This is a genomic window from Streptomyces sp. NPDC051664, from assembly GCF_044453545.1.
Classification (GTDB): domain Bacteria; phylum Actinomycetota; class Actinomycetes; order Streptomycetales; family Streptomycetaceae; genus Streptomyces.
This window is the reverse complement of sequence record NZ_JBITCU010000009.1, coordinates 1-228117: the sequence shown is the minus strand read 5'-3', so window position 1 is coordinate 228117 and position 228117 is coordinate 1. Positions and strand designations below refer to the sequence as shown.

At 69.8% G+C, this 228117-nt stretch carries 202 protein-coding genes, 3 tRNA genes and 7 pseudogenes (1 of these 212 only partly in view); 95 read left to right on the top strand and 117 right to left on the bottom strand.

Annotated features, from left to right (window positions below; translation table 11 throughout):
* Together ACIA8E_RS19470 and ACIA8E_RS19465 are read right to left on the bottom strand one after the other, a co-directional pair.
* On the bottom strand, positions 1-1070 hold the start of the coding sequence (locus tag ACIA8E_RS19470; RefSeq protein WP_399299551.1) for an ABC transporter permease. Its footprint begins 1516 nt before the window's first position; only the first 1070 of its 2586 coding nucleotides appear in the window; its start codon is at positions 1068-1070; its stop codon lies off the left edge, out of view.
* Positions 1067-1855, bottom strand: a complete 789-nt coding sequence (locus tag ACIA8E_RS19465) for an ABC transporter ATP-binding protein (protein WP_313937674.1) — start codon at positions 1853-1855, stop codon at positions 1067-1069. Before ACIA8E_RS19465 ends, ACIA8E_RS19470 begins: the two co-directional genes overlap by 4 nt.
* Positions 1856-2307: 452 nt before the next feature.
* On the opposite strand from ACIA8E_RS19465, the gene ACIA8E_RS19460 reads away from it, so the two are divergent.
* The 3 genes from ACIA8E_RS19460 to ACIA8E_RS19450 all read left to right on the top strand — a co-directional run bounded on the left by ACIA8E_RS19460 (position 2308) and on the right by ACIA8E_RS19450 (position 6184).
* Positions 2308-3921, top strand: coding sequence for an MFS transporter (locus ACIA8E_RS19460; RefSeq protein ID WP_399299727.1), 1614 nt, complete (start codon positions 2308-2310; stop codon positions 3919-3921).
* A gap of 140 nt (positions 3922-4061) precedes the next feature.
* Positions 4062-4559, top strand: a complete 498-nt coding sequence (locus ACIA8E_RS19455; protein ID WP_399299547.1) for a DUF485 domain-containing protein — start codon at positions 4062-4064, stop codon at positions 4557-4559.
* Positions 4556-6184 (top strand): cation acetate symporter, encoded by a 1629-nt coding sequence (locus ACIA8E_RS19450; protein WP_399299543.1) that lies wholly within the window; start codon positions 4556-4558, stop codon positions 6182-6184. Before ACIA8E_RS19455 ends, ACIA8E_RS19450 begins: the two co-directional genes overlap by 4 nt.
* A gap of 90 nt (positions 6185-6274) precedes the next feature.
* On the opposite strand, the gene ACIA8E_RS19445 is transcribed toward ACIA8E_RS19450, so the two are convergent.
* The 3 genes from ACIA8E_RS19445 to ACIA8E_RS19435 form a co-directional block, all read right to left on the bottom strand.
* Positions 6275-7168 (bottom strand): cellulose-binding protein, encoded by an 894-nt coding sequence (locus tag ACIA8E_RS19445; protein ID WP_399299540.1) that lies wholly within the window; start codon positions 7166-7168, stop codon positions 6275-6277.
* 201 nt (positions 7169-7369) lie between these two features.
* On the bottom strand, positions 7370-9823 hold the full coding sequence (locus ACIA8E_RS19440) for an SUKH-4 family immunity protein (protein ID WP_399299724.1): 2454 nt from the start codon (positions 9821-9823) through the stop codon (positions 7370-7372).
* A 5-nt stretch (positions 9824-9828) separates the two neighbouring features.
* Positions 9829-10806, bottom strand: a complete 978-nt coding sequence (locus tag ACIA8E_RS19435; protein ID WP_399299537.1) for an SMI1/KNR4 family protein — start codon at positions 10804-10806, stop codon at positions 9829-9831.
* A 277-nt stretch (positions 10807-11083) separates the two neighbouring features.
* Between ACIA8E_RS19435 and ACIA8E_RS19430 the strand changes: the two genes are divergently transcribed.
* Positions 11084-11608 carry a YwqJ-related putative deaminase gene (locus ACIA8E_RS19430; RefSeq protein ID WP_399299534.1) on the top strand — a complete coding sequence of 175 codons (525 nt, stop codon included), beginning with the start codon at positions 11084-11086 and terminating at the stop codon, positions 11606-11608.
* A gap of 10 nt (positions 11609-11618) precedes the next feature.
* Positions 11619-12173, top strand: coding sequence for an SUKH-3 domain-containing protein (locus tag ACIA8E_RS19425; RefSeq protein ID WP_399299531.1), 555 nt, complete (start codon positions 11619-11621; stop codon positions 12171-12173).
* A gap of 70 nt (positions 12174-12243) precedes the next feature.
* Here the strand turns inward: ACIA8E_RS19425 and ACIA8E_RS19420 are convergent, their stop codons facing one another.
* Both ACIA8E_RS19420 and ACIA8E_RS19415 read right to left on the bottom strand, forming a co-directional pair.
* Entirely contained in the window at positions 12244-13560 is a 1317-nt protein-coding gene (locus tag ACIA8E_RS19420; RefSeq protein ID WP_399299528.1) for a sensor histidine kinase, read from the bottom strand.
* A gap of 77 nt (positions 13561-13637) precedes the next feature.
* The gene (locus ACIA8E_RS19415) at positions 13638-13829 is read right to left on the bottom strand and encodes a hypothetical protein (protein WP_399299526.1); all 192 of its coding nucleotides are present in this window, start codon (positions 13827-13829) and stop codon (positions 13638-13640) included.
* Between the two features lie 24 nt (positions 13830-13853).
* Between ACIA8E_RS19415 and ACIA8E_RS19410 the strand changes: the two are divergent.
* From ACIA8E_RS19410 to ACIA8E_RS19380, 7 genes and pseudogenes are all read left to right on the top strand, one after another.
* Positions 13854-14571: pseudogene (locus ACIA8E_RS19410) on the top strand (hypothetical protein); the annotation flags it as partial.
* A 34-nt stretch (positions 14572-14605) separates the two neighbouring features.
* Positions 14606-14677, top strand: a tRNA-Gln gene (locus ACIA8E_RS19405).
* A gap of 108 nt (positions 14678-14785) precedes the next feature.
* Positions 14786-16234: a bifunctional UDP-N-acetylglucosamine diphosphorylase/glucosamine-1-phosphate N-acetyltransferase GlmU gene (gene glmU / locus ACIA8E_RS19400; RefSeq protein WP_399299523.1), complete on the top strand. Its 1449-nt coding sequence runs from the start codon at positions 14786-14788 to the stop codon at positions 16232-16234.
* Between the two features lie 120 nt (positions 16235-16354).
* A complete protein-coding gene (locus ACIA8E_RS19395) occupies positions 16355-17329 on the top strand; it encodes a ribose-phosphate diphosphokinase (protein ID WP_399299521.1) in 975 nt (324 codons plus the stop codon).
* 182 nt (positions 17330-17511) lie between these two features.
* Positions 17512-18099 (top strand): 50S ribosomal protein L25/general stress protein Ctc, encoded by a 588-nt coding sequence (locus tag ACIA8E_RS19390; protein WP_399299518.1) that lies wholly within the window; start codon positions 17512-17514, stop codon positions 18097-18099.
* Positions 18100-18224: 125 nt separating this feature from the next.
* Positions 18225-18818: an aminoacyl-tRNA hydrolase gene (gene pth, locus ACIA8E_RS19385; RefSeq protein ID WP_030926788.1), complete on the top strand. Its 594-nt coding sequence runs from the start codon at positions 18225-18227 to the stop codon at positions 18816-18818.
* A gap of 86 nt (positions 18819-18904) precedes the next feature.
* Positions 18905-19375, top strand: a complete 471-nt coding sequence (locus ACIA8E_RS19380) for a hypothetical protein (RefSeq protein ID WP_399299516.1) — start codon at positions 18905-18907, stop codon at positions 19373-19375.
* Positions 19376-19405: 30 nt separating this feature from the next.
* On the opposite strand, the gene ppc is transcribed toward ACIA8E_RS19380, so the two are convergent.
* Positions 19406-22135 (bottom strand): phosphoenolpyruvate carboxylase, encoded by a 2730-nt coding sequence (ppc, locus tag ACIA8E_RS19375; RefSeq protein WP_399299513.1) that lies wholly within the window; start codon positions 22133-22135, stop codon positions 19406-19408.
* A gap of 275 nt (positions 22136-22410) precedes the next feature.
* On the opposite strand from ppc, the gene ACIA8E_RS19370 reads away from it, so the two are divergent.
* Both ACIA8E_RS19370 and ACIA8E_RS19365 read left to right on the top strand, forming a co-directional pair.
* Entirely contained in the window at positions 22411-23412 is a 1002-nt protein-coding gene (locus ACIA8E_RS19370; protein WP_399299510.1) for an acyl-CoA desaturase, read from the top strand.
* A complete protein-coding gene (locus ACIA8E_RS19365; RefSeq protein ID WP_030976855.1) occupies positions 23409-24095 on the top strand; it encodes a TetR/AcrR family transcriptional regulator in 687 nt (228 codons plus the stop codon). Before ACIA8E_RS19370 ends, ACIA8E_RS19365 begins: the two co-directional genes overlap by 4 nt.
* A 114-nt stretch (positions 24096-24209) precedes the next feature.
* Here ACIA8E_RS19365 and ACIA8E_RS19360 read toward each other — a convergent pair whose 3' ends face one another.
* Positions 24210-24575: a VOC family protein gene (locus tag ACIA8E_RS19360; protein ID WP_399299508.1), complete on the bottom strand. Its 366-nt coding sequence runs from the start codon at positions 24573-24575 to the stop codon at positions 24210-24212.
* The gene (locus ACIA8E_RS19355) at positions 24575-25372 is read right to left on the bottom strand and encodes a trans-aconitate 2-methyltransferase (protein WP_399299505.1); all 798 of its coding nucleotides are present in this window, start codon (positions 25370-25372) and stop codon (positions 24575-24577) included. The genes ACIA8E_RS19360 and ACIA8E_RS19355 overlap by 1 nt, the downstream gene beginning before the upstream one ends.
* Before the next feature lie 89 nt (positions 25373-25461).
* Between ACIA8E_RS19355 and ACIA8E_RS19350 the strand changes: the two genes are divergently transcribed.
* Positions 25462-25959, top strand: a complete 498-nt coding sequence (locus tag ACIA8E_RS19350; RefSeq protein ID WP_399299502.1) for a MarR family winged helix-turn-helix transcriptional regulator — start codon at positions 25462-25464, stop codon at positions 25957-25959.
* Here ACIA8E_RS19350 and ACIA8E_RS19345 read toward each other — a convergent pair.
* Positions 25918-26703: a LuxR C-terminal-related transcriptional regulator gene (locus ACIA8E_RS19345; RefSeq protein WP_399299721.1), complete on the bottom strand. Its 786-nt coding sequence runs from the start codon at positions 26701-26703 to the stop codon at positions 25918-25920. The genes ACIA8E_RS19350 and ACIA8E_RS19345 overlap by 42 nt on opposite strands.
* 277 nt (positions 26704-26980) lie before the next feature.
* Here ACIA8E_RS19345 and ACIA8E_RS19340 point away from each other — a divergent pair, with 277 nt between their 5' ends.
* Positions 26981-27424 (top strand): GNAT family N-acetyltransferase, encoded by a 444-nt coding sequence (locus ACIA8E_RS19340; RefSeq protein ID WP_399299499.1) that lies wholly within the window; start codon positions 26981-26983, stop codon positions 27422-27424.
* Between the two features lie 9 nt (positions 27425-27433).
* Here ACIA8E_RS19340 and galK read toward each other — a convergent pair whose 3' ends face one another.
* Genes galK through galT form a run of 3 tightly spaced genes read right to left on the bottom strand, consistent with a single transcriptional unit; the run spans position 27434 to position 30641 of the window.
* Complete coding sequence (gene galK, locus ACIA8E_RS19335; protein WP_399299497.1) at positions 27434-28600, bottom strand: galactokinase; 1167 nt, start codon at positions 28598-28600, stop codon at positions 27434-27436.
* Positions 28597-29574 carry a UDP-glucose 4-epimerase GalE gene (galE, locus tag ACIA8E_RS19330; protein ID WP_399299718.1) on the bottom strand — a complete coding sequence of 326 codons (978 nt, stop codon included), beginning with the start codon at positions 29572-29574 and terminating at the stop codon, positions 28597-28599. The genes galK and galE overlap by 4 nt, the downstream gene beginning before the upstream one ends.
* Positions 29575-29597: 23 nt before the next feature.
* The gene (gene galT, locus ACIA8E_RS19325; protein ID WP_399299494.1) at positions 29598-30641 is read right to left on the bottom strand and encodes a galactose-1-phosphate uridylyltransferase; all 1044 of its coding nucleotides are present in this window, start codon (positions 30639-30641) and stop codon (positions 29598-29600) included.
* Positions 30642-30875: 234 nt separating this feature from the next.
* On the opposite strand from galT, the gene ACIA8E_RS19320 reads away from it, so the two are divergent.
* Together ACIA8E_RS19320 and ACIA8E_RS19315 are read left to right on the top strand one after the other, a co-directional pair.
* A complete protein-coding gene (locus tag ACIA8E_RS19320) occupies positions 30876-32546 on the top strand; it encodes a sodium:solute symporter family protein (protein WP_399299491.1) in 1671 nt (556 codons plus the stop codon).
* 15 nt (positions 32547-32561) lie between these two features.
* A complete protein-coding gene (locus tag ACIA8E_RS19315) occupies positions 32562-32870 on the top strand; it encodes a hypothetical protein (protein WP_399299489.1) in 309 nt (102 codons plus the stop codon).
* A 33-nt stretch (positions 32871-32903) separates the two neighbouring features.
* Here the strand turns inward: ACIA8E_RS19315 and ACIA8E_RS19310 are convergent, their stop codons facing one another.
* The 5 genes from ACIA8E_RS19310 to ACIA8E_RS19290 form a co-directional block, all read right to left on the bottom strand.
* Positions 32904-33599 carry a LuxR C-terminal-related transcriptional regulator gene (locus tag ACIA8E_RS19310; protein WP_399299486.1) on the bottom strand — a complete coding sequence of 232 codons (696 nt, stop codon included), beginning with the start codon at positions 33597-33599 and terminating at the stop codon, positions 32904-32906.
* 300 nt (positions 33600-33899) lie between these two features.
* On the bottom strand, positions 33900-35741 hold the full coding sequence (locus ACIA8E_RS19305; RefSeq protein WP_399299484.1) for a PQQ-binding-like beta-propeller repeat protein: 1842 nt from the start codon (positions 35739-35741) through the stop codon (positions 33900-33902).
* 85 nt (positions 35742-35826) lie between these two features.
* Positions 35827-37686, bottom strand: a complete 1860-nt coding sequence (locus ACIA8E_RS19300) for a PQQ-binding-like beta-propeller repeat protein (RefSeq protein ID WP_399299481.1) — start codon at positions 37684-37686, stop codon at positions 35827-35829.
* A 226-nt stretch (positions 37687-37912) separates the two neighbouring features.
* Positions 37913-38440: a hypothetical protein gene (locus ACIA8E_RS19295; protein WP_399299478.1), complete on the bottom strand. Its 528-nt coding sequence runs from the start codon at positions 38438-38440 to the stop codon at positions 37913-37915.
* Between the two features lie 141 nt (positions 38441-38581).
* Positions 38582-40396: an ABC-F family ATP-binding cassette domain-containing protein gene (locus tag ACIA8E_RS19290; protein WP_399299475.1), complete on the bottom strand. Its 1815-nt coding sequence runs from the start codon at positions 40394-40396 to the stop codon at positions 38582-38584.
* 99 nt (positions 40397-40495) lie between these two features.
* Between ACIA8E_RS19290 and ACIA8E_RS19285 the strand changes: the two genes are divergently transcribed.
* Entirely contained in the window at positions 40496-41137 is a 642-nt protein-coding gene (locus tag ACIA8E_RS19285) for a lipoprotein (protein WP_399299472.1), read from the top strand.
* A 31-nt stretch (positions 41138-41168) separates the two neighbouring features.
* Here the strand turns inward: ACIA8E_RS19285 and ACIA8E_RS19280 are convergent, their stop codons facing one another.
* The 7 genes from ACIA8E_RS19280 to rsmI all read right to left on the bottom strand — a co-directional run bounded on the left by ACIA8E_RS19280 (position 41169) and on the right by rsmI (position 48214).
* A complete protein-coding gene (locus tag ACIA8E_RS19280; protein ID WP_399299469.1) occupies positions 41169-42485 on the bottom strand; it encodes an acyltransferase in 1317 nt (438 codons plus the stop codon).
* Positions 42486-42557: 72 nt separating this feature from the next.
* A complete protein-coding gene (locus ACIA8E_RS19275) occupies positions 42558-43451 on the bottom strand; it encodes a 4-(cytidine 5'-diphospho)-2-C-methyl-D-erythritol kinase (RefSeq protein WP_399299466.1) in 894 nt (297 codons plus the stop codon).
* Complete coding sequence (gene rsmA, locus ACIA8E_RS19270) at positions 43448-44413, bottom strand: 16S rRNA (adenine(1518)-N(6)/adenine(1519)-N(6))-dimethyltransferase RsmA (protein WP_399299464.1); 966 nt, start codon at positions 44411-44413, stop codon at positions 43448-43450. The genes ACIA8E_RS19275 and rsmA overlap by 4 nt, the downstream gene beginning before the upstream one ends.
* Positions 44410-45693 (bottom strand): ubiquitin-like domain-containing protein, encoded by a 1284-nt coding sequence (locus ACIA8E_RS19265; protein WP_399299461.1) that lies wholly within the window; start codon positions 45691-45693, stop codon positions 44410-44412. Before ACIA8E_RS19265 ends, rsmA begins: the two co-directional genes overlap by 4 nt.
* 175 nt (positions 45694-45868) lie before the next feature.
* Positions 45869-46735 carry a TatD family hydrolase gene (locus ACIA8E_RS19260; RefSeq protein WP_399299458.1) on the bottom strand — a complete coding sequence of 289 codons (867 nt, stop codon included), beginning with the start codon at positions 46733-46735 and terminating at the stop codon, positions 45869-45871.
* A gap of 32 nt (positions 46736-46767) precedes the next feature.
* Positions 46768-47160: a hypothetical protein gene (locus tag ACIA8E_RS19255; protein ID WP_399299455.1), complete on the bottom strand. Its 393-nt coding sequence runs from the start codon at positions 47158-47160 to the stop codon at positions 46768-46770.
* A gap of 160 nt (positions 47161-47320) precedes the next feature.
* Complete coding sequence (gene rsmI / locus ACIA8E_RS19250) at positions 47321-48214, bottom strand: 16S rRNA (cytidine(1402)-2'-O)-methyltransferase (RefSeq protein WP_399299452.1); 894 nt, start codon at positions 48212-48214, stop codon at positions 47321-47323.
* A 53-nt stretch (positions 48215-48267) separates the two neighbouring features.
* Here rsmI and ACIA8E_RS19245 point away from each other — a divergent pair, with 53 nt between their 5' ends.
* The gene (locus ACIA8E_RS19245) at positions 48268-50046 is read left to right on the top strand and encodes a dolichyl-phosphate-mannose--protein mannosyltransferase (protein ID WP_399299448.1); all 1779 of its coding nucleotides are present in this window, start codon (positions 48268-48270) and stop codon (positions 50044-50046) included.
* Positions 50047-50752: 706 nt separating this feature from the next.
* Here ACIA8E_RS19245 and ACIA8E_RS19240 read toward each other — a convergent pair.
* From ACIA8E_RS19240 to ACIA8E_RS19215, 6 genes and pseudogenes are all read right to left on the bottom strand, one after another.
* Positions 50753-51415 (bottom strand): hypothetical protein, encoded by a 663-nt coding sequence (locus tag ACIA8E_RS19240; RefSeq protein ID WP_399299445.1) that lies wholly within the window; start codon positions 51413-51415, stop codon positions 50753-50755.
* An 89-nt stretch (positions 51416-51504) separates the two neighbouring features.
* Positions 51505-52436 (bottom strand): annotated as a pseudogene (locus ACIA8E_RS19235) (IS5 family transposase).
* A 1421-nt stretch (positions 52437-53857) separates the two neighbouring features.
* Positions 53858-54624: pseudogene (locus ACIA8E_RS19230) on the bottom strand (transposase).
* Positions 54625-54652: 28 nt separating this feature from the next.
* Positions 54653-55246, bottom strand: coding sequence for a hypothetical protein (locus ACIA8E_RS19225; RefSeq protein ID WP_399299442.1), 594 nt, complete (start codon positions 55244-55246; stop codon positions 54653-54655).
* Positions 55247-55401: 155 nt separating this feature from the next.
* Positions 55402-55965, bottom strand: a complete 564-nt coding sequence (locus ACIA8E_RS19220) for an AAA family ATPase (protein ID WP_399299439.1) — start codon at positions 55963-55965, stop codon at positions 55402-55404.
* Positions 55962-56720, bottom strand: a complete 759-nt coding sequence (locus ACIA8E_RS19215) for a GntR family transcriptional regulator (RefSeq protein ID WP_399299436.1) — start codon at positions 56718-56720, stop codon at positions 55962-55964. The genes ACIA8E_RS19220 and ACIA8E_RS19215 overlap by 4 nt, the downstream gene beginning before the upstream one ends.
* Before the next feature lie 235 nt (positions 56721-56955).
* On the opposite strand from ACIA8E_RS19215, the gene ACIA8E_RS19210 reads away from it, so the two are divergent.
* From ACIA8E_RS19210 to ACIA8E_RS19175, 8 genes are all read left to right on the top strand, one after another.
* Positions 56956-57552 carry a hypothetical protein gene (locus ACIA8E_RS19210; protein ID WP_399299434.1) on the top strand — a complete coding sequence of 199 codons (597 nt, stop codon included), beginning with the start codon at positions 56956-56958 and terminating at the stop codon, positions 57550-57552.
* A complete protein-coding gene (locus ACIA8E_RS19205; RefSeq protein ID WP_399299431.1) occupies positions 57549-58229 on the top strand; it encodes an HNH endonuclease in 681 nt (226 codons plus the stop codon). The genes ACIA8E_RS19210 and ACIA8E_RS19205 overlap by 4 nt, the downstream gene beginning before the upstream one ends.
* Positions 58226-59851 carry an ATP-binding protein gene (locus ACIA8E_RS19200; RefSeq protein WP_399299429.1) on the top strand — a complete coding sequence of 542 codons (1626 nt, stop codon included), beginning with the start codon at positions 58226-58228 and terminating at the stop codon, positions 59849-59851. Before ACIA8E_RS19205 ends, ACIA8E_RS19200 begins: the two co-directional genes overlap by 4 nt.
* A gap of 250 nt (positions 59852-60101) precedes the next feature.
* Positions 60102-60323 carry a helix-turn-helix transcriptional regulator gene (locus ACIA8E_RS19195; RefSeq protein WP_399299426.1) on the top strand — a complete coding sequence of 74 codons (222 nt, stop codon included), beginning with the start codon at positions 60102-60104 and terminating at the stop codon, positions 60321-60323.
* A gap of 245 nt (positions 60324-60568) precedes the next feature.
* Positions 60569-61825: a tyrosine-type recombinase/integrase gene (locus ACIA8E_RS19190; RefSeq protein ID WP_399299423.1), complete on the top strand. Its 1257-nt coding sequence runs from the start codon at positions 60569-60571 to the stop codon at positions 61823-61825.
* 287 nt (positions 61826-62112) lie between these two features.
* Positions 62113-63753: a penicillin-binding transpeptidase domain-containing protein gene (locus ACIA8E_RS19185; protein WP_399299420.1), complete on the top strand. Its 1641-nt coding sequence runs from the start codon at positions 62113-62115 to the stop codon at positions 63751-63753.
* 74 nt (positions 63754-63827) lie between these two features.
* Complete coding sequence (locus ACIA8E_RS19180; protein ID WP_399299417.1) at positions 63828-64355, top strand: YbaK/EbsC family protein; 528 nt, start codon at positions 63828-63830, stop codon at positions 64353-64355.
* Positions 64352-65203: an EamA family transporter gene (locus tag ACIA8E_RS19175; RefSeq protein ID WP_399299415.1), complete on the top strand. Its 852-nt coding sequence runs from the start codon at positions 64352-64354 to the stop codon at positions 65201-65203. The genes ACIA8E_RS19180 and ACIA8E_RS19175 overlap by 4 nt, the downstream gene beginning before the upstream one ends.
* A gap of 129 nt (positions 65204-65332) precedes the next feature.
* Here ACIA8E_RS19175 and ACIA8E_RS19170 read toward each other — a convergent pair whose 3' ends face one another.
* The 5 genes from ACIA8E_RS19170 to ACIA8E_RS19150 all read right to left on the bottom strand — a co-directional run bounded on the left by ACIA8E_RS19170 (position 65333) and on the right by ACIA8E_RS19150 (position 70138).
* Entirely contained in the window at positions 65333-66127 is a 795-nt protein-coding gene (locus ACIA8E_RS19170) for an SDR family NAD(P)-dependent oxidoreductase (protein ID WP_355996093.1), read from the bottom strand.
* A complete protein-coding gene (locus ACIA8E_RS19165) occupies positions 66124-67287 on the bottom strand; it encodes a serine hydrolase domain-containing protein (RefSeq protein WP_399299715.1) in 1164 nt (387 codons plus the stop codon). Before ACIA8E_RS19165 ends, ACIA8E_RS19170 begins: the two co-directional genes overlap by 4 nt.
* Positions 67288-67563: 276 nt before the next feature.
* Complete coding sequence (locus ACIA8E_RS19160) at positions 67564-68331, bottom strand: energy-coupling factor ABC transporter ATP-binding protein (protein WP_030976796.1); 768 nt, start codon at positions 68329-68331, stop codon at positions 67564-67566.
* Entirely contained in the window at positions 68328-69089 is a 762-nt protein-coding gene (gene cbiQ, locus ACIA8E_RS19155; RefSeq protein WP_399299412.1) for a cobalt ECF transporter T component CbiQ, read from the bottom strand. The genes ACIA8E_RS19160 and cbiQ overlap by 4 nt, the downstream gene beginning before the upstream one ends.
* Entirely contained in the window at positions 69089-70138 is a 1050-nt protein-coding gene (locus ACIA8E_RS19150) for an energy-coupling factor ABC transporter permease (protein ID WP_399299410.1), read from the bottom strand. Before ACIA8E_RS19150 ends, cbiQ begins: the two co-directional genes overlap by 1 nt.
* 186 nt (positions 70139-70324) lie before the next feature.
* Between ACIA8E_RS19150 and ACIA8E_RS19145 the strand changes: the two genes are divergently transcribed.
* Complete coding sequence (locus ACIA8E_RS19145) at positions 70325-70690, top strand: SsgA family sporulation/cell division regulator (protein ID WP_399299408.1); 366 nt, start codon at positions 70325-70327, stop codon at positions 70688-70690.
* Positions 70691-70833: 143 nt separating this feature from the next.
* Here the strand turns inward: ACIA8E_RS19145 and ACIA8E_RS19140 are convergent, their stop codons facing one another.
* On the bottom strand, positions 70834-73065 hold the full coding sequence (locus tag ACIA8E_RS19140; RefSeq protein WP_399299406.1) for an MMPL family transporter: 2232 nt from the start codon (positions 73063-73065) through the stop codon (positions 70834-70836).
* Between the two features lie 115 nt (positions 73066-73180).
* Entirely contained in the window at positions 73181-73753 is a 573-nt protein-coding gene (locus ACIA8E_RS19135) for a TetR/AcrR family transcriptional regulator (protein WP_030926709.1), read from the bottom strand.
* A gap of 191 nt (positions 73754-73944) precedes the next feature.
* Here ACIA8E_RS19135 and ACIA8E_RS19130 point away from each other — a divergent pair, with 191 nt between their 5' ends.
* Both ACIA8E_RS19130 and ACIA8E_RS19125 read left to right on the top strand, forming a co-directional pair.
* The gene (locus ACIA8E_RS19130; RefSeq protein WP_399299404.1) at positions 73945-77223 is read left to right on the top strand and encodes a S41 family peptidase; all 3279 of its coding nucleotides are present in this window, start codon (positions 73945-73947) and stop codon (positions 77221-77223) included.
* 222 nt (positions 77224-77445) lie between these two features.
* Positions 77446-77583, top strand: coding sequence for a hypothetical protein (locus ACIA8E_RS19125; RefSeq protein WP_399299402.1), 138 nt, complete (start codon positions 77446-77448; stop codon positions 77581-77583).
* 280 nt (positions 77584-77863) lie between these two features.
* On the opposite strand, the gene ACIA8E_RS19120 is transcribed toward ACIA8E_RS19125, so the two are convergent.
* The 4 genes from ACIA8E_RS19120 to ACIA8E_RS19105 all read right to left on the bottom strand — a co-directional run bounded on the left by ACIA8E_RS19120 (position 77864) and on the right by ACIA8E_RS19105 (position 81538).
* Entirely contained in the window at positions 77864-78058 is a 195-nt protein-coding gene (locus ACIA8E_RS19120) for a hypothetical protein (protein ID WP_326604159.1), read from the bottom strand.
* Positions 78059-78144: 86 nt separating this feature from the next.
* The gene (locus ACIA8E_RS19115) at positions 78145-79065 is read right to left on the bottom strand and encodes an SDR family oxidoreductase (RefSeq protein ID WP_399299400.1); all 921 of its coding nucleotides are present in this window, start codon (positions 79063-79065) and stop codon (positions 78145-78147) included.
* The gene (locus ACIA8E_RS19110; protein WP_399299398.1) at positions 79062-80006 is read right to left on the bottom strand and encodes an alpha/beta fold hydrolase; all 945 of its coding nucleotides are present in this window, start codon (positions 80004-80006) and stop codon (positions 79062-79064) included. The genes ACIA8E_RS19115 and ACIA8E_RS19110 overlap by 4 nt, the downstream gene beginning before the upstream one ends.
* Entirely contained in the window at positions 80003-81538 is a 1536-nt protein-coding gene (locus ACIA8E_RS19105; protein WP_399299396.1) for a flavin-containing monooxygenase, read from the bottom strand. The genes ACIA8E_RS19110 and ACIA8E_RS19105 overlap by 4 nt, the downstream gene beginning before the upstream one ends.
* 168 nt (positions 81539-81706) lie before the next feature.
* Between ACIA8E_RS19105 and ACIA8E_RS19100 the strand changes: the two genes are divergently transcribed.
* Positions 81707-82369 (top strand): MerR family transcriptional regulator, encoded by a 663-nt coding sequence (locus ACIA8E_RS19100; RefSeq protein WP_399299712.1) that lies wholly within the window; start codon positions 81707-81709, stop codon positions 82367-82369.
* A 63-nt stretch (positions 82370-82432) separates the two neighbouring features.
* Positions 82433-82714 (top strand): DUF2087 domain-containing protein, encoded by a 282-nt coding sequence (locus tag ACIA8E_RS19095; protein ID WP_399299394.1) that lies wholly within the window; start codon positions 82433-82435, stop codon positions 82712-82714.
* On the opposite strand, the gene ACIA8E_RS19090 is transcribed toward ACIA8E_RS19095, so the two are convergent.
* Positions 82704-83519 carry an exodeoxyribonuclease III gene (locus tag ACIA8E_RS19090; RefSeq protein ID WP_399299392.1) on the bottom strand — a complete coding sequence of 272 codons (816 nt, stop codon included), beginning with the start codon at positions 83517-83519 and terminating at the stop codon, positions 82704-82706. The two genes, ACIA8E_RS19095 and ACIA8E_RS19090, sit on opposite strands and share 11 nt — an antisense overlap.
* Before the next feature lie 50 nt (positions 83520-83569).
* Between ACIA8E_RS19090 and ACIA8E_RS19085 the strand changes: the two genes are divergently transcribed.
* Positions 83570-84055 carry a GNAT family N-acetyltransferase gene (locus ACIA8E_RS19085; RefSeq protein ID WP_399299390.1) on the top strand — a complete coding sequence of 162 codons (486 nt, stop codon included), beginning with the start codon at positions 83570-83572 and terminating at the stop codon, positions 84053-84055.
* Between the two features lie 314 nt (positions 84056-84369).
* Here the strand turns inward: ACIA8E_RS19085 and ACIA8E_RS19080 are convergent, their stop codons facing one another.
* Entirely contained in the window at positions 84370-85155 is a 786-nt protein-coding gene (locus tag ACIA8E_RS19080) for an SAM-dependent methyltransferase (protein ID WP_399299388.1), read from the bottom strand.
* 330 nt (positions 85156-85485) lie between these two features.
* On the opposite strand from ACIA8E_RS19080, the gene ACIA8E_RS19075 reads away from it, so the two are divergent.
* Genes ACIA8E_RS19075 through ACIA8E_RS19065 form a run of 3 tightly spaced genes read left to right on the top strand, consistent with a single transcriptional unit; the run spans position 85486 to position 90552 of the window.
* A complete protein-coding gene (locus ACIA8E_RS19075) occupies positions 85486-86427 on the top strand; it encodes an ABC transporter ATP-binding protein (RefSeq protein WP_399299386.1) in 942 nt (313 codons plus the stop codon).
* On the top strand, positions 86424-87782 hold the full coding sequence (locus tag ACIA8E_RS19070) for an ABC transporter permease (protein ID WP_399299384.1): 1359 nt from the start codon (positions 86424-86426) through the stop codon (positions 87780-87782). The genes ACIA8E_RS19075 and ACIA8E_RS19070 overlap by 4 nt, the downstream gene beginning before the upstream one ends.
* Positions 87783-87786: 4 nt before the next feature.
* Positions 87787-90552, top strand: coding sequence for an alkaline phosphatase family protein (locus ACIA8E_RS19065; RefSeq protein WP_399299382.1), 2766 nt, complete (start codon positions 87787-87789; stop codon positions 90550-90552).
* A gap of 263 nt (positions 90553-90815) precedes the next feature.
* Here ACIA8E_RS19065 and ACIA8E_RS19060 read toward each other — a convergent pair.
* The 7 genes from ACIA8E_RS19060 to galU form a co-directional block, all read right to left on the bottom strand.
* Positions 90816-90889, bottom strand: a tRNA-Ala gene (locus ACIA8E_RS19060).
* Positions 90890-90977: 88 nt separating this feature from the next.
* The gene (gene glpR / locus ACIA8E_RS19055) at positions 90978-92150 is read right to left on the bottom strand and encodes a gephyrin-like molybdotransferase receptor GlpR (RefSeq protein ID WP_399299380.1); all 1173 of its coding nucleotides are present in this window, start codon (positions 92148-92150) and stop codon (positions 90978-90980) included.
* A 167-nt stretch (positions 92151-92317) separates the two neighbouring features.
* On the bottom strand, positions 92318-92920 hold the full coding sequence (locus ACIA8E_RS19050) for a GNAT family N-acetyltransferase (protein ID WP_399299378.1): 603 nt from the start codon (positions 92918-92920) through the stop codon (positions 92318-92320).
* A gap of 17 nt (positions 92921-92937) precedes the next feature.
* Positions 92938-93525 carry a molybdenum cofactor biosynthesis protein B gene (locus tag ACIA8E_RS19045; RefSeq protein WP_399299376.1) on the bottom strand — a complete coding sequence of 196 codons (588 nt, stop codon included), beginning with the start codon at positions 93523-93525 and terminating at the stop codon, positions 92938-92940.
* A complete protein-coding gene (gene moaC / locus ACIA8E_RS19040; protein ID WP_399299374.1) occupies positions 93522-94022 on the bottom strand; it encodes a cyclic pyranopterin monophosphate synthase MoaC in 501 nt (166 codons plus the stop codon). The genes ACIA8E_RS19045 and moaC overlap by 4 nt, the downstream gene beginning before the upstream one ends.
* Positions 94023-94146: 124 nt before the next feature.
* On the bottom strand, positions 94147-95457 hold the full coding sequence (gene glp / locus ACIA8E_RS19035) for a gephyrin-like molybdotransferase Glp (RefSeq protein ID WP_399299372.1): 1311 nt from the start codon (positions 95455-95457) through the stop codon (positions 94147-94149).
* Between the two features lie 3 nt (positions 95458-95460).
* Positions 95461-96363, bottom strand: coding sequence for a UTP--glucose-1-phosphate uridylyltransferase GalU (galU, locus tag ACIA8E_RS19030; RefSeq protein ID WP_399299370.1), 903 nt, complete (start codon positions 96361-96363; stop codon positions 95461-95463).
* A gap of 106 nt (positions 96364-96469) precedes the next feature.
* Here galU and ACIA8E_RS19025 point away from each other — a divergent pair, with 106 nt between their 5' ends.
* Positions 96470-97051, top strand: a complete 582-nt coding sequence (locus ACIA8E_RS19025) for a 5-formyltetrahydrofolate cyclo-ligase (protein WP_399299368.1) — start codon at positions 96470-96472, stop codon at positions 97049-97051.
* A 50-nt stretch (positions 97052-97101) separates the two neighbouring features.
* Here the strand turns inward: ACIA8E_RS19025 and ACIA8E_RS19020 are convergent, their stop codons facing one another.
* Positions 97102-99855, bottom strand: a complete 2754-nt coding sequence (locus tag ACIA8E_RS19020; RefSeq protein WP_399299366.1) for a penicillin acylase family protein — start codon at positions 99853-99855, stop codon at positions 97102-97104.
* Between the two features lie 243 nt (positions 99856-100098).
* Here ACIA8E_RS19020 and ACIA8E_RS19015 point away from each other — a divergent pair, with 243 nt between their 5' ends.
* The 6 genes from ACIA8E_RS19015 (at position 100099) to ACIA8E_RS18990 (ending at position 106167) form a co-directional block, all read left to right on the top strand.
* Positions 100099-101601: a potassium/proton antiporter gene (locus ACIA8E_RS19015; protein ID WP_399299709.1), complete on the top strand. Its 1503-nt coding sequence runs from the start codon at positions 100099-100101 to the stop codon at positions 101599-101601.
* A gap of 311 nt (positions 101602-101912) precedes the next feature.
* Positions 101913-103199, top strand: a complete 1287-nt coding sequence (locus tag ACIA8E_RS19010; protein WP_399299364.1) for an MFS transporter — start codon at positions 101913-101915, stop codon at positions 103197-103199.
* Positions 103200-103413: 214 nt separating this feature from the next.
* Complete coding sequence (locus ACIA8E_RS19005) at positions 103414-103761, top strand: FmdB family zinc ribbon protein (RefSeq protein WP_399299362.1); 348 nt, start codon at positions 103414-103416, stop codon at positions 103759-103761.
* Positions 103762-103852: 91 nt separating this feature from the next.
* On the top strand, positions 103853-104686 hold the full coding sequence (locus ACIA8E_RS19000; protein WP_030926660.1) for an S-methyl-5'-thioadenosine phosphorylase: 834 nt from the start codon (positions 103853-103855) through the stop codon (positions 104684-104686).
* 422 nt (positions 104687-105108) lie between these two features.
* Positions 105109-105516: an RcpC/CpaB family pilus assembly protein gene (locus ACIA8E_RS18995; protein ID WP_399299360.1), complete on the top strand. Its 408-nt coding sequence runs from the start codon at positions 105109-105111 to the stop codon at positions 105514-105516.
* A gap of 141 nt (positions 105517-105657) precedes the next feature.
* Positions 105658-106167: an MscL family protein gene (locus ACIA8E_RS18990; RefSeq protein WP_399299358.1), complete on the top strand. Its 510-nt coding sequence runs from the start codon at positions 105658-105660 to the stop codon at positions 106165-106167.
* A gap of 1 nt (position 106168) precedes the next feature.
* Here the strand turns inward: ACIA8E_RS18990 and ACIA8E_RS18985 are convergent, their stop codons facing one another.
* Positions 106169-106396 carry a hypothetical protein gene (locus ACIA8E_RS18985; protein WP_399299356.1) on the bottom strand — a complete coding sequence of 76 codons (228 nt, stop codon included), beginning with the start codon at positions 106394-106396 and terminating at the stop codon, positions 106169-106171.
* A gap of 238 nt (positions 106397-106634) precedes the next feature.
* Between ACIA8E_RS18985 and ACIA8E_RS18980 the strand changes: the two genes are divergently transcribed.
* The 3 genes from ACIA8E_RS18980 to ACIA8E_RS18970 all read left to right on the top strand — a co-directional run bounded on the left by ACIA8E_RS18980 (position 106635) and on the right by ACIA8E_RS18970 (position 109869).
* Complete coding sequence (locus ACIA8E_RS18980; RefSeq protein ID WP_399299354.1) at positions 106635-107825, top strand: low temperature requirement protein A; 1191 nt, start codon at positions 106635-106637, stop codon at positions 107823-107825.
* A 10-nt stretch (positions 107826-107835) separates the two neighbouring features.
* The gene (locus ACIA8E_RS18975) at positions 107836-108942 is read left to right on the top strand and encodes a P1 family peptidase (protein WP_399299352.1); all 1107 of its coding nucleotides are present in this window, start codon (positions 107836-107838) and stop codon (positions 108940-108942) included.
* Positions 108943-109098: 156 nt separating this feature from the next.
* Positions 109099-109869 carry a DUF6227 family protein gene (locus ACIA8E_RS18970; RefSeq protein ID WP_399299350.1) on the top strand — a complete coding sequence of 257 codons (771 nt, stop codon included), beginning with the start codon at positions 109099-109101 and terminating at the stop codon, positions 109867-109869.
* A gap of 121 nt (positions 109870-109990) precedes the next feature.
* On the opposite strand, the gene ACIA8E_RS18965 is transcribed toward ACIA8E_RS18970, so the two are convergent.
* Positions 109991-111547 carry an MFS transporter gene (locus tag ACIA8E_RS18965; RefSeq protein WP_399299348.1) on the bottom strand — a complete coding sequence of 519 codons (1557 nt, stop codon included), beginning with the start codon at positions 111545-111547 and terminating at the stop codon, positions 109991-109993.
* A gap of 61 nt (positions 111548-111608) precedes the next feature.
* Between ACIA8E_RS18965 and ACIA8E_RS18960 the strand changes: the two genes are divergently transcribed.
* Complete coding sequence (locus ACIA8E_RS18960) at positions 111609-112580, top strand: helix-turn-helix transcriptional regulator (RefSeq protein WP_399299346.1); 972 nt, start codon at positions 111609-111611, stop codon at positions 112578-112580.
* Between the two features lie 101 nt (positions 112581-112681).
* On the opposite strand, the gene ACIA8E_RS18955 is transcribed toward ACIA8E_RS18960, so the two are convergent.
* The gene (locus tag ACIA8E_RS18955) at positions 112682-113680 is read right to left on the bottom strand and encodes an RNA polymerase sigma factor RpoD/SigA (protein ID WP_399299344.1); all 999 of its coding nucleotides are present in this window, start codon (positions 113678-113680) and stop codon (positions 112682-112684) included.
* A gap of 148 nt (positions 113681-113828) precedes the next feature.
* Between ACIA8E_RS18955 and ACIA8E_RS18950 the strand changes: the two genes are divergently transcribed.
* On the top strand, positions 113829-114377 hold the full coding sequence (locus tag ACIA8E_RS18950) for a GNAT family N-acetyltransferase (RefSeq protein WP_399299342.1): 549 nt from the start codon (positions 113829-113831) through the stop codon (positions 114375-114377).
* A gap of 72 nt (positions 114378-114449) precedes the next feature.
* Positions 114450-115529 (top strand): questin oxidase family protein, encoded by a 1080-nt coding sequence (locus tag ACIA8E_RS18945; RefSeq protein ID WP_399299340.1) that lies wholly within the window; start codon positions 114450-114452, stop codon positions 115527-115529.
* Between the two features lie 4 nt (positions 115530-115533).
* Here the strand turns inward: ACIA8E_RS18945 and ACIA8E_RS18940 are convergent, their stop codons facing one another.
* The gene (locus ACIA8E_RS18940) at positions 115534-116316 is read right to left on the bottom strand and encodes a dioxygenase (protein WP_399299338.1); all 783 of its coding nucleotides are present in this window, start codon (positions 116314-116316) and stop codon (positions 115534-115536) included.
* Positions 116317-116469: 153 nt separating this feature from the next.
* On the opposite strand from ACIA8E_RS18940, the gene ACIA8E_RS18935 reads away from it, so the two are divergent.
* The gene (locus ACIA8E_RS18935) at positions 116470-116982 is read left to right on the top strand and encodes a MarR family winged helix-turn-helix transcriptional regulator (protein WP_399299336.1); all 513 of its coding nucleotides are present in this window, start codon (positions 116470-116472) and stop codon (positions 116980-116982) included.
* 152 nt (positions 116983-117134) lie between these two features.
* Here ACIA8E_RS18935 and ACIA8E_RS18930 read toward each other — a convergent pair whose 3' ends face one another.
* Both ACIA8E_RS18930 and ACIA8E_RS18925 read right to left on the bottom strand, forming a co-directional pair.
* Complete coding sequence (locus ACIA8E_RS18930) at positions 117135-118667, bottom strand: MFS transporter (RefSeq protein ID WP_399299334.1); 1533 nt, start codon at positions 118665-118667, stop codon at positions 117135-117137.
* A gap of 206 nt (positions 118668-118873) precedes the next feature.
* Positions 118874-119548 (bottom strand): TetR/AcrR family transcriptional regulator, encoded by a 675-nt coding sequence (locus ACIA8E_RS18925; protein ID WP_399299333.1) that lies wholly within the window; start codon positions 119546-119548, stop codon positions 118874-118876.
* A gap of 285 nt (positions 119549-119833) precedes the next feature.
* On the opposite strand from ACIA8E_RS18925, the gene ACIA8E_RS18920 reads away from it, so the two are divergent.
* A complete protein-coding gene (locus tag ACIA8E_RS18920) occupies positions 119834-121111 on the top strand; it encodes a M6 family metalloprotease domain-containing protein (protein WP_399299332.1) in 1278 nt (425 codons plus the stop codon).
* 25 nt (positions 121112-121136) lie between these two features.
* Here the strand turns inward: ACIA8E_RS18920 and ACIA8E_RS18915 are convergent, their stop codons facing one another.
* Positions 121137-122891 carry a class I adenylate-forming enzyme family protein gene (locus tag ACIA8E_RS18915; protein WP_399299330.1) on the bottom strand — a complete coding sequence of 585 codons (1755 nt, stop codon included), beginning with the start codon at positions 122889-122891 and terminating at the stop codon, positions 121137-121139.
* 191 nt (positions 122892-123082) lie between these two features.
* Between ACIA8E_RS18915 and ACIA8E_RS18910 the strand changes: the two genes are divergently transcribed.
* Positions 123083-123155, top strand: a tRNA-Arg gene (locus ACIA8E_RS18910).
* An 81-nt stretch (positions 123156-123236) separates the two neighbouring features.
* On the opposite strand, the gene ACIA8E_RS18905 is transcribed toward ACIA8E_RS18910, so the two are convergent.
* The 5 genes from ACIA8E_RS18905 to ACIA8E_RS18885 all read right to left on the bottom strand — a co-directional run bounded on the left by ACIA8E_RS18905 (position 123237) and on the right by ACIA8E_RS18885 (position 126652).
* Positions 123237-124364 carry a tyrosine-type recombinase/integrase gene (locus ACIA8E_RS18905; protein ID WP_399299328.1) on the bottom strand — a complete coding sequence of 376 codons (1128 nt, stop codon included), beginning with the start codon at positions 124362-124364 and terminating at the stop codon, positions 123237-123239.
* Positions 124364-124573, bottom strand: a complete 210-nt coding sequence (locus ACIA8E_RS18900; protein WP_267004670.1) for an excisionase family DNA-binding protein — start codon at positions 124571-124573, stop codon at positions 124364-124366. The genes ACIA8E_RS18905 and ACIA8E_RS18900 overlap by 1 nt, the downstream gene beginning before the upstream one ends.
* Before the next feature lie 2 nt (positions 124574-124575).
* Positions 124576-125988: a replication initiator protein RepSA gene (repSA, locus tag ACIA8E_RS18895; RefSeq protein WP_399299706.1), complete on the bottom strand. Its 1413-nt coding sequence runs from the start codon at positions 125986-125988 to the stop codon at positions 124576-124578.
* 26 nt (positions 125989-126014) lie between these two features.
* A complete protein-coding gene (locus tag ACIA8E_RS18890) occupies positions 126015-126269 on the bottom strand; it encodes a hypothetical protein (RefSeq protein WP_399299326.1) in 255 nt (84 codons plus the stop codon).
* Between the two features lie 131 nt (positions 126270-126400).
* Positions 126401-126652: a hypothetical protein gene (locus tag ACIA8E_RS18885; RefSeq protein ID WP_399299324.1), complete on the bottom strand. Its 252-nt coding sequence runs from the start codon at positions 126650-126652 to the stop codon at positions 126401-126403.
* A 174-nt stretch (positions 126653-126826) separates the two neighbouring features.
* On the opposite strand from ACIA8E_RS18885, the gene ACIA8E_RS18880 reads away from it, so the two are divergent.
* The 3 genes from ACIA8E_RS18880 (at position 126827) to ACIA8E_RS18870 (ending at position 129027) form a co-directional block, all read left to right on the top strand.
* Positions 126827-127198 (top strand): GntR family transcriptional regulator, encoded by a 372-nt coding sequence (locus tag ACIA8E_RS18880; protein WP_399299322.1) that lies wholly within the window; start codon positions 126827-126829, stop codon positions 127196-127198.
* Between the two features lie 156 nt (positions 127199-127354).
* On the top strand, positions 127355-128587 hold the full coding sequence (locus tag ACIA8E_RS18875) for an XRE family transcriptional regulator (RefSeq protein ID WP_399299321.1): 1233 nt from the start codon (positions 127355-127357) through the stop codon (positions 128585-128587).
* A gap of 47 nt (positions 128588-128634) precedes the next feature.
* A complete protein-coding gene (locus ACIA8E_RS18870; protein WP_399299319.1) occupies positions 128635-129027 on the top strand; it encodes a hypothetical protein in 393 nt (130 codons plus the stop codon).
* Between the two features lie 7 nt (positions 129028-129034).
* Here ACIA8E_RS18870 and ACIA8E_RS18865 read toward each other — a convergent pair.
* Positions 129035-130240 (bottom strand): annotated as a pseudogene (locus ACIA8E_RS18865) (IS3 family transposase).
* A 742-nt stretch (positions 130241-130982) separates the two neighbouring features.
* Between ACIA8E_RS18865 and ACIA8E_RS18860 the strand changes: the two are divergent.
* The 4 genes from ACIA8E_RS18860 (at position 130983) to ACIA8E_RS18845 (ending at position 135625) form a co-directional block, all read left to right on the top strand.
* Positions 130983-131528 carry a hypothetical protein gene (locus ACIA8E_RS18860; RefSeq protein ID WP_399299317.1) on the top strand — a complete coding sequence of 182 codons (546 nt, stop codon included), beginning with the start codon at positions 130983-130985 and terminating at the stop codon, positions 131526-131528.
* Between the two features lie 206 nt (positions 131529-131734).
* Positions 131735-131905, top strand: coding sequence for a hypothetical protein (locus tag ACIA8E_RS18855; protein ID WP_399299315.1), 171 nt, complete (start codon positions 131735-131737; stop codon positions 131903-131905).
* A 305-nt stretch (positions 131906-132210) separates the two neighbouring features.
* Positions 132211-132444 (top strand): hypothetical protein, encoded by a 234-nt coding sequence (locus ACIA8E_RS18850; protein WP_399299314.1) that lies wholly within the window; start codon positions 132211-132213, stop codon positions 132442-132444.
* Between the two features lie 1297 nt (positions 132445-133741).
* On the top strand, positions 133742-135625 hold the full coding sequence (locus ACIA8E_RS18845) for an Ig-like domain-containing protein (RefSeq protein WP_399299312.1): 1884 nt from the start codon (positions 133742-133744) through the stop codon (positions 135623-135625).
* 499 nt (positions 135626-136124) lie between these two features.
* Here the strand turns inward: ACIA8E_RS18845 and ACIA8E_RS18840 are convergent.
* The 3 genes and pseudogenes from ACIA8E_RS18840 to ACIA8E_RS18830 form a co-directional block, all read right to left on the bottom strand.
* Positions 136125-136769, bottom strand: a pseudogene (locus tag ACIA8E_RS18840) (replication initiator); the annotation flags it as partial.
* A 128-nt stretch (positions 136770-136897) separates the two neighbouring features.
* Positions 136898-137242 (bottom strand): carotenoid oxygenase family protein, encoded by a 345-nt coding sequence (locus tag ACIA8E_RS18835; protein ID WP_399299311.1) that lies wholly within the window; start codon positions 137240-137242, stop codon positions 136898-136900.
* Entirely contained in the window at positions 137232-137786 is a 555-nt protein-coding gene (locus tag ACIA8E_RS18830; protein WP_399299309.1) for a hypothetical protein, read from the bottom strand. Before ACIA8E_RS18830 ends, ACIA8E_RS18835 begins: the two co-directional genes overlap by 11 nt.
* Before the next feature lie 90 nt (positions 137787-137876).
* Between ACIA8E_RS18830 and ACIA8E_RS18825 the strand changes: the two genes are divergently transcribed.
* Together ACIA8E_RS18825 and ACIA8E_RS18820 are read left to right on the top strand one after the other, a co-directional pair.
* Positions 137877-138389: a PadR family transcriptional regulator gene (locus ACIA8E_RS18825; RefSeq protein ID WP_399299307.1), complete on the top strand. Its 513-nt coding sequence runs from the start codon at positions 137877-137879 to the stop codon at positions 138387-138389.
* Positions 138390-140002: 1613 nt separating this feature from the next.
* On the top strand, positions 140003-140515 hold the full coding sequence (locus tag ACIA8E_RS18820) for a hypothetical protein (RefSeq protein ID WP_399299305.1): 513 nt from the start codon (positions 140003-140005) through the stop codon (positions 140513-140515).
* 21 nt (positions 140516-140536) lie between these two features.
* On the opposite strand, the pseudogene ACIA8E_RS18815 reads toward ACIA8E_RS18820, so the two are convergent.
* From ACIA8E_RS18815 to ACIA8E_RS18800, 4 genes and pseudogenes are all read right to left on the bottom strand, one after another.
* Positions 140537-140810: pseudogene (locus tag ACIA8E_RS18815) on the bottom strand (transposase family protein); the annotation flags it as partial.
* A 173-nt stretch (positions 140811-140983) separates the two neighbouring features.
* On the bottom strand, positions 140984-141850 hold the full coding sequence (locus tag ACIA8E_RS18810) for an NAD-dependent epimerase/dehydratase family protein (RefSeq protein WP_399299303.1): 867 nt from the start codon (positions 141848-141850) through the stop codon (positions 140984-140986).
* A 114-nt stretch (positions 141851-141964) separates the two neighbouring features.
* Entirely contained in the window at positions 141965-142840 is an 876-nt protein-coding gene (locus ACIA8E_RS18805) for a LysR family transcriptional regulator (RefSeq protein ID WP_399299301.1), read from the bottom strand.
* Positions 142841-143257: 417 nt separating this feature from the next.
* On the bottom strand, positions 143258-143848 hold the full coding sequence (locus ACIA8E_RS18800) for a hypothetical protein (RefSeq protein ID WP_399299299.1): 591 nt from the start codon (positions 143846-143848) through the stop codon (positions 143258-143260).
* A 242-nt stretch (positions 143849-144090) separates the two neighbouring features.
* On the opposite strand from ACIA8E_RS18800, the gene ACIA8E_RS18795 reads away from it, so the two are divergent.
* Both ACIA8E_RS18795 and ACIA8E_RS18790 read left to right on the top strand, forming a co-directional pair.
* Positions 144091-146979, top strand: a complete 2889-nt coding sequence (locus ACIA8E_RS18795) for a BTAD domain-containing putative transcriptional regulator (RefSeq protein WP_399299297.1) — start codon at positions 144091-144093, stop codon at positions 146977-146979.
* 107 nt (positions 146980-147086) lie between these two features.
* Positions 147087-147227 (top strand): annotated as a pseudogene (locus ACIA8E_RS18790) (FG-GAP repeat protein); the annotation flags it as partial.
* A 363-nt stretch (positions 147228-147590) separates the two neighbouring features.
* On the opposite strand, the gene ACIA8E_RS18785 reads toward ACIA8E_RS18790, so the two are convergent.
* From ACIA8E_RS18785 to ACIA8E_RS18760, 6 genes are all read right to left on the bottom strand, one after another.
* Positions 147591-148418: an isocitrate lyase/phosphoenolpyruvate mutase family protein gene (locus tag ACIA8E_RS18785; RefSeq protein WP_399299295.1), complete on the bottom strand. Its 828-nt coding sequence runs from the start codon at positions 148416-148418 to the stop codon at positions 147591-147593.
* The gene (locus tag ACIA8E_RS18780) at positions 148415-148948 is read right to left on the bottom strand and encodes a hypothetical protein (RefSeq protein ID WP_399299293.1); all 534 of its coding nucleotides are present in this window, start codon (positions 148946-148948) and stop codon (positions 148415-148417) included. The genes ACIA8E_RS18785 and ACIA8E_RS18780 overlap by 4 nt, the downstream gene beginning before the upstream one ends.
* A 227-nt stretch (positions 148949-149175) precedes the next feature.
* Positions 149176-149457, bottom strand: coding sequence for a hypothetical protein (locus ACIA8E_RS18775; RefSeq protein ID WP_399299291.1), 282 nt, complete (start codon positions 149455-149457; stop codon positions 149176-149178).
* Positions 149458-149523: 66 nt separating this feature from the next.
* The gene (locus ACIA8E_RS18770; RefSeq protein WP_399299703.1) at positions 149524-150288 is read right to left on the bottom strand and encodes an adhesin; all 765 of its coding nucleotides are present in this window, start codon (positions 150286-150288) and stop codon (positions 149524-149526) included.
* Between the two features lie 279 nt (positions 150289-150567).
* Complete coding sequence (locus ACIA8E_RS18765) at positions 150568-152451, bottom strand: MFS transporter (protein ID WP_399299290.1); 1884 nt, start codon at positions 152449-152451, stop codon at positions 150568-150570.
* Between the two features lie 183 nt (positions 152452-152634).
* Positions 152635-155166: a D-alanyl-D-alanine carboxypeptidase gene (locus ACIA8E_RS18760; RefSeq protein ID WP_399299288.1), complete on the bottom strand. Its 2532-nt coding sequence runs from the start codon at positions 155164-155166 to the stop codon at positions 152635-152637.
* Between the two features lie 194 nt (positions 155167-155360).
* Between ACIA8E_RS18760 and ACIA8E_RS18755 the strand changes: the two genes are divergently transcribed.
* The 3 genes from ACIA8E_RS18755 (at position 155361) to ACIA8E_RS18745 (ending at position 157664) form a co-directional block, all read left to right on the top strand.
* Positions 155361-156083 (top strand): GPP34 family phosphoprotein, encoded by a 723-nt coding sequence (locus ACIA8E_RS18755; protein ID WP_399299286.1) that lies wholly within the window; start codon positions 155361-155363, stop codon positions 156081-156083.
* 214 nt (positions 156084-156297) lie between these two features.
* A complete protein-coding gene (locus ACIA8E_RS18750; protein WP_030974398.1) occupies positions 156298-157167 on the top strand; it encodes a helix-turn-helix transcriptional regulator in 870 nt (289 codons plus the stop codon).
* Between the two features lie 290 nt (positions 157168-157457).
* A complete protein-coding gene (locus ACIA8E_RS18745; protein WP_313937809.1) occupies positions 157458-157664 on the top strand; it encodes a DUF397 domain-containing protein in 207 nt (68 codons plus the stop codon).
* A 106-nt stretch (positions 157665-157770) separates the two neighbouring features.
* Here ACIA8E_RS18745 and ACIA8E_RS18740 read toward each other — a convergent pair whose 3' ends face one another.
* Positions 157771-158610 (bottom strand): hypothetical protein, encoded by an 840-nt coding sequence (locus tag ACIA8E_RS18740; RefSeq protein ID WP_399299284.1) that lies wholly within the window; start codon positions 158608-158610, stop codon positions 157771-157773.
* A 79-nt stretch (positions 158611-158689) separates the two neighbouring features.
* Here ACIA8E_RS18740 and ACIA8E_RS18735 point away from each other — a divergent pair, with 79 nt between their 5' ends.
* Positions 158690-159472: an SDR family oxidoreductase gene (locus ACIA8E_RS18735; protein ID WP_313937811.1), complete on the top strand. Its 783-nt coding sequence runs from the start codon at positions 158690-158692 to the stop codon at positions 159470-159472.
* A 351-nt stretch (positions 159473-159823) separates the two neighbouring features.
* Entirely contained in the window at positions 159824-161398 is a 1575-nt protein-coding gene (locus tag ACIA8E_RS18730) for a sodium:solute symporter family protein (protein WP_399299282.1), read from the top strand.
* A gap of 95 nt (positions 161399-161493) precedes the next feature.
* Here ACIA8E_RS18730 and ACIA8E_RS18725 read toward each other — a convergent pair whose 3' ends face one another.
* From ACIA8E_RS18725 to ACIA8E_RS18710, 4 genes are all read right to left on the bottom strand, one after another.
* A complete protein-coding gene (locus tag ACIA8E_RS18725; RefSeq protein WP_399299280.1) occupies positions 161494-162609 on the bottom strand; it encodes an ADP-ribosylglycohydrolase family protein in 1116 nt (371 codons plus the stop codon).
* Positions 162610-163155: 546 nt separating this feature from the next.
* The gene (locus tag ACIA8E_RS18720) at positions 163156-163593 is read right to left on the bottom strand and encodes a type II toxin-antitoxin system VapC family toxin (RefSeq protein WP_399299278.1); all 438 of its coding nucleotides are present in this window, start codon (positions 163591-163593) and stop codon (positions 163156-163158) included.
* Positions 163590-163859, bottom strand: a complete 270-nt coding sequence (locus ACIA8E_RS18715; protein ID WP_030974387.1) for a CopG family transcriptional regulator — start codon at positions 163857-163859, stop codon at positions 163590-163592. The genes ACIA8E_RS18720 and ACIA8E_RS18715 overlap by 4 nt, the downstream gene beginning before the upstream one ends.
* A gap of 307 nt (positions 163860-164166) precedes the next feature.
* Positions 164167-166749, bottom strand: a complete 2583-nt coding sequence (locus tag ACIA8E_RS18710; protein WP_399299277.1) for a bifunctional FO biosynthesis protein CofGH — start codon at positions 166747-166749, stop codon at positions 164167-164169.
* An 18-nt stretch (positions 166750-166767) separates the two neighbouring features.
* Between ACIA8E_RS18710 and ACIA8E_RS18705 the strand changes: the two genes are divergently transcribed.
* A complete protein-coding gene (locus ACIA8E_RS18705; protein ID WP_399299275.1) occupies positions 166768-167265 on the top strand; it encodes a phosphodiester glycosidase family protein in 498 nt (165 codons plus the stop codon).
* 21 nt (positions 167266-167286) lie between these two features.
* On the opposite strand, the gene ACIA8E_RS18700 is transcribed toward ACIA8E_RS18705, so the two are convergent.
* Positions 167287-168132 carry an LLM class F420-dependent oxidoreductase gene (locus ACIA8E_RS18700; RefSeq protein ID WP_399299273.1) on the bottom strand — a complete coding sequence of 282 codons (846 nt, stop codon included), beginning with the start codon at positions 168130-168132 and terminating at the stop codon, positions 167287-167289.
* Between the two features lie 180 nt (positions 168133-168312).
* Between ACIA8E_RS18700 and ACIA8E_RS18695 the strand changes: the two genes are divergently transcribed.
* Entirely contained in the window at positions 168313-169857 is a 1545-nt protein-coding gene (locus tag ACIA8E_RS18695; protein ID WP_399299271.1) for a CehA/McbA family metallohydrolase, read from the top strand.
* 32 nt (positions 169858-169889) lie between these two features.
* On the opposite strand, the gene ACIA8E_RS18690 is transcribed toward ACIA8E_RS18695, so the two are convergent.
* Positions 169890-171233 carry an MFS transporter gene (locus tag ACIA8E_RS18690; protein WP_399299269.1) on the bottom strand — a complete coding sequence of 448 codons (1344 nt, stop codon included), beginning with the start codon at positions 171231-171233 and terminating at the stop codon, positions 169890-169892.
* A gap of 202 nt (positions 171234-171435) precedes the next feature.
* Here ACIA8E_RS18690 and ACIA8E_RS18685 point away from each other — a divergent pair, with 202 nt between their 5' ends.
* Both ACIA8E_RS18685 and ACIA8E_RS18680 read left to right on the top strand, forming a co-directional pair.
* Positions 171436-172071, top strand: coding sequence for a DNA polymerase ligase N-terminal domain-containing protein (locus ACIA8E_RS18685; protein WP_399299267.1), 636 nt, complete (start codon positions 171436-171438; stop codon positions 172069-172071).
* Positions 172071-172721, top strand: a complete 651-nt coding sequence (locus ACIA8E_RS18680; RefSeq protein ID WP_399299265.1) for an endonuclease — start codon at positions 172071-172073, stop codon at positions 172719-172721. The genes ACIA8E_RS18685 and ACIA8E_RS18680 overlap by 1 nt, the downstream gene beginning before the upstream one ends.
* Before the next feature lie 124 nt (positions 172722-172845).
* Here the strand turns inward: ACIA8E_RS18680 and ACIA8E_RS18675 are convergent, their stop codons facing one another.
* Entirely contained in the window at positions 172846-175551 is a 2706-nt protein-coding gene (locus ACIA8E_RS18675; RefSeq protein WP_399299263.1) for a GNAT family N-acetyltransferase, read from the bottom strand.
* Between the two features lie 59 nt (positions 175552-175610).
* Here ACIA8E_RS18675 and ACIA8E_RS18670 point away from each other — a divergent pair, with 59 nt between their 5' ends.
* A complete protein-coding gene (locus tag ACIA8E_RS18670) occupies positions 175611-176342 on the top strand; it encodes a siderophore-interacting protein (protein WP_399299261.1) in 732 nt (243 codons plus the stop codon).
* Positions 176343-176384: 42 nt separating this feature from the next.
* Here ACIA8E_RS18670 and ACIA8E_RS18665 read toward each other — a convergent pair whose 3' ends face one another.
* From ACIA8E_RS18665 to ACIA8E_RS18640, 6 genes are all read right to left on the bottom strand, one after another.
* A complete protein-coding gene (locus tag ACIA8E_RS18665) occupies positions 176385-177950 on the bottom strand; it encodes an APC family permease (RefSeq protein WP_399299260.1) in 1566 nt (521 codons plus the stop codon).
* Between the two features lie 247 nt (positions 177951-178197).
* Positions 178198-179661 carry an aldehyde dehydrogenase family protein gene (locus ACIA8E_RS18660; protein WP_399299258.1) on the bottom strand — a complete coding sequence of 488 codons (1464 nt, stop codon included), beginning with the start codon at positions 179659-179661 and terminating at the stop codon, positions 178198-178200.
* Positions 179658-181397: an amidohydrolase family protein gene (locus ACIA8E_RS18655; protein WP_399299256.1), complete on the bottom strand. Its 1740-nt coding sequence runs from the start codon at positions 181395-181397 to the stop codon at positions 179658-179660. Before ACIA8E_RS18655 ends, ACIA8E_RS18660 begins: the two co-directional genes overlap by 4 nt.
* Positions 181398-181544: 147 nt before the next feature.
* Positions 181545-182666, bottom strand: a complete 1122-nt coding sequence (locus ACIA8E_RS18650; protein ID WP_399299255.1) for an LLM class flavin-dependent oxidoreductase — start codon at positions 182664-182666, stop codon at positions 181545-181547.
* Between the two features lie 114 nt (positions 182667-182780).
* Positions 182781-183566 carry a glucose 1-dehydrogenase gene (locus ACIA8E_RS18645; protein ID WP_327125491.1) on the bottom strand — a complete coding sequence of 262 codons (786 nt, stop codon included), beginning with the start codon at positions 183564-183566 and terminating at the stop codon, positions 182781-182783.
* A gap of 11 nt (positions 183567-183577) precedes the next feature.
* Positions 183578-184525, bottom strand: coding sequence for an LLM class F420-dependent oxidoreductase (locus tag ACIA8E_RS18640; protein ID WP_399299253.1), 948 nt, complete (start codon positions 184523-184525; stop codon positions 183578-183580).
* Between the two features lie 285 nt (positions 184526-184810).
* Here ACIA8E_RS18640 and ACIA8E_RS18635 point away from each other — a divergent pair, with 285 nt between their 5' ends.
* Positions 184811-185248, top strand: coding sequence for a VOC family protein (locus ACIA8E_RS18635; RefSeq protein WP_399299251.1), 438 nt, complete (start codon positions 184811-184813; stop codon positions 185246-185248).
* 11 nt (positions 185249-185259) lie between these two features.
* Here ACIA8E_RS18635 and ACIA8E_RS18630 read toward each other — a convergent pair whose 3' ends face one another.
* The 3 genes from ACIA8E_RS18630 to ACIA8E_RS18620 form a co-directional block, all read right to left on the bottom strand.
* Positions 185260-186021: a class I SAM-dependent methyltransferase gene (locus tag ACIA8E_RS18630; RefSeq protein WP_399299249.1), complete on the bottom strand. Its 762-nt coding sequence runs from the start codon at positions 186019-186021 to the stop codon at positions 185260-185262.
* Positions 186022-186360: 339 nt separating this feature from the next.
* Complete coding sequence (locus ACIA8E_RS18625; protein WP_399299248.1) at positions 186361-188283, bottom strand: AMP-dependent synthetase/ligase; 1923 nt, start codon at positions 188281-188283, stop codon at positions 186361-186363.
* A 115-nt stretch (positions 188284-188398) separates the two neighbouring features.
* Positions 188399-189667: an acetyl-CoA C-acetyltransferase gene (locus ACIA8E_RS18620; protein ID WP_399299246.1), complete on the bottom strand. Its 1269-nt coding sequence runs from the start codon at positions 189665-189667 to the stop codon at positions 188399-188401.
* Between the two features lie 86 nt (positions 189668-189753).
* Here ACIA8E_RS18620 and ACIA8E_RS18615 point away from each other — a divergent pair, with 86 nt between their 5' ends.
* Complete coding sequence (locus ACIA8E_RS18615; RefSeq protein ID WP_399299244.1) at positions 189754-191082, top strand: 3-oxoacyl-ACP reductase; 1329 nt, start codon at positions 189754-189756, stop codon at positions 191080-191082.
* 5 nt (positions 191083-191087) lie between these two features.
* On the top strand, positions 191088-191960 hold the full coding sequence (locus tag ACIA8E_RS18610; RefSeq protein WP_399299242.1) for a MaoC family dehydratase: 873 nt from the start codon (positions 191088-191090) through the stop codon (positions 191958-191960).
* Between the two features lie 238 nt (positions 191961-192198).
* Here ACIA8E_RS18610 and ACIA8E_RS18605 read toward each other — a convergent pair whose 3' ends face one another.
* The 6 genes from ACIA8E_RS18605 to ACIA8E_RS18580 all read right to left on the bottom strand — a co-directional run bounded on the left by ACIA8E_RS18605 (position 192199) and on the right by ACIA8E_RS18580 (position 197634).
* Positions 192199-192834 carry a TetR/AcrR family transcriptional regulator gene (locus ACIA8E_RS18605; protein ID WP_328629798.1) on the bottom strand — a complete coding sequence of 212 codons (636 nt, stop codon included), beginning with the start codon at positions 192832-192834 and terminating at the stop codon, positions 192199-192201.
* A gap of 244 nt (positions 192835-193078) precedes the next feature.
* On the bottom strand, positions 193079-194428 hold the full coding sequence (locus tag ACIA8E_RS18600; protein ID WP_399299240.1) for a dicarboxylate/amino acid:cation symporter: 1350 nt from the start codon (positions 194426-194428) through the stop codon (positions 193079-193081).
* Between the two features lie 435 nt (positions 194429-194863).
* Complete coding sequence (locus tag ACIA8E_RS18595) at positions 194864-195160, bottom strand: DUF4229 domain-containing protein (protein WP_399299238.1); 297 nt, start codon at positions 195158-195160, stop codon at positions 194864-194866.
* A gap of 88 nt (positions 195161-195248) precedes the next feature.
* Positions 195249-195773 carry a GNAT family N-acetyltransferase gene (locus tag ACIA8E_RS18590; protein WP_399299236.1) on the bottom strand — a complete coding sequence of 175 codons (525 nt, stop codon included), beginning with the start codon at positions 195771-195773 and terminating at the stop codon, positions 195249-195251.
* 138 nt (positions 195774-195911) lie between these two features.
* On the bottom strand, positions 195912-197075 hold the full coding sequence (gene mqnE, locus ACIA8E_RS18585; protein ID WP_399299234.1) for an aminofutalosine synthase MqnE: 1164 nt from the start codon (positions 197073-197075) through the stop codon (positions 195912-195914).
* Between the two features lie 103 nt (positions 197076-197178).
* Positions 197179-197634, bottom strand: coding sequence for an Lrp/AsnC family transcriptional regulator (locus ACIA8E_RS18580; protein ID WP_030928011.1), 456 nt, complete (start codon positions 197632-197634; stop codon positions 197179-197181).
* 132 nt (positions 197635-197766) lie between these two features.
* Here ACIA8E_RS18580 and ACIA8E_RS18575 point away from each other — a divergent pair, with 132 nt between their 5' ends.
* Positions 197767-197901, top strand: a complete 135-nt coding sequence (locus ACIA8E_RS18575) for a hypothetical protein (RefSeq protein WP_399299232.1) — start codon at positions 197767-197769, stop codon at positions 197899-197901.
* A gap of 23 nt (positions 197902-197924) precedes the next feature.
* On the opposite strand, the gene ACIA8E_RS18570 is transcribed toward ACIA8E_RS18575, so the two are convergent.
* Positions 197925-198587 (bottom strand): UbiX family flavin prenyltransferase, encoded by a 663-nt coding sequence (locus ACIA8E_RS18570; protein ID WP_399299700.1) that lies wholly within the window; start codon positions 198585-198587, stop codon positions 197925-197927.
* A 147-nt stretch (positions 198588-198734) separates the two neighbouring features.
* On the opposite strand from ACIA8E_RS18570, the gene ACIA8E_RS18565 reads away from it, so the two are divergent.
* Positions 198735-199343: a rhomboid family intramembrane serine protease gene (locus tag ACIA8E_RS18565; protein WP_399299230.1), complete on the top strand. Its 609-nt coding sequence runs from the start codon at positions 198735-198737 to the stop codon at positions 199341-199343.
* Here the strand turns inward: ACIA8E_RS18565 and mqnP are convergent.
* Together mqnP and ACIA8E_RS18555 are read right to left on the bottom strand one after the other, a co-directional pair.
* A complete protein-coding gene (gene mqnP / locus ACIA8E_RS18560) occupies positions 199333-200250 on the bottom strand; it encodes a menaquinone biosynthesis prenyltransferase MqnP (RefSeq protein ID WP_399299228.1) in 918 nt (305 codons plus the stop codon). The genes ACIA8E_RS18565 and mqnP overlap by 11 nt on opposite strands.
* Entirely contained in the window at positions 200247-201704 is a 1458-nt protein-coding gene (locus ACIA8E_RS18555; protein WP_399299227.1) for a menaquinone biosynthesis decarboxylase, read from the bottom strand. The genes mqnP and ACIA8E_RS18555 overlap by 4 nt, the downstream gene beginning before the upstream one ends.
* Positions 201705-201793: 89 nt before the next feature.
* Between ACIA8E_RS18555 and ACIA8E_RS18550 the strand changes: the two genes are divergently transcribed.
* The 5 genes from ACIA8E_RS18550 to ACIA8E_RS18530 all read left to right on the top strand — a co-directional run bounded on the left by ACIA8E_RS18550 (position 201794) and on the right by ACIA8E_RS18530 (position 207611).
* The gene (locus ACIA8E_RS18550) at positions 201794-202198 is read left to right on the top strand and encodes a PLD nuclease N-terminal domain-containing protein (RefSeq protein ID WP_389494350.1); all 405 of its coding nucleotides are present in this window, start codon (positions 201794-201796) and stop codon (positions 202196-202198) included.
* 149 nt (positions 202199-202347) lie between these two features.
* The gene (locus ACIA8E_RS18545) at positions 202348-202827 is read left to right on the top strand and encodes a nucleoside deaminase (protein ID WP_399299226.1); all 480 of its coding nucleotides are present in this window, start codon (positions 202348-202350) and stop codon (positions 202825-202827) included.
* Positions 202820-203785 (top strand): isopenicillin N synthase family dioxygenase, encoded by a 966-nt coding sequence (locus ACIA8E_RS18540; protein WP_399299224.1) that lies wholly within the window; start codon positions 202820-202822, stop codon positions 203783-203785. The genes ACIA8E_RS18545 and ACIA8E_RS18540 overlap by 8 nt, the downstream gene beginning before the upstream one ends.
* A 129-nt stretch (positions 203786-203914) precedes the next feature.
* On the top strand, positions 203915-206053 hold the full coding sequence (locus ACIA8E_RS18535; protein ID WP_399299222.1) for a hypothetical protein: 2139 nt from the start codon (positions 203915-203917) through the stop codon (positions 206051-206053).
* On the top strand, positions 206046-207611 hold the full coding sequence (locus ACIA8E_RS18530; protein ID WP_399299220.1) for an ABC transporter substrate-binding protein: 1566 nt from the start codon (positions 206046-206048) through the stop codon (positions 207609-207611). Before ACIA8E_RS18535 ends, ACIA8E_RS18530 begins: the two co-directional genes overlap by 8 nt.
* Before the next feature lie 21 nt (positions 207612-207632).
* Here the strand turns inward: ACIA8E_RS18530 and ACIA8E_RS18525 are convergent, their stop codons facing one another.
* From ACIA8E_RS18525 to hemL, 8 genes are all read right to left on the bottom strand, one after another.
* The gene (locus tag ACIA8E_RS18525; RefSeq protein ID WP_399299218.1) at positions 207633-208172 is read right to left on the bottom strand and encodes an SRPBCC domain-containing protein; all 540 of its coding nucleotides are present in this window, start codon (positions 208170-208172) and stop codon (positions 207633-207635) included.
* An 83-nt stretch (positions 208173-208255) separates the two neighbouring features.
* Positions 208256-209347: a c-type cytochrome biogenesis protein CcsB gene (gene ccsB, locus ACIA8E_RS18520; protein WP_399299216.1), complete on the bottom strand. Its 1092-nt coding sequence runs from the start codon at positions 209345-209347 to the stop codon at positions 208256-208258.
* Positions 209344-211089, bottom strand: coding sequence for a cytochrome c biogenesis protein ResB (locus ACIA8E_RS18515; protein ID WP_399299214.1), 1746 nt, complete (start codon positions 211087-211089; stop codon positions 209344-209346). Before ACIA8E_RS18515 ends, ccsB begins: the two co-directional genes overlap by 4 nt.
* Before the next feature lie 5 nt (positions 211090-211094).
* Positions 211095-211832 (bottom strand): cytochrome c biogenesis CcdA family protein, encoded by a 738-nt coding sequence (locus ACIA8E_RS18510; RefSeq protein ID WP_078852814.1) that lies wholly within the window; start codon positions 211830-211832, stop codon positions 211095-211097.
* 31 nt (positions 211833-211863) lie between these two features.
* Complete coding sequence (locus ACIA8E_RS18505) at positions 211864-212475, bottom strand: TlpA disulfide reductase family protein (protein ID WP_093776288.1); 612 nt, start codon at positions 212473-212475, stop codon at positions 211864-211866.
* 67 nt (positions 212476-212542) lie between these two features.
* Positions 212543-213793 (bottom strand): hypothetical protein, encoded by a 1251-nt coding sequence (locus ACIA8E_RS18500; protein WP_399299212.1) that lies wholly within the window; start codon positions 213791-213793, stop codon positions 212543-212545.
* Positions 213794-213984: 191 nt separating this feature from the next.
* Positions 213985-214671, bottom strand: a complete 687-nt coding sequence (locus ACIA8E_RS18495) for a histidine phosphatase family protein (RefSeq protein WP_399299210.1) — start codon at positions 214669-214671, stop codon at positions 213985-213987.
* The gene (hemL, locus tag ACIA8E_RS18490; RefSeq protein ID WP_399299208.1) at positions 214668-215984 is read right to left on the bottom strand and encodes a glutamate-1-semialdehyde 2,1-aminomutase; all 1317 of its coding nucleotides are present in this window, start codon (positions 215982-215984) and stop codon (positions 214668-214670) included. Before hemL ends, ACIA8E_RS18495 begins: the two co-directional genes overlap by 4 nt.
* A 129-nt stretch (positions 215985-216113) precedes the next feature.
* Here hemL and ACIA8E_RS18485 point away from each other — a divergent pair, with 129 nt between their 5' ends.
* Both ACIA8E_RS18485 and ACIA8E_RS18480 read left to right on the top strand, forming a co-directional pair.
* Entirely contained in the window at positions 216114-216698 is a 585-nt protein-coding gene (locus ACIA8E_RS18485) for a hypothetical protein (RefSeq protein ID WP_078852811.1), read from the top strand.
* Positions 216699-216921: 223 nt separating this feature from the next.
* On the top strand, positions 216922-218031 hold the full coding sequence (locus ACIA8E_RS18480) for a hypothetical protein (RefSeq protein ID WP_399299206.1): 1110 nt from the start codon (positions 216922-216924) through the stop codon (positions 218029-218031).
* A gap of 438 nt (positions 218032-218469) precedes the next feature.
* Here ACIA8E_RS18480 and ACIA8E_RS18475 read toward each other — a convergent pair whose 3' ends face one another.
* A complete protein-coding gene (locus ACIA8E_RS18475; RefSeq protein ID WP_399299204.1) occupies positions 218470-219042 on the bottom strand; it encodes a TIGR03086 family metal-binding protein in 573 nt (190 codons plus the stop codon).
* A gap of 88 nt (positions 219043-219130) precedes the next feature.
* Between ACIA8E_RS18475 and ACIA8E_RS18470 the strand changes: the two genes are divergently transcribed.
* On the top strand, positions 219131-219937 hold the full coding sequence (locus tag ACIA8E_RS18470) for a DUF6597 domain-containing transcriptional factor (protein ID WP_399299202.1): 807 nt from the start codon (positions 219131-219133) through the stop codon (positions 219935-219937).
* Between the two features lie 46 nt (positions 219938-219983).
* Positions 219984-220535, top strand: coding sequence for a GNAT family N-acetyltransferase (locus ACIA8E_RS18465; RefSeq protein WP_399299200.1), 552 nt, complete (start codon positions 219984-219986; stop codon positions 220533-220535).
* Between the two features lie 22 nt (positions 220536-220557).
* Here the strand turns inward: ACIA8E_RS18465 and ACIA8E_RS18460 are convergent, their stop codons facing one another.
* The gene (locus ACIA8E_RS18460; RefSeq protein ID WP_399299198.1) at positions 220558-220998 is read right to left on the bottom strand and encodes a GNAT family N-acetyltransferase; all 441 of its coding nucleotides are present in this window, start codon (positions 220996-220998) and stop codon (positions 220558-220560) included.
* A gap of 214 nt (positions 220999-221212) precedes the next feature.
* Between ACIA8E_RS18460 and ACIA8E_RS18455 the strand changes: the two genes are divergently transcribed.
* Complete coding sequence (locus tag ACIA8E_RS18455) at positions 221213-221965, top strand: Mut7-C RNAse domain-containing protein (protein ID WP_399299196.1); 753 nt, start codon at positions 221213-221215, stop codon at positions 221963-221965.
* A 70-nt stretch (positions 221966-222035) separates the two neighbouring features.
* A complete protein-coding gene (locus ACIA8E_RS18450; protein ID WP_399299194.1) occupies positions 222036-222365 on the top strand; it encodes a hypothetical protein in 330 nt (109 codons plus the stop codon).
* 204 nt (positions 222366-222569) lie between these two features.
* Here the strand turns inward: ACIA8E_RS18450 and ACIA8E_RS18445 are convergent, their stop codons facing one another.
* Positions 222570-223124 carry a hypothetical protein gene (locus ACIA8E_RS18445; protein ID WP_399299192.1) on the bottom strand — a complete coding sequence of 185 codons (555 nt, stop codon included), beginning with the start codon at positions 223122-223124 and terminating at the stop codon, positions 222570-222572.
* Between the two features lie 146 nt (positions 223125-223270).
* On the opposite strand from ACIA8E_RS18445, the gene ACIA8E_RS18440 reads away from it, so the two are divergent.
* Both ACIA8E_RS18440 and ACIA8E_RS18435 read left to right on the top strand, forming a co-directional pair.
* Positions 223271-223606, top strand: coding sequence for a YnfA family protein (locus ACIA8E_RS18440; protein ID WP_030928094.1), 336 nt, complete (start codon positions 223271-223273; stop codon positions 223604-223606).
* Between the two features lie 150 nt (positions 223607-223756).
* Positions 223757-224515: an SDR family NAD(P)-dependent oxidoreductase gene (locus tag ACIA8E_RS18435; protein ID WP_399299190.1), complete on the top strand. Its 759-nt coding sequence runs from the start codon at positions 223757-223759 to the stop codon at positions 224513-224515.
* 98 nt (positions 224516-224613) lie between these two features.
* On the opposite strand, the gene ACIA8E_RS18430 is transcribed toward ACIA8E_RS18435, so the two are convergent.
* Positions 224614-225807 (bottom strand): RtcB family protein, encoded by a 1194-nt coding sequence (locus ACIA8E_RS18430; RefSeq protein WP_399299188.1) that lies wholly within the window; start codon positions 225805-225807, stop codon positions 224614-224616.
* A 170-nt stretch (positions 225808-225977) separates the two neighbouring features.
* Between ACIA8E_RS18430 and ACIA8E_RS18425 the strand changes: the two genes are divergently transcribed.
* The 3 genes from ACIA8E_RS18425 to ACIA8E_RS18415 form a co-directional block, all read left to right on the top strand.
* Positions 225978-226781 carry a DUF3558 domain-containing protein gene (locus tag ACIA8E_RS18425; RefSeq protein WP_399299186.1) on the top strand — a complete coding sequence of 268 codons (804 nt, stop codon included), beginning with the start codon at positions 225978-225980 and terminating at the stop codon, positions 226779-226781.
* Positions 226782-226942: 161 nt separating this feature from the next.
* Entirely contained in the window at positions 226943-227716 is a 774-nt protein-coding gene (locus tag ACIA8E_RS18420; RefSeq protein ID WP_399299184.1) for a DUF3558 family protein, read from the top strand.
* Between the two features lie 201 nt (positions 227717-227917).
* Positions 227918-228117 (top strand): DUF2637 domain-containing protein (locus tag ACIA8E_RS18415; protein WP_399299182.1); only part of this gene is annotated, 200 nt, incomplete at its 3' end.

Here is a 228117-nt window from a genome sequence, read left to right as displayed (position 1 = left end):
GACAGGTTCATGCCCATGGAGGTCATGAGCTTCATCAGGCCGACGGCGACACCGATTCCGGCACCTACGCCGAGGACGGAGCCGACGAAGCCGAGGAACAGCGCCTCGACCAGCACGGACCGGTTGACCTGCCTGCGGCTGGAGCCGATGGCCCGCATCAGGCCGATCTCGCGGGTCCGCTGGGCCACGAGCATCGAGAAGGTGTTGACGATGAGGAAGATGCCGACGAGGAAGGCGATCCCGGCGAAGCCGAGCATCGCGTACTTCATCACGTCGAGGAAGGAGCCCATCGAGTCCTTGTTGGCGTCCGCGGCCTCCTGCTGGGTCCGGAGCTTGTACGCGGCACTGTCACCGAGGGCGGTGGCGACGTTCTTCTTCAACTGCGTGTCACTGACACCGGGTTCGGCGGTGACGGAGATGTGGGTGAAGACACCGGGCTTGCCGAGCAGCTTGGCCTGCGCGGTGGCGGTGTCGAGGTAGACGACGGCCGCACCGGGGTTGGTGACCTTGAAGGAGGCGATACCGCTGATCGTCGCCCTGATGTCGCCGGTGACGGCGATGGTGCGCAGCTCGTCACCGATCTTCAGGTGGTGCTTGTCCGCGGTGTCGGCGTCGACCATGACCTCGGTCGGTCCGCGCGGTGCGTGTCCGGAGGTGATCTCCATCGAACGCAGGTCGTTCTGCGTCCAGTTGCCCGCGATCGTCGGGGCGCCGGTCGAAGAGCCCATGTTCTTGTTGTGACTGTCGACGACGGTGACGGACATGCTGGTGACCGCGCCCTCGGCGGCCTTCACCCCGTCCGCCTTCCTGGTCTGCTCGACGGCTGCGGCGGGCAGCGAGACAGGCCTGCCGTTCTGCGGCATCTCGTCGGCGCCCTGCGCGTTCCTGGGGCTGACGGTGACGTCGGCCGAGGTCGCCGCGAACAGCTTGTCGAACGTGGTGTTCATCGTGTCGGTGAAGACGAGCGTGCCGCACACGAACGCCACCGACAGCAGGACCGCCACGGCGGAGAGCGCCATCCGTCCCTTGTGCGCAAAGAAGTTGCGCACCGAGGTCTTCCAGATGGTCATGACGTCCGCCCGCGCGCGTCGAAGTCCTTCATGCGGTCGAGGACCTGGTCGGCCGTCGGGTTGTGCATCTCGTCGACGATGCGACCGTCCGCGAGGTACAGCACCCGGTCCGCGTAGGAGGCGGCCACCGGGTCGTGGGTGACCATGACGATGGTCTGGTTCAGCTCGTCGACCGACTTGCGCAGGAAGGTCAGCACCTCGGCGCCGGCCCGCGAGTCCAGGTTCCCGGTGGGCTCGTCACCGAAGATGATCTCCGGGCGGGCGGCGAGCGCCCGGGCCACCGCGACGCGCTGCTGCTGACCGCCGGAGAGTTCGGTGGGGCGGTGCTTCAGCCGCTCGGCGAGACCGACCGTATCCACGACCTGCCGCAGCCAGTCGGCGTCGGGCTTGCGGCCCGCGATGTCCATCGGCAGCGTGATGTTCTCCAGCGCGTTGAGCGTCGGGAGCAGGTTGAACGCCTGGAAGATGAAACCGATCCGGTCCCGGCGGAGCTGGGTGAGCTTCTTGTCCTTGAGCTTCGTGATCTCGGTTTCGTCCAGGTGGATCTCGCCCGAGGTCACCGTGTCCAGACCGGCCAGGCAGTGCATCAGCGTCGACTTGCCGGAGCCGGACGGGCCCATGATCGCTGTGAACTGCCCGCGGGCGATGTCCACATCGACATGGTCGAGCGCGACGACCCGGGTCTCCCCCGCTCCGTACGCCTTGACGACCTGGCGCGCTCGCGCAGCGACGGCCGTACGCCCTCCAGTGCCCCCATGCCTGGGAATGGTTACAGCCGTTGTCACGGTAATTCTCCTATGTCGGTTGATACCTGGACGTCGTGGTGTACGTACTGAGTGCGTCGTCGCGTACTGAGTGCGTCGTTGTGTACGTACTGAGTCTGGGGCCTGACGGCGGTCGGCGCGCTGGTGCCCGGCGCAGTCTTCAGGTGGGGTTTTCCCCACCCCGCCCCCTGCGGTCAGCCGCAATTGCGGTGTAGGAACACGCTAAGGAACGGGAACCCTCCGCCACGTCCTCCGCCGGGAGGAACCACCCCTGGCCAGATGTAAGGAGCTACCCCTAGGGGTCTCGGCCCGTGGGTGGAGCCGGATCTCAGGGGGCTCCACCCACGGGCGGCCGTGGGCAGCCGTGACCGTTCCGGTGTCCTGGCACGGCAGTGGGTGAGACAGTGTCCCCGGGAAAGTACGTGCATAGGGAAGGGATCTTTGTGAGCAGCGCGGGCGGCGACACCGAAGCGATGTCCGGGTCCGGACCGGCCCCCGCACCCTCCCCTGCCGCACACCACGGCCGTGGCCGTGGCCGTGTCGTGGCCGCGCTGATGCTCGGCATGGCCCTGACCGCGATCGACGGCACCATCGTCTCCACCGCGGTCCCCCAGATCGTCGGCGATCTCGGCGGGTTCGCCGTATTCTCCTGGCTCTTCTCCGGCTATCTGCTGGCCGTGACGGTCACCCTCCCGGTCTACGGCAAGCTCTCCGACACCTTCGGCCGCAAGCCGGTCCTGATCGCCGGCATCATCCTCTTCCTCGCCGGATCGGTCCTCTGCGCCGCCGCCTGGAACATGGCCGCCCTGATCGCCTTCCGTGTCGTCCAGGGGCTCGGCGGCGGCGCGCTGCAGGGAACGGTGCAGACCATCGCCGCCGACCTCTACCCGCTCAAGGAACGCCCGAGGATCCAGGCCAGGCTGTCCACCGTCTGGGCCACGTCCGCCGTCGCGGGGCCGGTGGTCGGCGGCCTGCTGGCGACCTACGCCGACTGGCGCTGGATCTTCCTGATCAATCTGCCGATCGGGGCAGTCGCGCTCTGGCTGGTCGTACGCCACCTCCACGAACCGTCCCGAGCCCGCCGCGCCGCGGTCGCATCCCGGCTCCGCGTCGACTGGGCGGGCGCCCTCGCCGTCTTCGCTACCGGCGCCCTGCTGCTGACCGCACTCGTGCAGGGCGGTGTCGCCTGGCCCTGGCTGTCGGCGCCGTCGCTCGGCCTGCTGGGAGCGAGCGCCGTTCTGGCCGCGCTGACCGTCGTCATCGAGCGACGCGCCGCCGACCCGATCATCCCCGGCTGGGCGTGGCGGCGGCGGACCATCGCATCGGTCAATCTGGCCCTGGGCGCGATGGGGCTGCTGATGGTCGCCCCGACCGTCTTCCTGCCGACGTACGCCCAGTCGGTCCTCGGTCTCGGGCCGATCGCCGCCGGTTTCGTGCTCTCCGTGATGACGCTGAGCTGGCCGGTGTCGGCGGCCCTGTCCAACCGGGTCTACAACCGCATCGGGTTCCGCCGCACCGCGATCATCGGCATGAGCGGCGCCCTGTTGATCCTGCTGTCGTTCCCGCTGCTGCCGTATCCCGGCGAGCCGTGGCAGCCGGCCCTGATCATGCTGCTGCTGGGTGCGGCGCTGGGACTGTTCCAACTCCCGTTGATCGTGGGGGTCCAGTCGACGGTCGGCTGGTCCGAACGCGGCACGACGACCGCCTCCGTGCTCTTCTGCCGCCAGGTCGGCCAGAGTCTGGGCGCCGCACTCTTCGGGGCCGTCGCCAACGGCGTCCTCGCATCCCGGCTCGCCGACGCGCCCGTCCCCGGGCTGCCCGGCGACCTGGATGCGATCTCGCACGCACTGGACGACCCGGGTGCGCTCTCCGCCGCCGGGGCGGACTACCTGCGGCGGGCCGTCGACGCGGCCGTCGACCAGGTCTACCTCGGGGCCGCAGCGGCTGCGGCGGTGGCTCTGCTGGTACTGGTCTTCGTCGCGCCACGCCGTTTCCCGATCCTCGCGGAGGGTGCCGAGGAGGCCGGCGGCGATACCGGAAACCGAGTCCCGAAGGCCCCGGGAATTGCCACAGGACTGGACAACTGAAAGGTTACCGTAGGTAGTTCGGACCAACCCCTCCCCAGTCGCTTTACTCACGAGTAACGTACGCGCATCCGGCAGCGCACCCGCGCTTCTCCCTTGCAGCCCGTCCCCGGGCCCGAAGCCGTGCAAGGAGCAGCATCCAGATGTCGTACGAACCTGCACAACCCTCCCCTGAGCAACAGCCTCCCCGACCGCCGCACCGCCCCCCGTACCAACCCCGCCACCAACGGCCGCAGCCAACCCACCGGCCCCGGTACGAGCCTCCGCACGACCCCGCGTTCCTCCTCCCCTGGCAGAGCTCCGCACCCGCGCCCCCGCTCCGTTGGCCGAGCCCGCCCACCACGCCCGTCCCCGCACCCGGCCACCACAGCGATCTGCGCCGGCTGCGCGGCGCCTACCGCATCCTGCGGCGCGGCGCGACGCTCACCGCAATCGGCTTCTTCACGCTCTTCCTCCTGCTGTCCGGCTTCGCCCCGGGGCTGATGACCCGCCCCCTCGGCGGCGGCCTCACCACCGGCCTCGCACTCGGTCTGTGCCAACTCCCGGTGACCCTGCTCGCGATCGCCCTCTACGAGCTGACCGCCCGGCGCACGGTCGACCCGCTCGCCGCCGAACTCCGCAGAACAGGAGGGACCCGATGAACGGATTCGACGAGTCCGCCCAGACGATGTCCCTCGTGGCGTTCATCGCCGTGGCCACCGTCACCCTGCTGCTCTGTGTGATGACCGGCCCGGACCGCGACGACCTCGACGAGTTCTACACCGGCTACCGCTCGCTCTCCCCGGTGCGCAACGGCCTCGCCATCGCCGGCGACTACCTCTCCGCCGCAACCCTTCTCGGCACCACCGGAGTCATCGCCCTCACCGGCTACGACGGGCTCGTCCTCGCCCTGAGCACCGCACTCTCCCTGGTCCTGCTGATGTTCCTGCTGGCCGAACCGTTGCGCAACGCAGGCCGGTTCACCATGGGCGACATGCTCGCCCGCCGCGCCCCCGGCCGTACGGTCCGCATCGCCGCCTGTGGGGTCACCCTGACCGCGCTCGTTCCGATGATGGTCGTGCAGCTGGCAGGCAGTGGCGATCTGCTCGCGTTCATCCTCGGCTTCGACAGCTCCGGATTCCGTACCGGCTCGATCATCGTCCTCGGCATCGTGATGATCAGCTATGCGGCGATCGGCGGGATGAAGGGCACCGCCCTGATCCAGATCGTCAAGACGGTCGTCCTCGTGGCCGCCTGCCTGACCATCTCCGCACTGGTCATGAACCGCTTCGACTGGTCCACCGGCGCCCTGCTCGCAGCCGCCCGGCAGGGCAGCGGCGCCGGGGCGGCGTATCTCCGTTCCGGCCTGCAGTTCGGCGGCAGCGGGCTCGACATGGTCAGCTCCGAACTGACCGTGGTGCTCGGCGGCGCCTGTCTGCCGCACATCACCATGCGCATGTCGAGTGCCCGCAGCGCACAGGCCGTCCGCCGCTCGCTCTCCTGGGCGGTCTCGGTGGTCGTGGGCCTCTGCCTGCTGCTCACCGTGATCGGCTTCGGCGCGGCGGCACTGGTCGGCCATAACCTCATCGCGGCCGCCGGAGCGCAGGGAAACGGCTCCATCCTGCAGGTCAGTGGCGCGGTCGCGGGCAGCGGCGAGCTCGGTGCGCTGATTGTCACCACGATGACGACAGCCATCTTCCTGACGCTGCTCGCCTCGGTCGCCGGAATGATCCTGGCATGCGCGAACACTCTCGCCCACGACCTGTTCGCCCACGGGCTGCACGGCATCCGCGACCGGGACAAGGGGCCGGTCGAGGACCGCATCGAGATGGGCACGGCACAGGCAGCCGCGGTCGGTGTCGGTCTGGTCACCATCACGCTCGCCGTGCTGGCCCGGCACTGGAACGTCCAGGCGCTGGTGACGCTCTCCGTCTGCATCGGGGCGTCGGCGCTGGCCCCGGCGCTCGTCTACAGCATGTTCTGGCGGCGCTTCACCCGCACGGGGCTGCTGTGCACCCTCATCGGCGGCACCGTTGCCGTGCTGGTGCTGATCACCGGCACCAATCTGGTCTCGGGCTCGCCCGGGTCGGTCTTCCCCGGACGCGACTTCAACTGGTTCCCGTTCACCACGACCGGGCTCGTGTCGGTCCCGGTCGGCTTCCTGGCGGGCTGGCTGGGCACGGTGCTCGGCGGGCGCACGGCGGCCGAGGAACGCAGGCTGTACGAGGCCGAGGAGCCGTGGATCCTGGCGGGCGCACCCCCGGCAACGGCGCGCCGGGCGGGGTAGGTCCGGGCCGCACCCACTCAAGGGCACGGACCACGCACGCGCCCGGTCCTGCCGCGGCGCCCGGTCCTACGACGCCCGGTCCCGCGACGCTCAGCCCTCCGCCGTAGCCCCACGCCCGGTGAGCGCCGCGAGCGAGTTCCGTACATGCGCCATGTGTGCCTGGACCTCCTCGCGGCCCTCTTCGTGCTCCCGCAGGATCCGCTCCGTCTCCCGGACCACCCGCTCCTCGCGCACCCGCGCCGCCGCGATCAGTTCCGCGGCCCGCGCCTCCGCGTCCTCCTGGCCGTGCCGCGCGGCCTCCTCCTCCTCGGCCAGCGCCCGCCGCGCCTCGGCCAGGCGATTCTCCGCCTGCTCGGTCAGCGCATCGTGGTGCGCGGCCTGCGCCGCTTCGGCCTCGGCCAGCTCCTGCTCGGCCGCCTTCCACCGCTCGGTGTGCTCCTGCTCCTGGTTCGCCAGCACGGCCGCCGTGCGACGGCGCGTCTCGGCCACCGCGGCCTGTGCCTCGTCGCGCACCTCTCCGGCGTCCTCGAGAGCCGCGGCAAGCGTGTCGTCGGCGCTCCGCTGCGCCGTGGACACCGTCCCGTCGGCATGCGCCCCGGCGGCCGCCCGCATGGCGTCGGAGTCCGCCCGGGCCGTGCTGCGGAACGCGCGGGCCGCCGCGTCAGCCGCGTCCCGCAGCGCCTGGGCCTCCTCCAGCGCGGCACCGCGCACGTCCTCCGCCTCCGCCTCGGCGAGCGCCAGCATCTCCTGCGCCCGCTCGCCGAGCGAGACGTACGTCTGCGGGGCGAGCGTGGCAACGACCTCGGCAAGCCGGGCGGACTCGGCCTCCAGCTCCTCGGCCAGCGCGGTCAGCCGGGCCAGCAGCTCCCAGGCCTCGTCCCGTTCCGCCGACAGGGCGGTCACCGACCCGTCCACCTGCTCCGGGCGGTAGCCACGCCCGCGCATCACGACGAAGCCGTGCGCGGACACCGGTGCAGCACTCATCCTGAAGCCTTTCTCCGACTCTCCGACTCTCCGACCACCAAGCAATACGTCAAGGATGCGGCAATTGACAGAGAAGTCGGAATCGTTTCGGTACTTTTCGGACGGAAGCGACGGGTGTCACAGGACGGTCGATCACAGACGCAGAGGCGCCCGGACCCCTGTCGGAGTCCGGGCGCCTCGTACGCGGCAGGTCGGATCAGGTCAGATCAGCCCGTCCCACATCTGCTCGAGCAGCACCGACCACCAGCTCTCCGGCGACGCCAGCGCCGCCGAGTCCAGCGCCACCAGCTGCGCCTGGAAATCGACTGTCCAGCGGCCCGCCTGCTCCGGGTTGAGGCCGAAGCGGAGCCGCCACATCCGGCCCAGGAGTGCCATCGAACGGGTGAACTCCGGCAGCCCGGTGTTCACGAACTGCGGCGGCACCGGCTGCCCGCCCGGACCGGCCTCGACCGGCACGGCCACAATGTTCGCCGTGCCGTACTGGACACAGATCGCCCGCCCGAAGTCGGACCCCATGACGAGGTACGCCCCCGCGTCGGCAGCCGGCTGCACCTGCCGCTGCGCGGCCAGCTCAGCCAGCGTCGGCACCACCGGCTGACCCGGCTGCGCCCAGAAGAACGGCCCGAAATCGGCGGGCAGCCCCGCCCACACCAGCGTCCGCGCCACGACCTCGGGCACCCCCTGCCGGGACACCGCACGCTGGTCGAAACGGAGCACGCCCTGCGGCCCGAAGGACTGCAGCAGCTCCTCCGCGATGGCCTCCGGCGGGATCGGCATCGCGGGCGGCATCTGCGGCAGCGGAGCCCGTACCGGAGCCGGACGCGCCGGACCGTCCGCGACCTGGTGCAACTCGCCCTGATGCGTGAGCAGATGCTGCATGCCCTGCTGGCGGCTGGCGTGATCGGTGCCGTACGGGGCGACGCTGGTGATCCGCACCTGCGGCCAGGTCTCCCGGATCATGCGCGCACAGTATCCACCGGGCAGCTCGCACGACTCCAGCTCGGTGTGCAGCTCGATGACCTGCTGCGGCGGCACGTTCATGGCCCGCAGCTCGTGCAACATCTGCCACTCGGGGTGCGGCGTGCCGGGCGCCGAGCGGCGGATCAGCTGCTGCTCGCTGCCATCGGGCGCGCGGAAGCGCAGGACCGCCTGGTAGCCAGGGCCGACGGTCGGCTGACCGGCCGGCGCCTGCGGATAGCCGTACGCCGGGGGCGGCGGGGTGTGCGGATTCGGCGGTACGGGACCGGGGGCACCACCCGGCGGCATACCGGGGGCTCCGGGCGGACCGGGCGGCTGCGGCGCGGACGGGCCGGCCTGGCCGGGGCCCGCGAGCATCGTGGCGGCATGGTGCGCACCGCCACCGGGCGGCGGCGTCGAACCAGGAGGACCGGGAGGCGCGGGCGGACCGGGAGGCTGCGGCACACCGGGCGCACCGGGCGGGCCCGGCGGCCTGGGCGCGCTCGGGCCACCCATGCCGCTCGGGTCGGCCAGCATGGTCGCGGCATGGTCGAAGCCACCACCGGGCGGCGGCGTCGAACCAGGAGGACCGGGAGGCGCGGGCGGACCAGGCGGACCGGGCGGCTGCGGCGCACGGGGCGGGCCGGCCTGCGGGACCAGCTGCGTCGGCAGGTAACCGCCCGCCGGAACGCCGGGCGTACCCGGGCCCGAGGGCGGCGGCACCGGCGCACCCGGCCTGACACCCGGCGTACCGGGTGCGCCGGGCGGCGGCGGAGTCGTCGAACCGCCCCCGCGCGCACCGCGCGGAGGCATCACGGCCTTACTGGTGGCCGCGTCCGCGATGTCACCGCTCCCCGGAACACCAGGAACCGGAGATCCAGGGCCGGGCGCGCCCGGCCCCTGCGGGCTCAGCCCCGGAGCGACCGCCGTCCGCGGCAGCCCGCTGCCACCGGACATCAGCGCGGTCGGCGCCTCCGCCGACCCCGCCGCCGGCGGCGGGGTGCCGTCGTCATCGGCACCCGAGAGCGGCGGCGCGAACACGGTGGCCGGCAGCGCGACCGCCCCGTCGTCGGAGTCCGCGTTGGTGTCGGTCCCGGCCCACGGAGCGGCCCCCGTCGGCACATTCGGCGCAGCGGCCGGAACGCCGTCCTGAGCAGTGGGCTCGTACCCGGCCCGCGCACCGGCGCCGGCGCCGGACCACGGTGTCCCGCCGGACGGCAGCCCGGGGCCGCCCACGGCCTCGGGAGCAGAAGAAGAAGGAGAGTGGGAAGGAGCGGAAGGAGAGGCAGGACGCGATTCCCCGGACCGCCCCGCCCGCTGGTCCGGAATCCCGAGCTTGTCCGCCGCCTCCTGAAGCCACTCCGGGGGGCTCAGCAGGAACGACGTCTGGTTCAGATCGATGCGCTGCGGCGGCTCCGGAGCGGCCGGGACCGCGTCGAGTGCGCCGTACTCCTCCTCGTACCGCCGGATCACCTCACCCACCGGCAGCGCCGGCCACAGCGTGGCCTCACCGCTGTCCCGGGCGATCACCAGCCGCTGACGGCCGCCGTCCGAGACCGGACCCTCCGCACGGTCCTCGGCCCACACCACGAAGCCCAGCTCGAACTCGCGGACCCGCACCTCGCGATGCTGATACGCGGGCACCTCACCGTTGACCCACTCTTCCGCGCGCTCCTGCGCCTGCGCGAAGGTCACCATCGCGCTCACCCCTCCACCGGGACGGCGTACGCGAAGCCGCCGTCCACCATCAGGTTTGCCACGGTCTCCAGCTCCGGTGGATTACCCGCCAGCCGCTGCAGGAAGGCGTCGAAGTCCGCACCGCAGGGCAGCAGCAGCCGGTCCACGCGCTCCTGCACACTCCAGCCGTCCCGGTCCCTGGCATCGTCGTACGCGCAGAACCAGACCGAGCCGACACCGTCACCCCGGACCTTCACCGCGAGGATGCCGCCCTGGACGAAGCCGACGCCCAGATAGTCCTTGGTGAGATGGTCCCGCAGGCACTTGTTGACGTACACCAGGTCGTTCACGGCGGCCTCTTCGCGCACCGTGAAGAACGGCTGATCGACCAGGAGACCCAGCTCCGCGTCGAGCGCCGCATCCACCGGGGCCGAACCGCCCGCCGCCTTCAGGAACGAGCGGTACGCGCCCGGCAGCCGGTAACCGAGGTCCTCCTCGACGCCGAGGACCTGCTGCTCGCTGACCGCCACCGCCCCCTTCGGGAGCCGGAAATGCGCAGGCCGGGTCTCCTGCAGCGGACGTGTGCCCCGCTTGTTCTGGTCGACCGGAGTGGTGGCGAGACCGCCGTGGTGCCTCAGCAGCGCCTTGACCTCGACCGGTACGAGCTCCATCCGACGGCCGCCCGGCACGTGGTGCCAGGTCCAGCCGTGCGGAGTGGCAACCGCCGGAATCGTGTCCCACAGCTCATGGCCGGTTGCCGCCAACGCCGCGTTCGCCGAGACATAGTCGGTGAGCCGCAGCTCATCGACGCCGAAGCCCTGCGGAGGCTCCGCGATCTCGGCGGCGGCCCGTGCGTACGGCGTGAATACCGGGCAGCCGTTCTCGTCCACGCGCACACCCCTGGGGTGGCGGGACGCCCGGACCGGATCCGGGAAGTGCACGACCTGCCCGGCGTAGGCCGCGTTCGGTGGCGCGGCTTGCTGCCCGAGCCGACCTGTCGTCATGGCGGTTGCCCCCTGCTGCGTCTGTCTGGTGAGGACCGACCTGCCCATGGTGGCGGTCCAGGCACAGCCTATGCGGTGACGCAACAGGCGGTCTCGCCACTCCACTTCACCTCTGCTTCGATCACGAACCGTCACAACTGGGTGACGGACGAGCGACGGTAAGGCCACCTTCCGCGACACGCAGACACGTTTCACCGACCCAGCTTCCCCACCACCTGGCACATTTGGCAGGCTGTCACCGCAACTCGGGGGATTGCACGGGAGGGACATCCGCACCATGCACACAGCACAAACAGTCACATCCGGGGATCCGCGCCTCAGCTGGAGCAGCACCGAGACCAGCCGCACACCTCGTCTGCTCCACCGCCGCGACGGCATCCTGCCGGCCGTGGCCGCAGCGCTGTCCGTCCGCGGCGAGACACTGACCTGCACAGCCGGCAAAGGCGACCAGCCACCCGTACTGCACCCGCTCGTACAGGACTTCCTCGACACCCTCACCAGCGGCCAGCGCGAACGGTTCACCGGCCGCTGCCCCGAAGCAATACTGCTCTCCCGTCAACTCACCGCCACCGAGGCCGACCGATCCAAACGAGCCCAGCGCAAGCCACTGACCAGCAGCGAGGCCCGGCGCGCACTGAAACACTCACGGCTCACCGCACGGCGGATCCGCGAGGACGGCGACCCCATGCACGGCAGTTACGCACCGCCCTGCCGCTCCTGTACCGCGATGCTCGCCCATTTCGGCGTACGTCCCGTCGACCTCACCACCACCAGCGCGGCGACCACCGCCGAGAAGGGCTGATCGCGCGCCGATGCACGACCGAACCGACGACCACCCCGTTCCCGGCCTTCCCGGACAGGCCGACCGTACGGCCCGGGCGGACCGCGCCACCGCCCCCCGCTTCGCCGTCGCCGTCGATGCCGCCCTGCGCTCCGCGGGCTGGCAGCCGGGCCGCTGGGACATCCGGCAGGCGGAGGAATGGGCCGACGCACTGCGCGCCCACACCTCACCCGCCGGGCACCAGCACGCAATCTTCCCGGCGGCCGTGGAGGCGTGGGCGGAATTCGGCGGACTGCACATCACCGCATCCGCGCCCGGCCGGCAGATCGCACCGGCCTCGGTGCGCATCGACCCACTGAGCGGACTCCACCTGGCCCGCACACTCGGCGACCTGGGTCGGGCACTGGAGACCGAGGTCAGCCCGCTCGGCGAGGAAGACGACGGGCAGGCCGTCCTCGCGATCGACACCGAAGGACGGGTGTACAGCATCGATCACACCGGGGACTGGTACCTGGGCGCGAGCATCGACCAGGCACTGGCCATGCTCGTCGGGGGGATCCAGCCGGAGCGGCTGACGTCGGGCTGAGGGGCTCCCGCACCATCAGCCCCGCCCTGCGATCGAGAACAAGCGAGGCCGAAGAGCCGAGCCGGCCGAGTCACACAGCGCGCTGGTCCGGCAGCACCGCCGAAACCCGGAAGCCCCCCGCATCCGTCGGGCCCGACACGAACACGCCCCCCAGACCGAGCACCCGCTCCCGCATCCCCACCAGACCGTTCCCACCGCTCGGCAACCCCGCGTCCGCCGTCACACCGTCCGTCGGACCGTTCTCCACCTGCATCGCGACCTCCGAACCGCGATGCGCCAGCCGCACCCACGTCTTCGCACCCGCCGCATGCTTGTGGACATTCGTCAAGGCTTCCTGCACCACCCGGTACGCCGTCTGCTCCACCTCGGGGGCATACGGACGCGCCTCACCGTCCACCGACAGCTCCACCGTCATCCCGGCCGCCCGGGACTGCCCGACCAGCGCCTCCACCTCATACAGCCGAGGCCCGTCCTCCGCGGCCGCCGCAGCAGCCGCGGCCGCCGCCTGGCCCACCGCGGCCAGCGGCACCTTCGCGACCCGGGCCGTCATCGGATCACCCGTGCGCAGCACACCCAGCATCTCCCGCAGCTCGGTCAGCGCCTGCCGGCCCATGTCACCGACCAGCGCCGCGTTCCGTACCGCCTTCGCCGGGTCCTTCGGGGCGACGGCCTGCAGGGCCGCGGCATGCACCACCATCAGGCTGACCCGGTGCGCGACCACGTCATGCATCTCCCGCGCGATCCGGGTCCGCTCCTCCGTACGCGCCCACTCGGCCCGCTCCTCCGCCCGGTCGGCAAGCAGCGACAGCTCCCGCTCCAGCGAGTCCGCCCGCTCCCGCAAGCTCTCCATCAGCCGGCGCCGCGCCCCTATGTAGAGGCCGAACAGCACGGGCGGGGCCGTCATCCCCAGCGACATCAAGAGGGACAGCACCGGCACGTACCAGTCCCCCGGACCGAAGTCCCCGGCGTGCACCGAGACGCTCTGCCGCAGCCGTACGTACGTGACGATGAACGTGCCGACCAGGGACATCCCCATCAGCACCGCGGTGATTCTGCGCGGAATGTCGGACGCGGCCAGCGTGTAGAGGCCGACCAGCCCCATCAGGAAGCCCATCTCGGCGGGCGTCGTCGCGATCGAGACCAGCACCACGGCGATCGGCCAGCGCCGCCGCACCACCAGCACGGAGCCCGCCAGCAGCCCGAAGACGACCCCCAGCGGCACCGGCAGCCCGGCGTCCCCCGCGAACTTCACCCCTTCCAACGCGCATTCCAGCGCGGACAGGAGCGCCAGCACCACGTCCAGCGCAACGCTGCGCCGTCGTTCCCACCACCAATAGCCGCGAGTGGTCGATCCCGCGCCTTCCCGGTGTTCCCCCGTTGCGGTCATGGCATCCAGCCTACGGGCGGGCGCATCTCATTTTCGGGCTACCGGAACAGCACGCGGCGCGGTCCAACAGATACGGATCATGCGCTGATCACCCGAACTGACGAACCGGACCAGCTCTCCCAGCGGACGTCCGCATTCCGGACAACAATCACCGCATGACGGAAATCACTAGCAAGCACGCCGACTTCGAGGGCCTCCGCGAACAGGCCATCGCCCTGCGCCGGGAGGGCCTGAGCCTGCGGCAGATCCGGGACCGCCTCCAGGTCCACAACAACGACATACTGAACCGACTCGTGAAAGGCGAGCCCGCACCGGAGTGGACGAAACGGCCGCGCGCCAAGGACGACCTCCGGGAGAAGGCGCGAGAGCTACGACTGCAGGGCATGACGTACGACCAGATCCAGGAGGAGCTGGGGTGCTCAAAGAGCTCGATCTCACTGTGGGTACGGGATCTGCCGAAACCGGAGTCGCGCCACACGGACGACGAACGCCGCGCTCTCATGACCGCCGGCCTGTCGCGCCTGCGCGCTGGCCAAGACGAGGAACGGCAGGAGACAAAGGCTCGCGCACGCGACGCTGTCGGCCAACTGTCGGACCGAGACCCGTTCATCGCCGGAGTCACGCTCTACTGGGCCGAAGGAGCCAAGGACAAGACGTACAGCCGCCGAGAAAGCCTCCAGTTCATCAACAGTGACCCCAACGTCATCACGCTGTATCTGCACTGGCTCGAACTGCTCGGGGTCTCACGCGAGCGCATGCACTTCCGGGTCAGCATCCACGAGTCGGGCGATGTCGCCGAAGCCGAGCGATTCCGGGCCGAGCTTGCGGGCGTCCCCGCCTCCGCATTCCAGAAAGCAACTCTGAAGAAGCACAACCCCAAGACCACCCGGAAGAACACCACCGAGGCATACCGCGGCTGTCTGGCTCATCTACGTCACCAAGAGCGCCGACCTATATCGTCGCGTGGAAGGCACTTGGTACGGCATAGTGTTCGGTGCCAGTCGTTCCGACAGCCAGACCGAATGTCCGGTTCAGTCGGATTTGATCCCCCATGGTGTAATTGGCAGCACAGTAGCTTTTGGTGCTATTTGTCCGGGTTCAAATCCTGGTGGGGGAGCCTCCACTCACGGGCCCTGACCTCACGGTCAGGGCCCGCACTCATGTCCGCCCCGTATGCCCCCGGTATCCTGCGGATGTCCACCATCCGAAGCCGAAGGGCATATCTGTGAGCGTCAACAGCCCGGCAGCCGTCGTCGTCCTCGCAGCGGGTGAGGGCACCCGCATGAAGTCGAAGACTCCCAAGGTTCTGCACGAGATCTCCGGGCGCTCGCTCGTCGGACATGTCGTCACCGCCGCCCGCGAGCTGGCCCCCGAGCACCTCGTCGTGGTCGTGGGCCATGCGAGCGAGCAGGTCACCGCGCATCTCGCCACCGTCGACAGCCAGGTGCGGACCGCCTACCAGGCCGTCCAGGGCGGCACCGGCCACGCCGTGCGCGTCGGTCTCGAAGAGCTCGGCGGCACCGTCGAGGGCACCGTGATCGTCGTCTGCGGCGACACCCCGCTGCTCTCCGGCGAGACGCTCACCGCACTCGCCGCCACCCACACGGCCGATGGCAACGCCGTCACCGTGCTGACCGCCGAGGTCCCGGACGCCACGGGCTACGGCCGGATCGTCCGGGATGCCGCCAGCGGGGCGGTCACCGAGATCGTCGAGCACAAGGACGCCACCGACTCCCAGCGCGCGATCCGTGAGATCAACTCCGGCGTCTTCGCGTTCGACGGGCGGCTGCTCGCCGACGCCCTCGGCAAGGTCCGTACCGACAACAGCCAGGGCGAGGAGTACCTCACCGATGTGCTGTCCATCCTGCGCGAGGCCGGGCACCGCGTCGGCGCCTCGGTCGCGGCCGACCACCGCGAGATCCTCGGGATCAACAACCGGGTGCAGCTCGCCCAGGCCCGCGCCCTGCTGAACCAGCAGCTGCTGGAGCGGGCGATGCTGGGCGGCGTGACCGTCGTGGACCCGGCGACGACGGTGATCGACGCCACGGTGACGTACGAGCCGGACGCGATCGTGCACCCCGGTACGCAGTTGCTCGGTACCACGCACCTCGCCGAGGACGCCGAGGTCGGCCCGAACACCCGGTTGACGGACACCACCGTCCACGCGGGCGCGCGCGTCGACAACTCGGTCGCGGACCGGGCGGAGATCGGCCCGGGCTCGACGGTCGGCCCGTACGCGTATCTGCGCCCCGGCACCAGGCTCGGCGCGAAGGCCAAGGCCGGTACGTACGTGGAGATGAAGAACGCCACGATCGGCGAGGGCACGAAGGTGCCGCATCTGAGCTATGTCGGCGACGCGACGATCGGCGATCACACCAACATCGGCGCCGCGAGCGTCTTCGTGAACTACGACGGTGTGGCGAAGCACCACACGACGATCGGCTCACATTGCCGGACCGGTTCGGACAATATGTTTGTGGCGCCCGTCACGATCGGGGACGGTGTGTACACCGCCGCCGGCTCGGTGATCACCAAGGATGTGCCGCCCGGTTCGCTGGCCGTCGCCCGCGGCCAGCAAAGGAATATCGCGGGTTGGGTGGCCCGTAAGCGTCCGGGCAGCGCTGCCGCGCAGGCGGCTCAGGCCGCTGCACAGGAGGAAGACAGCGAAAGCTGACCGGAAACGGGTGCGCCGCGCACGGCGTACCGTGATAGATGCTCACCCCATTTCGGCTGGCTCGTTGCACATCGGGACACATGCGTGCAGCGCCAGGAACACGTCTGAGGAGACTGTGCTGTGACCGGGATCAAGACGACCGGCGAGAAGAAACTGATGTTCTTCTCCGGCCGCGCCCACCCCGAGCTGGCCGAGGAGGTTGCGCACCAACTGGGTGTCGGCCTCGTGCCGACGAAGGCCTTCGATTTCGCCAACGGCGAGATCTATGTCCGATTCCAGGAGTCCGCCCGCGGCGCCGACTGCTTCCTGATCCAGAGCCACACGGCTCCGATCAACAAGTGGATCATGGAGCAGCTGATCATGCTGGACGCGCTGAAGCGCGCGTCGGCCCGTTCGATCACGGTGATCGTGCCGTTCTACGGTTACGCCCGTCAGGACAAGAAGCACCGTGGCCGCGAGCCGATCTCGGCCCGTCTGATCGCCGACCTGATGAAGACGGCGGGTGCCGACCGCATCCTCACCGTCGACCTGCACACCGACCAGATCCAGGGCTTCTTCGACGGTCCGGTCGACCACCTCTTCGCACTGCCGATCCTCGCCGACTACGTCGGTGCCAAGGTCGACCGGTCGAAGTTGACGATCGTCTCCCCGGACGCCGGCCGTGTACGGGTCGCCGACCGCTGGTGCGACCGTCTGGACGCCCCGCTGGCGATCGTCCACAAGCGCCGTGACAAGGATGTCGCGAACCAGGTGACGGTCCACGAGGTCGTCGGCAACGTCAAGGACCGGGTGTGTGTCCTGGTCGACGACATGATCGACACCGGTGGCACCATCTGTGCCGCCGCCGACGCGCTGTTCGCGCACGGCGCCGAGGACGTCATAGTGACGGCGACGCACGGTGTGCTCTCCGGCCCCGCTGCGGACCGGCTGAAGAACTCCAAGGTAAGCGAGTTCGTCTTCACGGACACGCTGCCGACCCCGGGCGAGCTGGAGCTCGACAAGATCACGGTGCTCTCGATCGCGCCGACGATCGCGCGTGCGGTGCGTGAGGTCTTCGAGGACGGTTCGGTGACGAGCCTCTTCGAGGAGCAGTAAGCAGCACTGCGGAAAAGATCCACTTTGGGCGCGGCCTCCCCGCCGGGTAGACTCAGCGAGTTGCTCGGCGAGGGAGGCCGTACTCATGGGTACGGCGGTCCGTTATCGACGCGCTCTTCGTAGCAGGCCTGTCGTGGGCCGGGTGACCATCCAGTTTTCGTCACCCCACGAGGAGTGCAGTCATGGCCGAGATCAAGCTCGCCACCCAGGTCCGTACCGAGTTCGGCAAGGGTGCCGCCCGCCGCGCCCGCCGTGACAACCAGGTCCCCGCGGTCGTCTACGGCCACGGCGCCGAGTCGGTCCACGTCACGCTGCCGGCCCACGAGCTGCTCCTTGCGCTCCGCACCGCCAACGTCCTGATCGGTCTGGAGATCGAGGGCAAGGACACGCTGGTCATCCCGAAGGCCGTGCAGCGCAACCCGCTCAAGGGCGACATCGAGCACGTCGACCTGCTGACCGTCAAGCGCGGCGAGAAGGTCAACGTCGAGATCGCCGTGCACGTCGAGGGCGAGCTGGCCCCGGGCGGCAACCTCCTCGAGTACGTGCAGAACACCCTGCTCGTCGAGGCCGAGGCCACCCACATCCCCGAGTCCGTCACGGTCTCCATCGCGGGCCTCGACGCCGGTGACTCCATCCTCGCCAAGGACATCCCGCTGCCCGCCGGCTCCGTGCTGGCCGGCGACGAGGACGCTGTCGTCCTGCAGGTCGTCTCCGCGCAGGCCGAGGAGCCGACCGCCGAGGCGGCCGAGGCCGAGGGCACCGAGGCCTGAGCCTCGCCCTCCACGCTTCACCTGCTTCACTGACGGGGCGGCGGTTCCTTCTTCGGGGACCCGCCGCCCCGTCCGCCTGTATCCGGGCCATCCGGAACCATCCGTACGCGAAGGAGACCGAGCAGATGTCCGAAGCCACCGACCCCTGGCTCATCGTGGGCCTCGGCAATCCCGGTCCCGAGTACGCGGCGAACCGGCACAATGTCGGCTTCATGGTCGCCGACCTTCTCGCGGAGCGGATCGGCGGGAAGTTCAAGCGGGCGCAGAAGGCCCAGGCGCAGGTCGTCGAGGGCCGCATCGGCTCGCCCGGACCGGCGAACCGCCGCGTGATCCTGGCCAAGCCGATGTCGTACATGAATCTTTCCGGTGGCCCCGTCACGGCGCTGCGCGACTTCTACAAGGTGCCGACCGACCACATCGTGGCGATCCATGACGAGCTGGACATCGACTACGGGATGCTGCGGCTGAAGCTGGGCGGCGGCGACAACGGGCACAACGGGCTGAAATCGATGACGAAGTCGATGGGCTCCGACTATCACCGGATCCGGTTCGGGATCGGCCGGCCGCCGGGCCGGATGCAGGTTGCGGACTTCGTGCTGAAGGACTTCTCGTCCACCGAGCGCAAGGAGCTCGGCTATCTGGTGGACCGGGCGGCGGATTCGGTGGAGTGCCTGCTCGCCGAGGGGTTGGAGCGCGCGCAGAGCGCGTACAACTCGTGAGTTAGCCGCGCAATTCGGGGTCTTTTCTGGCCATGGCCTGACTCTGAGTTGACCGAAAGCGTTCGCTTGGCCAAGGATCGCTCCCCATGAAGCGGAGCCCCTCCCACCGCGCCCTCCTGTACGGCCGCAGCGCGGCCATGGGCTGTATCGCGCTGCTGCTGCTCGTCGCGGGCGTCGTGTCGTCCTGGGACTCGGCGCAGCACATCGTCCTCGCCAAGGGCCGCGAGCACGGCACGATGACCGTCACCGGCTGCGGTGCCGACGTCTGTACGGGGCCGTTCGCTCCGGCCGACGGCGCCACCGCCCGCCCGCGCGTGACGACGGAGAAGTCCGTCGCGGTGCGGAAGGGCGGCAGGTTCCCGGTCGTCGTGAAGCCCGGCACGGACGTCGTCGTACGCACGGGGCTTCCGGGTTTTCTGCATGCCTGGACGCCGCTGGGCGGTGCGCTGCTGCTGGCCGCCCTGATCATCGGTGGTGGTCTGCGGCTGACCCGGATCGCCTGGTCCACCGGGATCGCGGGCGCGGCTCTGCTGGTGGCGACGTTCATCGCCCTGTGACAGAACCGCGCCCGCGTACTGCCCGGCGGGTCAGCCGGTGTTGCGCAGGCCCGCGGCGACACCGTTCACGGTGAGCAGCAGGGCCCGGGCGAGCAGCGGGTCGGCTTCCTCGCCGCGCTCTGCGGCCGCGCGCTGGCGGGCCAGGAGCGAGACCTGGAGGTAGGAGATCGGGTCCAGGTAGGCGTCGCGGATGGCGAAGGTCTGCTGGAGCACCGGGCTGGTGCCGAGCAGTTCGGTCCCGCCGGTGACCTTCAGGACTTCCTCGACCGTGAGCGCGTGCTCGGCCTCGATGTCGGCGAAGACGTGCTTCAGCTCGTCGGGGACGAGCGTGTCGACGTAGTGGCGGGCGATCCGCAGGTCGGTCTTGGCGAGTGTCATCTCCACGTTCGAGATGAAGTTCCGGAAGAAGTGCCACTGCTCGTGCATCTCTTCCAGAACGGTGCCCAGGCCTGCTTCGCGCAGTGCCTTGAGCCCGGAGCCGACGCCGTACCAGCCGGGCACGATCTGCCGGGACTGGGTCCAGCCGAAGACCCACGGGATGGCCCGCAGACCGTCGAGTCCGGCGCCGGAGTCCGGGCGGCGCGAGGGGCGCGAGCCGAGGTGGAGTTCGGCGAGCTGGTCGACGGGGGTGGATGCGAAGAAGTACGCGGGCAGGTCGGGGTCCTCGACCAGCTTGCGGTACGCGTCGTGCGCGGCGTCGGAGACGGTGTCCATCGCCGCGTCCCAGCGTGCGAGGGCCTCGTCGGACTGGCGGGGCGCGGTGTGCAGCGCGGACGCCTGGAGGGTGGCCGCGACGGTCAGCTCCAGGTTCTCCCGCGCGAGCGCGGGGATGAGGTACTTGTCGGAGATGACCTCGCCCTGTTCGGTCACCTTGATCTCGCCCTCCAGCGTGCCCCACGGCTGCGCGAGGATCGCGTCGTGCGAGGGGCCGCCGCCGCGGCCGACGGTGCCGCCGCGGCCGTGGAAGAGCCGCAGCCGTACGCCGTAGCGGTGGGCGACGTCGCGGAGCCGGCGCTGCGCGCGGTGGATCTCCCACTGGGAGGTGGTGATGCCGCCGAACTTGGAGGAGTCGGAGTATCCGAGCATGACCTCCTGGACGTCGCCGCGGAGGGAGACGAGCCGCCGGTAGGACGGGTCGGCGAGCATTTCGTCAAGGATCACGTCGGCGGCGCGCAGCTCGTCGGTGGTCTCCAGGAGCGGCACGATGCCGATCTTGGCCCAGCCGCCGTGCAGGTCGAGCAGTCCGGCCTCGCGGGCGAGTACGGCGGCGGCGAAGACGTCGTCGGCGCCCTGGCACATCGAGATGATGTACGACTCGATGACCTCGGGGCCGAATCGTTCGAAGGCTTCCTTGATGGTGTGGAAGACGCCGAGGGTCTTCTCGCCCGCGGCGTCCAGCGGGGCCGGGGTCGGGGCGAGCGGGCGGCGTGAGCGGAGCTCCTTGGCGAGGAGCTTCTGCCGGTAGTCGCGCGGCATGTCGGCGTAGCGCCAGGATTCCTCGCCGAGCCGGTCGAAGAGCTGGCCGAGGGTGTGGTGGTGGGCGTCGGCGTGTTCGCGTACGTCCATGGTGGCGAGCTGCAGGCCGAAGGCGGAGAGGGTGTGGATGGTGCGGTTCATCCGCCCGTCGGCGAAGAGGCCGCAGCGGTGTTCGCGCAGGGAGGTCTGGATGAGTTCCAGGTCGGCGAGGAGTTCGGCGGTGCCGAGGTAGTCGCAGCCGGGGCGGTGCGGGGTGCCGCCGGCGAGGCGCTCGCGGGTGTTGACGAGCTTCTGCCGGATGCAGGTGGCCTTGAGACGGTACGGCTCCTCGGCGTTCAGCCGCTTGTAGCGCGGGCTGATCTCGGGGAGGCGTTCCAGGTCGGCCTGCAGGGAGGTCAGCAGTTCGTCGGTGGCGCCGGTGTAGCGGATGGAGTTGGAGAGCTGACCGCGCAGGTGGTCGACGAGTTCCAGCGCGTCGGTGATGCCGTGTTCGTGCTGGAGGATCAGCACGTCCCAGGTGACGGCGGGCGTCACGTTGGGGTTGCCGTCGCGGTCGCCGCCGATCCAGGTGCCGAAGGTCAGCGGGCGGGTTCCGGCGGGCAGCTCGACGCCGACCCGCTCCAGCTCGGCCGCGAGGTCCTCGAGTACGTCCCCGACGGCGTTGGCGTGCAGTTCGTCGAGGTAGTAGATGGCGTTGCGGGCCTCGTCGGCCGGCTCGGGGCGGACGACGCGCAGTTCGTCGGTCTGCCAGATGAGGTCGATGTTCTCGGCGAGCCGCAGGTCGTGGCGGCGCCGGTCGGCCTCGATGACGGGGGTGTCGAGCAGTTCGGCGATGCGGCGGAGCTTGTTCAGTACGGAACGCCGCGCGGCCTCGGTGGGGTGTGCGGTGAAGACGGGCCGTACGTTGAGGTTCTTGACGGTCTCGCGCAGGTGCTCGGGGTCCGCGTCCTTCAGCCGGTCGGCGGTACGGGCCAGCAGCCCGCCCTCGGCGGCGCGCCGGTCGCGCATCTCGTGGGCGCGGTGGACCTGCTCGGTCACGTTGGCCAGGTGGAAGTAGGTGGAGAAGGCGCGCACGAGCTGTGCGGCGGTCTCCAGGTCCGTGTCGCCGAGGAGTTCGGCGGCGGCCTCGCCGTCGGTGCGGGTCAGGGCGCGGACACGCTCGACGAGGTCGAGGAGTTCCTGGCCCTCCTGGCGTACGAGGGTCTCGCCCAGCAGGTCGCCGAGGCGGCGGATGTCGGCGCGCAGCTCGGCGTTGGCGGCGGGGGTCTGGTCGGCACTGCTCACAGTGTGCGGCTCCTTGCAGTGGTTGAGCACCGGATCCGGGGCCGGCGGCTGGCACGGGCCCCGGGAAAGCAGAGTGCGGACCGCGCTGTCCGACGCTTCCAGGATAGGTGTCCGCGCCGTCGGCGCTGCTCTCGGCCCGACCACTGATCCCCTTCATGGCGGAGGCCCGCAGCTCTCGTGCTGCGGGCCTCGACGCTGCCATACTTACGAAGCCGTAGGTTACGGATGCGTAGCCAGAGCTGTCCGTCGTACTTCTCACCCTCCAGGGGCCCCCCATGAACACCACCCCCGACGTGATCGACGACGCCCGGACACCGGCGGCCGACGATCCGGATCTCCCCTCCGCCACGCTCGGCGGCGACAACAAGCGTTCGATCGAGCAGATCGCGCTGCTGCTCTTCATCGTCGTGCCGTTCGTGGCGCTGGTCGCGGCGGTGCCGCTGGCCTGGGGCCGCGGTGTGAGCTGGCTCGATCTCGGTCTGCTGGTCGCCATGTACTTCACCGGCGTCCACGGCATCACGATCGGTTTCCACCGCTACTTCACCCACGGTTCCTTCAAGGCGAAACGCCCGCTCCGTATCGCGCTGGCCGTCGCCGGGTCGCTCGCCGTGGAGGGCCCGCTGGTGCGCTGGGTGGCCGACCACCGCAAGCACCACCGCTTCTCCGACGCCGAGGGCGACCCGCATTCGCCGTGGCGGTTCGGCGAGACGCTCCCCGCCCTGATGAAGGGGCTGTGGTGGGCGCACATCGGCTGGATGTTCGACGAGGAGCAGACCCCGCAGCACACGTACGCCCCGGACCTGGTCAAGGACCCGGCGCTCCGCGGGATCTCCCGTCACTTCCTCACGTTCACGATCGTCTCGCTGGCGATCCCGCCGCTGGTCGGCGGTCTGGTGACGATGTCGTGGTGGGGTGCGGCGACGGCGTTCTTCTGGGGCTCTCTCGTTCGGGTGGCTCTCCTGCACCACGTCACGTGGTCGATCAACTCCATCTGCCACGCGGTCGGCAAGCGCCCCTTCAAGTCCCGCGACCGGTCCGGCAATGTGTGGTGGCTGGCGGTCCTGTCCTGCGGCGAGTCCTGGCACAACCTGCACCATGCGGACCCGACGAGCGCCCGGCACGGGGTCATGAAAGGCCAGGTCGACTCCAGCGCCCGGCTGATCCGCTGGTTCGAGAAGCTCGGCTGGGCGTACGACGTGCGCTGGCCGGACGCGTCCCGGATCGACTCCCGGCGTATCGACTCCCGGCGCGAGTCCGCGCGCGCCGACGCGGCATGATTGACGACGTGGCGACCGACGGCAGCACGAGCAGCGAGAAGAACCGTCCCTCCTCCACCCGGCGGACCCGCCGCGTGAGGATGACGGGCAAGGAACGCCGCGAACAGCTGCTGGACATCGGCCGCATCCTCTTCGCCGACAAGGGCTTCGAAGGCACCTCGGTCGAGGAGATCGCGGCCCGGGCCGGCGTCTCCAAGCCGGTCGTCTACGAACACTTCGGCGGCAAGGAGGGCCTGTACGCCGTCGTGGTGGACCGCGAGATGCGCCAGCTCCTCGACATGGTGACCGGCGCCCTGACGGCGGGCCACCCTCGCGAGCTCCTGGAACAGGCCGCGTTCGCACTGCTCGACTACATCGAGACGTACACGGACGGCTTCCGCATCCTGGTCCGCGACTCCCCCGTCGCCCAGTCGACGGGCACCTTCGCGTCGCTGATCAGTGACATCGCCACCCAGGTGGAGGACATCCTGGGCCTGGAGTTCAAGGCCCGCGGCTTCGACCCGAAGCTGGCCCCGCTGTACGCGCAGGCGCTGGTCGGCATGGTGGCGCTGACGGGCCAGTGGTGGCTGAACGTACGCAAGCCGAAGAAGGCGGAGGTGGCGGCGCATCTGGTGAACCTGGCCTGGCACGGCCTGGAGAATCTGGAGTCGAAGCCGCGGCTGATCGGCCACCGGAAGAACTGACCGGCCACCCGGAGGAACCGGCGCGCCGACACGGTGCGTGAGCGGGCCCGCCCTGTCGTCAGGGGTAGGCCCGTCGGCCGTTGCCGGCGTCACGTCCCGAACCGGCTCCGCCGCTCAGCCGTCCACCGGTTCCAGGAACTCCAGCCGGTTGCCGACCGGGTCGTGGCTGAAGAACCGGCGGTGTCCCGGCAGGTCGCCGTCCCAGCGCACCGGTGCGCCGTGCGCCTCCAGCCGAGCCGCGAACGCCTCGATGTCCGTGACCCGTAGCCCCGGGTGGGCCTTCTTCGCCGGGCGGAACTCTCCTTCGATGCCCAGGTGCAGCTGGACGGGGCCCGTCCGGAACCAGCAGCCGCCGCGGGTTGCGAGGACCGGGGGCTTGGGGATCTCCGTCATACCGAGGGCGTCCACGTAGAAGGCGCGGAGTGCGTCCTCCGAGCCTGCCGGGGCGGCCAGTTGGACGTGGTCCAGTGCGGCGATCATCACTTCTCCTTGTGGGCCACGGCGAAGATGCGGCGGAACGGGAAGACCGTGCCGTGCGGGCCCGTCGGGTAGGCGGTGCGCAGCGCGTCGCGGTATTCGGCGAGGAAGGCGTCCTTGGCCTGCGGGTCGTCCGCGAGCGACGTCAGGATCGGGCGCAGGCCGGTGCCCTTGACCCAGTCCAGGGCGGCGTCCTCGCCCTGGAGGAGGTGGAGGTAGGTGGTCTCCCAGACGTCCGCCGTGACGCCGGGGGCGGTGAGCGCGTCCAGGTAGGCGGTGGGTGTCAGGACGGCGTCGGCGTGGCGCAGGATGCCGGTCAGGCGGGAGCGCCAGCGCGGGGACTCGGCCAGTTCGCGCATCAGGACGTGCGTGGGCTGGTCGAAGTTGCCGGGGACCTGGAAGGCGAACGTACCGCCGGGGGTGATGGCGTCCAGCCAGGCCGGGAAACGGTCGGCGTGGCCGGGGACCCACTGGAGCAGGGCGTTGGAGACGATCAGGCCGTACGGTTCGTCCGGCGTCCAGGTGATGGCGTCCGCCTCGGCGAAGTCCAGGAAGGGGGTGGCGTGGGCGCGGGCCTGTTCCAGCATCTGGGGGGAGTTGTCGTAGCCGGTGATGCGGGCCTCGGGCCAGCGGTCGGCGAGGAGGGCCGTCACGTTGCCCGCTCCGCAGCCGAGGTCCGCGATGCGGGGTGCGGGTGCGGCCGGGAGCTGTGGGATGCGGGCCAGGAGGTCGCGGAACGGGCGGGTTCGGTGGTCGGCGTGGCGCAGGTACTGCTGGGGGTCCCAGGTGGGTGTCGTCATGCAGTCCAGGATCACCATCGAGGTATCTTGATGTCAAGACACTTGAATTCAAGAGACTTCATGTCGACAGACCCTTTACACTGATCCACATGGAGGACGAGGTCGACCGTCTGGTCGCTGCATGGCGCCGCGAGCGCCCCGACCTCGACGTGGAACCGCTCGAGGTGCTCAGCCGCGTCTCGCGCCTCGCCCGTCACCTCGACCGGGCCCGACGGATCGCGTTCTCCGAACACAATCTTGAGCCGTGGGAGTTCGACGTACTGACGTCGCTGCGCCGCGCAGGTGCCCCGTATCAGCTCTCCCCCGGCCAGCTGCTGACCCAGACGCTGGTCACTTCGGGCACGATGACCAACCGCATCGACCGGCTGACCAAGAAGAACCTCGTCGAGCGGCTCCCCGACCCCAGCGACCGGCGGGGCGTGCTGGTCCGGCTCACCCCCGAGGGGCGCGACAAGGCCGACCAGTCGCTGGCCGGCCTGCTCGCCCAGGAGCGTGCCATCCTGGCCGAACTCTCCCGTCACCAGCGTGGTGAACTGGCCTCGCTGCTACGCCAGTTGACCGCCCCGTTCGACAACATCCCCGGCTAGCTCGGCCGGTCCGACGCCCGCCCGTCGGGCCAGCGCGACGGCGGCCAGGGTCGAGTGCACGCCCAGCTTCCCCAGCACGTTCTGCATATGCGTACGCACCGTGTGCGGGGAGAGGAAGAGCCGCTCCGCCACCGCCTTGCGGCCCAGCCCCGCCACCATGCAGCGCAGCACCTCGCGCTCGCGCGGGGTCAGCGACTCGACCAGCCGCTCGCTCTCGGTGCGGTGCTTGCGGGCCGCCGTCAGCTCCCGCAGCACACCGGTGAGCAGCGCAGGAGGCAGATGCGTCTCGTCACGGAGCACGCCCCGGATGACCGTGAGCAGCCGTTGCAGCGAGCAGTCCTTGGCGACCCAGCCCGACGCCCCGGCCTGCAGCGCGAGCGCAGCCCGGCGCGGGTCGTCCTTCTCGGCGAGCACCACCGTACGGGCGGACGGCTGACCCGAACGGACGCCGGCGACCAGCGAGAGCCCGTCGACCGGCGCGCTCTCTCCGCTGTTCGGTGCGGGGACCGGGACCGGGCCCGAGGCCATGCGTCCACCGCCCGGCGACAGGATGCCGAGTTCGGCGTCGACGAGTATCACGTCGTACCTACGGCCTTCGGCGGCCGCCCGCTCCAGACATCGCAGCGCGGCGGGGCCACTGCCTGCCGCCGCCACGTCGACGTCCGGCTCGGCCGCGAGGGCCGCCGCGAGCGACTCGGCGAAAATGCGGTGGTCGTCCACCACGAGAACCCGGATACGAACCACAGGCACCCCCATGCTGCGTCTGGTGCGGGGCCACCCCCTGGCCCCCCGACGGGGACGGACCGGTGCGGGCACGACGCCCGGAGCGATGGGTGAACCTCAGTCCTACGGCCGCCGCCGTGTGCCGACTGCCACCCCGCCCCGGGCGCCGTACCCGACTGTCTCGTACCCCTGAATAAGCACCGGCCCCCACCGGTGCTGTGCATCAGCGTACGACTGAGGGCCCGGAGCGGAAGGCAATTGACAGAACTGATGGACCTCGGTGTTTAGGGTGTGGTTCATGTTTCGTCTTGCGACAGAAGTAGACAAAGATCGTCGCCTTCTGCTGGGTGAACGGCTGCACCGCAGCAACAGGGAGCGCTCCCCGGAGCTCCGCGCCCTGCTCGCCACGCCCGCCGAGCACGAACTCCCGCTGGAGGTATGGGCGATGGACGGCCGAGGCGGGCTGGCCGGCGGACTGACCGGACGCACCTGGGCGTACTGGCTCCATGTGGATCTGCTCTGGGTGGACGACCGGCATCGCGGCTCCGGCCTCGGCTCGCAGCTGCTCGCCGAGGCCGAACGGGTGGCCGTGACGGACCGTGCCTGCACCCGCTCCCGGCTGGAGACCTGGGGGTTCCAGGCCCCCGGCTTCTACCGCAGGCGTGGGTACGAGGTGATCGGGCAGGTCGACAACTACCCGCCCGGTGTCACCGAGTTCATCCTGACGAAGACCTTCGGCTGACCGACGGGCTCAGCCGGTGCGGCGGGCGCCTGCCGACGGGACCGCCGGAAAGACCCCGGGCGTCGCGTATCCCGCCGAAGTGAACGCCTCGAGCACCGACTTGGTGACCGCGTCCGCGTCCGCCTCCTCGACCAGCACGATCGCCGACCCGCCGAAGCCACCGCCGGTCATCCGCGCCCCCAGTGCCCCGGCCGCGTTCGCCGCGGAGACCACCAGGTCCAGTTCGGGGCAGGAGACCCGCAGATCGTCACGGAGCGAGACATGGCCCGCCGTGAGGACGGGGCCCGCGCCGCGCACATCGCCCGCGTCGAGCAGCGCGATGACCTGCTCCACCCGTGCGTTGTCGCTGACCACATGGCGTACGTACCGCACGACCGACTCGTCGGCGCCGGACTCGGCGAGGGTGTCGAGCGCGGCGCCGAGACCGTCGTACGGAAGATCGCGCAGCATCCCGATGCCGAGCGCCCGCGCGCCCGCCTCGCAGCCGGCCCGCCGCTCCGCGTACGCGCCGTCGCCCAGCGCGTGCTTGACCCGGGTGTCGACGACCAGCAGCCGCAGACCGTGCGCGGCCAGGTCGAACGGGACCTGGCGCTGGGTGAGGTCGCGGGTGTCGAGGTGCAGGGCGTGGCCGTCGGTACAGCAGGCCGACGCCATCTGGTCCATGACCCCGCACGGCACTCCGACGAACGCGTTCTCGGCGCGCTGCGCAAGCACCGCCAGCTCGGACGCGGACAGGCCGAGCTCGAAGAGGTCGTTCAGCGCGAGTGCGGTGACCACTTCGAGGGCGGCGGACGAGGAGAGCCCGGCGCCGGTGGGGACGGTCGAGGTCAGCTGGATGTCCGCGCCGGTGACCTGGTGGCCCGCCTCGCGCAGCGCCCAGACGACGCCGGCCGGGTAGGCCGCCCAGCCGTGCCCGGAGTGCGGGGCCAGCTCGTCGACGCGGAGCTGGACGACACCGCCCGGCACCTCGGTCGAGTGAAGCCGCAGCTCGCCGTCGGTGCGGCGGGCGACGGCCGCGCGCGCGGTGTGCGGCAGCGCGAGCGGCATCACGAAGCCGTCGTTGAAGTCGGTGTACTCGCCGATCAGGTTGACCCGGCCGGGCGCCGCCCAGATTCCTTCGGGGGCGGTGCCGTACAGCTCGGTGAAAGCGGTGACCAGCTCAGCGTTGTCGGTCATGGCGCGGTGGGCTCCTCTCGGCGGGCGAACGTCCAGGCGTCGGAGACGATTCCGGCCAGGTCCGCACGGCTCGGCTGCCAGCCGAGCCGCTCCCTGGCAGTGGCGGCGGAGGCGACCAGCACGGCCGGGTCACCGGCGCGGCGCGGGGCCGCGGTCTCGGGGACCGGGTGGCCGGTGACCTTGCGGACGGTCTCGATGACCTCGCGTACCGAGAAACCGTTGCCGTTGCCGAGGTTGCAGATCAGGTGTTCGCCCGCGGTGGCCGCGTCCAGGGCCAGGAGGTGGGCCTCGGCGAGGTCCGCGACGTGGATGTAGTCGCGTACGCAGCTGCCGTCGGGGGTCGGGTAGTCGTCGCCGTAGACGGAAATCGACTCGCGCTGACCGAGCGCGACCTGGAGGACCAGCGGAATCAGATGCGACTCGGGGCTGTGCCGCTCCCCGTGGCTGCCGTACGCCCCGGCCACGTTGAAGTAGCGCAGCGAGACCGCGGCCAGTCCGTGCGCGGCCGCCTCGCCGGTGATCATGTGGTCGACGGCCAGCTTCGTCGCGCCGTACGGGTTGGTGGGGGCGGTCGGGTCGGACTCCGTGATCGGGCTGGACACCGGTTCGCCGTAGGTCGCGGCCGTGGAGGAGAAGACCAGGGTGCGGACGCCCGCGTCACGCATCGCGGCGAGCAGGGCGGTGGATCCGCCGACGTTGTTGACCCAGTACTTCTCCGGGTCGGTGACGGACTCGCCGACCTGGGAGTACGCGGCGAAGTGCAGCACTCCGTCGTAGGAGGGGTCCAGCCAGCGCGCGGCGTCCTGGATGCGGCCCTCGATGAACTCGGCCCCGGCGGGGACGCCCTCGCGGAACCCGGTCGACAGGTCGTCGAGGACGGTCACCTCGTGACCGGCTTCGAGAAGATGCGCGGCGACCACACTGCCGACATACCCGGCGCCGCCTGTGACCAGGTACTTCTTCCGGGGACCGATCCGGGGGTCGCTCTGGGGCTTGCTCACTCGCTCGCTACCTCTCGCAGTCGCTGGGCCGCGGCCTCCGGCGGCACGTCGTTGATGAACACACTCATGCCGGACTCGGAACCCGCGAGGAACTTCAGCTTGCCGGAGGTACGTCGGATGGTGAAAAGCTCGAGGTGAAGCCCGAACTCCTCCCGCCCGGGGACTCCGAACGGCGCCTGGTGCCAGGCCGCGATGTACGGGGTCGACGGCTCACCGGGGCCGAAGATCCGGTCGAATCGCCTCAAGAGTTCCAGATAGATCTGTGCGAACTCTGTGCGCGCCCCTTCGTCGAGTTCCCGCAGGTCGGGGACGCGCCGGCGCGGATGCAGATGCACCTCGTACGGCCAGTGCGCCGCGTACGGGACGAAGGCCACCCAATGCTCGCCCGTCAGCACCACGCGATCGCCGTCGGCCAGCTCGCGGGCCACGATGTCGTCGAAGAGGTTGCCACCGGTCCGCTCGCGGTGCGCCTCCACCGAGCGGAGCATCAGCTCGGTGCGCGGGGTGACGAAGGGGTACGCGTAGATCTGCCCGTGCGGATGGCCGAGCGTCACACCTATCTCGGCGCCCCGGTTCTCGAAGCAGAACACCTGCTTGACCTGCTCGAACCCGGCGAGTTCGGCGGTGCGGTCGGTCCAGGCCTCGAGGACCAGAGCCGCCTGCTCCTCGGTGAGGTCGGCGAAGGACGCGTCGTGGTCGGAGGTGAAGCAGACGACTTCGCAGCGGCCGGAGTCACCGGCGAGCGAGGGGAAGCGGTTCTCGAAGACGACCACGTCGTACTGGTCGTCGGGGATCTCGCTGAGCCGTCCGTCCCGGGACGGACAGAGCGGGCACTCGTCGGCCGGCGGGTGGTACGTGCGGCCCTGACGGTGCGAGGCGATGGCGACGCTGTCCCCGAGGAGGGGGTCGCGGCGGATTTCGGAGGAGGTCGATACAGCGTCCAGCGGCCGCCGGTCGACGGCGTCCCGGACCACGTCGTCGTGGCTGTCGTAGTAGAGCAGCTCCCGGCCGTCGGCGAGCGTCGTAACCGTCTTCTTCACCAGGTTCCTCCAAACATAACCGCACACAACAAACCACAAGCCAACACGCACGTCAATGGTCCGCCGCCGCCGCATGTGACCTGGATCTCCTGTGGCTGCCAGCCCGTCAAGCCTGGAATTCTCCCCTCATCCGATCACAATCCAACAAAGGACCCCAGGAAAACTGTTCATTTTTTGACAACAGGAGCGTAGGTTTCTGCAGGTTCAGTTCGCGCAACGAAGCGAGTACCCCCCATGCAATATCTGGCCGAAGGGCTCCGGCTCCCCACGAACGGGCTCGACTACACGATTCTGGCGATCTACTTCGTCGTGGTTCTCGGCATCGGCTTCGCCGCCCGGGCCAGCGTGAAGACCAGCCTCGACTTCTTTCTCTCCGGACGTTCACTGCCCGCCTGGGTGACCGGTCTCGCGTTCGTCGCGGCCAATCTCGGTGCCACCGAGATCCTCGGCATGGCGGCCACCGGCGCGCAGTACGGCGTCGCGGTCGTCCACTGGTACTGGATCGGCGCCATCCCCGCCATGGTCTTCCTCGGCCTGGTGATGATGCCCTTCTACTACCGGTCGAAGGTCCGTTCCGTACCGGAGTTCCTGCTCCAGCGCTTCGACAAGTCCGCACACCTGCTGAGCTCCATACTTTTCGCCTTCGCGGCGATCCTGATTGCGGGCGTCAACCTGTACGCCCTGTCGATCGTCGTGGAGGCGCTTCTCGGCTGGCCGCAGTGGATCGCGATCGTCGTCGCGGGCCTCTTCGTCCTCGTCTACATCACCATCGGCGGGCTCTCCTCGGCGATCTACAACGAGGTGCTGCAGTTCTTCGTCATCCTCGCCGCGCTCATCCCGCTCACCCTGCTGGGCCTCAAGCGCGTCGGCGGCTGGGACGGTCTGACCGGCTCGCTGGAGAAGAGCCACGGCTCCGACTTCCTCTCCGCCTGGGGCGGTACGGGCATCGGTGACGCCAACCCGCTCGGCGCCAACTGGCTGACGATCATCCTCGGCCTCGGCTTCGTGCTCTCCTTCGGCTACTGGACGACCAACTTCGCCGAGGTGCAGCGCGCCCTGTCCGCGAAGAACCTCTCGGCCGCCCAGCGCACGCCGCTGATCGCCGCGTTCCCGAAGATCTTCATCGTCTTCCTCGTGATGATCCCGGGCCTGGTCGCCGCCGTACTCGTACCGAAGATCGGCACGCCGGGCTCGGACCTCACGTACAACGACGCGATCCCGCTGCTGATGCAGGAGCTGCTGCCCAACGGTGTGCTCGGCATCGCCGTGACCGGTCTGCTGGCCGCGTTCATGGCCGGCATGGCGGCCAACGTCTCGTCGTTCAACACGGTGTTCACGACGGACATCTGGGCGCGTTACGTGAAGAAGGACCGGCCCGACGCGTACTACCTGCGGTTCGGCCGGCTGATCACAGCGGTCGGTGTACTGGCCTCCATCGGCACGGCCTTCATCGCCGCCAGCTTCTCGAACATCATGAGCTACCTCCAGACGCTGTTCTCGTTCTTCAACGTCCCGATGTTCGTGGTCTTCATCATCGGCATGTTCTGGAAGCGCGCCTCGATGAAGTCCGGGGTCTGGGGGCTCCTCGCGGGCACCACCGCCGCGATGGTCAACTACTTCTGGGTCTACAAGCAGGGTGTCATCGACATCCCGACCGACCAGGGGGCCAACTTCGTCTCCGCGATCGTCGGCTTCGTCGCCGGTGCGGTGGTCATGGTCGTCGTCACCCTCTTCACGGCTCCGAAGCCCGAGGCCGAACTCGCGGGTCTGGTGTACGGAACCGAGTCCCCGGACGCGGTGGAACCGCCGGCCGAGGGCGACAGCGCCTGGTACCGCAAGCCGGCCCTGCTCGGCTGGGGCGCGATCGTCATCGCCGCCCTCTGCTATCTGCCCTACTCACTCTGATCGGAGGCCATCACCATGTCCGAATTCCGCAATGAGCTGCACAAGGAAGTCTCCGAACTGGAGCGCAAGTCCGCGACCGCGGCCCGTCTCTTCGACATCCGGCGGATCATCGGCGGCCTCTTCGTGATCTACGGAGTGATCGTCACCCTCGCCGGGATCAACCCGTCCGACGCGGACCTGAAGAAGGCCGAGGGCGTCCACATCAACCTCTGGACCGGGCTGGCCATGCTGGTCCTCGGGCTGTTCTTCCTGCTGTGGCTGAAGCTGCGTCCGGCACCGGCACCGGCGCCGGACGGCGCCGCCGACGGCGGGCCGGACGCCTGAGCAGTCTCCGCACCGCCCCGAAGGGGCCGGACGTCACCCGACGTCCGGCCCCTTCGGCGTTCCGCCCACCGCCGCACGGTCCAGCAGCCCGGTGCGGGCCGCCAGCGCCGCGGCCTCCAGCCGTGAACCGACCCCCAGCTTCATCAGCACCCGCTGCACATGCGTACGCGCGGTGCTCGGCGCGATCCGCATCCCGGCCGCGATCAGCCGGGTGTCCTCGCCCTCCGCGACCCGCACCAGGACCTCGACCTCGCGCGGAGTGAGCATCCGCAGCAGCCGCTGCCCCTCGTCGTCCGGCTGGACGGCCGGGTTGAGCAGCTCCGCGAAGGCACCCTGGAGCAGTTGCGGCGCGACCGCCGCCTCGCCGGCCCGCGCCTTGACCATCGCCCGCTCGACACCCTCTATCCGCTCGTCGTGCCTGACATATCCGGCGGCGCCGGCCGCGAAGGCCGCCGCGATCCCGCGCGGACTCGGCACCGGCCCGAGCACCACCACCGCCACCTGCGGGCGCTCCCGCTTGATCCGGGCTATCGGGTCGAACGCCCCGGGTTCGGCGGGTGTGGCCGTGCCGAACAGACAGACCTCCGGGGCTCTGCTCACCACGAGTTCTGCCGCACCGGCGGTCGGCGCGGCCGCCCCGAGCACCCGGTGACCCCGCAATTTCAGCGCCGAGGCCAACGCCTCGGCGAGCAGTCTGTGGTCATCGACCACCATGAGCCGCACGCCCATCGAGTTACCCCCCGCAGCAATGGAGCCACACCCAGGCGTCGCGCGGCGGACGCCGGTTCGACGACAGGCCCCGGCCGGGCCCCCCGGCCCCTTTGACCCGGCAAGCTACACGCTTGCTCGACGTGGCGCGCCCCTTACCAGGCAGAAGAACCCCGGAATGCCGAATTATGTTCTGTTCGGGTCCGGTTGACCGACAGCAAGCCGGCAGAAGGGATCGGTGAGCCGGCAGAAAACGACCGGCCCTGCCGGTCGAATGATCGACCGGCAGGGCCGTGGTGCGTGCGCGTACCCGCGCCGGGGTCAGCCGGTGCCGAACGAGACCGCGAGGTACTGCTTGTCGTCGAGGGAGCTCTCGCGCGGCTTGCTCACCATCACCTCGGAGATGTACATCCGCCCGTCCGAGTAGAGGATCTCCGCGTAGTCCATGGAGAAGCTGGTCTCCGCGTCCCGGATGGACTCGTCCCCCGGGTTCTCCATCAGCACCGTCTGCTTGAAGGTGGAACCGTCGATGGAGACGATCTGGCCGCCCTTGTCGTACGGGGGAACCTTGTACGCGATGATGTCGGAGCCGTCCATGCGGATCGGGAACATCGTGTACCGGTCGCCCGCGTCGGCCTTGTCGCTGGTCGGCTTGCCGGTGCTGAGGTCGAACGAGACGATCTCATTGGTGTCGCCGTACTCGCCGGTGCCCTCGTGCTCCTCGGTCGGCAGGTAGAGCCGGTTGTTGCCGACGGCCAGCTGCTGGCAGGTCTCGACCTCGGTGGAGCCGCAGCGGGCGGCGTACTTCTCGCCGTCCGCGGCGATCTTGGTGAGGAGTTTTCCGGTCGCCGCGTCGATCGAGAAGAAGTCCGAGATCCCACTGCCGTCACCGGCGGTGTCGCCGACATCGGCCGCGACGACCAGCGGCTTGGTGGAGACGATGCTCGCGTAATCGACGCCGGGCGGCATCTTGAACGACGAGAGCGGGGCGCCGGTCGTCGGGTTCAGCGCCTGGATGACGAGCTGCGGGCTGTCGTACGTACCGCACTTGCGGACCACCGCGAGCGCGTCGCCGCCGCCGTACCCCTTGTCGTAACAGCCATCGGTGCCGACCTTCGGCTTCCAGCGCTCGGCGCCGGTGTTCAGGTCGAAGGCGGCGCCGCCCTCGGTGCCGCCCGCGGCGACCGTGGTGCCGCTGACCGTGACCTCGTCGAACCTGACCGGCTCGTCACCGCTGGTGGCGGCCGTCACCGGCTTGCTCCACATCAGCTTTCCGGTGTTCAGGTCGATCCCACCGACCTGGTTGCACGGCGAGTACTTCTTCGCCTTGGTCGGCTTGCCCTCCTCGAAGACGATGGCCGTCTTGTAGTCCTTCGACATGTGCCGGGAGGCGGCGCAGAGCTGACCCTCCAGCGGGATGGACCAGAGCTTGGTGCCCTTGACCTTGTCGTAGCCGACTATCTCGTCGACGCCGGTCTTCACATACGCCTTGTCGGTCAGCCAGGAGCCGTCGACCGTCGTGACGTCGCCGACCTTCGGCTCCGTCAGCTGGAAGGCGACGGTGGACTTGGTGTTCGCCGGCACCTTCTCCTTGCCGCCACCACCGATGCCGCTGTCCTCGCCGTCCTCGCCCCCACCGGTGGGACCGGCGGTGGACACCTCGTTCTTCTTGTCGTCGCCACCGGAGGCGAGGAAGATGCCACCACCGATGATCACTGCCACGGCGACCACCGCGGCAACGATGATCTGCATCTGCGTGGTGAACTTCTTGCCGCCGTTCCCGCCCTGCTGCGGCGGCGCGTACTGCGGCTGCATCGGGGCGGTCGGGTAGCCGTATCCGTAGCCCTGCTGCGGCGGCTGGCCGGGCGGCAGGCCCTGTCCGGCCGGGGGACCCGGCGGGTAGCCGTAACCGGGCTGCTGCGGATAGCCGTAACCCGGCTGCTGCGGCGGACCGGCGGGCGGGGTCTGCGGAGCGCCGAAACCACCGGCGGGCGGCGGCCCCTGCGGGGCTCCGAATCCGCCCGCGGGCGGGGTGGCCGGCTGCTTGCCGAACGGGTCTGCGGGCGGCGGGACCGGTGCCCCGAACCCGCCGGGCGGGGGGTCCTGCGGGGCGCCGAACCCGCCCTGGGGCGGTTCGTTGGGCGGCTGGGGCGGCTGAGTCATGGCGTACGTACCTCGAGGGAAGGAGAGTCGGTCGGTCGGGACCTGTCGCGGTCGGTCAGGGTCCGTCGGGTGCCTGCGTGAGCCGTCACTTGCCGAAAGCCATCATGGTCTTCGTCTCCAGCTCTTCCTTGTCGTTGCTCGCGCTGACCCGCCCGCTCGCGATGAAGGAACGCCCGTCCGCGTAGACGATCTTCGCGTTGTAGAACGAGCTCTCGATCTGGGACGTCGACTCCGGGTGCCGGAGCAGCATCTGCGGAGCGCCACCGGTCGGGGCGAGGGTGGCGATCCCGCCGCCCTTGTTGTATCCGGCGTCCACGTAGAGCAGCACATTGCCGCCCTCCATCCGCAGCGGCTTCACGGTCTGCTCGGCCGGGGCCGCGGACTTCCACTTCGGCTTGCCCGTGTTCAGGTTGAACGCGACGACCTTGTTCGTACGGGCGGTGCCGCTGGAGTCGGGTTCGGTCGCCATGTAGAAGGTGTTGGCATCGGCGGCGACACCGACACAGCCGTCCAGCGACTTGCCGAAGATGGCGAACGCGCTGCCGCAGTCCGGTGCGAACTTGTCGCCCTTGTCACCGACCAGCTGCGAACGGAGCGTGCCGTTCTCCTTGATGGCGAGGATGCTCCACTTCTTCTTCTCGCTCTGGGTCAGCGAGACGACGAGCGGGCTCACCGAGTAGACCCGGTCGATCTCCCAGCCACGGGCCGGCCGGTACGTCCACTTGGGCTTGCCGGTGGCCGGGTCGATCTCCTGGATCTGGTGCTGGGGGTTGTCGAGGTCTTCGGTGCGGCAACTGGAGGCGGCGATCAGCTTGGGGCCGCCGGCGAAGGCGAACGGCTGGCAGTTGCCCGCCGGCTTGCCGAACAGCTCCTTGCCGTCGCTGACCCGGTACGCGTTGGAGTTGCTGGTCCGGCCGACCGTGACGGTGTCTCCGCTGATGGCGAGGGAGATGTCCGACATCATGTCCCAGATGCCGTTCTTCTTGATCGACTTCTTCCAGCCGGCCTTGCCGGTGTTGAGGTCGATCATCTGGAGGTCCGAGCAGTCCGCCTTGTCGGTGGTGCCGTTCTTGACCCCGATGACGATCTTGCCGTCGGTGGTGGGCTGCGAAGGCGCGGCGCACATGTCGGCGGGCAGCTTCAGCGTCCACTTCTGCTTGCCGTCGGCGACCGAGTAGCCGGACACCGCGCGGTACATGCCCTTGACGACGGTGTCGCCGACGACCCAGGGGCCGTACACGTCCGCGCCGTTGCGCGGCAGGTCGACGTCGTTCTGCTGCAGCCAGAGGACCTTGGCCTCGCCCGCCTTGCGCCCGGCGTTGAGGTCGTCATCGCCCGGTCGCCCGTCGCCGTTGCCGTTGCCCTCGTCGACGGAGGGCGAACCGCTCGGCGCCTTGCCGTCCGTGCTCGCCTGCGCGACGGGCTTCTTGTCGTCGTCACCACCGCTGGTCGCGAGGAACACGCCACCGGCGACGACGATCGCGGCGGCGACCGCGGCACCGATGATCACTGCGGGCTTGCCCTTGAAGGGGTTGCCACCGCCCGTACCGCCGGGGCCGCCGGGTACCGGGGCGCCGGGGTACTGCTGCTGCGGGTAGCCGTAACCGGGCTGCGGCTGCTGGCCGTAGGGGCCCGGCTGTTGGGCGTACGGTCCCGGCTGCTGGCCGTAGGGGCCCGGCTGTTGACCGTACGGTCCCGGCTGGTTGTACGGCCCCGGCTGCTGCGGGTAGCCGTAACCGGGGGCCTGGCCCGGCGCCTGCGGGTAGCCGTGACCCGGCTGAGCGGGCGGCGGCGTCGGCGGCGCGGCAGGCATCTGCGGCGGCTGGGCAGGCGGTTGACCCTGCGGCGGCTGCCCGGGCGCCGTCGGCTGAGGACTCCCCTGCGGCGGCTCCTGCGGAGCGCCGAAGCCTCCCTGCGGCGGTTGCTGGCTGGGCGGCTGGGTCATCAGCACGTCCCCCTTCGTGCGGTCCGGTGCCCGTTCCGGTCTCCCCCGCGATTCCGTTGGGCTGAATTCCCCTCGGAAAGGAGCGAATCGGGCATGGCTTCCGCGGCGTTACGACAGTCGAGCGGGGCTTCTTTGTACCACCCGCGACGCATAGGACACCGAGTCGGTCCGCCCCCTGTTCCCAAGGGAGAACCGCGCCGTGATGCCCTCGTTACGCCTCGGCCCGTCAGCTGCCGAAGCCCGCCACCGACTTCATCGACTTCTCGTCCTCGTCGTCGATCCCGCTGATCCTCGCGTGCATGAGGAAGCAACGCCCGTTCTGATAGGCGACCCTGGAATCGAAGAAGCCGCGCTCGACCGTGGTGGCGGCTGCCGGGTGCCGCAGCACCATCTGCGGCGTGCCACCGGTCGGTGGGAGGGACGCGATGCCGCCGCCCTTGTTCTTCCCGGCGGCGAGATACATCAGCAGCCTGCCGCCCTCCGTCCGTATCGGCATGAGGGTCTGTCCGGCCGGGGCCGCGGCCTTCCACTTCGCCTGACCGGCGTTCAGATCGAAGGCGACGACCTTGTTGGTGGGGGTGGGGTCGTCCTCGGGGGGCTTGGTCGCCAGATAGACCGTCCGGTCGTCGGCCGCCACCCCGAGGCAGTTGTCGAGGTTCTTGCCCTCGGCGAGGAGGTCACCACCGCACTTCGTCCCGTAGTCGTCGGTCCCGCCGACCAGTTGGGATCGGTAGGTGCCGTTCTCGTTGAGCACGACGATCGCCCACTTGTCCTCCTGCTTCAGCGAGACGACCAGCGGGCTGACCGAGTAGAACTGTGCGACCTCCCAGCCCTTCTTGACCTTGCACGTCCACCGGACCTATCGGTGACCGTCACGCCGAAGGCACGTCAGCGATCAGGCATCCTCGGCCAGTTCCAGCCAGCGCATCTCCAACTCGTCGCGTTCGGCGACCAGTTCCCGAAGTTCCGCGTCGAGCTTCGCCACCTTCTCGAAGTCCGTGGCGTTGTCGGCGATCTGCGCGTGCAGGGTCGTCTCCCTGCTCGACATCTTGTCGAGCTGCCGCTCGATCTTCTGCAGTTCCTTCTTGGCGGCGCGGGCGGCCTGCGGCGAGACCGCGGCGGCGGCCGGCGTCTCCTTCGCCGCGGTGGGCGCCGAGGCGGGTACGGCCGCCTCCTCCATCCGCCGCCTGCGCTCGATGTACTCGTCGATACCGCGCGGCAGCATCCGCAGCGTGGCGTCACCGAGCAGCGCCATCACCCGGTCCGTGGTCCGCTCGATGAAGAACCGGTCGTGGGAGATCACGATCATCGATCCCGGCCAGCCGTCGAGGAGGTCCTCCAGCTGGGTCAGGGTCTCGATGTCGAGGTCGTTGGTGGGCTCGTCGAGGAAGAGAACGTTCGGCTCGTCCATCAGCAGCCGCAGGATCTGCAGCCGTCGCCGCTCACCGCCCGACAGGTCGCCCACCGGGGTCCACTGCTTCTCCTTCGAGAAGCCGAACTGCTCGCAGAGCTGGCCCGCAGTCATCTCCCGGCCCTTGCCGAGGTCGACCCGGTCCCGTACCTGCTGCACGGCCTCCAGCACCCGCAGGGTCGGCTTGAGCTCGGTGACCTCCTGGGAGAGGTAGGCGAGCTTGACGGTCTTGCCGACGACGATCTTCCCGGCCGCGGGCTGCTCCTCGCCCTGGGTGCGGGCCGCCTCGGCGAGCGCCCGCAGCAGCGAGGTCTTGCCCGCGCCGTTGATCCCGACCAGGCCGATCCGGTCGCCGGGGCCGAGGTGCCAGGTGAGGTGGGTGAGCAGCGTCTTGGGTCCGGCCTGGACGGTCACGTTCTCCAGGTCGAAGACGGTCTTGCCGAGCCGTGCGTTGGCGAACTTCATCAGCTCGCTGGTGTCGCGCGGCGGCGGCACATCGGCGATCAGCTCGTTGGCAGCTTCGATGCGGTAGCGCGGCTTCGACGTACGGGCGGGGGCGCCGCGCCGCAGCCAGGCCAGCTCCTTGCGCATCAGGTTCTGCCGCTTGGACTCCTCGGTCGCGGCGATCCGGTCCCGCTCGGCCCGGGCGAACACGTAGTCGCTGTAGCCGCCCTCGTACTCGTGGACCGTGCCGCGCTGGACGTCCCACATGCGCGTACAGACCTGGTCGAGGAACCACCGGTCGTGGGTGACGCAGACCAGGGCCGAGCGCCGGTTCTGCAGGTGCCGGGCCAGCCAGGAGATGCCCTCGACATCGAGGTGGTTGGTCGGCTCGTCGAGGACGATCAGGTCCTGTTCGGCGATGAGTAGCTTGGCGAGCGCGATCCGGCGCCGCTCTCCGCCGGAGAGCGGGGCGATGACGGTGTCCAGGCCGAGTTCGAAGCCGGGCAGGTCCAGGCCGCCGAAGAGCCCGGTCAGCACGTCACGGATCTTGGCGTTGCCCGCCCACTCGTGGTCGGCGAGATCGCCGATGACCTCGTGGCGGACCGTCGCCTTCGGGTCGAGCGAATCGTGCTGAGTGAGGACACCGAGACGCAGGCCACCGTTGTGGGTGACGCGGCCGGTGTCCGCCTCCTCCAGCTTGGCGAGCATCCGGATGAGGGTCGTCTTGCCGTCGCCGTTACGGCCGACGACACCGATCCGGTCCCCCTCGGACACACCGAGGGACACACCGTCGAGCAGGGCACGGGTGCCGTACACCTTGCTGACCTGCTCGACATTGACCAGATTGACGGCCATTTCACTCCTGACTGGGGGATCGATCGACATCCCAGGGTAGTCGCCACACGGGTGGGTTAGCGTGCGGCGATTGATCAAGGGCGGGGACAGGGGACTTCCATGGTGCGCAATTCGGTACGGGGCACGGTCACGGCGGTGCTGGCGGCGGTGTCGGTGACGGCGACCGGCTGCACGTCGCCCGCCCAGGACGACGGCGGGAACGACGGGAGGGCGGCCCCGAAGCCGCGGGCCGCGGCACAGAGCGCGATGAAGGGCGGCAGCGTCGGAGGCTCGGGCTCCGCCTGTGCCCTGCCCGTCACCTTCGACCTCGCGGCTTCCTGGAAGCCGGAGGCCGTACGGCTCGGTGAGGACGACGCGCTGAACGAGCTGGTCCGACAGGGCCCGGTCACGCTCGTCTGCGAGATCGACGCGAAACCCGCCGGGAGCATCGGCTTCCTGCGTGTGTGGACCGGCGACCGTACCGACCGCACCCCGCGCCAGGTCCTGGAGGCGTTCCTGGCCGACGAGCCGAACGCCGGAAAGATCACTTACGCCGACACCGAGGCCGGCGCCCTTCCCGCGACGGAGGTCGGGTACACCATCAGCAGCGAGCTGCTCGAAGGGCCCCGGAAGAAGCGGGCGTTCGCCGTCTCCACCCCACGCGGGCCGGTCGTGGTGCACCTGGGCGGGCTGGACCCGGAGGAGTACGAGGAGATGCTCCCGGCGTACAAGCTGGCGAAGCGGACCGTACGGCTCGGCTGAGCCGTACGCACGCCCCGTCCGCCGCCCGTGGTCAGCCCGACCGCCGCCGCCCCGCCCGTTCCACCAGCAGCCAGCCGCCCAGCGCCATCGCGACGGCCGCCGGGGCGCTGACGCGTACGGCGATCAGCACCGCCGTATGCCCTTCCAGCAGCCCGCCGAACCCGACCATCGACACCCCGAGCACCCCGAACAGGCAGAGCGTCACACCGAGCGCGGACACCGGCCCGGAGCCCTTCCCCGGTATCGCGGAGACCGGCCGCTCGAACGTGCGGAAGACGGCGACCAGCCCCGCCGTGCCGGCTGCCGCCACCGCGATCCGCACCGGCACCTGCGCCCACCAGGCACCGGTCGCCGGTTCGGGCAGCGGGACGTGCAGGGCGATCATCGCCCCGTAGACCCCGAGCATCGCGGTGAGGTGCCAGAGGAACGCGGTCATCGCCACCCCGTTGGCCGCGACGACCCCGCGCCACACCCGCGGGCGGGCGACCAGCCGGGCGCCGGGGCCGCGCAGCAGCTCGACCGCGCCGACCAGCCACAGGCCGTGGCAGAGCAGGGCGAGCGTCGGCGGTGCCATGTTGCTGATCTTCTCGCCGGGCATCCCGACCATGGAGAGCGGATACGGGCCGAACGCGACCAGCGCGGCCGCGGCGGCCAGGCCCGGGCCGGCCAGCAGCGCGGGGTGGCGGATGCGGCCGTCGGCGCGCAGGAAGCCCAGCTGGTGCACGGCGAGCCAGACGAACGCGAAATTGAGGAACGCGATGTACGGGACACCGGCGGCGAACCGCAGCACGTCGACCGCGACCGCCGCCGCGGCGAGCCCGGCGAAGGCGCCCCAGCCGTACCGGTCGTGCAGCTTCAGCAGCGGCGGCGTGAACGCCACCATCGCGAGATAGATCCCGATGAACCAGAGCGGCTGGGCCACCAGCCGCAGCGTGACCCCGGTCAGCCCGCCGCCCCCGCCGAGCAGTTGGACGATCAGCGCGGCCGTCCCCCAGACCAGGATGAAGACCATGGTGGGGCGCAGCAGCCGCTGCAGTCTGGCCCGGAGAAAGGCCGAGTAGACGGAGTCCGTCGAGCCGGCGGGCTGCTTGCGGCTGAGGGAGCGGTAGGACAGGGCGTGCGAGAAGCCGCCGACGAAGAAGAACACCGGCATGATCTGGAGCACCCAGGTCAGCAGCTGGAGACCGGGGACGACGGCGAGCAGGTTGCCGACGCCGTCGGTGGTGACGGCGGCCATCAGCCAGTGCCCGAGGACGACCGTCCCGAGCGAGGCGACGCGCAGCAGGTCGATGTACCGGTCCCGGGTGGCGGGGGTGGCCCCGGCCAGTTCGCGAACACTTGATCCCATACGGGTACGGTCGCGCCCGACGCCCCGGGGCGGCAGCGCGACCGTACTCAATTCCCGTCTGAGTACCCGCGGTCAGACGATCGTGGCACCCGGCGCCGGGGAAACCGCGACCCGCGCGCTCCGGCAGGTCCCCGACGTCCGCAGCATGTCCGCGATCTTGCGAGCCGCCTCCGCGTCCGCCGCCAGGAACGCGGTGGTCGGCCCGGAGCCCGAGACCAGCGCGGCCAGCGCACCCGCCCCGGTGCCCGCAGCGAGGGTGTCGGCGAGCGAGGGCCGCAGGGAGAGCGCGGCGGGCTGCAGGTCGTTGGAGAGGGCCTTCGCGAGCACATCTGTGCTGCCGGTGCGTAGGGCGTCGAGGAGCGCCGGCGAAGCTTCCGGTGCGGGAACGTCGGTGCCCGCGGTGAGCCGGTCGAACTCCCCGTAGACGGCCGGGGTGGAGAGCCCGCCGTCGGCGACCGCGAACACCCAGTGGAACGTGCCGCCGACGTCGATCGGGGTCAGCTGCTCGCCGCGGCCGGTACCGAGGGCGGCGCCGCCGACCAGGGAGAACGGCACGTCGCTGCCGAGCTCCGCGCAGATAGCGAGCAGTTCGTCCCGGGTGGCGCCGGTGGCCCAGAGGGCGTCACAGGCCACCAGGGCGGCCGCGGCGTCGGCGCTGCCGCCCGCCATGCCGCCCGCGACGGGGATGTCCTTGGAGATGTGAATGTGCACGTCGGGGGCGATGCCGTGGCGTTCGGCGAGCGCGATCGCGGCGCGGGCGGCGAGGTTGCCGGCGTCCAGCGGGACCTGCGCGGCGTCCGGGCCCGAGCAGGTGACGGTCAGCGCGCCGGCGGGGGTGACGGTGACCTCGTCGTAGAGACCGACGGCGAGGAAGACGTTCGCCAGGTCGTGGAAGCCGTCGGGGCGCGGGGCGCCGACCGCGAGCTGCACATTGACCTTGGCGGGGACGCGAACGGTGACGCTCACTCGCCACTCCCGGTGGACTTGTTCCCGTGGGACCTGTTCCCGGCGGGCTCGTCCGCGCCAGGCTTGCCCTCGCTCGACGGGTCCGCCGCCTGCTCGTCCACCGCCGGCTTGTTCTCGGCGATGGCCGCGAACTCCTCGACGGTCAGTGCTTCACCCCGCGTCTTCGGCGAGATCCCGGCGGCGACCAGAGCCGCCTCGGCGGCCGGCGCGGAGCCCGCCCAGCCGGCCAGGGCGGCGCGCAGCGTCTTGCGGCGCTGAGCGAACGCCGCGTCGACGACCGCGAAGACCTCGGCCCGGCTCGCGGTCGTCATGATCGGCTCGGTGCGCCGGACCAGCGACACCAGACCGGAGTCGACGTTCGGAGCCGGCCAGAACACCGTGCGGCCGATGGACCCGGCCCGCTTGACGTCCGCGTACCAGTTGGCCTTCACCGACGGCACGCCGTAGACCTTGTTGCCCGGCCGGGCGGCCAGCCGGTCGGCGACCTCGGCCTGCACCATGACCAGGGTCCGCTCGATGGTCGGGAACCGCTCCAGCATCGTCAGCAGGACCGGCACGGCCACGTTGTACGGCAGATTGGCGACCAGGGCGGTGGGCGGCGGCCCCGGCAGCTCCGTGACCAGCATCGCGTCGGAGTGGACCAGCGAGAACCGGTCGGCACGGCCCGGCATCCGGGCCTGGACCGTGGCCGGCAGCGCCGCCGCCAGCACATCGTCGATCTCGACGGCGACGACCCGGTCCGCCGCCTCCAGCAGCGCCAGGGTCAGTGAGCCGAGACCGGGTCCGACCTCGACCACCACGTCGTCAGGACGGACCTCCGCGGTCCGTACGATCCTGCGGACCGTATTGGCGTCGATGACGAAGTTCTGACCGCGCTGCTTCGTGGGGCGTACCCCGAGCTTCGCGGCCAGTTCGCGGATGTCTGCGGGGCCCAGGAGGGCGTCGGGCTCTGTGGTGCTCACCCGGTAAGCCTACGGCCGCAATGCGGCCACGGGCTCGCCCCCCGTTGCAGGTACAGCTTCTTCGCCCGGAACGTCTGCTCGGACGCCGGGGCGTCCTGCGGGCGTCCGCTGCCGCCGAGGGAGTGCCAGGTCCGCGCGTCGAACTGGTACAGCCCGCCGTACGTGCCGCTGCCGTCGACCGCGCGAGGCCGGCCGCCGGACTCGCAGGACGCGAGCCCGGCCCAGTTCAGCCCGCCCGCGCCCACCGCGGACTGCGGGCGGGCTCCGGTACCGACCTTCACGATCCGGTCGACCGGCGTGCGCACGACTTCGGCGTCCAGCGCCCGCGGCCGCTGCCGCACGCCGTTGACGGTCCGCACCCCGTACGTGATCCGGCGGACGCCCGGCCTGCCCTCGCGCTCGACGACCTCCGTACCGGCGAGGAGCGAATCGTCCTCGGACCGTTGCTCGGCGTACGGGACGGGCTCCTCGCGCACCTCGCGGGAGTCGGTGATCCGCATCACGGAGACCGTCTGGCCGTCGCGCGGGAAGCTGTGCGGGTCCACGGAGGTGGTGTCCTCGCCGCGCAGGGTGATGCCCGCCTCGGCGACGGCCTCGCGGACGGTCGCGGCATTGGTGCGGACGGTGCGCTCCCGGCCGTCGGCCATGAAGGTCACGGTGCGTTCGGTGCGGACGTCCAGGGCGAGCCCGGTGCGGCCGATCGAGGAGGAGCGGGCGACGGAGAGGTACGCCCCCTCAGCGCGCACCCCGAGCTGGCGCAGGGCGCCGTCGACCGAGCCTGCGGTGGTCCACACCCGGCGCCGCACCCCGTCGAGGGTGAGGGTCACCGGGCGCCCGTGGCGGACGGTGATCTCGTCGCCGTCGTCGAGGTCGCCGACGGGGGCCGGGGTGACGACATCGTGGGCGCCGACGGTGATGCCCTCGTCGTCGAGGAGTTCGTCGATGTCGTCCGCGAAGGTGTGCAGGGTGCGCGGCTCCCCGTCGACGGTGAGCCGCACCGCCTTGTCGTGGGCGACGAACGCGGTGGTGCCGCCGGCCAGGAAGGCGACGACCAAGGCCTGCGGGACGAGGCGGCGCAGGTTCTCCGGACGTGCGGGGGCCTTGCGGCGGTGCGCGGCCCGCCGGGCATCGGCCCGGCCGCCGGTGCGGGGGCCGGCGGCCGGCCCGGGCGGCGCCGCAGGCGTGTCGACGACGGTCGGATCATGGACCGGCCAGAGGGCGACGAGCGTCTGCTCCTCGTGGAACGGCAGAGGCGCGGGGACGGTCGGCGGTGTCGCCACCGCCGCACCACCCGTATGTCCCCTGCCCGGTACCGCACGGTGACTGCCCTGCGCATTGATCACGACGCTCCAGAAGGTCCGTTCGTCCCGGTCGCCCGATGGGCGTCCGGGACGATAGTGGAGCTTCGGTCACTCTCCAAAGCGACGCGACCGCACACCGTCACAGCGTGATCTGTCAGTAATCGAACGCGCGAGCCGTGTTGTCGTTGATCGCCGACGCCAGGGTGTCCTCGTCGACCCTCTTCACCTCCGCCATGGCACGGAGCGTGACGGGAATGAGGTACGGCGCGTTGGGCCGGCCGCGATACGGGGCGGGGGTGAGGAACGGCGCGTCCGTCTCGACCAGGACCAGTTCCATCGGCGCCACGGCCAGCGCGTCCCGCAGCGGCTGGGCGTTCTTGAACGTCACGTTGCCCGCGAAGGACATGAAGTACCCGGCGTCGGCGCAGATCCGGGCCATCTCGGCGTCCCCGGAGTAGCAGTGGAACACCGTGCGTTCGGGGGCGCCCGCGTCGGCGAGCACGCGCAGCACGTCGGCGTGCGCCTCGCGGTCATGGATGACGAGCGCCTTGCCGTGCCGTTTGGCGATCTCGATATGGGCCCGGAAGGACTCCTCCTGGGCGGCCATGCCCTCGGGGCCCGTGCGGAAGTGGTCGAGGCCGGTCTCACCCACGCCGCGCACCCGGTCGAGGGCGGCCAGCTTGTCGATCTCGGCAAGGGCCTCGTCGAGGGCGGCCTTCCCGCCCGGCTCCCGCGCCTCCTGGCGGGACCAGCCCTCCGGGTCGCCGTGGACGATGCGCGGCGCCTCGTTGGGATGCAGGGCCACCGCCGCGTACACACCTGCGTGCGCGGCCGCGGTCTCGGCGGCCCAGCGCGAGCCCCGCACGTCGCAGCCCACCTGGATCACGGTGGTGACATTGACCGCCGCGGCCCTGGCCAGGCCCTCCTCGACGGTGGCGTCCTGCATGTCCAGATGGGTGTGCGAATCGGCGACCGGTACCCGCAGGGGTTCGGGCAGTGGCGGGGCTTCCGTACGGCTCATGCCACGATCGTACGAGGACCGTGGCGCCGCTCTCACTTGCGGTGGAAGGGGTGCAGCAGGTCGGAGAGGTGCCAGTGGTGCTCCGCGGCCGTCGGAGCGGCTGCGGATGCGGCGACCGCCTCGGGTTCCCGGGCGTCGCTGCCCCCGGTGTGCCCGGCGGTCTCGTACTGCGACTCGAGCAGCTGCTGGACGGTCGAGACCCGGCCGGACCGCATGATCCGGACCACATGGCCGTCGCAGTTCGTGCAGGTGGGCTTGGACAGGGGTGACGGGACCCGTTCCCCGTTCGCCTTGTAGATGACGAAGTCGTTGTTGGAACCGTCGACGTGGTGCTCTATCTCGTAGGCCTGTTCCCAGCCGTATCCGCACCTCATGCAGGCGAAGGCATACGCCTCATGCACGGTGGTTGCTGCGGTCTCGCTCATGCCTGCTCCTCTTGTCCGCCGGACAAGCACTCCGGAGAATGCGTCCCTGATTCAGTGGACGCCTTCACCGGCAGGAGCGCACCATGCCCTGTCGAGTATTGGAGCGGTCTTGGCCTTCTCGTGGCAAAAGGGGCCAGATGCGCGGCTCGCGCTTTGCTTTTTACGACAGTCCTTTGCCGTCCGCAGAGCCGGTCCGCGACGCGTTCTTTGCGGCGACGACCGCATCGAAGACCTCGCGTTTGGGCAGCCCCGCGGCCGCGGCGACAGCGGCGATCGCCTCCTTGCGCCGCTCCCCCGCCTCCTCGCGCACCTGCACCCTGCGTACCAGCTCGGCGGCGTCCAGCTCCTCGGCCACGTCCGCCGCCCCCTCGACGACGACGGTGATCTCGCCGCGTACGCCTTCGGCCGCCCAGACCGCCAGTTCGGCCAGCGGGCCGCGCTTCACTTCCTCGTACGTCTTGGTCAGCTCCCGGCACACGGCGGCCCTGCGGTCGCCGCCGAACACCTCGGCCATCGCGGCGAGGGTGTCGTCGAGCCGGTGCGGGGCCTCGAAGAAGACCATGGTGCGGCGCTCGCCGGCGACCTCACGGAGCCGGCCGAGCCGCTCGCCCGCCTTGCGCGGCAGGAAGCCCTCGAAGCAGAACCGGTCGACAGGCAGACCGGACAGGGCGAGCGCGGTGAGCACGGCGGACGGGCCGGGGACCGCGGTGACCTTGATCCCCTTCTCCACCGCTGCGGCGACGAGCCGGTAGCCGGGGTCGGAGACGGACGGCATCCCGGCGTCCGTGACGAGCAGGACCCGGGCGCCACCGGTCAGCGCCTCGACGAGTTCGGGCGTACGCGCCGATTCGTTGCCCTCGAAGTAGGAGACGACACGCCCCGTGGTGTGGATACCGAGCGCCTGTGTCAGCCGTCGCAGCCGACGGGTGTCCTCGGCGGCGACTACGTCCGCCGTCTCCAGTTCTGCGGCGAGCCGTGGTGGGGCGTCCTCCACATCGCCGATGGGGGTCCCTGCGAGTACCAGCGTTCCAGTCGTTCCAGTCACATCAGCCATCCTCCCAGCACGGGCGACACCAGTCGCACAGATGCGTTCCCTACGATGGCGCGGTGACGAGTACTGCGCCCGAAGCCCAGCAGGGTCAAGACGCCGGGGAACAGCACGGCGAAAAGCCGCCTTCCTGGCAGCAGCGGCTGCGCCGCTACGGCCATTCGCCGCGGCCCGGTATCGGGCTGCGGGAACGGCTGATCCCGCCGTACAACCGGCCGGGACCGCAGTTGTGGGCGGTGCTGGGGGTGTCGCCGCCCACCGCCGAGCGGCTGGTGCGGTGGTCGGCCTGGGGCGGGCCGCTGCTGGTGACGCTGGTGGCGGGGGTGCTGCGGTTCTGGCATCTGGGCAGCCCGAAGGCGGTGATATTCGACGAGACGTACTACGCCAAGGACTCCTGGGCGCTGATCAAGCAGGGGTACGAGGGGTCCTGGCCGAAGGACATCGACAAGTCGATCCTGGCCGATCCTTCGCTGGCGTCGGTGCCGACGGCGCCCGGCTATGTGGTGCATCCGCCGGTCGGCAAGTGGATCATCGGGTTCGGCGAGCAGCTCTTCGGGTTCACGCCGTTCGGCTGGCGGTTCATGGTGGCGGTGCTCGGCACGCTGTCGGTGCTGATGCTGTGCCGGATCGGACGGCGGCTGTTCCGCTCGACGTTCCTGGGGTGCCTGGCGGGCGCACTGCTCGCCGTCGACGGGCTGCACTTCGTGATGAGCCGCACCGCGCTGCTCGACCTGGTGCTGATGTTCTTCGTGGTGGCGGCGTTCGGCTGTCTGCTGATCGACCGGGACTGGGCGCGGGCCAAGCTCGCCGCGGCACTGCCGGTCGACGCGGAGGGGGTGCTGCGCCCGGACGCGCGGATCGCCGCGACGCTGCGGCTGGGGTGGCGGCCGTGGCGGATCGCGGCGGGGCTCTCGCTGGGGCTGGCGTTCGGCACGAAGTGGAACGGCCTGTACATCCTGGTCGCGTTCGGCCTGATGACGGTGCTGTGGGACGTCGGCGCGCGCCGGACGGCGGGTGCGGTCCAGCCGTACCAGGCGGTGATCCTGCGGGATCTGGTGCCCGCGTTCGTCTCGACGGTGCCGGTCGCGATCCTGACGTACATCGCTTCCTGGACCGGCTGGATCATCAGGAACGATCCCGACCACCACGGCTACTACCGGGACTGGGCCACCACCGACGGCAAGGGCGGCAGCTGGACCTGGCTGCCGGACTGGCTGCGCAGCCTGTGGCACTACGAGTACCAGGTCTACGAGTTCCACGTGAACCTGACGTCCGGCCACACGTACCAGTCGAACCCCTGGAGCTGGATCGTCCTGGGCCGCCCCGTCTCGTACTTCTACGAGGAGCAGAACGGCTGCACGGCCTCGGAGACCGGCAAGTGCGCCCGTGAGGTGCTGGCCATCGGCACACCGCTGCTGTGGTGGGCCGCGTGCTTCGCCCTGGTGTACGTCCTGTGGCGGTGGCTCTTCCGGCGCGACTGGCGGGCGGGCGCGATCGCCTGCGGTGTGGCGGCGGGCTGGGTGCCGTGGTTCCTCTACCAGGAGCGGACGATCTTCCTCTTCTACGCAGTCGTGTTCGTGCCGTTCCTCTGTCTCGCGGTGGCGATGATGATCGGCGCGATGATCGGGCCCGCGGCGGGCACCGGGGCCAGGCGGGAACTGGGCCTGGTGACGGGCGATCCGTCCGGTGAACGGCGGCGGACATTGGGGGCGGTCGCGGTCGGCGTACTCGTCCTGCTGATCATCTGGAATTTCATCTATTTCTGGCCGCTGTACACGGGCATGTCCATTCCGGAGAATTCCTGGCGCAACCGTATGTGGCTGGATACCTGGATCTAGCTGGACAGAAGCGTGAAGAGGGCGTGGCCGGTGGCCGCGCCCTCTTGGTCATTGTTGGTGGCCGTCGGTGGCCACTGGCCACCCTCAGACGGCCCACAGACGGCCCCGCCGGCAGGCGACTCTCTGGCAGCCTTGTGCTGGCAGGTACGGCCGGACGGCCCGGGGCAGCCGCAGGCAGCCCGTCTTCCTGTCTTGTCGCTTGTCTTGTCGCTTGTCTTGTCGCTTGTCGTCACGCAGGTCAGACGCGCTCTCCGTCCCCAGAAGAGCGCGAACGGCGTCACCCGCGACAAGCGACAAGACAAGCGACAAGACGGGAGCCACGTACTTAGAGAAGAGCTGAATAGACCGCCCTTCGGGCGGGCGACTTTCGGGCGCCCACACTGGGAGCTCCCAGAGGTGTGTGAGCGACTCCGGGATGTGGTGGAGGCGAGTGGCCTTCCAACGGGGGAGTTGCCTCGCTCCCCTTGGAAGGCATCAGGCGTAGTCGCCCCCGACAACGCCTGAGCGCACGGAGCTACTGCCTACTGCCAACTTGCCACTTGCCAGTAGAACGGGCCGCTACTGCCCACACAGGCCGTTTCAACAGGGTGTTGGGCAGTAGCCACTAGGCCCTGTTTCTTGGATCATGATTCACCATCTGGCCTGTGCGAGCCCCTTTGGGATTGCGATATGGAGCCGTACAACACGAGGTCCCTGTGCCGACACGTTAGCTCTGGCGGATCTTCGCCAATTTGTGGGCCTTGACCTGGCTTTCAACGATGGCGCGCAGGTCCTCGGCGTTGTCCGCATTCTTGCTCAAGGAACTAATCCATGCCTTCTCGCCGACCCAGTCCAGGGGCAGCCTGTGTTTAGGCCACTTCTTCACCAGGTCCCGAGCAAGTTGCAGCCCCTGCTCCGCCAGGTCCCTGTCCCCACTCGCCGACGAGATGAGGATGCTGTCCTCAACCTCCCCTACTGCGGGGGGCCAGCCCATACCGTGCTGGGCCATCGCGGAAGCGCGCAGTTCGGTGACGACGTCTCCGACGGTAGGCGGAACATCGAGACTCAATCTGGCCTGGCCAGCAAGGCGCCGGGCGGCGTCGGGATGTTCCTCCGCATGGTCGGTGAACCTGATGGCTTCCGGCATCCCCGATCTTGACGCCAAGCGTTGGCCAAGTGCCAACGAGACGACTGGGAACGGTCGAGTCAATGCGTGAATGTGTGCGGTCGGGAAATAGGCGTCACCCGAAGTGGAACGATCAAGAGTGATCCCCTGAACCAAGGGCCCAACCCGGCGCAACAGCCGCAAAGGACGCCAGATGTCGAAGCCGTCGAAGACTCGCGCCCAATCCGCCGTTACCTGCTTGGCGGTCGCTGCATCCGTTTTCATCGTGGCCCTACCTCTACGGTGATCACCTCTGTGGGTGCAAAATCTACCTTCGTTGCACGCAGCGGCCGGAGCAGGCCATGGTTCTCGGTTCATGCTCGGAGCCAGATCATGAGGGCCGCGAAGGTGACGGTGCCGAGGTAGATGTAGGCGCGTTTCTCGTAGCGGGTGGCGACGGCGCGGAAGCCTTTGAGGCGGTTGATGGTGCGCTCGACGGTGTTGCGTTTCTTGTAGCGCTCGCTGTCGAAGCCGGTGGGCCGACCGCCTCGGGAACCTCGGTTCTTGCGGTGTCTCTGCTGGTCGAGACGTTCGGGGATAGTGTGCCGGATGCCGCGTCGTCGCAGGTAGCGGCGGTTCTTTCGGGCCGTGTAGGCCTTGTCCGCCAGGACATGGTCGGGCCGGGTGCGAGGCCGGCCGACTCCGGCTCGGGGCACCGATACCTGCTCCAGCACCCGCTCGAGCTGGGGCCCGTCTCCGTAGTGTCCGGGTGTCAGGACAAAGGCGAGGGGCCGGCATCGCCCCTCGGCGACGAGATGGATCTTGGTGGTGAATCCTCCGCGGGAACGCCCCAGACATTCGCCGATCTGACCACCTCCGCCAGACGGACGGCCGGTCTCCGCTGTGCCGGATCGACACGGTTCGTCCCTGGCTTGGCCCCCCTTTGAGGCACGGCGGCCGGGGGCGCTTTCCTCGCACCGGCGGCGTGCTGGTGGGCTCGCACGGCGGTCGAGTCCACCGACACGTCCCAGTCGATGCCGCCCTCGGCATCCTCGGCTGCCTGGATGCGAGACAGCAGCATCTGCCAGATTCCGTCGGCTGACCAGCGGCGATGTCGTTTATAGACCGTCTCCCACGGGCCGAACCGCTCGGGCAGATCCCGCCACTGCGCACCTGTCCGCACCCGGTAGAGAATCCCGTTGATCACCCGGCGGTGGTCGCTCCACCGACCTCCACGCGCACCACCAGGAGGTAAGAACAACTCCAGCCGATTCCACTCCGCATTCGTCAGATCTCCACGGCCCATACAGCCAGCCTGGCCCCAACACCCTGCCCAGGTCAGGAGATCCGAGAAACAGTGCCTAGGCAGTAGGCAGTAGCCAGTAACACGGAAGCTATCCGCGCAGCAGGCCGAGCTCCAGTCGGCGGTCGAAGAGGCCACCTCTCGTCGCCCGAAGGCCAGGGGCGTGGTGAGCGTGGTGAAGTCGGTGGGCGGCTCGGACGGCAAGGCCACCGCCAAGAGGCTGGGGCGCAAGGGACGTTGCCCCCTTCCGCCTACCCCGGGACGGGCGGAAGCCGTAGACGGCCCGTAGAGCGTCCGACCCCCCTCCCGTGCGGAGCAAGACCCCCCCACCGTGAACGGCCGCCCACGGCGTCACCGAGACGCTGCGTGACGGCAGTTTCCGCTGCCCTACGCGCGCGTGCGCGTAGGGGCTCCCTCCCCGGAACGGCGCAACTCTGCAACTCCGCAGGTCACAGGCGGTTGCAGGGGTTCAACCGGCGTTGTCGACGCAACCGACAGCGCCAACTACCGCAAAACGGGCGGGGCGGTGACGCCACGCAACGGCGTTCTGGCCCTCATCCACGGTCTTGGAGGGCTCTTCATGGACTGGAAGCAAGCATGGTCGATCACGACCACTACGACCAATGCCGTCGTCTCTCCCGCTCGCACAAGCAAGAGGAGCACGGCGCGCCTCCGCCAGGGTGCTCCTCTTGCTTGTGCGAGCGGCCGGGGCCTCTCCCTTCCCCGCGAGCCCGGCGCCCCTCTGAAATGCCGCCCATAGCTACGCCAGGCGGCAGAGGGCATTGGGGCTTGAGGACATCCGGCCTCCCTCTTCTTGGTGGGCTCACCGAGGCTTTTCAGGGGCGCTGCAGTCATTCCGCTTAGCTCTCGCTGCACCTCTTACTAGAGAGTTGAGAGAAAACAGCGTCCGCAGCGTCCGCGGCCCCTTCCGCACCGTCTACGACCTGTGCTTTTCGTGCGGACGCTAAACAAAATGTGCAGCGTCCGCTAGCGTCCGCAGCGTCCGCAAGGTTCACTCCTCTTAAGTGCATCACAGCAGTTCAAGACGGTCCTCAAGTAGGAGGCATGCGGACGCCGCGGGCGCTGACATCCAACAAGAACGGCTGTAACAGTCGGGCGCGCTCATTCCGCTTTGGTGTTACAGCCTCTGTCTGCGTAGCGTCGCAACGGCGTTCGGCCGCACGGCGCTGGTCGCGCGCGAGCGGAGCGAGTTCGCCAAAGAATGTGCGGCCTGGCCGCTCCATATATCGCCCTTCCTGGCGAGTATCGCCCCGGATTGCCCTGCTAGACCTAGCACCCATCCCCGCTAGATCCAGCACCGCCACTAGCGGCAAATCAGGTCGCTGAGCTGCGGCCTAAGGCTTGTCCCGTAAATGATCTTTGAGTCGGTGGAGGCATAGCTGCTCGGGCGACGGCGGCCGCTCCTATCCGGCGAGGCTGAGGTTGTGCAGGCGGGCGATGCCGAGCATGGCTTGGTGAACCCCGTCCCCTTTGAGGCGGCAGTCGCGGAGGATCTTCCAGGTCTTCATGCGGGCGAAGGTGTGCTCGACGCGGGCGCGGACCTGTTTGTGGGACTTGTTGTTGGCCTGCTTCGACTCGGACAGCTCTTCGCCTTTGCGGCGGCGGTGAGGCATCACGAGTCCGGTGCCGGGATAGCCGCCGTCGGCGATCGTCATGGTCTTGCCGACGGCGGCCTTGGCGCCGGATTCCTCCCACGCCTTGCAGTCGTTGCGGTTGCCGGGAAGTGGCTTGCCGACCACGACGACCAGGCGGGTGTCGGCGTCGATGACCACCTGGTGGCTGGTGGAGTAGCGGTAGTTCTTCGACTGCTCGGCCACCCTGTGGTCGCGGGTCGGCACCAGGGTGCCGTCCACGATCAGCACCGCGTCCTTCGCGAACCGTTTCCGTGGCTGCAGCGCAAGCTTCGGCCCGAGATGGTCGATCACTCGGTCGGCAGCCGACTTCGACACCCCGAACAGCGGCGCCAGTTGGCGCATTGTCAGGTTGGTGCGTCAGTAGGCCGCGACCAGCAGCACCCGGTCCTCCAGCGACAGTTTCCACGGCCGGCCCCGCCCGGGCTCGTCCGCGCCCTCGCTCGCAGTGCGGTCACCAACTTCCCGAAGCAGCGCGGGCTCAGCCCGGTGAACGGGGCTATCCAGGACGGTTCAGACGCCGTGATCGCACCAGCCACGGCCGTGATCATCGCACATCGTGATCACTTAGCCATCGAGACTGAATTGCTCGATGACCTGCTTCGCAACGTCTTCTGGCGAGAGGTGGGTGTTGTCGATCCGCAGGTAGTCCGTGCGGTCCTGGAACTCCGTAGTGGAGTTGAGCCGGTGCCTCTCGTCCATATCCAGGAGCCGACCCTGCGACGCATCGAGGTCGCGCTTGGATGGCTTCTCGGCGAGCCGGGACGCGCCCGTGTTCCGCTGCAGCCTGGCTTCTTGGCTTGCCTTGAGCTCAAGGTAGAGAACTCGGCCGCCTCGCTCACGGAACGGAAGGGCGTACTGCTCCAACGCTCGCTGACCGTCTGGCTGGTCGAATGCCCACACGAAGGTGAAGATCAGGCCGGGCAGGTCGCTCGCGGCGACTTCTTCGATCAAGCTCTGCCGGAACCCGTCGACGAGGCGCACGAACGCCGGGCTGCCGAAGTCGAAGAAACGAAGGACCGGCTCGATGGCCATGTGGTTGTGGAAAAGGCGGAGCCCGGTGCGCGTGGCGATCTCGTGACCGACGGTCGCCTTGCCAACAGCAGGCGGCCCGACGATGTACAGGAGTGTCGGAGCAGTGGGAGAAGATCCTTCGGTCATTGCCCGAACCTAGACGGGACGTGGACTCCTTGGCCAGCGCTTTCCTGCTGAGCTCCCGCCCTTCCTGGTCAACAGTCTGCACTCGGTCAGGTCAGGTCAGGTCAGGCCGGGCCGCTGCTCAGAAGGTGCACCGCTTACGGGACAGCCCTTAGCGTCTAGCTGTCCTGAAGCCGCGCCGCTCCTTCCAGCGCCTTCAGCACGGATTCGGGATCGCCGTCGTAGACGATGTGGGGCTCGTCGGGCTGGGGCGGGACGAATCGGGCCCGGTAGCGGATCAGGTCGTTTTCGGCGAAGTAGATCGAGTTCGGATCTGCCGCATGCTGCACATTCCGTCTGTTCACTCGCGACCAGAGCTCTTCGTGACTCGCCTCCAAGTAGACAAGCACCGAGACTGCGCCGGCAGCTGTCGCGACCGATCGCCATCGAGCCCGGTCGTCCGGCGTCCAGAAGCCGTGATCGACCACCACGTCCTGCCCGGCCTGAAGGGTCTCGCCGAGGTCTGCGGAGATGTCTTCGAGGACCGGGCGCTCAAGGGTCGGAAAAGTGCCTCGGGGGAAGTCGACGCCGTACACGCCGTGTCGGCGCCACATCTCCTCGTCGGGGCACAGCCTGGCAAAGCCGCGGGCCGTCAGTGCTCGGGAGAGGGTCGTCTTTCCCGAGCCGGGGAGCCCTGCCATCAGCACGCAGAACGGCCGGGCGCTGCTGTCGGCGCTGGTCACTGGGTGACTTCCGATTCCGTCTGCCACGTGCGGCCGGGGCTGCCGAGGTCGACGCCGTATTCCACGACGCTCTCCGCGCTGTCCACGAACTTCGCCGTCATCACGACTACTGGTCCCGTCAAAGCCGTTGCGGGATCCAACTCCAGGAGCGAAGCATCGTCCGGCGTCAGCAGACGCGCGGACGCGGTGTCGATCCGGTGCGTGATAGGTCGGCCGGTTGCCTGAGCGATGAGCTGGAGTGAAGTTCCCCCGGTCAGCCGCTCACTTTTCGCCAACTGCGGCACCAACTTCCCGTACCGGGAAGGGATCCAGGAAGTGGAGTGGGCGACGATTCCGTGCCGGTCGCGGTACACGCGACACCGCCTGACGACATCCGATCCAGTTTCGATATCCAGCGCCCTGGCCACGTCGGCAGGCGCCGGCACTACTGAGGCTTGGTGAGAGTCGGACCGTTCACCGGATCCCCAGCTGGACCCACTGCGATGCCCTCGGTCCTGACGCTGAGATCCAGACGACATCGGAGAGGGGCGGTCCAGTACTTCCGTTCCGATTCCATGAATGCCCCGGACGAGACCCTCGCTCCGCAGCTTCCGCAACGCCTTCTCTGCAGTCGCGGTGCTGACCTGCCATTCCTGCGCGAGGTTCTTGATGCTCGGCAGAAGCGCGCCCGGCGACAACTGGCCTGACGTGATCATCTCCGCGTAGTGCGCGGCGATCTGCGCGTACGGCGCTCGATTGTCGGCCTGATCCGACATCTCTTCAGCTCCCTTGTCTCCGTGGATGACTTCCCTAGCGTACCGCTTGACACCCTAGGGTGCCCTAGGGAACCTTAGGGATGTGCCCACCGGTCGATTCGGTCGATCGGAGAGTGCTGCGCCCCGCTGCGTGGGGTGCGGATTTGAAAGAAGTCCTGGCCCGCCAGGAACAGCAGGGAGCGGCCCCCTACCGCCAAGCAGAACGCCGCTCCCCGACCCTCGAAGGGGCAAGTCCATGATGCCTGGAACCTTAGTGAAGCCGCTCGTCCGGGTGCCGGTTCAGCCCGGCGCGTCGGTGCGAGTGCAGGACCTGACCGGGGCTGAGCGGGCTGTTGCCCTGTACGCGTCGGATATGCCGTCGGGGCGCCGCCGTCACTCGTCCGAGCAGGTCCGTGAATGGATAGTGCAGGGTGTCGAGCGGCTGGGCGCGGAGGAGGTCCGCCGCCGGGGAGAGTTCTTCTACGGTCACCGGCTGCTGGAGCTGAGCGGCCTGGTCACCACGCAGATTCAACAGCGGCACGAGCAGCGGTTCCCGAAGCGGGGCCGTCTGAACGTGGCCGATCAGGAGTCTGCCAACAGCGTCTACCGGGACCGCATGAGTAACGAGACCAGGCTCCGCAACGGGGCCGCTGCGGTCGACGGCAACTGCCCGTGCAGGGGTACGCGCTACATCCCGATGTTCTACGACGAGGACTGCGGCACCGTCGACATGCTGTGCCCGGTCCACGCGCGGGCGGAGATCCGGCGCCACCGCGCGGGATACCGGCAGAGCTTTGACCAGCGTGACGACCTGCGTCACACCTCGGGTCACGCCCGGGAGCTGCGGTCGTGAGCACTCACCACCTGACCGCGTCCCGTCGGCGCCTGCGCAAGGAACAGCTTGCCCGGCGCCACGGGGCCCGGTGCACGTACTGCCTGCGGCCGTTCGCTTCCCTGCGGGACGCGACGCTCGATCACATCGCGCCGCACTCGCTCTTCCCAACCTGGTCTGTGGTCCACCTGATGCTCGCCTGCCGGTCGTGCAATCACGCGAAGGCTGACCGGCTGCCGCTGTCCATGGCCCTTCTGCTGGCCTGGTCGACGACTCCGGACCGGCCGACCGTCCACCCGGTGGAAGAGGTGGACGGTCCCGACTTCCACCCGGTGTTCACCGCCCCTGAGCGTGTGTTCATCCCGACTGCCAACCTCACCCCCGGCAATCACGGCGGTAGCGGAGAACCGCCGGTCAGGTCGGGTGGAAGTCGCGTGGGCGGCGGGAATATCCACCCGACGTCCACCCCCTTCCACCTCTGCTTCTGGCTGCTACTGGCCCGACTCGCGCACACCCACCAGTCGACCGCCAAACCCCGTGAACAGCCCGGTGAACGCCGTGAACAGTCGACCCCTGGTCAGGCGATTCACCGCCAGACGGCGCGACAAGCCGTGCGCCTCGGACGGCTCGAACACGCACGCCGGACGCCCCGACTGAACACCTGTGAACAGACGACCGACCGAGGGGTGAGCGCATGAACACCAGCACCCAGCGCGTGAACGGACAGACCCGACCGATCGACCCGACCAAGCCGACCGATCAACTGGCCGTGAACAAGACCGGACCGGCGAAGCCACCGGCCGAGGATGGCGGCAAGAAGCCGTCAGCGGCCGTCCGGCTCGTGGCCATGGCCCGGGAGCAGTACACGTTCGCCATGTCGACGGACGGCCGCCCCTACGCGGTCGCAATCGACGGCCCGAACCTCGCCCTCCCGCTGCGGGGCCGCACCGGGCTGCGTCAGCGCCTGGCCCGTCTGTATGCCGACACCTTCGAAGGGGACGTTGCCTCGCAGTCCGCGCTCTCGGACGCCATGACGGTCCTGGAGGGCATCGCCGACGCCAACGACCCGGTACCGGTGCACTTGCGGGTCGGGCACGACGACGCCGGAACGCTCGTGGTCGACCTCGGCACAGCCGACGGCCGCGCGGTGACCCTGTCGGCCGGCGGATGGCACGTCGTGGACCGCTCCCCGGTCCTCTTCCGACGGTCGGGAGCCATGGCCCCGATGCCCACCCCGATCCTGGCCGGGGACGGCCTGTCGAAGCTGCACGCACTGTTGAACATGGATGAGTCCACGTTCCGTCAGCTCGTGGCGTGGCTGGTCGCCGCCTGGATTCCGAAGATCCCGCACCCGGTCCTGACGTTCAAGGGCGAGCAAGGCACGGGCAAGTCCAAGACGGCGCAGATGGTCGTGAACCTCATCGACCCGTCACCAGCCAGCAAGCGAAGTCAGCCGCGCGACATCAAGGCCTGGTCCGCGCAGGCGTTCAACTCCTGGGCCTTGTGCCTGGACAACATCAGCACGATCCCGCCGTGGCTGTCCGACACCCTGTGCAAGGCCGTCACGGGGGACGGGATCGTGGACCGGGCCCTGTACACCGACGACGACGTCGTCGTGCTCTCCTTCCGCCGGGTGCTCGCCATGACGACGATCGACGCCGGAGCCCTCGCGGGTGACCTCGCCGAACGTCTGCTCATGCTGGATCTCCAGTTGATCGACGAGGAGCACCGCCGGACCGAGGAAGAGCTGGACGACGCTTTCGAGGCCGCCCGCCCGTCCGTCCTCGGATCACTCTGTGACCTGCTGGCCACCGTGCTCGCGGTCCTGCCGTCCATACGGCTCGCATCCATGCCGCGCATGGCCGACTTCGCCCGCGTACTGGCGGCCGTCGACCAGGTCATGGAGTGGAACACCCTGGACGACTACCTCGCCGCATCGGCCAACGTCGCCGGAGACGCCTTGGAAGGCGACCAGTTCGGGTCCGCCGTCGCCGCCCTAGTCGAGCAGGCCGGAACCTGGACCGGCACCGCCGCCCAACTCCTAGAGCAGGCACAGCCGCCTGGCGGTATCCGGCCGCAGAACTGGCCCAAGGACGCCACCCGCGCGGGCGGGAAGGTCAAGCGCCTCGCCCCATTGCTGCGGTCCATCGGGATCACCGTGGACGACACGCAACGTAGCCGAGACCGGCACCGATCCAAGCTCCTGATCCTCACCCGGACCGACCCTCCCGACGAGTCAGCATCCGCACCGCAGGACCCCACCCTGTGGCCCGACGTAGCCCCCATCGGGACAGGCCAATCAGTCCCTGACCAGTACTGACGCAGCCGGAACCCTCCCGGGCCGGGCCGCCAACCAGCGGCCCGGACGCGTCACCCGCTGCGGACGCTGAAGCCGTCCAGCGTCCGCAGCGTCCGCACCAGCGTCCGCGCCGCTCACCCCAGCTGACCTGCACAGACAGGGAGCTGCGGACGCTGGGTCGCTGCGGACGCTGAGATACACCAACTCTCTAGGACGGCGACCGGCACCACTCCCACGCACCGCACCACGGACACGAGGAGTCACCACCGCCATGGCCACCGACCCCCGCGCGATCCTCCGCGCAGGCCTCCCGGACCGCTACCTCACCCCCGAAGACCTCGCCGCGATGCTCACCGTCCCGATCGAGACCGTCTACCACTGGCGCAAGCGACGCATCGGCCCTCCCGGCTTCCGTGTCGGCCGGCACGTCCGCTACGACCCCGCCGCCGTCCACGCCTGGATTGACCAGCAGACCGCACGCGACGCGGCCTGACGCACCGGATTAGCCCCGCACGGCAGGGATGCGCAACAAGCCGCCCCAGGGAGGCAGGGAGAACTCCCTCACCGCCTCCCTGGCTCAACTCCCTGGCACCGACCTGCGAAAACACCCCACAGGGAGACAGGGAGGCCCCGACCGGCCCGCCCGCAAATCCCCGTCAGAGCCGTACAGACGACACCCCTCCGTGCCTCCCTGCCTGACCGACGCGCACCATCGAATCGAGAGAGGAGTCAGCCCCCATGGCTGGCCATATCCAAGACCGCTGGTACAAGTCCGAGACCACCGACGGCAAGACCTCCCGCATCAAGACCGACCGCTACGGCCTCGGTCTGCGCTACCGCGCCCGCTACGTCGGCCCCGACGGATCCGAGAAATCCAAGTCCTTCCCCGACAAGCAGAAGCGACTCGCTGAGCAGTGGCTGAACGAGACGGCGGCCGACATGGCACGCGGCCACTACGTCGACCCGCGCGCCGACCGGATCACCTTCCGCCAGTTCGCTGAGAAGTGGGTCGCCACCCACACGACGGAGGTAAACAGCCGCGAGGCTGCCGAGCGGCGTCTGAGGCTGCACGCGTATCCATACATCGGTACCCGGCCGCTCCCGTCCTTCCAGCCGGGACACATCCGTACGTGGCTGGGCGAGTTGGAGGCCAATGTGCCTGCCGCCTCGCACCGCCGGATCGTGTTCGGCACGGTCTCGGCCGCGTTCAGTGCAGCGCTCGATGATGGGCTGATCGGCAAGAATCCGTGCAAGGCGAAGTCGATTCAGATTCCCAAGCCGAGTCACACCCGGGTGACTCCGTGGACGGCGCGCCAGGTGTTCGGCGTGCGCGACGCACTGCCGGAGCATCTGCGGGCGGCTGTGGACGTGGCTGGTGGGTGTGGGCTCCGGCAGGGGGAAGTCTTCGGGCTCTCTGAAGATGAGTTGGACTACGAGGGGGGTTGGCTCTCCGTCGAGCACCAGCTCAAGCGCATTCGCGGGAAGTTCGTCTTCGCCTTCCCGAAGGGCGCCAAGGTCCGAGACGTTCCGTTGCCCGCGGCCGTGGCAGACGCGCTCAAGGCGCATTCTGAGGAGCGGCCGCCCGTCAGAGTCACACTGCCGTGGCGGACGCCGGATGGGCCCCTCGTGACGAAGTCGCTCATTTTCACCGGATCGACGGGCGCCCACGTCCGGGTGAGTCACTTCAACGACTTTATGTGGAAGCCCGCGCTCGCGGCTGTGGGCATCATTCCCCAGCCTGAGGAGGGCGAGCGGTTCGCGTCCGCTCCCGATCACGGGATGCACGCGCTAAGGCACTTCTACGCCTCCGTGCTCCTGGACGCCGGCGAGAACATCCGGGCCCTGAGCCAGTACCTCGGTCACGCCGATCCGGGTTTCACCCTGCGCACGTACACGCATTTGATGCCGAGCAGCGAAGGACGTACCAGGAAGGCCGTGGAAGCCCTCTACAGAGCGCCTCTGAACCATGATCACGGCCCAGAGACGGCCCAGTAGGCTCCAAACGACCCCGCCTGGCGAAGAAGTGGCTGGTCGGGGCCTACATCTCCGCGTCTCGCGAGGCTTCATCTATTTCTGGCCGCTGTATACGGGCATGTCCATTCCGGAGAATTCCTGGCGCAACCGCATGTGGCTGGATACCTGGATTTGACCGGCCTCTTCCTACCGCCGCCGGTCGCGGTCCGATAACAACTGGCCCTGAGGTCACTACCCTCGCGTAAGGTGCCCGCAAGCGCTCTCTTGAACATGTTCAAGGGAGCCTCCTGGGGAGGGGGACTGCACAGATGCGCAGTGGAGCGAAGGTCGCCGTGATCGGCGGAGTGTTCGTGCTGGTGATCGGTGGCGTGGGGTACGGGGCGTACAACGTGCTCGACGGGCTCGGGGGCGGCGGGGGCGACGGAGCGGACGGCCGCCCCGCTTCCGCCGTGGTGAAGACGGGGCCGCCGAGCAAGGCGGAGATCAGCGAGACGTCGAAGAAGTTCCTTGAGGCCTGGGCGGCCGGCGAGGCGGCGGACGCGTCCCAGCTCACCAACAACGCGTCCGAGGCCGAACCGGCTCTCAGCGGATACAGCGACCAGGCCCACGTCACCAAGGCGGTGATCACTCCGGGTCCGGCGACCGGCACGACAGTGCCGTACACGGTGAAGGCGACCGTCAGTTACGAGGGGAAGTCCAAGCCCTGGTCGTACTCCTCCGAACTGACCGTCGTACGCGGCCTGACCACCGGCCGGGCACTGGTCGACTGGAAGCCCTCGGTGATCCACCCGGATCTGGCGGACGGCGAGTCGCTGAAGACCGGCGAGGCTTCCGCCCCGTCGATCCAGGCGCTCGACCACAACGGGAGGGTGCTGACGAAGGAGAAGTACCCGTCGCTGGGGCCGATCCTGGACGCGCTACGCGAGAAGTACGGCGAGAAGGTCGGCGGGACCGCAGGCATAGAGACCTGGATCGAGTCCACGGGCGAGGACACCCCGGACCAGACGCTGTTGACGCTGTCCAAGGGGAAGCCCGGCACGCTGCAGACCACGCTGGACGCGAATATCCAGGCGGCGGCCGAGAAGGCGGTCAAGCAGTACAGCCAGGCCTCGGTGGTCGCGGTCCGGCCGTCCACCGGCTCGATCCGCGCGGTCGCCAACAACCCTGCGACCGGCTTCAACGCGGCCATGCTCGGCAAGCAGGCACCCGGCTCGACGATGAAGATCGTCACCGCGTCGATGCTGATCGAGAAGGGCCTCGCCTCGGCGAACCGCCCTGTCGAATGCCCGAAGGACGTGATGTACCAGGGCCGTACCTTCCACAACCTGCAGAATTTCTCGCTCCCGGACACCGACACGTTCACCACCAGCTTCGCCCGCTCCTGCAACACGGCGTTCATCAAGCTGATCGACGAGGTGCACGACGACTCCGCGCTCGCCAAGGAGGCCCGGGACGTCTTCGGGATCGGCCTCGACTGGAAGACCGGCTCCGCGTCCTTCGACGGCAGCGTCCCCGAGGCCACCGGCGGCGAGGCCGCCGCGCAGTACATCGGCCAGGGCACCATCCAGATGAACGCACTCAACATGGCGTCCATCACCGCCACCGCGCGCAACGGCACATTCCGGCAACCGGTCCTCGTGCCGCAGGAGCTGGACGGCCGGCAGCTGGCCACCGCATCCCGTTCGCTGCCCGCGTCCGTCTCCCAGCAGGTGACGAACATGATGCGGCAGACCGCGAGCTGGGGCACCGGCAAGGCGGCGATGGCCTCGGTCGGCGGCGACAAGGGCGCGAAGACCGGTTCGGCGGAGGTCGACGGCCAGGCCACGTCCAACAGCTGGTTCACCGGCTTCAGCAACGACCTCGCGGCCGCGGCGGTCGTCCAGTCCGGTGGCCACGGCGGCGACGCGGCGGGCCCGGTGGTGGCCCAGGTGCTGCGCGCGGGGCCGTGACGTGCTCCGACCGGGGGGTCCGGTGGCCGAAACAGAATCGCGTGCCCCGCTGAACGGCAGCTAGCGTGCGGGGCATGAGTACTCCCGACGCCACGGCTCCTGTCACCCCAGCTCCTGAGGCCGCAGCTGCCGAAGCCCACCCCCGATTTGCCGAAGCCCTGCGCGAGCTGGGCCTCGATGTCGAGGTCCGCCGTTTCCCGGAGGCGACCCGAACGGCGGCCGAGGCCGCCGAGGCGATCGGCTGCGACCTCAGCGCCATCGTCAAGTCGCTGATCTTCGAGGCCGACGGGGCGCCCGTGCTGGTCCTGATGGACGGCTCCTCACGGGTCGACGTGGAGCTCGTGCGACGGGAACTGGGCGCCGGGAAGGTCAAGCGTGCCGGGGCCGACCTGGTCCGGGAGACCACGGGTTACGCGATCGGCGGGGTGCCGCCCTTCGGCCACCGTACGAAGACACGGGTGCTCGCCGACCGCGGGCTGCTCGACCACGATGTGGTGTGGGCCGCGGCGGGCACCCCGTACACCGTCTTCCCGCTCGACCCCAAGACGGTCATCGGGCATGCCGGCGGCACCGTGGTGGACGTGCGCGAGCAGACGAAGTGACGCCGCTGGTCGCGATCGCGGTCCTGGCCGCGGCGATCACGCACGCTTGCTGGAACGCGATCGCGCACGCCATCAAGGACCAACTGCTCTCCTTCACCCTGATCTCCGGGGGCGGGGCGCTGCTCGGCGCGGTCACCGCCTGCTTCGTACCGCTGCCGGCCGCGGAGGCGTGGCCGTATCTGATCGTCTCGGCGATCCTGCACGTCGCCTACATGGCGCTGCTGATGCGGTCGTTCACGCTCGGCGACTTCGGCCAGATGTACCCGATCGCACGCGGCACCGCACCCCTGGTGGTCACGGTGCTCGCGGCGGTCTTCGTCGGCGAGCGGCCGGACGGCTGGGCCACGGCGGGGGTGGCGGTCGCCTGCGCCGGGCTCGTCGGCGTCGCGCTCTGGGGCATCCGGGGCTCGCAGACCCGCCCGCACTGGCCGGCGATCACCGCGGCGCTGGCGACGGGTCTGGCGATCGCCGGCTACACGACCGTCGACGGGGTGGGGGTCCGGGCCTCCGGCACCTCGCTCGGCTACATCGCCTGGCTGATGATCCTGGAGGGGCTCGCCGTCCCGGCGTACACGCTCTGCCGCCGCCGCGGGCAACTGGCCGCCCAGCTGAGGCCGTTCGCGGCGCGGGGGCTGCTGGGCGCGGCCCTGTCGGTGGCCGCGTACGGGCTCGTCCTGTGGGCACAGACGAAGGCCCCGCTGGCCCCGATCGCCGCCCTGCGCGAGTCGTCGATCATCGTGGGCGCGGCGATAGGGTCGGTGTTCTTCAAGGAGCGGTTCGGCGCACCGCGCATCGCGGCGGCCGGGCTGATGGTCGTCGGGATCGGGCTGATGCTGCACACGAGTTGAGCGTGCCGGCCCGGGCATGCGGCGACGGTCCCGGGCGGCAGCAGACGTGCCGCGAACGGACGTGACACCCGAGGATCACCTGTCACGTCCGTACCCGCGAGGCATGCCGCCCGGCGGCGGCCACCCGGCTCAGTCCTCCGCGATCGCCCTCCGGAAGCCTGTGTTCACAGCGAGCAGGCCGCCGTCCACCCGCAGCGTCGTCCCCGTGATCCAGGCCGCGTCGCGGGAGGCGAGGAAGGCGACCGCGGCCGCGATGTCGTCCGGTTCGCCGACCCGGCCCAGCGGGTAGACCGCGCTCACCCGGTCCAGCTCGAGGTCACGTCCCGCCCAGGCATCCGTTCGGATCGTGCCGGGCGCCACCAGGTTGACCCGGACCCCGCGCGGACCGGCGTGGCCGGCGAGCGTACGGGTCAGACTGCCCAGCCCTGCCTTGGCGGCGCTGTAGGCGTGGTTGCCGAAGTCCTGCTCGCCGTTGACCGAGCCGATGTTGACGATCGCGCCCCTTCCCGACGCCACCAGATGCGGCAGCGCGGCCCGCGAGCAGCGGTACGGGCCGGTGAGCGTGGCGTCCAGGTCGCCCTGCCAGACGTCGTCGGGCTCGTCCTCGAAGAGCGGGGTGTCGGGCGTGCAGCGGTACGCGTTGTTGACCAGCACGTCGAGCGTGCCGAACGCCTCGACCGCACGGGCCACCGCGGCCTCGACCGCCGCCCGGTCGCCCACGTCGCAGGGCAGCGCCTCGGCGGTGGCGCCCGTCTTCCGTATCGCCGCCGCCGTGTGCTCGGCGCGGTCACCGTCCAGATCGGTCACCAGGACGCGCGCGCCCTCGCCGGCCAGCCGGCGGGCCGTGGCTGCGCCGATGCCTTGTCCCGCGCCCGTGATGAGTACGCCGTATCCGTCGAACCTGGAATCACCGGTAGGAGTCATAGCGCCGACCGTACTGCTCTGACCAGGGCCTGGGCACGGGGATCGGCGGTGACTCCCTTCTGCAGTCCGTTCGTCACATAGCCGAGCGCGATGCCCGTTTCGGGGTCGGCGAAGCCGAGCGATCCGCCGCGGCCCGGGTGGCCGAAGGAGCCGGGGGCGAGGAGCGGGGCGGCCGGGCCGTGCAGCATGTAGCCGAGGCCGAAGCGGGTGTTCACGACGAGCACCCGGTCCGGGCCCGCGGACTCCTCGGTGCGGGCCAGGGTGAGCGTGGCCGGGGCGAACAGCCGGTGGCCGTCGACCGGGCCGATCATCGCGGCGTAGCACCGGGCCAGGGCGCGGGCGGTCGCGATGCCGTTGGAGGCGGGGAGTTCGGCCGCCCGGTAGGCGGGGTCGTTCTCGTCGGGCAGCGGGTCTATCGCGCCGAACGCGCGACGGGTCAGCGACTCCGGGTCGCGGTAGGCCTCCGTGACCGACCGCTTGGGGCGCAGCCGCAGTGCGCCGCCATTGTCCTGGACGGCGGGCGGCTCGACCGGTCCGATCCGGCCCACCCGGTGCGCCTCCTCCGCCGGCAGCCCGAACCAGAAGTCCAGGCCGAGCGGGCGGCCGATCTCCTCGGCGACCCAGCGGCCCACGGTGCGCCCGGTGACCCTGCGCACCAGCTCGCCGACGAGCCAGCTGTACGTCTGCGCGTGGTAGCCGTGTGCGGTGCCCGGCTCCCACTGCGGGCGCTGCGCGGCGACGGCCCGCGGCCCGGAGATCCCGTCGGCGGCCTCCTGCGGCGTCAACGGCCGGTCGAGGGCGGGGACCCCGGCCCGGTGGGCGAGGAGGTGGCGTACGAGGGCGCGTTCCTTGCCGGCCGTCTTGAACTCGGGCCAGTACGTGCCGACCGGTGCGTCCAGGTCCACCTGGCCGCGCTGGTGCAGCAGCAGCGGTACGGCGGCGGCGATGCCCTTGCCCGCCGAGCGGACGATCTGCACGGTGTCGACGGCCCATGGCTCCGCGCCGTCCACGTCCCTCGTACCGGCCCAGAGATCGACGACCTTACGCCCGTCCCGGTAGACGGCGACCGCGGCCCCCCGCTCGCCGCGGTGCTCGAAGTTACGGATGAAGGCGTCCCTGACCGGTTCGAATCCGGCCGCCACCGTGCCCCGTACGTCCACGCCTGCTCCTGCACTCCCGCTCATCCCCCCATGGTGCACGGCGCCGCAGGTGGGCCGCACCGCGGGTGACGTTCAGCTCAGCACCTCGGCTCACCGGCACGAGCGCGTCACGGAGCGCGGTGATCTCCGTCGGCCTGGCGCCCTCGGTCATGCGGCACGATCCACGAAAGAAGTGCACGCACGAACATTTCCCGCAACGCATCTGGCCGGACCGCGCGGAGCGGAGCTGCTCGTCGAGCAGCGGCGGGGCCGCGGGATGGCTGGTGCCGTCGCCGGTCACGCGCCCATGGTCACGGAGCGCGGGTCGAACCCGAAGGGCAGCTCCAGCCGGTGGGCGCGCATCAACTCCTCGTCGCAGAGCAGGTCATGCGTACGGTCGTCGGCGGCGATGACACCGTCGCTGAGGATGACCGCGCGCGGGCAGAGCTCCAGGGCATACGGCAGGTCATGCGTGACCATCAGTACGGTGACGTCCAACGACCTCAGGATGTCGGCGAGTTCACGCCTCGACGCGGGGTCCAGGTTGGACGACGGCTCGTCCAGGACGAGGATCTCCGGCCGCATCGCGAGCACGGTGGCGACGGCGACGCGGCGACGCTGGCCGAAGGAGAGGTGATGCGGGGGGCGGTCCGCGTACCCCTCCATACCGACCTGCTTCAGAGCCTCGACGACCCGCTCCTCCAGCTCGGCGCCACGCAGCCCGGAGGCGGCGGGTCCGAAAGCGACGTCCTCCCGGACGGTCGGCATGAAGAGCTGGTCGTCGGGGTCCTGGAAGACGATGCCGACGCGGCGGCGGATCTCGGCGAGGTTGCGCTTCTCCACCGGGAGACCGGCGACCCGGACGGTGCCCGCGCCCGCGTCGAGGATGCCGTTGAGGTGGAGGACGAGGGTGGTCTTGCCGGCGCCGTTCGGGCCGAGCAGGGCGACGCGCTCGCCGCGGGCGACGGTCAGATCGACGCCGAAGAGCGCCTGGTGACCGTCTGGGTAGGCGTAGGCGAGGCCGCTGACCTCGAGGGAGGCGGGGGGCGTCGGTGACATGCTCATAGGGTCCATCCCAGCAGACAGACGACGAGGGCGAGGACGGGGAGTGCCGAGGCGTACGCCCACTGGGCACGGGACGCCGTCACTTCGTCGATCACCGGCATCGAGCCGGTGTAGCCGCGACTGACCATGGCGAGATGAACCCGTTCGCCGCGTTCGTAGGAGCGGATGAAGAGGGCGCCCGCCGATGCGGCGAGTACCCCCCACTGCCGCACGCCGCGCGCCTCGAAGCCCCGGGAGCGGCGGGCGATCGACATGCGCCGCATCTCATCGGTGACCACATCCCCGTACCGGATCATGAACGAGGCGATCTGCACGAGCAGCGGAGGCAGCTTGAGCCGCTGGAGGCCGAGCAGCAGGGAGCGCAGCTCGGTGGTGGAGGCCAGCAGCACCGAGGCGGCGACGCCCAGGGTGCCCTTGGCCAGCACGTTCCAGGCGCCCCAGAGGCCGGGGACGCTGACCGGGACACCGAGGAGTTCGGTCTGCTCGCCCGGCACCACGAACGGCATCAGCAGTGCGAACGCGACGAACGGCACCTCGATGAGCAGCCGTTTGAGGAGGAACCCGGCCGGGATCCGGGCGAGCACGGCGACCGCGGCGATCAGCACCGCGTACAGCGCGAACGCCCAGACCGCCTCGCGCGGCGTCGAGACGACGACCACCACGAAGCAGAAGACGGCGGCCAGCTTGCAGTGCGGCGGCAGATCATGGACCGGCGAGTGCCCGTGCCGGTAGAGCTTGTGGGCGTGCCCGGCGCCCATCAGACGGTTTCCTCGGTGCGCGCGTCGAGTGCGTCCGGCGTACGGCGGCGGCGCACGGCCCAGAAGACCCCGCTGCCGGCCACGACCGTGGCGCCGACCCCGATCACTCCGGCGAGGCCGCCGGAGATCCGGGCGTCGGAGATGTCCCGGACGCCGTAGTCGGCGAGCGGGGAGTCCTTGGACGCATGCGGCTCGGTCTTCTCGTCGATGCCCTGGTCGGCCGCGACCTTCTCCAGGCCGTCCGGGCTGGCCGAGGCGTAGAAGGAGACGAAGCCCGCGAGGACGAGGGCGGTGACCAGGCCGGTGGCCCAGACCTTGCGCGTCGACCGGCCGGCGACGGGGGCGGTCTCGCGTGCCGGCGCGTCGACGAGTTCGCCGCCGACCCGGAGCTTGAGCGGCGCGGTCAGCCCCCGGGCGCCGTGCACCAGATCGGGGCGGACGGCGATGACGGCGCCGACGGTCAGCGCCGTGATCAGGGCCTCACCGATCCCGATCAGGACGTGTACGCCGACCATGGCGGTGAAGACCTTGCCGATCGCGATGTCGGTGGTACCGCCGATCCAGTAGATCAGCGTGAAGACGACCGCCGCGGCCGGTACGGAAACCAGCGCGGCGACGAACGACGCGACGGTCATGGAGCGACGGGTCCGCGGCAGCACACCGACCAGGCCGCGGAAGAGGGCGTACGCGACGACGGTGGTCGTGATGCCCATGTCGAGGACGTTGACGCCCAGCGCGGTGAGTCCGCCGTCCGCGAAGAGGATGCCCTGCATGAGCAGGACGACGGATATGCAGAGCACCCCGGTACAAGGACCGACCAGGATCGCGGCCAGCGCCCCGCCCAGGAGATGGCCGCTGGTACCTGCGGCCACCGGGAAGTTCAGCATCTGCACGGCAAAGATGAAGGCGGCGACAAGACCCGCCAGCGGCGCGGTGCGCTCATCGAGCTCGCGGCGGGCACCCCGCAGACCGACCGCAACGGCACCCGCCGCGACGACGCCGGCGGCGGCGGAGACGGGTGCGTTGATGAATCCGTCGGGTACATGCATGGAGGAGGCTCCGCTTCCTGCGTTGCTGCGCGGGGTCATGAACCTCTCGATGATAGGGCCTTGTTGCGAACCGTTCGCAAGAGCGCATACCTCACAGCTGTGCGCCCCAGTAGCCGCCTCGCCGCGCCAAGTGGCCAAAATATGGGACATTAGATAGCAGGAGTTAACAAATAGGAGGAGCCGGACATGCCCCCCGTGATCGAAGAGCACACCGAAGCCCGACTCATCACCGAGGCCACCGACACCTTCACAGTCCCCGTCGACCTGCGATACGACGCCGGCTCCGACCCGCGAACCGTCCATGTCGCCTTCCCCGGCGGCACCGACTGGGCCTTCGGCCGCGATCTGCTGGAGGGCGGGATGCGCTCCCCGGCCAGGAGCGGCGCCATCCGGATATGGCCGTTGGGCCGGGCGCAACTGGTCGTGGAGAAGCACTCGGCGGACGGCGTCGAGGTGGTGCAGTTCGACAACACATCGATGATCCGCTTCCTGCACCGTATCCACGACGAGACCAGCCCCGAGGCCGCGCAGGCGGTGACGGCCCGGGCGTGACGGCATGGATGAGCCCCCGTGCCGCTCGCACGGGGGCTCATCGTCGCCCCGGTCCCCCGTCCCCACAGGTAACCGGCGCAGTCCGGAGCCGCGCTCCGCTCAGACGCGGGCCCCGGGGCTCTCAGGGGGTTGCCCCCCGGCAATCAGACCCGGGTCAGCTCGCGCTCACCCTGGGCGTCACCGTGGCCCTCGCCGTCGGACGGCGTCTCGCCGAGCTGCTTGCGCAGCCTCTCGCCCTCCACGTCGACGTTGGGCAGCAGCCGGTCCAGCCAGCGCGGCAGCCACCAGGCGCGCTTGCCGAGCAGGGCGAGGACCGCGGGCACGATCGCCATCCGGACGACGAACGCGTCGAAGAAGACCGCGATGGCGAGCGAGAAGCCGATCATCTTGATCATCGACTCGCTGGAGCCGATGAACCCGGCGAAGACCGCCATCATGATCACGGCCGCGGCGGTGACGACGCGGGCGCCGTGCCGGAAGCCGGTGACGATCGCCTGCGGGGGCTTCTCCCCGTGGACGTACGCCTCGCGCATCCGGGTGACGAGGAAGACCTCGTAGTCCATGGCGAGGCCGAAGACCACACCCACCATGAAGATCGGCATCATGGACATGATCGGGCCGGTCTGTTCGACACCGAAGAGCGAGCCGAGCCAGCCCCACTGGAAGACCGCGACGACCGCACCCAGGGCCGCGACGACCGAGAGCAGGAAGCCGAGGGCCGCCTTCAGCGGCACCAGCACCGACCGGAAGACCAGCATCAGGAGCAGGAACGCCAGGCCGACGACGAGCGCCAGGTACGGCAGCAGCGCGTCGTTCATCTTCTGCGAGAAGTCGATGTTCATCGCCGTGGAGCCGGTGACCAGGATCTCGGCGCCGGTGTCGGACTTGATGTCCTTGCCCGCGTCACGGATCGCGTGGACCACGTTCTCCGTTGCGGCGGAGCTCGGCCGGTCCTTGGGTACGACGGTGATCATCGCGGTGTCGCCGGCCTTGTTGAAGGTGGCCGGGGAGACGGCGACGACGTGCGGGATACCGGAGATGTCGTCGGTGACCCGGTCGACCGCGGTCCTGCCGTCCGAGCTGTTCGCCGTGTCCACGACGACCATCAGCGGACCGTTGAAGCCGGGGCCGAAGCCGTCGGAGAGCAGGTCGTAGGCGCGGCGCTGAGTGGTACTGGTGGGCTGGGAGCCGTCGTCGGGCAGGCCCATCTCCAGGGAGGCGGCCGGCACGGCGATGGTCCCGAGGCCGATCACTCCGACCAGCAGCACCCACACCGGCTTGCGCAGCACGAACCGCGCCCACCGGGTGCCCATGTTCGGCTTCGGCTCCGTCTTGATCTCCGCCTCGGCGGCCTTGCGCGCCTTGCGTCCCATCACCCGCTTGCCCGCGAAGCCCATCATCGCCGGGACCAGGGTCAGCGCGATGAGGACGGCTATGGCGACCGTGCCGGCCGCGGCGAAGCCCATCTTCGACAGCATCGGAATGTTGACGACAGCCAGGCCGACCAGGGCGATGACGACGGTGAGACCGGCGAAGACGACCGCGGAACCGGCCGTGCCGACCGCCCGCCCCGCCGCTTCCTCGCGCTCGCGGCCCTCGGCCAGCTCGGCGCGGTAGCGGGAGACGATGAAGAGCGCGTAGTCGATGCCGACCGCGAGGCCGATCATCATCGCGAGGGTGGAGGTGGTGGAGCCCAGGTCGAGCACGTTCGCCAGCGCCGTGATCGTCGAGACACCGATGCCGACGCCGATGAGCGCGGTCAGCAGCGGCAGCCCGGCCGCGATCAGCGACCCGAAGGTGATGACCAGCACGACCGCCGCGATCGCCACACCGATGATCTCGGTGGCGCCGGTCTCCGGCATCACCTGGAGCGCGTCACCGCCGATCTCCACGGTGAGCCCGCTCTGCTGCGCCGCCTTGCCCGTGTCCTGGAGGTCGTCCCGTGTCGCGTCGGTCAGCTCCATCGAGCTGACCTTGTAGGAGACGGAGACGTACGCGGTGGAACCGTCCTTGCTGACGGCCTTGCCCGTGTACGGGTCGGTCACCGAGGCGATCTGGTCCGAGCCGGACTTCAGCTCGTCCGCGACCTTGCGCACCTCGGCCTTGTTGGCCGGGTCCGTCATCTTCTCGCCGTCGGGCGCCTTGAAGACGACCCGTGCGGTCGCGCCGTCGGCGCTGGTGGCGGGGAAGCGCTGTTCCAGCAGGTCGAAGGCCTTCTGTGCCTCCGTACCCGGAATGGAGAAGGAGCTGGAGGTGGCAGTGGACGCGGAGGCCGCGCCGAATCCGGCGAGCGCCAGCAGCGCCACCCAGACGAGGGCGACATAGCGGCGGCGCCGGAAGGCGAACCGTCCGAGTTTGTAGAGGAATGTGGCCACGGGGGCGTACTCCCGGTCAGGTCGTGTGAGTGGAAAAGGGCGTGAGGAACCAGCCCGACGACGAGAGCGGCGTGTCAGGTGGGGCTTGGGGAGAGGGCCGTACGGAGGGGACGGGTCAGACGCCGAGAGCGGGGAGGATCACGGAGTCGACATAGTCGATGAGAAACGCCCGGTCGACGGCGCGGTCCTCGACCAGCTGCCGAGCGGCGAAAGCACCGATCAGCATGTGCGGTACATATTTCAGCGCCGGGTTGTCCGGACGCAGCTCACCCCGGTCCACCGCTCGGCGGAGCAACGTGTCGAGGCCGGTCATCTCCGGCTCGATGAGCAGCTCGCGCAGGGCCTGGTGGAGGTCGGGATTCTCGTGGACGGCATGCATCAGGCCCCGCATCAGCGCGGAGTCCTTCTCCATCTGGCAGTCGTCGGCACGGCCGAGCGCGGCGTGGAAGTCGCCGCGCAGCGAGCCGGTGTCGATCTCGGCAAGGCCGCCCGGCTTGTTGTGCCGCAGCGCCTTGACGGCCAGCTCCGCCTTGCTCCCCCACTGGCGGTAGAGGGTGGCCTTGCTGGAACGGGTGCGGGCGGCGACGGCATCCATGGTCAGGGCGTCGTAGCCGACCTCGCGCAACAGGTCGAGCACCGCGGCGTACATCTCGCTCTCGCGCTCGGGCGTGAGCCGTGTGCGTGCCATGTGGTGCGACCCCCTGCTTCTCCCGGTCGTACGTCAGTCGCTCGTACATCAGTCGACCGAACGAAACTGTTTCGTACACGTCGACGGTACCTCGCCGACTCAGCGAAACTAAATCGTTTCGCTTGTGTGCTGCACCACAACTTGGCGCGCCACGAGTTGCCGGGGCCCTCTCGCGCGGAAAGCATTGGGGGGTGAGTGACGACGTCGCGTATCTCCGTTTCCCGCACCTCCACGAGGACCTGCTCTGTTTCGCGGCCGAGGACGACCTCTGGGTCGCCCCCCTCGTCCCCGAGGGGCAGCGGCCCGGCCGGGCGTGGCGGGTGACCGTCGACCGGACCCGGGTAAGCCACCCGCGCTTCTCCCCCGACGGAACCCGTATCGCCTACACGACCTGGCGCAGCCTCGACCCCGAGATCCATCTCGCGCCGGTCGAGGGCGGGCCGGCCCGCCGGCTCACCTACTGGGGGGCCACCGACGCCCGGGTCCGCGGCTGGACGCCCGATCCGGGCGAGCAGTCCCACATCCTCGCCGTGTCCTCGCACGCCCAGCCGTTCTCGTACTTCTCCTGGGCCTACAGCGTCCCCACGGACGGCTCCCCCGGCGGGAAGCTCCCCTGGGGCCCGGTCGCCGACATCGCGGTCGCGGACATCGACGGCGAGCGGCGCACGCTGCTGCTCACCGGCACGCCGCCGCACGAACCGGCCGCCTGGAAGCGGTACCGGGGCGGGGCGATGGGGCGGCTGTGGCTGCACGGCGTGCGGCTGCTGCCCGATCTCGACGGCCATCTGGACGCACCGATGTTCGTCGGCGGGCGAATCGCGTTCCTCTCCGACCACGAGGGCGTCGGCAACCTCTACTCCTGTCTGCACGACGGCAGCGATCTTCGCCGCCACACGGACCACGACGCGTTCTACGCCCGGCACGCGTCCAGCGACGGGCACCGGGTCGTCTACCAGTGCGCGGGCGAAGTGTGGCTGGTCGACGACCTGTCGCCGGACGCGGTGCCGCGGAAGCTGGAGGTGCGGCTCGGCGGGCCGCGGGCCGGGCGGCGTACGTACCAGGTGCCGGCCTCCAGCCATGTCGACTCGCTGTCCGTGGACGAGACGGGACGGGCGAGCGCCGTCACGGTACGGGGCAGTCTGTACTGGCTCACCCACCGCGACGGGCCCGCCCGCACGATCGCCGACACACCGGGGGTCCGGGTCCGGCTGCCCGAGATGCTCGGCAGCGTCGGCCAGGTCGCATACGTCACGGATGCGGACGGTGCGGACGCGATCGAGATCGCCTACCTGCCGCGTGCCAGCGGCCCCCGGGAACCGCGCCGACTGGCCTCCGGGCAGATCGGCCGGGTCCAGGAGATGACCTCCGACCCGGACGGCGAACGCCTCGCGATCGCGACGAACGACGGCCGCCTGCTGCTTCTGGAGACCGCCGAGGAGTCCACCGGCGAACCGACCGAACTGATCCGCTCCATCAACGGCCCCGTCCGTGATCTGGCGTTCTCGCCGGACGGAGCCTGGCTGACCTGGTCGCATCCAGGAATCGGGCGCTCGCTTCGACAGATCAAACTGGCCCGGATCATGGGGCCCGGCGCGCCGGTGGTCGTCGATGTCACCAACGGCCGCTTCGAGGACGAGAACCCGGTGTTCACGGACGACGGCCGGTATCTCGCGTTCCTCTCCTGGCGCGGCTTCGACCCGGTGTACGACGTCCACACCGGCGACCTCTCCTTCCCGCTCGGCTGCCGCCCGTACCTGGTGCCGCTCTCCTCGGCCACCCCGTCCCCGTTCGCTCTCTCGCCGGAGGGACGCCCGGCGGCGGGCGGCCTCGACCCGGTCGACACTCCGGAAGCGACTCCGGTCGAAGGGGCCACGGTCACGGTCGAGTTCGAAGGGCTGGAGAACCGGGTGACGCCGTTCCCGGTCACCGCGTCGAAGTACTCGGCGCTCCATTCGGTCAGCGGCGGCGGGCTCGTCTGGCTGCGCTGGCCGATCTCCGGCGCCCTCGGCGAGACGTTCGTCAACCCGGCCGACACCTCGGGGCGCCCCACCCTCGAACACTTCAACATCACCAAGGCCAGGAAGACCGAACTCGTCGGCCATCTCGACTGGTTCGCCGTCAGCGGCGACAGGACACGGCTCGTCGTCATGGACGACGGCGAACTGCGGGCCGTACCGGCCACCGAGGCCGGCGACAGCGACTCGACGGTCTACCTCGACCTGCGGCGGATCCTGCACGACGTCGACCCGCCGGCGGAATGGCGGCAGGCGTACGGGGAGGCGGGCCGCATCATCCGCTCCTACTTCTGGGAGCCGGACATGTGCGGCATCGACTGGGCAGGCGTGCTCGACCAGTACCGGCCGCTGGTCGAACGGGTGGCGACGCCCGACGAGTTCGCCGACCTGCTGCGCGAGGTGCTCGGCGAACTGGGCACCTCGCACGCGTACGTGGCACCCGCCCGCCGCAACGAGGGCCCGCCGCACTACCAGCGGCCGATCGGGCTGCTCGGCGCGAACCTGGTGTGCCGGGACGGAGCCTGGGTGGTCCGGCGGATCCTGCCCGGCGACTCCTCGGACTCCAAGGCTCGTTCACCGCTCGCCGGCACCGGCATCCGGGAGGGCGCGGTCCTCACCCATGTCGACGGCCGCCCGGTGGACCCCGTCACAGGCCCCTACCCCCTCCTCGCCGCGGCAGGTGGCACCACGGTCGAACTCACCTTCCAGCCCGGCGAGGGCGAGGGCCCCGCGCGCCGGGTCGCGATCGTGCCCCTGGTCGACGAGCGGCCGCTGCGCTACCAGGACTGGGTGGCCAAGCGTCGTGAAGTGGTACGAGAACTGAGCGGCGGCAAATGCGGCTACCTGCACATCCCCGACATGGGCGGCTCGGGCTGGGCCCAGTTCAACCGGGACCTGCGCCTGGAGGTCTCCCGGCCGGCCCTGATCGTCGACGTACGCGGCAACGCGGGCGGCCACATCAGCGAGCTGGTGGTCGAGACGCTGACCCGCACCATTCTCGGCTGGGACCTGACCCGCAACGCCCAGCCGGTCTCGTACGCCTCCAACGCCCCCCGGGGCCCGGTGGTGGCCCTCGCCGACGAGGCGACATCCTCCGACGGCGACATGATCACCGCCGCGTTCCGTCTGCTGGAGCTGGGCCCGGTCGTGGGTCAGCGGACGTGGGGCGGTGTGGTCGGCATGACCGGGCGGCACCGGTTGATGGACGGCACGGTGATCACGGTGCCGATGAATGCGGCCTGGTTCGACGAGTACGGCTGGTCGGTCGAGAACCGAGGCGTGGAACCGGACCTGGAGGCCCTGCGCACCCCCCTGGACTGGGCGGAGGGGCGCCACGCGGTGCTGGACGACGCGGTGCGTGTGGCCTTGGACCTCCTCAAGACCCAGCCGGCCGCCACCCCGCCCACGTACGAAACAGTCCCGGACCGGGCACGCCCGCCCCTGCCCCCGAGGTGACTCGGCGCGGGAACCCGGCTCCACGGTTTGCCCTCAATCACCGGACGGGCTGATTGCCCGCGCCGGCTTCGAGGGCGACCGCGGACGAATGTGCCCCCACGACGACGGCTATTCGAGAGCCCCGCCCGACGACGGCAGTTTCGTGAACCCGTCCGCCGACGGCAACTCGTGAACTCGTCCGCTGACAGCAACTTGTGAGACCTGTCCGACGACGGCAGTTTCGTGAACCCGTCCACCGACGACAGCTCGTCAGCCCCGTCCAGCGACGGCAACGTGTCAGCCCCGTCCGACGACGGCAGTTTCGTGAACCCGACCGCCGACGGCAACTCGTCAGCCCCGTCCAGCGACGGCAACGTGTGAGCCCCGTCCGACGACGGCAGTTGGGGAGCCCACCCGCCGACGGCAACTCGTGAATCACGCCCGCCGACAGCGGCTCGTGAGCCCGTCCGGCGACGGCAATGCGAGCCCGTCCGGCGATTGAGGACAAGGGGGCCCGGGGGCTTGCCCCCGGATTCGGGAAGGGGCGGGGTGGGGCAAGGAACCCCCCGCGCACGCGAAAGGCGCGCCCGGTCTCCCGGACGCGCCCCTCATCCGCGCGAAGCCTCAAACCACGCCTCCGCGCAGGTCACCAACGATCAAGTCAAGACTCGTCGTCGACCCGGTCGTGCGTGCCCCGCGCCGCGTTCCGCGACGTGTTCTGGGCCCTGTCACGCCCGCGCTCCGACGCCTCGGACGACGACCGCTGCCGCGCGTCGCCCTTCTTGTCGCCGACATTCTTCTTCGCCTGGTCGGCGAGCTCCTGCGCCTTGTCCTTGAACTGGTCTGCGATACCCATGCTGTTCACTCCTAGTGGGGTGCTTGGGGGTGGCCCCGTAAGGGCCTCGACCAGACTTACACGGCGGGACATCCCACGCATTTCGGTCAGTCACGCTGAGTGTCCGAACCCCGCGCACCCCCCGCTCCCCCCACGCCCCGCGCACTCTCGTCCGCCGCACCCCCGGCCCCCACGAGCCCCTTGCTCACGCCCTCCAGCCGCGACCCGAACCGTTTCATCTCGCGCTGCCCGACCACCCCGATGACCGCCGGAAGGTAGCCCCGTACCGACTGCATGCCCCGCAGCCACCACTGCGCGTACACATGCGCGGAACGCCGTTCGATGCCGGCCACGATCCGGTCGATCGCCGGGCCCAGCGGATACGTACGATTCGCCGGCCACGGCAGCCGCTGCCGCAACTCCCGCATGACGTCGTCCTCGTCGGCGCCCCGCACCATGTCGGTGTCCGTCCAGGACAGATAGCCGACGCCGACCTTCACCCCCCGGTACCCGACCTCCGCCCGCAGGCTGTGGGCGAACGCCTCCACGCCTGCCTTCGACGCGCAGTACGCGGTCATCATCGGCGCCGGAGTGATCGCGGCGAGCGACGCGATCTGCAGGAAGTAGCCGCGGCTCTCCACCAGTACGGGCAGGAACGCCCGCCCCGTCACCGCGCCGCCGATCAGATTGACCTCGATGACCCGCCGCCACGACTCCGGGTCGGAGTCGACGAACGGCCCGCCCGAGGCGACCCCCGCATTGGCGACGACGACATCGACCTTGCCGAACCGCTCCTTCACCTCCTGTGCGACCTGCGCCATCGCCACATGGTCGGTGACGTCCGCGTACCAGTGGTCGCTCTCCGAGTGCAGCCGCTCGGAGACCTTCTTCAGCTCGTCCGGTTCCAGGCCGACCAACGCCAGCTTCGCACCGCGCGCCGAGAGCTTGCGGGCCAGCAGTTCGCCCACGCCGCGCGCCGCGCCGGTGACGACCACGACCTGACCTTCGAGACTGCGCCTGCCGCTCATACGACCTCCTCCTCGACACTGCCACTGACGGGGCCGGTGGCAGGGGTGACATACCCGGCGACCAGTTCCCGGATTTTCGCGGTGACCGCCTCCGGCGCCTCCACCGGTGTCATGTGGCCCATGCCCGCCAGCTCGGTCAGTCCCAGACAGTCGGGCAGCGCGGCCGCGAGGGCACGGGCGTGTACCGGCGGCGTCAACCGGTCCTCCGTGCCGGCGATCACGGCCGTGGGCACCAGCAACTCCCGTATCCCCGCGTCGAGATCGAGCTCCGCGAGCACATGCCCCCAGGCGACCCGTGACGCCCGCGGACAGGCGTGCACGATCCTGGCACAGGACTCGACCCGCTCCGGCGCCGAACCGGCGCCCATCGTCGCGTACTTGAGAATCCGCTTCGAGACGGGTGTGACCGGCCCGAGCGGGACCCGCGCCCCGAGGATCGCGCGGGTCATCCGGGTCCGGACGGCGCCGGCCCGCATCGGCACGACCAGCGACTCGGCGATCAGCCGCGAACTGCCGGTGCTGCACAGCAGTACGGCTGCCGCATGCTGACGCAGCCCGGCCCGTTGCGAGGCGGCCATCAGCGTCATGCCGCCCATGGAGTGCCCGGCGAGCACCGCCTGCTCGCCCGGAGCGAGAGCGGCGGCGAGCACCGCCTCGAGGTCGTCGGCGAGCGCGTCGGTGCTGTACCCCTCGGGGCCGACGGCTGGTGTACGTCCGTGTCCGCGCTGGTCGTAGGCGACGACCCGGTGGTCCACTGCCAGGTCCCGGATCTGCGCGGCCCAGAAGTGGGTGTTGCAGGTCCAGCCGTGCGCCAGCACCACCGCGGGGGCGCCGTCCGGCCCGTACACCTCGACGTGGAGCCGGGAGCCGTCGGCGGAGACGGCGGTCAGTTCGCGCGCGGGCACCGGCGGGGCGTCCTCGCGTCGCAGCAGCCGGCTCATCGCGCGACCTCCTCGGCGACGGACTTCCGGCCGGCGACGGTCTCGGCCGCATCAGCCTTCCGGGGCCGGATGACCTCGTACTCCCCGAGGTCCACCGTCCGTGTCGCACGGCGGAACTCACCTGTCGTTCCCGGCCAGACCGTGGTGTTGCGCCCGTTGGCGTCCAGATACCAGCTGGTGCAGCCACCCGTGTTCCAGACGGTCCGCTTCATCCGCTCCTGGACCCGCCGGTTCCACATCCCGACCGCCGACCTCCGCGCGCCGAGCGCGGCCCGTCCGCCCAGGACGTTCAGCTGGCGCAGATAGTCCGCCATGTAGTTCAGCTGGGACTCGATCATCAGGATCATGGAGGAGTTCCCCAGCCCCGTGTTGGGGCCGATGATCGTCATCCAGTTGGGGAAGCCCGCGGCGGTGGCGCCGCGCAGCGACTGCATCCCGTCCTTCCAGGACTCGGCAAGCGTGATGCCTTCCGCGCCGACGACCCGGTCGGCGATGGGCATGTCCGTCACATGGAAGCCGGTGCCGAAGATGATCACGTCGACCTCGGTCTCCGTACCGTCGGCGGCGACGACGGTGGAGCCGCGCACCTCCGTCAGCCCGGAGGCGACCACATCCACATTGGGCTGGGCGAGAGCCGGGTAGTAGGCGCTGGAGAGCAGGATCCGCTTGCAGCCGATGCGGTACGAGGGGGTCAGCTTGGCCCGCAGCGCCGGATCCTTGACGGCCCGGGCGATGTTGGACTTGGCTATCCTCTCGACGAGACCGAGCTCGTTCGGGTGCTTGGTGAAGGCGCTGACCTGCAACTCCCGTATGCCCCACAGCAGTCCGCGGCGCGCGGCGCCGGTGAACGGCAGCGTGCGGTGCAGCCACCGCTCGGCACCGCTGATGCTGCGGTCCATGCGCGGCATGACCCACGGCGGGGTGCGCTGGAACAGGGTCAGTTTCCCGGCCTTCGGCTGGATCGACGGCACGATCTGGATGGCGGAGGCGCCGGTGCCGATCATGGCGACGCGCTTGCCGGTCAGGTCGTAGTCGTGGTCCCAGCGGGCCGAGTGGAAGACCTTGCCGGGGAAGTCGGCGAGACCGGGGATGTCCGGCGTCTTGGGGTCGGAGAGCGGGCCGGTCGCGGAGACGACGACATCGGCGACGATCGTGGTCCCGTTCGCGGACTCGATCGTCCAGTTCAACTCGTCGTCGTCCCACCGCATCATCGTCACTTCGTGACCCGGCCTGATGTGCGGACGCAGCCCGAAGGTGTCGGCGACGTGCTCCAGGTAGGCGCGGATGTGCTCCTGCCCGGAGAAGGTGCGCGGCCACTCCGGGTTGGGGGCGAACGAGAACGAGTAGAGGTGGGACGGTACGTCGCAGGCACAGCCCGGATAGCTGTTGTCGCGCCAGGTGCCACCGACGGAGTCGGCGCGCTCCAGGACGACGAAGTCGGTGATGCCTTCGCGGCGCAGCCGGACCGCGGCCCCCAGGCCCCCGAATCCGGATCCGATCACCGCCACTCGTACATGCTCGTGCTGGGCCATGCTGCCGCCTCCCGCGGTACGTCACACGACTCTGCCAGCAATCACTGGCATTGTGGGGAGAGTAGAGCAGCTCCGTACCGATGGGTAGGGGTCGGGCAAGGGAAAGTTACCGACGGTACAACATAGGGTGCCGTTGTGGCTGAAGGACGCGAGCACCGCGAATACCGCATGGAGGAGCTGGCCAGGGAGGCCGGCATCCCCGTACGGACCGTGCGTTTCTACCGGGAGCGCGGACTGATCACGCCACCGCGCCGGGAGGGACGCATCGCCTGGTACGACGACCATCACCTGGCGCGGCTGCGGACGATCGCCGGCCTGCTGGAGCGCGGCCACACCCTCACCGGAATCGCCGATCTTGCCCGGACGTTCGAGAGCGGCCGCGATGTCGCCGAGGTGCTGGGGCTGGGCGAACCGACCGAGGAGACCCCGGTCCGCCTCACGCCCGAACAGCTCGCGGACTACTTCGAGGGCGAGGTCACCCCGGAGAACCTCGCCACCGCCCTGGACCTCGGTTATCTCGCCACCGACGGCGACGAGATCGTGCACATCAGCCGCCGCCTCCTGGAGGTGTCGGCGGAGCTGGTACGGGAAGGGGTGCCGCTCTCCACAGTGCTCTCGGCGGGCCGCCGGGTCCGCGAACACGCGGACGCGCTCGCCGAACTCTTCGTCGGGGTGATGCGGGCCCACTCCACCGAGGCCGAACCGGCCCAACTCCGTCCGCTCGCCCGCGCGGTGGTGGACGCGGAACTCTCGATGGCCTTCGACCGCAGGCTGCGCCACGACGACAACGCCCGGCCGAAGCCCTCGGAGCCGAAGACGCCGGAGACGTAGGCCTCGGAGCCGTCGCCCGAAATTGCGTTGCCCGCACCCGTCCCGTGCGTCAGGCTTCCGCCCATGCCTGACAACGATCCGAGCAGTTCGCACGGGGTCGCCGCCCTGTTCTCCCGCGGTCGGCTGACCGCGATCCCCCGCAAGCCGGCCCGCCGCGAACAGCTGCTCGTCCACCTCGCCCGGACGCTGTTCGAGCCGGACCGCATGTACAGCGAGCGCGAGGTCAACGAGGCACTGCTGACGGTGCACGACGACTACTCGGCGCTGCGCCGCTATCTGGTGGTGGCGGGCCTGCTGACCCGCCCCAAGGACGGCAGCAGTTACCGCCGCACCCTTACAGGTTGAAGACGGCCGTCACCGGCGCGTGGTCGCTCCACCGCTCGGCATGCGTGGCGGCCCGCTCGACCCATGCCTTCACCGCACGCCCGGCGAGACCGGGCGTGGCCACCTGGTAGTCGATGCGCCAGCCCGTGTCGTTGTCGAAGGCCCGCCCCCGGTAGGACCACCAGGAGTACGGCCCTTCCTCGTCGGGGTGGAGCGCCCGCATCACATCGACGTATGCGGCCTCGTCGAAGACCCGGGTCAGCCACTCCCGCTCCTCCGGCAGGAAGCCGGAGTTCTTCTTGTTGCCCTTCCAGTTCTTCAGGTCGACCTCCTGGTGGGCGATGTTCCAGTCGCCGCACACCAGCACCTCGCGGCCGTCGGCCGCGGCCCGCACCCTGAGTCCCTTGAGGTACGACAGGAAGGCACCCATGAAGCGCTCCTTCTCGTCCTGCCGCTCCGTGCCGACCTCACCGGAGGGCAGGTACAGGCTCGCCACCGTCACACCGGGCAGGTCGACCTCGACGTACCGGCCGCTGTCGACGAACTCCTCGCTCCCGGCGTCCCCGAACCCGCCGAACCCGATCTGCACCCGCTCCGGCGCCCGGCGCGTGTAGAGCGAGACCCCGGCCCGCCCCTTGGCGGCGGCGGGTGCGTGCACGGTGTGCCAGCCGTCGGGCTCACGCACCTCGGCGGTGAGCTGCTGCGGCTCGGCCCGCACCTCCTGCAGGCAGATCACATCGGCGTCGGTCTGCGCCAGCCACTCGGCGAAGCCCTTCTTCGCGGCGGCGCGGAGCCCGTTCACATTTACGGTGGTCACGGTGAGCATGCCGGCACCATACCGATTACCGGGCGCCGCATACATGTACCATATTTCGCATGCATATCCAGCCTCGGTCCTTCGACCACCCCGACGCCGTCAAACTCAACGACGAGGTGCAGCTCGAGTACGCCGAGCGTTACGGGGACGAGGGCGATGTCACACCGCTCGACCCGTCGATGTTCCGGCCGCCGAACGGCCTGTATCTGCTCGCCTACGACGTGTCGGACGCACCGGTCGCCACCGGCGGCTGGCGCGCGCAGGACCGGAGCGACGAGGGCTACTCGGACGGCGACGCCGAGCTCAAGCGGATGTTCGTGACCCGGGAGGTCCGCGGACAGGGGCTGGCCCGCCGTATCCTCGCCGCCCTCGAGGCAGATGCACGCGCAGCGGGCCGCACCCGGATGGTGCTGGAGACCGGCAACCAGCAGCCGGAGGCCATTGCGCTGTACACCTCCAGCGGCTACACCCCGTGCGAGAAGTTCGGCTACTACCGCACGTACGAGAGCAGCCGCTGCTTCGCCAAACCGCTCCAGGAGTCCTGATCCAGACCTCTGTCCTGGCCTGGAGCCTTCCGAGGAACCCGAGCAGCGCGGCGTCGAACCGCTCCGGCTGCTCCAGGTTCGGCAGGTGCCCGGCGCGGTCGACGACGAGCGAGAACTGCGGAATCAGCCGGTGCATGGACTCGGCTTCCGAGACCGGCGTGTACGTGTCGTCCGCACCCACGACGATCAGCACCGGCACTCGGCCCCGGCGGGAGACTCCCGGCAGTCGGGCCGCTCGGCCCGGCCCCGCAGGGCCGGCGCATGACACAGGCTCATGACCCGGCGCCCAAGAGCGTCGACACCACCTGCCCCGCTCACTTCACGCGCGCAACACCCACGTAGAAACCGCTCCGTTCGTTCTCCGGAGCCGGCTCCTCCTGGTACCACTCCGCGGCCGGCACCAGCCCGGGCGCAATGAGATCCAGACCGTCGAAGAACGGCTCGACCTCACTGCGCGTGCGCATCCGCAGCGCGATGGCGCCCTTCTTGTACGCGGCCTCGGTCTCGACGCGGAGTTCCGGATGCTGGTCGGCCGTCCCGTGCGACAGGACCAGATAGCTGCCCGACGGCAGGGCGTCCACCAGGGTGCGGGTGATGCCGTACGGGTCCTGGTCGTCGGGCAGGAAGTGCATGAGCGCGATCAACGACAGGGCAACGGGCCTGTCGAAGTCCAGCAGTTCACGGGCTCGGTCGAGGATCAGCTCCGGCTGCCGGACATCCGCGTGGATGTAGTCGGTGGCCCCCTCGGGGCTGCTGACGAGCAGCGCCTCCGCATGACGCAGAACGATGGGGTCGTTGTCCGCGTAGACGATCCGCGCCGTGGGCGTGATCGCCTGGACGATCTGGTGCAGGTTCGGCGAGGTGGGAATACCGGTACCGACGTCGAGGAACTGATCGACGCCCCGGTGTGCCAGCCAGGCGGAGGCCCGGTGCATGAAGGCCCGGTTCCGCGCCGCATTGGCCCGCGCCTCCGGGGGCAGCTTCTCCCCCACCGCCTGATCGATCGGGTAATTGTCCTTGCCACCGAGCAACCAGTCGTAGACGCGCGCCGGGTGGGGCTTGCTGGTGTCGATCTGGGGGTTGAGCGGGCCGGCCGTCACAGGACGCTCCTCCGTACGGGAATCGCGGGCAGGAAACTGCGGCTCGTCCTGCCGCGAGGCCGCCGCGGGAGGGCACCTGGCGGGCGGGACGATCGAAAACAGCCTAGGCGACGCGGAGTTCGACCGCTGTACCGACCACCGTTCTCCCCGCAACCGACCGGGACCGGTGGCCTGGACGGCGGCGGCCATGACGAGCTGCGCATTACGCACCGATGGCAATCGGGGCGGGGGATGCCGACCACCTCCCGTTCCATCAACGTTCAACCAGCTGTCCTCGCCTTCGTTGTGTGCCACACCTAAGTTCCTTGTGGCTTCCGAAAGAAGGAACTCATGGACACACTCCTCGCAGCCCGGGCTCGTGGGATCACCAAGTGTTTCGGCGACGTCGTCGCGCTGGACGGCATCGATCTGGATGTGGCACAGGGGCAGATCCACGGCTTGGTCGGACCGAACGGCGCCGGCAAGACGACCTTGCTCGGCCTCCTGCTGGGCCTGGCCGTCGCCGACAGCGGCCGCCTCGAGATCCTGGGTACGCCGGTCGGGCGGGCGCTCGCCGCTCCCGACGGTGTCGCCGGCTTCGTGGACGGGCCCGGTCTCTACCCCTCACTCACCGCGCGGCAGAACCTTGCCGCGCTGGCCGCTCTGCGCGGCCGCGACGCGCGGACAACGGGGATCGACGACGTGCTCGACCAGGTGGGGCTCACCGATGTCGCCGACGACCGTACCCGCGGCTTCTCCCTCGGCATGCGTCAGCGACTCGGCCTCGCCGCCGCCCTGCTCACCAAGCCCCGGCTGCTCGTGCTCGACGAACCTTCCAACGGCCTCGACCCGGCCGGAAAAAAACAGGTCCACGGTGTCCTCAACCGGCTCGCGACGGACGGAACCGGCGTCGTGCTCTCGAGCCACCGCATGGACGACCTCGAGGCGCTGTGTTCCGAGGTCACCATCCTCGCCACCGGACGGGTCGTCTTCTCGGGCCCGCTGAGCAAGCTGGCCGCGGAGAACCGTGAACTCGACTACCGGCTGCTCACCTCCGACCCGCAGGCCGCCCGCCGGCTGGCTGCCGACACGGCCGGGATCCGGGTCGTCGACGACACCGGGGCACGGAACGACGCCGAGGTACTCGTCGTGCGCGCCCTGGTGCCGGCCCTCGACGAACTGGTGGTGCAACTCATCCACGCGGGCCTCGCGTTGCGCGAGCTCGCACCCGTGGTGTCGCCGCTCGAAGCAGCGTTCCTCGCCCTCACCGAGCAACAGGAGGCCGGCCGATGACCGCGACCCTCACCCACGACAACGTTGCCGGTGCCCACCGCGTCCCGGTTCCGCGCGGCTACCGCTTCGAGCTGGTCAAGCTGGTCTCGCAATGGCGGATCCGCGTGCTGGTCCTCGCCTGCTGGATCGTGCCGGCGCTCTTCGTCGCCGCCGTGAGCCAGCAGAGCACGCTCCCCGTCGACACCCTCTTCGGTCGCTGGATGCACGCCACGGGGTGGGCCGGACCCCTGGTGATGCTCGGTTTCGCGGGCACCTGGGCGCTCCCGCTGCTGACCTCCTTGGTCGCCGGCGACGTGTTCGCCTCAGAGGACCGGCTCGGCACCTGGCGCCACCTGCTCGTGGCGGTCCGGTCGCCTCGACGGATCTTCGCAGCGAAGGCGCTGGCCAGCCTCACCGTCATCCTGCTGCTCGTGGCCGGGCTGGCCTGTTCCAGTGCGGCCGGCGGGGTCCTGGCGGTCGGCAACCAGCCGCTGGTCGGCCTCGACGGCCACCTGCTGACGCCGGCGGACGCCGCCGGCAATGTCCTGCTCGCCTGGGTCTGCGCACTCGCCCCGACCCTTGCCCTCGCCGCGATCGGACTGCTCGGGTCCGTCACGCTGGGGCGGTCCCCGATGGGACTGCTGCTGCCCGCGCTCGTCGCGCTCGCGATGCAGCTCGCCCAGATGCTGCCGCTGCCCGTTGCCGTACGCCTCGCCCTCCCCGGCTATGCCTTCATCGCCTGGAACGGCCTGTTCACCAGCCCGGCACAGCTCGGCCCACTCCTGATCGGCATCGTGGTCAGCCTGGTGTGGGCCGTGACCGCGACCACGCTGGCCTACCTGATTTTCCTGCGACGCGATTTCACCAACCCGGCCTACGACGGCTCCGGACGCCGCGCGATCACCACCGGACTCCTGCCGCTGGTCGGACTTGGCGCCGTCACGGTCGCGGTCGTCGCCGGGACGACCCCGTCCCTGGGTCCCGGAATCGAGCAGGACAAGGTGCAGCGGTCGGTCGCCACGGCATTCGCCCACCTCTACCGCATCCAGACCGAGCAACTCAACCGCCCCGACGTCACCGAAGCGCAGCTGAAGGCCACGGCGACGTGCACCAAGGGCGGCGGCCAGGTCGCCGGCCAGGGGCCGGGCAACGACTGGCGCTGCGTCGTCTCCTGGCATCTCCCCGACGTCGAGGCCGCAGGGACGGCCATCTACCAGCTCGACGTCACCGCAGACGGGCGGTTCATGGCCGACGGTGACGGGCCGAAGGAAGTGAACGGCTACTTCCTGGTCCGGACCCCGATCGGAGACGCACCGAATCCGCTCTGGCAGTTCGACGGCAACGTCGAACTGCTGTCCGCCACCCTGAAGGGATAACTCCATGCAGGTAACACGCCGCAGGCGCGTCGAGAAGGAGCATTCCGGCTTTCTCGGTAGACGCATCGGCCGCCGGATACCTCTGGCAACGGCAGGCATCACCGCTCTCGCCGTCGCCGCCGCCGGCACCGCTTTTGCCCAGACGCACCAGTTCGGCACCGACCAGGTCGGCCAGACCACCGATCAGGGCCAGGTCATCTCCAGCGACCAGTACATCGCCCCGTACGGCGACCGTCTCGTCGTGAACAACGGCAAGATCATGTCGTCCTCGGTCAGCCCGGACGGCACCCACCTCGCGGCCTCGATCACCGACGGTGGCAGTGCGCTGTCCATCGTCGACCTGAAGAGCTGGCAGGTGCAGCAGCTCGTCGGCAGCGCCGCGTCGTCGAGCCCGCGCATCAGCAGCAACTCCGTTGGCCAGGAAGGCCCCACGTACTCGCCCGACGGTTCGCAGCTGTGGCTGGGCCAGACCGACGGCTACACCAAGTTCACCGTGAACCCGGACGGCAGCGTCGCCAACCCGACGTCTGTCAACATCCCTGTGGACGGGCCCAAGCACGCGCTGGTCGGCGAGGCGGTGTTCTCGTCCGACGGCTCCACCGTGTACTCCGCGGTCAACGGCCAGAACCGGGTGGTCGCCATCGACGCGGCGACCGGGGCCATCAAGCAGAGCTGGGCCGTGGGCAACGCCCCGCGCGACATGACCGTGGTCGGCTCCAAGCTGTACGTCAGCAACGAGGGCGGGCGTCCGGCGAAGCCCGGCGACACCACGATCAACTCCTACAACACCCAGGTCCCAGCCAGCCCGGTGACCGCTGCCACCACCACCGGCACGGTCAGCGTCATCGACCTGGCGAACCCGGCTGCCGCCGTCGCGAGCATCGACGTCGGTCTGCACCCGACCGCCCTGTACGCCAAGCACGGGGCACTGTTCGTCACCAACACCGCCACCAACGACGTGTCGGTCATCGACACCGCCAGAAACAAGGTCGTGCAGACCGTCGCCACCCAGCCGTGGCCGGAGGCGTCGGTGGGTTACGAGCCCGACGCGGTGACGCTCACCGACGACGGTCACCTGCTGGTGACGCTCGGCCGCGCCAACGCGGTCGCCGTCTACCGGTACACGACCCCGCAGGAGCCGGTCAGCTACGTCGGTCTGCTCTCGACGGACTACTTCCCCGCCGAGATCGCCACCGTCGGCAACAAGGTCGTGGTCTCCAGCACCCGTGGTATCGACGCCCGCCGCCCCACCAACAGCGCCGGGCACGGCACCCACGACACGACGTCGAGCGTGCAGCGGTTCACGCTGCCCGACGACCGCGTCATCAAGTCCGAGACGGCCAAGGTCTTCAAGCAGAACGGCTGGAACCGCGGCGCGGTCACGCTGGCCAAGGCCAAGGGCAAGGGCAAGGGCCACGCGAAGCCGGTGCCGGTCCCGGAGCGGCTCGGAGACCCCTCGACGATCAAGCACGTCTTCCTGCTCGTCAAGGAGAACCGGACCTACGACCAGGTCCTCGGTGACATCCCGCAGGGCAACGGCGACCCGTCGCTGGCGCAGTTCGGCGAGAACGTGACGCCGAATCAGCACGCGCTGGCCAAGCAGTTCGGGCTGTACGACAACACGTACGACATCGGCACGAACTCCGCCGAGGGGCACAACTGGCTGATGCAGGCCGACAACCCGGAGTACACCGAGTCCTCGGCCGGAGAGTACGCACGCAGCTACGACACCGAGGACGACGCTCTCGGCCACCAGCGGACCGGCTTCATCTGGACCGGTGCGCAGGCGGCCGGGAAGTCCGTGCGGGACTTCGGTGAGTTCCAGCAGTTCCTGACCAAGCCGTCGGGCGCGAGCTGGCAGAACCTGTACTGCGACTCCAAGAACATGGAGACGACCGGGCAGGACACCGCCTATACGCTGAACTCGTCCTCGCCGATCCCGTCGCTCAACGACGTGTCGGTGCACGGCTTCCCGAAGTTCGACACCAGCGTCCCGGACATCTACCGGGAGCAGATCTGGAAGCGTGACTTCGAGAAGAACGGGCCGGCGAACCTGAACATGTTCTGGCTCTCCAGCGACCACACCGGTGGTCCGGCGAACGCCGCCGCTCAGGTCGCGGACAACGACCTCGCGGTCGGCAGGATCGTCGACGAGATCTCGCACAGCAAGCACTGGAAGGACTCCGCGATCTTCGTGGTCGAGGACGACTCCCAGGCCGGCCTCGACCACGTCGACGGCCACCGCGCCCCGGTCCAGATCATCAGCCCCTGGGCCCAGCACGACGCCGTCGACAGCCACTACTACTCGCAGATCACGATGATCCGCACCATCGAGCAGATCCTCGGGATCCACCCGATGAACCAGAAGGACAGCGCGGCCAGCCCGATGCGTGCGGCGTTCACCAAGAAGGCGGACTTCACGCAGTTCAAGGCGCTGCCCAACCGGACCCCGCTGACCGGGGGTCTGGCGACCCCGCCTGCCTGCGGCCTGGACACCCCGGCACCGCAGGACCCCGGTGCGGCGCCCGCGCCGTCGGCGAAGGTGCCGGCGGACAAGCAGGCACTCGCGGCGAAGTGGGACACATGGAAGTCGAAGCAGCGACTGACCGGGCCCAACGCTGTGCCCGACTTCGCACCCCCCGCGCAGATGAACCACTTCACGTGGTACCAGACGCACGAGTGGAAGAAGCCGTACCCCGGCGAGGACAAGATCTTCGCGCCGGAGGACGTGCCGGGCGCCTACATCCCGTCGTCGGAGTCCGGCGGCTGACGTAGGCAGATCGCCCCGAGGAGTCCCTGGCCGGTGTCACCGCGGCCAGGGGCTCCTTCTGTCCCCTGTGTGGCAACTACAGGATCTGGACCATCACGGAACCCCGATCGAGCCGCGGAACTTCGACCGAGCCTTCGCCGCGCGGTCGGCTGCTGCGACGGTCCGCCTCGGCGCACAAGATCAGACGTAGTTGCTGTACTTCGCGGCTGTACGACGCCAAAGAGCCCCTACCGGGTTTCCCCGGTAGGGGCTCTGAGCTGCGGTGGACCTGTGGGGATTTGAACCCCAGACCCCCTCGATGCGAACGAGGTGCGCTACCAGACTGCGCCACAGGCCCTTGCAACGAGTGAAACTCTAGCATCCTCGGAGCGGTGCCCGGAAATCCGCTCCCTCGCTGGTCAGCCTGGTCGGCGTCGCAGCGGGCCTCACTCGTTGGCGGCGCGGGGCCGGTCGCCGTCCTCGTACTGGTCGAAGAGCGGGGTCCGGCCGCGGTCGCGGGTGCGGCGGGACTGGTTGGTGCGCTGGCGCGGGGCCGGGTCCACGGGGGGTGCGGTGGGGGTCGTGGTGCCCGGCTGTGCCGGTTCGGCGGTGCTGGAGCGGGCCGCGCTCCAGGTCTCCGGGTTGCCGACCTCGACGCCGCCCGTGGCACGCGGGGCCACGGGCGCGGTGACGTAGGTCGGCAGCGGGACCGGGACAGGCTCCCAGCTGTCGCCCTGGGCCCGGCCGCGTTCACGCTGCTGGTCGACCCACTCCGCGTGGTCCGTCTGCTCGACCAGCGCGCGGCGGCCCGCTTCCTGCGGGGAGACCGCGGGGGCGGGCTCGGGCTCGGGGTGGCGCGCTTCGGGCTCCTCGTCGGGCTCGGCGGGGGCCGTGGCCGCGGGCTGGTGCCTGCGGTGGCGGTTCTCGCGCAGGTGCTGTGCCGCCACCTCCGCCCTGCGCCGGTCCATGGTGAAGGCGAACCTGCGCCGTTCCTTGGCGCGCAGATGCACGATGTACGTGCTCAGCAGCACCGCAGGCACCGCGGGCGCCCACAGGAAGTGGAGGCCGCCGACCGCCGCGACGACCGCGCCGAGGGTGAAGGCGAGGAAGAGGACCGAGGTGGTGCGCCGACGGCGCGCCAGCACCTGCGAGCGCTGGGCACGCCGGGCGCGCTCCGCATCGATCCCACCGGGGCGCGCGCGCCGCGCGGGTACGGGCACGGACGCGTGTGCCGATCCCTCCTGGGCCTGCCGCTCCTGGGAACCCTGGTACGCCTGCGCCGTGGAAGCCGCACGCTCCGGTGCGCGCACCGGGTCGTGCACACGGGCTTCGGTATGCGCCGGAGGCGCGGCGAAGGCCCGGACGTCCACGGAATCCACTCGGTCCGTGTCCACGTCCGGCTCGGCGTCGGGCGCCGCCTCCTCGGTGGTGCGCTCCCGCAGTTCCTTGGCGTACCGGCGCTCCATCGCCGCCCGTCCGGACAGCAGCCGGATGGCGGTGCTGAAGCGTTCCGTAGGGCGGGCTTCATTGAGCTCGTCCTGCCTGCGGAGCCACATCGGCACCAAGTAGGCGGCCCAGGCCCCGACGATGACTGCATAGATGAGGCCGCTGCTGCTCACGTCTCACACCGTAGAGGGGTTTGCACGGGGGCATCCGCCAATTGGCCCGGTGTGTCGCACGATCTGGCTGATATCACGGACTTTTTTTGTGATTGTTCGGATCAACAGTCGCCGTTTGCGGGTTCGTTAGCAGTCACACAGCGATCAATTTCGAACATTCATTTTATTTAGCGCGGCGTTCCGGGTCGTGCCTGGTGCCAGCGCCGGAGCAGCCCGTCGGGCACCTCCTCCGCGGTGAGCGCGAAGATCAGATGGTCCCGCCAGGCACCGTCGATGTGGAGATAACGTGGACGCAGTCCTTCCTCGCGGAATCCGAGTTTCTCCACGACTCTTCGGCTGGGCCCGTTCTCGGGGCGAATGCACACCTCGATGCGGTGCACTCCGACGGACCGGAAGCAGTGATCGACGGCGAGAGCGACCGCGGTCGGCATGACACCGCGACCCGCCACGTCCTGGTCCACCCAGTAGCCGATATGGCCCGAGCACATCGATCCCCAGGTGATCCCGGCGACCGTCAACTGCCCTACCAGACGCCCCTCGTACTCGATGGCGAACGGCAGCATCCGGCCGGCGTTCGCCTCGGAGCGCAGATGGCGGACCATCTGACGGTAGGTGGGGCGCCGGGCCACCGGACCGCCCGGGCCGGGCGGTGGGACGGTCGCCTCCCAGGGGCGGAGCCAGTCGCGGTTGCGCCGGTTGACCTCCCGCCACTCGCGCTGGTCGCGCAGCTTTATCGGCCGGAGGGCGATCGCGCCGTCCGTCAGGATCACCGGCCAGGTCGGGACGTTCAGCTCGGGCTCCCGGGTCGGGGGTGGTCGCCGCCGCGGAGCTGATCGACGGCGTGCACCAGAAGGCGTTCGAGGACGGCGAGACCGTCGCGCACCCCGCCGGTGGAGCCCGGCAGGTTCACGATGAGGGTGCGGACGGCGACTCCGGCGAGGCCGCGGGAGAGCGCGGCCGTGGGGACCTTGTCGCGGCCCTCGGCACGGATCGCCTCGGGGATGCCGGGGACCTCGTGGTCGACGACGCGGCGGGTGGCGTCGGGGGTGCGGTCGGTCGGTGAGATGCCCGTACCGCCGGTGGTGACGATGACGTCGTACGCGGCGGCCACCCCGTCCCGCAGGGCCTGCTCGACGGGGTCGCCGTCGGGGACGACCTGCGGCCCGTCGACGGCGAAGCCGAGTGCGGCGAGCGCCTCGACGATCAGGGGGCCGCCCCGGTCGGCGTAGACACCGGCCGAGGCGCGGTTCGACGCGGTCACGACGAGCGCGGTGCGGGGGGCGGGCGGCGCACCGTCGAGGGGCGCGCCCTGCTCGTCCGGCTCCGGGAGCGACGCACGCTCGCCGCCGGACGCCACAGCCTCGGGCGCTGTCATGCGTCCGCTCCCTTCGGCACGGAGCGCCGGTAGTCGCCCGACTTGCCACCGGACTTCGACTCGACCCGGACGTCCGTGATGACCGCGCTCTTGTCGACCGCCTTGATCATGTCGATCACGGTGAGCGCGGCGACCGAGACGGCCGTCAGGGCCTCCATCTCGACGCCGGTGCGGTCCGTCGTCCTCACCGTGGCGAGGATCTCCACCGCGTCGTCGGCGACGCTCAGGTCGACCTGCACGCCGGAGACGGCGAGCGGGTGGCAGAGCGGGATCAGCTCGGGAGTGCGCTTGGCGCCCATGATCCCGGCGATACGGGCGGTGGCGAGGGCGTCGCCCTTGGGAACTCCCTCGCCACGGAGCAGTTCGACGACGCGCGGCGAGACGAGGACCCGGCCGCTGGCGCGGGCGACGCGCGCGGTGACGTCCTTCTCGGACACGTCGACCATCCGGGCCGCACCCGCCTCGTCGAGATGCGTCAGCCTGTTCTGCGTACTCACTGGACTCCGCCTAGCGGTAGGGCGCCGGTTGCCCGCTCGGCCTGCACCGGAGTGCGGCCGGGGGTCCGGGGGGTGTCCCCCGGTAAGGCACAGCGGCAGACACCGTACCGCCACCGGGTCGCGTTCAGCGGAGCAGGATCACCTCGGTGACCGTGCCGGGCTCCGCCGAGGTGACGTCCTCCGGCAGCACGATCAGCGCGTCCGCCTGGGCGAGGGCGGCGATCAGATGCGATCCGGAGCCGCCGACGGGGGTGACGGTGCCCTCCTCGGCGTCGTACGTGCCGCGCAGGAACTGGCGCTTGCCGGACGGCGAGCTGAGTGTGCTGTCGGTCTTCAGCGTGGCGCGGACCGTCGGGCGGGTCACGTCCTTCAGGCCCATCAGCGTGCGGATCGCGGGCCGTACGAACAGCTCGAACGAGACGTACGACGAGACGGGGTTGCCCGGCAGTGCCAGCAGCGGGGTGTGTTCGGGGCCGATCGAGCCGAAGCCCTGCGGCTTGCCCGGCTGCATGGCGAGCTTGCGGAACTCGATGCCGCTGCCCGGCTCGTCCGCGTCGCCGACGGCGGACAGGGCCTCCTTGACCACGTCGTACGCGCCGACGCTGACGCCGCCCGTGGTGACGACGATGTCGGCGCGGATCAGCTGGTCCTCGATCGTGGCGCGGAGCATGTCGGCGTCGTCGGTGACGGCGCCGACCCGGTAGGAGATGGCTCCGGCGTCGCGCGCGGCAGCAGTCAGCGCGAAGCTGTTCGAGTCGTAGATCTGGCCGCCGGTCAGTTCCTCACCGGGTTGCACCAGTTCGCTGCCGGTGGAGATGACCACGACACGCGGCCGGGGCCGCACCTTCACTGTGGAGCGGCCGATCGCGGCGAGCAGCCCGATCTGCGGCGGCCCGATGACCGAACCGGCCCGCAGGGCCAGATCGCCGGGCTGCACATCGCTGCCGCGGGCCCGGACATGGGCGCGGGCCGCGACGGGGCGGTGGACGCGGACCTCGCCGCCCGCGTCCTGCGGGGCGTGGCTGTGGGCGCGCATGGTGTCCGCCGGGCCGCCGCCCGTACCGCCGTCGGTCCACTCGACCGGCACGACAGCCTCCGCACCGGCCGGCAGCGGGGCGCCGGTCATGATGCGGGCGGCCTCGCCGGGGCCGACGGTCTTGTCGCCGGAGAGTCCGTCACTGCCCGCCGCGACGTCACCGATGACCGTGAGCACCGCGGGGAACTCCTCGCTGGCGCCCTCGAGATCGGCGGTGCGGACCGCGTAACCGTCCATCGAGCTGTTGTCGAAGGGCGGCAGGGCGATCTCCACCATGACGTCCTCGACGAGGACGCAGCCCTGGGCCTCGGGCAGTTGGAGCTCGATGGGTTCGAGCGGTCGTACCGCGGCGAGGATGTCCGCCAGGTGCTCGTCCACCGACCAGATCGGGCTGCTCAAGTGCTACATCTCCTCGGTGACGAAACTGCGGAGCCAGCTCCGGAAGTCCGGGCCCAGGTCCTCACGTTCGCACGCGAGTCTGACAATGGTGCGGAGGTAGTCGCTCCGGTCACCGGTGTCATAGCGGCGGCCCTTGAAGACGACACCGTGCACGGGGCCACCGATCTTCTCGTCCTCGGCGAGCAACTGCAGGGCGTCGGTGAGCTGGATCTCGCCGCCGCGGCCCGGCTCGGTCCTGCGCAGTATGTCGAAGACGGCGGGGTCGAGGACATAGCGGCCGATGATCGCGAGGTTGCTCGGCGCGTCCGCCGGATCGGGCTTCTCGACCAGCCCGGAGACCCTGACGACATCGCCGTCCGTGGTGGCCTCGACGGCCGCGCAGCCGTACAGATGGATCTGCTCCGGCTCGACCTCCATCAGCGCGACGACGCTGCCGCCCTCGCGCTCCTGGACCTCGACCATGCGGGCGAGCAGCGGGTCGCGCGGGTCGATCAGGTCGTCACCGAGGAGGACCGCGAACGGCTGGTCGCCGACGTGCGGTGCGGCGCACAGCACGGCGTGGCCGAGGCCGCGCGGGTCGCCCTGGCGGACGTAGTGCATGGTGGCGAGGTCACTCGACTCCTGGACCTTCCGGAGCCGGTCGGCGTCTCCCTTGCGGGTGAGCGCGGACTCCAGCTCGTAGTTGCGGTCGAAGTGATCCTCGAGGGGGCGCTTGTTGCGGCCTGTGATCATGAGTACGTCGGAGAGGCCGGCCGCCACCGCTTCTTCGACGACGTACTGGATCGCGGGCTTGTCGACGACAGGCAGCATCTCCTTGGGAGTGGCTTTGGTGGCCGGCAGAAAGCGGGTACCAAGCCCTGCGGCCGGAATGACAGCCTTGCTGATCCTGGGGTGCGACTGAGTCATGCGCGCAACCATAACCGGCGCCCATGGGCGGAAGATGAGCGTCCGGTTAACTTTGTACTCATATATGCACATACGCGAGATTCATAGGTGCCCGTTGAACACCGACATGCCCCAAAAGGCCTCCCTGCGGCGAGACCTGCTTGCCGCGCGATCCCTCCTGAGCAGGGAGGACGTGGACAACGCCGCGATGGTTCTGTCCCACGGTGCAGTAGATCTTCCGGAGCTGGCCGAGGCCCGTACCGTCGCAGCCTACGTCTCGGTGGGGCGCGAGCCGGGCACCCGTGCACTGCTGGATGCGCTGCGCGCGCGGGGGGTACGGGTGCTGCTGCCGGTGCTCCTCTCGGACAACGATCTGGACTGGGCCGCGTACAAGGGTGGCGACGGCCTCGTACCGGCGGCTCGCGGGCTGCTGGAGCCGGACGGTCCGCGGCTCGGGCCGGACGCCGTCCTGGACGCGGACGTGGTCCTGCTGCCGGGCCTCGCGGTGGACGGGCGCGGGATGCGGCTCGGTCGCGGCGGAGGTTCGTACGACCGGGTGCTGGCCCGGCTCGCGGCGGCCGGGGCGCATCCGGCGCTGGTCGTCCTGCTCTACGACAACGAGGTGGTCGCGCAGGTTCCCGTGGAACCGCACGACCACCCCGTGGACGCCGTGGTGACACCGGCCGGAGCGCGGCGCTTCACCGTCTGAGCCCGGCCGGAACAGCCCCGGGCCCGCCGCCTCCTATGACGGCTCGAGCGTCAGGACGGCTTGAGCGTCAACGTGTCCTTCGTCGTCTTCGCCACCGCATTCGTCCCGAAGGACCAGTCGAGCAGTTCGCCGTTGACCCACTTGTCGGTCTGATCGGTGTAGTGCGCGCTGAACGCGTGCCCGGAGGCGCCGGTGAGGTTGACCCAGCGGGACTTGTCCCAGTCCCCCACGTTGACGACCATCCGCATCGACGGCACCCAGATGACCTCGTAGCCGCCCGCCGCGTTCCAGCCGGAGGCGTTGACCGCGGCCTCGCCGCCGCCGAGGTTCCACGGGCCCCGGTTGAGGGCCCGCTGGAGCACATCGGGGCCTTCGGTACCGAGGGTCTGGTTCTTCAGGGTCAGCTGGTGCAGCCGGCCCCAGCTCCAGGTCGAGATGTCCTTGCCGAGCTTGGCGGTCAGCTCCCAGCGGGCGTCCTTCATGGCGCGGCCGAAGAGCTCGTCACGGGTCTCGGTCGCCTTGTCCTTGCGGTTCTTCGGCGACTGCCACCATTCGTTGTTCTCGTCGTCCATGAGGTTGGCGACCACCTGGTACCAGCGGTCGCCGCCGTCCGGCTGCGCCGTGTCCGTGTCGCGCTGGCCGCATTCGCGTACCGGCTTGTCCTGCTCGTCGACCGGACCCGTGCTGTCGGCCGGGAGGACGGTGAGGCACTCGCCCTTGACCCGCAGCTCCTTGGGCAGCTTGTCGCCGAAGGCCAGCCTGAGGATGTTGCGCCAGACCGCGTTGAAGTAGGCAGCGGCCGCCGAGTCGGGCTCCTGGGTGTAGTCCCAGCCCTCCAGGAGCTTCTGTGCCTCACGTACGCTCTTGTCGGAGACGTTGATCTTCATCAGCTCGGGCACCAGCAGCGCAGCGATCTCGCTGGTGTTGTCCATCTGCATCTTCTGCATGTCGTCGGTCGAGATCTTCCCGCCACCCTTGATCTTCGACTCGATGAGGTCGTTGATCCGCTGGCTGCGGGTGCCGTAGCCCCAGTCCTTGGTGAGCATGGGGCGGTACTTCTTCTCGTCGATGACGGCCTGGTTGGCGGTGACGATGTAGCCGCGCTTCGGGTTGTACTCGTACGGCAGCTCGTCGAACGGGATCGGGTCCTTCTTCCAGCCGTACGACGACGCCCAGCCCGGGCTCGGCATCGTGCCGTTGCCCGCCTTGCGGACCGGGATCTTCCCCGGGGCCTGATAGCCGATGTTGCCCTTGGTGTCGGCGTAGACGAGGTTCTGCGAGGGGACCTCGAAGTGCTCGGCGGCGGCCCGGAAGGTCTTGAAGTCCTTTGCGCGGTTGAGCTCGAAGACGGCGTCCATGGAGTGACCCGGTTCAAGCGCGGTCCACTTCAGGGCGACGGCGTAACCGTCGCCGCGGTCCGGCGCGGCGTTGGTGACGGGGGCCTTCTGGCCGACCTTCTCCAGCTCGCCACTGCGGTCGGAGACCAGCGGACCGTTGTTCGTCTCGCGCACGGTGATGTGCCGGCTCTCGCCGTCCGCGACCTTGATGGTCTCCTTGCGGGTGACGAAGGGCTTCACCTTGCCGTCGTACAGGTAGCCCTCGTCGGAGACCTTCTCCAGGAAGAGGTCGGTGACGTCCGCGCCGAGGTTGGTGAAGCCCCAGGCGATGTCCTGGTTGTGGCCGATTATCACGCCGGGCATGCCGGAGAAGGTGTATCCGGCGGTGTCGTACTGACAGGTCGCCGAGAGCTGCCGGCAGTGCAGCCCCATCTGGTACCAGAGCGACGGCAGCTGCGGCGCGAGGTGCGGGTCGTTGGCGAGCAGCGGCTTGCGGGTGGTCGTGTAGGTGCCGGAGACGACCCAGGAGTTGGATCCGATGCCGTTGCCGTTCGGGCCGAGCAGCGCGGGGATCTTGTCGAGGGTGTCGGAGAGCGAGGAGAGCTGGGTGTTCAGGCCCTCGGTGGCGCCCTGCACGGTGTTCGCGCCGACGCCGGTGGACGACGTCGCGGCCGGGTCGAACGCGCCGGTGACCGACGAGATCGCACCCTGGCCGACGATCGGCCGGTGCTTGTCGTACGGGTACGCGGGGTACAGGTCCTCGATCTGTTCCTTGCTGAGCCTGCTGGTCATCAGCGAGCGGTCGATCTCTTCCTGCATGTTGCCGCGCAGGTCCCAGGCCATCGCCTTCAGCCAGGCGACCGAGTCGACCGGGGTCCACTTGGTCGGCGTGTAGTCGTTGGTGAGGCCGAGCGCGGCGTACTCGACGGAGATGTCCTTGCCGTCGCGCCCCTTGAGGTAGGCGTTCACCCCGTCCGCGTACGCCTGGAGGTTCTTCTTGGTGTCCGCGGACAGGACGGTGTCGTACTCCTCCTGCGCGATCTTGCGCCAGCCCAGCGTCCGCAGGAAGGCGTCCGTGTCGACCTGCCCGGAGCCGAACATCTCGGAGAGCCGGCCGGCCGTCATATGACGGCGGACGTCCATCTCCCAGAAGCGGTCCTGAGCCTGCACGAAGCCCTGGGCGCGGAACAGGTCGGTGTCGGAGTCCGCGTAGATCTGCGGGATTCCATAGCTGTCGCGCTTGACGTCGACGTTGGCGGAGAGACCGTCGATCTTGACCGACCCGTTCGTCTGCGGGTACGAGGCACGCACGGTCGCTACGGACCAGTACGCGCCGTAACCGATACCCGCGACAAGCGCCAGCACCAGGACGATCACGATCAGGCGGGCGCGTCGCCCCTTCTTCTTGCCGGTCTTCGCACCGGCAGAACCGGAAGAGCCGGAAGAGGCGGTTGTGTTGACGGGCATCGCTGTCCTTCGAGGGGCAGGGTGGTCCTGGGAGTGCAGGAGCAACCATAGGCGCAGCACCGAGGCGGGTCCGACGCGGTATCGGGATCCATCGAATCGAGCAGCGATCACATGAGCACTCGAACGCGTCAAGAAAGCGTTAAAGATTAGGTAAGGTAACGAAGTACCGGCCGCCGGAGAGCCATTCGGCAGGCGTACGCAGGGAAGGAACGGCCACTGACTGTCCACGCGCTCAACGAACTCCTGCTCGTCTGCTCGCTCGTCCTGCTCGTCGCCGTCGCGGCGGTACGCATCTCGTCCCGCAGCGGGCTCCCCAGCCTGCTCCTGTATCTCGGCATCGGGATCGCCATCGGGCAGGACGGGATCCTCCACATCAAGTTCGACAACGCCGAACTCACCCAGGTGTTCGGCTACGCCGCCCTTGTCGTGATCCTGGCCGAGGGCGGCCTCGGCACGAAGTGGAAGGAGATCAAGCCGGCACTGCCCGCCGCGGCGACGCTGTCGGTCGTCGGTGTCGCGGTGAGCGTGAGCGTCACCGCGGCCGGGGCGCACTATCTGGTCGGCCTGGACTGGCGGCAGTCGCTGATCATCGGCGCGGTCGTCTCGTCGACGGACGCCGCCGCGGTCTTCTCCGTGCTGCGCAAGGTGCCGCTGCCTGCCCGGATCACCGGTGTGCTGGAGGCCGAGTCCGGCTTCAACGACGCCCCCGTGGTGATCCTGGTGGTGGCCTTCTCGACCAAGGGGCCGGTGGACAACTGGTACCTGCTGGTCGGCGAGATCGCCCTGGAACTGCTGATCGGCGCGGCCGTCGGCATCGCCGTCGGCTGGCTCGGCTCGTTCGGACTGCGTCATGTGGCACTGCCCGCGTCCGGTCTCTACCCGATCGCGGTGATGGCGATCGCCGTGTCCGCGTACGCGGCCGGCGCCCTGGTCCACGGCAGTGGCTTCCTCGCCGTCTATCTGGCCGCGATGCTCCTCGGCAACGCCAAGCTGCCGCACTGGCCCGCCACCCGCGGCTTCGCCGACGGGCTCGGCTGGCTGGCCCAGATCGGCATGTTCGTCCTGCTCGGGCTGCTGGTCACCCCGCACGACCTGCTCGACGACTTCTGGCCCGCGATCATCGTGGGTCTTGTACTGACCGTGGTGGCGCGCCCCATGGAGGTCTTCATCTCCCTGATCCCGTTCCGGTTGCCGTGGCGGGAGAAGGCCTTCATGTCGTGGGCGGGGCTGCGTGGCGCCGTCCCCATCATCCTGGCGACCATTCCCATGGTGCACGGGATCGAGGGCTCCACCCACGTCTTCAACATCGTCTTCGTACTCGTTGTCGTCTACACGCTGATCCAGGGGCCGACCCTGCCCTGGCTGGCCAAAGCCCTGAAGATCGCCGAGGACCCCTCCGAGGCCACCGACCTGGGCATCGAGTCGGCGCCGCTCGAGCGGCTGCGCGGACATCTGCTGTCGGTGGCGATCCCCGGGAAGTCGAAGATGCACGGCGTGGAGATCGCCGAACTGCGGCTGCCCGCCGGAGCGGCCGTCACCCTCGTCGTACGGGAGGGGAAGAGCTTCGTGCCCGGACCGTCGACGATGCTGCGGCGGGGCGACGAACTGCTCGTCGTCGCGACCGATCCGGTGCGCGACACGGCCGAGGCCCGACTGCGGGCGGTCGGCGAGGGCGGCAAGCTGGCCGGTTGGCTGGGGACCGACGGCGGCACCGGTGGAACCGGCAGGACCAGGACGCACCACTGATCCGAGGCTACGAAGGTGTGATTGCCCGCAATCGCAGGCATGCACCGGATCCTGCCCTGTAGCATGAAGGAAACGTGATCGACAAAGATCGATAGATCCGGTCAACACCGGATCGACCAACTCTGCCTGACGCAGAGCTGGCGCGACCGTATGGCGGTCGTGGCGTCCTCCGCCTCTGCTGCGAGCGCCCGGCATCTACCGCAGTTCCGCGCGAAGAGGACAGCTCTCGGCAGCTCCCGTCCGGGACCGGCACCCACAGGTGCGGACCGGCCACGGAAGCATGGCTACCAGGCAGCAGAAAGGCATGGACCGTGGCGTCCACGGTCTCCGACCGCCCCGGTTACGGGCAACTGCTGCGCATCCCCGGTGCGTGGACCTTCCTCCTCCCGGGCTTCGCCGCACGGCAGCCCTTCGCGATGCTGACCATCGGCATCGTCCTGCTGGTTCAGCACACCACCGGCTCGTACGGCAGCGCGGGCGCTGTCGCCGCTGTCACCGGTGTCTCCATGGCGCTGTTCGCCCCGCAGAGCGGCAAGCTGGCCGACCGCATCGGCCAACGCGCCGTACTGCTGCCGGGAGTCCTCGTGCACGCGGCGTCCGTATCGGCGCTGACAGCACTCGCACTGGCGGACGCACCGCTCTGGCTGCTGTTCCTGGCCGCAGTGCCGACCGGTGCGTCCGTCCCGCAGATCGGCCCGATGGTGCGGGCCCGCTGGGCGGCACTGCTGGGCGCGGCACCCGGCCGGAAGGCCTCGCCCCTGATGTCGACCGCCGCCGCCTTCGAGTCGGTGACGGACGAGTTCACCTTCGTCATCGGACCCGTCCTTGCCACCGCCCTGTGCACCGGGGTGCATCCGGCGGCCGGACTGATCACGGAGGCCGCACTGACGCTGATGGGCGGCCTGCTCTTCGCGGCGCAGCGCCGCACCCAGCCCGCGGTCCGCGCCACCACGTCCGACGCCTCCGAACGGCACACCTCCGCCCTGTCCGTACCGGGCGTACGCGTGCTCGCGGTGGCGTTCCTCGGGATCGGCGCCGTCTTCGGCGGCATGCAGGTCTCGCTGACCGCGTTCGCCGAGGAGATCGGCCGGCCCGGCGCGAACGGCCTGCTGTACGGGATCTTCGCGGCCGGCAACATGCTGGCCGGGATCGCCTGCGGTGCCGTCGCCTGGAAGAGCGGGCCGCGGCGCAGGCTGATCGCCGGGTACGCGGCGCTGACCCTGACCGCGTCCGGGCTGTGGGCCGTGCACTCCGTGCCGCTGCTGGCCGGACTCGGGCTGCTCGTCGGACTCTCCATCGCACCCGCGTTGATCAGCGGATACACGCTCGTCGAGGCGCTGGTTCCGGCGTCCGCAAGGACCGAGGCATTCACCTGGCTGACGGGCGCGGTCGCGCTCGGACAGGCCGCTGCGGTGACGGTCGCCGGGCGGCTGGCGGACGCCCACGGCGCGAGCACCGGCTTCGTGGTGCCGCTGGTGGGGACCGTGCTGGCGCTCGTGACTTTGGTGACGCTGCGTTCGCGGCTGACACCGGCCCGCGCGACCATCATGGCCGCACACGGCTCGGTTCACCGCGATCCCGTCGCGGCCAGAAAGTGACGATTCATGCGCTCGTCTCAGCGGAATACGTCAGTGTGACTCCTCCGCCACATAATGTGGCAGCTTTTCGCTCAGGCCGGCGGCCCTCACGACGGCCAAGCCCTGACCGCTGCCCTTGGGGCAGGTGACAGACGTTACTGCAAACAGCGGCCCGTAGCAGCTACCATTGAGGATTGTTAGCACTCATCGAGTGAGAGTGCCAGGAGGAAGACAAGTGCCGACCTATCAGTACCAGTGCACCGAATGTGGCGAGGGCCTCGAGGCGGTGCAGAAGTTCACCGATGACGCTCTGACCGTGTGCCCGAACTGCGAGGGACGCCTGAAGAAGGTGTTCTCGGCGGTCGGCATTGTCTTCAAGGGTTCCGGTTTCTACCGGAACGACAGCCGCGGCTCCTCGTCGAGCAGTGCGCCGGCTTCGTCGTCCGCGAAGGCATCCGGTTCCGCTTCGTCGACTCCCTCGACGGGGTCGGACTCGAAGTCGTCCGCGTCCTCGTCGGCGGCTGCTTCCTCTTCCTCGTCGTCGTCCTCCGCGTCGTCGTCGAGCGGTACGTCGGCCGCCTGAGCCGAGGTACGCAGCTTCACACTTCATCCGAGGGCCCCGCCGATCCGATCGGCGGGGCCCTCGGCATTTACAGCCCCGCTAGTGTGATCGCATGGTGAACGCAGAGATCGGTGTCATCGGCGGTTCGGGCTTGTACTCCTTCCTGGAGGACGTCACCGAGGTTCGCGTGGACACCCCGTACGGACAGCCGAGCGATTCCGTCTTCCTCGGTGAGATCGGCGGCCGCCGGGTCGCTTTCCTCCCCCGCCACGGACGCGGCCACCATGTGCCGCCGCACCGCATCAACTACCGCGCCAACCTGTGGGCGCTGCGGTCCGTGGGCGTACGTCAGGTGCTCGGTCCGTGTGCGGTCGGCGGGCTGCGTCCGGAGTACGGACCGGGGACGCTGCTCGTACCGGACCAGATGGTGGACCGCACCAAGGCCCGCACGCAGACGTATTACGACGGGGAGACCCGTGCGGACGGGGTTGCGTCGAACGTGGTGCACCTGGGCTTCGCCGACCCGTACTGCCCCGAGGGGCGCAAGGTCGCCCTTGCCTCGGCACGCGCCAAGGGCTGGGAGCCGGTGGACGGCGGGACGCTGGTGGTCGTCGAGGGGCCGCGCTTCTCGACCCGGGCCGAATCGCGCTGGCATGCGGCGATGGGCTGGTCGGTGGTCGGCATGACCGGGCATCCGGAGGCCGTGCTCGCCCGTGAACTGGGGCTCTGTTACACGACGATGACGCTGGTGACGGACCTGGACGCGGGCGCCGAGGCGGGCGAGGGCGTCTCCCACGGGGACGTGCTGAAGGTGTTCGCGGCCAATGTGGACCGGCTGCGGGCGGTGCTGTTCGACGCGGTGACGGCACTGCCTGCGGAAGGGGAGCGCAGCTGTTCTTGTGCGCGTGCGCTGGACGGGATCGAGACGGGGATCGAGCTGCCGTAGGGGGTGCGGCCGCGGCTTGGTCCCTGGTTCGGCCTGGTCCTGGTTCGGGCCTGGTCCTGGTTCGGGCCTGGCTTCGATCTCGGCTCTGCGAGGCGGGTGGGGCACGGGTGGGTGACCGACTTGTCCACAGCGTGTGCGCTGTCCACAGAGCTCGGCGGGAATCTCGCGGACGGTGGATCGTGAGGGGCGTCGGTGTTCGTCCGAACGCCTGACTTCGCGCTCCTCGCTCCTCACGGCAGGTGGTGTCGGCCATGTTCCCGCCCGTTTCTCCGACCACGTCCTCGTCCGATGTACGTCCGACGGTCCCCGGCCCGCCGGTGTCGGCGCCACCACCCTGTGGGGTGCCCGCGTTCGCGCCGCTGCGGGTGCGCGGGGGTGGTGGGCGTCGGTTACGGCGGGCGGTGTGGCGACAGCGCCGCGCGATGGCGGCCGGACTGGCGCTGACAGCTGCGGCGCTGGCTGCGACAGGGCTGGCCGCTGGTGACGGTGGCGGCGGGACGGCCGACGGCGCGGGAGGTTCGGCGCCGGAAGGGGAGCGGCGGCCGGTTCAGCTGGTGTCGGCGCCGGTCCGGATCGCGGATGCGGCGACGGTGCGGCTGTTGCGGCCGGGCGACCGCGTCGATGTGATCGCGGGCGAGGGCTCCGGGGCGGACGCCAGGGTGGTGGCGAAGGGGGCCCGGGTGGCGGCGGTGCCACGGACGGCGGCCGATGGTTCTGACGAAGACCCCGCGGCGGGTGGCGCGCTGGTCGTGCTGTCCGTGCCCCGGAGCACGGCGGCGTCGCTGGCCGGCGCAGGGATCTCGGCCCGGTTGGCGGTGACGCTGTGCTGAACCGGGCACACCGGCCCATTCGCACTGAGGAGCCGTCAAGTCACCTGCCAGAAGGCGCGGGTCGGGTGGTTTCGCCTCGTGCTGCCGTAGATTGCCGAACAGTTCGCTCCCATTACGGCGCATGCGGAGGCGGACTCACTCGTGGGCGAGAAGAAGAAGGTCAGTCTGCTGGAAGGCTTCAGGGTCTTCCTGTTGCGCGGCAATGTGATCGACCTGGCGATCGCGGTCGTCATCGGCGCCGCGTTCACCAACATCGTGAACGCGCTCGTCAAGGGCGTCATCGATCCGCTCGTCGGTGCGTTCGGCACCAAGGATCTGGGGAGCTACAGCTCCTGCCTCAAGGGCCCCTGTGTCACGGACCCGAAGACAGGCGAGACCGAGGGCATCCGGATCCTGTGGGGCTCGGTGCTCAGCGCCACGATCGGCTTCGTGATCACGGCGGCCGTCGTCTACTTCCTGATGGTGCTGCCGATGGCCAAGTACCTGGCCAGGCGAGCGGCGATGCAGGCTGCCAAGGACGGCGTGCAGGAGACGCTGGAGATGAGCGAGCTGGAGGTGCTGAAGGAGATCCGCGACGCTCTCGTCTCGCAGCGCAGCGGCCCGGCGGGCGAGGGGCGCGGCCAGGAACCGGGCCGCGGCCACGACGAGTAGCTCAGACGTGGTGGGGTGGCTTCTCGTCCAGGAAGCGCGCGAGGTCGGCGGCGCTGCCGCCGGCCGGAGCCCGCTCGCCCCACGCTCGGTCCGTATCGTCCGCGGACTGCTGGTCCAGCGGATCGTCGAAGATCAGAGCCGGCTTGGGCTTCCTCTGCTCCGGCTGTGTCGGGTTCGTCGGCTGCGACGGTTTCGAATCGCGCGGTCCGGGGGTGGGGGCGGTGCTCATACCAACAGGGTACGGCGACGGTCAGCGATCCTTCGGGTCGAGCACCCAGAGCCCCAGGACGACGAGGAACGGAATGGTCGGTCCTGATCGGACGTCCGGCTGAGTGAGCGCGTCGCCCAGCGGCACGAAGCCCGGGCGCGCGAAGGTCCGCGGCGCAGGACCTGACGCAGGACGCTTTCCCCGTACGATCTGCGCGTCCCGCCACCGGCCACCGGAGTGGTCTGCTGTGCTGGGCCCCATGCCCCGGATGACCGCCCGCAGCCGCACCGAGAAGTACCGCGCCTCGACCCCGCTGGAACTCTTCTTCGACCTGTGTTTCGTCGTGGCCGTCGCCCAGGCGGGCGGCCGTCTCGTGCATGCCGTCGCCGAGGGGCATCCCGGCGCCGGGATCGTCGGCTATCTGGCCGTGTTCTTCGCGATCTGGTGGGCCTGGGTGAACTTCTCCTGGTTCGCCTCCGCGTACGACACCGACGACACGCTCTACCGCGTGGTCACGTTCGTCCAGATCACCGGCGTGCTCATCCTCGCCGCCGGTGTGCCGCGCGCCTTCGACCACGGGAACTGGACGCTCGCCGTCATCGGCTATGTGGTGATGCGGCTCGCGCTGACCAGCCAGTGGCTGCGGGTGGCCCGCTGGTCCGAGGGCGCAGAACGCAGGGTCGCGCGGCGGTACGCCATCGGGATCGTCCTGGTCCAACTGGGCTGGATCGGCATGCTGTTCGTACCCGCCGACATGAACGGCGCCCGTACCGCGCTCTACGTGATGCTCGCCCTGTGCGAGCTGTCGGTTCCGGCCCTCGCAGAGCGCGATCGCAGCACGAGCTGGCATCCGCACCACATCGCCGAACGGTACGGCCTGTTCACCATCATCGTGCTCGGCGAGACGATCGCCGCGGCGACGGTCGCTGTCCAGGAGGCCGTCGACGAGCACGACGCGCTCGGTGAACTGCTGCCGGTCGCCGCGGGCGGACTGCTGATCGTCTTCGCCGCCTGGTGGATCTACTTCGCCGTGCCGATCCACACCTATCTCCGCGGCAGCAAGCAGGCGTTCACCTGGGGATACGGCCACTACGCGATCTTCGGTTCCGCAGCCGCGATCGGTGCGGGCATCGAGGTCGCGGTGGAGGAGGCCACCGGAAAGGCTCACGTGTCGACGGCGGCCGCCTCGGCCGCCGTGACAGTCCCCGCAGCGATCTTCCTGCTGACGGTGTGGCTGCTGCACGCCCGCCACTTCAAGCGCGACCGCGCGGAGCAACTACCCCTCCCGCTGGCCTCGGTGGCGATCCTGGCCTGTACGTTCGCCGGGGAGTGGGCGATCCTCGCGGCCGGTCTGGTGGCGGCCGCGACCGTGGCGGCCGGGGTGGCGCTGTCGCGGCGCCCGGCACCGGGCGGGCCGGATTCCGCCTCCGTCCCGCCGACCCACGCGTGAGGAGCACACGATGGCCGGACAGCACACAGGACAGGGCCCGGAACAGAGCGCGACGCGGCCGCCGACCACCCGCCCCGCGGCCGGGAGGGACGCGCTGACGGATGTCGCCGGGCTGCGGGTCGGCCATGCGCGGGTGCCCGGCGACGCCGCACTGAGCGGCACCACCGTCGTCCTCGCCCCCGAGGGCGGCGCGGTCGCCGCCGTCGACGTACGGGGCGGCGGCCCGGGCACCCGGGAGACGGACGCCCTCGACCCCCGCAATCTGGTGCAGTGCATCGACGCCGTCGTCCTGACGGGCGGCAGCGCGTACGGACTGGACGCGGCGTCGGGCGTGATGGCCTGGCTGGAGGAGCAGGGGCGGGGCGTGCGGGTGGGTCCCGATCCGTCGCAGGTGGTGCCGGTGGTCCCGGCCGCGTGCATCTTCGACCTGGGGCGGGGTGGCGACTGGCGGGCCCGGCCGGACGCATCGACCGGCCGCGCCGCGGTGGAGGCCGCAGCCGGTACGGAGTCGGGTGCCCCGGTCGCGGAGGGCGGGGTCGGCGCCGGCACGGGAGCGGTCGCCGGCCGGCTCAAGGGCGGTGTAGGCACGGCGAGCGTCCGGCTGCCGTCAGGGATCACGGTCGGCGTGCTGGTCGTGGTGAACGCGGCGGGTTCGGTGGTCGATCCGGTGACCGGGGTGCTGTACGGGGAGTACGGAGCCGCCGAACCGCCCGTGCACCCCCCGGCGGAGGTCCACAGGGCCGCCGGGCGCCGGTTGGCCGAAGCGGGGGACGCCGAAGCCCGCCCCCCGCTCAACACCACGCTCGCCGTCGTCGCCACGGACGCGGACCTCACCCGCGCGCAGGCCCAGAAGCTCGCGGGCACGGCGCATGACGGACTGGCGCGCGCCGTGCGTCCCGTACATCTGCTGAACGACGGGGACACGGTCTTCGCGCTCGCCACCGGTGAGCGGCCGCTGCCGGACAACCCGATCGCGCTCAACGAACTCCTGGCGGCGGGCGCGGACGTGCTGGCGCGCGCCGTCGTGAAGGCCGTACGGGCGGCCGAGAGCGTCGAGGCCCGCCGTCCCGGCGCGGGCACGTACCCCTCGTACAGCGATCTCTACGGCACCGGCTGACCGCCGACTCGCCGTCCGCACAAGGAAGTTCGGACGAAACGCCAGGAACTATCCGCGTGTGCCGTACGTTTTCCGGAACCCGGTCTCGATGTCAGACCCAGGGACTACGTTAAGCACGCAACGTGTAACACGCGGCGACGGCCTGGAGACAGCACCTTGAGCGATCCGTACGAGACAACCGAGCAGCACCTCGAGCGACTCCTGCGACGCGCACTCAACTCTTTCGACCTGCCCGACTGCACGGTCGAGAGACTCGGCACGGCACTGGCACACAGCAGCTCCCTGCATTCCTCGCACCACAGTTCCGTACTGCACCGCGAGACCTACCGGCATACCTATCTGCTGGCCGACGGCTCGGCCCTGACCCTGTGGGAGCTGGTCCACGGGGGCGCCAGGGACGCGACGGACCCCCGGTCACGGACGCGGCCCGGCCCTCAGCACCACGAGCTGTACGACGACGAGGCCGACGCCCAAGTCGCCGCCGCCCGGCTGGCCGGCAGCCTCTCCGACATGTCGGCGTTCGGCGACGACGCCCCGCAGGCGTGCCTGGAGATACAGACTGTCCTGATGGCTGCGCCGCCGGCGCCGCTGCCCCGGATGTACGCGCCGGACAACTCCGCGGACCACGCCCGCCGCGTGCTGCGCCGCGCGGAGAACGGCGACGTGCCGGGCGAGGAGACCGCGCGTCTGCTGCGGGCCGCCTTCGCCCACCACATCACCCAGATCTTCGGCCGGCAGTGCCGGGTCGACGGACGGGACGCCGGTTTCACCCTGTACGAGCACGCCTTCCTGCTTCTCGACGGCAGCGAGACGAGCCTGTGGGAGGTCGAGCACACGGCGACGCCGGACGGCCGCCACATGTGCGAGGTGTACGGGGACGAGCAGGCGGCGCGCGAGGCGATGGAGAGCCGCACACGCATCTGCTGACGGGCGACGGCGCCCACCCGCCGCAGCACGCACAAGGGGCCCGCGCCTGACGCAAGGTGCCCGCACCCCCCGAGAGGTGCGGGCACCGAGCAGGCAGGCACTCACCGGCCGGCAGACGCACTCAGCGCGTCAGCGCGGCCTCCTTGGCCACCTCGCCCGGCGTGGCATCGGCGTCCTGGACGTCCTCGTCCTCGCCGCCCTCCACGTGCTGCCGCGGTCGCGCCGGCAGCGCGAACATCACCAGGAAGATCAGCGCGAGCACCCCGGCCACCCACCACAGCGAGTGCTGGAACGCCTGGACGAACGCTGGGCCCATCGCCTGCGGCGCCAGCCGGTCGCTGACCGATCCGAAGAAGACGACCGAGACGAGTCCGAGTCCCAGCGCGTTGCCCATCTGCTGCACGGTGTTGATCAGCCCGGACGCCGATCCGGAGTGTTCCTTCGGCACCTCGGACAGCACCGCGTCCGTCAACGGGGCCACGATCAGCCCCATCCCGATCCCCATGACGACCAGCGGCAGAGCCATCTGCCAGGGGGCGATGCCCATGCCGTACCGGTCGGACTCCCAGATGTAGAGCAGCAGTCCGGCGACCATCAGCAGCGCGCCCGCCTGCAGGACCTTGCGGCCGAAACGGGGTACCAGCTTCTGTACGGAGATCCCGGCGGCGAACGAGACGGCGATAGAGAACGGGATACCGGTCGTGCCCGCCCGCAGCGCGCTCCAGCCGAGGCCGATCTGCATGTACAGCGTCCAGACCAGGAAGAAGATACCGAGGCCGATCCCGAAGGTCAGCTGGACGGCGATGCCCGCCGCGAAGCTCTTGACCCGGAACAGCGAGAGCTCGACGAGCGGCGAACCGTCCTTGCGTTCCTTCGCCCGCTCGAACAGCACCAGGGCCGCGAACACCAGGACACTGCCGATCATCGACATGTACCCCCACAGCGGCCAGCCCAGCTCGCGCCCCCGGGTCAGCGGGTAGAGCAGCATCAGCAGTCCCAGCGTCACCAGCGCGACACCGACCAGGTCGAGGCGCAGCGCCTTCGGGGCCTTGGACTCCGTGATGAACTTCCGGCCCAGGACCAGTCCCGCGATGCCGACCGGCAGGTTGATCAGGAAGATCGGCCGCCACTCGAGGCCCGCGATGTTCCACTCCGTGAGCAGCGCGCCGAGCAACGGTCCCGAGACCGCGCCGAGGCCGACGATCGCACCGAAGAGGCCGAAGACCTTGCCGCGCTCGTGCGCCGGGAACGTGGCGTGCACGATCGACAGCACCTGCGGGACCATCAGGGCGGCGGTGCCGCCCTGCAGGATGCGGGAGGCGACCAGCATCTCCGGGTTCGCGGCGAAGCCGCAGAGTGCGGAGGCCAGCGTGAAGCCGCCGATACCGATGAGGAAGAGCCGCTTGCGGCCGTAGATGTCGCCGAGCCGGCCGCCCGTGATCAGTCCGGCCGCGAAGGCCAGGGCGTATCCGGCGGTGATCCACTGGATCGAGCTGAACGAGGCACCGGTGTCACGCTGGATGCTCGGTATGGCGATGTTGACGATCGTGACGTCGACCAGGTCCATGAAGGCCGCGGTCATCACGATGGCGAGCGCGAACCACCGGCGCCGGTCCGACGGGTCCGAGGACACCGTGGGAACGGCCGCCGTGGACGGCAGCGATGCGGAAGAAGTCATATGAGGAAGTTAAGCGTCCATTAGGTCAGGTCATGACCCAATGAACCGGCACCCTGGATCCATGACCGATACCCCGGCACGACTGCTGAATCTGCTGTCGCTCCTCCAGACGCCGCGCGAGTGGCCGGGCAGCGAGCTCGCCGAGCGGCTCGACGTCAGCCCGCGCACCATCCGCCGCGACATCGACCGGCTCCGCGACCTCGGCTATCCGGTCGAGGCGTCGCGCGGCTCGGTCGGCGGCTACCGCCTGGTCGCGGGCGCCGCCATGCCGCCGCTGCTTCTGGACGACGAGGAGGCGGTGGCGATCGCGGTGGGGCTGCGGGCGGGGGCCGGGCATGCCATCGAGGGGGTCGACGAGGCATCCGTACGGGCCCTGGCGAAGCTGGAGCAGGTGCTGCCGTCCCGGCTGCGGCACCGGGTCTCGACCCTGCAGAACGCAACCATGCCGCTGACCCGCGGTGACGGTTCGACCATCGATCCGCACACGCTGACGGTGATGGCGGCGGCGGTCACCGGCCGGGAGCGGCTGCGGTTCGCGTACCGGGCGGGGGACGGCGCCGAGACGAAACGGGAGGCCGAGCCCTACCGGCTGGTGAGCACGGGGTGGCGGTGGTATCTCGTCGCGTACGACCTGGGGCGCGAGGCATGGCGTACGTTCCGCGTCGACCGGGTGAGCGAGCCGTTCGCCACAGGGGCCCGCTTCACACCGCGCGAGCTGCCCACGGGGGACGCCGCGGCCTTCCTCACCGACTCCATCCGACGCCGGCAGCCGGAGCTGGCGGTCGAGGTGAGCTTCGCGGCCCCGGCGGAGTTCGTGTCCGCGCGGCTGCCCCCGGCGTTCGGTCCGCTGGAACCGACCGGCGAGCGCAGCTGCCGGCTCCGTGCGGTCATGGCGGACTCGCTGGAGTGGGTGGCGCTCCGACTGGCGCTGGTCGACTGCGAGTTCACCGCGCACGAGCCGGCGCAGCTGGTGGAGTTCCTGAGCGATCTGGGAGCCCGGCTGACGCGTGCGGCAGCACTCCCCTCACCGTGACGGCAAAGAAATGAGCCCCGGCGCCAGGGGGGGTGGGCGCCGGGACTCAGCTCATGAGGTCCGCACGAAGCGGCTCATATCGGAGGCTACTGGACTCGGGCTCACGCCGCAGCGTCAAAACCCGTGTCGTGGGCCATTCGCTTCAGTTCGAGCAGTGCGTGCTTCTCGATCTGCCGGATCCGCTCGCGCGTCAGACCGTGCTGCTTGCCGACCTCGGTGAGAGTCCGCTCACGGCCGTCCTCGATGCCGTACCGCATTCGGATGATCGACGCGGTGCGGTTGTCGAGCTTGCCGATCAGGTCCTCCAGCTCCTCGCTGCGCAGCAGCGTCATCACGGACTGCTCGGGCGACACCGCGGAGGTGTCCTCCAGCAGATCGCCGAACTGGGTCTCGCCCTCGTCGTCCACGGACATGTTGAGGCTGACCGGGTCGCGGGCCCAGTCCAGGACGTCGCCGACGCGCGTGGTCGTGGAGTCCAGCTCGGCGGCTATCTCCGCGTGCTCGGGCTCGCGCCCGTGCTCACGGTTGAACTCGCGCTGGACACGGCGGATCCGGCCGAGCTCCTCCACCAGGTGGACGGGGAGCCGGATCGTACGGGACTGGTCGGCTATGGAACGGGTGATGGCCTGACGGATCCACCACGTCGCATACGTGGAGAACTTGAAGCCCTTGGCGTAGTCGAACTTCTCGACCGCGCGCACCAGGCCCGCGTTCCCCTCCTGGATCAGGTCGAGCAGGGGCAGGCCGGCCCGCGGATAGCGGCGGGCGACAGCAACCACGAGTCGAAGGTTGGAGCGGATGAATATGTCCTTGGCGCGCTCGCCCTCGGCGACCAGCGCCTCCAGCTCCTCACGCGTCGCTCCACCGGCTTCGCTCTCCACCACACCGTCGAGGACCTGCCGGGCGAATACGCCCGCCTCTACGGCTTGGGACAGCTCGACCTCCTTGGCGGCGTCGAGCAGCGGCGTGCGCGCGATCTCGTCCAGGTACATGCCGACCAGGTCGCGATCGGCGATTTCCCCGCCTACGGCGCGAACACTGCTTGCCCGGCTGTTCCCACCAGTGGTGGACGAACGACGGGCGACGGCACGGGTTGCCATGCGTGCTCCCTTGCTGAGTAGGTCGCGACACCCTTTCGGGTGCCCTGCATCCGTTGGAAACAACGACTGGAATCCGGACAGAATTCCCACGCCTCGCATTCATTTTCGCGATCATGCAGTACCCTGTCGCGCCGAGAGGGGAGGGTGCATGCCGGAAACGCCGGAACTCCGTACAGAGGTGCAGGTCAGGCCTGGCGTCGCGGGCGATTTGGCGGCCCTCACCGACATCTACAACCATTACGTTCGTGAGACTGCGCTCACATTCGACACCGCCCCCTTCACACCCGAACAGCGGATGCCGTGGCTGCTCTCTCACCCTGAAGACGGTCCGCACCGTCTTCTGGTTGCTCAGGATGTCCGCATTGTCGGCCCCGCATCGGTCCTGGGCTACGCGACCAGCAGCGCCTTCCGCCCCAAAGCGGCGTACGCCACGTCGGTGGAGGTGAGCGTGTACTGCCCGCCACAGGCCACCGGCCAGGGCATCGGCACGCTCCTGTACGAGTCGCTCTTCGAGGCCCTCGCAGACGAGGATCTCCATCGTGCGTACGCGGGCATCGCCCTGCCCAACGACGCCTCGGCGCGGTTGCACGAGCGTTTCGGCTTCCGCCATGTCGGTACGTACGCCGAGGTGGGCCGGAAGTTCGGCAGGTACTGGGACGTGGCCTGGTACGAGAAGCCTCTGGGCCCGGAGACCTAGGACCCGGCGGGGTCGCGGTGTAGGTCCGCAGCCCGTTACGGGCGCCGGGCCCCGCGCCTAGCGTGTTCCGGCATGACCGACACGACAGGCAGGACAGACCTCACAGGCGCACCGGGCACGGCACCGGTCGACCCCACCGGCACGCTCGACGAGGCGCTGGAGCGGCTGCACGCCGCGGGTCCCGAGCGGAACGGCTGGCTGAGCAACCACGGCCCGATGGCCGTCGAGGCGCTCGCACGGCACGGCCAGGCACCGGCCGTCCACCGTTGGCTCGACCACTACAGCCACAAGCTGGAGGACATGCCGGCCCCCACGGCCCGGGTCACCGCGGAGAACTGGCACGAGGCCCTGGGCGACCCGCGCAGGATCGCCGACTGGACGATGTACTTCGAGCAGGAGACTGCCGGGCGCCCCTGGCAGGACGTCCTCACCGAGTGGTGGCCGCGGCTGCTGCCTGGCATCGCCGCGGGCGCCACCCACCCCGTGATCCGGGTCGGCCACGCCGTACGCACCCTGCTCGACGGGGAAGCGAACGCGCCCCGGATCAGCGAGCTCGCGCACGGCCTCGGCTACTGGGCCGCCCGCCACCAGCCGCTGCCCGCGCTGCACCCACCGGCCTCGCTCGTGCCCGCGCCGAGTGCCACGGCCGCGCTGGACGCCGTACCGCCGGTGGCCGACCAGAGGGGCGGGATCCGCGACCGGCTGGCGCAGCTCACCGCGTTCCCGCTGTGGCCGCAGCAGTTCGCGGACGACCCGGACGTGGCGCGCACCCGGCTGGCGGAGCTGGTCAGGGCCGCGACCCACCGCTACGCCACCCACGGCCATGGCGAGCCGATCATGCTGGTGCACGCCGCGACCGCCCCCAACGCCGTGCTGCGTACGCTGCCCGCTCTGCCCCGTGACCTGTGGCACCGGAGCCTGGCCGCGGCCTGGGCCGCGAGCGCCGCGGTCACCGCCGCGTACAGCCCGGCCGACCCCGTCCCCTGCACCGCATCGCCGTCAGCAGCCTCCGCGGACGAGATCTTCGCGCGGGCGGCGGCACACGGCGACGACCACACGATCAAGTTCACCGACACCGCGCTGGACGTCGGCGACACGACGGCCCTGGCCGCCGCGCTCGTCTCGATCGAGCTGAACCCGCCGGCCCTCTGACCGCTCAGCCGAACTGCACCGACCGCTTCGCGAGCCCCATCCAGAACCCGTCGATGACGCTGCGGCCCTGGTCGAGCTCGCCCTCCGAGGCGCCCAGCGTCACGAAGAGCGGCGCGAAGTGTTCGGTGCGCGGATGGGCCAGCCGGCCGGCCGGGGACTTGTGCTCGAAGTCCAGCAGCGCGTCGATGTCCTGCGCCTGCAGCGCCCGGTGCCCCCAGTCGTCGAACTCCACCGACCAGCCGGGGTTGCCGCCGCCCGCGTGCCGCAGTGCGGCGAGGTTGTGGGTGAAGAAGCCGCTGCCGACGATCAGTACGCCCTCGTCGCGCAGCGGCGCGAGCTTGCGTCCGATGTCCATCAGCTTCTGCGGGTCCAGCGTCGGCAAGGAGATCTGGAGTACGGGGATGTCGGCACCCGGGAACATCTCCACCAGCGGGACGTACGCCCCGTGGTCGAGCCCGCGGTCCGGGATGTCCTGGACCGGTGTACCGGCGCCGCGCAGCAGCTTGCGCACGTTCTCGGCCAGCTGCGGGGCTCCCGGGGCCGCGTACTGCACCTGGTAGTAGTGCTCGGGGAAGCCCCAGAAGTCGTAGACGAGCGGGACGGTCCCGGTCGCACCCAGGGCGAGCGGGGCCTCCTCCCAGTGGGCGGAGACCATGAGGATCGCGGTAGGACGGGGCAGGCCGGCGGACCAAGCGGCCAACTGGCCGGGCCACACCGGGTCGTCGGCCAGCGGCGGCGCACCGTGGGAAAGATAGAGGGCGGGCATCCGCTCCGCGGTGACAGTCATGACACTCCCCATCCACTGCTAGTGAAGACAGCTCTTCTACGGGGCCCTCGGAGCTCCGTGAAGCTCCCAAGCGCGAAGTTTCTTGAAGCTTCAAGTTCCCAGCTATGGAGACCTTAGCCTTATCTAGTTCAACTTTCAAGGAAAGGTCGTACAGTGGAGTACATGACCACGGCATCCACCGGCGGGCCCCGCTGGCTCTCCGACGAAGAGCAGAGCGTCTGGCGCGCCTATCTCCAGGCCACCACACTCCTGGAGGACCATCTCGACCGCCAGCTGCAGCGCGACGCCGGCATGCCGCACATCTACTACGGACTGCTCGTCCAGCTCGCCCAGGCGCCCCGGCGTCAGATGCGGATGACCCAGCTGGCCAAGGACGTCAAGATCACCCGCTCCCGGCTCTCGCACGCCGTCGCCCGGCTGGAACGCAACGGCTGGGTGCGTCGGGAGGACTGTCCTTCCGACAAGCGAGGACAGAACGCGGTCCTCACCGACGAGGGTTACGAGATGCTCAGCCGGTCCGCGCCGGGTCATGTGCGTGCCGTACGTCAGGCGATGTTCGACCGGCTCACCCCCGAGCAGGTGCGCTCGTTCGGCGAGATCATGCAGGTCATCGCCACCGGGCTGGAGCCGGACGGCACGGACGCGGACCTGCCCTGGCTGCGCTAAGGGCTGTCCAGCCGACGCACCGCGCACCGCGCACCGCGCACCGCGCACCGCGCACCGCGCACCGACGCGGGTCTGCCCCGGCTCCGCCGAGCGGAACCGGGGCAGACCCATGTTCACGTCACTTCATGCGACTCCACGCCGCGCGTCCCTCGTCAGTGCGCGACAACCGGGACCTTGAACTCGTCCTCGACCCCGTCGGCATCCCCCGAGCCGGAGCCCGAGTTCACCGCGGTCGCCGAAGGGCGTCCGGCATTGATGAACGTCACCGCGATCGCGGACGCCACCACCAGGATGCCGACCGCCCACCAGATGGCTCCCGTGAAGCCGTGCACCATCGCCTGGAGCTTCAGCAGCTTCGGGTCCGTGGCGGCCAGCGCGGCGTGCGAGGTGGCGTACGCCGTGGCGGCCGAGGCGGCGATCGTGTTCAGCAGCGCCGTACCGATCGCGCCGCCCACCTGCTGCGAGGTGTTGACCATCGCGGACGCCACACCCGAGTCCCGCGGCGCGACCCCGTGCGTGGCCAGCGACATGGCCGGCATGAACGCCGTACCCATGCCCAGACCCAGCAGGAGCTGCGCCGGCAGGATGAGCGCCGGGTAGGAGGAACCGATCTCCAGCTGCGTCAGCAGCAGCATGCCGACGGCGGCGGTCAGGAAGCCCGGACCCATCAGCTTGCGAGCCGCGACCCGCGTCATCAGCCGGGCACCGATCTGCGTCGAACCGGTGATCATGCCCGCGATCATCGGGAGGAAGGCGAACCCCGTCCGGATCGGCGAGTACCCCCTCACGACCTGCAGGTAGTACGTCAGGAAGAGGAACAGCCCGAACATCGCGATGATGGCCAGTCCCAGCGAGAGGTAGACACCGCCGCGGTTGCGGTCCATCACGACGCGCAGCGGCAGCAGCGGCGACTTGACCCGGGCCTCGGTCAGGACGAACGACAGGAGCAGTACTCCGGACGCGACGAACATGCCGATGGTCAGCGGGTCCGACCAGCCGCTGGACTCGGCGCGGGTGAATCCGTACACCAGCGAGACCAGACCCAGCGCGGAGAGCACCACGCCCGGGATGTCGAGCGACGAGCGGTTACGGCTGCCGACCGGCTCGCGGATCACGAAGTACGCGCCCGCGGCCGCGATGATGGCGAACGGGATGTTGACGAAGAACGTCCAGCGCCAGTTCAGCGTCTGGGTGAGGAAGCCGCCGAGAATCAGTCCGACGGCGCCACCACCACCGGCGATCGCACCGTAGATGCCGAACGCCTTGGCACGCTCCTTGGCATCGGTGAACATCACGGCGAGCAGCGAGAGCGCGGCCGGGGCGAGCAGTGCGCCGAAGACACCCTGGAGCGCGCGTGAGCCGAACAGCATGCCCTGATTCTGGGCCGCGCCACCGAGCGCGGAGGCCAGCGCGAAGCCGATCAGGCCGACGACGAAGGTGCGCTTACGGCCCCACAGGTCGGCGATCCGGCCGCCGAAGAGCAGCAGTCCGCCGAAGGCGAGGGCGTAGGCCGTGATGACCCACTGCTTGTTGGCATCGGTGATGCCCAGAGCCGTCTGTGCATGCGGCAGCGCGATATTCACGATCGTGGCATCGAGCACGACCATCAGCTGCGCGAGTGCGATGAAGGCCAGCGCTTTCCAGCGGCTGGGGTCAGGGAGTCGTGGATCAGCTGTTTTTGACATGGGAGTAGCCACCTAAGGACGCGCGTGGAAGCGAAGGGTCGTGAACCGTGACCGTGAACGCAGAACGTCCCGGCCGGTGAACGGTGAGGGTGAAAAGTGCGAAGGGAGAGAGCTGGGAGAAGTGGGAGTGGACGTGAGGTGGGGGTGGTGAGGGCGCGTCGGACACGCAGCCGGACGGCGTCTGCTTCAGCAGTCCGGCGCGGGCCTCATGGCCGGCGCCGCAGATCCTCCAAGGTTGCCGCCGTACCGGGCAGTGCGGACCGGGCCGGAGCCTCGAGGCCGTCCAGGAACAGCTGGATATGACGGTGGGTGAACCGGTCGATGTCCAGGCACGCGGTGCCTGGCAACGGCCGGGTGAGCTGGGAGAGGCCGACCAGTACGTCACCGACGGCGATGTCGGTACGCAGGCGCCCCGCGGACATGGCGCGCGCCACGAGCCCTTCGACGGCCTCTTCGAGGCGGCGACGCTCGGCGAGCAGTTCGGGATGGTCCTTGTCGAAGCCGCCGGACAGCATCGGGCAGAGCGCCCCGACGCGTTCGTCGGCTGCCGCGTGGACGAAGCGGCTGAGCGCAGCGAAGGGGTCGGCCTCCTCGGCCGCCGCCTCGGCCGCACGGTCGGTGGTGCGGGAGGTGACCGAGAGAACGACCTCATGGGTCAGCGCGGACCGGTCGGGGAAGTTCCGGTAGAGCGTGGCGTTGCCGACGCCTGCGCGGCGGGCGACCTCGTCGAGCGGCACGTCCGGCCCGAACTCGACGAACATCTCGCGCGCCGCCATCACGATCCGCTCCCGGTTGCGCAGCGCGTCCGCCCGCGGGCGGGGCGTGCGGCGCGGCGCCGTCCCGGTGTCGGTGTCGGCGGCGATGCGAGTGACGGTCTCCACGACGGCAGCCCTTCCCTTCCGGCTCTTGCTGCTCCTGCTGGCTCTTGCGGCGACCCGGATGCGTACAACCGGGGAGCGCCTCCCCGTTTCGCGGGGACACGGGTTCAAACGGGGAATCGGCCCCCGGTTATTTCCCGTCTTTGATGTGACCTGCGTCACATCGATCGAACGGAGAATCCACCGATCGGCGCACCCAACGCGCGGCCGCGCACCGGCCGCCAGAGGGTGATCAGCAGAGCGCAGCCAGGGCCCGTCGGCTGCCGCGGACCCCGGGAAGGCGACTCTATGCAGCAACCCCGCCACCGGATACCCAGCCGCCGCCGCACCCTCGCACTCGCCGGGGCAACCACGCTGGTCATCGCCGCCACAGCCTCGGCCAGCAGCACGCTCTCCCTCTCCGGCCACGCCTCCGCGGGACCAGTGGCCACCGCTGAGGAGGCAGGGCTCGGACCGTGCCGGATATCCGCGACGATGGGCGTGCAGATGTCGGAGGGCATGCCGACCCCGGTCGGCTACTCCCGGTCCACCGGCGAGGTGCACGCGCTCAACCTGATGATCGACTTCCCGGACGCACCGGGACTCGGGTCGGCGACGGACCGGCTCGCCGAATTCTTCCCGCAGACCACCGCCTGGTTCCGGACCAGTTCGTACGGCCGGCTCGTCTACCGGCCCGAAGCCCCCGTGAAGAGCTGGCTGCGGATGCCGCTGCCGTTCTCGGCGTACGGGATAGAGCGCGGCTCACCGTACGAGCCGGGCTACCGCCGTCTGGTCCAGGACATCGTGGCCATCGTCGACCCGAAGGTGGACTTCAGCGAGTACGACCTGGTCAATGTCCTGGTCACACCGAACGCCGGACCCTCCGCGCTGGACACCGTCCTGTCCGTGACCTTCTCGGGCAACGCCGACGCCCCGCTCGCGGACGGCGTCCCGCTCGCCAACACGTCCTTCATCTACAGCCGCCAGGACGACGGCTCCGGGTCGTACGCGCAGACCGGTTACCGCGTCCTGCCGCACGAGAACAGCCATGTCTTCGGCCTGCCCGACCTCTACACCATGGAGGGCGGCGGCTCGGTCGGGCACTGGGACATCATGTCCGAGGACTGGGGGGCCAACAACGATCTGCTCGGCTGGCACAAGTGGAAGCTCGGCTGGCTCGACAACAACCAGATCAGCTGCGCCTCCAAACCCGGCACCACCGACCGCATCCTCGGGCCGCTGGCCACCCGGGGCGGTCTGAAGCTGGCCTTCGTGCCGCTCAGCGCGGAGTCGGGCTATGCGGTGGAGGTACGGACCCAGGCGGGCAACGACCGGGCGGTCTGCAGGCCCGGCGTACTCATCTACAAGGTGAGCTCCGACGTGGACACCGGCCAGGGTCCGATCTCCGTCGCGGACAGCACCAAGGGCAGCAGAGGCTGCACACGGTCTCCCAATGTGCAGGCCGAGCTCTCCGACGCCCCGTTCCAGCTCGGTCAGACGTTCTCCGACGCGGCCGACGGGATACGCATATCGGTGGTCGACAAGGACTCCAAAGGCAACTACCGGGTCCGCATCACCCGCTCCTGATCGCGCCCCTCCCCTGCTACCCGTGCTACCCGCTCTTCGTCCCCCTCCCCCGCACCTCGGCGTCGACCGGCCCGCGCAGTTCACGCTTCAGGATCTTCCCGGTCGGGTTCCGCGGAAGCGGTTCTTCGCGTACGAGGACATGGGCAGGGACCTTGAACGCGGCCAGGGTCCGCCCGACGTGCGCCCGCAGCTCGTCGGCCGTCACCGTGGCGCCGGGCCGCAGTCGGACGACGGCGGCGACCTCCTCGCCGAGGACCGGGTGCGCCACGCCCAGCACCGCCGCGTCCTCGACGTCCGGGTGATCGTGGAGCACGGCCTCGACCTCCACGCAGTACACGTTCTCACCGCCGCGGATCACCATGTCCTTGAGCCGGTCCACGACGCTGACCCGCCCGTCACGCACCAGCGCGAGATCCCCGGTCCGGAACCATCCGTCCGTGAACGCCTCGGCCGTCGCCGCCTCGTCGTGCCAGTAGCCGCGGACCAGTGACTGGCCGCGCAGCCACAGCTCGCCGACCTCGCCGTCGGCCAGTGCCTCACCCGCCGGACCGGCGATCCGCACCTCGGTGGTGGGGGTCGGCCGGCCGACGCTGCCCGGGTGCAGCCGGTAGTCGGCGCCGAAGTTCGCCAGGACGCCGCCGCAGGTCTCGGTCAGCCCGTAGCCGTTGCGCGGCTCGATCCGCTCGCCGTAGCGGACGGTGAGCTGCGCCACCAGGTCGGGCGGAGCGGCGGCCCCGCCGGTGTTCAGCATCTGGAGGCTCGCCAGCTCGTCGCCCGCCCGCTCTGCGGCGGCGAGCAGCCGGAGGGCGGTGGCCGGGACGCCGGCGTAGTGCGTGACGCCGTGCTCCCTGATCAGCCGCAGCGCCTCCTCGTCGTCCCACTTCCGCATGAGCACGAGCGCACCGCCCGCCGCCATCGCCGCGTAGAAGGAGGTGAACGCGGCGACATGGAAGAACGGAAAGGTCATCAGGGTGACCGGCGCGGGCCCCTGTCCCGGAATGATCCCGCGGCGGAGTGCGGAAGCGGTCGCGTGGAACCGCGGGTTGAGTGCGGCGCCCACCTGGGCGAGGTGGGTGGCGACGGCACCCTTGGGCCGTCCGGTGGTACCCGAGGTGTAGATGATCGTCGCATCGTCCTCGGGGCGGATCTCGACCTCGGGCGGTGCGGCGAGCGGGTCGGGCGCGGGCAGGTCCTCGTATCGCTCGGCCCCCTGCGGAACCTCGCCGTCCCGGTGGTGGAAGACGACCACGCGCGCCTCGGTCTTCTCCGCCCACGCGGAGACGCGCGGCAGCCGCTCCCCGTCCACCAGCAGCACCCTCGGTCCGCAGTCGTCGAGCGCGTACGTGAACTCGTCCTCGGTCCACCAGGCGTTGAGCGGCACGGCGACGAGACCGGCCAGCTGCGCGGCCCAGAAGGCGATCTGCCACTCGGGGTGATTACGCATCGCGACGACGGCCCGGTCGCCGGGGCGGAGCCCGTACACCTCGGACAGCCGGCACGCCAGCGCGGACGCGGCGGCGAAGAACTCCGCGTACGAGTAGCTGCGCTCGGCGGCGATCAGGAACGGCTGGTCCCCGAAGGCCCAGGTGGTCTCCACGAATTCGCGAAGGGTCCGGGGCCCGTCCGCGTACACGAGCGCCCCGGCCTGCGGGCAGTCCTGCAACCGCACGACGGCGAACGGGGCTCCGGGCCCGGTCAGCGCCGCCTCGATACGGTCGGCGGCGGACAAGGCACCGGCGTCGGGGGCCGGTTCGGCGGGGATCGGGTCGGTGTGCGGCACGGTCGACCTCTCTAAGCGCTTGCTCAGTACATTCGTGACGCTATGCCCGCCCTCATGCCCCGTCAAGACACCCCGCTCCCCACACCGTGCATGCACGGCAGCACCTTCACCGAACGCACCGCCCGCCTGCCTCCATCACCCCTGCGCCTCATCCGCTACCCTGTCCTGGACTGCCGCCAGCGGCAGGCCCCGCCTTCGTAGCTCAGGGGATAGAGCACCGCTCTCCTAAAGCGGGTGTCGCAGGTTCGAATCCTGCCGGGGGCACGGCACTAAGGGCCAGTTCAAAGGGTTGATCCCCTCGAACTGGCCCTTTCGCGTGATCACGTCCGTGCCACACACGTGCCACTACGTCCCGGCGTCTCCCTGCCGTTTGCGAATCATCGACCCCAGCCGATCGGCGATCGCACGGTCCCGGTCGGCGGTCATGTGCTGATAGATCAGCGCGGCACGGGCGGTGCTGTGCCCCATGCGCGTCATCAGCTCACGCGTGCTCGCCCCAGCAGCGGCCAAGGTGTTTCCCGTGTGCCGCAGATCATGGAAGTGGACATCGGCAGCGATGCCCGCATCCTTGCGCGCCTTGATCCAGTCGTCCCGGAAGTTGCTGCGCCGCAACTGTCCGCCCTGGGGGCCGAGGAAGACGTGACCGTCACGGCCCGCCCCCGCGTAGCGCTCCAGGTGCTCGATGACGTCGGCCAGGATCTCGTCCGGGAAGGCGACGGGGCGGACGCCGGCCGCCGACTTCGGAGCCTTGTCGAAGAGCTTGCCATCCTGCATCTCGGCCTGGGCCCGCTGGACCAGGACCACCCGCCCGGCGGTGTCGATGTCCCGGCGGCGCAGAGACGCCAGCTCACCGAACCGCAGTGTGGTGAAGGCCGCGAGCAGGACGAGCAGCCGGTAGCGCGGCGCCATGGCATCGGCCACCGCGTACACCTCCGCCACGGTCAACACTGGGCGCTCGGGCACGTCGTACCGGTCGGCCCCCTTGACCCGGCAGGGGTTGCGGCGAACGAGTTCATCGTCAACAGCCGTGTTCATGATGGCGCGGAGGACCTGATACGCCTTGACGACCGTCGGCTCCTCCACCCCGGCCGCGAGCAGTTGGCCACGCCCGGCCCGGACACGGGACGTGGTGACGTCGGCCAGAGATCCCGAACCAAACGTCGGCCTGATGTGTAGCCGGATCACTGCCTCGTTCCGTTCCCTGCTGCGGGCAGCCAGCTTGCGGTCCCGCAGCCACGTATCGGCGTATTCGGCGAACGGAACGGCCCGCTGATCCGGGACTTCCCACTGGCCGCGCGAGATGTCGGCCTCAATGTGCGTCAGCGCGACTTCGGCGTCCGTCTTCGTCGCGTAGGTCTGCTCGGCACTGCGCACCTGTCCGGTCACAGGGTCGCGGTACCGAGCCTGCCAACGACCGGACTTGAGTTGCCGGACGGAACCAAAGCGCCGACGGTTGCCCTTCCTGTTGGCCATCAGGCGACCCTCCGAAGGCCAGCCGAGCGAGGAGCGACCGGCTCGAAGGTGTGGGCGTCGATGAAAGCGGTGACGGCTCTCTCGGGGATGCGGACGTGTCGGCCTACCTTCACGAAGGTGATTCGACGTTCCTCGATGAGCCGCCGGGGGAACCGGACGGTGGTGCCGAGGAGTTCGGCGACCTGGTCAACAGTGAGCAGCCGTTCCATGGTCACCACTCCCCCACGGTGTCGAAGGCTTCCAGTTCGGTGCGGTTCTCTCGCGCCAGTTGGCGGTTTTGCCTGATCTCGTTGGCGATGGAGGCGGCGAGCCAGGATTCGCCGGGGGTGTGGCCCTGTCCGGCGTACTCCCAGTGCGCGATCACCAGCGTCGTGTCCTCTCCCGAGCCCTCGGTCGTGTCGTCGTCCTGGTCGAGGGGAGCGAGGCCGCGTTCCCGGCGTTCTTGCTGAGCCCGCCAGTCGGCCCGTGCTCCGCGCAAGGCTCCGAGGGTGGTGGAGTAGCAGGGCGTCTTGGTGGAGAAGTGGCCGCGGAAGCCGAGCATGTGGGACCAGTGAGCGAGCAGTCGTTCCGGGTAGTCGGCGTCCAGGTCCCAGCAGGCTTCGATGAGGCGTCGGGTGTGGTCGGGCAGGTGGGGGTGGAGGTCGAGTTCGCGGAGTTCGCCGATGCGGCGGTCGAGGGTGCCGGTGGTCTCTGCGGCCTTGGTGGCGTATTTGGCGACGTAGGCGCCCACGGCCTGTTCGCTGACGTCGCTCTGGCCTTCAAGTAAGCCGATGGGTTGCACGTCGATCTGTGTTCCCCAGCGCAGGGTCCGGGCGGGGAATCGGCCGGCGGAAGGGACGGGAACCGTGGCGCGTGTGGCGGCTGCCCGGATCGCGTCGTCGAGGAGTTCGACGGTGGCCCAGGCCGGGGCCGGGGTGTCGGGCCCGTCCGGTCCGTCGATGCGGATGACCGCGTGGAAGTGGACCGCGCCGCGCTTTTGGAACTCGGCGACCTTCCCGAACGAGACCCGCGCCTCTTCCTTGCAGACCGCCTGCGTCAGTCCGGCGCGGGCAGCGACCTCACGGCGGAGGTAGATGGTGAAGCGCTGCCAAAGCGCTCCCGCGTGGTTGTTCCACAGCACGGCCCCGGCGTAGTCGTAGCGCTCCGGGCTGATGGCGGTACCGAGGGCGGGATCGTCCACGGCGTGGGCGGTGCCGCAGCGGCAGCGGCCGGAGTCGGGGCGGTTGTGGACCGGGCCGAAGGACGGGGCGGTGAGGGTGGCGAAGACGCGGGGGCGTTCGGCCACGGCGTCGGGAATGCCCTTGCCGCCAACGAGTCCGGCCATGATCAGGTGGTAGGTGTCCCCCGCATAGGTCCAGGCGCACGACGGGCAGCGCGAGGCACGGCGGTTCCCACAGGCGATCCGCAGCCGTCCGCCCGGTTCGCTGCTGGTCGAGTACTCGAAGAACTCGCCCGTTCGCGTGTCCACGGTCTGGGAGTGACCGCTCAGATGGATGGGCTGGGCACAGCCGCCGGTCCGCCGTACCTGCTCCTTCCAGCGCTCGAAGCGCGGGGAGTTGGCGACGCGCAGCATGTCGACCAAGGTCAGGGGATCAACGCCCACGGCAGCCGCGGTGTCAGCCACGGCCGCCGAGGACAGCGCAGGAAGGGTCACGCAGCCACCTCCCCGAGTCGCTCGGTGAGGCCCTCGATCACCGATTCCAGAGCGGCCAGCCGCTCATTGAGCGTGGACGTGGCGGCGGGACGGGTGAAGCCGAGTTCGGCCGGGGTGGCACGGAAGATCGCGCAGAGCAGGACCTGATAGGTCTGTCCCGGGCGGTGGGTGTCGTTCTCCCAGCGGGAGACGAAGACCTTGAGCGAGTTCTCGGCCGCGATGTCCCAGCCCCAGTGATCAGCCAGGAGCATCAGCGCCCGCACCACCCTGACCTGCGACCACCCCCGAGCCAGCCGGGCACGGCCCAACGGCGTATCCGGAGCCCGCAACGCAGGCGGCTGAACCGGAGCGGGACCAGCGACGAGAGGAACGATCGAGGCGTTCATGCAGCCACCGCCTCAGTCAGCGCGGGCAGCGGCTTACCGGTCTCCCAGTCGAACGGCACGGCCACCGGGCAGAGCTCTCGGCCACGGGCGTTGTGCACCAGGACGCCGGTGCCGTCCACCTTGATCCAGTCCGTACCACCGGCGACCCCACACGCCTGACACGGCGACGGGACGACCTGAGCGTCCTCGGTGCGGGACAGCGGAGCGGCTAACAGTGCGGGGTGCAAGACGACGAGCGTCGCGGGCATGATGGAAGCTCCCTTCGAGGGACGAAGGAGGGCGGCGGACTGCTTGGCGGTAGATGCGTCGCCCTCCGGGTTTGCGGCTAACCGCATGACATAGATTGCTATATAGCAGAGTAGGGCGCAAGTGTTAGTGCGGCATAGGCTGTGCTATGTCGCCCTGGTGGGTAGTCTCGGCTCATGACGGTTGAAGCCCACGACCCCAGGTCCAAGAAGGCGCAGATCGCCGACGCCTTGCGCGACGAGATCGCGAGCACCCCGCTCCCGGCGGGGCACCGGCTCGCATCACTGCGTGACCTGGCAGACCGGTTCAAGGTCACGACGGTGACCGTGGGCAACGCGCTCAAGGTGCTTGCAGATGAGGGCGTGATCATCTCTGTGCCGACGCGCGGGTACTTCGTACAGGACCGGCCGAGCGAAGACGGGGCCGGGCAAGACGCCAGCGCTCCGGTTAACCGAGATGAGATCAACGCCATCCACTCCGAAATTCAGCAACTTGCCGCCCGTGTAGCTGAGTTGGAGAAGCGAACCCAGCCCTTGAGCGGTACCTGACAGTGATCCACCTTGCTGTCAGCACAACTGAGTAACTAGGGACAGGCGTGGTGTCACCGGGTGACAGCCTTGGTGCCAACCCCCTGTCACCCCCCGTGTCACCGGCTCTCTGAGTGCCAGACTCGACAGGCAAGCACCCCGACGGGAGGGCAGCACATGAGCGACGAACGGCCGGCATGGGCGCGACGACTTGCCTCCGAGCGAGACGCCCGGCAGTGGTCACAGGCCGAAGTGGTTGCCGCGCTCCGAGCCCACTCGCCGAAGCCGTTGCCGGAAGGCTCCAGCATGGTCCGCCAATGGAAGCGGTGGGAGTCCGGCGAGGTCATGCCGAGCGACTTCTACCAGCCGATCATTGCCGCCACCTTCGGCACCGTGACTCATGCGATCTTCCCCGTCGCTGGGCAGCGGGATGGAAACGCCGAGATCGTCGCGGCGAGCGGCATGGAGACACTGGACATCATCAGCCGGTTGCAGGCATCCGACGTCGACACCGCCACTCTTGACGCACTCCGGATCACCACCGACCGACTGTGCTCGGAGTACCCCTACCTGCCAAGCGGGCAGTTGGCCGCCGAGGGCAGGCAGTGGCTCAAGCACGTTGCCGGGCTTCAGGCCCAACGCCTCACGCTCGCGCAGCACCGCGAAGTGCTCACCCTGTCAGGATGGCTCGCACTCCTAATCGGCTGCGTCGAGTACGACATGGGCGACCGCGCAGCGGCAGAGAGCACCCGCAGGGCAGCCCTGTCCTTAGCTCGTGAGGCGGACAACCCGGAGATCTCCGGCTGGGCCCACGAGATGCGCGCGTGGTTCGCCCTCACGACTGGCGACTACCGCGGAATCCTGGCAGCCTCGCAGGCCGGGACCGACGCGTCCCCCAAGCACGGGGTGGCGGTACAACTTGCCGCCCAGGAGGCGAAGGGGTGGGCACGACTGGGCGACCGGCGGCAAACGGAAGTGGCTTTGGACCGGGGGCGGAAGCTCCTCGAAGGAATGCCGTACCCCGAGAACCTTGACCACCACTTTGTGGTGGACCCGGCGAAGTTCGACTTCTACGCGATGGACTGCTACCGCCTGCTCGGCGAAGACCGATTCGCCGAGAACCTTGCCCACGAAGTGATCCGGGCGGGCACAGACTTCGACGGCTCCGAGCGCTCACCGATGCGCATGGCGGAGGCGCGGATCACCCTTGGCGTGGTGGCAGCCCGACAGGGCGACCTGGACCAGGCCGTCAACTACGGCGAGTGGGCGCTAAAAGGTGACCGCCAGTCTCTGCCTTCTCTGCTCATGGTCAGCCGTGAGCTTGCAGCCATCATCAGTCGCGACTACGCCACGGAGACGGCAGGCCGCGAGTACCTGGATCACCTGACCGCACTCACTCGCACCAGCTAGTGCTGCGACCGGAAATGATCACCGGGTTGCCCTGCGATGATCGGTGTGTGAGCGAGCATGAGTGGCAAGCGTTGACCAAGCCCGAGAAAGCGTTCATGGTCAATTCGTACGAGATCGACATCCTGCCTGGTGCCTGGGCCGATCTCGACGATGCCGATCGGTCCCGGCCAATCAGCGAGCTGGCAGGGATCTTGCTCGCTCTCATCGATCGTGGATGGATAGAGGTTCGTCGAGTCGCGCCGTGGACCTCCCCATCAGGGGAGAACGGATTCCAGCCCGGCGAGCTGGTACCTCGTGATCAGCTCCCGGCGGTCCTCGAAGACGCAGCCAACTGGGAATATCCGGATGCCGTAAACTGGATCGGCGCATTGACCCTGGTCGAGACCGAAGCCGGAAAGAAGATCACCCGTCGCTCCCCGGGCCTTGACCCCGAATCCTGAACACGGGTTATGCGGCTGGTGCCAGCGTAGTTGGTGTGAGGTGGAAGGCGTTCTCGAAGGCGATCGGTGATCGCTGTCCGAGGCGGGAGTGTCGGCGCCGGGTGTTGTAGCGGTGGAGCCATCTGAAGGCGTCGAGTCGGGCCTCGCGCTCGTTGGGCCAGCTCTTTCGTCCCTGCAGGGTCTCGCGTTTGAAGGTCGCGTTGAAGGACTCGGCGAGTGCGTTGTCCGCGCTGGACCCGACCGAGCTCATGCTTCGCCGAACCCCTGCTGACCTGCAGGCTTCAGCGAAGGCCCTGCTCGTGTACTTGGGCTCCGTGGTCGGTGTGCATGATCGATCCGGCGAGGCTGCCGCGGGTGCGGATCGCCGCGGCCAGGGCGTCGGTCACGAGATCCGCGCGCATGTGGTCGGCGATCGCCCAGCCGGCCAGACGGCGCGAAGCGAGGTCGATGACGGTCGCCAGGTAGCAGAACTTCCCGCCGTCGATAGGCAGGTAGGTGATGTCGCCGACGTACTTCGTGTTCGGCTTGCCCGCGGTGAAGTCGCGGCCGATCAGGTCCGGAGCCTTGGCCGCAGCCGGATCGGGGACGGTGGTGCGGTGCCGGCGGCGCAACCGGACCCCTTCGATCCCGGACGCCCGCATGATCCTGGCGACCCGCTTGTGGTTGATCGCCTCTCCGCTCGTCTCGCGGAGCTCGGCGGTGATTCTTGGGGCTCCGTAGGTGCCGTCCGATTCCTGGTGCACCGCCCGTATCCGGGCGGCCAACTTCGCGTCGGCCGCCTGCCGGGCGGCCCGGTCCGCAGCTGTCCGGCGCCAGTAGTAGAAGCTCGAGCGGCTGATGCCGAGGATGCTGCAGAGCCGCTTCACGCCGTAGCGGCGCTGATGGTCGGCGACGCACTGGAAGCGGTTCACCAGCGCGTCTCCCCGGCGAAATACTTGGCGGCCTTCCGCAAGATCTCGCGTTCCTCCTCGAGCTCGCGGACCTTCTTCCGCAGAGCCGCGTTCTCCGCCTCCAGCGGGGCCGGCGGCTGGGCCGGTTCCTGCGTCCGGCGTCCCCGTGGACGGCTTGCTCCGGCAGCCCGGACCCAGTTCCGCAGGGTCTCCGGATTGATCCCCAGATCGGCGGCGACCGACCTGATCGTCGCATCGGGCCGCGACTCGTACAGCGCGACCGCGTCCGCCTTGAACTCCGGCGGGTAGTTCTTCATGACCACGAGATGTCCGTTCTCAGATCCTCAGGATCCAGTGTCTCGTGTGTCCAACATCAGGGGTCAAGGCCCCCCCGAGGAGATGGCCGAGTAGACCGCCGTGGCGGGAATCCTCAGGCCGCAACCGACGCGAGGCGAGTCGGCACCAACCTGGTGCTCGTTTCCGGCCAACGGCATTAGAGCTGTTACAGGTTTCTCTACCTCATCAAGGCTCCTCGCTCCGCTCGTCGCGCGCTCCCCGGCTCACCGCCGGGGCCCTGCGCTCCTGTCTCCGCCCCGCTCTGGGCCCCGGCTACGCCGGTCGCGCAACTAGAGCGAGAGAGCCTGACCGAGGAAAAAACGGAAGGCACAAACATGCCTCCGGCGGGGGCGCTCAGACTCCGGGATGGTCGGGGCGCCGTTCGCGGGTGCCGGCCGGATCGTGGTGAGCGTTGTGGGCTCCCATCCCGACCACCTTCGACCCAGGCGAGCCGAGCAGTCGCGGCCCAGGGCGTCAAGGTCGTTCGTACAGTGGCGCGCTCCACCTTGACGCCCTGAACCACGCCCGCTCCACGATGTGTGGGCCGAAGGCGGACGGGATGGAAGCTGGGGTGAGTGGTGCGTTGGGATGGGGGCGGCGGAAGCCGAATGACCCTGCTGGCCCGCTCGGCCGACAACCGTAGGCGATGGACAGCGCACCCCCGGTCCGCCATGCTGCCCTGGCGATCACGTGCCGACGATGGCTGCGTTGTGTGAGGGGCGGACTTTGGTGGAGCAATTGCAGGTCGAGGCTGTGCCGCCAGAGCACATCCGTTACCGGTGTACGCGTCCTCAACGCGTACTGCCTGTTCTGCCCCTCCTTGTCATCGTCGTGGGCACGACGGTCATCGATTGGATGACCTTGAAGCGCGCCGGGTCTGAGATAGCCGAGCCATTGGGTACGTGGGCCGCCCTGTTGCTCGTGTTCCTGATCATCGGGCAGTACTTCGGCGTCACTCTCACGGAGTCGACGGCCATCGTCCACAGCCTCCGCCGCCGGACCATCCATTGGTCGAACGTCCAGGCCATCCGCGTCGAACGCTTCCAGGGGCTACAGACCGTTGTGATCTACGAAGCGGGTGGCCGTCGTACTCGCCTGCGGGCGCCGATCACCGGGTTCCTCTGCTGGGATCGCGGGTTCGAGGAGAAGTTCCGCACCATCGGCAGGTGGTGGCTGGACCACCGCGGCCCGGATTGGACGCCTGTCGTGCTTCCGGGGGCGCAGTGGAGCGGCCCACCGGTTCCCGACGGGAACCCATTCGCCTCTCCCACGTAGTCGGCGGCTGGTCCACGCACCCTCGGCCGGTGGAGCGCCTGATGGCCCTCGCTGGCCGTTCTGGCTAGAGCTACGAATACAGGAGTTCCCCGTGCCACAACCGCGCCAGATCGGGCGGGGGTCACGGGGAACTGCGGCTACTGACCACGGCCGAAGCTAGTAGCTGCCGAAGTCGGCATCCCACAGCACCTGGCTACCATCTCGGCATGCCCCACATAGGAATCCCTGAACCCGTCGTTGACCTGCTGCCGGGTGTGCTCTTGATGTTCGCCTTGGTGGTGCTCATCAGGGCACTGAGCCCTGGTGCCGGACGGGACGTCAGGACACCGTGGCTCCTCTCTGCGGTGGCGGCGATCATCCTCGCTAAGTTGCTCTGACCCTAGCGATGGGTTGCGTACAGCAGCGAAGTACAGCAAGCACAGCAGCCGCGGCCGACCAGCAGCGGTCTCAGGAGCCCGCTCGACCATCAGCAGCCGTCGCGCCTACAGTTCGCATCGAGAGGTTCATCGTGCCCGCCGCGTGCCCGTTCGGAGGGGTCGCAGCGGGGACTCACGGGGAACATCGGCGCCAACCTCGCTCCGGACCAGATCAGGGAGTCGCCAGGTCAGCGGCCATCCGCATACGGCGTCTTCCAAACTAGGGCGTTAGGCAGGGGACCTTGGAGCCAAGCAGAGGGGACGTAGTGGCTGAATCGCTCATCAGCAGCCTGGAGTGCCACGTGTGCTCGAATGGCCTGATCGTCTTCAGTGCCGACGTCGAAGCGGATCGTGTCCTGCTGGAGTGCGAGGAGTGCATGACCGGCCGGTGGGGGCCAGACGAGGAGCTGCACTTCCTCACGACAGACCTGCTCACTCGGCCTGCAGCCTACGACGAGATCCGGGCGATGGGCTGGAGCCTCCTCATCCAGGCCCCATGAGGCAAGGCTGGGGCCGGTATGGCTGTCTCTGGCCACTCTGCATAGAGCTGCGGATCTGAAGGGGTCCGTGCCACAACCGCGCCAGATCGGGCGGGGACTCACGGGGAACTGCGGCTGCTAGCGGAGACGACGACCAGCAGCCGCCGAAGTCGGCATCCCACAGGTCAGACCGCAACTCGCCCCACCACGCTCCTAAAGCGGGTGTCGCAGGTTCGAATCCTGCCGGGGGCACAAGCGTGACCAGGGGAAACGCCTCGGGCCGGGATGGTCCGGGGCGTTTTGACGGCAATGACCTCAGCCGGTAAGCGGGCGACCGCTACGCGATGCGGGTTGACTGACACCCGAAATTTTCGACATCGAGGGCGGTCCCCGCGTAGTCCCTTCTGAAACCTTTGGAGCAGGCGCAGCGGGCCGTCGACGACCTGTTCTCCACTGGGGTAACGGGCAGTGAACTCGCCGATCCCTGCCCCGACTTCTCGCGGGCACCTCACACCGTCCGGCCGGGGGGAGAACGCCTGTCGGCAGTTGCTGATGGCATGGCTGGGCGCCGGGGTCTGTCGGCTACAAAAAGTCGGGGTCTGTCGGCTACAAAAAAAGGGGAGACAGGCGCTACGCCGAGGAGCGTTGCTCCAGGGGAGAGACTCAACACGCTTCGGTCCGTGGAGTACGGCGACGACGTCCTTGACGCCTCTACGCTGCGGGGTGGCGGATGGGTTTTCGGTCATGGACACCGTTGAATGGGCAGTGGCGATCTTGGCCCTAACGATCTGCTTCGGCCCCGGATCGGTGGACGAGCCGACAGATCCCAGCATGCGAGCGATTTGTGCTGGTGCTGTACGCGCGTTCCGGTAAGGGGACGCATAGAGCGTGCGAATTGCGCCTGTTCAGCTTCCCTGCTGCGGCCCGTGTGGTCTGCACGTCTTTGATCTGGGGGGTCTCGGGTCGGCCGCGCACGGCGCTGGGGGTTGGTTGCCCGGCTTGCCGCAGAGGTGACCTCCCGTCATATCTGTGTGCCTCAGGTTATTCTCCGAGCGATTTCGTGCTCATTTGCGTTGTTTTGGTGATGGTGTAGCGGGTTCTCGCTGCATCCGCTGTGGTCGATTCGGCGTCTGGCAGCGGGTTTTCCCCGTGGAGAGGTGCAGGGCAGATGGTGCTTGGTTCTTTCAGGTCAAGGCCTGTCGGTGAGTTGCGGGGCACGCGGGGGTGGCGGAGTGCGCTGCTTGCCGTCGGCGGCCGCGGGTCCGGGTCGTGGTGGGGGCTCGGGCCGGCGGACGGGCGTAGCCGACGAGGTGCGGCGGTGGCCGCCGCGGTAAGCGCGCTGGTGTCGGGGGTGGGGTTGCTTCCTCCTGCCGTCGCCGCACCGGCGGCTGCGGCTGCGCCGGTGAGTCAGACGTTCAGCTTCACCGGCACGTCGGTGTCGTACACGGTGCCGGCGGGGGTAGTGGTAACCATCACCGCGGACGGCGCGGACGGCACCAGCGCGTGTGGCAACCCGGCGAAGGGCGGGACGGGGGCACGGGTGGTCACGACCCTGCCGCTCACCACCGCCACCACCACCTACACCGTCAACGTCGGCGGCACCGGTGGAACCGCTTGCTCGATCTGGGGCGGCGCCGGCGGGATCACCGGCGGGATCCGAAGCGGCGGCAACGGCGGCGCTGCGGCTCCACTATTCGTTGGCGGTGGTGGGGGTGGGGCGTCCAGTGTGAGTGCCGCGGGCGCGCTGCTGGTCGTCGCCGGTGGGGGCGGAGGCGTCGGCGGCGGGAACGGTGGCAATGGCGGTAACGGGGGGCTGCCGGACGCGACCGCCGGCGCCCCGGGGACGGGGACCGGGCCGGGTGGGGGTGGTGGCGGGGGCAGTACCAGCGCCAGCGCGGGCGGTGGGGGCGGCGGTTCGGCCGAGTCCCCCCACTGTCCCAGCGGTCGCCCCGGCGAGAGCGGGGGCGCCTTCTCCGGTGTCATGGTCGGCGTGGGTGGTACCGGCGGCTCAGGCGGCTGCGGTGACCCGGGCGGTGGGGGCGGTGGGGGCGGTGGGGGCGGTGGGTACTTCGCCGGTGGCGCCGGCGGTGGCGGCAACGGACGACCTGGCCCCTCCGGTGGGGGCAGCGGCGGTGGGGGCAGTAGCTTCGCGACGCCGTCGGGGAAAAAGACGAGTTTCACCCCGTCGCCGGTCGGGACGGCGAACAGCGACGGGCAGATCGCGATCTCCTACACCCTGGCCGACACCACACCCCCGGCCGCACCGGTGATCACCACACCCGGCGACGGCAAGACTCTTGGCGACAGCACTCCGGCTTTCGCCGGGACCGGGGAGGCGGGGAGCACGGTGAGACTGGCCGACGCGGGCAGCACCGTGTGCACCGCGACGGTCGACGCGGCCGGGAAGTGGACCTGCACACCCGCCACCGCGCTGGCCGAGGGTGCACACACCATCACCGCCACCGCCACCGACGAGGCCGGGAACACCAGCCAGGGCGGGTCCATCACCATCATCATCGACACCAAGCCGCCGGCCGCACCGGTGATCACCTCGCCCGGCGACGGCGGGACTCTTGGTGACAGCACTCCGGCTTTCGCCGGGACCGGGGAGGCGGGGAGCACGGTGACGGTGACCGACGCGGGCAGCACCGTCTGCAGCGCGACGGTCGACGCGGCCGGGAAGTGGACCTGCACACCCGCCACCGCGCTGGTCGAGGGCGAACACGCCATCACAGCCACCGCCACCGACGAGGCCGGGAACACCAGCCAGGGCGGGTCCATCACGATCACTATCGCCCCCACTACGCCGGTGATCACCACACCCGCCGACGGCAGCACCCTCAGGCGCTGCAGCGAGCACGGGCACGATGCCGGCGAATGGTCGGGACGAGGCGGTTGCCTGCTGACCTTCACCGGTACCGGTGGACCCGGGAACACCGTCACCGTCACCGAAGGCAAGAAGCAGATCTGCTCGGCCACCGTGAACGATGCCGGGAACTGGAGTTGCACCGGGCGAACGAGGAGTACACGCGGTGAGCACACCTTCATCGCCATCGCCACCGGCTCAACCGGCGCCATCGCCACGAGCGAACCAGTGACCGTCAAACTACGACACAGTCCTCAGGGGTGGCTCCACAGGTCCCTGGTAACGACAGCCCCGGGCGTCCGGGAAAGCGGCGTGATGAACAAGGGGCTCTCCTGATCCGGGGATCGGGGACGGGCGGGACGCCGAGGGTGCCCCGCCCGCGCATGACCGCGGCGGGCCGCCGCCTGGCACGAACGACACCAGGCCGCGGCCCTGCGGGTCCTGAGGTAGCGCTGGGCCTCTCTTGGTTGGGCCCTGTGGGGTCGGTGTGGGGCGCCACATCCAGCGACTGAGGAAGTGCCTGGTCCGCGAGCACGCCGGGCGCGGACTGTAAATCTGCCGGCCTCGACGGATCGCCGTCGTGTATGCGTGCGCCTGCGCGACGTCCCGCTCAGCCGTCACGCGGGCCCTCTACGAGTCGCATGACGGCAGTCTCTGACGGCAACGTCGCCAAACCGGAGCGGTCTTGATCGCATCCCGGGGTACGCACTGCACTGCGCCATAGGTTCGCCGCCCAGGCGAGCAGATGGCGCGGTCGAACTCCTAAAGCGGGTGTCGCAGACGGTGGTGCCGAGGAGTTCGGCGACCTGGTCAACAGTGAGCAGCCGTTCCATGGTCACCACTCCCCCACGGTGTCGAAGGCTTCCAGTTCGGTGCGGTTCTCTCGGGCGAGTTCGCGGTTTTGCCTGATCTCGTTGGCGATGGAGGCGGCGAGCCAGGATTCGCCGGGGGTGTGGCCCTGTCCGGCGTACTCCCAGTGCGCGATGACCAGGGTTGTGTCCTCTGCCTGGTCGTCGTCCTGGTCGAGGGGAGCGAGGCCGCGTTCCCGGCGTTCTTGCTGAGCCCGCCAGTCGGCCCGTGCGCCGCGCAAGGCTCCGAGGGTGGTGGAGTAGCAGGGCGTCTTGGTGGAGAAGTGGCCGCGGAAGCCGAGCATGTGGGACCAGTGAGCGAGCAGCCGGTCCGGGTAGTCGGCGTCCAGGTCCCAGCAGGCTTCGATCAGGCGCCGGGTGTGGTCGGGCAGGCCGGGGTGCATGTCGAGTTCACGGAGCTCGCCAATGCGGCGGTCGAGGGTGCCGGTGGTCTCTGCTGCCTTGGTGGCGTATTTGGCGACGTAGGCGCCCACGGCCTGTTCGCTGACGTCGGTCTGGCCTTCAAGGGCGCCGATGGGCTGCACGTCGATCTGTGTTCCCCAGCGCAGGGTCCGGGCGGGGAATCGGCCGGCAGAAGGGACGGGAACCGTGGCGCGTGCTGCGGCGGCCCGATGCATGCCCGACCCGGCGGCGAGCAGCGGTCAATCACGGGCTCCCACAAGCCCTGCCAGGCTCCCGCCAACCAATGGTTCTCGCAGCGCGATCGCACGGTCCCGGTCGGCGGTCATGTGCTGATAGATCAGCGCGGCACGGGCCGTGCTGTGCCCCATGCGGTGAGGTCGCGGTGGCCCTGGTCGTCGTGGGTCCGGGCCCCGTCGGCGAAGCTGCGGGTACGCACCCAGCGGTTGCGGTACGAGGCGGCCCGGCCGCCCTCCAGCCGGATGCCGTGGATCATGCCGCCGCCGAAGAACCAGTGTCCGGCGGCGGCGTCGGCCGGGTTCGGCCCGTTGCGGAGGTACCAGCCGGCCAGCTCGGCCGAGATCCGCCCGGTCACCGGCAGGTCGTACCCGGTGAGTTCTTCGCCGACCGGAGCGAGTTGCCCGCCGGGTGGGGCCGGGCCTGTTGCGCGGAGATCACCGGACACCGGCCTTGGCTTGGACGTGGGCGATGTAGCGGACGGTGAACATCATCGGGATCGCGAAACCGGCAACCTGGATGAGCGTGGCGAGGGTGGAGTGTGCGTTCCCTGCGTGCGCCACGAAGGCGAGCACTGCAGCGGTCAGGACGAAGGCCGCGGTCCAGACGGCGGTGATGATGACGTTGGTCTGGATGAACGGCTTGAGCCCCCAGACCTCGCGCGGGGTGGTGCGCTTGGCGATGCCCAGCGTGAACGGCTTGCCGATGGCCAGCGAGACCCCGGCGATGACCGCCAGCGTGCCCGACGACAGCGCCGCCGAGTAGTCGTGCACGCCCGAGTCCGGGTTGGCGAAGGCGATGACAGCCAGCACGGCGAAGAAGACCGCGGAGCCGAGCTCGATGATCAGCGCGTCCAATCCGGCACCCGTCCGTACCTGCTGGACGATCACCGCTACCGCAACCACCAGGGCGGCCAGCGCCGCCCACTGCCAGTTCCCCGAGGGCAGCACGGCGAAGATGATCCACGGGAGGAAGGTGCGCAGGTAGGACATGAGGTCTCCGCTTCAGCATTTCCGTTCCGACATGTCAAAACTAGAAGTTCCAATGCAGACATGTCAATAGTGGAATGTAGACTGTGGAGCATGAGCCTTCGACACGCGCTGCTCGGGCTGCTCTCCGAGCGACCCGCCAGCGGCTATGACCTGCTGAAACTGTTCGAGACGTCACTGGCCACCGCCTGGCCGGCGACCCAGAGCCAGATCTACAGCGAGCTGACCAAGCTGGCGGGCACAGGGCTCATCACGGTGGCAGCCGAGGGTCCGCGAGGCCGCAAGGAGTACGCCCTCACCGACGAGGGACTGGCCGAGCTGCGGCACTGGCTGACCGAGACCAAACCGCAGCGGAACACCCGCAGCGACATCCTCCTGCGGGTGTTCTTTCTCGGGGTGCTGACGCCCGAGCAGGCGCGCGGCTACCTCACCGAGCTCATCGAGCTGTCCGATCAGGGGTCCCAGAGTCTGCGCCGACTGGAGGAGTCCGTCGACTGGGATGACGACAATCTTTCGGTCTACGGCCGGATCGCCCTCGAGTACGGCCTGCGGTTCAACACCATGCGCCGCGAGTGGGCCGAGTGGGCAGCCAGCCAGATCACCTGACGGCTGGTGGATCGACGGGAGCGCCGCGCGGACCAGGACTTCCCCGTGGAACCGCCCCTCGGCGACGGCGTCGAGCGCATCGGTCATGGACCACCAGCCGAGCCTGTGGTCCACTTCGGCGGGAGTGAGTCCCTGGAGGGGAAAGCGCGCGTTGAGTTCACGGGCTTCGTAGAGGGTGGACACGAGCGGTGGAGCCCAGGGTGATCGCGTACGGGATGAGCGATCGCCATCGTTCAGCGATCGCTCCCTTCGCGGTCAGGGGTTCCAGAGATGGATGCCATGACTGATCCGTCGGGACGAAATAGAGACGGGGTCCCCCGCCTTCGCTGTGTAGCTGAGCGCACAGGGCAGGGAACCAACCCAGAGCCATCCAGACGCCGCAGCCACTGTCCGCTCGCCGGCCGTCCTTCCCCCAGGTATGCCAGAAGGGTGTCCGGCGTCAGAGAAGTTGCAGGCGAGAGGGGCTAAAAGCAGCCCTCTGTACATCTGCCACTCTCCAGGTGAACAAGCGCATCGGGTCGTATCCGCCTGTCCGCGTCCAGGGGGACGGGGTAAAACCGAGCAGACGCGGCCCATGGCGTCCAGGTCGCTCGTACAGTGGCGCGCTCCACCCTGACGCCCTACCACGCCCGCTCCACGGTGTGTGGGCCAAAGGCGGACGGGATGGAAGCCGGGGCGAGTGGTGGGTTCAGAGGCACATGATTCTGGCGCGTTGGGGAACCGGCAGGTTCGGCACATGCGTCGTCGCCAGAACAACGTCACACAATTACATCAAGAAGGCAGGGCATGGAACCGGATCCCTCGATTTGGGAGTTGCTGTTCGCGTTCCTCTTCGTGGGGATCGTCGCCATTGTGAGGATGTCGTTGATCGTGTTCCCGATCATCGGGGTCGGGATCTGGACTGTGTCGCGAGTGCGCCGCCGACGTAGCCGCGACCGTTAGTCCAGCACCATTGCAACCGCGCCCCACCCGTACACGGTCGGGCGGGGAACGACGGACACTCACGGACAGCGCCCACGAGTACGGCCCCCGACCGATTCACCTGGTCTGGGACCGTTCATCTGCGGTGGGTGTGGGACTTGGACCCACGGTGACATCGCTGCCACGACGGTTTTCAAGACCACCTCGCCAGGTAAGCGCTCAGCCCTCCGACCTCGAACTACGCCCCAAAGGGGTCTGATCGACCGCATACTTGGTCACAGGTTGGCCACGCACCCCACTTCCCCGCCCTACCTGCCGCGGTTGCTGCACAGGGCGGTTGCCGTGGTTGCGGAACTCCGCTGCTGCACTAGCACCGCCGGTCTCGGTACCAGGGCGTTGAAGCAGCCCGCACCAGCGGCTCAACAAGATGGGTGGCAACCGAAATCTTCACATGCGTCTTCACAACTCATTGACAGTTACCCGACTGAATGAATTAAGTTCTGGACCTGTCGGCATGGGGGCGGGCAAGTGAATTCAAGGAGCCCCCTTTCGGGCCGTGCGCCAAGGATTGAGTCTATCCACACCACATCATCAAACTTCAGCATATATACCTGTAGTGCACCTTTTCATTCGCGTAGAACAGCGGGCCTCGCCTATTGAGCCCATGCTGCACAGATCCCTGGAGAGTCTCGATGAACCGTCCTGCGTGCGCTCTTCTTGCGATGCTTTTTCTGCTGGCAGCATGTGACTTCCCGTCCTCCTCGCCAGCGAAGGCGGAGCACAGCAGCAAGCTTGGTTCCGGTGCCCACTCTCCGAACCCTCGTCAGGCGGAGGTAGAAAAAGTTCAGGCTGTACTTACACCTCGGATCAACTTCCTCGCCGAGACCTACGGGGAAGGAACAGGATCTCCTTGCAGTTCTGCCACATCGAAACTCTTCACGAAATCGTGCGCCGAAATGGTGGACGCCGTGCGTGACCTTGCCGACGGCATTCTGGAAAGCATTGACGGGAAGCAAGGGTTCGGAACTCTGCGCAGAGTATCAATTGCAGCCCAAGATTCCGCTGCGAGTTACAAGAAATTGTCTTGTGGCACGCTACCTACGAGCCTCGACGTGCAAGAAGAATGCCGTAAGAGCGGGGCCGTAATAGCCCAGTCTCCCGCAGATTTTCATGACGGCGTGAACCTTGGGCTCGCTGGTTTGTGAAATCCCGCAGCCGTAACGGGTGCCGGCCTCGGCGAGAGCGTCGATGATGCCGTGCTCGCGTCCGGCCCGGACATCGTGACGGCACCGGCCATGGGCCGGTGCAGCCCAGAGGAGACGGCCCACGGCCCTTCGGGTCGGCTACGACCTGCACGTTCATGCCGTGCTTCTTGTGTCTGCCCGAGTAGAAGGGACGGTCGGCAGCGATCCGGTCGATAGGCAGAAGTGTTCCGTCCACGATCAGATGCGCCTTCCTCGACGACGCGGCCCGTACTGCTTCGGCGAGCGTGGGGGCGAGGGGGCCAGGAGCGGCGGATGCCGCGGTCCGCCGGCGCGCGCGGGCGGACGTAGGCGGGCCGCTTTGACATCAGAAATGGTGAACAGCGTTGGCGTCGAACAGACTTGAACGGCGTCTGTCCTCTCGGCCGGAGCCACCACAGGGCCTGCACGGGCGAACTTTTCCCCGATGGTTCAGTCCTGGGCGAGTTCTGCCAGGGCATCGAGACGGGTGGGTGTCCAGCCGAGCTCCCGGTGAGCCCGGGCGCCGGTGAACTGCTGGTCGAGGGCGAACGCCTCGGCGATCGGGCCCATCCGCTGCACGGCCTCGTCGATGGTCAGCGAGTCGATCCTGCCAGGGCATCCGGCGGCGTGGCTGAGGGCTCGGGTGACGTCCGCCAGCGGGAGGTTCTGGCCGCTGACCCCGGCGTAGACGGAACCGGCCGGGGCGTTCAGGGCCAGGACGTACAGCTCGGCGATGTCGTCGACGTGGACCAGCGCCCAGTGGTTGGTGCCGTCCCCGATACAGGGCACGGCACCTGCGGTGCGCCCCGGCTCGACGAAGAACGACTGCACCAGTCCGCCGGAGCGGCCGTAGACCAGCCCTGGCATCACGACCACCGGGCGCTCTCCGGTCACGGCCCGTGCGAGCACGCGCTTCTCGTTCTCCAGCCGCCAGGCGGTGATGCGCGGCGGGCTCAGCGGGGCGTCCTCGTCGACGACACCGTCAGTGTCTCCGTACACCCACACCCCACCGGTGTGCACATAGGGGCCGCTTCCCACGCCGTCCTGCAATGCCTCCGCCGCTCCGCGGTCGACGTCCACCGTGCCCTCGGCGTAGTCCACCCCGAGATGGATGACCCCGTCGGCCCGGCGGGCCGCCTCCCGAAGGACATCGATGTCGGTGAGCGCCCCCGCAACCGGGGTGGCACCGAGGTCCGCCACGGTGCGCGCCGCGTGCTCGCTGCGCGCCAGCGCCATTACCTCGATGCCGTGCCGGATCAGCGCCTGAATGGTGGAGCGGCCGATGTAGCCGGAGCCACCCGTGATGAAGACCTGCATAGCCCTCACTGTCCTTGTCGATGGCGGCGGGGGATTCCGTCGCTCCTCCACCCTGGCCCCGTGCCGCGGCCGGTGTCCAAGACCTCTTTTGTCAGCGGTGATGTCCCCAGGGCATCAGTGCTGAACAGCGGCGATGTCGGCGAACTCAGCGAGCAGAGGGGAGCGGCGGCCGGCGCTCCAGGCAAGGCAGACCTCGTTGGGGCCGATGTCGTCGATCGGCACATGCGCGACATCGGTATGGGTGTAATAGGCCGCGGTGGACAGCGGCAGGACGAGGACGCCCCCGGACGTCGCGACGTGTTCCAGCTTCTCCTCGACGGTGGCGAAAGAGGGCCGCGGCCCGGCCTCCTCGCCGCCGGTCCGCTCGGGAAGGTCACGCCACTCGGGGACGGCGTCGGGGTCCTGCAGCAGTCGCTCGGGCGCCAGATCCGCGATGACGATGGATTCCTTGCCCGCCAGCCGGTGGTCCGCCGGCAGTACGGCGACGCGGGGCTCCCGGAAGAGCGCGCGCAGCTCCAGGCCGCGATGATCGACGGGCAGCCGTACGAAGCTCACGTCGAGAAGCCCCTCGTGCACCCCTTGGACCTGGTCGCCCCAGGAAGTTCGCACCACCTGCACACTCAGCTCGGGATGCCTGGCGGAGAAGGCGCGGACCGCGCCGGTCACAGTGATACCGGGCATGAAGCCGACAGTGAACGCCGAAGATCCGTGGGCGGCCTTCTGTACCCGGTGGCACAGAGCCTGCGCGGTGGCCAGCAGGGGGCGCGCGTCTTCCAGCAGTTGACGGCCGGCGGCCGTCAACTCGGTGTTCTGCTTGTTCCTGGTGAACAGCTGCGCGCGCAGCTCCTGCTCCAGTGCGCGGATCTGCCGGGACAGCACCGGTTGCGTGATGTGCAGCCGCTCGGCGGCCCGGCCGAAGTGCAACTCCTCGGCCACAACCACGAAATAGCGCATCTTGCGCAGGTCGACATCCACGGCATCTCCCACCATGCAGACGCTATGTCTCAGCCTAGTTCGTCCGGACCGGGAACCAGGCCGTACTTTCACTCGGCTCCACAGCGAACAGCCCCCGGCCGCTTGAGTGACGGCCCTGGGCGGACGCGACTGCGGGCCGTCGGCGAGGGGGCAGCCTCTGGGCCGTCCCTGGGCCGTGCATGAGCGCTCGGCAGCGACCGACGGCGACGACCGGTGGCAGGCCGGCTACCCAGCCGGGTCGGCGAACGTCCAGGTCGCAGGCCTGGGCTGCTCCTTCCTCTTCGGCACGGTATGCCTCGTACTCGGTGCGATGGGTGTTATGGGTCCCGCATGACCAGCGATGCCCCGGCCTGTCTCGAGTGCAGCCGGTCCATGGAGCCCGTTGGCCTCCCACTCTGCAGGCGGGAGGACGGCGTCCGACGGGCCTGTCGGTCACTGTGGAGGTGTACCAGTAGGCACATCTGGCGGAAGCGGGCCGCCGGTGTGCCGGGTCTCGCGGATCAACCGGTACGACTCCCCGCCCAGCCGGATCCGGTCCTCGTCGCCCACGTGGCAGCCGAAGCGTTCCGGGAGGCCGCGCAGGTACGCGACGGCGGGGCCGGTGAAGCGGACCCTGCCGTTGCCGAGGTGGGTGATGCCTTCGGGCTCGGCGAGCGCGGCGAGCCAGGTGGCGTGGTCCCGGTGCACCTCGGCGGTGTACGTGGCGTCGGAGCCGGCTCGCTGTTCCAGGGCGAACAGGACGTCCCCGTAGCGGGCGTGATCGAGGACGGCGCGCACGGCCTCCTCGACACTCAACAGGCCGGCGTCCACCTGGTCGTTGGCGAAGACGCGGCCGGGGCGGGCTCGGGCATACGCGAACCAGGTCCCCGCACGGGACGGGATGACGTAGCCGACCGGATAGCCACCGGGGAGCCCGTCGTCCACGCATACGTACACGATCTCCGCGGCATCGCTCCGCTCACGTGTGAGGAAGAGCCTCCGCTGTTTCAGCATTCTCGTGAGAGACCTGTCGATGACGGTCACGTCCGTGTTCCTTCCTCTTCCTTCCTCGGGGGGCGGCGGCCCTTCCCCCCGCCAACGGCCGCCGCCCGGCACAGCGCGCCCTCCAATGCTTCCCCGCGGCTGAACCCCGGGGTTTTGATGGGCACTTGCAAACCTTGGCGGCACACGCTGCAATGCCAATGAAATTCTGATGATGCGCGGAGCGGAGGGTTCGAGTGGGCGCGGGCTCTTGTCGACGGCTCCGGCTTGCCGTGCTCGGGCCGGTGCGGGCCTGGCGTGGCGGGGCGCAGCTGCCCCTGGGGCCCGTCCGGCGACAGGCCGTGCTGGTCGCTCTGGCGCTGCGTCCGGGCTTCCTGGTGAGTCACGAGCAGTTGCTCGACGGGGTCTGGGGGGCCGAGCCACCGAGAACCGGCCGCAAGGTACTGCCCAGCTACATCTACGAGTTGCGGCAGACCCTCGACGCGGAGGGCACGGGGCCTGCGGATTCGGTGATCCGCGGGGAAGGGGGCGGGTACCGCCTCGTCGTCGACGATGTCCAGCTCGATGCGGCGGACCTGGCCGAGCACGTCGAGGGCGCTCGGCGCGCGAAGGCGTCCGGCGATCCGGCCACCGCGGTGGACCGGTTGTCGGCCGCACTCGCCCTGTTCGACGGCGAGCCGCTGGCTGGGCTGCCCGGACCGTTCGCCGACGTCGAACGGCAGCGGCTGCTGGAGCGCCTGCTCAGGGTTCGGGTGGAACGGCTCGAGTGCTTGGTTCTGCTCGGCCGATTCGCCGATGCCCTGGACGGTCTCGCCGCCCTGTCGGCGGCCAGTCCGTACGACGAGTCGCTGGTGGCGTTGCGCATGCGCGCCCTGTACGGCAGCGAACGTCAGGCGGAGGCCCTGACCGTCTGTCAGGACATGTGCGAGCGACTGCGCGACGAGCTCGGGGTCGATCCTGGTGATGAGCTCCGTCGGGTACATGAAGCGGTGCTGCGCCGGGACGACGAACTCCTCCTCGGTCGAGCCACGGCGCGCTCCGCCGCTCCTTCCACCCGGGCCCGGCTCGGCCGCACGGTCAATGAACTGCCGGGCGACTCCGGCCGTCTGATCGGGCGGGAGGCCGAGATGGCGCAGCTGATCGCTCCTTCCGCGCCCGGATCCGTATCGATCGTCACGGTGGACGGTACGGCCGGGGTCGGCAAGACCGCGCTCGTCGTGCGCGCGGCCCGGGAGCTCAGCGCCCATTACCCGGACGGCTGCCTGTTCGCTGACCTGCGCGCGCACAGCACGCAGCGGCGGCAATCGCCGGAGCAGGCGCTGCAGCGGCTGCTGCGATCGCTCGGCGCGGCCAACGGCGAGTTGCCGAGCGACCTCGAAGAGCTCACCGCCGTCTGGCGCGCGACAACGAGCCCGCTGCGACTGCTCCTCGTACTGGACGACGCCCTGGACGCCGACCAGATACGACCGCTGCTGCCGGCAGGGGCGGGAAGCAGGGTGCTGGTGGCCGGCCGACGACGGCTGGCCGAACTCGACGCCGACCGACGGGTCACCCTGGAGCCCCTGGACAGCGGGGACGCGGTGTCCCTGCTCACGCACATCATCGGAGAGGAGCGTGCGGGCAGGGAGCCGGAGGCGACGCATCAGCTGGTCGGGCTCTGCGACGGGCTGCCGCTGGCACTGCGCATCGCCGGGTCGCGGCTGCAGAACCGCAGCACCTGGACAGTGGGGTACCTGGCGGGCCGCATGGCAGGCGATGAGCACCGGCTCGGCGAGCTGAGCGTCGGGGATCGCAGCGTGGAGGCGGCCTTCACCCTGTCGTACGAACATCTCGCACCCGAGCAGCAGCGCGGATTCCGCGCCCTGGGCCTGGCGCCGACGGTCGAGTTCGACGTGCTGGCGTCGGCGGCCATGCTCGATGGGCCGTCCCACGCCACGGAGCAGATCCTGGAAAGCCTGGTCGACACGAGTCTGCTGCAGCAGCCGCGTCCGGGCCGCTACCGACTGCACGACCTGGTTCGCGTGCACGCACGACACCTCGCGGAAGCCGCGCCCGCCGAAGCCGCCGCCGCACGCACAGCCGCACTCCGCCTCTATCTGGACGCGGCCCGGATCGCCAGTGACTGGGGCTCCCGCGGCTTCCCCACCGGACCTCAGCCCGATGGAGCACCGTTCGCGACCTGGCAGGAGGCGGAAGCCTGGCTGGACGCGGCGGGTGGAGAGCTCGCCGACGTCGTCGGACATGCCGCGGCCCTCGGCGAAGCCGACTACGCCTGCTGGATCGCCGAGGCGCTGGTCGACTACTTCGTACGGCAGGGCCGCTATCACGAGTGCCAGACAGCTCTTGAGATCGCACTCGACCACGTGGACGAGGCAACCGACGAGCGGATGGCCGTCGCACTGCGGAACTGCTTGGGCTACACCGCGGTATACCAACGCAGGTACACGCAGGCGCGCACCTGCTTCACCGAAGCACTGGACCTCGGCCGACGCCGCCCCGACCCGTGCGAAGAGGCCCGGACTCTCGCCGGGCTGGGGGCTCTCGACCTGAGTGTGGGCGACGGTGACCGGGCGATTCGCCATGTCACCGCGGCGGTGGACCTGGCCGAGCGACTGGGCAACGACTGGGTCGCCTCGATGGCACTCGTCATCCTCGGCCTCGCCCACTACTTCAGGAAACGGAACGACGAGGCTCTGGCCTGCTTCGCCGACGCCCATAGCCACGCCGAGACGGACGGCAGACCGCGCATGCTCGGCAGGCCGCTGAGCTGCGCCGCCGACGTCCACCTCCGCCTCGGCCACTACGGTGAGGCCAAGAGGCTGTACCGCGAGGCGATCCACCTGGTCGAGCAGGGCGGGGACATATTCCTCTGCGCACGCAGCCTGACCCGGCTCGGTACGGCGGAGCAGGGCGAGGGAAACCCGATCGCGGCCATCGCCCTCCATCACCAGGCTCTCCTTCAGCACCAGTTGCTGAACCCACTCACCGACCCCAGCCACGACTGGCTGGAGATGGACATCCGTTCCCGTCTGGGCCGCGCCTACCTGGCGACAGGCCACGTCCGCGAGGCGCGCGAGCAGTTCCAGGCCGTGCTCGACGTGCACGGCGCCCGTACACACGGCGCTGACCGTGCACCGGCGGCTGAAGGACTCAAAGGCCGCGAGCCCCGGTAGACGGCCATGCCACGAACGGACGGCCGCACCGAGGCGGTGGGGGTTCCGGCCGGCCGAGGGGCGCCCGGCTGAGGGGTGCGTGAAGGCCCACCTGAAGCGCCGCCGAGCTGTCCACCCGGACCCCTGTCCGGATCACCCAGGACACCGCCTCGGTCCCGGGCACCGCCGAGAAGAACGACCGCTTCGGGTGGAGCGTCTCCGCTGGTGACACCAACGGCGACGGGTACGCCGATGTCGCCGTCGGCGCCTCGGCTGAGGCCCTCGGACCGAAGCAGTCGGCCGGCTCTGTCACCGTGCTGCGCGGTTCGGCCAAGGGACTGACCGGCACCGGCTCGAAGAGCCTTTCCCAGGACGGCGGGGGTCCCCGGCGCCGCCGAGGCCCGCGACGACTTCGGCGGCTCCGTATGGGTCACGGACAGCAACGACGACGGCCGCGCGGAACTGGTGGCGGGTGCCTCCACGGAGAACAACGGCGTCGGTTCGGTCTGACTGTTCAGGACGGGGACCAGCGGCATCACGGCGAGGATCGACGGCCTTCGGTCCTGGATCGGTCGGCGGGCCTTCCGGGCTCTCCTGCTTCCGCGACGATTTCGCCGGCTGATCGCCCGGGATCAGCCGGAGCCCGGGCCCGGGTCGTGCACACCAACGCTCAGGTTCTGCACCTGTGCGTACGTCGGTACGTCTCCGCCCACCGGCCGGCCCGCCCGGATGTTCGCCGCCACGGCCATCGCCTCCCCGAGCGCCGCCCGGTACAGCAGCGAGCCGAGACTCACCCTGCGCACACCCAGCCCGCCGAGCTGGGCGACCGTGGGCCCGGACGGGGAATAGAGGATGTTGAGGGGCACGTCCAGGCTCTTCACCAGTGCGGCGATCGCGGTGGGGTCGGTCAGACCGGGGACGAACACGCCGTCCGCGCCCGCCTGTTGATACGCATCGAGCCGGACCGTCGTTCCGGCCGTCGCCGCCTCCCGGCCGCCGAGCCAGTGCGTGTCGGTGCGGGCGTTCACGAAGAGATGCGGGACGGCGGCCTTCACCGCCGCGATCTTCGCCGCGTGCAGCTCCACAGGCGTGAGGGTGCCGTCGCCCCTGCCGTCCTCCAGGTTGATGCCGACCGCCCCTGCTGCCGCCAGTTCACGGGCCAGTTCGGCCACCTCGGCCGGGTCGTCGCTGAACCCGCCCTCGGCGTCCACCGACAGCAGGTACGGCCCGGCGCCCAGTCGCCGGGCCAGAAGCACGGTCTCCGCGCGGGTCGCTCCCGTACCGTCGGGCAGTCCGGCCGCCGCGGCCACCGCGAGGCTTGTGGTGCCGATGGCAGGGAAGCCCTGCTCGCTCAGGGCCGTCGCCGAGGCGTGGTCCCAGGCGTTGGGGAGCAGCAACGGTGACGCGGTCGTCGCACGGTGCAGGGACGTGAACGCCGCGAAGGCGGCGAAGTCGGTCATGGTGTCGGGGTCCGTTCGGTGCGGGCGGGTGCGAGGTCTCCTACGGCTTCCGCGTAATAGGTAGATTCCGCTGCGTGGAAGGCGAGTTGGCGGAACGTCCAGCCGGTGCCGGGAGAACGGTCCAGCTGCTCGGGCGTCATTGCGTCGAGACGGTTCACCCAGATCCTGGCCAGTCGGGTCAGCCGGCTGCGGGCCTCATCGAGATCGGCCCCGGTGAACGGGGCGAGGTCCGCCCCGGTGGTGGTAGCCGAGGCGTGCCGGCGGTCCGGCTGCGTCTCCTCCCCCACAAGCCGCGCCTCCATCTCGGCGAGGTGGTCGACCAGACGGTCGGCGACGCGGCGGATCGCCTTGTGCGGGGTGTGGACGCGGTCGTCGGCGGGGATGGGTCGCCCGTCCCAGGCCGTCCAGGTCGCGGCGAGGGCCAGGACGTCGTCGACCATGTCCGCGACGATCCCGGCGGGGTCGCGGCCGTCGGTCGACGGGATGGAGCCGGGTGCGGTGCCGGAGGTGGAGCCGGTCGTCGTCGTCATGGTTCGACGCTAGAGGCGGGATTCTTCGGTGGTCGCCGAACCGTGCCGCGATACGCTGCGCCGCCCAAGGGCTGTCCCGTAATCCCTGGTGGATCAGCGCGCGGCGTCGGATGGGGTGGACCGCAAGGCGGACGGGCGTCCGTATACCGGATGTATTCGGGCGTTCCGGCAACGCGGCGAGGCGCCGTGACTGTCGTCGCGCGCCCGCCAGGGTCACGGGACAGTCCTCAGGACGATGTGACGCCCCTCGGCCTCGGCCGACGGCCCGGGGCGGCGCAGCCCGGGCACCGGTAGCCCTCCTGCTGGACGTACTTCCAGCCGAGCTCCTCGATGTACGGGGAGGCAATGGTCGCGCTGTGGAGGACGTGGCCGAACAGGTCCGACTCGATGTCCGGTGGCGGATCCGCGATGACCATGTCGAACACGACCCGCGCCTGGCAACCCCGGCGATCGCACAGAAGGTGGAACCGCACAGGGCCGGGTGGCTCTCCGTCGGTGGTCAGGCTCATGCGTCCACTATGACTCCCGGGCCGGACGGATACCTGCCGTTCCGCTCGACACCTCGGCAGTCGGCCTCAGCGACAGTTCACCCTCAATTGCGCCGCTGCGTGATGCGCACCCACCAGTTCCTCGTCACCCCAGTCGCGCCCCCGGTCGATCAGCTGCACCGCGAACGTGTCGCCCTTGACCGGGTAGCTGCTCACATCGACGGGGGTGCCGCGATGCACGGTCTGACGTACGGCGAAGCCCGTATACGCGGAGTCCGCGTCATCCGGATTCGAGAGCACCCGGTACACGGTGGGGTTCCCCGCCACGTCGCGGTCGCGGCCGCTGTCCGGCACGAAGACGGTCAGCGCGCACTCACGGTAGCCACTGCCCAGGTGCCAGGACCAGGTGGCGGTGTTGCCCCGGTCCTGGGTCGTGCTGCCCGACATCGGCACGGCGCTGAACCGCCCGTCGCACGTACTGCCCCGGTACCCGCCCGAGTCGACCGTGTACCAGCCGTCGTCACCGTCCTCGAACCGGCCGTGCTCGTGGTATTCGCCCGTCGAGCAACCGGGCCCGGCCCAGGCCGTGTACGTGTAACCGCCCTTGCTGGGCGGGTACTTGAGGGTACGGGACGGGCTGGGCACCGGCTGCCGGGGCGAAGGCGGCGACTTCGAGGAGGTGGGTGCCGGGTCCGGGCTCTCCGTGCCGGACGGGCCGATCCGGGTCGGGGCGCCGCCCCCGATGCCATCCGGCGGGACACCCACGCGCCCCACCGCCCCCGTACGCCGACCGCTGTCGTCGCCGCCTGAAGCGAGCAGCGAGGCGCCCGTCACCAGCGAGCCGGCCACCACCACAACTCCAGCCGCAAGCAAGGCCTTTCTACTCCGCGGCAACGTGGACAACCGGCCCGCGAGCGTCTCACGGGCGATCCAGGAACCGTCCCCGCCGGCCGACCGGGCCACCGATCCACAGTCCGGACAGACCAATCCCGGCAGCGCACCTCGCTGTTCACTGCCGCACCGTTGGCACCTCATGGCAGCACACCATGCCAGGGCAACGCCCCCGGAGGGAGAGATCGTGCACGATCTACTCGCTCTCTCCTTGTCTGCGGTTCCCTGTCTGCGCCCTCCTCAGCGCAGCTCCTCCGGGCACGGTGTACCGGGCGACAGCTGGTACGGGGCTGCCAGCCGGTACACCCCGGGGCGCGGCGCGAGCAGTTCCGTCCACTCGTCACCGTCCACGTCCTCGTCCACCTTGAGCAGGCAGCCGTTCGTGTTGACGAAGGTCCGCGGGCTGTCCTGGTCCGCGCGCCGCTTGGACGCCTCGGTCTCCTGCGGCCGCTCCACGCTCTTGCCCTCGTCGTCCACCAGGGCGAGCCAGCGCGAGTACGGGATCCGGATCAGCACCCGGCCGGCCCGCTTCACATGGATGGTCAGCTCACCCGCACCGGCCCGGTCCACCGTCGCCGGCGGGTCGGCCAGCGGCACCGGGCTGTCGACCTCGAAGAGCTGCCAGTTGGAGTCGGACCAGATGGCCTTCAGATACGGCTGGCCCTTCTGGACCAGCGCCGCCTCCTGTGCCGCGCCGGTGGAGTCCGGCTCCCCCTTGGGCAGCACCACGTAGTGCACCGCCCAGCGGTCGAGCCACTGGCGGTAGTTCACCGGGTCCAGCGTGTCGTCGTAGAAGAGCGGGTTGCGGTCCATGTCGGCCTGCCGGTTCCAGCCGCGGGCCAGATTGACGTACGGGGCGAGCGCGGACGCCTCGCGGTGGCTGCTGGCGGGCACCACCTCGACCCTGCCGCGTTCCGCACCGACCTCCTGGAGCTCGTTGACCAGCGGGGCCAGTTCCCGCGTCCAGGAGGCGGCGGGGGCGGTACGGGCGATGTCGTCGACGCCCTTGACGCCGATCCAGATGTTCATGCCGACGAATGCCAGGAGCAGCGCGTACCAGCGCCGCGAACGCGGCACGGCGTACGGCAGCGCGGCAAGCAGCACCACCCCGGCGAACAGCATCGCCATCCGCGTGACGTTCGAGCCGATCTGCGAGTCGACCACATAGGTCAACAGCGTCCCGGCCCCGTACACGGCGGCAGCGGTGCGGACCGTGCGCCACTCGGTCGGCACGAGGACGAGGGTGAGAACGGCGAAGAGGAACGGCAGGGACAACGTCGCGAGCGACATCGGCTGCGTACCGGAGAACGGGAACAGCCACGACGACAGGGCGACGACGACGACCGGCGCCAGGCCCAGTGCGTACGCGCCGGGGCGCCGCTTGTTCAGGAACAGCGCGGCGGCCACCACACCGAGGAACAGCCCCGCGACGGGGCTGCCCGCCGTGGCCAGCCCGGCGAGCGGCGCGGCGACGGCCGCCTTCGCCCAGCGCTTGTGGCGCCACCGGTACGGCCAGCAGAACACCGCGGCCACCGCACCCAGCGCGAACATCATGCCGAGCCCGAACGTCACCCGCCCGGACAGCGCGTTGCACAGATAAGCGAACACTCCGGCGAGCGAGCAGGCGAGCGGGTTGCGGACGGCCCGGACCCGCACCACGATCAACGCGGTCAGCCCTGCCGACACCGTCCCGGCGATCATCATCGTCGTACGGACGCCCAGCACGGACATCAGATACGGCGAGACCACGCTGTACGAGACGGGGTGCATGCCCCCGTACCAGGCGAGGTTGTACGCGGTACCGGGATACCGGCCGACGAACTCGGCCCAGGCGTCCTGCGCCGCGAGATCGCCGCCGCTGTTCGCGAAGAGGAAGAACCAGAGAATGTGGGTGACCGCGGCGGCCGCCGTCGCAATGGTGACGGGGTGGCGCAGCAGCTGCCGGGTGCGGGCCTGCCGACTGCGGGTCGGCTCGGGCGGTTCGGTAGCCGTCGCCCACGGTTCCGGGGTACGCGGGGCGGGCAGCCGGACATTCATGCTGCCACCACTGCCGCTCGTCACGTCGCCTCGCAGATCGCTGTTCCCGGCCGCCTCACGGCCGGGTCTCGGCTCCGCGGTGGTCACTACGGCTTCTCCCCGTCTCCGCCGGCCCCGTTCCCCGTCTCCGTGTCACCTGTGAGGACGCCGTCCGGCGCCCCCCGGTTGTCCGGGGACGCTAACACGTACGCAAAGGGGACGACGGTGCCGGTACGGGCACCGAAAAAGGGGGGAGGGGATGCCGGGCCCGGCATCCCCTCCCCGTCCGCGTCAGCTGATCCGGGTCAGCTTCTGGCCGAAGGACGGGTTCATCAGATCGCTCTGCAGCGCCACCGCCACCTTCACCTGGCTGGACCCTTCACCCACGGTGAGCGTGCCGACGTGGGTTCCGGCGGCAGCCTCGTGCGGGAGCGTCTTCCCGTCGTCGCTCAGTTCGAGCTTGACCGTCAGACCGGGCCAGCCGACCGCCGCCACGTCCTCGGTCGCGACGACCGGGGTGGTACCGCCGAACCCGTCGTCGACCGCACCGACGACATCGCCCTTCTTGACCACCTTCCCGCTCTTCAGCAGGTCCTCGGTCGCGACCATCACGTCCTTGCTGACCGCGTTGACCGTGTCGATGATGGGCGCCTTGTGCTGGCCCAGCACCGCGCCGACGATCAGCTGGTCGGTGTCGCCGACCATCTTGTGCGCGGCGAACAGCAGATTGCCGCCCGCCTTGCTCGTGGAGCCGGTCTTGATGCCGAGGGCGCCGTTGTACGGAACGAGGGTGTTGTAGTTCCGCCAGCTCTTGCCCGACGGGTCGGTCCACGACGGCAGCTTGGTGATCGCCATCAGCGCCGGGATCTCCACCAGCTTCTGGCCGAGCTTCACCTGGTCCTCGGCCGAACTCACCGTGGTCGCGGTGAGTCCGGACGGGTCGGTGTACGTGGTGTTCTTCATGCCGAGCGACTTGGCGGTGTCGTTCATCTTCTTGACGAACGCCTTCTCGGAACCCGCGTCCCAACGCGCCAGCAGCCGCGCGATGTTGTTCGCGGACGGGATCATTATGGCCGACAGGGCCTCCTGCTCGGTGAGCTTGTCCCCGGTCTTCACGGTGTTGAGCGTCGACTCGCCCGCGGCGTCCAGCTTGCCGTCCGACTCCGCCTTGGCGTCGACCGTGATGGACGGACCGGCCTGGCCCTTCTTGAGCGGGTGATCCTTGAGGACGATGTACGCGGTCATCGCCTTGGCCACACTGCCGATCGGCACGGCTTTCTGCTCGCCGAACGAGTCCACTGTGCCGAGGCCGGTCGCCGCCATGTAGCCCTGGCCCTCGTTCGGCCACGGCAGTGACGGCTTGGTGCCGTCGAAGGTGTACGTCGACTGCGCCGTCAGCCGGAGCTCGGGCGTCGGCAGCGGGCGCACCGCCTGCACGATCGCAAAGACGATCAACAGGAGCACCGCCAGCGGGGTCCAGATCTTGACCCGGCGCACGGCCGTACGGACGGGAGTCTCCGGCGGCGGAGGCGTGTTCGTCAGCTCGGCCAGCAGATCGAGCGGCGGCCGGGGCGGCAACGGCTGCTGCCGGGTCCGCTCGGCGCCGCTGAGCGACGGGGCGACGGCCGGCCCGGGTGCGGCTGCGGGTGTCTCGGGCTTGCGGACGGCGGGGGCGGGCCGCGCCTCGTCGCGGCGCAGCGGCACGAACTGGCTGGTGCGCTCGGCGGCGCTCTCGGCCTCCGGCTTCTGCTGAGGCTTCTGCTCCGGCTTCGACGCGGGCGGGGTGATCTTCAGGGCGGTCGTCGGCTGGTCGACCCGGTCGGGCCGGACCGTCCTGAAGACGGCCGTAGGCTGATCGACTGCGCGCTCGTCCTCGGCAGGCTCAGAGGACTCGGAGGACTCGGGCGACGTCTCGGACGTCTCAGCGGCATCGGCTGCCTCGACGCTCTCCGCGCCCTCGGGGCTCTCCTCGGGGCTCTCCTCGGGGCCGCCGGTGCCCCGGGCCTCGTCGGCAGCGCCGTCGGTCTCCTCGTCCTCGGCCCCGTCCGCGTTGCCGCCCGGCCCCTCGTCCGCGGCTTCGGCACCGTCGGATGCCGCAGGCTTCCCGGCACCCTCAGCACGCGCCTCGTCGGCGTCGTCCTCATCCGCGGCGTCCGTATCCGCGGCGGAGGCCGCGTCCGACGCGACCGGCTCGTCCGGCTCGTCCTCGGTCACGTCAGTGGACGTCGTCCCGCTGTCACCCGACTCGTCGACGATCTCGGGCGTGTCGCTCTCCGTGACGTCGTCGCTCCCGGTGACCGCGACCGTGTCGGACTTCTCGCCCTTCTCGTCCTGCTCGGCCGTCTTCGCGCCGGCAGTGCCCTTCCCCACCCACGCGGCGACCGCAGCACGCAGCCGCGCGTCGCCCTCCTCGGGTGCGGTCCCGGTTCCTGCGTCGTCGGCCGCCCCGGCCGTCTCCGCGGCCCGGGCGCCCTCCTCGGGCTCCTCCGGCTCCTCGGGCACAGAGGCCGCCTCCGGGGCCTCAGGGGCCTTCTCGGCCCGCTCGGGACCATGGGAGCCGCGAGAGCCGTTCCTCGCCCCGTCGAGGCCCTCGCCGAGGCCTTCACGAGAGTCCTGCCCCTCGCCCTCGCCGGCCTCCGCAGGCTTCGTACGGAACACCGCCGTCGCCGTATCCGTATTGCCGCCGGTTCCAGTCGCGGTTCCGGCTCCGGCATCCGCCACGGCTGCCGTGTCACGGAAGACGGCAAGCCGCGGATCGCGTTCGCTCCGAGCCGCGCCCGACGACTTCTGCTGCTCCGACCTGTCGGGGGACTCGCCCGCCACCGATGCCTCCTCCATGCGCCGCGGGGACGCCCCCGCACTGTCCGAACCAGCTACCAGTGTCCTGTGTGAACCCTCGGCCAGGCTGCTAGACGAGAACGACATACCTACTGGTTCCCGTACGAAGCACCCATGCGCCCTCGACAGACCAATGTGAGAGGGGTCACCCTGTCATTCATCCACGCGGGGAGGCATGGATGGGCAGGAGCCGCAGAACAATTCCGGAGGAGCTTCTGCTGCTCGCTCTGGACCCGACCACGGGTACCACAGCGCAGCCGCAGTCGCTCGACCTCGGCCTCGCCGGAGCTCAGCTAGTGGAGCTGGCTCTGGCAGGACGGATAGCCCCTGACGGGGATCGTATCGCCGTGGTGATGCCACGGCCGACAGGAGATCCGACACTGGACTCCGCACTGGAACTGCTGCGCCGACGCGGCAGCCCGGTCCGGGCCGTCCACTGGATTGGCGGGCCCCGGCTGGGGCTGCGTCAGACTTATCTCTCGCATCTGGAACGGTGCGGCATGGTGCATGCCGTGGCGGGACAGATGTGCGGGGTGCTGCCGACGACTCGCTACCAGGCGACGGACACGGCAATCAGCCGGGAGATCAGATCCCGGCTGGACAGTGCGATCCGCACCGGTGTACCGCCGGACCCGCGGACCGCGGCGCTCGCCGCACTGGCCCACGCGGTCGGACTCGGCAAGCACCTGTACCCCGGGAACGAGGGGCGCTCATCGCGCTCCCGGCTCCGGGACCTGATCAGACACGACCCGATGGGCGGCCTCGTGGCGCACGCCGTGATGGACGTCCAGAACGGAGCGGTCGCACAACCGCGCCGCAACCAGCCGGCGGGAGCACCATTGCAACCGCAAGTGCCGTCGCAGTCACGCCGCGACAGCATGGTGCACACCGCGGCCCACTAGGGCAGCGGACCGCACCGCACCGACGGGACAACCGAATACCGCCGCACCGACGTCCCCAAGACCCGGTTCGGGAGCCGCACCACGCGCGGGGCAGCCGGTCCACCGGCTGCCCCGCGCGCCTGCGTGTGGCCATTTCCCAGCGCAACCCGGCCCATGGGTGGCAATCTGCTGAGCAGTAGATACGCACAGCTACACAGCCGGAGGTGCCGTTTCCGTGCCGACCAACGTCAATCCCACCGTCAGGCGACGCCGGTTGGGTCAGGAATTGCGCCGCCTGCGCGAGCTCAAGGGCATGACGGCCGAGGAGGTGGCGGAGCGGCTGCTGGTCTCGCAGTCGAAGATCAGCCGCCTGGAGAACGGCCGCCGGTCCATCAGTCAGCGCGACGTCCGCGACCTCTGCGGGGTGTACGAGGTCGAGGACCACCGGATCGTCGACTCGCTCATGCAGATGGCCAAGGACTCCCGCCAGCAGGGCTGGTGGCACGCCTTCGGCGACATCCCGTACAGCGTCTACATCGGCCTGGAGACCGACGCCGAGTCGCTGCGGGTGTACGAACCCCAGGTGGTCCCGGGGCTGTTGCAGACCCGGAGCTACGCCGAGGCGCTGATCAACGGCGCACTTCCGGAGGCGCCGCCGAACGACATCGACAAGCGCGTCAGCGTCCGTGCGCGGCGCCAGGACCGGATCACCGACCAGGAACATCCGCTGCGGCTCTGGGCGGTCATCGACGAGGCCGCGCTGAGCCGGCAGGTCGGTGGCCGGCAGGTGATGATCGAGCAGCTGGAGCAGCTCGTCGAGCTGTCGCACCTGCCGCATGTGACCGTGCAGGTGCTGCCTTTCGAGATGGGTGCACACCCGGGCATCAACGGGCAGTACGCCATTTTGGAATTCCCGGACGCCGCGGACTCCAGCGTGGTCTATATCGAGGGCGTCACCAGCGATCTCTATCTGGAGAAAGCGAATGATGTGCAGCGATACAGCGTCATGTACGAGCACTTGCGGGCGCAGGCGCTGAACGTGGAGCAGACCCGGCACTTCATCGCCGACATCGCGAAGAAGTACGCCCGGCTGAGCAGCGAGTGAGCAGCGGCTGAACGCCGGGCGAACACCGGCCGAATGCCGACCGAACTGCAGCCGTCAGTAGTCCGGCGCCAATATTCCGCAAAGTCCGTTATGCGAGAAAAGGGGCGATGTTACGGGTGGGGCGACGGCACGGTACACCGTCGCCACCTCAAAGTGGAAGGCCCGAATGGAATATGCCATCCGGTCGAGTGAACGGCCCCTTCACGCAACGATGTTGGCGAGTAGCGTCGATCACGCCAACGGGTTTTGCGGTTGGCACCTCTCACACAACTCTCTGAACCGGAGTGAACATGGCTATTCGTCAGGGTGCTACGGACAATTGGACGAAGTCGTCGTATTCCGGGGGCAACGGCGCTTGCGTCGAGGTCAGGTCCCCTCTCGCCCAGGCGATCGCGGTGCGTGACTCGAAGGCCCCCGAGGGCCCCTCGATCACGTTCGTGCCCGGCGCGTGGAACGCCTTCGTCTCCGACATCGCGAAGGGCTCCGTCGACGCCTGACCCATGCCCTTCCACAGACCGGGGTGCGGCACCGACGCCGGTGCCGCCGGAAGCCCTCTCGACTGGTCCGCCGTCCCGGCCGAGGGGGCTCCTCCAGCAGATCCGGTCAACGCAGTTGATCCACATACCGGTCCGTGCCGGGCACGGTCGGAATGAACGGCGCCACCAGTTCGACCCGGCCCAGGCCGGATTCCGCGACCGCCACGTCGAGCCCGGTGAAATGCTCCGCCCAGCAGTCCCGTGGGTCCTCCTGGAGGAACCAGAGCAGGGTCAGGCGGGTATCGACGCCCTCGACCTGCTTCACATAGGTCATCCGGTCGCCCGGCAGCGGCGTGGGGCGGAAGACGGTCACCATCGCCGCCGGTGAGCCGCCGAGCCGCTTCGGCAGATGCCGGGAGCGCAGCCACTCCAGCAGCTCGGCTCGCTGCCCGGCGCCTTCGGCGTCGATCACCTGCAGCACCAGCCCGCGGTAGGGGTGGTCGAGGGCATGGTAATCCCTGGGGCCTGCGGCGCCGTCCCGGTAGACCGTCGCCTCGTGGTCCTGGAACGCGGTGAACACATGGGTGCGGTCCTGGTATACCCGGCCGTCCCGGTTCAGCCGCTTGTTGATCCCGACGGTCCACTTCATGTGGTCGTCATAGCGTCCGTCCGTCACCCAGTACGTGGACAGGTAGCACCCGGCGCCGACCGGCTGCGCGACCGCGGACTTCTCCGGGTAGCGCAGCTCCTGGAGCTCCCGGGTGGCCACCCAGCGCCGCCCGGCGAACATCCAGGGCATCGCCATCGCGCCTGCGTAGTAGTGATCGTCTTCGTACCATCTGTTGTACGCGTACTCATGGCCCGGGCGCGGTTCCACCATGGTGATCAGCGCGTGGCCGGGATGGACTCCGTACGGCCCCAGCGCGGCCAGTTCGGCGTACGTGTCGCTGCGAGTCCCGTCGCTCATGCCATTCCCCTTCCGCACTCCGCCACAGCGTCCTACTCTGACGCCCCGTCAGGAAAACTGCCAGGGCCGGGAGGCGCCGATGTTGCTCACGGGGAAGACCGTCGTGGTGTCCGGGGTCGGGGCCGGACTGGGGCACCGGATCGCGGAGACGGTGGTACGGGACGGCGGCAGCGCGGTCCTCGGGGCGCGCACCGCGGAGCGGCTCGCCAAGTCGGCCGCCGAGATCGATCCCGAAGGCCGGCACACCGCACATCTGGCCACCGACATCACCGACGAGGCGCAGTGCGAGGCGCTCGCCGCGCTGGCGCTGGAGCGGTTCGGGCGGATCGACGCGGTGGTTCATGTCGCGGCCTGGGACAGCTACTTCGGTGGCGTCGAGGACGCCGACCTCGCCACCTGGCAGTCGGTGATCGACGTCAATCTGCTCGGCACACTGCGGATGACACGCGCCTGCCTGCCCGCCCTCAAGGAGCGGGGAGGCTCCGTGGTCGTCATCGGTACGCAGTCGTCGGTCGCCGCACCGTCCCAGGTGCGGCAGGCGGCGTATGCGGCGTCGAAGGGCGCGCTCACCTCGGCGATGTACTCCATGGCGCGGGAGTTCGGCCCGCACCGGATCCGGGTCAACACAGTGCTGCCCGGCTGGATGTGGGGCCCGCCGGTGCAGGCGTACGTCCGGTTCACCGCGCACTCCGAGGGCCTGCCGGAGGCCGACGTGCTCGGCAGGCTCACCGAACGGATGGCGCTGCCCGAGCTGGCCACGGACGGTGACGTGGCGGAGGCCGCGGTGTTCCTGGCCTCCGACCGCGCCCGGTCGATCACCGGGCAGTCCCTGCTGGTCAACGCAGGCGAGCTGATGCGCTGATCTGCTGTCGTTAAAGGCAGTTCTCCTCCTTCTCGGCCGCACGGGACCCGCATCCCGTGCGGTCTTTCTGCGCTCTCCAGTGCTCGTGATTGCTCTGCACAGCCTGACGAAGTGCCTGCTCATGGTGTGGCCGCCGTCACGTTCACGACAACGCCCCCGTGAGTCAAGAACAAGTAAAATCGTTCGACTTACTGATTGGCGTTCACATCCCTGATCGCCAAAAACCTTGACCGAGGTACCGAACAGGCGGTTCAATCCCCGATGTCCCCGCTCCCGCACGGGGCCCCGCTGGGCGGCCGTACTGACGAAGTGCGTAACCCCGTTCATAAGGCGGACCCCAGGAGGGGGCACATGAACAGTCTCGACTGGGTCGTGCTCATCGGCTACTTCGGCGTGATGATCGCGATCGGACTCTGGTCCCACAAGCGTGTGGACAATGTCAGCGACTTCTTCACGGCCGGCGGCAAGATGCCGTGGTGGCTGTCGGGCATCTCGCACCACATGTCCGGCTACAGCGCGGTGATGTTCACCGGGTACGCCGGCATCGCCTACCAGTTCGGCGTCACGTCGTTCGTGACCTGGTCGCTGCCGATCGCCATCGGCATCGGCATCGGCGCCCAGCTCTTCGCACCGCGGCTCAACCGGCTGCGCTCGCGACTGCACGTCGCCTCGCCGCTCGAGTACCTCAAGAACCGCTACAACATCCCGACGCAGCAGGCGCTCGCCTGGTCGGGCCTGCTGCTGAAGATCGTGGACGTCGGCGCCAAGTGGGCGGCCATCGCCACCCTGCTCTCCGTCTTCACCGGCATCTCGATCACCCAGGGCATCTTCATCACCGGCTGCATCACCGCCGTCTACTGCACGGTCGGCGGACTGTGGGCCGACGCGCTCACGGAACTCGGGCAGTTCATCATCCAGCTCTTCGCCGGGGTCGCGATGCTCGTCGCCGCCATGGCCAAGCTGGACGGTGTCAGCACGCTGTGGACGGTCTGGGACAAGCTGCCCGAGGGCCACACCGACCCCACGGCGGGCCCGTACACGGTGACCTTCCTGCTGGCATACCTCTTCATCAAGACGTTCGAGTACAACGGCGGCATGTGGAACCAGGCCCAGCGCTACATGGCCACGGACTCCGCCGCGTCGGCGAAGCGTTCGGCACGGCTCTCCGCCATCCTGTGGCTGGTCTGGCCGACGGTCCTGTTCTTCCCGATGTGGTGCGCCCCGCTGCTGGTCCACGCGCAGAAGCCGGACGCCTCCGACAGCTACGCCCTGATGACCGAGCAGCTGCTGCCGCACGGTCTGCTGGGTCTGGTCGTCGTCGGCTTCTTCTCGCACACGATGGCCATGTGCTCCTCGGACGCCAACGCCATCGCGGCGGTCTTCACCCGGGACATCGCCCCGGTCCTCTCGAAGGCGGCCCGCACCTGGAGCAGCCGCGCCGGTCTGCTGGCGGCCCGCGTGTCCACGCTCGGCTTCCTCGGTCTGTCGATGGCGCTCGCCACCCAGATCAACTCGCCGACGTTCAAGGACATCATCTCCGTCGTCATCAAGTGGGTGGCCGGTCTGATGGGTCCGATCGCGATCCCGTTCATGCTTGGCCTGCTGCGCAGGTTCCGTAAGTCGGGTCCGACGGCGGCGCTCGTCAGCTGGGCTGCGGGTCTGCTGGCGTTCTACTTCACCAATTACAACTTCGACGGTTCGGTGAAGACGACTGTCGCGCTCCAGTACCAGGTGGCGCTGCCGCTGGCGATCTCGCTGGTGCTCTACATCGCGATCGGCTTCATCAAGCCGGAGGACACCCCGGAGCGCGACGCGCTGATCGAGCAGATCAACACGGACGGCGACGGTTCGTCGGCCGCCGGCGCGACGGTTCCGGCGCAGGCCGGTTCCGGCGACACCACCGTCGCGGAGGGCGTGAAGGACTGATCCGCCCGCACGGAGCCGAGGGGCGGGTACGGACACGGCGGTGTCCGTACCCGCCCCTCGTACGTGCTCCGCGGGTCGGCCCGCGCGGGCGGTGGTCAGCCGCGGGGGTAGCGGGTCAGCCAGCCCGGTGCGGCGGCCGACGGACTGTGCAGGGCCGGGCCCTGGGTCATCTCCATGGCGAAGTCGTCGGCGAGTTCGAGGAGGGTGGCCCTGCCCTCCAGTTCGGCGAGCCAGGCCGGCGGCAGCGCGGTCTCGCCGTGCAGCGCGCCGAGCAGGGCGCCGCACAGGGCCCCGGTGCCCGCGGAAGGGCCGCCGTGGTTCACCGCGAGCCGCAGCCCGTGCCGCACATCCTCGCCGACCAGGGCGCAGTACACAGCGACGGCCAGCACCTCCTCGGCGGAGTCCGTGTCCCCCAGCGCCTCGATGAGGGCCGGGCCGGGGATCCCCTGGCGTACGGAGCCGAGGGCCTGCTTGAGCGCCTCGGTGACCTGTTCGTGGCCGGGGCGCTCGGCGAGCAGCGCGAGGGCGTGCTGCACGGAGCCGTCCAGGGTCTCGCCGCGGGCCAGGCCGTGCACCATGACGGCGAGGGCGCCCGCGGAGAGCAGGGCGGTGGGGTGGCCGTGGGTCTGGGCGGCGCATTCGACGGCCAGCTGGAGGACGAGCTGCGGCTCCCACCCGACCAGCAGCCCGAACGGGGCGGACCGGGTGAGGGCCGCCGAGTCGCGTGCGGTGGGGTTCTTGGGCCGGTCGAGGGTGCCCATCGTGGCGTCGCCGAACCCGGTGAGGCATTCCCGGGTGGGCGCGCGGCGGGCGTACAGCCACTCCTCCTGGGCGAGCCAGCCGTTCTCCTGACGGCGTTCGTCGGGCCCCCACTCGTGCTGGGTGGCGGCCCAGCGCAGATGGGCACGGTGCACATCGGTGGGCGGGTGCCAGGCGCCGGTGTCGCGGCGGACCTGGGCGCGGATCAGCCCGTCGACGGTGAACAGGTTGAGCTGGGTGACCGCGGTGATCGCGCCGCGTCTGCCGTGGACGGGGACGAAGTCGGTGACGGCCTCGGCGCCGTGGGCCGCACGGATCTCTTCGAGCGAGAGGCCGGCGACGGCCGCACCGAGCGCGTCGCCGATGGCACCGCCCAGCAGACAGCCACGTACCCGGCTGCGGAAGTCCTGCTGTTCGACACGGCCCCAGACAGCTGTGGCTCCTGTGCTCACCGTGCCCCTTCCCCGTCCTCGTACGGCTGCGCAGCTTCGACTCCGCAGCACTTTAATCGAACGGGGAACAGCCGGTTGAGGACCGGATCGGTATGTACGGAGTGACTCTCGCGGTCACTTTTGAACGGCATTCTCCAGGGATTTCCGTACCGCGGGACAACAGTCGACCATGGGCCGTAGCAACGTCTGACTCGCAACGTGCTCGCGCTCGCGCTCGCTGCCATCCTGGCCGATCCGCTCGACCGGACGGCGGCCGCCGCGATCGGCGGGACGGTCCGTGCCGGTCGGGGCGGTCCCGACACTGTCATGCGCTGTACGTCGCGACACCGCACCAGGAGAGCGGCGGCATGTCGGTCATTCTGACCGGACGTCAGGCCGACCACCCGACCGGAATCCTCACCGCCGACATCGACTCTTCGTGCATGCTCGGCATCCACTGAACCTCACCCCGGAAGCAGCGGCATCCGGCGGCGGCCGATCAGGTCGTGCGGGCGGCCCTGCCCGGTCTGGTCGGTGGCGCAGCGCCCAGCCGTGACCGTGCCCCGTTCAGAGATCGTCCGGGAGGATCCGGAAGTGGGTGTATCTCCCCCCGAGTGGGCGCAGGGCCCGGAAGTCCCGGATGTCTCGTGTCAGGACGACGTCGGTGTCGTACTCCGCCGCCAACGCGACGTTCACCGCATCCACGAGGTCCAGGTCGAGCGAGTCGTACCGCGCGCGCACGGACAGTGCCACATCGAGGAGTCCCGGGGTGGGGGAGGCCAGCACCAGCCGCCGCTCCCGAACCCGCGCGTTGAGGGAGCCAAGGATGCCGTCTGCGGCCCGGCGCCCCGCACGGCTCGTGGCCACCTGGTGCACCTCGGTCAGTGCGAGAGGTGTGGCAACGAGCAGGCCGCACTGATCGGCGGCCTTCCTGGCTGCCACGTGATCCGGGTCCGAACGGTTGTAGAGGACGAGCAGTCCGGATGTGTCGACGACGGCGATCAAGCCGCGTGCCCCTTGTTTCGGCGCTCCCGGGCTTCGGTACCGGCGGCCACAGCCTCACGGACCTCAGTGCGGGTGACAGGACCGCCCAGGTCGAACGTCTCCTCGTCGGTGACGAACGGCTCGTCCCAGATGCGATGGGACAGGGCGATGCGATGAATACCCTCACGGATCAATTCGGCCTCGGAGACTCCGATCCGGGCCGCGGCCTCCTTGATCAGCGCGAGATCCTCGTCGTCGGCGTAGACGTTCGTGCGCTTCAGTGCCATACGCATCATGGTACAGGACGTGTACCACACCCGCAGCGGTACGGAAGCCGGAGCGGCCCCGGCTTCCGTACCGCTGCGGCCACCACACACCCACCCCACGACTCCCCCATAGCGCCTCTATGGCGACGACTACCGGGGTGGGAATCGTCTTCACCGGCGACGAGGGCCGATGGGGCCGGCAGGCCGAGCCCCACACCACGTTTGTGCACGTGGACACGTCCGGCGATCTCCCATGGGCCCACTGCCTCGCCGCTCACATCGACAGCGAGGCGCTGTGGGCCCTGCCGCCCTGTACGCCGCCTCCGCCTCAGCTCGGCAGCACCGGCAGGAGTTCCGGGAGATGTCCGTCGGACGCCGCCGCCGTCAGCTGCCGCTCCTTCGGCACTGCCCCGTACAGCGTCGTACGCGGCTTCGCCGGCCGGCCCGCCAGCTCCGCGATGGCGACCAGGTCCTGGACCGACCGGTACGAGCCGTAACTCGACCCCGCCATCCGGGAGATGGTCTCCTCCATCAGCGTGCCGCCCAGGTCGTTCGCCCCCGAGCGCAGCATTTCGGCCGCGCCCTCCGTGCCGAGCTTGACCCAGCTGGTCTGGATGTTGGTGATGTGCGGGTGCAGGAGGAGCCGGGCCATGGCGGTGACGGCCCGGTTGTCACGGTCGGTCGGGCCCGGCCGGGCGATGCCCGCGAGGTACACGGGGGCGTTGGTGTGGATGAACGGCAGTGTCACGAACTCCGTGAAACCACCGGTCTCCTGCTGGAGGCGGGCCAGGGTCCTCAGATGGCCGAGCCAGTGGCGGGGCTGGTCGACGTGGCCGTACATCATCGTCGACGACGAGCGCAGCCCCACCTCATGGGCGGTCCTGATGACGTCGAGCCAGGTGGCCGTCGGCAGTTTCCCCTTGGTGAGGACCCAGCGGACCTCGTCGTCGAGGATTTCGGCAGCGGTGCCGGGAATGGAGTCGAGCCCGGCCTCCTTCGCGGCGGTCAGCCAGTCCCGGACGGACATCCCCGTGCGGGTGGCGCCGTTGACGACCTCCATCGGCGAGAAGGCGTGCACATGCATGCCGGGCACGCGCTCCTTCACCGCGCGTGCGATGTCGAAGTACGCGGTGCCGGGCAGGTCCGGGTGGATACCGCCCTGCATGCACACCTCGACGGCGCCGACGTCCCATGCCTGCGCGGCCCGGTCGGCGACCTGGTCCAGCGACAGGGTGTACGCGTCGGCGTCCGTGCGCCGCTGGGCGAAGGCGCAGAAGCGGCAGCCGGTGTAACAGACGTTGGTGAAGTTGATGTTCCGCGTGACGATGTAGGTGACGTCGTCACCGACCACGTCCCGCCGCAGCTCGTCGGCGATCCGGCACAGCGCGTCGAGAGCCGGTCCGTCGGCGTGGAGCAGGGCGAGTGCCTCGTCGTCGGTGAGCTTCGTCGGATCGTCGGCGGCGGTGGCCAGCGCGGACTTCACATCCGTGTCGATCCGGGACGGGACCATGCCGGGCGCGGCGGCCTCGCGCAACGCCTCCCAGTCCCCGTAGACCTCGTCGAAGTCGTCGCGGCGGTCGCCGGTGCGGCCCTCGGTGTCGATGGTGCGGTGCAGATCGGTGCGGCCGGAGGCGTTGAAACCCGCGTCGGGCTCCTGCCAGGGCAGCCCGGCCGGGATCGCCCCTTCCTTCGCGAGACCCGTCTCCGGGTCGGCGAGCGCCCGGACGTGCGGGAGGAGGCGGGGGTCGAGCCACGGCTCGCCGCGCTGGATGAACTCCGGATAGATGGTGAGCCGTTCGCGCAGCGTGAAGCCCGACTCGGCGGTCTTCGCAGCGAGTTCCTCGATGTGCGGCCAGGGACGCTCGGGGTTCACATGGTCCGGGGTGAGCGGCGAGACACCGCCCCAGTCGTCGATCCCGGCGCCGATGAGCAGCGCGTACTCGGCGTCGACGAGGTTCGGCGGGGCCTGGATGCGGGCGGACGGGCCGAGGATGTGGCGGGCGACGGCGACGGCCGCGGCCAGCTCCTCCAGTTCGGCGTCCGGCATCCCGCGCATCGCCGTGTCGGGCTTGGCACGGAAGTTCTGGACGATGACCTCCTGGATGCCGTGGTAGGCGCGAGCGGTCCTGCGGAGCTCGAAGAGGGAGTCGGCGCGTTCCTCGTACGACTCGCCGATCCCGATCAGGATCCCGGTGGTGAACGGGACGTTGGAACGGCCCGCGTCCTCCAGCACCCGCAGCCGCACCGCGGGCTCCTTGTCCGGGGAGCCGTGGTGCGGGCCACCCGGCTCGGACCACAGGCGGGTCGCGGTGGTCTCCAGCATCATGCCCATGGAGGGGGCGACGGGCTTGAGCCGCTGCAGATCGGTCCAGGTCAGCACGCCGGGGTTGAGGTGCGGGAGGAGTCCGGTCTCCTCCAGGACCCGGATCGCCATGGCCCGTACGTACGCCAGGGTGTCGTCGTAACCCTCGGCCTCCAGCCACTCCCGCGCCTCGGGCCAGCGGTCCTGGGGCCGGTCGCCGAGGGTGAACAGGGCTTCCTTGCAGCCCATCGCGGCGCCCTTGCGGGCGATGTCCAGCACCTCGTCGGGCGACAGGAACATCCCGTGCCCCGCCTTGCGGAGCTTGCCGGGGACGGTGACGAAGGTGCAGTAGTGGCACTTGTCGCGGCACAGCCGGGTCAGCGGGATGAAGACCTTGCGCGAGTACGTGATGACTCCCGGCCGGCCCGCGGCTTCGAGGCCTGCGTCCCGCACCCGGGCGGCGGACGCGGCGAGGTCCGTCAGATCGTCGCCGCGCGCCTGGAGCAGGACGGCGGCCTCGGTCACATCGAGAGCGACCCCGTCACGGGCCCGCTTGAGAGCGCGCCGCATGGAGTTGGTGGTCGGGCGTCCGCGCTGAAGATCGGTCATGAACCGAGCATACGAGCGATGCGGGCGAGCGGGAGGGACGCCTGCGGGGCGGCCGGGACCCTGCTGGCCGTGCCGGGCGCCCGCCTCGCCGTCGGCGGCCACCTGACCGACGAGCGGGGACGACCGGCCCGCATCCCGCAGATGGCCGTCAACGGCGGCCCGGAACTCGTCCGCGACGGCCGTCCCCATGTGACGCCGCAGGCCGACGGCATGGTCCGGCCGGGCGACCCGAGCTTCTACTACGGCTGGGCGGCCGAACGCAACCCGCGCACGATCGCCGGCGTGGACGGGCACGGCCGGATCATGCCGGCCACGGTCGACGGCCGCGCGGTCGACAGCCTCGGACTGTCCATCGCGGAGAGCGCCGCGGTGGCCGACTCCCTCGGCATGGAGAACGCCGTCAACCTGGACGGCGGCGGCTCGACGACGATGGTCGTCGACGACAAGATGATCAACCACCCGTCCGACGCGGCAGGCGAGCGCCCGGTCGGCGACGCCATCCTGGTGCTGCCCTGACCCAGCGGAGGCCTGCCGAGGTCACAGATACTGCGCGTAGTCGTCCAGTGTGCGCAGCACCTCCGCCTCTCCTGCCGGAGGCAGCTGCAGCACGACCTCCTCGATGCCCAGCTCCGCGTAGTGCGCCAGTTTCCCCGCACTCGGCAGCACCGCGTACGGCACCACCTGGAGCTGCTCCGGGTCGCGGCCCGCCGACTCCCAGGCCGCGCGCAGCACGGGCACCGACTCCGTGAGCCCACGGCCGCCGATCGGCAGCCAGCCGTCCGCGTACTCCGCGATGTGGGCGAACAGCTTGGGGCCGGCCGCGCCGCCGATCAGGGTGCGCGGGCCGGACACCGGGCCGCGCGGTTTCTGGACCGGCTTCGGGTGCGCATGGCTGGCCCGGACCGAGCCGAACTCGCCCTCGTACCCCATGGGTTCGTCCGCCCACAGGGCGCGCATCAGCGCCATCCGGTCGCGGCCCAGCTCCCGCCGCGTCGACCAGGTCACCCCGTGGTCCGCGGCCTCCTCGACGTTCCAGCCGAAGCCGAGGCCGAGCGTGAACCGGCCGCCGGAGAGATGGTCGAGCGTGGCGATCTGCTTCGCCAGGTCGATCGGGTCGTGCTGGGCGATCAGTGTGATGCCGGTGCCGAGCGCGAGGTGTTCCGTGACCGCGGCGGCCTGGCCGAGGGCGACGAACGGGTCGAGGGTGCGGCCGTACTCGGGCGGAAGTTCGCCGCCCGCCGGGTACGGGGTGTCCCTGGTCACCGGGATGTGAGTGTGCTCGGGCAGATAGAGCCCGGCGAATCCGCGCTGTTCGAGTTCGCGCGCGAGCCGTACCGGCGTGATCGTCCCGTCGGTGAGGAAGATCGTTGTGGCGATCCGCATGCGAGGGCACCTCCGTCGTCGTGTGGCCCCAAACTATGCGGTGCCGGTCAGGACGCCCAGGGCTCTCGGGTCACGGTTCTTGTCCGTGAACCTTCTTCCGTTTGCCGTGAGTTCATGGCCCCATAGCAGGGTTCGGGTCCGTCACCCTCGTCACACACGACACCCCGGGGAGCCACTCTCATGACCGGATCGCACACCCCGCAGAACGGCCCGCTCCGCAGGCGCGGCCTTCTCGTCGGCACCGCCGCCACCGCCCTAACGTTGTCCACTGTGAGCTTCGCGAACGCCGCGCCCGGCAAGGACAACGGCAAGGGTGGCGGTACGGACCAGGCCGACCTGACGAAGACCGTGCGCGGCACCCTGCCGGCCGGGTCGCCCGACTTCGTCTATCTGCCGGTCGAAGTACCGCGCGGGGTAAGGGAGATCGCCGTCTCGTACACGTACGAGAAGACGCCCGTCCCGGCCGGCACCCAGGGCAACGCCCTCGACATCGGCATCTTCGACGAGCGCGGCACGGAGCTGGGCGGGCGCGGATTCCGTGGCTGGTCCGGCGGGGCGCGTGCCGACTTCTTCATCCGGGCGGACGTGGCGACGCCCGGCTATGTCGCGGGTCCGGTACGGGCCGGGACCTGGAACATCGCGCTGGGCCCGTACACCGTCGCGCCCGAAGGGCTCCCGTACGAGGTGACGATCACCCTCCGTTTCGGCGAGCCCGGCACCACGCCGACGCCCGTGTACCCGCCCGAGCGCGCCAAGGGCCGGGGCCGCGCCTGGTACCGCGGCGACTGCCATCTGCACTCCGTCCATTCGGACGGCAAGCGCACCCCCGCCGAGATCGCCACCGCCGCGCGCGCCGCCGGGCTCGACTTCATCAACAGCAGCGAGCACAACACCCACGCCGCGCACAGCGCGTGGCAGGGGCTGTGGGGCGACGACCTGCTCATCCTGACGGGCGAGGAGATCACCACCCGCAACGGTCATGTGATCGCGCTCGCCACTGACCCGGGCACTTTCGTCGACTGGCGCTACCGGGCCCGCGACAACCGCTTCGGGCATTACGCGAAGGCCGTTCGCCGAGCGGGCGGTCTGGTGGTCCCCGCCCACCCGCACGCCACCTGCATCGGCTGCCACTGGAAGTTCGGCTTCGGCGAGGCGGACGCGGTGGAGGTGTGGAACGGGCCGTACACCCCGGAGGACGAGATCGCGCTCGCCGAGTGGGACAACTCCCTCGTGGCGGCCGTCCGCGCGTCGAAGCCGTGGGTCCCGGCGATGGGCAACAGCGACGCGCACCGCGAGCCGGACAAGGTGGGGCTGCCGCAGACCGTCGTCCTCGCCGAGGAGCTCTCGCGCGACGCGATCGTCGCGGGCATCCGGTCCGGGCACTCGTACATCGCCGAGTCGTCCGCCGTCAGCCTCTCCTTCGGCGCCTCGGGCGGGCAGGGCGGCCACGCGGGCATCGGTGAGCGGCTGCGGGCCGACGCGGACAGCCCGGTCACGGTACGGCTGGAGGTGGCCGGGGCGCCCGGGTGCACCGCCCACTTCGTCACGGACCAGGGCACGCTGTTCACCGCAGCGCTGCCGGAGTCGGGTGCGGGCACGGTGGAGTGGCGTACGACTCCGGCGTACGCCGCCTATGTCCGCGCCGAGGTCCGCCACCCGTCGACCGTGCCGGGGCTGCCGGGGGCACTGGCGGCGGTCACCAACCCGGTCTTTCTGGAGGGTTAGCGCCTGTCCGGCCCTGAACCGCCGGGCAGGCCTCAGGGGGTCGGCGCGGGGGCGGTCCGCTTCAGGACAGGTGGTGGGACAGTACGAAGCCGTCGCGTGCAGGCTCGTCGTTGCACGACCGAGAGGCCCGCGACCAGTGCACCCAGCACCAGCCAGCCCGCCGGCCCGGCAGCCATCACCGCACCGGTCAGCAGCGGTGGCCCGGCGGACTTCTGGATGGACTGGGACATCCCCGCCACCCCCAGATACGCGGCGCGGGCGTCCTGGGGTGCGAGGAGGACTGCCAGCTCCCAGGAGCTCACCGAGCGCATCAGTTCCGCCAGGGTGACCACCAGCGCCGCGGCAAGCAGCACTGCAGTGGCCACCCAGGTCCCGCCCCGGGTGGCCGCTGCCAGGAACGCACAGCAGACGAACATCATGGCCCCGTACAGCAGCACCGCCCGGGTGGCCCGGCGCGGACCCTCGGCCCGCGCCGACACGCTGATCTGCAGCACCACGACCGTCACGGTGTTGATGATCAGGAAGGCCGGGGCGAGGGCGTGCGGCGCCGAGGTGCGGTTCACCAGCCACAGCGGCAGGCCGACGTTGAGGACGGAGTCGTCGAGGTTCATCGGGATGTCCAGCAGCACGAACGTGAGATAGCCCCGGTCCCGCCACGGGGTGGCCCTGCGGACGGGCGGCCGCGTCCCGTCCGGGGCCCCGGCTGCCGAGCCGTCGGACCGTGCCACCTCGATGGCCTTGTCCCGCGGCTCGCTCGTACGCCATACCAGCGCCGCTGCGACGACGAAGGACAGCGCGTTGCCCAGGATCAGGGCCCGGTAGGCGTCGCTGGTCCCCACGGCCAGGCCGATGGCCGCGACCCCCGCGCCGAGGGCATAGCCCCCGTTGGCCACGCTGCGGGACAGCGCCTGGTAGGCCGCGCGCTGCTCGCCCGCCGTCCTGGTGGCGAACAGCATCTCCAGCATCTTCGCCGCCCTGTCGCCCAGGTACGTGACGGCGATGACGGGCAGGAGCGCCTCGAAGCCCCCGCACACCAGTACCAGGACGAGCGTCACCAGACGGAGCAGGTGGCATCCGATCAGCAGCGGGCGCACCGGGAAGCGGCCTGCCAGACGTCCGGCCAGCGGTGAGCCGGCGATGCCCGCCACTCCGGCCACGCCCAGCAGCACGCCGATCTGTTGGGCGCTCAGTTGCGTCACGAAGGTGAGATACAGGACCGAGGACGCGGCCCACAGCCCCGAGCCGGTCCGGTCCAGCGCCAGGGCGAGCAGCATGACCCGCGCGTTGCGGCCGCCCGGCGGATTGCGCAGCCGGGCCGGCAGACCCTGCCGGCCCTTCCGGGTCTCCGGTTCCCTGCTCCCCTTGCCGCGCCGCATCGCACGCCCCCTCGGTTATGCCTCGACATCAAGAGATCAATGAGTCAAGAGAGGAGCCTGCGAGAAGGTCGTCTTGATGTCAAGATACTTGATATCAACATACCCGCGTACCGGCCCACCCCGTCCCTGTGCGCTTCTCCGCCGGGCGCGACACAGTGGAAGGGGGACACCGGGCGGGGCTGCCGGGAGGAGGCGTCCGGACATGACCGGCGAAAACGACGACCGGCTCCGGGACTACCGCGGCAAACGGCACTTCGACATGACCGAGGAGCCACGCGGCGACGACGGACGGACGGGGGCGGCGCCCTGCTTCGTCGTCCAGATCCACCAGGCGAGGCGCATGCACTTCGACTTCCGCCTGGAGGTCGACGGCGTACTGAAGTCATGGGCGGTGCCGCGCGGCCCTTCGGAGAACCCGCGCGAGAAGCGGTTGGCCGTCCCCACGGAGGACCACCCGCTGGAGTACCGCACGTTCGAGGGCGTCATCGCGAAGGGCGAGTACGGCGGTGGCACGGTGATCGTCTGGGACCAGGGCACCTACCAGCCGCTCAGTCACGACCGCTGGGGCGCACCTGTGCCGTTCGAACAGTCCCTGGAGGACGGGCACGCGACCTTCTGGCTCGACGGCACCAAGCTGCACGGCGAGTTCGCCCTCACCCGCTTCAAGGGAAGCAGTGAGAGCGATGCCCCGGGCGAGGAGATATGGCTGCTGATCAAGGCCAGGGACGGGCGCGCCACCCATGACGGGCCTGGCACACCCGACCCCTACCGGGCACGTTCGGCCCGTACGGGGCGCACCCTGCAGCAGGTCGCCGCCGAGGAAGGGGGCGGGCCTTGATGACCGCCCGCAGGACCGTGGAGGTCCTTCTCAGCCGCTACGGCACCACCTATGCCGCCGAGGCCGGCATCCAGCTGCGGAACGCACCGCAGCCGCTGTACCAACTCCTCGTGCTCAGCGATCTGCTGAGCGCCCGCATCCGGGCGTCCGTGGCGGTGGCGGCGGCACGCGCGCTGTTCGCCCACGGCATGCGGTCCCCGGACCGGATGATCGGGACGACCCGGCAGCAGCGCGTCGACGCGCTGGGCGAGGGCGGCTACCAGCGCTACGACGAACGCACCGCCACGCAGCTCGGCGACGGTGCACAGCTCCTGCTGGTCGAGTACGGGGGTGATCTGCGGCGGCTGCGCAACGAGGCCGACGGCGACCTGGACATCCTGCGGGCCGGGCTGCGCAGAACCCCGGGCATGGGCCCGGCCGGTGCGGACATCTTCGTGCGCGAAGTGCAGGCCGTGTGGCCGGAGACGGCACCGTTCCTGGACGCGAAGGCTCTTCAGGGTGCCGAGAAACTGGGGCTGCCCGCCTCGCCGGCGGAGCTCGCGCGGCTCGCGGAGCAGGCGGACGACCGCGGGCCGGCCGTGCTCGCGGCGGCTCTGGTGCGCGCCGCGCTGGACAAGCACGTCGTCGAGGACGTCGGGGCACCGGCCTGAGGTGCGGCCCGTCGGCGCGGGTCGAAGTGCACGCCGACCGCGGGCGACCCGTCAGCGCCGGTCTCGCGCCCGTTTGCGGCAAGGTGGGCCGACCGGCACCGCCCGTCGGCCCCCTGCACGCCCCTTACGCCCCCGCGGCAGCCGTCCGGCTCAGGAACGCCAGCCGGGCCCGCTTCTCCGGCTTGTCGATCTCCGGGCCCAGCTCGAAGCCGGCCCGGACCATCCGGGCGACGCCCTTCGCGTTGCGGGCGTCGGGCTCGACGACGATCCGCAGATGGGCGGGGTCGCTGAAGACGTAGCCGATGAGCACGGAGAGCAGCGCACCGGTGAAGCCCGCTTCGGGTCCGGCGGTGCCGGTGGGCCCGATCAGCAGGTGGACACCGTGGTCGCCGGGCTGTACGTCGTAGCACTCACCGAGCGGGTCGGCGTCCGGCTCGTACGTCTGGAAGAGCGCGACCGGGACGCCGCCGCGGTACGCGAGGTAGGCGTGGTGCGTGGTGAGCGAGTCCAGGAACTCATAGGTCTCCAGGACCTGTTCGCGGCTGTACCCGCCCATGCCCCAGAAGCGGGCGCGGTCCTCGGTGACCCAGGCGTGGAGCACGTCGAGGTCGCGGGCCGGGTCGACGGGGACGAGGGATACGGTGCCGAAGCTGTCGACCTCCCGTTCGAACACGGCGGACCCGGCTCTCGCCCCGGCGCTTGTCTCAGCACTCACGTCACGTCTCTCCTCTTCTCGGTGCAGCAGATTCCAGTCCGTGACGACGGGGACGAGCTCCCCCCGCACCCACAGCGGAAGTTGATCACGGTGGTGCGCGCCCCCCGGGACTCCGGACGACCCGAACGGGACCACCCAGAGGCTGTCCTCGCGCCGCGCCAGGTCCCACACGTAGCGGGCGGCGGGGCCTCGTGCGCTGCGGTCGGTGACGCCGGGGACGCTGGACGTGGACAGCACACAGTCGTGGTCGCCCGCGAGCCCCGGCCGGCTCTCTTCGGAGTCGGTGCCGGGCAGCGCCTGCCAGGGCGAGAGCCGGTGCAACTCGCCCCAGGGACGCGTCACTTCCGCGCCCGCGACGCGCTCCATCGCGCCCGCGACCACCGCCACCCGGTCCGCGTGCGTCAGCGGTCCGTCCTCCCCCGTCAGCAGGCCTTCCAGGGCGTAAGCGATCCTCGGCACCGTCGCCAGCCACGGGCGGAACAGTTCCGGGTACGGATCCGAGTGCGCCGAACCGTTCAGCGGAGCGAGCGCCGGGTGGGCCGCCAGCCGGTGCACGACCTCGGCGCGCAGCGCCGCGTACAGCGTGGCGTCCGTGCTGTCGGCGTCCATCCTCCGGTCCCAGCGCAGCAGCCGGTCGCGCTGCCGTACGGCCTCCGGGCCGTCGAGCCCCACCACCTCCTCCAGCAGCCTCAACAGGGGTTCTGCGGAGGCGAGATGGGTGTCCATGTGGAGGGCCGCCATGTCCTTGGCGGTCCAGCGGACGGGCTCGTCGAGCAGTTCCTGAATCCGCTCGGCGCGGTGCGGGGGTGCGAACTCGACACCGAGCGGGGCGGCGATCCCCCGCTGGTTGGCCATCACCGCCGTGCCGTGGACGTCCGCGCGCACCATCGGTACGCGGCCGGTCTGCCAGGCGTACGCGGCGTCCCAGGCGGGCACCGTGCGCAGCCGGTTCGCGTGCGGGCGCAGGGGCACCTGTCCGGCGACCCGATGCAGCGTCGCGCCCGCCGTGTCCGCCGCCAGGACCACATTGACGGGCTCCACCCAGCGGTCCAGGGCGCCGTCGAGGTCGGCGACCGTGCGGGCGCGGAGCAGGGCGGGCAGGGCGTCGAAGCCGAGTTCGCCGGTGACGCGGGGCGGGTGGCGGAGGCTGACGGCTTCCTCGCCGGTGTCCGGGCCGCCGCTGATCACCGGCCCGCGGCCGGTCTCGACGACCTCGACGGTCACGGTGGCGGCGCCCGCCACCTCGATGGTCTCGGTGTGGGAATCGGCCGGCTCCCAGCCGTCGGGGCCGAGCGCCTGCACCCCACCGGCCGGCGTACGCCGCAGCCGTTCCCGGTAGAGGTCCTGGTAGTCGGCCATGGCATTGGTGATCGCCCAAGCGACCTCCCCGGTGTGCCCGAAGTGCGCGATGCCGGGAACGCCGGGGACGGCGAGGCCCACCACGTCGAACTCGGGGCAGGCGAGCCGGATCTGCTGGTAGACGCCGGGGTCCTCGATGAACCGGTGCGGGTCACCCGCGATGATCGGCGCCCCGGTCGCAGTGCGCTCGGAGCTGACGAGCCAGCCGTTGCTGCCGGAGGTCCCGGGGCCGTCGGTGGCGAAGAGTTCGATCGCGTCGTCGCCCAGCCGGCGGGCGGCCTCCTCGCGCCAGAGCTTGGTGGGGAAGCCCGCGAACAGGATGTGGGTGGCGAGCCAGACGCCCAGCGGGGTCCACGGCTGCCAGGTGCCCGGGGCGAGTCCGGCGGCGGCGAACTCGGGTGCCTCTCCCGCTCCTTCGCCCAGCCCCGCGTTGACGCCGTCGACGTACGCCCGCACCCAGTCGGCGGTCTCCGGAGCGAGGCGCTCGAAGCAGCGGCGGGCGGTGTCGTCCAGCCGGGCCCGGCGGGCGAACCGGTCCCACTCCACGGCCTCCGCACCGAGGAAGGCGGCCGTCGTGCCCTGCACCCGGTGGCGTTCGACCTCGATCTGCCAGGCGCGGTCCAGAGCGGCGTTGTGCCCCTGGGCATGGGCGAGTTCGCGGGCACCGGCCGCTCGCAGATGGGGTATGCCCCAGTCGTCCCGGTAGACCTCGTTGCGCATGCCGTTCCCGCCCTCGCTCGACCCTTCAGCCCCCATAATTTAGGTTAGCCTAACCTAAAGGCGATCTGAGATGATTCTCCGGGGAGGAGACAACTGTGGGGCATGGCTGGGAGGGCGTCGTCCTCAAGCTGATGCGCGGGAGGGACTTCGAGTTCACCGTGACCGGGGCCGAACAGGTCACCGAAGACTTCCGCCGGGTTCATCTGACCGACGGCGGGCTGCTCGCCGCGACCGGCGGCGCGCACCCGACGATGTGGGTCAGGATCTGGTTCGAGCAGGCGGGCAAACCGCACCAGCGCGCCTACACGCTGGTCGACCCGGACCCGGCCGCCGGGACGTTCAGTCTCGAATTCGCCCTGCACGACGGCGCCGCGAGCGACTGGGCACGGAAGGCGCAGCCCGGCGACACGATCGAGGCGACGCTCCAGGGCACCGGCTTCACCCTGCCCGAGCTACGGCCCGCCCGGCTCTTCGTGATCGGCGACCCGGCCTCCCTGCCCGCGATCAACTCCCTGCTGGACGCGGTCCCGCGGACCCCGGCGACGATCTGGTTCGAGACGACGCACGACTCCGACGAGGAACTGCCGTTCCGGCTGGACCCGGACTGCCACACCCTGCACAGGGTCCCGCGCCGCGACGCGGGCACCCACCTGGTCGACGAGGTGAGGGCCGCGCTGCCCGCGCTGCTCGGCGACCCCTCGGAGGCGTACATCTGGATCGCCTGCGACACGGCGACGACGCGCTCGCTGGCCACGTACGTACGCAAGGAACTGGCCGTCGCCAAGGAACGGGTGAACGCGCTGGGTTACTGGCGCACGGCTGCCTGAGAACCCGCCCGCACCGCGCCGTATGGGCCCGCGGGCATCCGCTCAGTCCTCGACGACCAGCGCGGGAGTCTCCTTCGTCAGCACGTCCCCGCGAAAGAACGAAGGGCTCCTGCGCTGGATCACCAGCATCAGGACCACGCCGAGCAGCAGCAGCCCGACGCCGATCACGAACACCGAGCCGACGCCGAGGACCGACGAGCCGGAGCCGTAGGCCGGGTCCCACATGTCGTAGAGGGTCTTGGAGAACACCGCGGTGAGCAGGATCCCGCCGACGACCGGGAAGAGGCCCTTGAAGACCAGGTCCCGGGCGGAACGGGTGAGTTCGGCGCGGAAGTACCAGGCGCAGGCGAAGGCCGTCAGCGCGTAGTAGAAGCAGATCATGAGGCCGAGCGCGTAGATCGTGTCGACCAGGACGTGCTCGCTGACCAGGGTCATGACGGTGTAGAAGACACCCGTGGCGACGCCCGCCGTGACGGTTGCCTTCCCCGGAGTCCTGAAGCGCGGGTGGACGCGGGCGTACGAGGCGGGCAGGGCCTCGTACGTGGACATCGCCAGCACTGTGCGGGCCACCGGGATGAACGTGGTCTGCAGGCTCGCGGCGGCCGAGGCGAGGACGGCGACGAAGAGCAGGATGCCGAGGCCGGGGCCCATGACCGGGCCGGCGAGCGCGGCGAAGACGTTGTCGGAGGTGTCCGGGTCGGCCAGGCCGGGACCGGTGGTGCCTGAGCCGACGGCCATCTGGGCGGCGACGGCAGTGGCGAGGTAGGAACCCACCAGGGCGACCATGGCGATGAGGGCGGCACGCCCCGGCGTCCTCTCGCTGCCGGTCGTCTCCTCATTGGCGGTCAGACAGGTGTCCCAGCCCCAGAACATGAAGATCGAAAGAGACAGGCCCGCGGTGAAGGCCGCGAAGGACTTCACGGCGAACGGGTTCAGCCACGACCACGAGAAGCCGGCCGAAGTCGCGAATCCGCCGCTCGTTCCCTTCTGTACCGCCATCGCCACGAACAGGGCGAGGACTACGAGTTGGAGTCCCACCAGCGCGTACTGGATGCCCTTCGTGGTGGTCATCCCCCGGTAGCTGATCACGGTGGCGGCCGCGATCAGGAGGAGACAGGTGAGGATGTGGACGGGCTTGCTGTCGTCCAGGGCGGCGATCGAGTCACTGCCGGTGATCTCGCCGGCGAGCAGCCAGAAGTACGAGGTCGCCACGCCTGCCAGGTTCGACAGGACGATGATCGTCGCGATGACCAGGCCCCAGCCGCACATCCAGCCGATGCGCGGGCCGAACGCCTTCACCGTCCAGGTGAAGGAGGTGCCGCAGTCCGGCATGACCTTGTTGAGTTCGCGGTACGCAAACGCGACCAGCAGCATCGGCAGGAAGCCGGCCAGGAAGACAGCGGGCATCTGGACGCCGACCTCGCCCGCGGTGGAGCCGAGGGTGGACGTCAGGCAGTAGACGGGAGCTACGGTCGAGATGCCGATGACGGCGCTGCCCATCAGGCCGACGGAGTTCCCGCCGAGCCCCTTGCCGCGTACACCGCCGTCGGCCGGGGCGGTGCCCCGTACCGCGTCTCCGGCCCGGGGCCGCGCGTCCAGCTGAGTCATACAGGGGACGCTATGCGCTGCGATATCCACATCCGGAGGGCCGAACTCCGAGACTCCCACCTTGGATCATTGGTCGAATTGCAGCTTTGATTCAATGAACTGAAGGTGAATCGAGTATTGCGCCTACTGATGGATGGTCGACCCTCGATCGGAATCCCGTGCGAGAACCGCAGCACCGTCCGCTTTGTGCCGGTTCAAAATTTTCCCGCGCCTGTCCGCATACCGGACGGCCGCGCCGCACCGATGCTCAGCCCGGCCAGACGATCGCCTGCAGTTCGCTGTACGCGTGCAGCGCGTACGAGCCGACGTCGCGCCCGACTCCGCTCCTCTTGAACCCACCGAACGGCGCCTCCATGTTCCGGCCGATCGTGTTCACCCCGACCCCGCCGGCGCGCAGCCGCCGCGCCACCCGGAAGGCCCGGGCCACGTCCCCGGACCACACGTAGTCGATCAGTCCGTAGTCGCTGTCGTTGGCGAGTGCGATGCCTTCCTCCTCGTCGTCGAAGGGGACGACCACGACGACCGGACCGAAGATCTCCTCCCGGACGACCCGCATGTCGTTGGTGCAGTCGGCGAGGAGCGTCGGCGCGACGTAGAAGCCGCGGTCGACGTGGGAGGGCCGCTCGCCGCCGGTGACCACCCGCGCGCCCTCCTTCCGGCCGAGCTCGACGTACGACTCGATGCGGTCGCGGTGGGCCGCGGAGATGACCGGCCCGACGACCGTGCCCGGCGCCGCCGGGTCGCCGACCGCCAGACGACCCGCGTACGCGACGAGCTTCTCGATCAGCGCGTCGTGGCTGCCGCGCTGGACCAGGACGCGCGTCGGAGCCGTACAGATCTGTCCGCTGTAGAAGGAGAACGTCGTGCCGATGCCCGCCACCGCCGCGTCCAGGTCGGCATCGTCGAGGACTACCGCGGCGCCCTTGCCGCCCAGCTCCATCAGCTGCCGCTTCATCCCCCGTCCGCATACCTCGGCGATGCGCTGTCCGACGGACGTGGAGCCGGTGAAGCTGACCATGTCGACGTCCGGCGAGTCGACGGCCGCCTCGCCGGCCTCGGGGCCCGCACCCGTGACGACGTTGACGACGCCCGGCGGCACGCCCGCCTCGGCGAGGGCCTCGGCCATCCGGTAGACGGAGAGCGGGTCCTGCGGGGCGGGTTTCACGACCACCGTGTTGCCCATGGCGAGCGCGGGGGCGACCTTGCCGGCCGGGTTGGCCCACGGATTGTTGTACGAGGTGATGCAGGTGACGACGCCGACCGGCTGGCGTACGGCGACCGCGCCGAAGACACCGGCCCGGCCCATCGGACCGGCCTCGTTGATCTGCGGCGCGATCGCCTCCTCGACCGGCTCCAGGGCGCCCTTCGCGTACCGCCGGAAACGGGCCGCGCCTACGGCGACCTGCATGGACCGGGCCGTTCCCGTCGTCGCACCGCTCTCCGCCCGGGCGAGTGCGGCGTTGGCGGCGAAGTCGCGGTGCATCAGGTCGGCGGCTCGGTCGAGGATCGCGGCCCGCTCCTCGGGGCGGGTGCGGGACCATGCGGGGAACGCCTCGCGGGCCGCGGCGGCTGCCGCGTACACCTGCTCGCGGCTCGCCTCGGGTGCGAGACCGACGGCCTGCTCCGTGGCCGGGTTGATCACCTCGTAGTGCCCGTGGTCGGGTTCCGTCCACTCTCCGCCGATGAAGAGGCGCTGGAGTGCGGTGGTCATCGCGTGCTCACCGTCCGGGTGTCGCGGCCGGAGCGGAGCACCGTACCGGGGACCGCGCCGGTCACCTTGTCTTCGCGCAGCGTCTCGATTCCGTTGACGCGGACCGACACGATGCCGATGGCCTTGGAGTCGAGGCGTGGACTGTCGCCGGGCAGATCATGTACGAGGATGGCGGGCCCGGCGTCGATGCGCTCGGGGTCGAGGAGGACGAGGTCGGCGTGGAAGCCTTCCTGGATCCTGCCCCGGTCGCGCAGCCCGAAGAGCTGGGCGGGGTCGTCGGTGAGCATCTTGACGGCCTGTTCGAGGGTGACGAGTTTCCGGCCGCGCAGGCAGTCGCCGAGGAAGCGGGTGGTGTACGGGGCGCCGCACATCCGGTCCAGATGGGCGCCCGCGTCGGAACCGCCGAGCAGGACGTCCTCGTGCTGCCAGGTCTGCTGCCGCAGCGCCCAGGAGTCCGGGTCGTTGTCGGTGGGCATGGGCCACAGCACCGTACGCAGCTCGTCGGCGGCGCAGATCTCGACCAGGCAGTGGAACGGGTCCTGGCCGCGCTCGGCGGCGATGTCGCGTACGACGCGCCCGCCGAGGCCCTCGTTCGCCACGCTGTACGTGTCGCCGATGACGTACCTGCCGAAGTCCGCGAGGCGCCGGAAGACACCGGCCTCCTTGCTGTCGGCGCGACGGAGCATCTCGGCGCGGGTGGAGGCGTCGCGGAGCCGCTCGATCCGTTCGGGGACGGGGAGGGAGAGGATCTCGCCCCAGCCGGGGATGAGGTTGAGGGCGCAGAAAGTGCCGAGCGACATGTTCATGGGGGTGAGGATCGGCATGGTGAGGGCGACGACCCGGCCGCCCGCCCGGCGGGCGCGTTCGCTGGGGACGAGCTGGCGCGGTACGCGTTCGGGGACGGCGGCGTCGATGGTGAGGACGTTCCAGTTGAGGGGGCGGCCCGCTGCGGCGGTCATGTCGACGAGGAGGTCGATCTCGTCGTCGGAGAACTGGTCGAGGCAGCCCGCGACGATCGCTTCGAGCTGGGTGCCCTCGTGTTCACCGACGGCGCGGGAGAGGGCGAGGAGCTCTTCGGGCAGTGCGTGCCGGGAGGCGACGGGCTTGCCGTCGCCGTCGGAGTGGGTGGTGGACCGGGTGGTGGAGAGCCCCCAGGCCCCGGCGTCCATGGCGTCGTGGAGGAGCCGCAGCATCGCGTCGAGCTGGGCGGGTCCGGGCTGTCCGCCGACCGCGTCGGCGCCCATGACGTGGCGGCGCAGGGCGCAGTGGCCGACCATGAAGCCGGCGTTGACGGCGATCCGCCCTTCGAGGGCGCCGAGGTATTCGCGGAAGGTCGACCAGGACCAGTCGACGCCCTCCTCCAGGGCCTTGAGGGCCATCCCTTCGACCTTGGACATCATGCGGCGGGTGTAGTCGGCGTCGTCGGGCCGGTCGGGGTGGAGCGGGGCGAGGGTGAACCCGCAGTTGCCACCGGCGACGGTGGTGACGCCGTGGTTCATGGACGGCGTGGCGTACGGGTCCCAGAAGAGCTGGGCGTCGTAGTGGGTGTGGGGGTCGACGAAGCCGGGGGCGAGCACGAGTCCGGTGGCGTCCTCCGAGGTCACGGCCGCCTCGGTGAGGGTGCCGGGCTCGGCGATGACGGCGATGCGGCCGTCGCGGACGCCGAGGTCGGCGACGTACGAGGGAGCACCGGTGCCGTCCACGACGGTCGCTCCGCGGATGAGGTGGTCGAGCATGTCGGGTTCCCTTCTGATCTGTACGGGATGCAGCCGGGGTGCGTACGACCGCGGTACGCACCCCGGCTCGCGGAGCGGCGGTCCGGGAAGACGCCGCTCCAGCTCAAGCCGCTCCGGGGAGCGGGGATCCGAGGGCAGCGCCCCCGCCTACGCCGCTGTGCGGAACCGCGTCGTCCGGTGCACCGGATCCGTATCGATCTTCGGAATCACATGCTCACCGATCAGCCGGATCGAGTTCATCGTGTCCTCGCGGCTGATCCCGATCGGCAACCCGAAGCTCAGCTGGTCCGCCCCCGCCTGCTCCCACCGCCGGCACTGCCGCAGCACCTCGTCCGGGTCACCGCAGATCATCAGTTCCTCGGCGATCAGCAGCTCGATGATCTCCTCGCTGTACTCGGGCAGCAGCTCCGGCCACTCCGGAATGCCTTCGGGCCTCGGGAACGTGTCGTGGTAGCGGAACAGGAGCGACTGCAGGTAGTTCAGCCCGCCGCCGACCGCGATCTCGACGGCCTTGGCGTGCGTCTCGGCGCATATGGCCGTCGACGTCACCATGACGTTGTCGTTGACGAAGCCGCCGACTGGCTCAGCGTCCTTGACGGCCGACTTGTACGAATCGACGACCCACTCCATGTCGGAGACCTTCTGCACGCTGAACCCCAGCACGCCGAGCCCCTTCCTGGCTGCCATGGCGTACGAGGACGGCGACCCGGCCGCGTACCACATCGCCGGGTGCGACTTCCCGTACGGCTTCGGCAGGATCTTGCGGGGCGGCAGCGACCAGTGCTTGCCCTGGAAGCCGACGTACTCGTCCTGGAGCCACATCTTGGGGAACTCGGCGATGGTCTCTTCCCAGAGTTCCTTGGTGTGGTTCATGTCGGTGATGCCCGGCATGAACCCGAGGATCTCGTGACTGCCGGCCCCGCGCCCCGAGCCGAACTCGAATCTCCCCTCCGACAGATGGTCGAGCATGGCGACCTTCTCGGCCACCTTCACGGGGTGGTTGACGGGGGCGAGGGGGTTGAAGATGCCGGAGCCGAGGTGGATCCGTTCGGTGGCGTGCGCGAGGTATCCCAGGTACACGTCGTTGGCCGAGAGATGCGAGTACTCCTCCAGGAAGTGGTGCTCGGAGGCCCAGGCGTACTTGAAGCCGGACTTGTCCGCCTGGATGACGTACTCGGTCTCCTCGATCAGCGCCTTGTGCTCGGCCTCGGGGTCGGCCTCGGCGCGCGCGGCGGGTACGTACCCCTGTACAAACAGCCCGAATTCCAAGGGGGTTCACCGTCCTCATTCATTTCTGACACACCGTCAGATTACGATGCGACCGACTGTTCCACCGACGGTCCGACCCGTCAATAGCTGACGCCTCGTCAGCTATTGACGCCCTCAGAAAAGGCTGACGCCCGCCAGCCACCCGCCGTCGATGACGAACGGCTGCCCGGTGATGTACGAGGAGTCGTCCGAGGTCAGGAAGAGTGCGAGGGCCGCCACCTCCTCGGGCTGCCCGATCCGCCCGAGCGGCACGAGCTTCTTGTAGAGCCCGGCCACCGCCTCCCGCGACTCCTCCGGGTCCGCGGCCGGGTCCAGCGCGGCCGGGTTGGTCATCGCGGTGTCCACGGCCCCGGGGCAGACGGCATTGACCCGTATCCCCTTCGCCGCGAGCTCGACCGCCGCGACCCTGGTCAGCCCCAGCACGGCGTGCTTGGTCGCCGCGTACGCCCCCACGAAGGCCATCCCGGTGAGACCTGTGTACGAGGCCGTGTTGACGATGGTCCCGCCGCCCGCCGCCTCTATCTCGGGCGCGACGTTCTTGATCCCCAGGAAGGCGCCGACCTGATTGACCTGCACGACCTGCTGAAACTCCTCCAGAGGCGTGGACACCAGCTCGTTGAACCGCAGGATCCCGGCATTGTTGACCAGACCGTCGATCCTCCCGAAGGCGTCCTTGGCGGCGGCCACAGCGCGCTGCCACTCCTCCTCCCGGCTCACATCGAGATGCACGAACCGGGCGACCCCCTCCCCCAGCTCCTTCGCCAGGGCCTCCCCCTGGTCGTCGAGCACATCGGCGATCACCACCCGCGCGCCCTCGGCGACGAAGAGCCGCGCCTCCTGCTCGCCCTGCCCACGCGCCGCGCCACTGATGAGGACGGTGCGCCCATCCAGCTTGCCCATGTCCCTACTCCTTACTGCTGGTCGAGGTATGGAGCGACATCGGCGGCGAACGCCGCCATCTGATCGGTCAGTTCGCTACGGCTGCGGCTGCGGAACCGCACCTGGATCTGGTGCACGCCCATCGCCCCGTACGCACGCAACGACTCGGCGATGGCCTCCGGTTTCCCGCTGAGCGTGCGCCGCCCCACGGACCACGCCGGCTCCCCCACGTACAGCGGCTCGGTGATGGCACCGACGACCAGCGGCTCCTCGATACCGGCCTCCTCCCGCAACGCCCGCACTCGGGCGATCTGCTGCGGCAGCCGGTCCCTGGGATCCCCCTGCGGCAGCCACCCGTCCCCGCGCAGCGCGGCCCGGCGCACGGCGGCGGGCGAGGAACCGCCCACCCAGACGGGCACCCGCTCCTGCGCGGGCCGCGGCCGCTGCCCCAGCCCGCTGAACGAGAACCGTTCCCCGGCGAACTCCGGGTACTCCTCCGGTCCGAGCGCGGCCTTCAGCGCGTCGATGGTCTCGTCGAGCACGCCGCCGCGCCCGTCGAAGTCCGCCCCGAGCGCCTCGAACTCCTCCCGCACATGCCCGGCCCCGACTCCGAGGATCAACCGGCCGCCGGACAGGTGGTCGAGGGTGGCGTACTGCTTGGCGGTGGCGAGCGGGTGGCGCAGCCCGACGACGGCGACATGACTCATCAGCAGAACGCGTTCGGTGATCCCCGCGAGGAAGGCGAGGGTGGCCACCGGGTCATACCAGACGGTGCTCATGACCTCGGCGAGCCGCCGAGGAATCGCGACATGGTCGCAGCTCGCCAGATAGGCGAAGCCGGCGCGGTCGGCGGTGCGGGCGATCTCGGCGAGATCACCGGGCCCGGCCGAGGCCTCCCACGCTTCCGTATAGATGGTGCTCTGCGACTGGACCGGGAGCTGCATCCCGTACGACAGCCGCCCGGCGGGCAGTATCGGCACCGGGTCGCCTCCCTTCCTCCGTGTCCGCCCCGACCGGATCTGACGTACCGTCATTTTCGAGGCGGGTGCCATCGTCGTACCTGACGGTGCATCAGACAAGAGGGAGGGGAGCACGGCGGATCCGTCGCCCCGGGCAGTCGCCGGACAGCCGGACAGCCGTGACGGCGGTTGAAGCCGACACCGCCCTCGGCCGATCGAGATCAGGTCCGTGGTGGGGCCGATGCCGCACGGGTGTCAGAGGCGCGCGATACGGTCCCCGTCATCACCCCGGACCGAGGAGGAACCATGTCGACCAGGTGGACCGTGACGCTCGACTGCGCGCACCCGACCAGGCTGGCGGAGTTCTGGGCGCTCGCTCTCGGCTACGTGCCGAAGCCTCCGCCCGCCGGTTTCGGGAGCTGGGAGGAGTGGTTCGCCCACCATGGCATCCCGGAGGAGGAGTGGGACGACGGCGCGTACCTGTGCGATCCCGACGGGGTGGCGCCGACGCTGTCCTTCCTCAAGGTGCCGGAGCCGAAGGTGGCGAAGAACCGCGTGCACCTGGACGTACAGGCCGGCGGCGGCCGCGGGACGCCGTGGGAGGTGCGGTGGCCGCGCGTGACCGACGCGGTCACGCGCCTGACCGCCGCCGGCGCGACCGTGGTGCGCGAGCACGAGATGGACGGCCGGCCCGATCACGTGGAGATGACCGACCCGGAGGGCAACGAGTTCTGCGTGCTCTGACTCCGGCTCCGTCACTCCGTGGGTGATCCGCCGGGCGGCGTCTGCGCGTCGCGGCGGAACAGGGCCGTCCACAGGAACGGCTCGCCGAAGTACGGGGACTCGGGCGGCTCGTCGTGCATGCGGCGCAGTTCGACCTCCGTCAGGTCGGAGAAGATCCGGCGCAGGGACTCCGGCGTGTAGGCGAGCCCGCCGTGGAGACCGGACCGCCGGTAGAACTCCGCGTCGGGGAGTTCGGAGCCCATCCCTCCGGCTGCGAAGCAGGTGAGGGCGAGGTGGCCGCCGGGGGCGAGGGCGCGGTCCAGCAGAGCGAGGTAGCTGACGCGGCGGTGCGGCGGCAGGTGGTGGAAGCAGCCGGAGTCGTGGATCAGGTCGTACGGGCCGCCCGACTCGGCCTCGGTGAGGGCGAAGGCGTCACCGCAGCGGAACCGGATGTCGGCCCCTGCCTCACGGGCGCGCTCCTCGGCCCAGGAGATGGCGGCCGGGGAGAGGTCGACGGCGTCCACCTGGAAACCCAGGGAGGCGAGATGGAGAGCGTTACGGCCCGGACCGCACCCGAGGTCGAGCGCCCGGCCCGGCGTGATCAAGGATCGGTCGAGGTACGAGACCAGGTTCTCGTCCGGCTTCGCCACGAAGAACGGCACCGGCTTCGAGCGGTCGGCGTAGAAGCCGTCCCACCAGCCGGCCCCGTCCGCCGTCCAGCGATCGGCCTCCGGCGCGAACAGGCCGTCCATCAGCTTCAGGACGTCGTCGACCGTGCGTATGTTCCGATCCATCGGATCCCCTTTCACGATGGGGCCACGGTAGGGCTGCCCTCCACAAAAGCCCAGCTCAGGTGGCATGTGGAAAGGCCGCGAAGGGGCGTCCGGGCGGGCCGCCCGGAGACGGCGAGGGCCTCACCCGCGACCGCCCCGCACGGTCGCCCACGCCCCTGCCGAAGGCCGTCACGGTGGCATTCCCGGGCACGCTCACGCAGGTTTCCCGACGAATTTCCGCGGCCCCGACGCCTGGTCGGGCTCGGCACCCCGCCGGGCCCTCGCCGCCGCTCCACCTCGTCCCGACCCGGCCTGCCCGGCCCCCCTCCCTGCCCGGTCCACCGCGCCGGGATCGTCCGCCTACCTCCGGTACAGCGCCTCGATCTCCGCCTCGAAGTCCCGCAGGATCGCATCCCGTTTCAGTTTCAGCGACGGCGTCAGATGTCCGCCCTCCTCCGTGAAGTCCACCGGCAGCACGACGAATTTGCGGATCGACTCGGCGCGCGAGACCAGGCGGTTGGCCTCGTCGACCGCGCGCTGGAACGCGCCGCGCAACTCCTCGTCCGCCACCAGGTCCCGGATCGGCACGTCCTGCTTCTTTCGCATCTGGCGCCAGTGCAGGAGCCCGTCCGGCTCCAGGGTGATCAGGGCGGTGATGAACGGGCGGTTGTCGCCGACCACCATGCACTGGCCGACCAGTGGGTGAGCGCGCAGCCAGTCCTCCAGCGGCGCCGGGGCGACGTTCTTGCCGCCCGTCGTCATGATGATTTCCTTCTTGCGGCCGGTGATGGTGAGGTAGCCGTCCTCGTCGAGGGCGCCCAGGTCGCCGGTGGCGAACCAGCCGCCGTTCAGTGCGGGGACGGGCGCGCCGCGTTCGGTGTCCCAGTAGCCGCGGAACAACTGGCCGCCACTGAGCAGCACCTCGCCGTCCTCCGCGATCCGCACGGCGGTGCCCGGCAGCGGCCAGCCGACCGTGCCGAGGCGCGGCTTGAGCGGCGGGGTGACGGTGGCGGCGGCCGTGGTCTCCGTCAGCCCGTATCCCTCGAAGATCTCGATGCCCGCGCCCGCGTAGAAGGCCGCGAGCCGGCGGCCCAGCGGGGAGCCGCCGCAGATCGCGTACCGGACGTGTCCGCCGAGGGCCGCCCTGATGCGGCGGTAGACCAGCGGGTCGTACAGGGCCCGGGCGGCCCGCAGGCCCCAGCCCGGTCCGGGACCGGTGCCGTGTTCGGCGGCCTCGACGGCCTGTCCGTACCGCTGGGCGATCCTCGCCGCGCGGTCGAAGGACGAGGCGCGGCCCATCTTCTCGGCGGTCGCCCGGCCGGTGTTGTAGACCTTCTCCAGTACGTACGGGATGGCCAGCAGGAACGAGGGCCGGAAGCCCGCCAGGTCGGCAAGGAGGTCCTCGGTCCGGATGGACGGGGCGTGGCCGAGCCGGACCCGGGCGCGCAGACAGCCGACCGCGACCATCCGCCCGAAGACGTGCGACAGCGGCAGGAAGAGAAGGGTCGAGGCCGGTTCCTTGCTGACCGATTTGAAGACGGGGTGGAGGAGTTCGATGGCGTTGTCGACCTCGGCGAAAAAGTTGCCGTGGGTCAGGACGCAGCCCTTGGGGCGTCCGGTGGTGCCCGAGGTGTAGATGAGGGTGGCGGGTGTCTCCGGTTCCAGGGCGGCCCGGCGGGCGGCGACCGCGTCGTCGGGGACGTCCCTGCCTAGCGCCTTCAGCCGGCCGAGTGCGCCGGTGTCGAACTGCCACAGGTGGGCGAGATCGCCGAGCTGTTTGCGTTCCTGGCTGATCAGCCGGCCTTCGTCCGCCGTCTCCACGGCGCAGGCGACGGCGCCCGAGTCCTGGAGGATCCAGCGGGCCTGGAAGGCGGAGGACGTTGGGTAGATGGGGACGGTGACGAGTCCGGCGGCCCAGCCCGCGAAGTCGAGCAGCGTCCATTCGTACGTCGTACGGGCCATGATCGCGATCCGGTCGCCGGCCCGCAGGCCCTCCGCGATCAGGCCCTTGGCGACGGCGAGCACCTCGCCGGCGAACTGTTGGGCCGTCACGTCCTGCCAGCTGCCGTCCGGCTGCTTGCGGCTGATGACGGCGTCGCCCGGGGCCTCGCGGGCGTTGTCGAAGGGGATCTCGGCGAGCGATCCGTGCCGGACGGGCGGCGCGATCGGCGGTACGGAGACCTGCCGTACCGATCCGTCCGCCGCCCTGACCTTCGTCGGCTCGACCAGGGCGGGTACGGCAGGCGTCGCGGCAGGTGCGGCGGCAGGGGCTGGCGTGGACACGAGCGGCTCCTCAACAGGGGGAAGGGCGGTTCGGCCGGTCCGACCGGCGGCCGTTTCGTCCTCGGCCGCCGCTCGGGCTTGAAGTTGTCCTCGATCGCTGAAAGGGGCTTGGGAATCAGGGGCGTTCCAGGATCGCGGTGACTCCCTGGCCGCCCGCGGCGCAGATCGAGATCAGCCCACGGCCCGGAGCTTCCCGCTCAGCGAGCAGTTTGGCGAGGGTGGCGACGATCCGCGCCCCGGTCGCGGCGAACGGATGCCCGGTGGCGAGCGACGATCCGGCCACATTGAGCCTGTCCCGGTCGACCGGGGCGAGCCCCTGCTTCTCCCAGGCGGCCAGGGTGGCGAGCACCTGGGAGGCGAAGGCCTCGTGGATCTCGAAGAGGTCGAAGTCCTCGATGGTGAGCCCGGCGCGCTCCAGCATCCGCGGTACGGCGTACGCGGGAGCCATCAGGAGCCCGTCATCGCCGCCCACGTGGTCGACGGCGGCGGTCTCGTACAGCGAGAGATACGCGAGCGGCCGCAGGCCGTGCGCCTCGGCCCACTCGTCGCTCGCCAGCAGCACGGTGGCGGCGCCGTCGGTGAGCGGGGTCGAGTTGCCCGCGGTCATCGTCGCGTCGGGATGGTCGGCGCCGAACACCGGCTCCAGGGTGGCGAGTTTCTCCACGGTGGAGCCGGGGCGGAGGTTCTGGTCGCGGGCCAGGCCGAGGTGGGGGACGACGAGGTCGTGCAGGAAGCCGCGTTCGTACGCGGCGTCGAGCCGCTGATGGCTGGTGGCGGCGAGGAGGTCCTGCTCGGCGCGGCCGATGTCCCACCGCCGGGCGGTGATCGCCGCATGTTCGCCCATCGGGAGTCCGGTGCGGGGTTCGGCGTTCCGCGGGATGTCGGGGACGAGATGCCGGGGCCGTATCCCCGTAAGTGCCTTGATCCGTCCGCCGGTCGACTTTGCCCGCCGGGCCGCCAGCAGCAGTCTGCGCAGCTGGTCGTTGACGCCGAGGGGTGCGTCGCTCGTGGTGTCCGTGCCGCCCGCGATCGCGGAGTCGACCGCGCCGAGCATGATCTTGTCGGCGGCGGCGATGACGGCCTGGAGGCCGGTGCCGCAGGCCTGCTGGATGTCGTACGCGGGGGTGCGCGGGTCGAGCGCCGAGCCGAGGACGGTCTCGCGGGCCAGGTTGAAGTCCCGGCTGTGCTTGAGGACGGCGCCTGCGACGAACTCGCCGACCTGCTGCCCCTGGAGCCCGAACCGCTCGACCAGACCGTTCAGTGCGGCGGTGAGCATCTCCTGGTTGGAGGAGTGTGCGTACGGGCCGTCGGAGCGTGCGAACGGGATACGGCTGCCGCCGATGACCGCGACCCGGCGCGGCTGCGGGAGAGCAAGGGGGATCATCTCGACCAACTCATCTCGACCTGCTCCTGACTCTTGAGTAACCTTACTCCGCAGTAAAATCTACGACCGCGCAGGGAGTCTGGACAATGGCCGACCGCTATCTGCACTTCACCGGCACAGCACCCGGCCGATTTCTGACCCGGAAGCTCGGCCTGCCGCAGCCGGCGCGGCTGCGTCGCTGGTCGCTGGAGACGCAGTCACTGGACGGCCCGCTGCTGCACCTCACTGCCGGGGACTCCGCCGTTGCGCAGGAGCTGGGTGCGGTTCTCGCCGCCACCGGCCTCACGGTGGTCCGGAGCGCCGAACCGGCAGCCCGCCCTGCCGGAATCGTGTTGGACGCGACGGCAGTTGCCACCGTCGCCGGGCTCGGCGACGTGCACGCGGCGCTGCACCCTGTCGTACGGTCGCTGACGCCGGGCGGCCGGATCGTGATCGTCGGGGTGCGGCCGTCGGCCGAGGACCATCATCAGGCGGCCGCCCAGCAGGCTCTTGAAGGGTTCGTGCGATCGCTCGGCAAGGAGATCGGCAGGGGCGCCACGGTCCAGCTGCTCCGGATCGAACCGGATGCAGCCGCCTCGGCGGAGTCCACCCTCAGGTTCCTGCTCTCCCCCCGGTCCGCGTACGTCAGCGGCCAGGTCGTCGAACTCACCGGCGCCGCGCCCGATCCGGCCGCCGACCCGGCCGCACCACTCGCCGGACGCACCGCGCTGGTCACCGGCGCGGCTCGCGGCATCGGCGCCTCGGTCGCATCGGTCCTGGCGCGGGACGGAGCGCAGGTCATCTGCCTCGACATCCCGCAGTCCCGGGACGAGCTGGCGCGTACCGCCGACCGGCTCGGTGCGTCGGCGCTGCCGCTCGACATCACCGCGGACGACGCCGCCGAGCGGATCGCCGCCGCAGTCCCCGGCGGCCTGGACATTCTCGTCCACAACGCGGGCATCACCCGCGACCGGCGGCTCGCCAACATGCCCGCCGACCGCTGGACCCAGGTCGTCGAGGTCAACCTCGACAGCGTGCTGCGCACCACGGATGCGCTGCTCGAGGCGGGCACCATCAACCGGGGCGGGCGGATCGTCGCCACCGCGTCCATCGCCGGTATCGCGGGCAACACCGGTCAGACGAACTACGCGGCCAGCAAGGCGGGCATCATCGGCCTGGTCCGCTCCCTGGCCCCGCGCGCCGCCGCCGACCACGGCGTCACGGTCAATGCGGTCGCCCCCGGATTCATCGAGACCAAGATGACCGCCGCCGTCCCCCTCTTCATCCGGGAGGCGGGCCGCCGGATGAACTCCCTTGCACAGGGCGGTCTTCCGGTCGATGTCGCGGAGACGACCGCATGGTTCGCCCAGCCCGCTTCGGCGGCCGTGAACGGCCAGATCGTGCGGGTCTGCGGCCAGAGCCTGCTCGGGGCGTGATGTCGATGTCGACCACTGCCACTTCCCGGGGTCTGACGGCATCACTGGTACGTGGCGCCGTCACGTCCCCGTTCAAGCGGGCGGGCCGGCCCGGCGCCGCGCTGCCGGCCGACCGCCTGGTCGTCCGGGACGTACGGATCGCACCCGGCCCTCTCGCCTCGTACAGCAGGATCTGCGGCTTCGCCGAGTCGGGCACACTGCCGCTGACGTATCCGCATGTGCTGGGCTTCCCGCTCGCGATGCGGCTGATGACCGGACGGAGCTTCCCGCTTCCCGTCGTCGGGCTGGTCCACACCTGGATCGAGATCACCCGGCACCGGGCGTCACACCCAACGGAAGTGCTCGAACTCACCGTGTACGCGGATGCGTTGGCGCCCCATCGGCGAGGCACCGAGGTGACGATGGTGACCGAGGCGCGGTCGGGCGGCGAGCTGGTGTGGGAGTCCCGCAGCGGCTACCTTTCCCGCCACTCGGCACGCGGGGCCTCGCCCGCTGCCGAGGCCGGGCCCCCCGCCCTCCCCGCCGTCGAACTCCCCGCCGCCGCCGAGTGGCGGTTGCCCGGCGATCTGGGTCGTCGTTACGGCGCCGCGTCGGGTGACCGGAACCCGATCCACCTGTATCCGCTCACCGCCCGGCTGTTCGGCTTCCCGAGGGCCATCGCACACGGCATGTGGACGGTCGCCCGCTGTCTGGCCGAGTCCGCCGAACCGGGCAGGATCAGTTACGTCCGGGCCGACTTCAGGGCTCCCGTCCTGCTCCCGGCGACCGTGACGTACGCGGTGGACGGCTCAGGCACCGCCTTCCAGCTCCGCAACGGCGGCGGCCGCGTCCACCTCACCGGGTCGACGGCACGGGACGGTGCGCAGCCGCAGTCCTGACCGGCCGGCCGGCCGCTACGGTCTTTCGTTCGGATCGGGTTGGACCAGGGAGCGGCCCGCCGCGGAGCGGCTGATGTCACCGTGGTGCGTGCAGCTGCAAGGCGGAGGAGGGAGTCCACGCGGAGCGAATGGGGCCTCCCCTGCGCGAGCGAAGCCGAGAGCTCGGGGAAGACCGACGACAACGCGGCAGATGCGCGTGCCGGACCCTGCGAGCCCAGCATGATCCAGACGAGAGGCCCTAGGTCCGAGCGGCTGCCTGGGCCCGCGGCGCCCACGGGCGGCCGTGCATGAGGTTCTCCAGGCCCGCCCACGAGAAGTTCATCAGCGTGGCCGCGGCTTCCTTCGCCGAGACGCCCGGGGTGTCGTTCGCCCAGCCGGCGAGCGACTCCGCGGCCCCCACGAGCGCCTGCGCCAGGCCCGACACATCGCGGTCCGGGAGCGCCGGATCGTGGTGCGCCTCGCGCGCAGCGGCGCCGATCAGACCCGTCACGAACGCAACGATCTCGTCCCGCATCACCATGACCTCGGTGGCGAACGGCTCCCCGTGCGTACGTGCCTGCCGGTGCAACACCGCCCAGCCGTCCGGGTTCTCCGCGGTGTGCGTGAAGAATGCCCGTAGCCCGGCCCACAGTTGCCGGTCCGCCGGCAGCCCCGGCTCCACCCCCGACCGCACCGCTGCGACCAGCGCCTTTGCCTCACGCTGGATACAGGAGGTGAAGAGCTCCTCCTTGGAATTCAGGTACAGATAGACCAACGGCTTGGACACGCCGGCCAGCTCCGCGATCTCGTCCATCGAGGCGGCCCGGTAGCCACGCTGCCCGAAAGTCTGCACCGCGGCGTCCATCATCTGCTGCTCACGCACGGCACGCGGCATCCGTTTGCTCTTCACAGCACCCACGTCCGACTTCCTCCCACCCCACTGCGCCACTCCTCGGCAAGAGTACGGCGCAGACCCCTCGGGCGGCGGACGGAGAAGCCTTCCCGAGCCGTCCGGTGGCCGGTTTCACCCCCACCGAAGGTCATGTCTTCCCGCGCTCCGGCTCCCCCTTCCGTACGCGTACAACGGCGAGCGCCCCCGGTCCTCGAAGGACCGGGGGCGCTCGCCGGAGGTGTGCCCGTTACGCGGCGACCGGGACGCCCACCGGCTCCGCGTCGCGCACCTCGTCGTCGACCGGGGAGGACGAGGCCGAGTTGTACGCGTCGAGGTCGAGGATCTTCTCGCGTGCCGAGACGATCACCGGGACCAGCGCCTGGCCGGCCACGTTGGTGGCCGTACGCATCATGTCCAGGATCGGGTCGATGGCCATCAGCAGGCCCACGCCCTCCAGCGGCAGCCCCAGCGTGGACAGCGTGAGGGTCAGCATGACGGTCGCACCGGTGAGACCGGCGGTGGCCGCCGAGCCGATCACCGAGACGAACGCGATCAGGATGTAGTCACCGACACCCAGCTGGACGTCGAAGATCTGCGCGATGAAGATCGCCGCCAGCGCCGGGTAGATCGCGGCGCAGCCGTCCATCTTCGTCGTCGCCCCGAACGGGACGGAGAACGAGGCGTACTCCTTCGGGACGCCGAGACGCTCGGTGACCTTCTGGGTGACCGGCATCGTGCCGACCGAGGAGCGGGAGACGAAGGCCAGCTGGATCGCGGGCCAGGCGCCCTTGAAGAACTGGAGCGGGTTGACCTTGGCGACCGTGGCGAGCAGCAGCGGGTAGACGCCGAACAGCACCAGGGCGCAGCCCACGTAGACGTCGACGGTGAACGTCGCGTACTTGCCGAGCAGGTCCCAGCCGTAGTCGGCGATCGCGTAGCCGATGAGGCCCACGGTGCCGAGCGGGGCGAGACGGATGACCCACCACAGGGCCTTCTGGAGGAGCTCCAGGATCGACTCGCTGAGGGTGAGGATCGGCTGGGCCTTCTCGCCGAGCTGGAGCGCGGCGATACCGGCGACGGCGGCCATGAAGACGATCTGCAGGACGTTCAGCTCGGTGAACGGGGTGATCACGTTCTCCGGGATGATGCCCGTCAGGAAGTCGAGCCAGGAGCCCGCGCCCTCCGGCAGCTTGCCGTCCTTCGGGGTCAGGCCGGTGCCGGCGCCCGGGTTGGTGATCAGGCCGATCGCCAGGCCGATGGCGACGGCGATCAGCGAGGTGATCATGAACCAGAGCAGGGTGCGGGTGGCCAGCCGGGCGGCGTTGTTGACCTTGCGCAGGTTGGTGATCGACACCAGGATCGCGAAGAAGACGAGGGGCGCGACGGCCAGCTTCAGCAGCTGGACGAAGATGTGGCCGACCTTGTCGAGCGTGGTGTACAACCAGCCGATGTCGTAGCTGCGGGCGAGCCAGCCGAGCAGCACGCCGAGGACCAGACCGGCGACGATCTGGGCCCAGAACGGGACCTTGGGTATACGGAAACCGGAGCCGGACTGCCGGCGGGTGCCGGCGGTGGCGGACGCGGGATTCGCGGACACGGACACACTCCAGATGTGACGCATCGGGGCGCACGGGGACGGCGCGGGGGGACGGGGGTGCGGCGCCCGCGTCAGGGGCGGCGCCGCTGCATGATGCCGGTTCAGACGTTGCGGCAACAGACCGCGGACATACAGCGGCAGAGATCGACATGCAGGCGCCCCACGAGCTCAAGGCCGGCTCGATGGCGGGGGCGCACAGCTGTCTTCATGTCGAACACGTTAACACTTGAACTTTGAGAACCTCAAAGGTGTTCTTTGGGGAGCCTTGGCAAAAATGCATCTCGCACCACGCGACGGGACGCAAAAACCCCAGCGCAGGAGCGCGTGCTCCGGCACTGGGGCGTCGAACGAACAGTGCGCACGTGTGAGGAACCTTACGTAACCCTCACCCCGACATCACGCGGGCTTCACGCGGTACCGCGGCGCAGCACGGCGCTACGGGGCGACGCCGTCCTCCTGGCCCTGGTTCGCCGCAAGCCGGGCCTTGGCGCGGTCGATCTTGGGGGCGATCTGCGCGGACATCTCGTCGCGCTGCTTGCGCAGCAGGATGTAGCTGAGCGGTGCGGAGAGCAGCAGGGCGAGCATGACGACCCACATGACGTTGGATCCGCCGAGCCCGGAGGGCAGCACACCGTAGGCGACAGCCACGGCGACGACGGCGAGACAGCCGACGAAGATGCTGAGGCGCATCAGCGTGTACCGGATCGTTGCGCTCGGCTTGGCAGCGGACACGGCTGGCCTTCTCTCTACGTACGACAACCCTGCCCGACCAGTGAAGCATGCCCCGAATTCGATCACTTCGGCGGGCGGGCCAGGCGAGTCACCCCAGCGGGAGCAGCATGATGATGTCGTCGCGGTCGTCCCCGTCGGCGACCCGGATCGCGCCGGGCACCCGGCCGACCTCCTTGTATCCGCACGTCGCATAGAAGCGGTCGGCCCCGGTGCCGCCCCGGCAGGTGAGCCGGATGGCCTCTATCCCGTCGGCCCCGCGGGCGGCCTCCGCCGCGGCGGTCATCAGCTCGCGGCCGTAGCCCTTGCCCTGGTGGCCGGGATGGACCATCACCGTGTAGAGCCAGAGCCAGTGGGACATCAGCCGGTGGGTGTTGCGGACGAGGAAGGCCGTGGCGGCGACGGCGCCCTTCTCGTCGTACCCGACCAGCAGCCGGGTACGGCCCTCGGCCATCGAGGCGAGGTGCTTGACCAGCTCGGGCCGGATGTCCTCGGTGGTGACGGGTGGCACGAAGCCGACGGCACCACCCGCGTTGGAGACATCGGCCCAGAGTGCGCAGATGCCGTCCCGCAGAGTGCTGTCGAACTTGGGATCCACCTCGAATGTAAGCGCCATAGCGGCAGATTAGCCATTACAACATGGTTACCTCAAGCGCCGTCCACAACGCGAGAAAGCCCCGGCCGGGGACGGCGGCCGGGGCTTTCGTACAGAGAGCTCTGCGCCGGCAGTTCGACGGCGGAGCGAACCGCCGCGTCAGACCCGCATCGGCTGCGGCGACTCACGGCGCTCCGCGTCCGGCCCCGGGTACTCGCGGATGATCTCGTAGCGGGTGTTCCGCTCGACGGGGCGGAAGCCCGCGTCCCGGATCAGGTCCAGCAGATCGTCGCGGCCGAGCTTGTTCGGCGTGCCGTAGTTGTCCGCGTCGTGCGTGATCTTGTACTCGACGACCGAACCGTCCATGTCGTCCGCGCCGTGCTGGAGCGCGAGCTGGGCGGTCTGTACCCCGTGCATCACCCAGAAGACCTTGACGTGCGGGACGTTGTCGAACAGGAGACGCGAGACGGCGAAGGTCTTCAGAGCCTCGGCGCCGGTCGCCATCGTCGTCCGCGCCTGCAGCTTGTTGCGGACCTTGCCGTCCTTCATGTCGACGAAGTCGTGCTGGTAGCGCAGCGGGATGAAGACCTGGAAGCCACCGGTCTCGTCCTGCAGTTCACGCAGCCGCAGCACATGGTCGACGCGGTGACGCGGCTCCTCGATGTGCCCGTACAGCATCGTCGCCGGGGTCTTCAGACCCTTCTCGTGCGCGAGGCGGTGGATGCGCGACCAGTCTTCCCAGTGGGTGTTGTGGTCCACGATGTGCCGGCGGACCTCCCAGTCGAAGATCTCCGCGCCGCCGCCGGTCAGTGACTCCAGGCCGGCTTCGATCAGCTCGTCGAGGATCTCCGAGGCGGAGAGCCCGGAGATGGTCTCGAAGTGGTGGATCTCGGTGGCGGTGAACGCCTTGAGGGAGACCTGCGGAAGGGCTTCCTTCAGCGCGCTGAGGGAGCGCGGGTAGTAGCGCCACGGCAGCGTGGGGTGGAGCCCGTTGACGATGTGCAGCTCGGTGAGGCTCTCGCCCTCCATCGCCTTCGCGAGACGGACGGCCTCCTCGATGCGCATGGTGTACGCGTCCTTCTCGCCCGGCTTGCGCTGGAACGAGCAGTAGGCACACGACGCGGTGCACACGTTCGTCATGTTGAGGTGCCGGTTGACGTTGAAGTGCACGACGTCGCCGTTCTTGCGCGTCCGCACCTCGTGGGCGAGGCCGCCGAGCCAGGCCAGATCGTCCGACGCGTAGAGGGCGATGCCGTCCTCACGGGTCAGGCGCTCCCCTGCGCGGACCTTCTCCTCCAGCTCGCGCTTGAGCCCGACGTCCATGCGGCTGCCTCCCAGATGTCTCTGACGTGCTGTGCGGTACGTGCGCTCCCCCGGAAACCCCCGGTGGAACCCCCGGTCACCCGGGGGCTCCACCACGTTACGCCTACGACTCCTCGGGAAGTTCCCCGACCCGGTTCTCCCACTTGGTGGAGAGCACGATCGTGGTGCGGGTGCGGGAGACGCCCTTCGTACCGCTGAGCCGGCGAATGGTCTTCTCCAGACCGTCGACGTCACCGACGCGCACCTTGAGCATGTACGAGTCGTCGCCCGCGATGAACCAGCAGTCCTCGATCTCCGCGAGGTCCTTGAGCCGGCGTGCGACGTCCTCGTGGTCAGCGGCGTCGGAGAGCGAGATACCGATCAGGGCCGTGACCCCGAGACCGAGCGAGGCGGCGTCGACGGTGGCGCGGTAGCCGGTGATGACACCGGCGGTTTCCAGCCGGTTGATGCGGTCGGTGACGCTGGGCCCGGAGAGCCCGACGAGCCGCCCGAGCTCGGCGTACGAGGCCCTGCCGTTCTCCCTGAGGGCCTGGATGAGCTGCCTGTCCACCGCGTCCATATGACTGAAACCTTCCATTGTTCAGCAGTACCGCGAGTTTACGTATAGAATCTAAGGCATACAGGGTTCACGCCCTGCAGATCTTTCAGATTTTCAAAGAAGTTCTTTCGAATCCTCAGGAGTGAAGACACCGTGTACACGATCGAGATGGCCTACGCCCGGATGCGCGAGCTGCAGGACCTGGCCAACCGCTCGCGTGCCCACCAGCCCGCCGCCGCGCGCGAGATCGACAAGACCCGCATCCAGCGCGCCCCGAAGAAGCGCTGACCCCCGGCCCCACCGGGCCGGCCTCAGTCACGGGAGCCACCGAGCTCCCCCTCCCACCGGCGGTACAGCTGATGCGGCACCCCCGCCGCATCGAGCACCCGCCCCGCGACGAAGTCCACCAGATCCTGGATGTGCGTCGCGCCCGCATAGAACGCCGGAGAGGCGGGCAGCACCACGGCACCCGCCTCGTCCAGGGCCACCAGATGCTTCAGTGTCTGACCGTTCAGCGGAGTCTCGCGCACCGCGACGACCAGCTTCCGCCGCTCCTTGAGCGTCACGCTCGCGGCCCGCTGCAGCAGATCCTTCGAAAGCCCGAGCGCCACCCCGGCCACACAGGCCGTCGAGGCCGGCACGATCAGCATCCCCTTCGCCGGGTACGAGCCCGAGGACGGCCCGGCCGCGAGATCACCGGCCGCCCAGTGGCGCACCCGGTCGACCTCCACATCGAAGGTGTGCGGCTTCCCGTCCGCCCCGCGCGCCAGCCAGCTCCGCAGGTCCTCCTGCCAGTGCGCGTCGCGGAAGGCGATCCCGGTCTCGTCCAGCAGCGTCAGCCGCGAGGCCCGGCTCACCACCAGATCGACGCTCTCCCCCGCGGCCAGCAGACCGCGCAGCACGGCGGCGGCGAATGGTGTGCCCGAAGCACCGGAAACCCCGACAATCCAAGGCTGCCGCTGCTGCTGACTCACTGAAGTCCCGGATTCCACACACCCGAGCCTATCCGGCGCACGGCCTGCGGAACCGAGCGAGGGGTTCCGGGCGTTCCGACAGATGAAGGACAGGCCGGGGACAGAGCCGAGGACGGCTGTGAACAGGCCATGGACAGGGGGGCGGCCATGACCGGTACCCGTACAGGCACCTCCGCACGGGCAGTGACGGCCGGCGCGCTGATGCTGGGCTGGATCGCACTGCTGTGGGTGCTCGAATCCATCGACATGGCGACCGGCCAGGCGCTCGACACCTACGGCATCACCCCGCGCGAGCCGGGCGAGCTGCTCGACATCGTGCCCGCCGCGTTCCTGCACAGCGGGTGGGAGCATGTCGCCTCCAACACCCTCCCGCTACTGGTCCTCGGCTTCATCGCCGCCCTCGGCGGGATACGCCGGTTCGCCGCCGTCGCCCTCACCGTGATCATGGTCAGCGGCCTCGGCGTCTGGCTGACCGCGCCGCCGCACACGGTCACGCTCGGCGCGTCCGGCGTCGTCTTCGGCCTCTTCGGCTATCTGCTGGTCCGCGGCTTCGTCGACCGCAGACCGCTCGACATAGTGGTGGGCGTCGTGATCGCCGTGGTCTACGGCTCGCTGCTGTGGGGCGTGCTGCCGACCGACTCCGGGATCAGCTGGCAGGGGCATCTGTCCGGGCTGATCGGAGGGGTGGGTGCGGCGTTCGCGTTCCGCCGCCCGCGCCGCGCCGCCCGTCCTGTGCCCCCTGCGTTCACGGTGTGAGGCCGCGCACCAGCAGATCCAGCAGGGCGCATGCGAACAGCGCGATCCCGATGAACCCGTTGACGGAGAAGAACGCCCGGTTCAGCCGGGACAGGTCGTGCGGCCGCACCACGCGGTGCTCGTACACGAACGCCACGGCGACGATCACCATGCCGATCCAGTAGAAGAGCTCCGCGCCCGTCGCGAGCCCGAACCAGACCAGCAGCCCGGTCGTCACCACGTGGCAGACCCGGGCACCCCAGAGCGCCGCCGGGATACCGAAGCGGGCCGGGACCGAGAACACGCCGTGCGCGCGGTCCGCCTGGACGTCCTGGCAGCCGAAGATCAGGTCGAAGCCACCGATCCAGACACCGACCGCGAGGCCGAGGATCACCGCGTCCCACGACCAGCTGCCGGTGACCGCGAGCCAGGCACCGATGGGCCCCATGGCCTGCGCGATACCCAGGATGGCGTGCGGGTAGTGGGTGAACCGCTTGCCGTACGGGTAGACGACCATCGGTACGACGGCGATCGGCGCGAGCGCCAGACAGAGCGGGTTCAGCAGGGCGGCGGCCCCGAGGAAGACGACCACGGCGACGAGCGCACCCGTCCATGCCGACCTCACGGTGACGGCACCGGTGACCAGCTCGCGGTTGGCGGTACGCGGGTTCCGCGCGTCGATCTCGCGGTCGATGATCCGGTTCGCGGCCATCGCGAACGTGCGCAGCCCGACCATCGCGACGGTGATGAGCAGCAGCCGCCCCCAGTGGATGTTCTCGTCGAGCTGGAACATCGCGCTCAGCGCGGCGATGTAGGCGAAGGGCAGCGCGAAGACCGAGTGCTCGATCATCACGAGCCGCAAGAACGCCTTGACCCTGCCGGTCGGTTGCGCGGGCCCGGGGCCCAGCGCCGCTTCGGCCGCACTCACAGCCCGTACTCCTTCCACCGGCGGTCGACCTTCGCCGCCGTCTCCGGGTCGGACTCGACCATGTTCGGCCAGCCCCCGTCCCGGGTGTAGCCCTCCTCGGGCCACTTCTTCGTCGCGTCGATGCCGGCCTTGCCTCCCCAGAACTGCTGGTAGGAGGCGTGGTCGAGATGGTCGACCGGGCCTTCGGCGACAGTGAGGTCCCGGGCGTAGTCGGTGTTGCCGAGCGCCCGCCAGGAGACCTCGTGCAGATCGTGGACGTCGCAGTCGGAGTCCACGACGACGATCAGTTTGGTCAGCGACATCATGTGCGCGCCCCAGATGGCACTCATCACCTTCTGGGCGTGCTTCGGGTACTTCTTGTCGATCGAGACGATCGCACAGTTGTGGAAGCCGCCGGACTCGGGCAGGTGGTAGTCCACGATGTCCGGCACGATGATCTTCAGGAGCGGCAGGAAGAACCGCTCGGTGGCCCGCCCCAGCGGGCCGTCCTCGGTCGGCGGCCGGCCCACCACGATCGACTGGAGCAGCGGACGCTTCCGCATGGTCACGCAGTCGATGGTGAGCGCGGGGAAGGGCTCCTGCGGCGTGTAGAACCCGGTGTGGTCGCCGAACGGCCCCTCGGGAAGCATCTTCCCGGGTTCCAGCCACCCCTCGATGACGACCTCCGCGTGCGCCGGGACCTGCAGCGGCACGGTCTTGCAGTCGACCATCTCGATCCGCTTGCCCTGGATGAACCCGGCGAAGAGGTACTCGTCGATGTCCCCGGGCAGCGGGGCCGTGGAGGCGTACGTCACCGCGGGCGGCGCCCCGAACGCGATCGCTACGGGCAGTCGCTCGCCGCGCTTGGCGGCGACCTGGTAGTGGTTGCGGCTGTCCTTGTGGATCTGCCAGTGCATCCCGATGGTGCGCCGGTCGTGGCGCTGGAGCCGGTAGAGCCCCAGGTTCCGTACGCCGGTCTCCGGGTGCTTGGTGTGGGTGAGCCCCAGGTTGAAGAAGGAGCCGCCGTCCTCGGGCCAGGTGAAGAGCGCAGGCAGCTGATCCAGGTCCACGTCGTCCCCGGTGAGGACGACCTCCTGCACGGGGGCGTTGTCCGACTTCACCTTCTTCGGCGGTACGTGCACCATCGAGCCGAGCTTCCCGAACGCCTCGCGCACCCCGACGAAGCCGTGCGGAAGTTCCGGCTTGAGAAGGCCGCCGATCTTGTCGCTGATGTCGGTGTACGACTTCAGCCCCAGCGCCTTCAGCAGCCGCCGGTCGGTCCCGAACACGTTCATGGCCAGGGGCATCGACGAGCCCTTGACGTTCTCGAAGAGCAGCGCGGGCCCGCCCGCCTTGTTCACCCGGTCGACGATCTCGCCGACCTCCAGATAGGGGTCGACCTCGGCCTTGATGCGCTTGAGCTCGCCCTCGCGCTCCAGCGCCCGGAGGAGGGAACGAAGATCGTCGTAAGCCATGCGGACAAGTATCGGCCACGGGCTACCCTGGCCCCGTCACCGGGGGCGGGACAGCGCCCCGCCATCTCTTCGCGGGGGGACCCTTCACCATGTTCCGGGCCTTGATCTATCTCCTGCCTCTGGCACTGACGATCTACGCGTTCATCGACTGCCTGAACACCCCGGAGGACGAGGCCAAGCATCTTCCGAAGATCGCCTGGGTCTTCATCATTCTGCTGTTCTGGATCGTGGGCCCGCTCGTGTGGCTGGGCGCGGGCAAGATGCGCCACGCGCCCGCCGGGGGCCGTACGCCGTCGGAATGGCACCGCAACCACCGACATGAGTGGGTGGCCCCGGACGACAACCCGGAATTCCTGAAGGCGCTGAAAGAGGAGAGCAAGAAGGACGAGTCGCTCCTCAAGGACTGGGAGGCGGATCTGCGCCGCCGCGAGGAGGAGCTCAAGCGCCGCGAGAGCGGAGCCGGGCCGGAGGAGTCCGCTCCGCCCGCCTCGTGACCGCACGCAGGTTCACGGATGCTGCAGCTGTCGGTTCGCGTTCCGGCGCCGGGCCCGCTCGGAGATCAGGCCCGTCCGGCGATTGAGGACGACGGGTGACCGGTGACCGCACGTTGCCCCGGTGTTCCGCGACCGGGAGAGTGAACGGCATGAGGGACAGGGACGACGCCGGGGGCACCGGCCAAGACGTCGACAGGGAGCGCCTCGGGACCGCCGTCGCGGAGGCCCGCGCCGGACTGGCCGAGGGCGGCATCCCGATCGGCGCCGCGCTGTACGGGGCGGACGGCTCACTCCTCGGCCGCGGGCACAACCGCCGCGTCCAGGACGGCGACCCGTCCATGCACGCCGAGACCGCGGCCTTCCGTGCTGCCGGGCGGCAGCGCTCGTACCGTGGAACGACGATGGTGACCACCCTTTCGCCGTGCTGGTACTGCAGCGGTCTGGTCCGCCAGTTCGGGATCTCCCGGGTGGTCATCGGCGAGGCGGCCACCTTCCACGGCGGGCACGACTGGCTGGCCCGGCACGGCGTCGAGGTCGTGCTCCTCGACGACGCCGAGTGCACCGCCATGATGCGCGCCTTCATCCAGGACCACCCGGATGTATGGAACGAGGACATCGGCGATGAGTGAGCCCGGGATTCCCACCATCGATCTGCGACCGTGGCTCTCCGGCGACGCCGGGGCCCGCCGCGAGACCGCCGCGACTGTCGACACGGCGCTGCGGGCGGCAGGCTTCCTGCTGGTCACCGGGCACGGCGTGGACCCCGCGCTGCGGACCGCGATCCGCGACGCCGCACGGGGGTTCTTCCGGCTGCCCGCCGCGGCGAAGAAGCCGTACGCCGTCAAGGTCGGCGGCCGTGGCTGGCTCGGCCCCGGCGCCGAGGCCAACGGCTGTGCGGAAGGTACGCGGACGCCCCCGGACCTCAAGGAGTCGCTCTCCTTCGCCGCCGAGGACCCCACCGGCGACCCGGAGATCGACGCCGAGTGGTTCCTGCCCAACACCTGGCCCCGTGAGGCACCCGGGCTGAGGGCCCTGGTGACGGAGTACCTCGCGCAGATGCGGACGCTCTCCGACCGGCTGCTGGAGCTGCTCGGTGCGGCGCTCGGCGAGCCCGAGGACTTCTTCACCCGGCACACCACCCACCCCACCTGGGGTTTCAACATCAACTGGTATCCGGGCACCGAGGTGGTCGGGGAGCCGGAGCCGGGTCAGTTCCGGATCGGCCCGCACACCGACTTCGGTACCGTCACGGTCCTCGACCGGCAGACCGGCAAGGGCGGGCTGCAGGTCTTCACGGACGACAACGGCTGGGAGGACGCGCCGTACGACCCCGAGGCCTTCACCATCAACATCGGTGACCTGATGGCACGCTGGACGGGCGACCGCTGGCGCTCGGGCCGGCACCGGGTGCTGCCGCCGCCCTCCGACGCCCCCGCCGAGGAGCTGATGTCGCTCGTCTATTTCTACGAGTGCGACCCGCGCACCACGGTCGAGTCGGTACCCGCGCCGACCGGCCGGGTCACCCACGAGCCGGTGGACTCCCACACGTATCTGCGCGCGAAACTGGACGCTATCTCGGTCGGCTGACGAGGGCCCGCGACCTGCCGGCGGCACCGCCCGTATCGTTCGAAAATCTTCACCCACCTCCAACACACCGTCGATATCCTGCTGTTGACGGTGCGACAGTTCATACATGGTGTCGGCACGGGGGGTGCTGTGGACAGAGAGCTGTACGGGCGCGAGGCGATCTTCGGCAACGACGGACTTGCGGCGCGTCTGACAGGTCTCACCCCAACCGGCTCCGCCAGGGCCGCCTACGAGCACCGCGACGATCCGCCCGTCGTCGTGCTGACCGGCGGGCGCGGCATGGGCAAGACCGCGGTGCTCAAGCAGCTGCGTCACGTGTACCGGGAGATCACCCCGGTCGCCCTGATCGACTGCGAGGCGGTCGTCCCGCCCGAGGACCCCGGGCCCGGCCGGACTCCGGTCACCGGCGCGCTGCCGGAGCTCGCAGCGCAGTTGACGGTGCGGGTGCATGGTGCGCGGCCGGTGCAGTTCCCGCGGCTGAGTCTCGGGCTGGTGGCGGTCGCCTCGATCTCCTGGAGCCGGGAGGACGAGACCCGGGCGCAGCGGGATCTTCAGTCGCTCGGTCCGGTGCTGGCCACGGTCGACACCAAGGGGGACGCGGCGACCGGCTGGGTCGCGAAGGTGCTGACGAAGCTGGCGGCGAGCGCGTTCGACTCGATGGTTCCGCTGGCGGGGCTGGTCGCGGAGGCGACCGTGGAGACGGTGCTGGAAGAGACGTTCAGCCGGCTCCAGCGGCGGTCGGCGGACTGGTACGGGAGCTATCCGCAGGCGGGCGGCAACGGCCGGATCGGGCTGCGGCAGCTGGCCGTGGACTTCGAGCGCGGCGGTGATCTGCGCCGCCGGGCCGAGGACCATCTGGTGCTGGCGCTGGTCGAGGACCTGGTCCGGGCCTACCGGGGTATGGCGCGCGGCGCCCGCCGGGGCCGTCCGGTGCTGCTGCTCGACAATGCGCACACGGCGCTGGGGCGGCTGCTGGTCGAGCCGCTGCTGCGGCAGCGCGGCGCCGGGGGCCGCGATCAGATCGCCGTGTTCGCCTCGTCACGGGCCCGTGACCACGAGGGGCTGAGCCATGCGGTGCGGCGCCGGCTGCCCGAGGTGGCGCACGGCTCGCACTGGGCCAGGTCCACGGAGGTGACGTCCGGGATCCTCGCGGTGGACCTCACCCCGCTGAGCGCCACGCAGGTGCAGGCGGCGTTCGACCGGTTCGATCCGGCGGGCCGCACCCCGGCCGGACTGGCCCGCGGTGTGCACCGGCTGACGGGCGGGCGCCCGCTCGGGGTGGCGCTGCTCGCGCAGGCGGCGGGCGAGGCGGCGGAACCGGCGGCACTGGTGCCCGGGGCACTGTTCGACCGCACGGTGGAACTGCGGGAGGACCGGCCGCCGGTGCGGGTGGCGGACGAGCTGTTGAAGCAGCTGCTGCCGGGGCAGCGTCCGGACGTCCTGAGTGTGCTGGCCGCCGCGCACGGCGAGGAGTCCGCCCGGCTGCTGGCGAGGACGCGGCTGCGCGGGGTCCCGCTGGACGGCGATGTGGCGCTGCTCGTACGGGATGTGCTGCGGTCGGAGGACTGGCAGGTCGGTCCCGACTACTTCGTCGCCGATCCGCTGCTGCGGTCGCTGCTGCTGCACCGGCTGCGGTTCCAGGACGGTGACCACCCGCATTACGCGATGTGGCGTGCGGTGCACGAGTCGCTCCGCACTGCCTATGTGCCCGAGGGCAGCTTCCCGAGCGTCCCGCACCGCCTGCACCAGGAGCTGGTGCTGGGCGGTGCGGGGGCCTGTGTGACCCATCTGCGGGTGCAGTTCGCGCTCACCGACGTGATGCGCTGGCTGCGCGCGCTGCGGTTCATCGCCGCGGCGCCGTATCCGCGCGCGCCCGGCAGCTCCGGCCCCGATCCGCGGCGGGCGATCGCCCTGGGGCAGGAGTCGGCCGGTTCGTTGCCGGACGAGGAGACGGGGCTCGCGGGGCTCGACGAGCGGGCGACGGAGCTCCAGCTGCAGCTGCGCCGGCTGCTGCACGCCGTCTGGCTGCTCTCCGATCCGCTGGCGCTGCCGGACGACGAGGTGACCGAGAAGATGGCGTTCGAGCTGCGGCAGCTGTCCGGCAGGCATCCGACGGGCAACAGTGTGCTCTGGGACGCGGCGACGCACTGGCCGCAGGACATCAGGGCGTGGCGGCCGCTCGCCATGCCACCGGGGCCGCCGGCCCACCCGCCGGTCACCGCGCACGGACCAGGACGGACACAGGGGGACGGTGGCTCGTATGCGTAATCCGCTGCGTTATCGCGTCTGGTACACGGCCCGGCAGAGGATCGTCACGACGATCGTGGTGGGGGCGCTCGTGATCACCTCCGGGTGGTACGGCATCAGCCGGCTCACAGCCCCGGAGAACCGGCGGTGCGTGCCGGGCGTCGAGCGTCCGCAGGGCAGTGACGAGTGCATCGGTGTCTCCGGCTCCGGCTACGACTTCGGGATGTCCGAGCTGACCGATGTCGCCGCGGCGATCGGGCGGGAGAACGCCGGGCTGAAGCCGGGCCGGTACGTGTCCGTCGCCCTGCTGCTGCCGCTGACATCGATCGACGGCTCGATGAGCACGAAGATGCGGCGGGAACTGCAGGGCGCGTTCGCCGAGCAGTACCGGGCCAACCATCTGTCGAACGACCAGGTGCCGAAGATCCGTCTGCTCCTCGCCAACACCGGGAAGAACAACCTGCTCTGGCGCCCCACGGTGGACCGTCTCAAGACGATGACGGGCGCCCCGGACCGGCTGCGGGCCGTGTCGGGAGTGGCCACCAGCAGTACGCAGGTGAAGTCGGCGGTCAAGGAGCTGACCGCCGCGCGCATCGCGGTCGTCGGTTCGACGATCACCGCGGACGACATCGCCAACGGCCCGAAGGGCGACCCGTTCCCGGGGCTGGCCCGGGTCTCCCCCACCAACCGGGACGAGGCGCGCGCCCTCGCCCAGTTCGGCAAGGTGCGGGCCGACAAGGCGCTGCTGGTCCAGGACACCCGTACCGGGGACCACTACACGGACACGCTGAAGGCGGCGTTCGCCGCGCTGGTGAAGGGCACCCGGTACGAGCCGCAGCTGTTCACCTCGCCGAAGGATCCGACCGACGAGGGCACCACGGCCAACACGTTTCAGCAGATCACGCATCTGATCTGCGACTCGGGCGCGGAGACGGTGTTCTTCGCCGGGCGCCACACCCAGCTGCGGCAGTTCATCAACGCGCTCGGGGCCCGTGGCTGTCAGAACCGGGCGTTCACCGTACTCACCGGCGACGAGGGCTCGTACCTCGGCGGCGACAAGAAGCTCGACCGGAACACGCTGCGCCGGAAGGTGACGGTCCGCTACGCCTCGCTCGCGCACCCGGACGCCTGGGCGGCGGGAAAGGGCGGGGCGAAGGAGAAGACGGGCGGCTCCCCTGCGGACTACCAGGAGTTCCTGGATCTGCTGGAGGTTGTGGGGAAGAAGCCGGTGGGTCCGATCGGCCCGACCGGTCGCCAGGATCTGACCGACGGCCAGGTGATCATCGCGTACGACGCGATGGCGACGGCTGTGCACGGCATCCGGCAGGCGACCCCGGACGGCAAGCGCCTTCCGGAGCCCGCGGACGTGGGCGAGCAGTGGCCACGGGTGAAGGGGTCGTTGCGGGTGTCGGGGGCCGGCGGCTGGATCTGCCTGGACAACCACGGCAACCCGTACAACAAGGCGGTGCCGGTGGTGGAGCTGGCGCCGGAGGACGCCTCGCAGCGGTTCGTGGCGATCGCCTGGCCGGAAGGGAAGCCCCCGGCGCGGAACTGCCTGCCGCCGTCGTCCGCACCCTGACCGCCACCGCCGCCTGGACCGTCAGCCCGGGCCCCGGCCGCCGTCCGCCGCGTACCCGTCCCGCAGCTCCTGCCACCGCGTGAGCGTCCACGCGGACCAGTCGGCGGGACGCCCGTCCAGCGCCTCCACCAGGTACTCGAAGTGGTTGTGCCAGCCTGCCAGGCAGTCCAGCCGCAGAGCGTCGTCGCCGCGGAACTCATTGGTGAAGCGCAGCACCACATGGTCGCCGCGCGGCGGCTCCAGGTGGAATCGGATCCGGCCGTGCACCCCTTCGAGGGTGTATTCGGCCACCCGCTCGACGTCCCAGGCGGTGACGGTGCCGGAGGCGACCGTGGCGTTCCCGTCCTGGTCGGTGGCCCGCCAGCGCAGCGTGATCGCACCGCCGATGCGCGGTTCGAACGGTTCGGCGGCGGCGAGCCAGTCCCGCAGCCCCTCGGAACTGGCAACGGCTGCCCACACCCGTGACACGGAGTGGGGCAGCCGGAGCGTGAACCGCAGGATGCGGCGGTCGCCGTCGGTCTCCGCCGCACCACGTTCGATCACCGGGTGCGTGTCGCTCATGGTTCCAGCGTGGCCCGGTGAGGCGGGTTCCGCACCCGTACGGACGCGGGAGGTGTCTCAGACGCCGGCGTACGGGAGGTGGCTCAGACGCCGGCGTAGGAGTGCTTGCCGGTGACGAAGATGTTCACGCCGTAGTAGTTGAAGAGCCAGCAGCCGAAGGCGATCAGCGCCAGATAGGCAGCCTTACGGCCCTTCCAGCCTGCGGTGGCGCGGGCGTGCAGGTAGCAGGCGTAGGCGACCCAGGTGATGAAGGACCAGACCTCCTTGGGGTCCCAGCCCCAGTAGCGGCCCCAGGCGTCGCCCGCCCAGATCGCGCCCGCGATGATCGTGAACGTCCACAGCGGGAAGACGGCGGCGTTGACGCGGTACGAGAACTTGTCGAGGGTCGCCGCGGCGGGCAGCCGGGACAGTACGGACTGGGCGAACGAGCCGGGCTCGACGCCGTTCGCTAGCTTGCTCTCGTAGCTGTCGCGGAACAGGTACAGCAGTGTGCCGACCGCACCGATGTAGAAGACGGCGCCGCAGATGATGGCGGTGGAGACGTGGATCCACAGCCAGTACGAGTGCAGTGCGGGCACCAGCTGGTCGCTGGAGGTGTAGAGCACGGTGGTCGCGATGCCGAGGTCCAGCAGGACGGTCGTGACCAGCAGCAGGCCCATCCAGCGGACGTTCTTCTTCAGCGCGAGCAGGATCAGGTACGCGGCTACGGCCACCGTGGAGAAGGTGATCGAGAACTCGTACATGTTGCCCCAGGGGGCACGCTGCACGGACAGCGCGCGGGCGACGACCCCGCCGGCCTGGACGAGGAAGGCGAGCACGGTCATGGAGACCGCGATCCGCCCCCACAGATCACCCTTGAACGTGCCGCCGGCGGCGCCGGGCCCGTCCGGGACGTCACGCGAACCGGCGGCGGAACGCGTAATGATCTTCGGTCGGTCCAGTACGGCGGTGGCGCCGCCCTTCTGTGCGACCTGGACCTGGATCTTCGCCGAGGAGGCGCGGGCGGCTCCGGCCCCGGTCAGCGCGGCGGCGGTGCGGCCGACCTTGCTGCGGCTGCCGAACACCCACTCCGCGATGTGCGCGAAGAAGGCAATGGTGTAGACGGCCATCGACGAATAGACCAGCACATTGCTGGTGTGTGCCAGATTCTCGTTGGTTGCGGCGGCGAGATTCACTTCTCAGCCCCTTCGGCAGGTTCTTCGGAAAGTGCTTCGGCAGATGCGTCGTCGGGCGCGGAGGGCGCCATGTCATGGAGTGTGACCGCGAGATCGGCCAGCTCCTCGGGAAGCTTCGCGGACTCGCTGCGGCCCAGGCCCGCCATCTCGACGACGGTGACGCCGTCCGCCCCGCGTACGGCCCGGACCCAGACCCGGCGCCGCTGGATGAACAGCGACCCGGCCAGACCGGCGATGGCCCCGATGGCTCCGGTGAGCGCCCAGCCGCTGGCGGGCTGTTGCGAGATCTGGAAGCTGGCCCATTGCTCGATGCCCTCGAAGGTGATCGATCCGGCTCCGTCCGGCAGCTTCATCGTCTCGCCGGGCAGCAGCCTCTGCTTCAGCTTGTCGCCCTTGCCGTCCTTGAACGCCTCCATCTTCGAGGTGTTCAGCTGGTACACGTTCTGAGGCAGTCCGGAGTCGACACCGAGGCTGCCGTGGTACCCGTTGAGGGCCAGTACCGGGAAGTCCGCGGCCGGGAACTGGGAGAACATCGTCCCCTTGCCGTTGCCCGCGAACGTCGGCACGAAGAACGCCTGGAAACCCAGCTGGTCCTTCTTGCCGTCCTTGTCGCGGTAGCCGTCCATCACCTTGATCGCACCGGTCGAGGTGACATTGCTGTCGATCGGCAGCAGCGGAACGGCGGCCTTGTAGACCTCGTTGCCCTTGCCGTCCTTGACGGAGACGACGGGGGCGTAGCCGTGCCCGATCAGATAGACCTTGGAGCCGTCGACCACCAGCGGCTCATTGACCTTGATGACGGCCTTCTTCGGCTTGCCGTACGCGCCCTCGGAGTACGTGACGTGAGCCTCGTACTTGCGTGGGGTGCCGACCTGCGGGCCGTTGCGCTCGTACGTGCCGACGAACTTGTCGAGGGTGAAGCTGAACGGGGCGAGTGAGTCCGTGTCGTACAGCGATCCGGACTTGAAGTCGTCGTACTGGGTCAGCGTGTTGGAGAAGCCGTCGCCGTCGACGATCAGCTTGCCGCCCTCGGACTTGAAGAGCTGCCCGGTGGCGAAGGCCACCAGCATGACGATCAGCGCGACGTGGAACATCAGGTTCCCGGCCTCGCGCAGATAGCCCTTCTCGGCGGCGACCGCATCGCCGTCCGCGTGCGCCCGGAAGCGCCGCTTGCGCATGATCGCGAGCGCGGCCTCGCGCACCTGCTCGGGCTCGGCGTCGGTGCGCCAGGTCGTGTACGCGGGCAGCCGGGTCAGCCTCTTGGGGGCGCCCGGCGGCCGGCTGCGCAGCTGGCCGATGAACTGGCCGGTGCGCGGCACGATGCAGCCGATGAGGGAGACGAACAGCAGGATGTAGATCGCGGAGAACCACACCGAGCTGTAGACGTCGAAGAACTGGAGCTTCTCGTAGATCGGCGTGACGGTGGTGTGGGCTTCCTTGAAGGTCTGCACCTTCAGCTCGTCCACGCTGTTCTGCGGGATCAGCGAGCCGGGGATGGCGCCGAGCGAGAGCAGGAAGAGCAGGATCAGCGCGACCCGCATCGAGGTGAGCTGGCGCCAGAACCAGCGTGCCCAGCCGATGACGCCCATGGCGGGCAGTGCGGCCAGGGCTTCTTCGCGCGGTGCCGTGGAGAGCTGCGAGCCGGCCGCGCCGAGCTCGGCCGCGTTCTCCCGCTCCTGTCGGCTCTCGCGCTCGCGCTCGTTCGCGCGCTCTTCGGCCGCGTCGGTCTTGGTGTTGCTCATGGAACTCAGATCCCCACCGTGAAGCCGTTGGACCAGCCCTGCAGTTCCTGCATCATGCTGCTCCACACACCGGTCAGCAGGAGCAGTCCGGTCACGATCATCATTGCGCCGCCGATCCGCATGACCCATACGTAGTGGCGCTTGACCCATCCGAAGGCACCGAGCGCCTTGCGGAAGGCGACTGCGGCCAACACGAACGGCAGGCCGAGTCCGAGACAGTACGCCAGGGTCAGTACGGCCCCGCGCCCGGCGGTCCCCTGTTCGAGGGCGAGCGTCTGCACAGAAGTGAGCGTCGGGCCGAGGCACGGCGTCCAGCCGACCCCGAACAGCACCCCGAGCAGCGGCGCTCCGGCGAGGCCGGACACCGGCCGCTTGTGGATGCGGAACTCGCGCTGGGTCATCCAGGGCATCAGCCCCATGAAGAAGACGCCCATCAGGATCATCAGGACGCCGAGAATCTTGGAGATGACCTCGCTGTGGTCCTGCAGCCGTTGCCCGAAATAGCCGAAGAGCGCGCCGCCGGAGACGAACACGGCGGAGAAGCCGAGTACGAAGAGCGAGGCGCCGACGACCATGCGCCCCCGTCTGGCCTGGGCCAGATCGGTCCCGCTGACCCCGGTGACGTACGAGAGGTAGCCGGGTACCAGCGGCAGCACGCACGGCGAGAAGAACGAGACCAGTCCGCCGAGTACGGCGATGGGCAGGGCCACCAGAAGGGCCCCGTTGAACACGGTCGTGTTCATGCCCGTGGTCGCGGCGAGCGTGAGCACGTGATCACTTCTCCGCGATCAGCGGGTCGATCATCTTGTGGAGCTTGACGTCGTCGAGGGCGACGAGGGTGCGGGCCGCGATCTTCCCGTCCCGGTCGATGACCACGGTCGACGGAATGGCCTGCGGGTTCAGCGTCCCCTTGGGGAAGCGGAGGATGAGCTTGCCGATCGGGTCGAAGAAGCTCGGGTACGTGATGCTGTTGTCCTTCTCGAAGTTCACCGCCGGGCCCTTCTCGGCGTCCCGGGTGTTGATCCCGATGAACTGGACACCCTGGCTCGCGGTCTCCTTCGACACCTTCGCGAAGTGCTTGGCCTCCAGCCGGCAGGGGCCGCACCACGAGCCCCATACGTTCAGCACGACGACCTTGCCCTTGTAGTCGGCGACGTCGAGGGGCTTGCCGTCCAGCGTCGCTCCGTCGAGCTTCGGCGCGTCCTGACGGTCCGCCTTGGCCACGGTGGAGATCCCGCCACTGCCGGTGACGAAGTGGGAGTTGCCGCCACCGCCGGCCTTGTTGCCGTCACCACCGCAGGCGGTCAGGGTCAACGCCAGTGCTGCGGCCGCTGCGGGGGCGGCGAGCAGGGTGAAGCGGCGTCGGGGTGCGCGGCCAAAGCTCATGTGAAAAGTTTCGCATGGCGGTTTCGGGGATCTTGCGCACCCCCCTCGGTGCCCGTAAAGACCGTTGTCAGGCCTGTTTAAAGAAGGTGTTCCAGCCACCGCCGGGCGACTCGCCGACCCCGAGGGTACGGAGCTTCGCAAGCACGGCCGGGTCCTGGACATCGAGCCAGTCGACGAACTGCCGGAACGAGACGAGCCGCACATCCGGCTTCCCCGCGATCCTTTTGAGGGTCTCCTCGACCGCATCCATATAGATACCGCCGTTCCACACCTCGAAGTGGTTGCCGATGAAGAAGGGCGCACGATTCGTCTTGTACGCCCGCTCGAAACCGGCGAGATACGACTGGATGGCCTGCTCGCGCCAGGCCGGAAAGCGCGACGGTATTCCCTGGGTGGAGTTCTTCGACTGGTTGGCCAGGATGTTGTAGTCCATCGACAGCACTTCGAACGAGTGCCCGGGGAACGGTATGGCCTGGAGCGGAAGATCCCAGAGCCCCTGGCGCTTCTCCGGCCAGATCTGGGTGCCGCCGGGCGAACTCGCGTCGTAGCGCCAGCCCAGTTTGCGCGCGGTGGGCAGCAGATTGTCCTGGCCGAGCAGACAGGGTGTGCGGGCGCCTATGAGTTCCTTGCGGTAGTCGAAAGGCAGCGGGTCGAGATCGGTCCAACCGGTATTGGTGCGCCATTCGGTGACGAAGGAGACCGCCTGATCGACTTCGTTCTCCCACTGGCCGGGCGTCCAGTGGGCCACCGATCCGGAGCCGGCACAGAAATGCCCGTTGAAGTGCGTGCCTATCTCATGACCGTCGAGCCAGGCCCGGCGTACCTGGTCCAGCGTCGCCTTGATGTGATCATCGGTGAGATACCCGATGTCGGAGGCGCCGATGGCGTTGTTCGGCGGTCGGTACAGGGATTTCTTCGACTCGGGCAGCAGATAGAGCCCGGAGAGGAAGAAGGTCATCGCCGCGTCGTGGTCCTTGGCGAGTTCGAGAAAACGCGCGAAGAGCCCGGTGCCGACCTCGCCCGCCCCGTCCCAGGAAAAGATCACGAACTGCGGCGGGGTCTGCCCGGGTTCCAGCGGGACCGGCGCGGAAGGCTGGTTCGGCTGCTCTCCGGTGTCAGCGGTGGAACCGTCCCCGATCTCCCGCACGTCGTTGTCCCCGGCACCGCTTCCCTCGGCCTCGCCGCCCGCCCGCTCCCCCGGGCCGGAGCCCGACCCGCCCCTCGCGGCAGAGTTCAGGGAACCGCAGCCCGCCATCCCGATGGCAGCCGCGGCTCCCAGTCCGGCTGTGAGCAGACTCCTTCGGCTGATATCGCGCACGGCGTCCCCATCTACGGTCGTTCTGGCCCAACTCCATACAAACTGGCGAAGGCTTAGATGGGTGAAACAGCACGGTGGTTCCACCGATCGGCACATGACTCCTGATCGCGACCGGACCGACGCCGGTCGGACGCAGCGCGGGCCCCGGCCGACGGATCGGCGGGGCCCGCGGAGTCGGCAGAGAGAAGCCTCTAGGCTCCGAACGCCTTGGACTTCCCCTTCACCGGCTTGGCACCGGCCAGCAGATGCGCAGGCACCAGATCGCGGGCCGGCTCGGTGTAGCCGACGGAGACGATCTTGTCGCCCTGGTACGTGAAGGTGGTCAGCGAGGCGAGCGTGCACTGCCGCTTGCGCGGGTCGTGCCAGAGCCGCCGCCGCTCGACGAAGCTCCGGACGATCCAGATCGGCAGCTGATGGCTGACGCAGACCGCCTCGTGCCCGCGGGCCGCGTCGCGCGCGGCGTCGAGGGCACCCATCATCCGTACGACCTGCTCGACGTACGGCTCGCCCCAGGACGGGCGGAACGGGTTGGTGAGGTGCTTCCAGTTGTCCGGCTTGCGCAGCGCGCCGTCGCCGACCCCGAAGGTCTTGCCCTCGAAGACGTTGGCCGCCTCGATCAGCCGCTCGTCCGTGGCCAGGTCGATGCCGTGCGTCTTGGCGATCGGTGTCGCCGTCTCCTGGGCGCGCTCCAGCGGGGAGGCGACGACATGGGTGATGTCGCGCTTCTCCAGGTGATCGGCCACCCGGTCGGCCATCTGCCGGCCGAGCTCGGAGAGGTGGTAGCCGGGGCGGCGTCCGTAGAGCACACCCTCGGGGTTGTGCACCTCCCCGTGACGCATCAGATGGACAACGGTGATGTCCTTGTCGGCCGGGCTCATGCGGTGGCCTCCGATGCGGCGCGGGCGGCGGCGGGCAGCGCGGCGGCGATCCGCTCGACGGCCTGCGTGTCGTGGGCGGTGGAGACGAACCAGGACTCGAACGCGGACGGCGGCAGGTAGACGCCCTGCGCCAGCATCGAGTGGAAGAAGGCAGTGAAGCGGAAGGCCTCCTGCTTCTTGGCGTCGTCGTAGTTCCGCACCGGCTGGTCGGTGAAGAACACGGAGAACATGTTGCTGGCCGCGGACACCGTGTGCGCCACGCCCTCCTTGGTGAATGCCTCGCCCACCAGGGCCTGGATCTCCGCGGAGACCGCGTCGACCTTCGCGTACGCCGCGTCGTCGAGCAGCCGCAGCTGGGCGAGCCCGGCCGCGGTGGCGACCGGGTTACCGGAGAGGGTGCCCGCCTGGTAGACGGGGCCGACCGGGGCGAGGTGCGCCATCACATCGGCGCGCCCGCCGAAGGCCGCGGCCGGGAAGCCGCCGCCCATGACCTTGCCGAAGGTCATCAGGTCGGGCCGCACCCCGTCGACGCCGAACCAGCCGGCCTTCGAGGTACGGAATCCGGTCATGACCTCATCGGAGATGTACAGCGCGCCGTTGGCGGCGCAGATCTCCTTGAGCCCGGCGTTGAAGCCGTCCAGCGGCGGCACGACGCCCATGTTGCCCGGCGACGCCTCGGTGATCACACAGGCGATCTCACCGGGGTGCGCGGCGAAGGCGGTCCGCACGGCCTCCAGGTCGTTGTACGGCAGCACGATCGTGTCGCCGGCCTGCGCGCCCGTGACCCCGGGGGTGTCCGGAAGGCCGAAGGTCGCGACCCCGGACCCGGCGGCCGCCAGCAGCGCATCCACGTGCCCGTGGTAGCAGCCGGCGAACTTCACGACCTTCGCGCGGCCGGTGAACCCGCGCGCCAGCCGGATCGCGGACATGGTCGCCTCGGTGCCGGACGACACCAGCCGTACCTGCTCCACGGGCTCGATCCGGGCCACGATCTCCTCGGCGAGCGCGACCTCGCCCTCACCGGGCGTACCGAACGAGGTGCCGCGGGCGACAGCCTCCTGGACTGCGGCGATGACCTCGGGGTGGGAATGGCCGAGGATCATCGGCCCCCACGAGCACACGAGGTCGACATACTCACGACCGTCGGCGTCGGTGAGGTACGGACCGGTACCGGACACCATGAAGCGGGGCGTACCGCCCACGGCCCGGAAGGCACGTACGGGAGAGTTCACGCCGCCGGGCGTCACGAGGGACGCGCGGTCGAAAAGCGTCTGCGAAACTGGGGCGTCATAGGGAAAGCTCACACAAGCCATGGTGTCAGAGCCACCGACGGTCTTGCGGACGGGTGTTTCACACCACGCCCGCGGGGGAGGTCACTGACACGATGATCGGGTTGCGCGGCGGGGGCTGTGTCTCCTAAGTAGTAGTCGGGTGGATGAGATATGCATCGCGGTGGCGGAGTGGGCGAAGGGACCGACGACCTGGGGCCCGAGCCTGCCCGGCGAGGTCGGCACCGGCGTGAGGCTGAGCGCAAACAGGGCATACATCAGGCCGGCAGTGCACAGGCCGGAAGCAGGAGTGGTGGTCGGGTGGGGGTGACCTACAAATATTTCGGGGCCCCCGACGGGGCCACTGCCGCACGCGTGCCCATTTCGATGCGCCCCGAGGAACTCGGCGGTGACGAGCTGGGCATGGGCGGCATGTTCAGCAAGATCAAGCCGGAGACGGTCGCGGCCATGGTGCTCACCGGCATCCAGGGCATACCCCTGCACAAGGTCCCCCCGCTGGAACTGGTCGTCCTGCACCCCGACTACGCGGTGGTCAAGCTCCCGATGACGGTCGTCGACCCGCTGCGCGACGTCGGCGAGGAGTCGGTCGGCGCCGCGGCCTTCATCTGGTCCACGGTCCCGGACCGCGGCGGCCCGCGCGACGCGTTCAACGTCTACCAGCTGCTCCACGAATGGCAGGATTTCAGCCATCGTCTGCATGACGCGGGGCATCAGGCGTACTGCTTGGTGTGGCCCTGAGCCGATCCCGATCCGGCCGTGAGCCGATCCCGATCCGGCCCCGGACGTGCTGCCCTGGCCTCGTCCCGGTCCGGCCCCCGACGTGCCCTGCCCTCGTGGTCCCGTCCTGACCTGGTCCTGAGCCGGTCCCGACGCCACCCCGTAGCGCGGCTGTCACCCCGGGGCTCTACGGTTCTCCCCTGTTCTCGTGCACGCTGCACGCTGCACGTTCGGGAGGGGACCCATGACCACCAGTGCCGCATCCGCTCGCCTTGTCGCCACGCTCACCGCACCCCTGGACCGGGATCGTGACGCCGCATACGCGCCGTCCGTCCTGCGGTGGCCGGATCGCCGTCTGCTGATTCAGCGCGGCGACTTCGAGGCGGTCGCCGTCGACCTGGACGACCCGTCCGCCCCACAGACCCGCTTCCCGGCCCCCTGGCCGCGTCGCTTCGGTACGTTCACGGTGGCGCCGGGCGGGGATCTCGCGGTCTTCGCGGGTGTGCATTCGGTACGCGCGGTGGATCCGGCGGGGGCGGTGCGCTGGGAGGTTCGGCACGGTTGCTGGGAGGGCAGTTGCCGCATCCTGCACGAGGCGTTCGAGGAGTACGCGGACAGCAGGTCGCATCTGTACGCGGACAGCGGCTCGGCGGTGTTCTCGGCGGACGGGTCGCTCGTGTGGGCCCACGTCCGCGGCCCCGTGGCGACGGCCGGGCCGGATCCGGAGGCGCTCGACGAGTGGCTGGTCATCGATGCCGCCGACGGTCAGGTGCTGGGACGGGCGGACGCGGAGACCGTGGCCGCGGGCTCGGAACACGTACCGCATCCCGATCCGGCGCAGATGGGGCTGAGCGTCGGCGAGGGCCAGGACGGGGCGCCGCTGCTGTGGGGGCGGTGGGACGGGGCGGAGCTGTCCGTGGAGCACTTCGGCGAGGAGGAGCGGATCCTGACCTCCGTGAGCCCCACGGGCCAGCACTTCCTGACAGTGGCTCACGATCTGGACTCGCTGGCTCTGCACCGGGTCTCGGACGGTGCGGTGGTGGCCGAGCTGGAGGCGGCGGATGCCGTCTCCCGCCACCCCGACGCGGATCCGGACGACTTCGACGCCGACGACGTGATGTGGGACTACGAGTGCGGGTTCGTGGACAAGGAGACGGCCATCTCCAGTACGGATCAGGACGAGGAGTACGGGCCGGTGCGGCACTGGCTGCTGGACGCGGCGGGGATGCGCCCGGCCGGTCAGGTCGCGTACCCCTTCCCGGTCTCCGGTACTCCCACGGCTCTCGGCGACGGCACCTGGTACACGGTGTCCGGGAGCGGGGACGCCGTGCACCTGTGGGCCTTGGACGCGTAAGGCCGTCATACGACCATATTTCGGCCATTCATTGGCCGAAGAATGATCTTCAGCAGACCTGCCGTCCTTGCCGATGTACCCCATACAGCCGATACCGCCGGTGCGGTCGGTGTGCGAGGCATCGACATCTAGGAGGCCCGCTCATGGGCGACATTCTGCTGGCCCTGTCCATCCCGGTACTGGTCTTCGCCGTGGGGATCTACGCAGGGTGCGAGACGTGGTGGCGGCGCCGGCATCCGGCGCCGCCGTCCCCGTACACCCATCAGGCGGCGCGCCTCTCCGAGCGCGAGATGGTCGCGTCCGCCGAGGAGATCGTCGACGGGGCGCACGTGAGGCTCGAGGAGCTCTACGGCACCTCAGGAGGGACGATTCCGGCCACGGGAGCCACTGGAGTCATGGGCACCCCGGGAGCCACCGGCGCCCCGGGAGCCCCGGGGCTCACGCCCGAGGCGGTTGCCAGTCCGGGTCGCGGCCGGTCACAGCCAGCATCCGCTCGAAGGGGCTAGCACCGTCCGGCACGGGGAAGGGCTCACCGAACACCTTCGCCTTCCGCGCATTCGGAGCCATCTCGGCGAGCCCGGGGCCGAGTTCGCTCACCACCGTCTCGTCCGGGACGTATTCCTGACCGGTGGCCCGTGCCAGGTCCCACGCATGCACGGTCAGGTCGCCCAGCACCATCCGCGCGACGGTTCTGGCGGGGAACCCCATGGAACCCGCGGTCCCCTCGTCCGCACCCGGCGCGTCCCACGCCGCCACCAGCTTGGCCGTCTCCTCGCCGAAGCGGCCCCGCCAGTCCCCGGTCACCACGGTCGGCCTCGCGCCGAAGTCCGGCTCCTCCCTGGCCGCCAGGGCCTGGAAGTTGACGACCACTTGGAAGAGATGGTCGATCAGGGCCCGCACGTCGTAATCCGTGCACGGTGTGGGGTCGCCCAGTCGGCCGTCGTCGATCCCATGCACGACGGGAGCAGCGCTGTCGGCGGCCGCAGCCAGCAGTTCACTGATTTTCTTCATGCTGCGACCGTCCGCCCGACGACGGCCCGTGTCTTGAATAAACGCGACACCACCGATACGAACGTACGTTCGCAATAGAATCGCTGCCATGTCTGCTCCTCGACGCGACACCCGGGGCATCGTCGACGCCCGCGAACTCTTCTCGCACGTGCACTTCCGCCGGCGTGAGCCCGCGCCCGGGCTGCGGACGCAGGTGGCGTTCTACTGGCTGATCGACTGGGACCTGCCGGAGCCGTACACCTCGCACGTCGTGCCGCACCCGTCGGTGAACCTGGTCTTCCAGCACCACGAGAGCAGCGGCGAGGCCGCCTTCGCGGAGGTCGCGGGCATCGGGCTTGAACTCTTCACCCAGAAGCTGGAGGGCCGGGGACGGGTGTGCGCGGTGAAGTTCCGGCCGGGCGGCTTCCGGCCGTTCGCACCGGACCGCCCCGTGTCGGAGTGGACGGGCCGACGGCTCCTGGCGCACGAGGTCCTCGCCGTACCCGCTCCTGTGGCGGCCGTGCTGGACCCGGCCAGGGAGGACGCGCGGGTCGCCGCGCTGGACGCGTACCTGCTGGCACTCGCCCCGGAACCGGACCCGCAGGCCGAGCGTGCGATGGCCCTGGTCGAGCGCGTGCGCACCGACCGCACCATGCGCCGGGTCGACGAACTCGCCCGCGCCGAAGGGCTGTCGGCACGCTCGCTGCAGCGGCTCTTCGCCACGTACGTGGGCGTCGGCCCCAAGTGGGTGATCCTCCGCTACCGCATCCACGAGGCGCTGGAACGCGCCGAGTCGGACCCCGAAGTGGACTGGGCGGAGCTGGCCGCGGACCTCGGCTACAGCGATCAGGCTCACCTGACCAGGGACTTCACGTCGACGATCGGCGCCCCACCGACGGCACTCGCCACCCGTTGACGGTCGGTGCCGGTGGTTGTCAGTAGTGCGGCCTACTGTCTTCGGTATGGAACGCACCTCGTCATCGCCGGCGCCCGTCGTACGGATCGTGCCCTGGTCGGACGGCGACCTGGAGCTGCTCCGCCGCACCAATGCACCGGAGCTGATGGACCACCTGGGCGGCCCCGAGTCCGAGGAGCAGCTCATGGCGCGCCACGACCGCTATGTCGCGCTGAGCGAGGACCGGACGGGCCTCGGCAGGATGTACCGGATCGCCCTGACCGACGGCAATGGGGACGAGGCCGTGGGGACCATCGGTTTCTGGGAGCGGGCCTGGCGAGGGCAGGAGGTGTACGAGACGGGGTGGGCCGTCCTCCCGGGATACCAGGGGCGGGGCATCGCGGCGACCGCGGCCGTGGCCGTCGCCGAGCAGGCCCGGGCCGAGCAGAAGCACCGCCACCTGCACGCATACCCGTCCGTGGACAACGCCGCGTCGAACGCGGTGTGCCGCAAGGCGGGCTTCACCCTGCTCGGCATGTGCGACTTCGAGTACCCGCCCGGCCATGTGCTGCTGACGAACAACTGGCGGCTGGAACTCGCCCCGGAGTCCGCCCCGTAGCTCAGCACGGAGCTCGTGGTGGTCAGTCCCGGTCCCGGACCAGCCGCTTGGTGAAGCTGAAGGCGACGATGGCCAGCCGCTCCCGCAGATAGAAGCGGTGGGCATCCGTGCGGTGGGTCCCCGAGTCCAGACTGAACTCCAGGCATCCCGACTCCTGGGCGCGCTGCTCCAGATACCCCAGGAGTCGGCGGCCGACGCCGGTGGAGCGGGCATGCTCGGCGGTGACCAGATCGTCGACGTACAGCTTGCGGATCTGGCTGGTGTTGTCGACGATGCGCCATCCGGCCGCGCCCACGCAGACGCCGTCGTCGTAGCAGGCGGTGAAACGGAGCCCCTGCGCGTGTCCATTCCCGTACACCTCGCGGAAGAGGTCCTCGGTCAGATGCGGACGCAGTTCACGCAGGACGGGGAGCAGGTCGTCTGCCAGTCGGGCATCGCCGGGTTCGAGATCGAGAATTTTCATGGGGGAACTGTAGGCGGGTCGTCCGGAGGCCCGAAGACGCATGGCCGGGCGGGCCCCGACCGGGCAATCCATCCGCAATGCACAGCTTCTGAGTAATACAACTGAATACTCTGCAGACCTGTCCGGACACACTGCCGCGTTGCGCGCCCGAGCCACCACCTCTCCCCCACGAGTCCCCTGGCTGCCACGGACCCCTCAATGGCATCCTGGCGACGTGAACGGACCGGAGATCCACCTCGAGGTCGACCCCGAACTGCGGCTCTTCGTCGCGCACGAGCGCCGCAACGGGCGCACGGTCGTGATCACCGACGGCGTCTCGACGCTCGGCCATGTCGTGGAGTCGCTCGGAGTGCCTCTCACCGAGGCGGGCCGACTGCTCGTCGACGGCCGCCCCGTTCCGGTCTCGCACATCCCGGGCGCGGGTGAACTCGTGGAGGTGCGTGCGGTGGCACGCCCCCAGCGCATCGAAGGCGCGCCGCTGCGCTTCCTCCTCGACGTCCACCTCGGGACGCTCGCCCGGCGGCTGCGGCTGCTGGGCGTCGACGCCGCGTACGAGAGCACGGACATCGGCGATCCGGCGCTGGCCTCGCTGTCTGCGAGGGAGCGACGGGTGCTGCTCTCGCGCGACCGGGGGCTGCTGCGGCGCCGGGAGATCTGGGCGGGTGCGTACATCTACAGCGACCGGCCGGACGACCAGCTACGGGACGTACTCGAACGGTTCGCACCGGTGCTGGCCCCGTGGAGCCGTTGCACCGCATGCAACGGGCAGCTCGCCGAGGCCGACAAGGACTCCGTCAGCGGGCAGCTGGAGCACGGCACACAGCGGTCGTACGACGTCTTCGCGCAGTGCGTGGAGTGCGGCCGGGTGTACTGGCGCGGCGCCCACCACGCACACCTGGAGAAGATCGTCGCCAGCGCGGTCCACGAGTTCGGCGACGCCTCCGATCAGGCCGGCCCACTCGTATAGACGGTGTCCGGCCGCGCCCCCGCCGAGGCGAGCGGGGACGTTCAGGGCGGCCGCCACCCGCCTCCTGGCGATGGCGCGTCCGGCCGGCGACAAGGCGATGGGCATGATCTCCGGCATCGGCATCGCGTACGCGGCGCCGCGCGGCTCGCATCCCCTCACCGGAAAGCGCGCTCCCGACCTGGGACTGGTGGAGGGCCGCCTCCAGGAGGAGCTGCGCGACGGCGAATTCGTCCTCGTGACTCCTGCAGACACGCCCACGCCGGTATCGCCGGCCCCGCTGGTGCACACGCACTGGACGGACGGCCGCTCGACCGTGCTGCTCGTCCGCCCCGACGGTCATGTCGCCTGGGCGAGCGACCGGCCCGACCCCGCGGCGCTGCGGGCCGCCCTCACTCGATGACCGGGTCGGCGCCGCCGAACCCAGCGCGTTGCCGGCGAGGAAGACCACCGCGATGCTCGCGTAGCTGAGGTGCGGTACGTCGGGACCGCAGAACGCCCGGACCGACGCATCCAGACACATCACGAACAGGCCGGTCAGCAGCCACACACCAACACCGCAGCCGCAGCCGCGTATCCGGCCACGCCGGACACGCGCCAGTGGCGGTCAGAAGACGTATTCGTCCCCGGTGGCAGGCGCCAGCACCTCATGCCGGTCGTTCTGCGGGTTCCGATCGGTCACGCCGCCGTTCCACGCGGTGTCGATCCGTACGACCACCTCGTTCGGCCGCCCCGCGAGCTGCAGTTCGAGCGCGAACTGCCGCCCCGCCGCCCCACCCGCACGCAACGGTCCTGTCCGGCACAGCACGGTGCGGGCGTTGGCCTGCAGACAGGCGCTCGGCATCTCCTGCCGACCGGTGAGGGCCACCGAGAAGCGCAGCCGCACGGTCGAGCGCATCACGTCCGACGGGCCATGATTCTCGCTGAGCAGCCAGACTCCGAGCTCCTCGCCCCACAGCGAGACATGGCCGTGGTGGGAGATGTCCGCCTCCGGTGCAACCGACCGGTACGCCGGAGACGGCATGGCCGCAACTGCGGCCACCGGCACGAGCGCCGGGACCGCCCCGGTCGCCTTTCCGGCCCCCCACATCACAGACGACACCGTCGCCGCAGTCGCCATCGCGACGAAGACCATCAGTCGAGCCCTACGCGTCAATACCATGCCCCGAAGATACTGATCACGCCGAATCGTCCTTATTTACACACCGGTTCGACACACCAACTCCACCCGCCTGCCCCACCGTCCGAATCACGTCCCTCGTCCGGCCTCCCCACCGCGTCATCCCGCCCACATGAAACGCTGCTCCCATGGTCGTCGCCCGCTCAGTCGCACTGTTCGTCGTCGCCGCGCTCTTCGAGATCGGCGGAGCCTGGCTCGTCTGGCAGGGCGTGCGCGAGCACCGGGGCTGGATCTGGATCGGCGCCGGAGTCATCGCCCTCGGCGCGTACGGCTTCGTGGCCACGCTTCAACCGGACGCCGAGTTCGGCCGCGTCCTGGCCGCGTACGGCGGTGTCTTCGTCGCGGGTTCGATCGCCTGGGGCGTGATCGCCGACGGCTACCGCCCCGGCCGCTGGGACGTGATCGGCGCACTGATCTGTCTGGCCGGCATGGCCGTGATCATGTACGCCCCCCGCAACCACTGACCGCACCACCGATCACCCCGATGACCAGCACCGACCGCACCGACCGCACCGCCGACCGCGCCACCCCCACCGTCGGCCGGCACACGGCCGCTCGCCCCGCCTGCCTATCCTGAACCTGTACCGATCAGCCGTCCGAGGAGTCGAGTCCGCATGGCCGCCACCCCCATCGCCGTGATCACCGGAGCGAGCAGCGGCATCGGCGCCGCGACTGCCCGCCGGCTGGCCGCCGCCGGCTACCGCGTCGTCCTGACCGCCCGCCGCAAGGACCGGATCGAGGCACTCGCAGCCGAGATCGACGAAGCGGGCCACGAGGCCACGGCGTACGCCCTGGACGTCACGGACCGTGAGGCGGTCGACACGTTCGCCACCGCCTTCCGCACCCTCGCCGTCCTCGTCAACAACGCGGGCGGCGCCCTCGGCGCCGACCCCGTCGCCACCGGCGACCCGGCCGACTGGCGCCAGATGTACGAGACGAACGTCATCGGCACCCTCAACGTCACCCAGGCCCTGCTCCCCGCCCTCACCGCAAGCGGGGACGGCACGATCGTGGTCCTCTCCTCGACGGCGGCCCTCGCCTCGTACGAGGGCGGCGGTGGCTACGTGGCCGCCAAGCACGGCGAGCACGTCCTGGCCGAGACCCTCCGCCTGGAGATCGTCGGCACCCCGGTCCGCGTCATCGAGGTCGCCCCCGGCATGGTCAAGACGGAGGAGTTCGCCACCACCCGCTTCCGTGGCGACACGGAGAAGGCCGCCAAGGTCTACGCGGGTGTCGACGCCCCCCTCACCGCCGACGACGTGGCCGACACGATCACCTGGGCCGTCACCCGTCCCAGCCACGTCAACATCGACCTGCTGGTGGTCCGCCCCCGCGCCCAGGCCTCCAACTCCAAGGTCCACCGCACCCTCTGACCGCTGACAGCCGTCAGCGGCGCGCACACGCACGCAGAAGAGCCCCGGACCACCACCACAGGGTCCGGGGCTCTTCCGTTCATCGGCGCGAGAGGCACTCAGCCCTTCACGCACACCACCTGCTTCAGCTTCGCGACGACCTCCACGAGGTCCCGCTGCTGCTCGATGACCTGCTCGATCGGCTTGTACGCCCCCGGAATCTCGTCCACGACGCCGGAGTCCTTACGGCACTCCACACCCCGCGTCTGCTCCTCCAGGTCCCGTGTCGAGAAGCGCCGCTTGGCCGCGTTGCGGCTCATCTTCCGGCCGGCGCCGTGCGAGGCCGAGTTGAACGACTTCGCGTTCCCGAGGCCCTTCACGATGTACGAGCCGGTGCCCATCGATCCGGGGATGATGCCGAGGTCCCCCGACCCCGCCCGGATCGCACCCTTACGAGTGACCAGCAGGTCCATGCCGTCGTACCGCTCCTCCGCCACATAGTTGTGGTGGCAGGAGATGACCGGGTCGAAGGTCACCCGGGCCTTCTTGAACTCCTTGCGGACCACGTCCTGGAAGAGCCCCATCATGATCGCGCGGTTGCGCTTCGCGTACTCCTGGGCCCAGAACAGGTCGTTGCGGTAGGCCGCCATCTGCGGTGTGTCCGCGATGAAGACGGCCAGGTCGCGGTCGACCAGTGCCTGGTTGTGCGTCAGCTTCTGCGCCACCCCGATGTGGTGCTCGGCGAGCTCCTTGCCGATGTTCCGGGATCCGGAGTGCAGCATCAGCCAGACCGAACCCGACTCGTCGAGGCAGAACTCGATGAAGTGGTTGCCCGACCCGAGAGACCCCATCTGCTTCGTGGCACGCTCCCGACGGAACTTGACCGCATCGGCCACCCCCTCGAACCGTCCCCAGAAGTCGTCCCAGCCCGCCGTCGCGAAGCCGTGCAGCCGTCCGGGGTCCACGACGTCGTCGTGCATCCCACGGCCCACCGGAATGGCCTGCTCGATCTTCGACCGCAGCCGCGACAGATCTCCCGGAAGGTCGTTGGCGGTCAGGGAGGTCTTCACCGCGGACATTCCGCACCCGATGTCCACCCCCACCGCAGCCGGGCAGACCGCACCGTGCATCGCGATCACCGAGCCGACGGTCGCACCCTTGCCGTAATGCACGTCGGGCATGACGGCGAGCCCCTTGATCCAGGGCAGGGTGGCCACATTCTGCAGCTGCTGCATCGCGCCGCCCTCGACCGAAGCCGGGTCGGCCCACATGCGGATCGGGACCTTGGCCCCCGGCACCTCTACATACGACATAATCCCTCGATTCCCCCGAAAAGTCTGAAAGCGCAAAACTGGTGCCAAGGTCGGCAAATGAGTCGGTCGACCGGCATTCACAGCGGCGCGTGCGATACACATTGTGTCCACCGGCCGCCATCGAGCGGCAACCGTTTTTCGCACGAAGGGAGCCCAGGATCGTGCGACGAATGGCGTACGTACCCGGCGCCGCGCTCCTTGCAGCGCTTGTCGTCGGCTGTAGCGCCGGCACCGGAACCGACGGCTCCGCCGCCGACAGCAGGCCCGGCGGCCCGACGGCCTCCCCCGCCGCACCGGCGGGCAAGTACCGCACACTTCCCGACCCTTGCCGCTCCGTCACGCACTCCACCCTGAAGGACCTGCTTCCGGGTGTCGCCGAACTGCCGGAGGACCAGCAGGAGAAGGCGTACGCGGGAACGGCCTCCGTGACCTACGACACGGACCGCCGCGTCGGCTGCACGTGGAAGGCCGAGGCCCCGGACTCGTCCCGGAGCCTCTCCCTCGACTTCGAGCGGGTCGTCTCGTACGACACCTCCGTGAGCGACGACGACCGCGCCGGCGAGGTGTACGGGAAGAAGGAGGCCGCCGCCCATCTACCGTCCACCGCATCGGACTCCCCCTCGGACTCGAGCTCCCCTTCGGGCTCGGCACCGAGCGACGGGAAGACGGACGAGGAGACCGACGGGGAGTCCGACGGAAAGAGCGGCGACGGGGCCACCGGAGCCGCCGAAGACCTTCAACCGCGCGTCCTCGACGACCTCGGAGATGCCGCATTTCTGGACGATCTACTCATTCAGGCAGGTTCCACCGCACAGCACCGGACGGTGAGCGTGGTATTCCGCACATCGAACGTCATCGTGACCGTCCAGTACACCGAGCAGCCCGCCCTCTCGACGGAGATCCCCGACAGCAAGGAACTGCAGGAGAAAGCCCAGGCGCTGGCCCGGAAGCTGGTCGACAAGTTCGGCGAATAGCCCCGCGCCGATCGCCCCGGACCGGCGCCGGCCCCTCTCGGCGGCCCACCCTGCCGAGGCGGCATCCGGCCGCCGTCCGTCGTACCGTGGCCCTCCGGAACACCCGCCCGACCGCCCACCCGCGCCACCCGCGCCACCCGCGCCACCCGAGTGAAGGAACCATGCACCGATCAGCCTCGCGACTCACCCGCATACTCGCCTGCGCCGCCGTCCCGGTGATGCTCGTCGTCGCCGGCTGTTCGTCGGACTCCGGCAGCAAGAAGGAGTCGGACGGCTCGTCCTCCTCCGCTCCGGACGCGAAGAAGTCGGCGGCGGCGGTCGCGCAGGCGAAGTTCGCCGAGCTGCCCGACCCGTGCAAGGCGATCTCCGCCAAGACGATCACCTCGCTGGTCCCCAAGGCCAAGAGCAAGGCCGGTTCGCCGGCCACGTCCAGCGACACCTCGGCGCGCGCAGGCTGCTCCTGGAACGGCCTCGACGACAACGGCGTCAAGGGCTCGCAGTACCGCTGGCTCGACGTCGGCTTCACCCGCTTCGACTCGGACCAGGCCCTCGGCAGCGGCGCGAAGCGCGCCGAGGACGACCTCACGAAGCAGCTCGCCAAGACCAGGACGGCCGAGGGCGCGAAGAAGATCACGGAGGCCCCCGTCAGCGGTATCGGCGAGGAGGCCACCAAGGTCACGTACGACCTCACCAAGACCGGCGAGGACTTCAAGTACGCAACGATCGTGGCCCGTACGGGGAACGTCGTCGTCACCCTGACCTACAACGGCGCGGGTTACGCGGGTGCGAAGACGCCGTCCGGCGCCGACATCCTCAAGGACGCCGAGAGGGCCACCAAGGAAGCCGTCGCCGCGGTCGCCGACGCCAACGCCGCCGACGACGACAAGCCGAGCCCGTCCGCGAGCCCGTCGAAGTCGGCCAAGTCGTCGAACTAGGCGTCACGGGGAACCGGACCCGTCGCCGCTCGCCCGGCAGCCGTCCCGATCCCCAACCCCCCTGCCCAGAAGCAGTTTTACGAAGCCCGGTCCTGCCCCGAGGACCGGGCTTCGCCCCTCCCCGCGCAACGCAGTCCACACACATGTGCCAGGCTGTGCCCGCCAGAAGTCGAAGAAGGGGACACAGGGAGGGGATCGCGGGTGGCCGCGATGCAGCTGACACGCACGCACCGGGTACTCATCGGGGTCGTCGTCGCGGGCGCGGCAATCATCGCCGCGATCGGCTTCGCGGGCTCGTACGCCGCTGTGCGCGCGCTCGCAGAACAGAAGGGCTTCGGGAACTTCTCCCTGGTCTTCCCGATAGGCATCGACGCGGGCATCTGCGTACTGCTGGCGCTGGA

Bases quoted from the DNA above. Each gene is read 5' to 3' on its own strand.
- ACIA8E_RS19370 (WP_399299510.1), top strand. From the start codon at position 22,411: ATGAACACCACCCCCGACGTGATCGACGACGCCCGGACACCGGCGGCC.
- ACIA8E_RS18645 (WP_327125491.1), bottom strand. From the start codon at position 183,566: ATGGGCAAGCTGGATGGGCGCACCGTCCTCATCAGTGGCGCGGCGCGT.
- ACIA8E_RS18450 (WP_399299194.1), top strand. From the start codon at position 222,036: ATGGCGCGTCCGGCCGGCGACAAGGCGATGGGCATGATCTCCGGCATC.
- ACIA8E_RS18705 (WP_399299275.1), top strand. From the start codon at position 166,768: ATGCGGGCGAGCGGGAGGGACGCCTGCGGGGCGGCCGGGACCCTGCTG.
- ACIA8E_RS18525 (WP_399299218.1), bottom strand. From the start codon at position 208,172: ATGAGCGACACGCACCCGGTGATCGAACGTGGTGCGGCGGAGACCGAC.
- ACIA8E_RS19215 (WP_399299436.1), bottom strand. From the start codon at position 56,720: ATGTCGGATCAGGCCGACAATCGAGCGCCGTACGCGCAGATCGCCGCG.
- ACIA8E_RS18495 (WP_399299210.1), bottom strand. From the start codon at position 214,671: ATGAGCCCGGCCGACAAGGACATCACCGTTGTCCATCTGATGCGTCAC.
- ACIA8E_RS18675 (WP_399299263.1), bottom strand. From the start codon at position 175,551: ATGGGGGCTGAAGGGTCGAGCGAGGGCGGGAACGGCATGCGCAACGAG.
- ACIA8E_RS18940 (WP_399299338.1), bottom strand. From the start codon at position 116,316: ATGACTGTCACCGCGGAGCGGATGCCCGCCCTCTATCTTTCCCACGGT.
- ACIA8E_RS19420 (WP_399299528.1), bottom strand. From the start codon at position 13,560: ATGACCGCAACGGGGGAACACCGGGAAGGCGCGGGATCGACCACTCGC.
- ACIA8E_RS19350 (WP_399299502.1), top strand. From the start codon at position 25,462: ATGGAGGACGAGGTCGACCGTCTGGTCGCTGCATGGCGCCGCGAGCGC.
- ACIA8E_RS18785 (WP_399299295.1), bottom strand. From the start codon at position 148,418: ATGACCGACTTCGCCGCCTTCGCGGCGTTCACGTCCCTGCACCGTGCG.
- ACIA8E_RS18755 (WP_399299286.1), top strand. From the start codon at position 155,361: ATGGGCAGGAGCCGCAGAACAATTCCGGAGGAGCTTCTGCTGCTCGCT.
- ACIA8E_RS18465 (WP_399299200.1), top strand. From the start codon at position 219,984: ATGGAACGCACCTCGTCATCGCCGGCGCCCGTCGTACGGATCGTGCCC.
- ACIA8E_RS18480 (WP_399299206.1), top strand. From the start codon at position 216,922: ATGACCACCAGTGCCGCATCCGCTCGCCTTGTCGCCACGCTCACCGCA.
- ACIA8E_RS18950 (WP_399299342.1), top strand. From the start codon at position 113,829: ATGCCGGAAACGCCGGAACTCCGTACAGAGGTGCAGGTCAGGCCTGGC.
- ACIA8E_RS19090 (WP_399299392.1), bottom strand. From the start codon at position 83,519: ATGCTCACCGTGACCACCGTAAATGTGAACGGGCTCCGCGCCGCCGCG.
- ACIA8E_RS18690 (WP_399299269.1), bottom strand. From the start codon at position 171,233: ATGCGGCGCGGCAAGGGGAGCAGGGAACCGGAGACCCGGAAGGGCCGG.
- ACIA8E_RS19095 (WP_399299394.1), top strand. From the start codon at position 82,433: ATGCCTGACAACGATCCGAGCAGTTCGCACGGGGTCGCCGCCCTGTTC.
- ACIA8E_RS18460 (WP_399299198.1), bottom strand. From the start codon at position 220,998: ATGAAAATTCTCGATCTCGAACCCGGCGATGCCCGACTGGCAGACGAC.
- ACIA8E_RS18680 (WP_399299265.1), top strand. From the start codon at position 172,071: ATGACCGCCCGCAGGACCGTGGAGGTCCTTCTCAGCCGCTACGGCACC.
- ACIA8E_RS19020 (WP_399299366.1), bottom strand. From the start codon at position 99,855: ATGCCCGTCAACACAACCGCCTCTTCCGGCTCTTCCGGTTCTGCCGGT.
- ACIA8E_RS18540 (WP_399299224.1), top strand. From the start codon at position 202,820: ATGAGTGAGCCCGGGATTCCCACCATCGATCTGCGACCGTGGCTCTCC.
- ACIA8E_RS18605 (WP_328629798.1), bottom strand. From the start codon at position 192,834: ATGCCGCGTGCCGTGCGTGAGCAGCAGATGATGGACGCCGCGGTGCAG.
- ACIA8E_RS18510 (WP_078852814.1), bottom strand. From the start codon at position 211,832: ATGAACACGACCGTGTTCAACGGGGCCCTTCTGGTGGCCCTGCCCATC.
- ACIA8E_RS19025 (WP_399299368.1), top strand. From the start codon at position 96,470: ATGCCCCAAAAGGCCTCCCTGCGGCGAGACCTGCTTGCCGCGCGATCC.
- ACIA8E_RS18890 (WP_399299326.1), bottom strand. From the start codon at position 126,269: ATGCTCCTGGCTGATCACTGGGGCTGGGACATCGCGGCCGAGAACTCG.
- ACIA8E_RS18710 (WP_399299277.1), bottom strand. From the start codon at position 166,749: ATGACCGATCTTCAGCGCGGACGCCCGACCACCAACTCCATGCGGCGC.
- ACIA8E_RS19440 (WP_399299724.1), bottom strand. From the start codon at position 9,823: ATGGTGACCTTCGCGCAGGCGCAGGAGCGCGCGGAAGAGTGGGTCAAC.
- ACIA8E_RS19075 (WP_399299386.1), top strand. From the start codon at position 85,486: ATGGACACACTCCTCGCAGCCCGGGCTCGTGGGATCACCAAGTGTTTC.
- ACIA8E_RS19340 (WP_399299499.1), top strand. From the start codon at position 26,981: ATGTTTCGTCTTGCGACAGAAGTAGACAAAGATCGTCGCCTTCTGCTG.
- ACIA8E_RS18885 (WP_399299324.1), bottom strand. From the start codon at position 126,652: ATGCCCGCGACGCTCGTCGTCTTGCACCCCGCACTGTTAGCCGCTCCG.
- ACIA8E_RS19180 (WP_399299417.1), top strand. From the start codon at position 63,828: ATGAGTACTCCCGACGCCACGGCTCCTGTCACCCCAGCTCCTGAGGCC.
- ACIA8E_RS18630 (WP_399299249.1), bottom strand. From the start codon at position 186,021: ATGGATCGGAACATACGCACGGTCGACGACGTCCTGAAGCTGATGGAC.
- ACIA8E_RS18975 (WP_399299352.1), top strand. From the start codon at position 107,836: ATGGCCGGACAGCACACAGGACAGGGCCCGGAACAGAGCGCGACGCGG.
- ACIA8E_RS19070 (WP_399299384.1), top strand. From the start codon at position 86,424: ATGACCGCGACCCTCACCCACGACAACGTTGCCGGTGCCCACCGCGTC.
- ACIA8E_RS18590 (WP_399299236.1), bottom strand. From the start codon at position 195,773: ATGGCGCTTACATTCGAGGTGGATCCCAAGTTCGACAGCACTCTGCGG.
- ACIA8E_RS18930 (WP_399299334.1), bottom strand. From the start codon at position 118,667: ATGTCAAAAACAGCTGATCCACGACTCCCTGACCCCAGCCGCTGGAAA.
- ACIA8E_RS18810 (WP_399299303.1), bottom strand. From the start codon at position 141,850: ATGCAGGTCTTCATCACGGGTGGCTCCGGCTACATCGGCCGCTCCACC.
- ACIA8E_RS18700 (WP_399299273.1), bottom strand. From the start codon at position 168,132: ATGCGGATCGCCACAACGATCTTCCTCACCGACGGGACGATCACGCCG.
- ACIA8E_RS18440 (WP_030928094.1), top strand. From the start codon at position 223,271: ATGGTCGTCGCCCGCTCAGTCGCACTGTTCGTCGTCGCCGCGCTCTTC.
- ACIA8E_RS18485 (WP_078852811.1), top strand. From the start codon at position 216,114: ATGCATCGCGGTGGCGGAGTGGGCGAAGGGACCGACGACCTGGGGCCC.
- ACIA8E_RS18475 (WP_399299204.1), bottom strand. From the start codon at position 219,042: ATGAAGAAAATCAGTGAACTGCTGGCTGCGGCCGCCGACAGCGCTGCT.
- ACIA8E_RS18740 (WP_399299284.1), bottom strand. From the start codon at position 158,610: ATGAGCGACGGGACTCGCAGCGACACGTACGCCGAACTGGCCGCGCTG.
- ACIA8E_RS18545 (WP_399299226.1), top strand. From the start codon at position 202,348: ATGAGGGACAGGGACGACGCCGGGGGCACCGGCCAAGACGTCGACAGG.
- galU (WP_399299370.1), bottom strand. From the start codon at position 96,363: ATGACTCAGTCGCACCCCAGGATCAGCAAGGCTGTCATTCCGGCCGCA.
- ACIA8E_RS18685 (WP_399299267.1), top strand. From the start codon at position 171,436: ATGACCGGCGAAAACGACGACCGGCTCCGGGACTACCGCGGCAAACGG.
- ACIA8E_RS18635 (WP_399299251.1), top strand. From the start codon at position 184,811: ATGTCGACCAGGTGGACCGTGACGCTCGACTGCGCGCACCCGACCAGG.
- ACIA8E_RS19210 (WP_399299434.1), top strand. From the start codon at position 56,956: ATGATGCCTGGAACCTTAGTGAAGCCGCTCGTCCGGGTGCCGGTTCAG.
- ACIA8E_RS19045 (WP_399299376.1), bottom strand. From the start codon at position 93,525: ATGACAGCGCCCGAGGCTGTGGCGTCCGGCGGCGAGCGTGCGTCGCTC.
- ACIA8E_RS19150 (WP_399299410.1), bottom strand. From the start codon at position 70,138: ATGCATGTACCCGACGGATTCATCAACGCACCCGTCTCCGCCGCCGCC.
- ACIA8E_RS18615 (WP_399299244.1), top strand. From the start codon at position 189,754: ATGGCCGACCGCTATCTGCACTTCACCGGCACAGCACCCGGCCGATTT.
- ACIA8E_RS19085 (WP_399299390.1), top strand. From the start codon at position 83,570: ATGCATATCCAGCCTCGGTCCTTCGACCACCCCGACGCCGTCAAACTC.
- ACIA8E_RS18805 (WP_399299301.1), bottom strand. From the start codon at position 142,840: ATGGTGGGAGATGCCGTGGATGTCGACCTGCGCAAGATGCGCTATTTC.
- pth (WP_030926788.1), top strand. From the start codon at position 18,225: ATGTCCGAAGCCACCGACCCCTGGCTCATCGTGGGCCTCGGCAATCCC.
- ACIA8E_RS18435 (WP_399299190.1), top strand. From the start codon at position 223,757: ATGGCCGCCACCCCCATCGCCGTGATCACCGGAGCGAGCAGCGGCATC.
- ACIA8E_RS18565 (WP_399299230.1), top strand. From the start codon at position 198,735: ATGACCGGTACCCGTACAGGCACCTCCGCACGGGCAGTGACGGCCGGC.
- ACIA8E_RS18880 (WP_399299322.1), top strand. From the start codon at position 126,827: ATGACGGTTGAAGCCCACGACCCCAGGTCCAAGAAGGCGCAGATCGCC.
- ACIA8E_RS19115 (WP_399299400.1), bottom strand. From the start codon at position 79,065: ATGAGCGGCAGGCGCAGTCTCGAAGGTCAGGTCGTGGTCGTCACCGGC.
- ACIA8E_RS19305 (WP_399299484.1), bottom strand. From the start codon at position 35,741: ATGACTCAGCCGCCCCAGCCGCCCAACGAACCGCCCCAGGGCGGGTTC.
- ACIA8E_RS18515 (WP_399299214.1), bottom strand. From the start codon at position 211,089: ATGAGCAACACCAAGACCGACGCGGCCGAAGAGCGCGCGAACGAGCGC.
- ACIA8E_RS19285 (WP_399299472.1), top strand. From the start codon at position 40,496: ATGGTGCGCAATTCGGTACGGGGCACGGTCACGGCGGTGCTGGCGGCG.
- ACIA8E_RS19260 (WP_399299458.1), bottom strand. From the start codon at position 46,735: ATGAGCCGTACGGAAGCCCCGCCACTGCCCGAACCCCTGCGGGTACCG.
- ACIA8E_RS19455 (WP_399299547.1), top strand. From the start codon at position 4,062: ATGTCGTACGAACCTGCACAACCCTCCCCTGAGCAACAGCCTCCCCGA.
- ACIA8E_RS19120 (WP_326604159.1), bottom strand. From the start codon at position 78,058: ATGGGTATCGCAGACCAGTTCAAGGACAAGGCGCAGGAGCTCGCCGAC.
- ACIA8E_RS18425 (WP_399299186.1), top strand. From the start codon at position 225,978: ATGGCGTACGTACCCGGCGCCGCGCTCCTTGCAGCGCTTGTCGTCGGC.
- ACIA8E_RS18920 (WP_399299332.1), top strand. From the start codon at position 119,834: ATGCAGCAACCCCGCCACCGGATACCCAGCCGCCGCCGCACCCTCGCA.
- ACIA8E_RS18610 (WP_399299242.1), top strand. From the start codon at position 191,088: ATGTCGACCACTGCCACTTCCCGGGGTCTGACGGCATCACTGGTACGT.
- ACIA8E_RS19445 (WP_399299540.1), bottom strand. From the start codon at position 7,168: ATGAGTGCTGCACCGGTGTCCGCGCACGGCTTCGTCGTGATGCGCGGG.
- ACIA8E_RS18620 (WP_399299246.1), bottom strand. From the start codon at position 189,667: ATGATCCCCCTTGCTCTCCCGCAGCCGCGCCGGGTCGCGGTCATCGGC.
- ACIA8E_RS18960 (WP_399299346.1), top strand. From the start codon at position 111,609: ATGACCGATACCCCGGCACGACTGCTGAATCTGCTGTCGCTCCTCCAG.
- ACIA8E_RS18775 (WP_399299291.1), bottom strand. From the start codon at position 149,457: ATGAGCCTGACCACCGACGGAGAGCCACCCGGCCCTGTGCGGTTCCAC.
- ACIA8E_RS18830 (WP_399299309.1), bottom strand. From the start codon at position 137,786: ATGTCCTACCTGCGCACCTTCCTCCCGTGGATCATCTTCGCCGTGCTG.
- ACIA8E_RS19390 (WP_399299518.1), top strand. From the start codon at position 17,512: ATGGCCGAGATCAAGCTCGCCACCCAGGTCCGTACCGAGTTCGGCAAG.
- ACIA8E_RS19195 (WP_399299426.1), top strand. From the start codon at position 60,102: ATGGCCACCGACCCCCGCGCGATCCTCCGCGCAGGCCTCCCGGACCGC.
- ACIA8E_RS18945 (WP_399299340.1), top strand. From the start codon at position 114,450: ATGACCGACACGACAGGCAGGACAGACCTCACAGGCGCACCGGGCACG.
- ACIA8E_RS18980 (WP_399299354.1), top strand. From the start codon at position 106,635: ATGCCCCGGATGACCGCCCGCAGCCGCACCGAGAAGTACCGCGCCTCG.
- ACIA8E_RS18905 (WP_399299328.1), bottom strand. From the start codon at position 124,364: ATGGCCAACAGGAAGGGCAACCGTCGGCGCTTTGGTTCCGTCCGGCAA.
- galK (WP_399299497.1), bottom strand. From the start codon at position 28,600: ATGACCGACAACGCTGAGCTGGTCACCGCTTTCACCGAGCTGTACGGC.
- ACIA8E_RS19300 (WP_399299481.1), bottom strand. From the start codon at position 37,686: ATGACCCAGCCGCCCAGCCAGCAACCGCCGCAGGGAGGCTTCGGCGCT.
- ACIA8E_RS18735 (WP_313937811.1), top strand. From the start codon at position 158,690: ATGTTGCTCACGGGGAAGACCGTCGTGGTGTCCGGGGTCGGGGCCGGA.
- ACIA8E_RS18825 (WP_399299307.1), top strand. From the start codon at position 137,877: ATGAGCCTTCGACACGCGCTGCTCGGGCTGCTCTCCGAGCGACCCGCC.
- ACIA8E_RS18470 (WP_399299202.1), top strand. From the start codon at position 219,131: ATGTCTGCTCCTCGACGCGACACCCGGGGCATCGTCGACGCCCGCGAA.
- ACIA8E_RS19290 (WP_399299475.1), bottom strand. From the start codon at position 40,396: ATGGCCGTCAATCTGGTCAATGTCGAGCAGGTCAGCAAGGTGTACGGC.
- ACIA8E_RS18855 (WP_399299315.1), top strand. From the start codon at position 131,735: ATGCCCCACATAGGAATCCCTGAACCCGTCGTTGACCTGCTGCCGGGT.
- ACIA8E_RS18965 (WP_399299348.1), bottom strand. From the start codon at position 111,547: ATGACTTCTTCCGCATCGCTGCCGTCCACGGCGGCCGTTCCCACGGTG.
- ACIA8E_RS18505 (WP_093776288.1), bottom strand. From the start codon at position 212,475: ATGAGCTTTGGCCGCGCACCCCGACGCCGCTTCACCCTGCTCGCCGCC.
- ACIA8E_RS18445 (WP_399299192.1), bottom strand. From the start codon at position 223,124: ATGGTATTGACGCGTAGGGCTCGACTGATGGTCTTCGTCGCGATGGCG.
- ACIA8E_RS18985 (WP_399299356.1), bottom strand. From the start codon at position 106,396: ATGAGCACCGCCCCCACCCCCGGACCGCGCGATTCGAAACCGTCGCAG.
- ACIA8E_RS18780 (WP_399299293.1), bottom strand. From the start codon at position 148,948: ATGACGACGACGACCGGCTCCACCTCCGGCACCGCACCCGGCTCCATC.
- ACIA8E_RS19380 (WP_399299516.1), top strand. From the start codon at position 18,905: ATGAAGCGGAGCCCCTCCCACCGCGCCCTCCTGTACGGCCGCAGCGCG.
- ACIA8E_RS19255 (WP_399299455.1), bottom strand. From the start codon at position 47,160: ATGAGCGAGACCGCAGCAACCACCGTGCATGAGGCGTATGCCTTCGCC.
- ACIA8E_RS19190 (WP_399299423.1), top strand. From the start codon at position 60,569: ATGGCTGGCCATATCCAAGACCGCTGGTACAAGTCCGAGACCACCGAC.
- ACIA8E_RS18995 (WP_399299360.1), top strand. From the start codon at position 105,109: ATGGCGGCCGGACTGGCGCTGACAGCTGCGGCGCTGGCTGCGACAGGG.
- ACIA8E_RS18655 (WP_399299256.1), bottom strand. From the start codon at position 181,397: ATGCTCGACCACCTCATCCGCGGAGCGACCGTCGTGGACGGCACCGGT.
- ACIA8E_RS19450 (WP_399299543.1), top strand. From the start codon at position 4,556: ATGAACGGATTCGACGAGTCCGCCCAGACGATGTCCCTCGTGGCGTTC.
- ACIA8E_RS19105 (WP_399299396.1), bottom strand. From the start codon at position 81,538: ATGGCCCAGCACGAGCATGTACGAGTGGCGGTGATCGGATCCGGATTC.
- ACIA8E_RS18900 (WP_267004670.1), bottom strand. From the start codon at position 124,573: ATGGAACGGCTGCTCACTGTTGACCAGGTCGCCGAACTCCTCGGCACC.
- ACIA8E_RS18665 (WP_399299260.1), bottom strand. From the start codon at position 177,950: ATGACTCAGCTGGACGCGCGGCCCCGGGCCGGAGACGCGGTACGGGGC.
- ACIA8E_RS18550 (WP_389494350.1), top strand. From the start codon at position 201,794: ATGTTCCGGGCCTTGATCTATCTCCTGCCTCTGGCACTGACGATCTAC.
- ACIA8E_RS19135 (WP_030926709.1), bottom strand. From the start codon at position 73,753: ATGGCACGCACACGGCTCACGCCCGAGCGCGAGAGCGAGATGTACGCC.
- ACIA8E_RS19310 (WP_399299486.1), bottom strand. From the start codon at position 33,599: ATGGGCGTGCGGCTCATGGTGGTCGATGACCACAGACTGCTCGCCGAG.
- ACIA8E_RS18555 (WP_399299227.1), bottom strand. From the start codon at position 201,704: ATGGCTTACGACGATCTTCGTTCCCTCCTCCGGGCGCTGGAGCGCGAG.
- ACIA8E_RS19200 (WP_399299429.1), top strand. From the start codon at position 58,226: ATGAACACCAGCACCCAGCGCGTGAACGGACAGACCCGACCGATCGAC.
- ACIA8E_RS19425 (WP_399299531.1), top strand. From the start codon at position 11,619: ATGCACGACCGAACCGACGACCACCCCGTTCCCGGCCTTCCCGGACAG.
- ACIA8E_RS18875 (WP_399299321.1), top strand. From the start codon at position 127,355: ATGAGCGACGAACGGCCGGCATGGGCGCGACGACTTGCCTCCGAGCGA.
- ACIA8E_RS18730 (WP_399299282.1), top strand. From the start codon at position 159,824: ATGAACAGTCTCGACTGGGTCGTGCTCATCGGCTACTTCGGCGTGATG.
- ACIA8E_RS19430 (WP_399299534.1), top strand. From the start codon at position 11,084: ATGCACACAGCACAAACAGTCACATCCGGGGATCCGCGCCTCAGCTGG.
- ACIA8E_RS18820 (WP_399299305.1), top strand. From the start codon at position 140,003: ATGAACCGTCCTGCGTGCGCTCTTCTTGCGATGCTTTTTCTGCTGGCA.
- ACIA8E_RS19240 (WP_399299445.1), bottom strand. From the start codon at position 51,415: ATGAAAACGGATGCAGCGACCGCCAAGCAGGTAACGGCGGATTGGGCG.
- ACIA8E_RS19460 (WP_399299727.1), top strand. From the start codon at position 2,308: ATGTCCGGGTCCGGACCGGCCCCCGCACCCTCCCCTGCCGCACACCAC.
- ACIA8E_RS19170 (WP_355996093.1), bottom strand. From the start codon at position 66,127: ATGACTCCTACCGGTGATTCCAGGTTCGACGGATACGGCGTACTCATC.
- ACIA8E_RS19315 (WP_399299489.1), top strand. From the start codon at position 32,562: ATGTCCGAATTCCGCAATGAGCTGCACAAGGAAGTCTCCGAACTGGAG.
- ACIA8E_RS19355 (WP_399299505.1), bottom strand. From the start codon at position 25,372: ATGACGACACCCACCTGGGACCCCCAGCAGTACCTGCGCCACGCCGAC.
- ACIA8E_RS19225 (WP_399299442.1), bottom strand. From the start codon at position 55,246: ATGACCGAAGGATCTTCTCCCACTGCTCCGACACTCCTGTACATCGTC.
- ACIA8E_RS18530 (WP_399299220.1), top strand. From the start codon at position 206,046: ATGCGTAATCCGCTGCGTTATCGCGTCTGGTACACGGCCCGGCAGAGG.
- ACIA8E_RS18580 (WP_030928011.1), bottom strand. From the start codon at position 197,634: ATGGACGCGGTGGACAGGCAGCTCATCCAGGCCCTCAGGGAGAACGGC.
- ACIA8E_RS19100 (WP_399299712.1), top strand. From the start codon at position 81,707: ATGGAGGAGCTGGCCAGGGAGGCCGGCATCCCCGTACGGACCGTGCGT.
- ACIA8E_RS19160 (WP_030976796.1), bottom strand. From the start codon at position 68,331: ATGAGCATGTCACCGACGCCCCCCGCCTCCCTCGAGGTCAGCGGCCTC.
- ACIA8E_RS19110 (WP_399299398.1), bottom strand. From the start codon at position 80,006: ATGAGCCGGCTGCTGCGACGCGAGGACGCCCCGCCGGTGCCCGCGCGC.
- mqnE (WP_399299234.1), bottom strand. From the start codon at position 197,075: ATGGACGTCGGGCTCAAGCGCGAGCTGGAGGAGAAGGTCCGCGCAGGG.
- ACIA8E_RS18660 (WP_399299258.1), bottom strand. From the start codon at position 179,661: ATGACCACCGCACTCCAGCGCCTCTTCATCGGCGGAGAGTGGACGGAA.
- hemL (WP_399299208.1), bottom strand. From the start codon at position 215,984: ATGGCTTGTGTGAGCTTTCCCTATGACGCCCCAGTTTCGCAGACGCTT.
- ACIA8E_RS18430 (WP_399299188.1), bottom strand. From the start codon at position 225,807: ATGTCGTATGTAGAGGTGCCGGGGGCCAAGGTCCCGATCCGCATGTGG.
- ACIA8E_RS19360 (WP_399299508.1), bottom strand. From the start codon at position 24,575: ATGATCGCCGCACTGGACCACGTCCAACTGGCCGCCCCGGCAGGCTCG.
- ACIA8E_RS19365 (WP_030976855.1), top strand. From the start codon at position 23,409: ATGATTGACGACGTGGCGACCGACGGCAGCACGAGCAGCGAGAAGAAC.
- ACIA8E_RS19000 (WP_030926660.1), top strand. From the start codon at position 103,853: ATGGTGAACGCAGAGATCGGTGTCATCGGCGGTTCGGGCTTGTACTCC.
- ACIA8E_RS19145 (WP_399299408.1), top strand. From the start codon at position 70,325: ATGCCCCCCGTGATCGAAGAGCACACCGAAGCCCGACTCATCACCGAG.
- ACIA8E_RS18955 (WP_399299344.1), bottom strand. From the start codon at position 113,680: ATGGCAACCCGTGCCGTCGCCCGTCGTTCGTCCACCACTGGTGGGAAC.
- ACIA8E_RS18715 (WP_030974387.1), bottom strand. From the start codon at position 163,859: ATGGCACTGAAGCGCACGAACGTCTACGCCGACGACGAGGATCTCGCG.
- ACIA8E_RS19065 (WP_399299382.1), top strand. From the start codon at position 87,787: ATGCAGGTAACACGCCGCAGGCGCGTCGAGAAGGAGCATTCCGGCTTT.
- ACIA8E_RS19320 (WP_399299491.1), top strand. From the start codon at position 30,876: ATGCAATATCTGGCCGAAGGGCTCCGGCTCCCCACGAACGGGCTCGAC.
- cbiQ (WP_399299412.1), bottom strand. From the start codon at position 69,089: ATGGGCGCCGGGCACGCCCACAAGCTCTACCGGCACGGGCACTCGCCG.
- ACIA8E_RS19280 (WP_399299469.1), bottom strand. From the start codon at position 42,485: ATGGGATCAAGTGTTCGCGAACTGGCCGGGGCCACCCCCGCCACCCGG.
- ACIA8E_RS19185 (WP_399299420.1), top strand. From the start codon at position 62,113: ATGCGCAGTGGAGCGAAGGTCGCCGTGATCGGCGGAGTGTTCGTGCTG.
- ACIA8E_RS18745 (WP_313937809.1), top strand. From the start codon at position 157,458: ATGGCTATTCGTCAGGGTGCTACGGACAATTGGACGAAGTCGTCGTAT.
- rsmI (WP_399299452.1), bottom strand. From the start codon at position 48,214: ATGGCTGATGTGACTGGAACGACTGGAACGCTGGTACTCGCAGGGACC.
- ACIA8E_RS18695 (WP_399299271.1), top strand. From the start codon at position 168,313: ATGACCGGATCGCACACCCCGCAGAACGGCCCGCTCCGCAGGCGCGGC.
- ACIA8E_RS18420 (WP_399299184.1), top strand. From the start codon at position 226,943: ATGCACCGATCAGCCTCGCGACTCACCCGCATACTCGCCTGCGCCGCC.
- ACIA8E_RS19435 (WP_399299537.1), bottom strand. From the start codon at position 10,806: ATGACGACAGGTCGGCTCGGGCAGCAAGCCGCGCCACCGAACGCGGCC.